Raw genomic sequence first — 230,686 nt, forward strand, 5'->3', positions numbered from 1 at the left:
GTTTTCACCCCACGCACACGACCCACCCCCCCAAATCCCCACCCCCACCCCCTCCTCAGAGCACCCCCTCTCCATAACAACAACCAACCAAAAATTTCACCGGTAAAAGAACGACACTTCCGCCCCCAACCCCACCTCGCCCACCCCCGCCCCCAAGAAACCCAACCAGGGCACTTAGGACCACCCCCCCCCCCCCCCCCCACCCAAAAAAAAACCGATGGCACATGGGTGAATGCTCTGATCGAAGCTTGCCACAACCCGCTAGCCACCGTTCCAACGATCGTTCAGGGGTCACGTCAAACACCGGAAAACCCGTTGGTCTGGCGAACTAGCTATGCTGCGGACTCCGGCACTCGATCACGCGTGGCGGCCACGCATCAACAGGACAAAAGCAAAGGCAACCGAGTCCAAGCCGTGCCTGACCAGCGACAGTCACCCAAGATCGGCGACGAATAGAACCGGGTGCTACACCGTCCTCACCCATGCAATGCCCCTTCACTCGCGCATATGACGACCAGACAATCTATTGGAATCGACGACAAAAGAACCAGGCACCAAAATACCCCTAGCTCGAACAGCAGAATCTACCCTCCCAGCCGGATCGAGGACCCGCGATCCATACTGTCGCCGCGGATGCATACAGGCACAATCGCACCGAACCGCAGAACACGCATGGACTACCTCACTTATAAGGCTGGCAGCTTAACCTATTCGAGTGGAAAATACACGCCCTCACGAACACTGCGAGAGTCACGGATTTGAGGCACAATTCAACAAATGGCCGACAGAGACAGATTCGATTCGCTGGACGGACTTCGCGGAGTAGCGGCGCTCACAGTTCTTATCCACCACGGACTTCTATCGTCGACTACATTTTCTGACTCATACCGATCCACGGACGACTTGAGCCTTTTAACCTACATTCTCACCTATTCGCCACTCCACCTCCTGTGGGCGGGCACCGAAGCAGTCATCATCTTCTTTATACTGTCGGGCTTCATTTTGATGCGCCAGCGGCTTCGAAGCAATCCTGAGCCGTGGGCTGCATACTATCCGAAGCGGCTGGTCCGACTGTACGTCCCAATTATTGCTGCTGTCGCATTTTCCGCTACTGTCGCGCTTGCCGTCAAACGCTCACACGACAGTGATAACTGGTGGCTGAACATTCACGAAAACCCATCCGCTGCAAACATACTTTGGGATTCGGTCATCTTGAGCGGAACGTCTAGTGTCAACACGGCATTATGGTCGCTAAGATGGGAAGTCTGGTTCTCTCTCCTGCTACCGGCATTTGTCTTAATTGCGTCAATTCGTAGGTTTCATTTTCTACTAACGCTTTTCTCGCTGTACGCATTCAGTGCCCTGGGATCGGTCACACAAACGGCACCCCTACAATTGCTACCCCTCTTTGGAATAGGGGTGGTTCTGGCCACCGCGTATGAGCAGATTGCAAACACGTACACAAAATACATTAAACAAAGTAAAATCCGGTCCATTGCACTGATCCTAATTGCCACAATGCTTGTGACAATGAATTGGACGATAGGGGGGATAACAAGCAGCAAGTATCTGTCGGCTATTGGAAGTGCCAGTTTACTTATTGGTGCCACACTGCTGGTCACCATCTCACTACTAGACCCGCTCGCTCATCGGTTTCTTACCCTCAGACCGATTTCCTGGCTAGGGTCACGCTCATTTTCTCTTTATCTAACCCATGAACCGGTAGTAGTATCGATTGCCTATATAGCCTCATCTCCCGTCACGCCTGCGCCCACTCTCATTGTAGGCATTCCCTTATCCCTCGCCATAGCAGAACTTTTCCACCGGGCGGTCGAACGACCATCACACCACCTCGCACGGCGGGTCGGGCAATCAGTCAAAACTAAATGCGACAATCCCAGGGATGCGTAGATTAGTAAGCCTAGAAGGTCGAGGCCCAGTCACCTAACCTAAATAAGGCCCCCAAAATGCACTCATCCCGGTGACGACGGAACAATACTAGATTGAAGTGCTTCACCAGTAAGAATTTGATTCTTTTGCAAACCTGCGGCGCTGAACTGGTTTCGTGCCCACACCGATCCGGACTCTGGACATACGATCGATGATCAAGGGGGTCTATTGGCCCAGATGCACGACCGGTCGGAACCCAGGACATCGCAATGTATGAGCTATTACCTACGTGTGGCCGTCATACTTCCAACCAGGGAAGCAAATCACTAGAACTCGAACAAAGAAGCTCAAAGTCAGTATCTTTAGCAGACGTTCTAGAAGTCTCAAACCCCTCAGGATTCCTCGACAGCGCCAACGCCATATCAACGAAGCTCGACCAGTGCGGACCGATAATGTAAGACGACAGACTCAATAGGTACAGGTCCACTACGGCATCCTTCACACCCCCCGACGAGTTATATCTGGATTCTTTGGGTTGCGCAATCACATTTGGCACTGCTTTACAGATTTCATGCTGCACAGCCGGGTCGTCACAGGATAGGAAGAACAAGACATCTGGATTAGATTGCCTCAACTCGTGCATACGTGCGACAAACCAGCTCGGCGGTGACGCTACCTTTGTGACCGAATGACTTTTCTTGTGCGCTCTTACCATCACACCGACGAACGGTGCACCCTGTAAATATTGGCGGCAGAACTTAGACACACGTTCGATTATCTCATCCGTAGGTCTCAAGTTCTGAAAAAGTTCGGGCCATGGTGTACCCTCGTCCGATAAATCCAGCGCGTGTTGGCCCTTGACTACAACCTTTTTGGATGACGCGACTTGACTGTAGCCTTCGACTGAGTCGAAGACCGGAAAGCGTCTACAAGCTAGCGCCTCGCCAAGGAAACCAACACGTTCGCGTTCATAAATCCAAAGATCTGCGATGTCCGCTGAGAAGTTGTGTTCCCTCTTCCAGTGAAACTCAAAAGAACGGCCCGTCACCGCAGCGAAAGATTCGGCGCTTAAGAGCACGCGCATACGATTTCCTAAGCCTGAATAGACCGACGCTAGGAGCACTTCCCTCATCTCGATCCCCGATCATCGAAGTAGCTAGTTTCCTTGATATTGGAGTAAACAGCTTGAAACCCCGGCAATTCACAAATAGCGCGTGCCAGGTACTTTCGCTTTACGGTCGCCTTCAAAGCATCAACCGTGTACCGGCGCCACAGACGTCGCGGCTCCTTCCATAAACGAACAAGCCAATTGAGCCGATACTTATATGCCCAGTCAGGATAATAAGTTCCAGATGCGTACTGATCTATGAATCCACCGCATGTTGCTATAATTCCGTCGTCGACGAGGCCTGCTAACTCAAGAGCAAACTCCTCTTGCAATCCGGGACCTAGACCGATCAACGCGAGATCAAACCGCCGATGAACGAGATATCGCCGCAGGCTGTCACCCCGCAAAAGCCCCTCATAGCCATCCATAACGTGAATAGTTAAGTCAGCAGAGAGCGACCCAAGCTTCCTAGCAGCTACATCAACCGTCCTCGCCTTGCCTCCAACCAGTAGAATTGTCCAACCTGGATTGCTCACTACCAATCGCGGTACCAGCAGATCCGCCGATGACCGCACATCGACGCCGGCAATTTTGCAAAGCAGCAAGCCATCGACGCCCACGAAGCTAAAGTCTTGGAGCCTCACGCCACGATTCTGTAGGCAAACCATGGCAGAAAAGTGATTCAACCATGTAATGGTTGTAGGACCATCGCCACCAGATGTCGAAAGACTATTCTGGAGATTGTCCATATGTCTGTTGTCTACTGATCTAATCATCAGTGTTCCCTTTGTCGACATTCTCACCATCGATCAGCGAGGTTGCTTTCGCTAGAATTAGCTCCAGCCTGTTTGTCCAACTATGGTGGTCTACAATTGCTCGTCGCATCCTGGACCGAATCTTGCTATCGCGACCAAAAGAGACACCCGCGAGCAACGCCTTATCCAGACTTTCGGGACTCGAACTGTCAAAGATCATTGAATCTAGTCCCAAAACCGATAGCGTCGATCGCGCATCGCGCGAGTCGCTAGCCACCGTTGGAATGCCCATTGACATGTACTCGAAGAGTTTTAGCGGCGAGTGGTACATTGGCGCATCAGTCAACGGCAAATGGCCTGCGTACGCGAAGTCGACGTTATCAAATAACGAGGGCACATTCTCTGTCGCAACCCGACCTACAAATTCGACTCGTCCGGGCAGCAGGCGCTCAGCAACTTCAACGCATCTGTCACGGTCCGGTCCATCACCGATGATCTTTATACAAATTCTCAAACCGCTGTCCCGAGATACTCTGGCAACGGATTCTATAAGCTCAAATACACCTTGCCACCTAAGGATTGTGCCTATCCACCCGATAACCCAGCTCTCCGAATCGGCGCGCACCAGCGATCGTGGCGAAAAGTGATCAGTATCCACCCCATTCGGTACGCAGATTGCTGTTCGTTCCAAGCGAGGGTGCAGGCTGATCAATTCACCGCGTAGCTGCTCGGAGACTGCAATTACAAGATCGCTCTTTACGTAAGACCGTATTTCCCAGTATCTAGCCAACCGCTTAAACGTTAGGTTGGACCGATCACCATCCGCCTCTTTGAAGAAGATTCCATTACACTCCACGATCACGCAAGTCGCTCGACGGCGTAGTAACATCGCCCCTGACTGCATGAGTCCATATCGCTCGTAAACAAAAAACGGAGTTGTGGGCACGCACCGGTATGCCCACAAAGCAAATCCCCACCTCCACACAACCCGGATGGAGTCTCGAACTACGCCGCGCCACCCGGAGCCGACCGAATCCGAGCCTTCACCCTGCAGGTGCTTCCGCGCGATCGCGGTATCGCCCGCTATACGCGAGCTGACCCCAATGCCCATTTTTGCTGCGGACCCTGTAATTCCCAGGATATGGCTACGCGGGCCGGGAGTTGTACTCAACTCGGCAGTGGACACCCTCGGTGCACCGGACAGATAATACATTTTCCCCAGTTTTGCTACAGGCATCTATCGACTCTCCGAACGCTCGTATATTTGGGCCACCGCGTCTGCGATACTTTCCCAAGTATCGACTTCAGGATCCTGACTAGGATTCTTTTCGGGTATTGCGGAGAGGGACTGTGCTAAGGACTCTGCTGAAAACGGGTAGTCGTATAGGATTATCCAGCCAGGGCCAACCCGCTGGGATAGTTCTAAATTGCTTGGGGTGTCGGGGGCAAGAACCCGTCGAGTTGCAGATAAAGCCAGATATATTGCGCCAGAGTTATGCCTAGGTGCCGATACCAATACGAGATCTGCGTCAGCGGCCAGATTCTCGACTTCAGAGTCGGTCAACCATCGATTTATAAGGGTGGCGGATCCGGACGCGGTCATCAGTGCTTGCAATTCGTTCACGTAATTGGCGTTCCCACCGCTACCCGCAATCACCAAATGCCACCCCTGCGGTTCCGTCTCAGACCAGATTTCGACCAACTCGGTGAGTCGTTTGTAAGGACGAATTTGTCCAAGAACCAGTAGCTTGCGCACAGATCTCACTGCCAACGGTCTCGGGGTCATTACATACGGCCCGTGCGGGGTGATGTGGTGCCGGACCTTTGTCAACCCTTCGAAGCGTTGGCACGCTAAAAAATCGTTGCGACCAGCCTTGGTCAAGTGTGCAACATCTGAGACTAGATTGAGATATACCTTCCGATATATCCAGTCAAGGTTGCGATGTAGCCCTTCGTGTGCCGAAATATTATGTGCGGTCCATACAATTTTTGTCCCCCGAATTTTACCAATCAGGCAAGCGGCGAGCAAAACTGTCAATGTTGCTGCAGAAGAAAGGAAAGACTTCTTATTCGCGTAGTCCTCTGGCCAATGGAGGTGCAGGACGTCCATTCTCTTCAATAGTGTGGAAAGCGTGAACTCCCTGACCAAGTAGCCCTTCTGTTCAAGGGTTCGGTAAAGTAACGAATTGTATGGATTCTTATCACGGTTTTTGAATGCTGGCCAGGCAACCACAATCTTCTTCTGGGCGGTCATAGGTTCGCGCCTTGCCTCTCTCTGTCAGAGATCACGAATACTAACGTCGTATCCACAGCTGCGCGACGATATAAGACCACAATCAACATCGAGTTTGCGATGCATGAAGCGATTACAGCTCCCGTAGCACCGGCCACGATGGTTAGGGGGATCGTGCCAGCGATATTGAACAGTCCAGCCGCAATGGCAGTCTTGGCGCGTACTCGGGCAGCTCTATGGTTGCTAAATGCGCACATCAGAGGGCAGCTTGAGATGGCCATGAACGAGAACACACTGAGCGCCACAAGCAAATCAGTAGGCGGTTCAATTTCGCCATGTGACAAGATTCTTGCGACCACCGGTGCTGCTACTAGACTCACGCCACACAGAAGTATGCCCATGAAGCTGAACGCCAATGTTGTTCGTATAAGCCACTGCCTTGTAAGAGTCAGGCTATTTTGCTGGCGTACTGCAGCGTACTTCGTGGTGAGCAGGCCTGTTAGTCCGATTGGGACAAACATGGCGATCATCATCACTTTTGATGCCAGTCCGTATTCACCGACCTGTAAGTCACCCGAAATCACGGAAATAATTATTGGATCAAAGCCATACGCAAGTAAGTTGGCCGCCGCATAGATGGTCATCGATCCGATTAGAGCCCTTGTCGTCTTGTCCAAAGGCGAGGGTCTACTAAAAGTCCACTCATGTTGGGAGTCCAATCGCTTGAAGTATAGCGACGTGATCAGGTAAGGCGCGGCGTTACCGAGTGCGCTCGCGGCTACTGCGGCAAAAATGCTGTCGGAGACGATGAATGCTACCGCTAGAATTGGTAGCCCGACAATCGTGTTGCTCGCCAAAGACAAATTTGAGAATGCTGTCTTGCTCAGAGCGTCAAGAGCCCCCTTCGACGGTGCAAGCGGGAGGCATATGGCCATTACTATTAGTATAATGAGCACGGCTAGCAAGATTTCGGTGCTGCTTGCATCCATCAGCGCCGCGGCTATAGCGACAGGCGTGATGAAGCATGCAAACATCAAAGTAGATTCAGCAAGTGCAAATTTTGAAAACAGCTTCACTAGGCTACCTGGGCGGGCTTCCGGCTTGTTGGCGATTGCAGACCTAGTTGCTTGCTGTAACCCGTCCAATAGTATTGCAATGATTGGCCACACGCTAAATACAGCGGTAAACCGCCCATAACCCTCAGCACCGAGGTTGTCAACTAGCAGAGGTATCCGCACCAGTGCACCTACCGCTACTATTCCTTGCGCTAAGACATACGATCCCATTGTCCAAAACCAGATCAGACGATTTGAACCCTCTAATTTGCTCACCATACTGGCCTCGCGGAATTTGCCGGCTTGTCGACGGATTGCACCTTAGCGCGTTGGCTGCTTAATCGGAGGATGACGAGCCAGAGCGCAAGTGTCCAGAAATAGGGAGTCGCTACGTTAATTTCCCACATGGGCTCAGTAACGAACCCGACGGCTACGGTCGAGAACAAAGCAATCGACAGAGGATGCAGAGACTTGCTAGAAATCCACGCCGCAAGTATAAGAAAGAAGAAGATGCACCCAACGATTCCCACATTTGTCATTAGGTATGGCAATTGGCCATGCTCGTGGACCAAGATGTACCGACCTGTAACCCGCTCTTCGTATGCTCGATAGAGAATTGAGCGACCAGGACCAAATACTGGCTCTTCGCGGAACCCTCGAAGGACGATCTGAGCAATATCACCTCTGTTTGTGAACAGATTGAGCTGCGACTCTAACATGATGATCACAGATGCAATTATCGATAACAAGGGTACAGATCGCAGGAAAGCCCGGAGGGTACTGCGAGGTGATTGCATGTAATTTTCGTTGTTTCTGATTAGCAGGTATCCAAGATAGGCCACGACTGCCATGAGTTGCGCTGTTCGGCTCCCTGATCCAACCAAGAGTGCGAGCGCTATCCCTAGCGCGAACCAACGGGTTTTTCGTCTGCCAAGAAATGCAAGAAGCGGTACCAGTGTGGCAACCAAGAGTCCCAGGTTATTCTCCTGCGGTAAATATGAATGCCAGAGGCCCCCAAACGGGGAACATTTATCGATGCGGCATTCTGCGACCGCATCTTGATAGAAGACGATCTGATATATCAGAACAGACATCAAGATAGCTACTGCAATGACCGCTAGTTGTCGGGGTCTTATTTCGGACGGTGCACCAAACGCAAGCGCGGCAATAACCAGTACCGCGACCGCAATCGACAAGAAGTTTCGGTTGTCATCCCGTATCAGTGTCGCGAAGGCTAGAGTGATTCCAAGCATGCCCATGAGCTGGGCCGCCGGCATAGTTGTCCTCTCTTGATGCAGAGAAGATCTTGAGAAGAGTATGTGCAAGGCAAGAACGGCGATCAGCAGAGAAAGAAGAACTCCCACTGCGCTGCCGACGTTTCCTGAGGAAACCCACACTGATCTCCCACTGCTATCTTCCACACGACGCGCGCCATCGAAGAAGACGTTGATAAATTGCACTACAGGTGTGCGGATCAAAACAAGACCAAGTAGAGCGCCCGTTGCAGAAAACGTGTTCCCTTTCACCGCGTAAGCTCCCTGCGGATCGGGCAACAAGGATGTGAGGTATTGAATCTAGATGTGCGCTCAATTGGCAGCAGCAGGCCGATGAATCTCGGTCTTACTCTCATTGGCGATCTCCCTGGGCATAGGCTTGCAAGACGTTCCTCATACTTGCCTCGAAACTGTGAGCCGACTAAGTTCCGCGCCGCTCGACGGGGTCAATACGCCCCGTCGCTTCCAGCAACCGCCTTCATGGTCTTGGCAATGATCAGCAGATCCCCCACCATCGACCAGTTCTCGACATACGAGAGATCTAATCGAACTGTCTCTTCCCACGACAGGTCGGATCTTCCGCTGACCTGCCACAGACCGGTGACTCCCGGCTTGACCAACAGCCGCCGACGAACCTCACCGTTGTAGGTCTCCACCTCACGGCGGAGCGGGGGCCGCGGTCCCACCACGCTCATCTCACGCTTGATAACGTTGATGAACTGCGGCAGCTCGTCGAGACTGAAGCGCCGCAAGAACTTGCCGACTGGCGTCACCCGTGGATCGTCACGCAACTTGAACAGAACCCCGCCGGCACCCTCGTTCTGGTCGAGAAGGTGCGCAACCTGCTTGTCGGCGTCGACGGCCATGCTGCGGAACTTGATCATCGAGAAGGGCTTTCCGTCGATGCCCATTCGCTCGGACTTGTAGAAGATCGGCCCACGACTCGTGGTCTTCACGGCAATGGCGACTGCCAGCAGGATCGGCGAGATCATCACCAGCACCAGAGCCGCGAACGTCAGGTCGAAGGCAGTTTTGCTGAATCGCGTCGCACCGTTGTACTGGGGCTTCTCGACGTGAATCAGGGGGAAGCCAGCCACGGGCCGCATCACCAGGCGCGGACCGGCTACATCGACCACACCTGGGGCGACCACCAAGTCGACATCTTTCTTCTCCAGGTCCCAGATCATCTTGCGAATGCCCTTGTTTCCGAGGTGCTCGGTTGCGGTGACGGCCACCGTGTCGGCACCGCACTCATTGATCGCGTCGAGAACGTCGTGCTCATCCCCGAGCACCGGGATGTCAGTGCCTTCCACATGAACCAGCCCGTCCCGCGGAGCCTCGTAACCGGGCATGCAGATTCCCACCACCGCGTAACCCGAGGCCGGCGATCTTTCGAACGACTGAGCCATCGACACCGCGGCCGCACGGCTGCCCACGATCAACACCGAGGTCTTGTATTCACCCTTGCTCCGCAGCCGAGTGACCACCTTGCGCCAGAGCCATCGGCTCACCAGGAGCGCAAGCAGTCCGGCAGGCAACGCGATGGCCAGATAGAGACGAGCGAAGTCGATGCGGAACAGCAGCGACACGATCGCAATGACACCGAACAGGCGGAAGGTCGCCGAGACGATACGCCGGTACTCCTCCGCACCGTTTCCGATGACGCGAGGTGATCGGGTTCGGAAGATGGCGAGGAAGGCGATCCAGAGCACGGCCAGGGCTATCGACACTCCGGTATATGTCACCGTCGGGAGCAGGCCCGCAGTCGCCATATCGCCGCCACCAAAGCGCACGACCTGCGCCAGTGCGACCGAAAGAACGATGACGACGACGTCGGTTGCCCGCAACCGCCTGATGTATTGCTCTTCCCACACGTGACGCGAAGTCAGGATGCGTGTTGCCACCGCGTCCTGCCGACGTGGATAACCCCACAGAGAGCGCTGTGCAGCCCCGACAGATGCCACGTGCTCCCCCTCCTCTGCAGTACTGCGCACACCGGAGGTGAGGCGCGATTTCGGATCGAACCAATCCGGATTGCAACTGGTATCGAATTGAAATAGTCCCATGCTGCTATCCGATGCACCACGCGAGCGGTGCAGATCACAAACGAATAACAGCAAGTATTCGGTTTACCACACCATCGCTGACTAGGCGATACGTGTGGCAGGAACCTACTGGGTTGTAACCGCGCCACGGCTGAAAAACGTTACATATGAACATAATCGACACGACAATGTGAGTATTCACAGGTTGCAGCGCCGTTTATCGTGAGATCGAAAGCCTCACCCCCGCCGATAGGACGCCGAACAAACTTCTGCACGGTCTGACCAGGGATGAAACAAGGGTTGTGACGACATCGGTGTCACAAGCAATCAAATAGCCGAGAAGCTGCTTCCAGAGAAATCAGCGTGATATTTCATTCCAACGAATGAATTTCGCGCTCGGATTGTCTGTCGAGATCATGGACGGCCGAGCCCTCGGTAGTTCCACCCCGCCGCCCGCCACTGCTCCGGGTCCAGGCAGTTGCGTCCGTCGATCAGGGTCTTGCTGCGCACTGCGCCCTCCAGGTCCTCAGGAGCGAGCGCCTTGAACTCTTTCCATTCCGTCAGCACCAGCACCACGTCAGCGCCCTCGCAGGCTTCCAACGCGGAGTTGCTGTACGTCAGAGTGGGGAACAGAGCCCGAGAGTTCTCCATGGCCTTGGGGTCGTACACGTTGACCGCGGCACCCTGCAGCTGAATCTGCCCAGCCACGTTCAGGGCCGGTGAATCACGCACGTCGTCGGAATCGGGCTTGAAGGCGGCACCGAGCACGGCGACCCGAGCACCGAGGAGAGACCCACATGCCTCGCGCGCCAGCTCGACCATGCGAGTACGGCGTCGCATGTTGATGTTGTCGACCTCGCGCAGGAACGTCAGAGCCTGGTCTGCACCCAGTTCACCGGCCCTGGCCATGAACGCCCGGATGTCCTTGGGCAGGCAGCCACCACCGAAGCCGATGCCGGCATTGAGGAACTTACGGCCGATGCGCTCGTCATGGCCGATGGCGTCGGCGAGCACGGTGACGTCGGCTCCCGCGGCCTCGCACACCTCCGCGATGGCGTTGATGAACGAGATCTTGGTGGCCAGGAACGCGTTGGCGGATGCCTTCACCAGCTCGGCGGTAGCCAGATCGGTGACCAGAAAGGGGATCTTCTCGTCGAGCAGCTGCGCGTAGACCTCGCGGGCAAGTTCCTCGGCGCGGCCCGGACGAGCACGGTCCACACCCAGCACCAGGCGATCGGGATGCAGAGTGTCTTTGACGGCGTAACCCTCCCGCAGGAACTCCGGGTTCCAGGCAACCTCTACGCCGTCACCGGCGGGTGCGAGCTCGCGAGCCATGCGGCCGAGCCGCTCAGCTGTGCCCACCGGCACTGTCGACTTGCCGAAGATGACCGCGGGCTTCGTCAGCAGCGGGGCCAGCGTCTCGATGACCGAGTCGACGAACTTCATGTCGGCCGCGAACTCCCCCTTCTTCTGAGGAGTACCGACGCCGAGGAAGTGCACCTCCGCGAAGTCTGCGGCTTCCTGGTACGACGCGGTGAAGCGGAGACGGCCGGCCGCGATGTTGCGCTGCAGCACCTCTTCGAGACCGGGCTCCCAGAAAGGGACTTCGCCGGCTTCCAGCTTGGCGAGCTTGGCCGGGTCCACGTCGACACCGAGCACCTCGTGGCCGAGTTCGGCCATGCACGCGGCATGAGTGGCACCGAGATAGCCGGTACCGAAGACTGTGATTCGCATACTGTTCGTTCCCCGTCGGTTGTGCTGTTGTGCCAAGTGTTCGGTCGAGACAACGCCCCGACTGATGCTGGGCTATCGCGTGGACTACACCCGCGTCTGCGAATAGTAAACGCAGTCCCGGCGTCTCCGATACTCCAGGGACGGGGTTCACAACACGATGGACGGCCGGTAACTCAGAGACCAATTTCTAGCGACGAACCGGAAACTGCGGGTTCTCGGGCTCCTCGACGGCCTCGGCGCAACGGTGGATGAAATCGCTCAACTCGGTCCGAACCTCAGGAGCAAGTAGGTCCAGCGGGGCCTCGGTACCGTGATATTCGGCGAATGCCGATGTGTACGCGTCCACACTGTCCGAGATCACCGCGTGCAGCGAGGTGGACCGGTTCAGATGCACCCGTGCGATCTGGTCCACTCGATCGGACAGAAAATCGTGAAAAGAATTATGGTCCATGGAGTTACCGGACCCGTTCTCCGAAATAGTGGTCATCACAGCATGATACGAAGAAAACCGACCGACCGCAGGGTGAGTGCACCGCCTTTCAGTACGCGCCTTCACTCTTGAACACGGCCACAGCAGTCTTGGCGATGATGAGCAGATCTCCTGTCATCGACCAGTTCTCGACGTACGAGAGATCGAGGCGAACGCTCTCCTCCCACGACAGATCGGATCGGCCACTCACCTGCCACAGCCCGGTGACACCCGGCTTGACGAGCAGCCGACGTCGCACCTCGCCGTCGTAGGTTTCCACTTCTCTGCGCAGTGGTGGCCGCGGACCGACCACGCTCATCTCGCGCTTGAGCACATTGACGAACTGCGGCAGCTCGTCGAGGCTGAACTTGCGCATCACCTTGCCCACGCGGGTGACCCGTGGGTCATCGCGCATCTTGAACAACACCCCGCCCGCGCCCTCGTTCAGACCGGCCAATTCCTGTACGCGCTTGTCTGCGTCCTGGACCATGCTGCGGAACTTGATCATCTGAAAAGGCTTGCCGTCGATGCCCATTCGCTCGGAGTTGTAGAAGACCGGCCCCTTGCTGGTGAGCTTGATGATCACGGCAAGGACGATGAGGATCGGTGAGATGAGCAGCAGAATCGACGCGGCGAACACGAAGTCGAAGGCCGTCTTGCTGAAGCGTTTCGCGCCGTTGTACTGCGGCTTCTCCACGTGGATCAAGGGGAAGTTCGCCACCGGTCGCATCACCAGCCGCGGGCCCGCCACGTCCACCACACCGGGCGAGACGACGAGGTCCACCTTCTTCTTCTCCAAGTCCCACACCATCTTTCGCAGACCATGATGGCCGATGTGCTCGGTGGCCGTCACCGCGACAGTGTCGGCTCCGGACGCTTCGATGGCCTCGACAACGCTGTGCTCGTCTCCCAACACGGGGATCTCGACGCCGTCGACGGTGAGCGAGGTGTCGTTGCCGGGCTCATAGTTGGGCAGGCAGATGCCGACCACGCTGTAGCCGGCTTCGGGAGAACGCTCGAAGGACGCGGCCATCGACAGCGCCGAACTACGGCTTCCGACAATGAGTACCGACGTCTGGTAGCCGCCGTGAGCGCGCTTGCGGGCCACCACCTTGCGCCACCCCCACCGACTCAGCAACAAGCCGATCATGCCGACGGGTAGCGCGATGGCCAGATACAGCCGAGCGATGTCGAACCGGAACAGCAGCGACAGAATGGCAATGGTGCCGAACAATCGGAACGTGGCCGAGACAATGCGTCGGTACTCCTCCGAGCCGTTGCCGATCACCCGTGGAGAACGAGTACGGAAGATGGCGAGGAACGCCAACCACAGGACGGCGAGGACACCCGAGACTCCGAAATAGCTCACGATGGCCCACGGCTCACGAAAGTCGATATCGCCGAAGCGGATGATCTGAGCCACCGTGACGGCACCGAGGACAACCACCGTGTCGGTTACACGGAGCCCCTCGGTGTAATGCGTCTCCCAATCACGACGCGACGTCGTCTTACGCAGCCGTCGTGCGTCACGCCGCGAGACAACCGAACTCTGTGTTTCCAGGTCTCTGACTGACACTTGTTTCCCCTCGGTACGTACGCGTTGCCGAACCCCTGCGTGATCGACACTGCTCCGTGCCACCCCGTCGTGCAGATTGTCTTGTTCTACTTATCGTGTCACTTGGTAACGGTATGTTGATCGACGCAAAACCGCAGGTCGTTACATGTTTCGAGTGCATTAACCACAAGCGTCCGCGGTGTTTCTGGCAGTGCCGAATTCCCCATTTCGCCCCATTCCCGGGGACTACTAAGCAACAGATCGTCACTCGATGTCAAGCAGTGTCGGTCGATTGCACGACGCGCGGCGACATTCCCGCGAAGGCCTCCCACATTCGGCGTCCCAGTTCCCGTTGGCCCTCGCCGTTGTAGTGAATCTTCTCGGTCTCGCTGTTGTAGAGCCCTCTCGGTCCCTGCACGTACGCAACGTTTGTTCGTCGACGCGGAGTATCGGCATGTACCGCGTCGATGACGGCGTAGTTCGGCTCCCCCGATTCGATTTCGTCCGGCACCATCTGGCCCAGAACAAAGGGCACATCACCGAACTCGGTGCGCAGAGCATCGATGAGACTGTCGAGCTTCTCTGCATACACCGGCCCGGTCAGCAGAGGCACATCACTCTCGCCCTGATGCCACAGCACCGCCGCCAACTCGTTGCCGGACTTCGTCGCCAGGCCGGTGCGGATGCGCTGCATGGCATTCCAGAACAGATTGACGCGCGCACCCGTATCGGCCGGATCCCACGAGATGCCGTGGATGCGCGCGAAGCCCGAGTCGCCGCGCGCATACGGAACGAGCAGCACCGGCCTGCCCGTCTTATCGGCGAGGTGCGCTGCGAACGTCGGGCCGAATCCGACTGCCTTGGAGGGCACCTCGTGAAACAAGGGATTACTGCCCGCCACGATGGTGTTCTTCGACCGACCCGACGCTGCCCACTGATGTACCCGAGGATGCGGAGCATCGAGACCGGCACGATCCAGGCCGCGGCCACCACCGTGCGCGTTGGACTGGCCCAGCACCGCAACCACCAGATACGGCTCGTCGATCGCCTCCACCGCAATGCCGCGTCCCAGACGCCTCTTGACGACGTCCTTGGCCCGGACTGTCAGATCCTGACGTAACCCCACGAAGATCCCCCTCGTCAACTGCAATCGTTCTGCGCAGGTACCCCGGCGAAACGATCCGCTATCCATTGATTGACGGCGTCGCCGTTCACGTCGCCATGCCCCCGCCCCGCCTGACGATCGATGGTGACGACATCTCCCAACGCACACGCCTGCGCGAGGGCCGCGTCGGTCCACGCCGCGTCGATGTACGTGTCGGCGTCGCCGTAGGCCACCAGCATCGGTGCCGAGGCCGGTCCCCGCGGCACGGCCATCCGAGCCAGAGCCTGTCGAAGGGCATCCGCAGCCGCATCGGAGTTCGGTGCAAAGTCTTTGTCGCCGAGCCTCTTCACCGCATCTTCACGGGCACCGGCCTTGTCCGCCGTGCACCCGGTCAGCGCCGCCCAATCCTGCGCGGCATCGCCTCGGCGATAGTCGTCGAGGTTCAGAGACGGATCGCGTCGCGCCAACGACTCCAGCACCCACTGCAGCAACGGGCCCTGGTCGTCGGTCAGTGTTCCCGCAATGGCCTTGTCCACCAGCCCGACCATGTTCGCTGCAGGTGCCAGAGCGACGGCACCGACCAGATCCAGCTCGGGCGCATAGGAATCGGCGAGTTCGTTCGCCGCCCACGCAGCACCACCGCCCTGCGAACCACCGAACGCCGCCCACTCGCTGCCGACATCGGGGAAGACGTTGCGCAGAGCGCGAACGGCATCGATGACGTCGTAGCCGGCGGTGATGTTGTCCAGGTACGCGTGGTTGCCGGGATGCCCCAGACCCTCGTAGTCGGTGATGGCGACCGCGAATCCCGCTGTGGTGTAACCCTGTACGAGCGCCGATGCGCCCAGCAGCGACGCGGACCTCGACGGCGCGCATGCCTGCTCGATTCCCGTGGTGCCATGGGCGTAGGAGATGACGGGCCACCCACCCTCGGGGGCATCGCCGGAGGGGGTGAACACCGTGCCCGATACCTCACGCTCGCCCACACCCGGTTGCATCGAGCGGTACACCACCCGTGCCGCTTGGACACCCGACATCCGCACCGGCAGTAGCAGATTCGGCATGGTCTCGGCACTGACGATGGAGCCGCTGCCGGTACCGGGGTTCGCGATGTCCATCGGCTCAGGATCGGCACCACGCACCACCGATGCGAGTACGCCCTGCGCCTGGCCTCCGAGCGGCACCACCACGGCGCATCCCGCGAGCAAAGGGAGCAGCAGCAGAGGCGCGGCGAGCCTACGGACGGAGTGCATGAATCTATTTGCTCGCCTTGAATCTACGCGCGTACGTCAACGACGGCTTCTCGATGAATCGGTACGTCACCGCTCCGAATGCGATGCTCACGGCGCTCACCAGCACGAAGTTCCGTAGTAGCCCCAACGGACTGTCTCCTGCCATCCAGCCGAAACGCCCCACCATGATCAGAATGGGGAAGTGCCACAGGTAGACGCTCAGCGAGATCATGCCCACGTAGCTCAGTGGTGCCCAATCGGCCCGTTCGGCCAACTTCGAGCGCTCACCGCGGGCCAGCGGCACGACGATGAACAGAATGAGCAGTGCCGATCCGAGGGACACGGTGGAGGTCTGCCAGCGCGAGTTGTTGTCGATCAGCATCAGCGAGATCACTGCGGTCGGAATCATCGCGATGCCCGTCCACCAACGCATTCTGTCGACGATCGCGCCTTTCAACATTCCGTTGTCGATCGCGACGAACACCACCGCCGCCAGCATGCCGTAGGTGAAATTGTCAGCCAGCGACCAGAAGCTACGGCTGAGCACCGCGATCTCGTTGGGTCCCCATTCCAGCAGTTTCGGATCGGTGATGCCCGACGGCCCGACGCGCGATGCGGTGTAGAGCTTTCCGGTGATTCCGATGACGAACATGATCACCACCGGGATCAACGCCAGCACCGGTGCCGAGAGGGACGTGCGCTTGCGCAGGAAGAACGCGATGCTCGTCAGCAACGGCAGTGCGATGTAGAACGCGAACTCCAGCGACAGCGACCACGACGGGTTGATACCGGTCTGGATCATGCTCGGAATGTAGGTGTGCACCAGCGTCAGATTGGCCAGCAGTGTCAACGGATCGGTGAGGATTCCAAGACCGTTGTCGGTGAAATGCTGCTCGGCCACAGCGGCGTTCTCCACGAACACCGCACGCATCACGTAGTTCGCGAACAGGAAGATGAACAGGTACGCCGGAAACACTCGCAGCAACCGATGCATCGCGTAGCTGACATTGTTCGGCATCGGTTTGCCTGCGAACAGCTTTCGGACCATCGGCAGGAAGATCAGGAAGCCCGACAGCGCGAAGAAGAAGATCAACCCCTGACCCAGCACCCCGAGCTTGTAGGTCAGGACCGTCTGCGGCGAATAGTGACCGCCGACGTGCACGGCGAGCACGCACAGGCAGGCGAATCCGCGGGGGCCGTCGAGCCCGACGAGGCGGGCAGGTCGTTTGATTTCGGTATCGGAGACCGCGGTGGCCGCGGTCGCGGTGCTGTCGGGTGTGGCGGTCATGGATACCCTCTGAAGGTCATGGCGCAGGAGGCGGGCAGAAGCTGATGGCGTCGATACCGGCGAACCGGTCGCCGAGCCATCCGAACGCAGCAGCACCGTCGATGTCTGCGTGACCGGAATTCGGTTGGAGCACAGATTGAATCGTGTCTCCGTTGGCGCAGCCGGCCGCGATGGCGGCCTCGGTCCACGGCTGCGAGATCAACGTGTCCTGGCCACCGTAGAGAACCAGCATCGGTGCGGCGGCCGGTGACGTCGGCAAGCTCATCTCACGCAGGTAGTCCGCGAGCTTCGCCGTCGCCTCGGGGGTTGCCGGACGCAGATCGTCGTCACTGATCTGCGCCGCCAGGGATGTGCGGTCGGCAGCGAGGACGCCGCCGCACGCCGAGAGCTCGTCCCACTTCTCCTCGACGATGCCTCGGCGGTAGTCGTCCAGGTCGATCTCGGGATAAGACTGGGCCAGGCCGACGAGCACCCACTGCAGCAGGGGCTTCTGATCGTCGGTGAGCGTGCCGTTCGCGGCCGCGGCCGCCAACCCGGTGATGTCCGCTGCCGGGACGAGGCTGACCGACCCGACCATGTCGAGACCCTCGCCGTAGGTGGTCCCCGCGAGTTCGTTTGCGGCCCAGGAGGCCTGACCACCCTGGGACCCGCCGAATGCAGCCCACTTCGTGGACGCATCGGGAATGAGCTTGCGGGCAGCGCGCACCGAGTCGATGAGGTTGTTCCCGACGGTGCGAGCGTCGAGATAGGGATGGTACGAACCCTCGAGGCCCAGTCCCTGATAGTCCGACACCGTGACGACGTTCCCGGACCGCACGAGCGCCGCGACGATCTGCGAGCTGCCGAGCAGTTCGGGATCGGTGGACGGTGCGCAGTCCTCGAGCACGCCGGTGGTGCCGTGGCCATAGGCGATGATGGGCCAACCGCCCTCGGGCGGTGTGCCGTCCGGTGCGAAGATCGTGCCCGAGACACGCTGCGGTGAACCGTCGACCCCGGAGGTGGACGAGTAGACCACCCGCGCGGCAACTGACGACACGGCGCTGACCCGTCGATCGATGGTCAGCAGTTGCTGCGCACTCTCGAGCGAGCCGGGGCCTGCTTCACCGTAATCGGCGTCGAGTGTGGCACCGAACGCCGCGGATTGCGACACCGAGTACGGATCGGCAGGCGGTTCGTCGGAGGAACACCCCGACGTCACCAGGATCAAGGCCAGTGCGCAGGCACCGCTCGATCGGTGTACTCGGCTCGTTCTCGACAGTGTCATCGGACCCCCTCTGCAGCTGGCGTCCGCTGGGCAGCGGTCGCCTGCTTCACGATGTTCTCCACTTGATCGCGATGGTCGATCGAGTCGCGTGCGATTCCGAATGCCAGCACCAGCACACTGCTCAGGATCGCGCCCATCACTCCCCCCAGAATCATGTTGCTCGTCGGCGTCGGTGTTGTGGCCGAATCAGGAGTGGTGGCCGCATCGACGAGCGTCACCTCCGACACCGCTCCGTCGGCCCCCAGGTCGATCTCCCCGACCAGCTTGATCAGTTGCACTGCAACGGCATTGGCAACGTCTCGCGCCTGCTCGGCGTCGGCGTTCACCACCGAGATGTCGATCAACGCCGAGCCCGGAGTGGGCACCACCGTGATGTCGTTCTTCAGCACGTCCGGCTCGATCGGCAACCCCTCCGACGCGATGACGCGTCGCAACACCTGCTCGCCGGTGGCCAGCTGAACGTAGGTCTCGACGCGAACCAACGACCCGCGATTGCCGTCGAGCGAGTTCTTGGGCGACGTGGGGCCAGGAGCTGTGACGAACACCCGAGACGATGCGGTGTACGTCGGCTCGACGAGATAGGTCGCCAACCACCCGGCACCCGCCGACAGTGTCGCGGCGGCGAGAATCAACGCCCAGCCGGACAACAGAATACGGCCGTAGTCCTTGAGGGTGGGCACACCCGTGGGTGCGATCATCGATTCAGCTCGCACGTATCGACGGGGCGTTGGCCGGCGAACATGCCTTTGACCCACGGCAGCGACCGGCTGCTGTCCAGATCACCGTGTCCCTCACCTTGATGCAGCTCGTACTCGACGAGGTCTCCGGAATCGCACGCCCGCTGCAACGCCTTCTCGGTCCACGGTTCGAGAATCAGATCGTCCTCGCTGCCGTACATGACCAACAGTGGGGTCGTCGAACGCTGCTGCGGCAGAGCCATATCCGACAGGTAACCACGCAGACGATCCGTTGCTTCGACGCTGACCGGTGTCAGGTCCGAGGCCTGCAGACGCGCCAGGAGCCCGGGCACGTCGTCCGACTTCGGCGGCACGCATTCCATGAAGTCGTCCCACCGCTCCCGCGCCAACCCCGACCGGTAGTCGTCGAGGTTCATCTCGGGATGACTGATCGCCAAGGTGTGCAGCGCGTACATCAACAGGGGGTACTGAGCCCGCGTCAGAGTCCCGTTCGCGGCAGCATCGGCCAAGCCGGACATGTCCGACACCGGCACCATCGCGGCGGTCCCCACCAGCTCGAGCCCGCCCCCGTACTCGGCATTACGGTCGCTTGCCGCCCACGCTGCCATGCCGCCGAGCGAGACTCCGTAGGCGGCCCACCGCGAGCTGAGGGTGGGCATGAAGTTCCTGGCCGCACGGACCGCATCGATCATGTTGTAGCCGAACGTCTTCGAATCGAGGTACGGGTGATACGACCCAGCGAGTCCGAGCCCCTGATAGTCGGTCATCGCCACCGCGAAGCCGTTGAGCACCAACGCTGCCACGATGGGGGCACTGCCGAGAAGGTTGGCGTACCGCGACGGACCGCACGCCTCCAGCACTCCCGTCGTGCCGTGCCCGTAGGACACCACCGGCCAACCCCCCTGGGGCGCAGTGCCACCCGGGATGACAACGGTGCCCGAGACATCCGTCGGCTCCCCCGTCACGCCCGACGTCGATCGATACACCACGCGAGTCGCAGTAGCCCCCAACTCGGTGATGTCTGCTGCGATGTCCTCAATCGGCTCGGCCGAGATCAACGAACCCGGTACGGCACCACCGAAAGTGGACGGTGGCGGCGGCTCCGACGCCGCCGGAGCGGCCGTGACAGGAGCCGTCTGCGCGCCCGGTGGCAGTGTGATCGGAGCTTGCTGCGAGCAAGAGATCGATATTACGGCGGCGGTCGCCAGGACGCCGACTCGGACCGCCCACCTACCGGACATCGAGGCTATCCTCTGCTCGCCGACGAGGTCGCAGTGTCGTTCTGCGCCGGCCTCGGCCGAACTGCGGCGGAGTAAGGTGCAGACCGAGCCGACGCAGGCGGAACGGTGGAAGTTTCTGCGTTCGAGGGTGATTCGCGGACGTTCGCGGATATTGCGGAGGTGCCGCCGAGGAGGCGTCGACCCGAGGGTTCGAAGGTGGTCACGACGCCCAGAACGGTTCCGCCGACACCGTCTAGCACCTTGATCGCACGTCGCAGTTTGTCGCGCGTGGTGCGGCCGGTGCGCGCGAGAACCACTGTGCCGTCGGCCAGTGCGGTGAGGATCGCGCCGTCGGTGACCTCGAGCAGAGGCGGGGTGTCGATGATGACGTAGCGGTATCGCTCGCGCAGCGATTCGAGCAGCTCCTGGGCGCGATCCGATCCGAGCAGTTCGCTCGGATTCGGCGGCACGGGCCCCGAGGGCAGTACCGAGACGCCGTCGACCGCATCGTTCTGGATCGCGTCCTCGATGCCGTGCTCGCCCGAGAGGACGGTCGACAGACCGCTGTGCTGGTCGATACCCAACCGGGTGCCCAATGTTGCGCTGTGCAGGTCGCCGCCGACGAGAAGCACTGTGTGTCCCGCCTCGGCGAGCACTGCCGCGAGATCGATGGCCGTGCTGGTGCGTCCCTCGCCGCCGGCCGGACCGGTGATGGTGATGACGCGCGGCGGAGAGCCGCCGCCGAGGAAGCGAATGTTGGTGCGCAGGGCGCGGAGCGGCTCGCCCATCGTCTTCATCGACGCCACCGCGACCGTGGGGCGCGTCCCGTCGGCAGGGAGACCGCCGAGCACGACGCGGCCCGAGACGTCCTCCGCGCGCGGCCTGTCCCGAATCGAGCGATCCAGCAGGCCGCGAAGCAGCGCGAGCGCGAGCCCGAGAACGAAGCCCATCGCACCGCCGAGACCGAGCGCCGTGGTCAGGCCCATGCCGATCGGTGCCGACGGGACGTCGCCCTGATCGACGATGGTGGCACCGGCCGCGGGATCGCCACCGCGCTGAGATGTTTCGAGTTCCTGCACCACCTGCGTCAGCTGCCCGGCTACCGCGTTGGTCAGTGCCTGCGCGACCTCGGGATCGGCATCGGTGGCGCACAGATCGAGCAGAACGGTCTTTTCGATCGGCGTCGCGGTGATCCGGGAACGCAGGTCCGCCGCCGACCCCTGCAGTTGCAACTGATCGACGGCTCGCTGGGCAACCTGGGTACTGGTGGCCAATCCGGCGTACGAAGACACGCGTTCCTGCGAGAACAGATTGTTCTGGTACGCCTCACCGACGGAACTGCCGCCCTCGGTGGTGACGAACAATCGCGCACACGCTTGGTACTGCGGCGTCGTGAAGAACGTGTAGGCATAGCCGCCGGCGATGCCGATAACCGTCGCGAGAGCGACGATCCACCAACCCGCGCGAAGGATCCGCCAATACTCTCGAATCTCCACGAGTGCTCCTATCGAATGACGTCGGTCAAGGGGAAACAATAAAGCGCAGCGAAGGATTCGGCACGGCGTACATGTTGCGAGTGGATGAAAGCGTGACAACATCAGAGCCTATGAGCATCGCGCAGCGGGTCGGATGGGTTGCCATCGTGGCAATCCCCGTTCTCGTTACATTCGCCGTGATCGTCGGCGGAACTCCAGCGAAACTGGCGGCATTCGCCCTCGTCGCGCTGACCGTGGGAGCGTACGTCGGCCTACGTCATCCGCTGTATTTGACTCGCGCTCTTGCATTTTCACTGGGCGCACTTCCGTTCGGCTACGCACCGGGCACACCGGCACCGCTGATCTTCACACTGACTGTCGCGACGATTCTGGCCACTGTGATTCACCGCACAGCGGTGAGCCGCATCACATGGCCGGAAACGACCGTCATCGCACTCATCGCCTTGTCTGCTCTGTCGGTCGTCGTCACCGCCACGGGGCCTAGCGATTTCTTCGAGTTCGGTAAATGGCTCATCTCGACACTCGTGGTGGTGTGCCTGTTGCGTATGCCCCGGGACGAAATGGCGATGTTCGGCAGGATCTACGTCTACGCCGCCTCCGGCGCAGCCGCATTCGCGTTGCTGATCTTCGTCGGCGATCCCGCGGGAAAGCTCATTCGCTACCTGTCGATCCTCGGGTACGGCTCCGAGGAGGAGAGCACTCGCTTCGTCTACAGCCCCACCGGAGCCACGTCGGTTCGCCTGGCCGGGACCTACATCGACCCCAACGCGGCCGGAATCGGCTTCGTCCTCGCACTCATGCTGTGCATCCTGTTGCTGCGTGGATACCTGCGTACCGCTCTCGCTACTCTGCTGTTCCTGTCGATCGTGCTCACCCTGTCGCGAGCGGCCCTGTTCTCGGTGGTGCTCGGGGTACTGCTGATGTTCGCCTTCCAACAACTGCGGGCCAGAGAACGTTTCGCCATCGTCGGCGCATTCCTGGCGGCCTTCGTCGGAGCCCTCGCAGTACCCAGCGTGCGCAGCCGAGTTTTCTCGTCCTTCGGCAACGAGGACGCAGGCTCGAGCGCACGCGGCGATGCGCTTGCCGAATTCCCCGGCCACATGCAAGGCCACTGGCTGTTCGGCCTCGGTTGGGGGCGGCCGGAATTCGTCGATCCCGCCACCGCATTCGAGGTCAATTTCGTCGCCAACTCGCCACTGTTGACCATCTACCGCGGCGGTATCTTCACCGGCCTGGCCTTCACGGCAATTCTCGTTGCCGGTGCCGTCGTGGGCTACCGGATGCTGCGCTCGGGACGCTGGGAGCTCGGCTTCTACGGCGGCACCTTCATCGGTTTCTCGGTGGTCGCGCTGCAACTCGACTTTCCCGTTGTCAGCACGCCGGCGACCACAACAGCGTTTTCCGTCATGCTCGCATTCGTCGTCTACGCGTGGGAAAAGACGACCCAAACCAATCAGAATGGCGACAACGTCGAGAATACGAAAACGAAAAGCTTGCTTTCACCCGAACGCACTCGACCAGCAGTTTCATAATTATCGGTCGGCTTCTTGGGATTTGTCCAAAAACGCGTCCGAAGTGCAATGATTCACCACACCGGCCCGTCGAATGTTGGTACGGACCCCCTGGTGGAAAGAATTGAAGATGGTTCCCTTTCGCGGTGGCTTTCGCGCAATAATGTCAGCGACAACCGTGTTGATCGTCGCGGCCGGGCTCACCTTCGGAGTCTCGTCCGTCCTCACTTCACCCGATCACCTCGTCGGCGCATCACGCGCCGAAGCAGCCCCCAACCCACCCGGCGTCGGCATTTCCGACGGCGGCGGACTGCTCTGGGCCTCGGACGCGGAGCTGGACACCACCGTGCAATTCCTGAACGCAATGGGCGTCACATCGATGCGCATCGCCATACCGTGGTCGACCGTCGAATACACCCAGAACCAGCTGGACTGGACGGCCGTCGATCGCGTCGTGAACAAGCTTCGAGCAGCGAACGTCTCGATGCTCGGCATCATCGCGTACACCCCGCCGTGGGCGACCTCTCCGGCCAATCAACCCATCAACACCCGCCCCGCGTCACCTGCGGCGTTCGGCGCCTTCGCCGGCAAGGTCGCCGCCCGCTACAAAGGGAAAGTTGCCGACTACGAGATCTGGAACGAGCCCAACGGATCGATGTTCTACGGGCCGCAACCCGACGCGGCCGGCTACACCGCCCTGCTGAAGGCCGCGTACCCCAAGATCAAGGCAGCCGACTCGGCCGCGACCGTCGTCGGCGGTGTCCTCGGTGCAGCAGAACAGGCTTGGGGCATCGTCAACCCCGTCGACTTCACCAATCAGATGTACGCGGCCGGTGCCGCCGGCTCTTTCGACGCCCTCTCCTACCATCCGTATCAATACTCACTGAAGTTCTCCGAAGGCCCCTACGTCGATCATTCACCGGCCCGTCAGGTCATGGACATGCGCGCGGCCATGGTCGCCAACGGTGATGGCAGCAAGAAGATCTGGGCCACCGAGTACGGCGTCCCCACCTCCGCAGTGTCGGGAGACCAGCAGAACGCGATGATCACCGACTTCATCCAGAAGTGGCGTGAGCTGCCGTACACCGGGCCGATCTTCCTGTACACGATGCGAGACAAGGCGACCGGCAGCAATGACCCGGAAGATACGTTCGGCCTGCTCGAGAGCAACTGGGGTGCCAAACCGGCTCTATGGGGCGTAATGGGCCTACTGCAGCAGGGCATCCCACGCACCGCCGAGTACAACCGATTCGCTGCTGCTCCGAACAACTCCGGGGCGGTACTGGGACCGGTGTTCCCCGTGCGCGATACGTGGGCGCAGTACCGCCAGGACGCGGTTCTCTACGAGATGCCGAACGGTTTCGTCGCCGTTCCTCGCGCTGTGGCCGAATCGATCCGGGCCACCGGCTTTCTCCCCACGACGCCCTTCAACGGCACCTACCAGGACTTCGACAGCCCCTTCGGCCTTCGTGTGTTCTCCACCGCCATCGGCGGTACCCGCAACATCGGTGGCGGCATCTACAGCGCCTGGGATCCCACCCTCGGGCCCGCAACGAGCGACGAGATGCCGCAGTACGGCGGCGGCGTACGGGTGACGTTCCAGTACGGCGCGATCACCTGGACACCGTATGTGGGAGCGACCGTCACCCGCTGAATTCATTCGATCAATTGATCGATAATTCACAAACCGCACGGCCCTTTTCATGGGGTCCGCCATGCCCATTTCTCGGCGCAATCATTGCGGCCGCGTTAACTCTGCGCAAAGGTGCGGTTTCAATTCAACGATCAAGTATTTTGCTTTGTGAACCACCTCACTTAGTGCTATCTATTTCTTCCCGAAGCGGATATTCATATAGCGCGAACGAATGACTCTTCGTGGCAGGATTACGTCCAGTGTTCGCACGTCTCGTCGGGGGACACCCTAATTTCGACGCTCTTGTTCTGCACCGTCGCAGAACCGGAGCGTCAACAGGCGTTTCGAGATTCCCCCTTGGCTCCACACGAGTACGGACCGACACGATGGGTAGCTCATGAAGACGGACAGCGTTGTGTCTCAATCGGGTTCACACACCTGCCTTCGGGCGGAGATATGATCGACGGCCTGCGCGTGGCCATCGCACACGACTACCTCACCCAGCGCGGTGGTGCCGAGAAGGTCGTGCTCGCCATGGCCCGCGCCTTCCCCGACGCACCCATCTACACGACGCTGTTCGAGCCGTCGGCGACGTTTCCCGAATTCGCTCGACTCGACGTGCGACCATCCTCGCTGAACCGCGTCGGATTCCTTCGCAAAAATCACCGAGCCGCACTTCCCCTGCTGCCGTTCGCATCCTCGTCCGTCAAGATCGACGCCGACGTGGTCCTGACGAGCACCAGTGGCTGGGCCCACGGCTTCCACACCACCGGTCGCAAGCTGGTCTACTGCTACTCGCCGGCGCGCTGGCTGTACGAATCGCAGATGTACCTGGGTGAATCTCGAAGCCCGGTCAAACGTGTTGCACTGAGGGCACTCTCGTCACCGCTACGCCGTTGGGACAAACGCGCTGCACTCTCGGCCGACCGCTACCTCGCCATCTCCACCGTGGTCCGCAAGCGCATCACCGACGCGTACGGCATTCCCTCGACGGTGGTGCCTGCACCGTTCACGGTCGAAGCCGACCCCGCTGAAGCCGTCCCCGAGGCCACCGCCTGGCTCGACGGCGGCGGCTACTACCTGTGCATCTCACGGCTGCTGCCGTACAAGAACGTCGACAAGGTGATGGCCGCGTTCGCCGACACCGACCGCAAACTGATCGTCGTCGGTCGAGGCCCCGAGGCCGAGCGACTACGAAAGCTCAAGTCCGACAACGTGCTCATGCTCAGCGATCTGACGTCGGGACAGATGACCTGGCTCTATCGGGGTTGTAACGGTTTGATTGCCGCAAGCTATGAAGATTACGGATTGACCCCCATCGAAGCGGGTTACCACGGCAAGCCCAGCGCAGTGCTCCGCTGGGGAGGCTTTCTCGATACCGTCGAGGAGGGCGTCTCCGGGGTGTACTTCGATCAGCCCCAACCGGATTCGATCCGGGACGCGGTCGCGCATCTCGAGAGAACAGCCTGGGAACCACTGAAGATCCAGGCACACATGGAGCAGTTCAGCGAAGAACGCTTCGCCGCCGAACTCGTCTCCGCAGTATCCGACATTCGTGCAGAACAATTCGAGAGGACGGCGTCGCGATGAGCAAGCGCGCGTTGATCACCGGCATCACCGGGCAGGACGGTCTCTATCTCGCAGAGCTGCTGCTGAGCAAGGGCTACAAAGTGTTCGGTCTGCTTCGCGGACAGAGCAACCCGAAGGCACCGATGCTGGAGCGAGTACTGCCCCAGGTCGAGATTCTTCACGGGGACCTCCTGGACCTGTCCGCGCTGATGCGCGCGTTCGCGGTGGCCGATCCCGACGAGGTCTACAACCTCGGAGCCGTCTCGTTCGTCGCGTACTCCTGGGAGAACGCCCGCCTCACCACCGACGTCACGGGTGGCGGCGTGCTGAACATGCTCGAGTCGACCCGGCTGTACGAGCAGGTCGCGGGCAAGCAAGTTCGCTTCTACCAGGCGTCCAGCTCGGAGATGTTCGGCAAGGTGCAGCAGGTGCCGCAGCGCGAGGAAACTCTGCTCTGGCCGCGATCGCCGTACGGCGTGGCCAAGGTCTACGGGCACTACATGACCATCAACTACCGCGAGTCCTACGGCATGCACGCCAGTTCCGGCATTCTCTTCAACCACGAGTCACCCCGTCGTGGGCCGGAATTCGTGACTCGAAAAGTGTCCCAGGCCGTCGCCCGCATCGCCCTCGGGTTGCAGAGCGAGATTTCGCTGGGCAATCTCGACGCCAAACGCGACTGGGGTTTCGCCGGCGATTACGTCGAAGCCATGTACCTGATGCTGCAGCAGGACGAGGCCGACGACTACGTGATCTCCACCGGCGAGACCCACTCGATTCGCGAACTCCTCGACCATGCGTTCGCCGCCGTCGACATCCACGACTGGGCGCCCTACGTGAAGATCGATCCGCGCTTCTTCCGGCCCGCCGAGGTCGATCTACTCGTCGGCGATTCATCGAAAGCGCATGCAGCTCTTGGCTGGAAGCCCAAGGTTGCCTTCCCCGAGCTGGTGGCCATGATGGTGCGCAACGACCTCGCCGAACAGGCCCCCGACACCGTCAAGATCGCGTGAACGCCAGGCTCCACCCGACCGCTCTGATCACCGGAGTGGCGGGTCAGGACGGCAGCTACCTCGCCGAACTTCTGCTCGGCCGGGGCTGGGCTGTGCACGGCGTCGCCAAGCCTGGCGGGACCAACCACTCGGTCAACCCACTCGTCGAACAGCACGATGTCGAGCTGAGCGACCACCGGGGCACCGCGGCACTGATCACCGAGACCGACCCCGACTACGTTTTCCACCTCGCCGGGATCTCCTCGGTATGGCGGTCGTGGAACGACCCGGTGCTCACCACCAGGGTCAACGGTGTCTCTGCAGCCGCATTGCTCGATGCCTGCTTCACCCACCAGGAAGCGTCGGGAAAGCGGATCGTGATGATCAACGCATCCAGTGCTGAGATCTTCGCCGGATCCGGTGTCTCGATGCAGAGCGAGGCGACCCGAATCGCACCCACATCGCCCTACGGTGCGTCGAAGGCGCTCAGTCATCACATGGTCGATGTCTATCGATCGCGGGGACTCGAAGCAACCAATGCCATTCTCTACAACCACGAGTCACCGCGTCGACCGGAATCGTTCGTCACCCGGAAGATCAGCAAGGCCGCAGTTGCCATCTCGCGAGGACAGCAGACCACCCTAGAACTCGGGAACCTCACTGCGGTGCGTGATTGGGGCTGGGCTCCGGACTACGTCGACGCGATGGCGGCAATGGCCGAATACGGCAAGGGTGACGACTTCGTGATCGCCACCGGGCAGGCCCACAGCGTTGCAGACTTCGTGTCCACCGCCTTCGAGGCCGTCGGCATAGACGACTGGCGCGCCTACGTGCGGAGCGATTCCGAGATGCTGCGACCGATCGATTCGGCAAGGATGGTGGGCGACGCCGCCAAAGCCCGTGACCTGTTGGGCTGGGCACCGACCAAGGACTTCGACGAGATCGTCAAGTCGATGGTCCAATTCGACATGACCGAGGAGATGGCAGCATGACAGCGGTTGAACGGCCTGTGAGCACCTCCGAGCCCGAGATCTACGACGTGTCGAACTACAAGATGCAGGACATCACGTTCAAGCGGAAGCTGCGCAATCGCATCGGCACGCTCGGCTTCAACATGATCGTCACCTACGTTCCGTCACACTGGATTCGGCAGAATTTCCTGCGTGCCTTCGGTGCGACGATCGGCAAGGACACCTCGATCTTCCGCGGCACCACCATCCTCGATCCCGAGGGCCTCACCATCGGTGATGCCTGCGCCATCGGGTTCCGGTGCATGCTCGACGCGCGCGGCGGCATCACCATCGGCAACAACGTCGTCATCGCCAGCGACACCCACATCATCGGTGGATACCACGATCACAACTCCCCGGAATTCACACCGATCCTCGAACCCTGCGTCATCGGCGACTACGTGTGGATCGCCAGTCGCAGCACCATTCTCAGCGGAGTTACCCTCGGACGCGGTGCCGTCGTCGGTGGTTGCTCGATGGTGCGCGCAGATGTCGGCGACCTCGAAGTGGTTGCCGGTGTGCCCGCGAAGGTGCGAGCGATGCGCGATCCCGAGGCACTCGCCTACCGCCCCAAGTATCGGCCGTTGTTCTACTGACCCCCATGTGCACGGAACTTCGTAGTCCACTACGAAGTTCCGTGCACGACGGAAGGGAGCCACCGGAAGGTGATCCTGCGTGACTGCCGACTCGTCTACGTCGCCCCTCGATCCGGGGTGGGCGGCGTGGGCGACTATGCCGACGACTTCGCCGAAGCCGTGCGGCCGCATTTCGGCGAGGTGATCGAGTATCGCCACGAGGGACCCGGATCGCATTCGGTGCACGATATTCTGCGCCACCGCAGGGCAATTCAGGAACTTGTCGACGCCGATCCCGGCCGCGTCATCGTGCACTGCGAACTCAGCGGCGGTTCGGTGATGCCGTTCTGGGCGACCGCCCGACTCACCGGCGACCCGGTGGTGACCGCTACGGTGCACGACCCGCCGGGCCTGGTCTGGTGGCCTGCGCGCACCAAGTTCCTCGCAGGCAAGAAGGTGCTCAATCACGGCCTGCACTACCCACTTCGGTCGGGATGGCGGGCACTCGAACGCCGGGTGGCCGGTAGCCGAACGTTCTTCGCACTGACCCGCTCCGGTGCCGATTCACTCGCGCGCGAATATCCCCGCGCCACCGCCAAGGCAAGTGCCCTCTTTGTTCCCGCACGCCCCGACATCGCGCCCGCCGAGGAGCGGCCGCTGGCGGTCGGGCTCTTCGGATTGGTCTATCGCGGCAAAGGTTTCGACCAGATTCAGCAGCTTCGAGACAGCCTCCCCCGCGAGATCGCGATCCGCATCGCCGGCCGAGGAACCGAACTGCTCGATCCCGTCGACGGCGTGGAGATCCTCGGTGAGGTGAACGGACCCGACGAGGATGCCTTCTTCGCCTCCATCCGCGCACTCGTCCTGCCCTACGGCAAACGCAGTGTGTACGGAGATGCGTTCCCCGCGTCCTCGGTCGTGACGCGAGCAATCGCCTATCAGACCCCGGTGGCCTGCCTGAAGGTCGGCGCTCTCGCCGAGTCCGACAGCGGTGCACTGGTGGTCGACGGCGGTGTCGAAAAACTCGCCGAGGCCACCGCAGACCTCATCACCGATCCGATTGCACTGAGCAAACTTCGGCGCGAGGTCGAAGCACTACGCATCTCCCACACCGCAGAGCTCGTCGTCGACGACTTCGTCTCCGTCTGGGCAGCGCGATGAACGGCAATCTGTTGAAAGCCGGGGTCGCTGCCCTGTGGACCTACGGCGGCCGCGGTATCGGCCTGTTGTGGACCATCGCGCTGATCGCCCAGCTGGGAATCTCCGACTACGGCCAGTACGCGATGGCCTTCGCCCTGGCCGCGATCGTGGCAGCGCCGCTGGATCATCCGTTCACCGTGCGCTCGATTCGCGTTGGCGAACGAGAATTTTTGGGTGAGCGCACTACTCGCGTGCTGACCGGCGTCGTTCTGATCGTCGGTGGCCTGTGCTTGGTGGAGGTGAACTACATCGCGTGGTTCGCCCTCGTGATCGGCGGCGGCGAGTTGGTCTTCAATGCCTACAAGAGCAGAGCGCTGCGCGACGGCCGTCCTGACCTGACCCAGCGCCTCGATACCACTCGGCAAGCTACCTCCATCGCGCTCGCGACGGCCTACCTGTTCGCAGTGCCCGATCCGTCACTGACGGTGGCCAGCCTGCTCTACGCCGCACCGTATTTCGTCATCGCGCTGCTCGCCGCACTGCAGATCCGAGTGGCCGCGCCCCGCCTGCCCGGATCGTGGCGCGAGATGTCGATGCTGTTCTCGGAGAACCTCGCCAACGCGGTCTACATTCAGGGAGACGTGCTGCTGCTCGGCTTCCTCACCGACTCCACCATCGCCGGCTACTACTCCGTCGCTGCCGTGACGGCCTGGGCGGTGGCCTTCATCGGTCAGGCGTTCGGCAACACTTTCCACGAAAAGCTCCGCGCAGCAGACGGACTCGTCAGCGCCGGACCGGCCCTGAAGCACACCGCGGTTCTCGGCTGCGCTGCCGGCTCACTGCTGCTGGTCGCCGGTCTCCTGCTCTTCGTCACCCCGGCCTCCCCGCAGATCGCGGGTGCACTCGTCGTGATGTCTCTGTTCGTGGTGATGCGAGTGATGAACCACGTGTTCACCACCGTGCTCTACCTCCAGCACCGCGACCGCACACGAGTGATGGCGGCAGCAACGCTGGCACCGCTGAAGATGGTTCTCGTCCTGTGCCTGTTCCCCTTCGGTGCCGTCGGCGCAGCGGTGGCGTCGGTGGTCACCGACGCCGTACTGCTCGTCTGGTTCATGCGCGCCCTGTACCGCGATCCGGTGAAAGAAGAAGTGACGCAATGAGACGAGCGACATTCCTGTTGTCGAAGGACCCCGTCACCGAGCACGGTGGCGACATCGCATTGTCTCGCTTGATGATGCAGCTGGCCCGCGAAGCGTTCGAGGTTCGCTCGATCTGCCTGTCGAAAGAACCAGGCGTGGCACCCGACGTGGTGCGCGTACCCAAGCCGAAGGTCGACCTGGGGTTGCTGATGAAGTCCGTACGGCCCACCCGCTCGGTGGTACACGGACGCTACGACGTCGACGCCTTCCGGGACGCGATCGATGCATCCACCTCCGATGTGTATGTGGCCGAACACAGTTACATGGCCGAGTCGTTCCTGCGCTCTACGAAGCTGGGGACTCCCTTCGCAATCAACACCGTCAACACCGAGTCGCAGGTGTGGAAGGTGACCCGCGGGTTGATCGGCCGCGTCGAGGCACCCCGCATCCTGCGTGACGAGATTCGCGTCGCCCGCGCGGCGGATGCCGTCGGGACCTACGATGCCGACGAGGCGCAGATGTACCGAGACAACGGTGTACGTGATGCCCGCTGGATCGACCTCACCCTCGAACCCGCGCCTCAGCTCGACCTGTCCGAAACCGTGAAGCGCCTGGTCTTCATGGGAACTCGCGATTGGCCGCCGAACCAGGAAGCCTTCAAGATCGCGCTGGAATACTGGCCGGCGATCTCCGCAGGTATCGACGGTGCCGAGCTGTGCATCATCGGTGCCAAGGCCCCCGGTGCCAAGGATCCCGCCTATCCTCCCGGAGTTCGCGATCTCGGCTTCGTCGACGACCTGCAGGAGTTCCTCGGCACCTGCCGAGCTCTGATCGCACCGGTCGCCACCGGCGGTGGTGTGCGCGTCAAGATCCTCGACGCCGCCAGCAAAGGACTACCCGTCGTCGGAACCTCCGCGGCCGTCGGATCACTCGATTCGATCTTCGAGCTACCCACGTTCGACGACACCGAGCAGTTCGTCGCCGAATGCCGTCGCTACCTGCTCGATCGCACCGCCGCCGTCAAAGCGGGTGAGCGCATCTACGAGCTGAACACTGCACGCTGGAACGATCGCGTGCCCCATTCCACTGTCGAAGCACTGATCAGCGCCCCGCTAACGAGCACCTTAGGATGATCGCCATGACCCTCCGCTCCCGTCTGCTCACCGTTGCCGCAGCTGCCGCGATCGCCGTCGGCCTGTCGACACCGGTCGCTCACGCGGCACCGGCCGACCTGGGCTTCACCGGTGGCGCACCGTTTCTGACGCTCGACGACGCCACGCTGAACAACGAACTCGGTGCCGGACGCGATATCGGTGCCTCGTGGGTACGGGTGGTGGTGAACTGGGCGGCCATCGAGACAGCGCCGGGAGTGTTCGACTGGGGTAACACCGATCGCGTGATCAATGCCGCTACGGCGCAGGGCTATTCGGTATTGGCCGTGCTGGGCGGAACGCCCGGATGGGCGCAGGGCGGCACGGCCTCGCCGCTGCCCGGCGCGGTTCCGTTGGATCCCAATGCCTTCGGTGCGTTCGCCGGCGCAGCCGCGGCACATCTGGGCGATCGCGTCGACCACTACGAGGTGTGGAACGAGCCCAACATCCCCACCTTCTTCGCACCCGTCGACGCCGCCCGCTACACGGGCATGCTGCGCGCCGCCTACCCCGCGATCCACAACGCCGACGCCGACGCCACCGTGCTGAGCGCCGGGTTGGCCACCACCGTGAATCTAGGAGCCTGGACCGTAGCGCCGGTGACCTTCCTGCAGCAGATGTACGCAGCAGGAGCTGGTGGATTCATGGATGCCGTTGCGCTGCACCCCTACACGTTCCCCTTCACCGTGGAGAACGACCCCAACGGCCAATGGGCACAAGTGGATCAGGCCTACGGAACGATGGCGGCCAACGGCGACGGTGGCAAGAAGATCTGGATCACCGAACTCGGCGCACCCACCGGAACCGGCCCGGGAGCTGTGCCCGAGGATCTGCAGGCTGCCATCATCGGCTCGAGCCTGGCGAAGGCGTCGTCGCTGCCGTACGTCGGGCCGGTGTTCGTGCACTCCCTACGTGACTCGGGAACCAACCTCGCCGACACCGAGCAAAACTACGGACTGCTGCGCTCGGACTTCAGCGCCAAGCCGGCATTCGATGTGGTGCGGGGTTCGTAGGCCCCGCAATTTTCGCTCCACTCGCGGGGAGGAGTCTCTGGATTGTGGCGTCGAGTGGACCGGCGCGCACCTCATTGTTCACGATCGCTCTGTGCACGCGGCATCCCGCGCTTTCTGGTCGATACTGGACACTCAGGTCCGGTAGCGGGGCCGAATCCTGAGTTCGCCAAGCGCGATCAACCGACATCTCGAATCCGTGCTCTTTTACGGAGTGAGCACAATTCGGCCCGAATAATTGCCCATCATCCATTCGCTGATGAGCCTCGGCTGCACGCTCGAGGTGCTGGGCCACCTCGCGAACCAGGTGTACCGACACCCTCTCCTGGGTCCTTCGACCTGTCAGAGGGAGCCGATCGGCCCTGCCGCGCCGTTTTGCCGCTTCCTAGCGTGGAGGGGAACCGAGGAGGTCCCATGAACTACGACGTCACCATCGACCACGAGAGCGGCCGGTTCCTGGCCGTGCACGCCTTCGAGGCCAAGCCTCAGGAGATGGCCGAGAAGCAGGGACAGGCGTTCGGGACAGTCGCCGCGCACCTCGCGGCCATCGGTGTCCCCATCGAGGGGTCGGCCGTGTCCTGCTACGAGATGCGCGACAACACCTTTCACGTGTCGTCGGGATTCGTCGTGGGCGGGCCGATCGCGCCCGGCGACGGGGTCGGGTCGCTCCAGCTGCCCGACATCGATGTCGCGAGCACCACGCACATCGGCCCCTACGAGCAGCTTGGCCTCGCCTACGCTGCCCTAAAGGAGGGCACCGAAGCGAAGGGCCGGCACGTCGACGAGTCCGCAATGATGTGGGAGGAGTACCTCACCGGTCCCGACTCCCCACCTGAGGAGATCACCACGGTAGTGCACTGGCCGCTGGAAACGGCCGCTGCCTGAAGGATCATTCGGACGGTGGCGGGTACTTCACCGTCCGGGTCCGGCTCGGCGAATACCGCCGGGCAGCGGCTTTTGGCTGTGCCGCAATCAAATCTATGAGCAGTCACGCCTGACGAAGGACGTCGCGTGTGAGCTCGAGCTGGCCGAGGTGCTGGGACAGCTCACGCACCAAGTGTGTCAACACCCATTCCGGGGTGGCGGTTGCCAGCTCTGGACGCGTGGAACCCATGACGGTCCGATCGCGAATGCCCTCGCGTAATGCCATATCCACCCACTCGGGCAGACGCGCACGAACGTCGTCGACCCGTGCGATCAGGTCATCGACCCGGCCGGTGGCAGTGAACTCCGTGGCGCGGTCCCGCGGGATTTTCAGGCCGGCGATCACCGAGCCTCCCCAGTGCTCGATCACGGCGACGCAATGGAACACGATGGCGTACGGACTGTTGGCGCCGGGCAGATCCGGTGTGGCGTTGGCCAGCTCGTCACCCAGGCCTTCGAGGATTTCCGTCATCGACGACAGACTTTCGCCGATGATCACGAGAGTGGCGTCGGCTACGCGTCTTTCGATGGCGTCCTGCATCACCGGACCGTACACCCGGCCTTCTCCTGTGCCCAGGGTCGATGGCGTCTCGATAGCTCGTTTGCCACCACCTCGCCTCGAATCGGAGAGAGGATGGGGCCATCGCCGGATTCCGAAACCAGTGGAGGTTGTCATGGCAAGACTTGTTCAGCGGTTGGCCGTGTGCGGTGCGGTGATGGTCGGCGCGGCGTTCGCATCGGCTGCGGTGGCCTCCGCGGAGGTGACGATTCCGTTTCAGTTCAACCCAGCGCCCTACGGAAACCCGAGAGGCAGTGTCGATTCACCCCCGAGCAATTGTGCTGTGGTGGTCGGCGAGCAACCCGGAATCGCCAAAGTCACCGACACCCCGAATGCGAACACCGGCTGCTACCTCATCTCCGAGGTGCGCTGGGTGAATCTCACTACCGGGGCCAGTGGTACCGCCCGATTGTCGGACGCCCTCTTCGGATCCCCGCACGAGGCAATTGTGTACAGCGGGCCAGGCCAAGTGGCACTCGTCGGACTACCGACTTCTGCGACCACGGTGCCGGGGTTCGCGACGTTCTACGTTCCGTAGATCTCTGTCGATCTCGTAGGCTCTGATGATGGAATCGCGCGTCGGCAGCTGGGACCATCGTGGCAGCGCAAATCCTCGGAGGGTCTGGATGTCCACTCCCGGCGAGCTGGTTTCGTGACGTACTCCGGGATTGTCGACACCGACCATCACCAGTTCGTCGTCGGGTCACAATCCGCAGAGACCTACGAACCTGCTGTGACCGGCAGCGTCATGGAAGTCGGACGGAATTTCGTCACTGTCATGACAGGTGCCGCATACGGCCCGGTCTCGGTAACAGTCGAACTACTCACCACCGCTCCCGGCGACCCTGGCGCTGAGGTCGAGTGGGAAGTCGTCGAAGAAGCCACGATCAAGGTGAGCAAACCGTTCCGGGTCATCACTCTCGATGGTGAGATTGCACAGGATTTTCCAGCGTTACCGATAACCAAGGGTCTCAACACATTTCGTGTCAGCGCGCGAGGACGCGATGCGAACCCGGACATGATCGTCACCGAGCCCACCGAGTTGTACCTCGTCCAGGTCTGGAAGGTCACCCAGCCTGCCGCTCTGCGACGACTCCACAAGACCGACTCGGTGTGGAACGACGACATCGTCGTCCACAAGGTCAGAAGCTGGTGGGACCCGGATCCTGTCGCAGACGCAACCCTGTACATCAAGTACGGCTACGAGCACATGGCCAACCAGGTGAAACAGGACGCGATCAATTGGGGTGGGCGACCTCCCACCGAGAAGCTGTACCGCGCCGCCACTTCCAAACAGTTCGCATTTCACGATCGAATGCTCGTCGACGCTCTGGCGCGCGCCCGCACACCGAAACTTCGCAAGATCGCGGCGTGGGCTGCGCGTCGGTCGTACACGTTGGCCGGTATCGCGGATATCGACTGGATTCGGGCCGGACTCGAGGCATTCGAGAACGAGACCCCGCTCCCGGCACCGTTCGACGACCGGCACACCACGAAAGTGTGGGACGCATTCAACGCCGACAAGCGAATTCAGCTGTGGGCCACATCGGACAGCGACGAACAGACCCCGACGCCGGCGTTGGTAGCGGTCAATTCTCTGACCGCCGCCAGCGGGGACGAGCCATTCGCCGACCCGTTTCACGCCCTGTACACCTTGCTCAAGGTGCAACACCAGGTCGACCACCCGGACCAGTTGCCGTTCTCAAGGCCGGACTACGACCACTTGGGGCTCATCTCCGATGTGCGTCGAGAGTTCTTTCCGAAATTGGCCCCGGCCGACCAGTACGAACGCTGGATCGGACACACGGTCGATGATGTGCTGCAAGCAGATACAGGGCGTTGATGGCGCTGTATCGACAACGAGGGCGACCAACGTCAGGAGCGACTCCTCGAGTGCGCTGTTGGTTTCGCCTCCATCCTCGTTGTGCACGCCTTCAGACCAGGACCTGACCGTCCGTAGTCGGTCATGATGTACCCGTGCCGACTACCGATCCGTTCCACGCACTCGTTCTGATGAACGCAGTGTTCGCCTCTGCAGCATGGTCTCTGGCCAAGCCGTCGTGGCCCGCAGCGATCTCGCTGGGTGTTACCTCGACTCTGTGGCTCTTCTTCAACGCCCCTATCGAGGGTGCGGTGCTGTATGTCGTCGATGCGGACAGAGGGTTGACCGAATCCGACTTCCTCACGGTTGCGGGGTTGATCCTGGCGGCAGTGACTATCGCTAGAGTCCGGCGATCGGAGTCTATTGCCGGCGGCGATCGCGGGCACGCGCGCGGAGTTGGCCGACTGCAAGGAGGATCAACGCGACCCCCAGAAGAGTGAGCGGAATTTGAGCAAGGGGGGCGTCGATATCGAGGACGAGAATTTGCCACACCACCCACCCGATGGTCACCAACCCGGCGCACGCGACATACACCGCAGCCTCGGAGGCGTCGACGAGTACAGCAGCCACGCAGATCAACGGTCCGAGGCCGAGAAAGAACAGCACGAACAACCCGGAAATTCGGTAGTCCCAGGTATGCCACGAGGGGAGCATAGCGACATCCAAGCCGAGTGACCGCCCGCTGGGGTCGGAGGTCAAGGACACCCCGTTGAACGTCCCGGCTGCACCCAACAGGATCAGCAGCGCCACCGTCGAGAACTTGTTCACGGTGGCGTCATGTTCGTCGTCCTTCGGTTGTGACGGTGGTTCATCGCTCACGATACTGCCAGAATCAGTCCGATTGGTCTTGTTCTAACGCCCCTCTTCGACGATCTACCCCACGCCGGGAGGGCCCTGTATATTTCCCGCGGGGCGGGCACGGGCGAAGCGGTCTACCTCTATGGTCGAACCCAGAGGAAGACATGAAGATTCGCTCCACACTGATTCTGTCGACAGCTGCGGCGCTGATCGGCGGCGCGACACTGTTCACCCCCATCGCCGACGCCGCGCCGGCAACGTCCGTCGATGTACTTCCGCGACTGATCGACGGTGCGGTGGCGGGTTATGCGCTGTCCTACGCGACCACCGACGAACACGGCCGTCCCGCCATCGCCCGCGGACAGGTCTATCTCCCGTCCGGCACTCCCCCATCGGGCGGGTGGACGGTCCTGTCGTGGGCCAAAGGCACCGTCGGCATCGGCGATTCATGTGCCATGAGCACAGTGCTGGACGACGGGGCAGCCGAAGACCCGTTGGCCGTCGAACTGTCCATACCCCTTCTCAGTCAACTTCTTCGGAGCGGTACGGCCGTTGTCTCCACGGACTACATCGGACTCGGAACCTCCGACGCTCACCACTATCTGAACAGTGTCTCGGAGGCGAATGCCGTCATCGATATCGTCGGTGCAGCAGCGGACGAACTGCCCGAATTGTCGCGCACCTGGGTCGCCGCCGGACACTCTCAGGGCGGCGCAGCCGCACTCACCACGGGAACTCGCGCGAACATCTACGGATCGGCGTCGGACTTCCGCGGCGTCATGTCGTTCGCACCCTCGTCGAACCTCGAATCAATCCTGCCGTTGCTCTCTCCCAATACTCCCCGGATCGCCCCACTCGACAACATCACCGCCACCCTGATCTACGTCCTGCACGGACTCAGGGACTCCCGGCCGGACATCGACGTGAACAGCTACCTCAGCGAGCTTGGCAACGACTATCTGGCACAGGCAGAGGACAATTGCATCAGCGAGCTCCGGCAGAAAGTCATCGGCGTTGCCCCGCAACAACTCCTGGCCCGATCACTGTCCGATCCCGAGATGGCCTCGGCTCTCCGTGACTACCTGGCGGTGCCGACCACCGGTTACACACGGCCGGTGGTCATCGAACAGGGACTGAACGACACCGTCGTTCCTTCGGCGCTGACGACCGCCCTCGTCGCCGAACTCGTGGGACGGGGCAACCGCGACGTGAGCTACCTGCCCGTGCCCGGTGCCACACACCATGACGTCATTGCCGCAACTGTCGACGACGCCCTGCCGCGAATACTCGGCATGCTGCGCTGATCGACCACCGACGTGGTCGACAGTGCGGTGGCCTGGCTCGGCAAGTTGGACGTCGACGTGACCGGAGTAGCGGACAGAACGGATCTGTGGGCTTTTCGACTACTGGAACCGTCCGAGCACAGAATCCGGTGCAGCTGACCGCGGTGAGCGCGGTCAGCTGCACCGGATTTTCTCCGTTGGCGGTCTCGAGCGACGACCTGCCGTCGGCGTCGCGCTGTCGGGCTAGACTTCCCGACGCCTCGACCACCACCTTTGGAGTCTCCACATGCCCCAGCTGAAGTCCGTCAGCGAATTCACCGGCAGATGGTTTGCCCTGATCGTCGTCGCGGCGGGAGCTCTGGCTCTGATCACCCCCGACACGTTCAGCGGTGGCACGCCTGCCGTTCCGTGGTTGTTGTCGATCATCATGCTCGGCATGGGAATGACGTTGCGGCTCTCCGACTTCGCCGTTGTGGCACGACGCCCGTGGGCACTGCTGCTCGGCGTCGCGGCTCAGTTTCTCGCGATGCCCTTACTCGGTCTGGGAATCGCCAACGTGCTCGGCCTCTCTGCCGCGCTCACTGCCGGAATGGTGTTGGTCGGCTCGGCCCCGGGCGGTACCGCATCCAACGTGATGGTCTACCTGGCCAAGGGCGACACCGCACTGTCGGTCGCGATGACGTCGGTGTCGACTTTGCTCGCTCCGATTCTCACGCCGCTGTTGGTGCTGTGGCTCGCCGGTGAGTACCTACCGGTCGATGCAGGCGGACTGTTCGTCTCGATCCTCCAGATCGTGCTGGTTCCCGTCGTGCTGGGAGTTGTTCTGCGCCTACTGTTTCCGAAAATCGTAAACCGCATGCTCGACGCCCTGCCGTTGATCTCGGTTGCCGGAATCACCACGGTCGTCGTCATCGTGGTGGCCGCCAGCGCGCCGACGCTGCTGTCCATCGGTGCCCTTATCGTCGTTGCTGTCGTGCTGCACAACTCGCTCGGACTCGCGGTGGGCTACGGCATCGGCAAGGCGTGCGGACTCGATGTCGCCAGCCGCCGCGCCGTCAGTATCGAAGTGGGAATGCAGAACTCCGGATTGGCTGCGGCACTGGCATCGGTGCATTTCAGCCCTGCCGCAGCTCTGCCCGCAGCCATCTTCTCGGTGTGGCACAACGTATCGGGATCACTCCTCGCCGGCTACTGGTCTCGGCGTTCGATCGAATCGCAGTCGGCCGAACGCGCGCAGGAGTCGACATCGACCGAATAGCTCGAAGCCAGCCACATTGCGATCAGAATCGGGTGCAGTTGACCGCGCTGAGCGCGGTCAACTGCACCCGATTTGAAGCACCCGACGCGCACCAGAGCGTCTTCACGGCCGCTTCGCGTGGGAGATGGAGCCTCGCCGCCCGAACGCTCGAGTTCGACCGCACCGCACCGCGTCGATCGAAACCCGCGCCGATTGCGCAGCCTCGGTGTCGATGCGCTGTTTCCAGCGAAAAGCCCCGGGTATGCGACCGCCATGGCCGATTCAGCAGCATCACCCGCACCCACCGAGGCAGATCCGGACGATCCGCGCAAAGCGGACTCTCCCGCCGATCTGACCAAACCGTCGTGGATCTACGTGCTGAAGAAGACCGCCCGTGAGTTCTCCCGGGATCAGTGCACCGACCTCGCAGCCGCGTTGACCTACTACGCCGTGCTCTCGCTATTCCCCGCGATCCTGGCCATCGTCTCGTTGCTGGGCGTGTTCGGCCAAGGACAGGCCACGGTCGACGGCGTACTGCAGGTCGTCGGCGATCTCGGCCCGCAGTCCGCTGTCGACACGTTGCGTCCAACCATCGAACAACTTGTTCAAGCCCCCACTGCCGGATTCGCGTTGATCATCGGTATCGCCGGTGCACTGTGGTCTGCGTCGGGCTATGTCGGCGCCTTCGGCCGGGCGATGAACCGCATGTACGAGGTGGACGAGGGTCGGCCCATCTGGAAACTGCGTCCGGTGATGCTCCTGGTCACGCTCATCGCCTTGACCCTGATCGCGCTCGCCGCCGTCATGCTGGCCATCAGCGGCCCCGTGGCCACAGCTGTGGGCGACGCCGTCGGGCTGGGCGACACCGCACTGACGATCTGGAACATCGCCCGCTGGCCGCTGGTGCTGATCGTCGTGGTGCTCGCCGTCGCGATTCTGTACTACGCAACACCGAATGTGCAGCAGCCCAAGTTCAAATGGATCAGCTCGGGCGCTGCCGTCGGCATCATCGTGTGGATTCTCGCCACCGTCGCATTCGGCTTCTACGTCGCAAACTTCTCCAGTTACAACAAGACCTACGGCTCCCTCGCCGGAGCCATCGTTTTTCTGCTCTGGCTGTGGATCACCAACTTGGCCTTGCTGTTCGGTGCCGAGCTGGACTCCGAACTCGAGCGTGGTCGCCAACTCCAGGCCGGAATCGTCGCCGAAGAACGCCTGCAACTACCGCCCCGAGACACCCGGGTATCGGACAAGAACGACGAAAAAGACGCACAGGCCGTCGAGCAGGGTCGACAATTGCGCGAGGAACACAACCCGGAGCAGTAACACGTATTGCAGGAGCTCGCTCCAGCCGCAACAGGCCGACGGGAACCGTTGTGCCCCTTGCAGCGTGAAGACCTATACCTTTCGACGAAACGGACCCGATGACCACCCTCCATCACGCACCGCTGTCGCGCATCGACCCGAGCACCCTGTACCGCATCATGGCCCTTCGGGTCGAGGTATTCGTACACGAACAGAAGATCGTCGACGAAGCCGAACTCGATGGTGCGGACCTACTTCCAACGACAGAACTGTTCTGGATCCAGGACGAGAACGGCGAGGTATTGGCCACTCTCCGAGTGCTCGTCGACGATTCGGTCCACATCGGCCGCGTCGCGACTGGGGCTGCGGGGCGTGGGCGCGGTTATGCCGGAGAGCTCGTCGAGGCCGCGCTGAAGGCGTACCCCGGGGTGGTCGAGATGTCCGCGCAAGCTCACCTCGAAAAATGGTACGAGCGCTTCGGATTCACTCGAGTGGGAGAGGAATACCTGGAAGCGGGAATCCCGCACATAAAGATGTCCACCCATCCCAGCTGAGTCTGGCCAGTGTCGGTGCGTGTGCAACTTGTGCTCCACTCTGGGCCCCGAATTGGAGAATTCCCGCAGCCGGAGCCCCAAATGGAGCAGATATCCCGCCAGCGAAGAATCAGCGCTTACTTCAAGCGCTTGGCCGTACTGTGCTGAGCATGGGCGACGTAATAGACGTGACAGTCGATTTGATGGCCGGCGCGTTGATCCTGGATTCTGTCAACAACAGGGAAGGTGTTCCTACCGAACGCTTTCCGACACCGCCCGATTTAGTGAAGGGCGGCCCGGGGCTGGTAGTGATCGATGCGGGCGGACGCGGAAAGGTTCACGCCAGAGTGAGGATCGAACCGTCCGCGCCCTCGATGTCCGATGCCGAGATGGCGACCTGGGAGGAAGCGCAGGAGGCCACCTTCTCCTGCGAAGACACCGAGATGTTCCTGGATGGATCGACCGGTGAGGTGGTCGCACCGTTCTCGCTGCCGATAGGCATGTACCGCATCCGAGTACCCGTCCGCGGGCGCGATCGATGGTTCGATAGCTATACGGCCCCGGACGAGGAACCCCGGATCGCTCTCGAGCTCCACATCTGGCCCGATCCCGAAATGTGAGCATGAGCCGTCGAACCGTGACAGCAGCGAATCCGTACGCTCGTTCGATGACGACAGGCAGACAGAAGGCGGCGCATACGCTCCTGGCAATCGGAATAGCTGCGACTGCTGGCTGTGGAACCCCAGAGGAGTTCGCGATCGCCCGTGAAGGCCCGTTGACCGCGGCTCCTACTCCACTCACGGTGACCGGAGACGGCGTTCACGTCGTGGGCCCCAGGCTGCCCGTGGGTAGGTATGAGGTCTCGTTCCCGATGGTCTGGGATTCCACAGGGTTGATATCCCGATGTGACTGGGCTCGTTTGTCGAGCACCGAGAATACGCCTGAAAACCTCATCGCCGACGGATCCTTCGAGACCACGTTCCAGTATCTGGAGGTCGAAGAAGGAGACGCTGCGCTGTACACGGCGGGATGCGGGACCCTGACTCTGGTGTCTGGGTAATCGGACTTTCACAGATCGATTGCTGCGCAAGTACCGACTGGAAAGCTGTGTGCTCCATTCCTGAGCCCCAGTGGCGGAATTCCCGCAGCCGAGGCCCCAAATGGAGCAGACCTCCCGCCAGCGAAGCGAGATCACTTCTTCTTCGGGTCGTGGCCCCAGTTCATCAGCGAGTAGCGCCATTTGGTGTCGGTGATGTCCCCGTCGGGCCGCTGCGCAAGGTGTCGTTTGCAGTAACCGACGACCTTTCGCATGTGCTCGTAATCGTCGTCGGACAGGTCCGCCTTCTTCGTATTCAGAATTTCGACGATGCGACGGCCGCTCTCGTGGCCCGTCGACTCGCCACCCTCCTTCTTTTGCCCGACGTCCTTCGAGTCGTCGGTGCCGAGAAACTCGTCGAGTTCCTTCGCCGTCATGTTGACGAGATCATCGAACTCCGTCTTCACGTCACTGTCGTCATCGGCCATCGATCCGTCTCCTTCGATTCACCCTCGGTGGTGGTGCCGTGTGTCTCCCGTTCGACCACATCGGCCTTTCTGAACTCATCTTGTTCCTGCCATACCCACAGTTGGGCGGTACTTAACTGCTGGTCAGATCTGATCACAGCGCAGCAGGGCGGCCCACTCGGAAGCCCTGCAACAGGTCGGCCCCGATCGACCTAGCTGCTTCGAGATCCTCGTCGGTCTCGATGCCCTCGAACACACACCTCGCGTCCGTCTTTCGCGCGAACTCCAGCACCAGTTCGGCCAAGGCCGACTTCACTCGATTGCCTTTCATGCCGTGGACGACGAAGGCGTCGAGCTTGATGACCTCCGGCTCGAGCACGACAAGCTGCCGCATCCCCGCGTAGCCCGAACCGACATCGTCGACCGCTACGGCTACCCCACCGTCTCGAAGTTCGGCCAAAACAGCCACCACCGCGTCCTCGTCGTCGAGGACGGCATGCTCGGTGAGCTCGACAATCAGTGGCCGTCGCCCGCCGCACTCGCGCAGCACGTCCACCAGCGCAGCATCGGCCAATAGTGTTGCTGCGCTGAGATTGACCGCAACGAAGGACCCGTCCGGCAGACGAGTCGATTCGTCCAAGGCCTTGACGGCCGCCGATCTGTCCAGAGCCGGACCGAGGCCGCACTGCGCTGCATCGGCGAACCACGCCTCGGTGTCACCGCCGCCCGCCGGAAAACGAGACAGGGCCTCGTATCCCTCGATCGCACCATCGCGAGCACGGACGATCGGCTGAAAGACGATGTCCGGGCCACCGCCTGCAATCACCGTCTCCACCCGCCGCCGCGACCGCAACAGGGTCGAGCGCAGCGGTGTCGACGCAGCCCTAGTCGAGGGCACGGATGGATACCCGAACCACCGGGCTCAGTCGACGGAGCATGATGCCATGGGGACGTCGGCGAACCGGTCCATCAGGAACGCTGCGGCGGCACCGCCGTACCCGTCGATCAGCTGCGGCCCGAGGTGGTTGGGCAACACCGCACCCTGCAGGATCGGCGGCAACGGATTGGTACGGAACTCGACAGTGGCACCTCGGCCACACCAATCCTGGGCCAACTGCCGGGCCTGACCGTACGGCACCGTGTCGTCGTTGAGTCCGCTGGTGATCATCACCGGCGCCTTCGGGGTACTACGACCGATCCGCTGAGCCTCGAGGATACGGCCCGCCTGTGGAATGGTGCCCAGATTCTCGAGCATCGACTTGCCGTCCGCGGTCAACGATTCGGTTCGCAGGAACGGGTACTTCAGGATGGTGTCGCCGATGCACTGCGTCGACAGATCACTCAACACTGCCTTGCCGTGATCGGTGAGTCTTTCTTCTACGAGGGGCAGCAAACTCGGATCGCGCTCGACGAAACCGTTGAGCGCATAACCGATCACGCCCCCGATCAGCGTGCCGTCGACGGTCTTCAGTACCTCGAGCAGATCCGCGGTGGGCGCTCCGGCCCACGTGCCCTTCAGATCGACCTCCGGCGCGTATTCCGCGGCGAGTTCGGCCGCCGCGGCCGCCGCTCCACCACCCTGGGAGTAGCCCCAGATACCAACAGGCGCATCGGCATCACCGAGCAGCTCGTTCGCCGCGCGGGCACCGTCGAGAACCGCATGAGCCTGCTCGACCCGGTTGACGTAGGTGTGCACGCCGGGCGTTCCCAACCCGATGTAGTCGGTGACGAAGACGTTCGCACCCATCGACCCCCACAGCGTGGAGGACAACAGTTCCTGATTGAACGAGATCGACAGTGGTTGCGTCACAGCATTGACCGTCGTCGGGAACGCACGGGACGGAGCGCACTGATCGGCCTGACCCACCGTGCCGGGCGCGACGACGATGGTCGGCCGAGGACCGGCCCCACGCCACGGCACCTCGGTCTCGATGAACGTCCCCGATACCGCCACCGGCGAATCGTCCTGCGTCCGTGACGTATAGAGCACCCGCTCGGCCTGAACGGGGTAGGCACCGTCCGCACCGGGCAGCGCAGCGAACAACGACATAGGCTGCGTCCGCAATACAGCACCGGGGTCGTCGACGACCTGTGCCGGTGGGACGTAGAAGTCGTCCACGGGATCCGCCTGCGCTGCAGCGGTTCCGAGCACGGTCAACGAGGACGCGAGCACGGCGGTGACAGCCACGCCGATCATGGTGCGGTACGGATGCATCGGTCTCTTTCTGAGGAGGGGGTCAAACAACGGTGCCGACATCGCCGGCGACGATGTTGTCCAACGCACGTTCGGCCAATGCTGCGATGGTCATGGACGGGTTGCACGCTGCGGTGGTGCCGGGCATGAGCGCCCCGTCGAGCACATACAGTCCCCGCTGGCCGTGTACGCGTCCGTCGAGATCGCACACCGGGCCCATGTTGGCTCCACCCAGTGGATGCCAGGTGGACGGGAACACCGCGTTGGTATCGGTGAGAATGCTGCCCGATCCGACGATGCGACGCACCGTCGGATCGATCGACCCGTTCTGAATGACGTTGTCGCCATTGGCGGGCCAGTGCAATCGCACCTGGTCTGCGCCGGAGTCGTAGCCGAAATGCCCACGGCCGCTGCTGACTCCGTAGCCGACGAGCATGGTGCTGTGGGCATCGAACGACAACGGCGGTATGGATGCCTGGATGACGGTGTGCGCAGTGTTCGGGTTGTCCCAGTTCAGGCTGCCGAACACCACCGGACCGCCCTGCGGGGTACCGAACTGCTGCTCGATGCTGGACCACACGTAAATACGATCGGCGTTGGTGCCCCAGCCCTGGCCGAGTTGGTCCGGCAGATCGGGAATGGCACCGGTGGCACCCGCGCGAACCAACAGCTTGGTGGTGTTGAGGCTACCGGCGGCCATGATCAGCGTGCCGGTGGTGAGGATCTTGTTTTCGAGAACCGTTCCGTCCGAATCGATTCGGCCCACATGGATCGTCCAGCGGCCGTCGGCGGCACGTTCTATCCGGGAGACATCGTGCTGGGTGGCCACGGTGGCCAGCCCCGTCGCCTCGGCGGCGGCGATGTAGGTGACATCCACGGAGTGCTTGCCGCCGTTGTTGACTCCGAATGCACCGGAGCCGTCGGTGTACGACGGCTTCATCACGCCACGCGTCTCGTCGAGCGCGAAGTTCCAATCGATCGGCATCGGGATCTTCGACACCGGCAGGCCCGCTCGACGAGCACTGGCCGCGAACACCCGCGCCGCTTGATAATTAGGCGTTTCGATCAACCCGTCCGGAGCCTGCTCGAGCTGCAACATCCGCGCCACGCGTGGGTAGTGCACCCGATTCAGAGTCGACCAATCCAGTCCGGCCGGAAAGTGTTCCTCGAACACCGACTGCGAGGGCTGCAGTGTCATTCCCTGGTAGATCAGGGATCCGCCTCCGACACCGGCCGCGCACAGCGCCGTCATGTTGTCTCCGGGTACCGCCTCCAGCAGGCCGACGTATGGATCGAACGGAACCGGCCTGCCGAACAGGTTGGGACTCGAACCGTGCCACAGCATGCGCTTGTCCGGTGCCGTCGCGTTGGGGAACGTGTCGCCGTTCGGTCCTGTGTTCCAACGCCTTCCGCGCTCGAGCACCAGAACCGGTACCCCGGCCTCGGCCAGGCGCAATGCGGCGACGCCACCGCCGAACCCCGATCCGATGATCACCACACGGTGGTCCTCGCGGGTCAGCGGGATCTGGACGCGTCGGCCGCCTGACGCTCGCGCGACCCCCGCGCCCGACACTGCGGCCAACCCTGCAACCGCAGTTGCGCCGAGAAACGACCGGCGGTTCACATTCGACACGTACCCCCCAATGGTGTGCAGCACCGCGCATCGAGACCTGTGTCACGTGCACGTGCGAAGCAAAACTAGACAGAAGTGGGTAATAGTGTCAAGTTCCAGACCGTCAGCCGAAGGGTAGAAGCGGCACCAACCAGCGTCGGAGATATGCCCGTAGACCGTCGTCGTCGTGAATTGTCTGGTCGTCGAACAGGATGACGGACAGTGCGTTGCGCGTGAACATGGCCTCGACCCCGTCGAACTGCGTCGGATCGAATTCGGGATGTCGCTCGATGTAGCCGTCGAGGAACTGCCGCACCACCGGCTCGGCTCGATCCATCACGTCCGGATCGAACAGCGGATTCGCAGTGCCCGAGCGGAGCAACGTATTCAGAACCGGTTGTCGGCGAAGGAGATCTCGCGCGGCCACAATGGTTTCGACGACGAAGTCCGATGCCGTTTCGGCCCGATCGGCCTTCTCCCCTATCTCGCCCATGAAGCCGACAACGAGGCCGACCATCGCCTCGGAGATCATGTCCTCGCGCGTGCTGAAGATCGAATACACCGTCTGCCTCGTCACGCCCGCAGCGCGCGCCGCCGCAGCAATGGTGACGTCCTCGAACCCACCCTCGGCAATCAGCCCGAGGGTGGCGTCGAGAATCTTCTGCTTCGACCGCATGGCTCCGAGTATGACTGCATCCCCCGCTCGGCGAGTCATCCGATGACGGGACGCCGGTCTTTCGTCAGTTCGTCGAGCTCGGCTTGCATCGCGGAATGCACCCGTCCCGCGAATTCCTCGGCCGTCTCGTCGGTGTCGGGTCGCATGGGTGCCAGCACCGACGTGTCGAGCTTGGTGGGCAGCGGCAGGTACGGAAGGAGGCCGACCACACCGAGATTGACGCCCCAGGGAATGGACACCGACAGTGGCAGCGTCTTGAGCCTCAGCGCCTTGTCCAACCGCAGGGCCTTCGCCACACGCTTGCCGCTCCCGAGTACGAGCAGCGACTCCCCGGCACCGGCCGTCACCACGGGGACAATCGGCACCCCCGCCTCCATCGCCAACCGGGCGTATCCGGTGCGCCCGTCGAACAGGATCTCGTTCCGGTGTTTCCAGGTCTTGAGCGCATCGACATCACCGCCCGGGAACACCAGGACGTTGTTGCCGTCCGCGAAAGCGTCCAGGGCCGTCTGCCGACCGGCGGGCCTGGCACCGAACGGCTCGATCAGCTTCTCCGCGTGCAGCGTCCAGGCGATCTGGTGCGTCAGCGTGATCAGTTCACGGTCGACACCGAGCTCGTCGTAGGCGGCCGCGAACGCGAACACGTTGAGATCGATGATTCCGCCGAACCCGTGATTGGCGACGAACAACACTGGAGTGTCCGGAACTGGCTGCGCCACTCTCACTTCGAGTCGGTTATAGAAGCGCACGGCTTCGATGCTCGCGGCTCGCAGAGTGCGCGCGATGTTGTCCACTACCGGTCCAGCTGCAGATCGGCGAGCGCGCCGGCGATCACGAAGCCCCCTGCGATGGCGCAGCCGGCTGTTCTCGTTCGTTGTGGCAGGTGCGCGGTGAGCGCGAACGCCGCGGTGTCCCAGACGTCGACGGCCACGCCTGCTCGCAGCAGTGTGCGCACCGCGCTCGGTGCGTACCGCGTTGCCGCGTACAGGCCGCCACCGATGTAGATCTCCCGAATACCGAAGGTGCGAGCGGCAGCTCGTGTGGTCGCTACCGCAGCGTCGGGGCCGGCGAGGAGTTCGTTGGCACGAGTGGGCGCAATCATGTGGGCGACACCGATCGCCGCACGGGCCAGCCCGACTGCCTCGGGAAGACGACGAACCAGACCGGACGCAGAGCCGAGAGCCATGAAATTCCTTACGTAGTGGGAACAGCGTTGTTGCGGGCGAGTTTTCGGAGCAGTCCGACGGCCTTCTTCATGCCGTAGGCAACGATGGTCGTACGACCGTCGTCGTGGTTCCATTGCAGGAGTGCGGATCCGTCGTCGACCGAACCTTCGAGGACGGTCGGTTCTCCCTGCAGTGGGAGTGGGCCGACGACTTTGATGGACAGCCCCAGAATCTCGGTCCAGAAGTAGTCGTCGGCAGGGGTGCACGTCGGTTCGAGACCGAGCGCAGACGCAGCGGCAACCTTGCCCTGTGCGACGGCATTGGACCAGAACGGCGCTCGACGGGACGCGGCACGCGCGTAGGCGACGTCCCCGGCAGCAAATACTCCGGGAACCGCTGTAGCGCAAAGATAGTCGATTCCGACCCCGATACGGTCCGCGATACCGGCACCGTCCAGCCAATCCGTCTGCGGCACATCACCGGCGCAGGTGACGACGATATCGGCAGTCAGCTGAGTGTCTGCGAACTCGATCCCCGTGACGGGCTCACCGACCAACGAGACGGGAGCATTCGTCCGAACGAACTGCACCGACGAGGCCTCGGCTCGCGCCACTATCGCGTCGGACAGGAAAGAACCCAGGAGCCGTTGCAGCGGAGGATCCACATCGACGACGGTGACTGCAATGCCGCGTGCGACGCAGGCACTGGCGACCTCCATGCCGAGGAATCCCGCACCGACCACGATGGCTGTGCTGGCAGCGTCCAGCTTCGGACGGAGAGCACAGACGTCGGCGAAGGTCCGCAGCACCGTCTCGCCCTCCTGCCCCGGACCGGCGATGCGGCGGGCCACCGCTCCCGTGGCCACGATGAGCGCGTCGTAGGGAACGTCGATTCCGGCTGTCGTAGTGACCATTCGACGTGCGGTGTTCAACGACGCCGCGGGATCTACGATCGCCGTGATGTCCAGATCCGACAGGTCCCAGGTTTCGGCCGCAGCGGCCTCACCTTTGAGCACGTGCTTCGACAACGGTGGTTTCGCATAGCAGCCGTCATCGTCCGCACCGATCATGACGATCGAACCTTCGTGTCCGCGGGCACGTAACTCACGAGCAGCAGTGCAGCCGGCGATCGAGTCTCCGACGATGACGATTCTGGGGCCCGAGGAGCTCACGCCTGTTCTCGCAGAGCCGCGACCGGGCACACGCCGATTGCCGATCGAGCCGAGGCCGCCAGGTCGTCGGGAATGTCGTTGTCGTCGAACGCATAATGCAATTCGCCCTCGTCATCGAGGCTGAACACCTTGGGTGCCTGTTCGGCGCAGATGCCGTGGCCCTCGCACCGATCCCAGTCGACGTCGATTCTCATTGCTGTGTCCCTTCTGCTGCCACCAATTCCAGTGGCAGCCGTTCGTATCGGTGAATGACGTTGTTGACGGCCCGTTTCGGCGCTCCGGTGGCCACGATTCGTTCGACTCGCCGCGCGAGTACTCGCAGCATGGTCTGGGCTTCCAGACGGGCAAGCCCCTGACCGGCGCACCCGTGCACGCCGGAACCGAAGCCGAGCTGACGCGAAGCGTCACGAGTGATGTCGAACTCGTCGGGACGGTCCCATTCGCGCTCATCGCGATTCGCCGACGCGTAGACCACCAACACGCGGGCACCCTTGGGCACTCTCGCTCCGTCGATGTCGACATCACGGACGGCTCGACGCGAGAACGCCCGGATCGGCGACTCGTAGCGAACGACCTCGTTGATCGCATTGGGGATGAGGTCAGGGTCCTGCCGAATCGCTTGCCACTGCTCTGGGTGCCGCGCGAACAGATCGAGGGCACCGGAAATAGCTCCGATGGTGGTGTCGAGCGAGGGACCGAGGTAGTCGATCATCAGGGCTGGACATGCCGACTTCTGAATCTTGTTGTCGTCGGCGGCCTTCAGAACGTCGTCGCCCATGCTCCCGGGCAGCACCGATCGTTCACGGACCACGCGCCGCGAGAACGCGAGCATTTCCGCGGCACCCTTCGCAGCTGTGATCGAGTGCCGATTGACGGGTCCGAGGGAGTCGAATGTTGCTCCTGCCCAACGAAGAAGATCCTCGCGGCCGTCCTCCGGCCACCCGACCAGATCAGGCACGATCGACATCGGGAGGGCTGTCGCAAGGTCATCGACGCCGTCGACCGACTTTTGGCGCAGGGCCGCGTCGACGATGCTTTCGGCCTTCTCCTCCACCGCCGCCCTCATCTTGCGCACGGCCTTCGGCGTGAGCCGATGAGCCAGCACCGAGCGCTTGGTTGCATGCTCGTCGCCGTCACTGTTGAGCGTCGTCCCACGGCCCAGCCGGTTCGCAATGGGATTGAGCGCGACACCGTCCCCGGAAACGAAGGTCTCGTCGTCGAGCAGCACTGCCTTGCACCCGGCATAGCGCGAGACGGCGAACACCTGCTGGCGTGGCAGCCACACCACCGGGCCGAGCTCACGCAACCTCGCGTAGTGCGGGTACGGATCGAGGATCGCCTCGGTGGAATAGATGTCGGTGCGGTACTGCGGGATCGTCGCGTTGGTCGTCATGAGGTCCTTCGGTGCCGCCGGAAGAGTCGATGCACCCCGCATTCACAGGGTATTGACGATATCGTCACCCATGGCACTGCCGTCCGTCAAGGCTTTTTGACGAATTCGTCATCATTGAGACGCGATAGGCTGCCCTCACTCACACCGCAGAGCAGGAGCAGACCGTGACCGAAGGCAACCGCGTCGAACGCCGCAAGGCGCGCACCAGAGCTGCCCTCGTCAAGGCCGCGCAGGGATTCCTGGCGAGCGGCAACACCAACGCACCCGTTCTCGAGATCACGCAGGCCGCCGACGTCAGCAACGGATCGTTCTACAACTACTTCGAGACCAAAGAAGAACTGTGGCAGGCAGCCATCGACTCGGCCCTCGAATCTGCCGGCGACTACCTCGACTCCCTCACCGTGGGCCTGGACGACCCGGTCGAGAAATTCACCCAGTCGTTTCGCCTGTCCGGACGCCTCTTCCGCCTCGAGCCGCAACTGAGCCGCGTCCTGCTCAACTCCGAGGCCTCGGCCTTCGCCGCAGCGGGGGGCCTGGCACCACGTTCACGCCGCGATATCGAATCGGCTGCCGCGCGAGGAAGATTCGATGTGGACGATCCGGATGTGGCCCTCGCCCTGGTGGCAGGCACCCTGCTGTCCATGGGTCGACTGCTGCTGGCGCAGCCCGATCGCGACGAGGCGGCGACGGTCGACGGCACCACCGAGCGGGTCCTGCGCGCCCTGGGCATCTCCCCGGACGAAGCCCGAACGCTGTGCCGCAGCGAACTACCGGCGTCCTACGGCGTCGACGTGCACGCCGTCGTCGACCCCACGGCAGGCCCCCGCCGCTGACGACCGTGACCGGGTACTGAGCCGAGTCTCAGTCGTCATCGGCGCGCAGCGCCGCACTGAGCGCCTCTTGCGCTGACACGTCGGCCTCGACTGCACCACGCAGTTCGGCGTCGTCGGAGGCAACGACCAGCGGAACATCGCCGTCCGTCTGACCACGCTCCCCGGCCAATCCCTGCTCGCGCTCCTTGGCCCGGCGGTAGTCGGCGAGAGCGACGTCTTGCTTCTCTCGTGCTGTGGCCACGCCGTCACGCCCTCTGGTGCCGGGCCGGCGCGTGCGTGGGCACCGGGGCCGGGGCCGGTCGGCCGACGGGCTCGTTCTTCCGATTCCCCCCACCGGTGTCGATATCGAGAAAATGCTGAAGTTCGTCGTGAATCGGAGTGTCCGTCATGGGCCTTGACCTTCTCGACCTTCGATAACGCAGATCGTTCGGCTTCGCTGAACCATTGTGGGACCGAGCTGTCGGCGTCAATGCGACCCTACGGCCTTCGAGACCGCCGAGTTCACCACCCGCGCTGCCAGTACAGCAACACGGACGTTCTCGCGCTGCGACTGCTCGGCCAGAACCGCGAATGCCACTTCGGGTGAGATGCCGCGCACGGCTATCAAAATTCCTTTGGCCTGCTCGATCGTTCCACGTGTCTTCATCGCCTCTCGAAGACCGTCCGCTTCCGTTCTTGCTTCTGCCGCATGTCGCGAATTCCACACCGCAGCTTCGACCGAGGTGACGAACATCTTGACGAGAACCTCGTCGACATCGCTGAATCCCTCGCAGTCGAATCCATAAAGATTCAGCGAACCGGCATGTCCCGAGTCGACAGCCAGCGGAGCAGACAGATAACTTGTCACTCCGATCGCGGCGGCTGCAGACGCGAAATTCGGCCAGCGAGTGGCGACCTCGTCGATCCGAACACTGACGATCTGGTTGGTTCTCGCAGCTTCGAGACACGGGCCCTCGTCTGCCGCGTACTGATCGGCGTCGATGTCGATCACACGCGCATTCGAACATGCCGCCGTCGCGGGATTGTCGGAATCATGACGGAGCAAAGTCACTCCCGCCATGTCAGCCCACGGGATGGCAGCGACCACCTGGTCACACAGGCCCTGCAAGAGAGTTTCGAAACGCTTGTGCTCGAGCAATATTCCGCGAAAAATGTCGAGAGCATCGAAGGTGTCCTCGGCAAAATAGTCTTCGCCTGCAAGCCGACGTCGCCGGGCAGGCAGAGCAGCCGAGATTTCTTCGTCGAATGCGGCTGCAGCCGTGGCTTTGGTAGCGGCATTTCGAATGCGGCCGTTGGATGTCGAATCGGTCAAGTAGATCGCGTCCCAGATGGTGCAGTCATTACACCTGTTGACGTGCACGAGGCCTGTCAGCGGTGATGACCTTCACCGAATGACCCAACCGTACGCTCGCTGTCAATGGGTGGACGACGAACACCCGCGGAGCTACTGGCCGGTGACGTCCAAAGCGGCACCGACGATCGAATCGGTATCGATGTGGTGGTGCTTGTACACCTCGTCCAGAGACCCGACCTGACCGAAGTTGCTGACACCCAACGACGTCGATGCCACGCGGTTCACGTTCGCGAGGAAGGCCAGGGTGTGCGGATGGCCGTCGAGCACGGTCACCATCGGTGTCGCTCGATCGGCCGGCAGCAGCTGATCGAGAATCCACGATTCGGCATCTCCGTGCCCCTGCCGCGCCTGCACGGCACGGTAGAGCTGGCCGGGGCTGGTGATGCACAGGACGTCCGCGAGAATACCGATCTGCTCCAAACGTGCTGCGGCATCGAGAGCTTCGGGCATGAGCGCACCCATCGCCGCGATCGTGACGGTGGCACCGTCACGTCGAACGAGGGGATAACCGCCGGCCACCACCTGCTTGCGCCTGCGTTCGCGGGCCGCCGGATCGCTCGGCACGTCGGCCAGCGTCTGATCGACCGGACGGGTCGACAGGCGCAGATACGCCGAGGTGCCGTCGGGACGACCCAACTTGGCGATACTGGCGAGCAACGTCCACTCCACGTCGATGGCGAACGCCGGCTCGTACGAGATGCAGCCGGGCTGTTCGAGACCGATCGACGGAGTCTTGATCGACTGGTGCGCACCACCTTCCGCAGCCAGAGTGACACCCGACGGAGTGCCGACCAGAATCGACTGGCCGCCCGCGTAGATGCCGTACGACCACGGCTCGAGGGCGCGCTCGACGAACGGGTCGTACATCACTCCGATGGGGAACAGGGGCTCTCCCCACCGGCTCCACGTTGCACCCAGCTCGCCCATCAATCCGACCAGATTGGTCTCTGCGATACCGAGTTCCATGTGTTGACCGGTGGGACCCTCACGCCAGTGCATGATGGTTTCGGCGTCGTCGCCGAACCAGTCGTGCCGCTCCGAGGACGACCAGACACCGACCTTGTTGACCCAACCGCCGAGATTGGTGGTGGAGCTGACATCGGGACTGACGGTGACGACGCGTCGAGCCGCATCGGGTGCCTCACGGGTGAGGTCGATCAGGGTGCGGCCGAGTGCGGCCTGTGTTGTGGCAGTGCCTTTCGGCGTACGTCCGATGTCGGTGGGCACGGCCGGTGGTTCCGCATACGAGAACTGTTCGCGCTGTAGACGTTCGGCGACGTCGGCGCACAAGCGGCCAGCCGCGCTGTCGGCGTCGAATCGGTCCCACGGCGAGCCGGCGTCCGTGCCGAGAGTCTCTGCGAGAGCTGCATACTCGTCGACCGTCAGCAGCGACGAGTGATTCTGCGGATGCCCCTGGGTGGGGAGCCCGAAGCCCTTGACGGTGTAGGCGATGATCACTGTGGGACGGGTGTCGTCGATCTGCGCGTACGCCTCACGGAGCGCGTCCAGATCGTGTCCGCCGAGGTTGCGAATCGACTCGGTGAGCATCAGGTCGTCGAGATCGGCGATCAGCTCGGCGATCGCGGCCGCGTCGGAACCCTTGCCGGGCAGCCGATCACGCAGATCCGACGCCGAGCAACGCAGCAGCCGCTGATACTCGGGATTGGGCATGTCGAGAATGCGTCGACGAAGAGCGTCACCGCCGACACGGGCGAACAGATTCTCGAGCAACCGCCCGAAGCGGACCGTGATGACCTGCCAGCCTGCGGCGTCGAACATCTTCTCGAGACGCCCGGCGGCGATGTTCGGCACCACCCGGTCGAGCGACTGACGGTTGAGGTCGACGATCCAGACGATCTCGCCCAACTCTCCGATGCCGGGGTCGATGACGGCCTCCCACACGGCACCTTCGTCCAGCTCGGCGTCTCCGACGAGCGAATACTGCCGACCCCGAAACGGGACCGCCGCATCTGCCGAGAATGCCGAGTCGACGAATCGGCGAGACATCGCGCCCCAGATAGGCGCTGTCGCACCGATACCGACAGAGCCGGTGGAGTAGTCGACGGTGTCGGGATCCTTCGCGCGTGACGGGTAGGACTGCAGGCCACCGTACGAGCGAAGGGTCGTCAGATACTTCTCGTCCAAGTCACCGAGAAGGTAGTTGATGGCGTGCAACACCGGCGAGGCATGTGGCTTGACCGACACCCGGTCTGCTGCGGTCAACTGCTCGAACCACAGTGACGTCATGATCGTGACCATCGACGCGCAGGATGCCTGGTGCCCGCCGACCTTGAGTCCCGTCGGATTGGGCCGGATTCGGTTGGCGTGGTGGATCATCGATGTCGAGAGCCACAGCACGCGTTCGGAGATGTCGTGCAGAGTTTCGCGCCCACCGGTGGCCGAATCGTCTGTGGTCGAGCTGAGGCTGGTCATGGCCGGAGACTCCTGAAGTTGGCGACGAAAGAGTGCATCGAGTGGAAGAGACGGGACCGGATGTGGCCCCGTCTTTCCCTGAGGCAAGCGTTCGGATTGCGAAGCGCCGAGTCAGTCGCGTCGGTGATGCAACCGGCGTCAGTCGACCAGAGGTTCACCGGCTGCGCAATAGCGGAGCGCTCGATTGTGCAATCTGCGCAATTTTACGGGTGGTTCGGTGTCCGATTCTTGTCGTACTGATCATTCGCTTCGACGCGTCGCGGATTCGACGACGGCCTCGAAGGCGTCGACGATCAACGCGACCAAGGCGTCCAGTTCGATGTCCGGGGTGTCGAAGAAGGCCTCCGCGGTCCGGTCGAGAAAACCCGTCCACCCGGAGATCGCGGCGCCGACGAGCGGCGGCAGCGGATCCGGAAGTTCGGCCAGGGCCGCAACCTGCCGCTCGCCCTCGGCGCGAGCCTGCCGAAGTGCGCTCTCGACCCCGGCCTCGCCGAATTCTTCCTCGCGGACGACGCGCAAGTACAAGGCGCGATGATCCCGCAAGAATTCGATGTGCCGTCGGACGAAGCCCTCCAACCGAGTCCGGACGGTGTGTTCCTCGGGCTGCGGCCCTTGCGCATCGGCCAATCTGCCGAGAACGTCGGCCAGCGCAGCCTCGACCAGGCCCTGCTTGTCGGTGAAGTAGTAGAAGAGCAACCCATGTGCCACACCGGCTCTGCGCGAGATCGCAGCGGCACTGATGTCTGCACTGGCACCTTCGGAGATGAGCTCGATCGCGGCGTCGATCAGCGCCTGGCGGCGATCGCGGCGTGGGCGAGCGCGCCGTGACTGCTCTGCATCGTCGACGTCGTTCGAGGGCACGGCCCGAGACTAATGCAGATCGCGCCACGCTCGCGTGTCACCCTCTTGCGTTATCTGCATGAGCTATGCAATATTCGCAAAAGGGCCGGAGTTCGCCGGGCCCACCCGTCAAGGAGGTCCGATGATCACGGTTACCAGCGCTGCAGGCGGAGTCGGACGACTACTCGTCCGACGACTGGCCACACGGAATGTGCCCATTCGCGCGGTCGTGAAGAACGAGAGTCAGGCTGCGACCACCCGCCGGGACGGAGCGACCGAGGTCGTCGTAGGCGATCTACGGTCAGCCGAGACGCTCGACAACGCACTGGCCGGGACCGACGTCATCTACCACGCGGCACCGACCCAGGTCATCGACGAAAGACCGATCATCGAGCACCTGATCGCCTCGGCACCGGCACAGGGATTGCAGCACATCGTTTTTCACTCCGTGATCCATCCGGACCTGCATCAGTTGACGCATCATCACCAGAAAGACATCGCCGAGGGACTGTTGCGTGAGAGCGGAATCCCCACCACTGTGCTCAGACCCTCGCACTACATGCAGAACTACCTGGAAGTGTGGGAGTTCCTGCAGGCCGGGGTCATGCCGTATCCGGTGTCACCGAACAGCGTCATGGGCGTCGTCGACCTCGCCGACGTTGCCGAGGCCGCGGCGAACATTCTGATCGAACCGTCGCCGCACACCGGTCACACGTACGACCTCTCCACCGTCGAACTCACCCGCCACGAAATGGCCGAGATCTGGTCTCGAGTACTGGGCCACCGGGTCACCGCCGTTCGGATCCCACCGTCGTCGCTGACGAACTCGCTGAACGTACTGCCGTCACTGGCCTCGGTCGTCGGACATGCACTGCAGTCGACGAAACTGAACTCCATCCCTCACCTCGTCCGCGGTGCGCAGGCCGCATCGAATCCTCGCGACATGAAGAACTGGCCGGCAGACGCACGTGAGGCGTACCGCACGATGATGGCCCACTACGACCAGCACGGCCTCGCGGCGGGAGACCTGACGGTTCTGCCGACACTGCTCGGACACGCACCCACGTCCTACGAAGAGTTCGCGCGGCGCTCCGTCATCGAGTTCGGACGCTCGGACCGATGAGCCGCAGAGCTTTTCGATACAGTCCGGGTCGCTCGCTGGTCACCGGCGCAAGTTCGGGAATCGGAGCCGAATTCGCGCGAGCTCTGGCCGCCCGCGGCTCCGACCTGGTACTCGTCGCGCGGCGAGAGGACCGACTGACAGCACTGGCGGAGGAGCTCGAATCGACCTACGACGTGCGCTGCCGAGCAGTGCCATGGGACTTGTCCGAGTCCGCCAGTGGCCGCCGACTACACGAGATCGTGCCGGAGCAAATCGATCTCGTCGTCAACAACGCGGGATTCGCCGTGCAGGGACCGTTCGCCGACGGCGACGCCGACGACTTCGAGCGCCTCGTCGCCGTCGACATCCGTGCTGTGGTGGACATCTGCTCGGTCTTCCTCCCCGACATGATCGCCCGAGGAGAGGGCACCATCGTCAATGTCGCCAGTACGACTGCGTTCCAACCCGTCCCGACTCTCGCGGTGTATGCGGCCGCAAAAGCGTTCGTGCTGAGCTTCAGCCAGTCCCTCTGGTTCGAGTCGGCACAGCACGGCGTCAGAGTGTTCGCACTCAACCCTGGCCCCACCCATACCGAGTTCTTCGACGTCATCGGCGACTCGGCCACCGCCACCGGCACCTACCAGACACCGGCCGACGTGGTCGCCACCGCCATGACGGCGCTCGACTCCAAACGATCTCGGCCGCATGTTGTTTCGGGACGTCGCAATTCACTACAAGCGGCGATGGTGGGTATCGTCCCCGCACGAGTTCTGCTACCCGCCCTCGCGCGCATGCTCCACTAGACTGTCACGATCATGGCCAGGGTCTCCAGATTCACACTCGACGATCGCAAAGAAGCGGTGGCGCGCGCATTCGGTGGCTCCGAGAGCCCAGCGGCCGTCGCGTCGTCCCTGGGCATTCACACCACCACGCTGTACCGCTGGGCCGGGTCGTCCGCCACGGAGGAACCCGGGCCCGCACCGGCACGACTGATCGAGGCCACCCAAGAACTACTGCGGCACGCCGACTACGCGGACATCACGATCGAAAGTGTCGCTGCCCGATGCGGTCTCGCGCCGAGAACGGCCTTCCACCACTTTCCCAGCAAACGCGACCTGTTCCAGGCCGCAGTCGACGACGCCGCCACCGTGCTGATCGAGCGCATCGGTGAACGGTCTGCGGATGCCGGCTGGCCGAACACCCCACTCGAGCAGTTGCAGACATTTCTGCGAATAGCTGCCGAAAGCATCTACGAGACGCCGCGCACGCACGTGCTGTTCCGCAATCTCGGAGTCCCGAAATCCGAGGGCACAGCGGAGCGTTGGCACGACAGCTTCGTCGATGCCATCACCGAGCTACTCCGCGCCGCAGCCGAGGCGGGGCAGATCGACCGCAACACCGACCTGCTCGCAGCAGCGCGCCTCCTCACCGGGGCCATGCGCGGCATACACACGGCAGTGTTCGACGGTGCCGATACCGGCACCGCCCTGACGCTCGTCGGGCGTGTTCACCTGCTGATCCCACCCGCCTGATCCCCACGCGCCGCACTGGAGCACCGGTCGACGGCCAAATTCGACTGACTGTCAGTCAAATTATTGACTGACAGTCAAAGTGGACATAACCTGGATCACACTTCGCGATCACGACGAAAGGTCGATTCATGAGCGCACAGCAGGATGCACCGGTAACCACGACGCACCGGGTCGCGCCCGACTACATCGCGCACTGGGTCGTCAAGTCGGCTCGCACCGAGGAGATGGTGCGCTGGTACGGCACGGTGTTCGGTGCCGAGATCGCGTACCAGGACGACGAGATCACGTTCTTGACCTGGGACGACGAGTCACACCGACTGGCGATCATCGCTGTACCGAAGCCCGTGAAGTTCCTGTTCCCCTTCGCCAAGCTGCGACGCAAGGCCTACGGCATCGACCACATCGCCCTGACGTTCGTCTCGCTCGAACGACTGCTGGAGAACTACGTGCGGCTCAAGCGCCTGGGCATTCTTCCGGTGTGGTCCATCAACCACGGACCCACGATCTCGCTGTACTACGAGGATCCCGACGGCGTTCGGCTCGAGTTCCAGGTGGAGAACTTCGACCCGGACAACACCGCGGCCTTCTTCTTCACCGAGGAATTCGCGCGCAATCCCATCGGCGTCAACATCGACCCCGACTACCTCCTGAGCAGGCTGCGTAACGGAGCCACTCACGAGGAGCTGCGGCAGCGTGAGGCGGGCACGAGGCCCGGCCGGCCGGTGGTCGCCAACAAAAAGACCATCACTCCGAAAACTTTGTGACCGAACTTCTGGGGGAGATCGAACATCATGCCTATCAACATCATTCGGACCGAGGACAGCTGGTGGCGTCTCGACGGCGATCAGGCCGTTCGGATCGACACCGATGCCCGGACCACCCGAGAACTTCTGGCCGACCGCGCGGCCATCGATGCCGCTTCGGGAGCCGGCACGAACATCGCCGAGCTCGAACTCGTCTCGCCCATCACCGCACCGTGCCGAGTGGTGGCGCAGTTGCTCAACTACCGTTCGCACGCGATCGACGCCGGATCGGACCCGAAGACGTTGCAGCCGACCTTCTTTCGCAAGTCGTCCGCGTCGATCAGTGGCCCGAACGATCCCATTCGACAGCCACCGGAGGTCGCGCTGCTCGACTACGAGATCGAGCTGGGCGTGGTGGTCGGTGCAGATATCCCCATCGGAACGACGGTCACCGACGACAACCTCGATTCCTATGTCGCCGGCTTCGTCGTCGCCAACGACGTCTCGGCTCGGGAGATACAGCTGACGAAAGTGCAGGTGTACGAAAGCAAGTCGTATCCCACCTTCACCCCACTCGGTCCCCGATTGGTTCTGCTCGACAACGACGAGTTGCGTCGACTGCCCGAGCTACGCATGACATTGGCCGTCAACGGCGAAACCCGACAGGACCAGACGATCGGCAACGATCTCATCACTCCTCCCGCCGACGCCTTCACCCGACTGGCCCGTTTTCAGAACATGACCGCAGGCGACGTTCTGCTGACCGGAACGCCGATCGGCACCGCGATCTCGGCCCCACCGAAAGCAATTCAGAAGATCGGCGAGCTCATCCCGCCGGCACTGAAGTGGAAGTTCTTCTTCGCGCGTCAGGCCAAGAACCCGAAGTATCTCTCGGTGGACGACGTCGTCACGGCCACCATCCGTACCCCGGACGGCTCGATCGATCTGGGCACCCAGGAAACCATCGTCCGATGAGCAGCCCTGTCGTCATCATCGGTGCGGGGCCTGCGGGTACCACCGCAGCGCTTCTGCTGGCACGCAGAGGTATTCGCACTGTACTGCTCGAGCGTCGAAGGAGTCCGCTGTTCCATCCAGCGGCCCACGTCATCAATGCTCGAACGCTGGAGATCTGGAACGAGTACAGCCCCGAACTGGCCAAGTCGATAGCGGCGATGTCGCCTCCACACGACCAGGTGAACTTGATCAGCTGGTACGGCGACCTGGCCGGTGACGCCATCGGGTCCATCGATCTGCTGTCCGATCCCGAACGCAAAGCCGTCGTGGAAAGCCAGAGCCCCTACATGGTTTCGCACATCGGCCAGCACATCCTGATGCCGGCGCTGTGGGACGCAGTCGACGCAGAACCGCTGATCGAATTTCGACGCGGAGTCACCGTGGACTCGGTCGAATCGACTCCCGGTGACGCCCGTGTCGCCCTCCGGACGGCTATGGGCGACAACACCGAGGTGCGTGCCCCGTACGTGCTGGCCTGCGACGGTGCCAACAGCGCCACCCGGGATGCCGCGAGGATCTCGCTGACCGGGCCCGTCCTGGCCAACATGGGCAGTGCCTTCTTCACCTCCACCACACTGTTTCCCGACGACGCGCGTCCGTTGTTGAGTTGGATCTACACCCCGGACCTGTGTGGGGTGCTCATCTCGCATGCGGATCATCGCTACATCCTGATGACGGCCTACCTCCATCCCGATCAGGAGATCGCGAGAGACGGCCGTCGATTCTGGGAGACGACACTTCCGAAGGTGTTGGGATCCAACGACTTCGAGCTGGAGTCGACCGGAACCTGGGTGATGACCTCGCAGACGGCGAACAGGTTTCGACGCGAACGTCTGCTGTTGCTCGGCGATGCTGCCCATCGCTTTCCGCACACCGGCGGCTTCGGTCTCAACTCGGGTGTGCAGGATGCACACAACCTCGCGTGGAAGCTCGACGCCGTGCTCTCGGGCACGGCCGCTCCGGAGCTGCTGGACACCTACGACACAGAGCGCCGCCCAGTGGTGGAGAAATTCGCCGAACAGAGCGTCGCCAACCACTTCCGGATGGACGACATCGGCAAGCGGGTGGGCATCACCAACGCCATGCTGGCCAAGGCAACTCAGGCCATGGGGCGGGCCCCTTTGAACAAGATCCCGGGCCGACTGATCGCGCCCATCGCGGCCGCGGCAACACGCAAGCAGATGAGCCGGTCACGGAACCTGCGCCCGGATACCCCCGGGTCCGCGAAACTCCGCGCCGAGATCGCGGCGGCAATTCCCCTGCAGGTGGAGCACTTCGTCTCCACCGGACTGCAATTCGGCTACCTCTACGACAGTCCGCTCTTCGCGCAGGACGCGTCGGCGAAACCCACCGAGGACGTGGTCGATTACGTGCCCACCACGTACCCGGGCGCACGGATGCCGCACGCCCTTGTGTCGGTCGACGGTCAGCTCGTGTCGCCGCACGACGTACTGGACCCGAACATGCTGACACTCTTCACCTTCGACGGTTCCGCGTGGGCACCAGCAGTGCAGGAACTCGGCGACATGCGACCCGGTATCGCGCTCGTCGTGATGAACGTACCCGTCGGCGTCGATCGAGACGAGCTGATATCGCTGTACGAGGTCGGTGAGACCGGAGCCGTCGTCGTCAGACCCGACGGTCACGTTGCCTGGCGTACCAACGATTCGGGGGGTTCGCTGTCCGAGTTCCTGAGCACGCGTTGGGGAAGCTACTACGCCGCGACGCTCTGACGGCCGGTAGCCCGCTGTGATCGAAGCCTGATCCCCACGGTCGCCAGCGCGACGACAGATGCGGCGAGCACCGCAGTCCATCCGACCGTCGTGTTCGTCACCTCTCCCGCCAGCCGACCCTGTGCCAGCCACGCCAGGCCCCACACGATGGCGAGCATCGGCGCGATCGCCCCGCCTGAATACCGGGCCAGCAGTACCCCGACGGCAGCTGCGACGATGAGCACGGCAATCGCCCAGATCGTGGCGGCACCGGTTACACCGAGACTCACCAGCCACGCCGAGATGTTGGCGATTGTCGCCACGCACACCCACCCGAGATAGAGGCCCATGGTGCCGTCCGTGATCACCGCGTCGGCGACTCCCTCCGGTCGTTGCTGCTGCATCAGCACGAACACGCGGACGAGCACCGCCAGCAACGCGACGATGATCACCACGCTCAGCCATACCTGGCCGAACTGAATCGCGAGAATCCACGCCGGATTGAGCAACATCGACGCGACGATCGGTGCCCGCAGGGCGTCGTGACGTGCAGTGCGCCCGGGAAGGAACTGCCAGACGGCGTACACGATCAGTCCGGTGTAGATCACCGACCAGATGGAGAACGCAGGCCCAGCGGGTGCCACCAGCGTCGACGTGGCACTGAGCGCTCCGCCGGCCGCCTCTGCGATGGGCGTACCGATCCATGCGCCGGAGCCGAGAAACGACACCACAACCGCTACGACCGCACTGACGACGACACCGATCTTCATGGCTGGGATAGTCCCCCGAAAGCGGAAGAGGCAAACACGGCTGCTGGGCGGGGCGGGGCTGCGCAACTCGAGCGGTCGGCCACCGGTGACCTCGTTCTGGTAGACACGCGTTGTGCTTTCCTACTCCCGATCGATGCCCGCCGCCGCCTGCTGCCTTGCAGTGGCCGTGACTGTGGGTTGCAGTTCGACGCCCTCACAACCCGTCGACGCGTCGACCACTGCCTCGACCACCGCACCGGCCCCCGAATACGACCTGACGGGTGTGCCGGGCACCGTTCTCGATTCCGAGGACTTCGGTGAGCGATCCGCCGAACTCTCCGACACGGGTGCCACCCTGTACCGGTTCGTCTACGAGTCCACGTCGGGCGTGGACAACTCCCCGACAGCGGTCTCCGGAGTTGCAGCCGTTCCGGCAGGAACCCCGCCCGAGGGCGGGTGGCCGATCGTCGTCTACGGACACGGCACCACCGGCGTGCAGGCCGATTGCGGACCCACCCTGTATCCGGATCTGCTCGGATATCAGTTCGTGGTGCAGGATTTCACCGCACTCGGGTACGTCACCGTGCTCCCCGACTACCAGGGCCTGGGCACCGGCGGCGGCACCCACCCGTACCTCGAACCTCGAACCGCCGGAAACAACATGATCGACGCGGCTCGCGCAGCGCACACCGCATTGCCCGACGTGTCCACTCGCTGGGCCGCGGTCGGTCTGTCGCAGGGTGGCCAAGCAGCCTGGGCAGCAAACGAACTCGCTGCTTCCTACGGCCAGGGCCTGGACCTGGTGGGGTCGGTGTCGCTGTCGCCGCCGACCGACCTGACGCCTCTGGTGCGGTCCGCTGAGGGCGGAACCTTGACCAGGCCGCAGAAGGAACTGATGCCGTACTTGCTCTACGGCGCGCAGCACGTGGACCCCGCGATCGATCCGAAGGACTACAGCGGCAGCGTCGCCGAGGCCAACAACGAGCTGCTTCTCACCTGCCAGGGCGGAGACACCGAAGGCAAGGAACGAGCAGTCCAGGCAATGGCGCCTGACGAGTTCGCAGCCGACACAACGGAATCGGAGCAACGGCTGTTCGACGTGGTGGGCCGTTACACACTCCCGCAAGTGCGGACCGAGGTGCCGATGTTCGTGGCGTACGGCGCGAAGGACGATGTCGTGCTGCCGCAGTGGACTGCCGACGGTGTCGAAAAGGCATGCGCCCTGGGTGATTCGGTCGTCGCGCAGGAACAGCCCGAACAAGGTCACGACGTCAGTGACGAAGCGGCCATGCAGTTCCTCGCCGCCGTGTTCGCGGGCCAGTCGGTGCCCAGCACATGCTGACGAGCGGCTCCGAAACGGAGCGAATCACCGAGTACACCCACGACGGCCTGGTGTTCGACGTCCTCGACCAGGGACCTCTCGAAGGCCCGGTCGTGTTGCTGCTGCACGGATTCCCCGAGCGGGCATCGTCGTGGTCCGCAGTGATGGCGATACTCAACGACGCAGGCATGCGGACGATTGCACCGGATCAGCGCGGATACTCGCCACGCGCCCGGCCGCGGCGGCGTCGGGACTATCGCGTCGGTGCACTGGTGGGCGATGCGATCGCTTTGATCGACCGCATCGGAAGGCCGGTTCACGTGGTCGGACACGACTGGGGCGCGAACATCGCGTGGGTCACCGCGGGCCGCCGACCCGACCTGGCGTTGTCGCTGACGGCATTCTCGGTTCCCCACCCCGGCGCGTTCATGACCGGCCTGCTCAGCTCGAAGCAAATACTGCACTCCTGGTACTTCGCGTTCTTCCAACTGCCGATACTGCCCGAGAAATGGATGGCGCGCCCAGGCCAGAGAGCCGAAAAGTGGTACGAGAGAAGCGGTATGACTGCGGACGACCTGGAGCGCACGCGCACGGAGATCGTCGAGTACGGCGCGCTTCCCTTTGCTGTCACCTGGTATCGCGGACTGCCGTTCTCGAACCCGGGCATCGGTCGACTGCGCATCACCGTCCCGACCTCGATGGTGTGGAGTGACGGCGACACCTTCATCACCCGTTCCGCCATCGAGGATGCGCAACGATACGTCGATGCGGCGTACACACTGACGGTCCTGCCCGGCATCTCGCACTGGATTCCGACGCAGGCATCCAGAGCGGCCGCCACCGCAATCCTGACCAACGCCGAACTCGCAGTTATGCAGGGATTCGACACCGATTCGTCTGCATAACTGCGAGTTCGATACGCGGTTGCCGCAGACTTTCGCGTCGACACTGTCGAACAACTCGACGAAGAGCACTCGCGCGCACTCGAATTGGGTGCGCGACTGTTGCGGGATCTGCGAGATGACCCAGAAGAGCCGATCCGAATCTATGCCGACCCGGCCGGGCACCCTTTCTGCATCTTCGTAGGGGGATGAACCCAGCGCACATCCACGCCCCTCGCATGAATTCACGCCCGCTACACGGGGCGTGGATTACCACGAAGGGCGTCAATGCCCGCTACACCCTGCCGATCAGCTCCCCACACTCGGAAACCCGACGCCACACATCTACGCCCCTTATCGGAATCCGCACCCCCTGCACGCGGTGCGGATTCCTGACCGGGGCGTAAATCCCCACACCACGGCCGCAGGCACTCAGCCCAGTTGCACTGTCGCGGTAGCGCGGTGACCGAAGATTCGCTTGCCCTCGAAGGTCGCACCCAGGGAGATGACCGCCGTACGCGTCGCCTCGTCCTTGGACTTGATCTTGCCGGTGAAGACGATCTCGGCGGCCTTGTGGGTGTCCACGGGAATGGGGGTGGTGAAGCGAACGGTGTAGTCCTTCACAGCACCCGGATCGCCGAGCCATTCGCTGATGTAACCGCCGCCGACGCCCATCGTGAGCATTCCGTGCGCCAGCACGTTCTCGAGATCGATCATCTTGGCGAACTTCTCGCTCCAGTGAATCGGGTTCGCGTCGCCGGCAACGCCCGCGTAGTTGACCAGGTCACCACGAGTGAGACTCACTGTGCGCGAAGGAATCTCGTCGCCGACGTTCACCTCGTCGAACTTCTGCTTCGGCTGTCCCCGGTACTCCTCGACGATCAGCGGCTCGTGCTCCTGCGGAGTGGACAGAGTGTCGTGCTCACTCGAATCGGCACCGCTGGTATCGGTCGTCGCACCGAACATCACGATATTGCGAGCTGCCTCGGCGATAGCCGGATCGATCTCACCGGACCGGCCGACGAGCAAGGTGGTGTACGTGGTCTGCACCAGTTCGTTCTTCTGGTTGGACACGACGTTCTTGGTGACCATCATGTCGCGACCCATGACCGTCTTGAACGAGTCGAGCGAAACATCGCACGTCAGTTGGTCGCCGGCGAGGATCGGCTTCTGGAACACCAGCACCTGATCGGTCTGCAGGATCTGGCTCAGGTCGTAACCCTCCGCGATGGACTGGAGAAGCTTCTTCTGCGCAAGAGTGCCGACGAGCGACATGAATGTCAGAGGTGCAACGAGAGCACTGTGCCCCAGCGCGGCCGCGGCGTCGCCGTCCCAGTGCGCGGGGTGGAAGTCCTGGACGGCGCGGGCGTATTCACGAACCTTCTCCCGACCCACCTCGTAGTAGTCCTCGGTGCGGTAGTGATAGCCGACCATGCTCCGAGCATGTTCCGCCGGATCGAATGCTTCCGCGTCGGTTGCTGCCGTACCGGACTCCGCTACCTGCTCTGCCACTGTTGTCCCACCGTCTCGTCCCCTGCTGTTCATCATTACCCGAGAAACCTACCCAACAACGGCGTTCGTTGGCCAGGCCGGAGGGGTCAAGCCGAACGGTGTCGCGGAGCGTCGTGGTATCCCACCATTCCCACCATCGGGGCCTGTCGGTACGGCACTGCGTCGGCGATCGTGGCTCCGCGCGGCCGGTGCCGACGCGAGGCGACGGCATCGACCGCCATCAAAGCGGCACCGTGCGCGGTGAGGGACTCGGGATTCGCGGGTGCAACGACCGGCAGCATGAGATCGCGGCGGAACAGGCGTCGAAGCGACGGGATGTTGGCGCAGCCGCCGACCATCACCAGAGCGTTCACGGCACAGGGCGCGTCGACGATGACGCTGGCGACCCAGTCCTCCAACGACCCGATGCTGCGCTCGAGCACATCGTCGAAAGTATTGCGCCACAACCTCACCGGACCACCGATGAACGGCCCGGCGACCTCCGCCACCCGCAGGCGGGAGAGCTGTTCGCGTGCCGTGCGGGTGGAGACCATCAACTCAGCTCGTGCCTGCTCGGACGCCAGCTCGTCCGCACCGTACGTCGAGAGCAAGTAGCGCGAGATCTGCTCGTCACAGCTGTTGCCACCGAACAGGGTGGTGCGCACCGAAGTGAAGACCGTTCCGGTTGCCGGGTCCGCGACGGACATCGTGGTACCGGATGCGCCGACGTCACAGATCGCCACGGTACGAGCGCCCTCGAGCTGGCCGGTGCCGCGCAGATACCGCAACTGAGCACCGAGTTCCGATGCGACCAGCAGGCGGTCGGCCTCGTACGTGGAGTAGGCGGACGTGCGCGCGCGAGCACCGGGATCGTCGGGCACAGCCAACACGATGTCGGTTCTCTCGACCATCTGATCGCGCGACATGGAGTCCAACAGATCGAGGGCGACCTGCAGGTGGTCGTCGGGATCGAAGGAGTGGACGATGTGGGCCGACCGTACCGACTCGTCGACCGCATCGACGGCGACCCCTCGGGCAGTGGCGGAACCCACCGAAACACCAAGGACTGTTCTCATGTTCCCTCGCCTCGACTGGCTACTCCGACCTGCCGATACTAACCGTCGAACCGTCTTCTGGACAGCATTTATGGCATCTTGGTGAACTTATGGTTTGTTTTGGGAGAGGTAACAAGAAAGAGCAGCGACTTCTGCGTCAGGCGACGTGATCGAAGGGGTCGCGACGGTCGGCAAGCAGCGAACCCCACTCCTCCTGCGCCGACGTCATCGCAGCACAGGCGACACCGTTGGCCGAGTCCATTCCACGCGCGGCCGCGACGATCGAACGAGCCGACTGCACCAGCGACACATCGAATCGAAAGCTGTGGGCCGCCAATTCGGCGAACGCTTCGTCCGGACTGCAGCCACGCAGCGCGATGAGAACACCCACCGCCCTGTCGATGGTCGTGCGGGTCACCGGTTCTGCTGCGGGATTGTCGGTCATCGGATACTCACCGTCTACTGGTCGATCACTCGATGGTAGCGACGCGTGAGCAGAAGTTCAGGTGTGCGAGTCGAATTCACATACCCGTCACGAGAAGGACTTGTCGAAGTATCAAAACCACTCGCTCACAATGGAATCAGCGAATCGATGTCACTCGACCGAATCCTCCGACGGGCCTGCGTCGGCGGTGGGGTCAGCGGTGGTGGGATCGGTGATGGTGGGCTCGGTGGTGGGGGGATCGGTGGTGGGGGGATCGGTGGTGACGGGATCGGTGGTCACCGGAACTTCGGTGGTCGGCTCGGACGGGTCCGTCGACGGAACCTCGGGGTCAGGGTCGGGCTTGACGGTCGGCGATTCTTCACCGCCCGAATCGCCACCATCGGTGTCACCGCCGGTGCCCCCGCCCGGTCCTCCGTCGGCCGGATCTCCCTTTCCCGAATTACCGCCGTTACCCGAATCACCGCCGCTCGACGACACCTCGCTGCCCGGAGTGACGACCTGACCCGTGGGCAATACCTCGCTCCAGGCACCGACCGGGAGCGGCCCGTACACGGGTGACTCGAAGAGCGCCGTCTCGGCCGGTGGACTCGACACTGCACCAACCGAATCGGCGACCACCACCAGCGGCGGAGATCCGGTGGCATTGCTTCTGCTCGACGGCCTCTCGGCGACATCGGTGACGTCAGCGGTGTCGACCACGCTGTTCTGCGTCTGATCGACAGCCGTCAAGGCCCAGACCGTGGCTCCGCTCAGCGCGGCGAGAACCGCAACGCCCAGAGCGATCATTGTCAGTCGCGCGCTGCGTGGGGTGTCGGACGCGTCTGCCTCGGCACGACTTCCGTCACCATCGCCCGGCGCGGAGCCGTCGGATACAGTGTCGCCCCTCCAGACGGCGGGGCCGGTCGCGATACCGATCAGCGCCGCTGCGATTCCCAACGGAACCTCGTCGTTCAACCGCGGATCTCCGGCGTCCAGCACCCCGACATCGCCGACCTGGTGGGCAGCCAAGGCGGCGCGAACTATCCCGCAGAGCGCGATGCTGTCGCAGACCACCGCAGATCCGGCGATGAGCAGGTCGTTCTGGGCCGCCTGCACCCTCATGATTCCGAGCATCGTGGTGACGGCGTCACCGACACCGCCGGGGGCCGCGGCGACGGACACAGTGCGAGCGGAGATGGGCCCGAGTTCGGGCAGGTCGGCCTCGACCAGAACAGCCGACACTTCTTCGACACCGACATGTACGCCGAGCGCTATGGACATGGTCGTCGACTCCCCCGAATCCTATTCGGTCTCAGAGTACACTTCGAGCCCCTAATCGGGGAAACATACTGTTTTCGTCGGTCAGAACTCCATCGCGCTCGCCTCGCTTCGGGCCGCCTCTGCAGCGCGACGCTCGCGCTCGAACAGCAGCCCGAACGTGAATCCGTTCTCTCCCGTGGTCGTCCCCGCCCTCGCACCGAGTGTTCGCAGAATGTCCGCAGCGATCACCGCGTCCTGATGCTCGCCGAGTACTTCCTGAATCGTTTTGAACCGCTTGATGTTCGTCTTCGAGGTTTTCTTGTCCATCACCGGCGCGACCAACTCGGCCGCATATCGAGCTCGCTTCGACGCCTTCCGTGCGCGATGCAACGCCTCGTCGTCGGTGCCGCGCACAGCGGTCCTGGTGCGATCGACGGCCTTCTTCCCGGCCTTGCGCGCGAGTTTGACCAGCAGGCGGTCGCTGACCTCGCCGTCTATCGGCAACCTCCGCGACCACGCCGACACCGTCGTGAGCAGTTCGCGGTAGCGTTCGCCGTCGAGTTCGGTCATCGCCGTCTCGCGATACCTGATCTGCTCGGCCAACAGGTCGTTCTCGATGCGCGACGCCACCGGGCCCAACACGAGTTCGGGCGGCAGTTCACGCAGCGCCGCCGCGAACCGAGCGCGCTGCACCTGCCGATCTCGCACCTCACCGAGAATGCTTGCATACCAAGCCAGTTCGGCATCCAGGTGCGCTGCGGGCTCGTCCTCGAACACGCTCCCGAACACCCGGAGGGTACTGCGGTACCGCCGAATCGCCACCCTCGTGGAGTGGATCGGATCCAACCCTCGGCGCAGGTACACATCTCCCGCGACGATTGCCTGTGCCTGATCGTCGAGGTAGTTCATCAACAGCTCTATCCCGGGTTCGGCCGGTGCCTGACGCACCACCGACAACGCCCGATCCAGCTTCGACGGATGTGCCGACGGCCGCGCCCCCGCAGCGCGGAGCGCCTTGCCTGCCTTCTTCAGGAAGGACTCCGAGCCGGCGGGCCCGAGCTCCACCTCGACCTCCCGCCAGCGCGGACCGGTCGCGCCGCCGATGAGTACCACGGACACCTCGTCGTCGGCGATCTCCGCGACCACGGACCCTTCGGCGTCGGACACCGTGTGGATGGTGCGGTGAGTGGTCAGTGTCGCGACCGCGGACAACTCCCCACCCATCACCGCGCCCCGAAGCACGTCGCTCAGCTCGTCCGGGATTGCATCGTGCCTGCCGCTGCCGAGCGGGAGCCGAATCTCCGTCCGGGCCTTATCCGCCGGGACCTTCGCATGCCAGCCGTTGTCGGAATCCCCGGTGCGACGCCGCACGGTGATTCCGCGGCGCAACAGATCGTGTCCGACGGTATCGAAGTACTCGCTGCTCAGATCGGTCTCGCTCGGAATCAGTGCGCCTCCGTCCGGCACCAGTGAAGCGAGAGTGGGCAACTGGAAATCTGCGTCGACGTCGAACTTGTCTTCGCGCTCGGTCTGAATCGACTCCATGTCGCCCATCCTGCCTCGAGTGTCGGGGCCGGTGTCGTCGGAAACCGCAGACCGGTCAGCGCCGCGGTAAGCCGAGGTCCGGGAACGGAAGATCGAACGGCCGAGTCGATCGCGTCGTGGTCGTCGCACGCGTGGTCGTTGTACGCGTGGTCGTCGTCGCACGCGTCGTGGTCGGCTGCGCGGTGGTGGGACGAGTGGTCGTTGCGGGAGGCACCGCCGTCGTCGGTGCCACGGTCGCCTGGTCGCGGGTGGGCCGCTCGGAGGCCGTCGACTCCTGGGGAGCGGACGGGGCACCGGTCGTGGCCACCGCTCGCCGGGCCGTGGTGCTGCTCGCCGGATCCGTCGTGGTCGGCGTCTCGGACGAGGACGACGTTGCCGACGCACCGACGGGCGCGGAGGGCGTCGCCGTCGTGCTCGCAAGCGGCAGCGAGGATGCGGCGGGCGAACCGTCGGCCGCCGGCACCACCGACTGCGAACGAGCGATCTGCGAGGAGTCCCGCGAGGAATCGACGGACGGCACCGGATCGTCACCACTGCTTCGCGCTGCCGCAGCGACCATGGTTCCGGCCACACACACCGCGACCAGTGCCGCGAGCGCTCCACCGAGATGCCGTGACTTGTTGGCCCTGGTCGTTCGCCTGGACGAGGTGTCGCTGTGTCTCGGGCGTTTCGAGACCACCGCGACGGGGGCGACAGCAGCGACTTCGAACTCGTCGGAGCCACGCTCGACGGCGGGGAACCGATCGGTGAGTGCGTCGCGCGGCGTCGGCGCAGGCCGCAATCCCGCGGTTCGGGCGATTCCAGCGGCACCGCGCGCCGCCAACAGTTCCGGCTGCTCGGGGACGTAGACCGGCATCGACACCGCGTCGAACAGGACCTGCTGGACGATCTGCATGTTGGCGCCGCCACCGACCGCGACAACCGCGTCGATGTGAATGCCCTGCGCGCCGACGGCGTCGAGCACGTCGACGGCCATCGAGACGGCTCGGTGTACGGAATCTCGGACGAGCTCGTCGAGATCGCCACGCCACAGCGATACACGTTCGCCGACGAACGGTCCCAGGATCGACACGCTGCGAAGAAGGGAGAGTTCGTGTTTTCCGTTGCGGACATCGTGAACGAGTTGCCTGCGAGCTTCGACCGTCAACGCCTCCGCTGCCCCGAAAGTCGAGATGAGATGCTCGCACAGCACTCGGTCGCAGTCGTCGCCGCTCAACTCGTCCGTTCGACGCGCCGCGAGAACCCGCCCGCTGTCGATATCCACCACGGACACCGAGGTACCGGACGCGCCGACGTCGAACAGAGCCACACAACGCTCACCTGCCAATACACCCGTCTCGCGCAGCGCGCCCAGCTGGGCACCGAGTTCGGATACGAGCATGACGCCGTCGGACAGATCCTGGTCGTACGCCGTTCTGGGGTCGCTCTCGCGCAACGCGAGCACCGGAAAGTAGCGACCGGACGCGTACTCGGTCGCCAGATCGTGCACCGAGGTGATGACGGTGTCCCAGGGATCGGGGGCGAGGCCGTTGGGTGCGGGTTCCGACACGATCGGCTCGTGCACTTCCAGCACGACACCGGGGTGGCCGTTGTCAGTGATCACACCGCGGAGACCACTCGACCCCAACGAAGCACCGGTAACCGCGGACACTCGAAACCTCGCTCTGGTAGGCCCCAACCCACGTGAGGTCTCCAGAGTAGCGTCACAACCGCACGTTCACCACGTTTCGGTGCGGCGAAACAAACTACACGATCGTCTAGTCGACGCTCGACCGAACGAAATTCAGGTACGCCTTCGATGGCGTCGGCCCGCGCTGACCCTGATACTTCGACCCCACGGCGGCACTGCCGTACGGATTCTCGGACGGCGACGACAGCCGGAACAGACACAGCTGCCCGATCTTCATGCCCGGCCACAGCGTGATCGGCAGATTGGCGACGTTGGACAATTCCAACGTGATGTGGCCGCTGAAGCCCGGATCGATGAAGCCTGCGGTCGAATGCGTCAGTAGACCCAGCCGCCCGAGCGAGCTCTTTCCTTCGAGCCGGCCGGCCAGGTAGTCCGGCAGCGTCGTCAGTTCCAGCGTCGACCCGAGTACGAACTCACCCGGGTGGAGAACGAACGGCTCGCCGGCCGCGGGCTCGACCAACGTCGTCAGCTCGTCCTGCTGCAGCGACGGATCGATGTGGGTGTAGCGAGTGTTGTTGAACACCCGAAAGAGCTTGTCCAGCCGCACATCGACACTCGACGGCTGAACCATCGACGGGTCGAAGGGTTCGATCGCCAAGTTGCCCAGGGTCACTTCGGCACGGATGTCACGGTCGGAGAGCAGCACCTCTGCAGGCTACTGGTCCCCGACCGTCTCCCGCGACACACCCGAGCCCCGATCTCGACGTGTAGCTCGGCAAAAGAAAAGCCGGACAATCTAAAGGCGCAACCTTTCGCATTCGGGCAACTCCTATCAGGAAGACTGACATGACAATTCCATTCGATGTCCCCTCGTACTGGGATCACCGATCCCAATGCCTCGTTCTGGCCACCACTCCTGCTGAGAATCCAGCTTTGTGGGCACAATTCCTGGAAGGCGCAGAAGAAAGCTACATGCGACACGGTGTTACCGCCGCACTCGAAATGTCGACCATTCGTGACGGCGGCACCACTGCACTGTTCTTCGCCGCACTCGACCGAACCGGACACATAGTCGGCGGGGTACGGGTGCAAGGGCCGTATTCCTCGGTCGACCAATCGCACGCACTGATCGAATTCGCCGAATACCCGGAAGGCCGTCGCCACGTGCACACCATGCTCGACGAACGCATCGGCTACGGAGTCGTCGAACTCAAGTCTGCGTGGGTCGCTCAGGACGCACCCCGTGGCCGTGCCGTCACGGCAATGATCGCGGAGTCCCCCGCCTACAGCGCGGCGCTGCTCGGCGCGCGCTACGCCCTGGCCACCGCGGCCTCCCACGTCCGAACTGCATGGCTCGGCACCGGAGCCGTCATCGCCACCCAGATCGCGCCGATCCCCTACCCGGACGATCGCTACCGAACCGAGGTGTTCTGGTGGGACAGAACAACACTCGCCTTCAACGCCGACCTGGCCACCTGGCGCCGGATGCGGCGCAACACGGTCACCCTGCTCGCACACCGCCGCGCAGCCGTCGCACTCCCGGAAGCAGTCGCATGATGAACGATCGAACTACACCCGACCACAGCTGGAAGCCTGTGATATTCGACGAGACGGACGCCACACAGCGCGCCGCCCTCGACGAACTCAGACGCGACCCGACCCTCACATTCCTCGATGAGCGACCGACGCAGAGAATGGGGCTGCAGTCACTTCTGCCCAGCCCTGAGCAGAGTCTCCTCACCGAAAGTGACAGGTGGGTTTTCTTTCCGTGGCGCAAAACGGTGGTTGCGGTTCTCGGACCGAACTCGTTTCGACACCTCAGACTCGACAGAAACAGGAACAAGATAACCCTTGCCGAACAGAATTCCTTGGGAGATCTCACGATAGGAATCATCGGTCTCAGCGTCGGACACTCCATTGCCCACACCCTCGCACTCGAAGGGATATGCGGGACGCTTCGCCTCGCCGATTTCGACGAGATCGAACTGTCCAACCTCAACAGAATTCCGGCCTCCATCCTCGATCTCGGTATCAACAAAGCAGTCGTCGCTGCCCGACGCATTGCCGAAATCGACCCGTATCTACGCGTCGACATCGCCCAGGACGGAATCACCGACGACACCATCGACGAGTTCTTCGACGGACTGGACGTGCTCGTCGAAGAATGCGACTCCCTCGACGTCAAGGTCCGCGCCCGCGAAGCAGCCAGGTCACGGGGCATCCCGGTGCTGATGGAGACCTCCGACCGCGGACTGCTCGACGTCGAACGGTTCGACCTCGAACCCGACCGCCCGGTGTTCCACGGCGTCCTCGGCGAGATCGACTCGACGAGCCTGCAGGGGCTGAGCACCCGCGACAAGATCCCGATCGTGCTCGATCAGCTCGACGCCTCCCTGCTCTCCGCCCGGATGGCCGCCTCGATGGTGGAAGTGGGTGAAACGATCGAGACCTGGCCACAATTGGGCGGCGACGTTCAACTCGGCGGAGCGACCATCGCCGCCGCTGTTCGACGCCTCGGCACCGGAGCGCCACTGCCGTCCGGGCGCATCCGGATCGATCTGGACACCCATCTCGACGCCCTCGCGCCACCGACACCGACGCGTGCAGCGCGGTCGACGATCGACACTCACCACACCTCCGTCGATGCCGACGCGCTGATACTCGACGCGGCCGGCCGGGCACCGTCCGGTGGGAACAGTCAGCCGTGGACGTTCACGCACGACGGACACACCGTGCGGATCGGCGTGGACAGAACGCGAACCTCGACCCTCGACATCGACTTCCGCGGCAGCTGCGTGGCAGTGGGTGCCGCGGCCTTCAATGCGCGGGTGGTGGCCACCGCACAGGGCAGGCTCGCCGGTACGAACATCACCGAGTACGGAGTCGCGATCGCGCTGCGCGAGGGCGGCCCGCACCCCGTCACAGATCGACGCCTGCTCGACGGGGTTCTGACGCGGTGCACCAATCGGAACATGGGCACCGGCGCACCCCTGGACGCGGATATCGCCGACGACATCGCCGCTGCGGCGGAGGCAGAAGGTGGACGGGCCGTACTGCTGACGGCACCCGAATCCATCGCCGAGGCAGCAAATATCCTTGCCGCTGCCGACCGAATCCGGTATCTCACACCGCACCTGCACCGAGACATGTTCTCCGAGTTGCGCTGGCCCGGAGATCTCGATCCCGATCGGGGAATCGAGGTCTCGACGTTGGGAATCGACGACGCGGACCTGTCCAAGCTCGAGATCGTCAAGCGACCGGACGTGATGGAACTCGTGCATGCCTGGGACGCAGGCGCGGCACTGGAGAGCGACGTACGCGATCGAGTGCTGTCGAGTTCGGCACTGGCAGTCGTCGTCGTGCCCGGATCGACGGCCGAGCATTACATCAGAGGAGGATGTGCAATGGAGAACGTATGGGTAACTGCACATTTGCGCGGAATTGCGGTGCAACCCGTTTCCCCCGCGTTCCTCTACGCGCATACCGCGGACGAGCATCGGCAACTGTCGCCGCATCACGCAGAAGTGTTGCGGCAGTTGAATTCCAAGTTCCGGACGCTCTTCGACCTCGCCAGCGCCGACTCCATGGCACTGGTGTTGCGGCTGAGTTGCGCCCCGAAAACCACGATTCACAGCCGCAGACTTCCTGTTTCGGCGTCCGTATCGGGGTAGAGTCCGCCCGAAGACCAGGGGGAACAGTCCTGCACTGCGTCTACTCAGAGGCGGGAGTGGAGTCCTGGAGAGCACACAGACGCTCGAGGTCCTCGTCACCGGCGTCGCAACCCAACTCATGGGAGTCGATGCGGCGACGGTGCGCGAGGCCTACGACTCCGTTCTGCGGCAACTCGTGGACTACCTCGGTATCGACTTCAGCTTCCTTCGGCACAACGATTTCGAGGCCAGAGCCACCAGGCTCACTTCGGAGTGGCCACCACGATTGAGCGTGCCCGATCCCGATCCGTTGGCAGTGGTCTACTTCGACGACGCCGACTCGGTGTTCCGACTGGCCGAAACACTGACCGAACCAGCAGTGTTTCGGCCGGATCCGAAGCAGGAGGACTACCGCCGACGCGTCGAGCAAGGGTCAGGATTCTCCGCGACGTCGATGGCCGTGGTCCCGCTGCTGCACTCCGGCCGCACCACCGGCATCCTCGGCTTCATCAAGATCGGCGATCGAAGTTGGTCCGAGGCGGAACTCAACGCGCTCAAAGCAATTGCTGCACTGCTCTCCCAACTGCAGGCGCGAGTGAGCGCCGAGGAACAACTTCGATTCTCGGCGTTGCACGACGACCTGACGAAACTACCGAACCGCACGGCCTTCGCACAGCATCTCCGAGAGCGACTCGACCCGTCCATGCCGGGCCCCGTCGCAGTGATGCACATCGATCTCGATCGGCTGAAGGCATTGAACGACTTTCTCGGGCACCTTGCCGGAGACCACTACCTCGTGACCATCGCCCAGCGACTACAGAGTTTCGTCGGTGGAACGGCAGGCCTCGCCGCGCGGCTGGGCGGAGACGAATTCGTCGTCGCACTCGCCGGGCCGTGCTCGGCGCGCGTCGCGACACACCACGCCGAGGTGATCGCCGATGCCATGAACGCACCCGTCACCCTCGGAGTCGAACGGATCAGCAGAAGCGCGAGCATCGGAATCGCCTTCGGGATCCCGGGCAAGCACACCGCGGAGTCACTTCTGCGGCAAGCAGATCAGGCCGCCCTGGTGGCCAAACGCGCAGGCGGCCACGACATCGCCCTGTTCACCGAGGAAATGCGCGCCGAGTCCGAGCTTCGCAACGACGTCGAGATTCACCTGCGCGACGCCATCGCGGGCGACTCGTTGACCCTGCACTTCCAGCCCGAGGTGGACCTCGTCACCGGACGCATCACCGCTTTCGAGGCATTGGTTCGATGGCAGCATCCCACCCGCGGGCTGCTCCCTCCGTCCGCCTTCATCCCGGTCGCAGAGGAGACCAACCTCGCCGGTGAACTCGGTCGCTGGGTCCTCGACCGCGCCTGCCGCACGCTCGCCGACTGGCGCCGCGAGATCCCTGACCTCGATATCGCGATGCGCGTGAACATATCCCCCGTCCAACTGGTCACCAACGGCTTCGTCGGTGCCGTCGCACGAGCCCTCACCGAGTTCTCCATAGCCGGGCCCGATCTCTGCCTCGAGATCACCGAAGTGGCAGTGGTGCAGGACCTTTCCCGCACCCGCGTGACACTGCGCGAACTCCGCGAACTCGGCGTGCAAGTGGCCATCGACGACTTCGGCACCGGCTACAGTTCGCTGTCTCACCTCAAGGAACTGCCCGTCGATGCACTCAAGATCGACCGCGCCTTCGTCACCGACCTCGGCGACGAGGACACCGGCGACCTCGCGATCGTGCGGTCCATCCTCGGGCTCGCCCGGGCGTTCGGACTGAACATCATCGCCGAGGGCGTCGAAACGGAGACCGCCAGGAAGACCTTGGTCGAACTGGGCTGCACCCGCGCGCAGGGCTACCTGTTCTCCGAGCCGGTCGCAGCCGACCACGCCCTCGCCCTGCTGCACTGCGTGCGCATCGACATCTGAGCGCCCTGCTAACCTGGACACCCGCACCACACGCCGGTGTAGTTCATTGGTAGAACGCGACCTTCCCAAGGTTGAGAGGCGGGTTCGATTCCCGTCACCGGCTCCACCGAGCGCCCCGCCCGGGGCTGTCTCCGTAGACTCCGCTCCTGTCTGCTCACCCTGCTCGACTCACCGACTGCATCGAGTCACTGCCGCCACTGCTGAAACAAACCGACCACCGCTGAATATCGGTCACTACCTCGTTTTCGACCGTTAGCGCGGCGAATTCAATCATTGTATTCGCAAGAATTCCTGCATTTCAGAAGAGACTTCTGCCGCCCGCTTTGTCGTGCTAGAAATCGAATGTCGACATTTGTTCACCGACATATGACCTGACAGGAATCCCCCCTCATGAAATCACTATCGACAATTGTTGCGGTCGCGCTGACCACGATGGCCGTGGTCGTCTCGTCGGCGACCGCCGCCCCCGCCCTCGCCGCACCTGCGAGAACCCAAGGCGGAGCAGGAACCCTGCTGTGGGAAGATCAGTTCAACGGATACGGCGGACCCGACCCCGCCAAGTGGGGCTTTCAGACCGGCCGCTGGGGCGCGAGTTCCGGTGAGCAACAGTACTATACGGATTCCTGGAACAACGCCAACCAGTTCAACGGTTCACTGAACATCACCGCACGGCGGGAGAATCCGCCGGACCGCAAGCGAGCACCGTACAACTTCACCAGCGCCCGCGTGGTCAGCATGTACAAGCAATCGGTGACGCCGCCGGTGCGCATCGAAGCATCGATCAAGATGCCGAGCGCCCAAGGTTTGCTGCCCGCATTCTGGACCCTCGGCCTACAACCCGGTGGCGAATATTCTTGGCCCAGCCAAGGGGAAGTGGATATCGTCGAAATTCCCGGACTGAACGGGCCGTCATTCAATTTGCACGGCCCCTCGAAGTGGAACCCCAATCAAGATGTGAAAGCCGGCGGTGGCATGAATCCCGTCAACAACGGATTTCACACGTACCGAATCGACTGGCTACCCAATAGCATCACCTGGTTTGTCGACGGAATAGCTCGATACTCCTTGACCCAGGCTCAGTACGAGGCAAAAGGCGGGAACTGGAGGGCATTCTCGGGTGCTTGGCCGCATTACATCCTGTTCAACGTCGCCGTGGGCAACAACTGGACCGGCAAGACACTGAACAGCACGCCCTATCCGCAGACCATGAGTGTCGACTGGCTACGCGTGAGTCGGCTCTGACCTGCACAGCAGCCTGTTCATCCGCGCGGGGCTCAGCCACCACGGCTGAGCTCCGTTCGGTGTGCGCATTCGACTCGGTTTCGGCGGTAGAACAATTCTTGTGACTTTTATCAGCAATGACGTTTACTCGTAGGGACATTCCACAGTTCGAGGAATATCGTCATGCCATGCGTGGACCGCGACGAAGTCTGATAGCCCTCGTCATCGTCGCTGCCGCGACTGTGCTCCCGCCGGCCGCACAGGCATCGCCCCTGATGCCCATCGCCGCTGCCCCCGAGCAACCCGATCACGCCGATGCCATCCGCTATGCAGGAGCCAATCGCGACGCAGCACCTCCCGGAGCCAACGACATGGACTGCAAGCCCACGGCAGCCCATCCGAATCCCGTTGTCCTCGTGCACGGAACCGACTCCACCGCGTACTCCGACTGGGCCGGTTTCGCGCCGATCCTGAAGGCAGCCGGCTTCTGCGTCTTCGCCATCAACTACGGCACGTCGCCGGACGGAGAGTCCAACGGCTACGGTGTCATCGAAGACAGTGCAGCACAGCTGAAGTCGATGACGGTCTCGATTCTCCGAGCGACCGGTGCCGCCGCGGTGGACCTGGTCGGCTACTCGCAGGGTGCCGCAGTTGCCCGGTACTTCGTCAACAGGCTCGGCGGTGCCTACGCCGTCGACCGCTGGGTGGGAATAGCGAGCCCGACGTACGGCGGCACCATGTACGGAGTCGCGCCCGTCGTGCAGGCGGTGCCCGGTGCAACCACGGTGGTGGCCGGCGAATTCGGGCCGGGCCTGGCGCAGTTGATGGCCGGATCCGACTTCCTCGACCGCCTCAATGCGGGCGGCGACACCGTCCCGGGAGTGGAATACACGTCCATCGCCACCCGAGTCGACGAAGTGATTCAGCCGTACACCAATGCGCTGCTTCGTGATCCGGGGGCACACAACATCGTGGTGCAGGACGTGTGCCCCGACACCGAGGTCGCGCACTTCACGTTCACCTATGACCCCACCGCACTGCGCTTGGCGCTCAACGCCCTCGATCCGGTGAACGCCAGCCCTCCGAACTGCGTTCCCGTTCCACTCGGGGCGGGGATCCTCGACGTCGTCCTCGCCAGCCATTGATCCTGTCAGGACAGCAGCTGATGGGCTCTGAGTCCGACGTACAGTTCTGCAGCCTGCGCGGGGTCACGAAAGTCGCGGCCAGTGAGTTCGGCGATTCGACGCAGCCGATACAACACCGTGTTGCGGTGATAGTGCAGCGATTCGGCGGCAGCGCGCGTGGAACCGCCGCACGAGAACCAGGCGTCCAGTGTCGCCAGCAAACTCTGCCGTTCCGCACGCGGCAACCCCAGCAGATCACCGAGTATCTGACGCGAGGCGATGCGGCCCGAATTCGGATCACGCACCAGCAGTAGCGGCACCGGCACGGAGTCGTAGCGCACCGGAGCCGACGGCGCGATCTCGGCCGAGGTACACGACCTTGCCAACCGCGCCTGTCCCACGGCGTCACCGATGCCCGACGGTGACCGAAAGACCGAGCTCACCCCCACCCGTCCGGGACACAGCTCGCTCAGCGCAACCAGCGCGGCATCGATCGCTGATTCCGTTGCGGCACAGATCAGTCCGACGCTGCCGTCCACCTCCGCATCCCACACCGATTCGGCTCCCGCGGTGCGCAGGCGGGCGATCAGCCCGTCGACCCCCACCGCCGCGGTCAACGGCTCCTGGGAGATCACCGCGAAGTAGCCGTGGTCGGGAATTCGGAACGTCCGCAAGGCATCCGCCGCCGCGGTGGGATTGGCCGAGTGATCAGCGAACAGTACGCGGATGAGACGTCCACGCGCTTCGGCACTTTCGCGCGCACGCATGTCGGCACTCTCCCGATAGGCCTCCGCAGCCTCGTCGGAATACACGTCGACCAGCGCCCAGACCTCAGCGGCCATGTCGAGCAGCGCGTGACTTGCCCGGCCGTCCGAACGCTCCATCAACTCGTCCCAGACCAACCTGCCGCCGAGCCGAAACGCGTGCAGCAGAGCTGCCAACGGCACCCCCTGCTCGGCCTTGAGTCGGCCCGCGTCCCGCGCCGCCTCGAGCCGCATGGGTGCCCGACCGGACAGCTTGCCCAACATCGACGCCAGATTGTTCCGCGACGCGTCGTGGAGCTGCTCGGTGGTGAGCAGAGTCGACTCGAGGTAAGCGTGCTCGGCCCCCAGGATCCGTCGTACCAATTCGGTCGCGAGATCGTCGACGCCGTCGAGCATCGTCGCGGCCAGATCTGTCGGTGACGGATGCAGGTCGAACTCGGTCGCGGACATGACCGAACTCTAGACCCACCCGTGTAAGCCACGCCACAACAAAACTGTGCGACGGCACAAACCGTCGTGCCCGATTGAGGCCCGTGGCCCATAGCGCGCCGAGTCGAGGTGAGACCACAATCACAGTGGAACCCGTGTATCCGAACGACGAGTGGAGCCGAGAAGTTGACCAGCGACGTGACCCCACACCTGCAGCCCGTACCGACGAGCGGACCGAGCCCACTCGAGGCAGTCGACGCCGCACTCGCCGATCTCTCTCGCGGCGAGGAGACCTGGGGAGGCCTCACGCTGGCCGAACGGCGGGCGCTCCTCGAACGCGTGCACGCGCTGACCTCGACTCACGCGCAGGAGTGGGTCACGGCGGCAACGTCGATCAAGAAGCTCGACGCCTCCTCCAGCCTCGTCGGAGAGGAATGGCTGTCCGGTCCCTACTCGTTCCTGAACGGGCTCGGCACCGTCGCGCACACGCTCGCAGCGCTGGAGGCAGGCAAGAGTCCACTGGCGGACGCGAAGTTCGGGACCGCACCCGGCGGGCGCACGACGGTATCGGTGCTCCCGCTCAACATCTTCGAGCGACTGCTGCTCAACGGATTCACCGCCGAGGTGTGGATGAAGCCCGGAATCGACCGTGCGACCGCACAGCGCTCCGCAGGCCTCGGTCAACTCGACCCCACCCGCACCGCAGGCGTCGGAGTGGTGCTCGGCGCAGGCAACATCACCTCGATCGCACCGCTGGACGCGCTGTACGAGCTGATGGCGTTCAACCGGGTGGTCGCACTCAAGCTCAACCCCATCATGGATCCGCTGCTACCGGTGTTCGAGAAGGTGCTCGCACCGCTCGTCGAGATCGGCGCACTGCGCCTGCTGACCGGCGGAGCCGACGTCGGCACGTACTTGGTACAGCACGATCGAGTCGACCACGTCCACATGACCGGCAGTTCCATCACGCACGACGCCATCGTCTTCGGACCCGGCCCGGACGGCGCAGCCCGCAAGGCAGCCAACGAACCGATCCTCACCAAGGACATCTCCAGTGAACTCGGCGGTGTCTCGCCCACCATCGTGCTACCCGGTGAGTGGAGCCGTGCCGACATCGAATTCCAGGCCGAGCACATCGCCACCCAGCGCCTGCACAACAGTGGATACAACTGTGTCGCTTCGCAGGTCGTCGTGCTGTCCTCGGAATGGAAGCAGCGCGACGAGTTCGTCGCCGCCCTGCGCGCCGCCCTCGACCGTGCCCCGGCACGACCGCCCTACTACCCGGGCAGCGACAAGCGGGTGTCCGACGCCACCGCCACCTACCCGTCGGCCGAACGCCTGGGCGACCATGGTGGCCGCGTTCTCATCACCGATCTGAACCCCGGTGAGTACGCACCGCTGCTCCAGACCGAGTACTTCGCACCGGTCATGGGTGTGATCGAATTGCCCTACAGCGGAGCAGCATTCGCAGCAAAGGCGGCACAGGCGGCGAACGAGGAGTTCACCGGCACGCTCGGCATCAACATCATCGGAACCCCCAGCACCATCAAGGAACTCGGCGTGAAGTTCGACGCCATGCTCGCCGACCTGCACTACGGCACCATCGCCGTCAACGCCTGGACGGCCATCGGATTCCTCACCGCAGCCGCCACCTGGGGCGCATTCCCCGGCCACACCATCGACGACGTGCAGAGCGGAATCGGCATCGTGCACAACGCCCTCCTGATAGACGGGGCGGAGCGAACCGTGGTGCGCGGGCCCTTCCGGCCACTGCCGCGATCGCTGGTCAACGGTGAACTGTCCATCTCGCCGAAGCCGCCGTGGTTCGTCACCAACAAGACCGCAGCATCGACCGGCAAGCTGCTCACCGCATTTGCCGGCGCACCGTCCTGGTCCAAGCTGCCGGCGATCTTCGCCTCCGCCCTGCGCGGCTGACCCTCTGCGACCACACCGACCGAAGGACAACGATGAGCTCTCAGCGCAAGACGGCCGACTACATAGTGGTGGGCGCAGGTTCGGCAGGTGCCGTGGTGGCCAACCGCCTCAGTGCAGACCCCCGCAACGAAGTGATCCTCCTCGAGGCCGGCCCCGAGGACAAGAACAAGTTCGCTCATATCCCCGCTGCTTTCTCGAAACTCTTTCGCAGCGAAGTCGATTGGGACTACCTCACCGAACCGCAGCCGGAACTGCGTGATCGCAGCATCTACTGGCCACGCGGCAAGATGCTCGGTGGTTCGTCGTCGATGAACGCCATGATGTGGGTACGCGGCTTCGCCGCCGATTACGACGATTGGGCGGCTAAGTCCGACGACTCGTGGGCGTTCCGCAACCTCGTCGGATACTTCCGCAAGATCGAGAACATCGAGGGCACAACAGCACTCGACGCGGGAACCGACGGACCACTCATCGTCTCTCACCAGCGCAGCCCCCGCGACCTGACGTCCTCGTTCCTCGACGGCGTCGAAGAAGCTGGCTACCCGCTGGAGACCGCCAACCTGCCCGAGCCCAAGGGCTTCACCCGCACGATGGTCAACCAGAAGCGCGGAGCACGGTGGAGCACGGCCGATGCGTACCTGCGACCGGCGAAGAAGCGCAAGAACCTCACCGTCCTCACCGAGGCGCAGGCCACTCGCGTTCTCTTCGAGGGCACTGCCGCAGTCGGCGTCGAATACACGTCCGGTGGCGAGGTACTCACCGTGCGCGCGCACAAGGAAGTGATCCTCTCCGGCGGAGCCATCAACACCCCGCAGCTGCTCATGCTCTCGGGCATCGGCGACCAGGAACAGCTGAAGTCGCACGGCATCTCCGTGCAGCACCACTCACCGGGTGTCGGGCAGAACCTGCTCGACCACCTGGCCGCCCTCATCGGCTGGAAAACCGAGAGGGACTCCCTCTTCCACGCCGAGAAGATCCCCGAGCTGGTCAACTACCTCACGCGCCGTCGCGGCATGCTCACCTCGAACGTCGCCGAGGCGTACGGATTCATCAAGAGCCGAGAAGACCTCGCCCTGCCCGACGTGGAACTCATCTTCGGACCGGCACCGTTCTTCGACGAGGGACTCGTCGGCCAGGATTCGCACGCCGCCGTCATCGGCGCGGTACTCGTCAAACCCGAGAGCCGAGGCGAGATCACCCTCCGCTCGGCCGACCCCCTGGCCAAGCCCATCGTCGAACCCCGCTACCTCAGCGACCCCGGCGGACTCGATCGCCGCGCCATGATCGAAGGGCTACGGGCCTGCGTTGCAATCTCCGAAACCCCATCGATGAAGGGCGAGCTGGGCGACATCGTCCGCCCCAGGGTGGCGTCGAACATCTCCCCGGCGGACCTGCTCACCGAGGCCCTGGAGCAGAACGCCCACACTCTGTATCACCCCGTGGGCACTGCCCGGATGGGCAACGACGCCGACAGTGTGGTCGACTCCGAACTACGCGTGCGGGGCGTCGACCGCCTTCGCGTCGCCGACGCATCGATCATGCCGAGCATCATCCGCGGGCACACTCACGCACCGTCGGTGGTGATCGGCGAACGGGCGGCGGACCTGATCCTTCGTTGACCTCGAGTGAACCTTCGGAAAATTTCCGGTTTGGTAGTCCGGTTTGTCGGGTAACAGGTGGGCACGCTCCCTTGCAGGGGATCGAGATGAAACCCATCCGCTCGGCAAGCAGCGCCGAATGACCCACAACGCTCGAGAGACGAGCACGGAAGGTTGACCGACATGTTCACAGTTCGTAAAGCTTTGGCCGCCACCGCAATCGGTGCACTCACCATCGTCCCGCTTGCCGCATGCTCCAGCGACGAAGCGTCCGACACCACCGACGCAGCCACCTCCTCGGCGTCGTCGGCCATGGAGACCACCGAGAGCATGCCCGAGCCCGCAGCCGAGGTCGACGACCTCAGCAACGGTGTCGACACCGCAGTTGCTCTCGATCCCGGCTTCACCGGCGCACTGACCACCCTCGGCCTCACGCCGGGTGTCGTCGGAACCGCGACCCTTGCAGACGGATCCATCCGCTTCCCGATCACCGGCGGAGACGTCAAGTACTGGGAGCCCGGCACCGTCGACCCCTACGTCCAGGGCGAGATCATGCACGAAGGCAGCGGCTTGTCGCTGACCGCAGGCGAGACCGTCGTCGAGCTCATCAACTTCGACATCGATCCCGGCACTTCGCTTCTCACCGGCGACGTCATGGTCAACGGTGAAGAAGCAGCTGCCGACGCAGTCCTGTTCGATCTCGACGGCCGCACCCTGCAGCCGCTCGCTACCGGACCCGACAACACCGCAATTCTGCAGGGCACCGAGGTGAAGATCTCGGAGACCGCCGCAGAACTGCTCAACAGCACCTTCAACACCGATGCTGTGACCCCGGGACTGCTCGTGGGCGTTGCTACCATCACGGTCAGCACTGCCTAATCATCTCCTGAACGCCCGTGCGCGAGACGCCGCCGTGAAAGACGGTGGCCCTCGCGCACGGGTGTTTGCGTCGGCACGGTCAGGAGCCTCGAATGAGAGCGTTCACGAAGATCTACGGCGGGCACCCGCTGCACGCGGTCGGTCTGCTGCTGTCGTTCGCGCTGGTGGGCTACGTCGTCACTCTCGCGGGGCCGCAGAGTCTGTGGAACAGCGACATCTGGTGGAAGTCCATACTCGTGTGGTTCTTCGGATCGGTACTGCTGCACGACGCCGTACTCTTCCCGCTCTACTCGCTGGCCGATCGCGTGATCACCGGTATCCCACGCCGAACCCTGGCCGTGTCACCGGTGAATTTCGTTCGGGTCCCCGCCCTCGGAACCGCACTGACGTTTCTGATGTTCTTCCCCGGGATACTCTCGCAGGGTGCGGAGTCCTACCGCGCCGCAACCGGTTCGACGCAGGAGCCATTCCTCGGACGTTGGCTCGCGTTGACCGCTGCGTTGTTCATCGTGAGCGCAATCGCTTACTTCATTCGATTGATCCTCGTACGGAGCCGAGCATGAGCGTCACCGCAGACACACTCTTTCACCGCGCAGCAGCCGGACTACCCTGCTGGATAGGCGATTCCGACGGCAGCAGGCAGAAGCTCCCCACCGCCCGCTGGATGGGTGGCAGCGCCTCGTCCGCGGAGGATCGCCGCGCCGATCACGCCATGCTCAGCCGATGCACCGGCTCCACCATCGATCTCGGCTGCGGGCCCGGGCGCCTCACCGAAGCGCTTGCCCGACGCGGTGTTTCGGCACTCGGCGTCGACACCTCCAAAGCCGCTGTCGACCTGACCATCGGCCGCGGCGGCAATGCCGTGCTCCGCGACCTCTTCGAGCCGCTGCCCGACACCGGCAACTGGTCATGTGTCCTGCTTGCGGACGGCAACATCGGCATCGGCGGCGACCCGGTGCGACTGCTCCGCCGCGCGGCGGACCTGCTGGCACCGCACGGAGCGGTCATCGCCGAGGTGGATGCGCCGAGCGACACCGGAATCCGTCATCGCACCGTTCGCTGGGAAACCGACACCATGGTCGGCGACTGGTTCGCCTGGTCGAGCGTCAGCGCCGACGCCACCGCGGATCTCGCCAATGCCGCAGGCCTTCGCGTGGTGGACGTGGCACCGATCGACGGGCGCTGGTTCGCTCAGATGACGCTGGCTCCGCTCACCAGTTCGTGAACAGCAGATGATTGATCGCCAATGCGCCGATCACCTGCAGTGCCAACCAGAACCGATGCGTCCGGATCGGCAACACAGCAGGCGCGATCAGCATCCACATGGCGAAGGGCAACCAGATTCGTTCGGTCTCCGCTTTGCTCAGCTGGCTCAGGTCCGCCATCACCACCGCCGCGATAGCGCCGATCACCAGCAGGTTGATCGGCTCCACCCTGGTGAGGATCCGCGGAAACGCAGCGGGCACAGCAACACCCAACGCACAGAACAGAGCTGCGAAGTTCGCCCAACCCCAGTACTCGAAGGGGCGATCGGTTGCGATGCCCTGGTAGTAGCGCTCCTGCACCAGCAAGTAGCCGTCGTACCACCAGAATCCGTACGCGGTGAAGATGGCGGCGACGATCAGGGCTCCGATCAGCGCACCGACGAACGGCAGAATCTTCCGCCCGGCGATCAGCACTGCGACGGCAGGCAGGCCCATCAACACCAGCCCGTAGTTGAGATAGACGCCGAACCCGAGCAGCACTCCCGCGCCGATCGAGGCGGGCCACTGGTACCGCTTCGTGGAGATCGCCAACAACGCGATACCCCACGCGGCGACGCCGGCATAGAACGCATCGGCCGAGACGGCGATCCAAATCGCCGCGGGAGCGATCGCCACGAACGGCGCTGCCCGCCGGGCCATGGTCTCGTCGCCGAGCACGCGGAGCGTGAGGACCACCGCCACTGCGGCACTCGTACCGACCAGCACGCACAGCGTCGCCGCCCAAGCTCCGCCACCGAGCCCCAGACGGTCGAGCCAGACGAACGTCAGCAACGCGCCGGGCGGATGTCCCGACACGTGTGTGGTCCACGAATCCGCCTGGTAGTCCAGGATTCGCTCGGAGAACCCGCGCAGTGTTGCCGGAATGTCGGTGATGCCGGGCACTTCGTGCAAGTACTCGTCCGTCGACGCCAGCCGGTCCACGAAGCCGCGCTTCCAGCCGTCCACCATCGCCAGCGCCATCGTCCAGGCCGCCGACGCAGCCCACACGACGACGAGCAACCGTGTCCACGACAGGCGTCGTGCCAGCGTCGGCCCCCACAGCACTGTGGCCACCGCGATGAGGACGGCGAACGGCGTTCCCCATCCCACATGAATCTCGCGGAAGCCGAACAGCGGTGCCGCATCGGCGAAGTCGCGCACCTGCTGCGGGGTTCGGTTGATGATGGGGGTGACGAGTTCGTTCCCCAGATACGGAACGATGAACGCGACCACGACCAGCGCGACGGCCAACGTGCCTGCGACGGCTTCTCTCCAGTAGCGGATAGTCTTTTCTCCCTGCGGACTTGAACGAAAACACGATCTCGGACCAGCATATCGACCGACGGTGATGGAGGATGAGCAGATGAACAACGACGCGACGGGGCGGGCCGAGATAGCCGTCATCGGCGGCAGCGGCTTCTATTCGTTCTTTGCCGACGACGCCGAGGAGATAGTGCTCGAGACCCCCTACGGTGCGCCGAGCGCTCCGATCACGTTGGGCGAGGTCGAAGGTCGCCGCGTGGCGTTTCTGCCCAGACACGGCCGACAGCACGAGTACTCCCCACACACGTTGCCCTATCGCGCCAACATGTGGGCGCTGCGGATGCTCGGAGTCGGCCGGGTGTTCGCACCGTGCGCGGTCGGATCTTTGGTACCGGAGTACGGCCCGGGCACCGTCGTGATTCCCGATCAACTCGTCGACCGAACCTCCGGGCGCGCACAGACCTACTTCGACCAGGGCGGCGTTCACGTCGAATTCGCCGACCCGTACTGCCCGACGCTCCGGAAGTCCGCGGTCCAGGACACCGCTGTCGACGGCGGCGTCATGGTCGTCGTCGAAGGCCCCCGGTTCTCCACCCGCGCCGAAAGCCAGTGGTTCGCCCGCCAGGGTTGGACACTGGTGAACATGACCGGCCATCCCGAAGCCGTCCTGGCTCGCGAACTCGAACTCTGCTACGCACCGATCGCGTTGGTGACCGACCTCGACGCCGGCATCGAATCCGGCCAGGGCGTCAAGGCGGTGGACGTGTTCGCCGAATTCCAGAAGAACATCGAGCCGCTCAAGGCGTTGGTGCGCGCGGCCATCTCCGACGCTCCCACCGACGACTGTCCCACGTGCCGCGTGCACACCGGGATCGACCTACCGATCGAACTGCCATGACGCGGGTACTGCTCACCGGCGCAGCCGGATTCATCGGCGGCCACATTCTCGACGCGGCAGCCGGCTCCGGACACGAGTTGGTCGCCGTCGACGCCATGCTGGAATCTGCGCACGGTCCGGGAGCGCGAGCCGACGGGATCACCGATCTCGATGTGCGCGACAAGGATGCACTGGTCGAGATACTGCGCGGGATCGACGTCGTGTGCCATCAGGCAGCCGTCGTCGGAGCAGGCGTCGACGCCGCAGATGCTCCGGCCTACGCCAGCCACAACGACTACGGGACGGCAGTGCTGCTCGCGGCGATGTACGAGGCAGGCTGTTCCCGACTGGTTCTCGCGTCCTCAATGGTGGTCTACGGCGAGGGGCGGTACCTCAATTCCTCGGGCGAGACCGTGGTTCCGCCGCCCCGCACCCGCGCCGATCTCGACGCCGGCCTGTTCGACAATCGCGATCCGAAATCCGGTGAGCCCCTCGATTGGCTTCTGGTGGAGGAAGATTCGCTACTCGAACCCAGGAGCATCTACGCGGCGAGCAAACTGGCACAGGAGAACTACGCCTCCGCGTGGGCGATCGCCACGGGTGGATCGGTGGTCGCACTGCGCTACCACAATGTGTACGGGCCACACATGCCGCGCAATACTCCGTATTCCGGTGTGGCGGCAATGTTTCGCTCGTCATTGGAACGCGGCCAGGCACCGACGGTGTACGAGGACGGCAAGCAGGCCCGCGATTTCGTCCACGTGCACGACGTGGCAGCCGCCAACATCGCGTCGATCGAGGCCGAGCTCGACGGCTTCACCGCCCTCAATGTCTGCTCGGGACAACCGATCACCATCGGCGAGGTGGCGACCGTCCTCGCCGACGCGCGCGGCGGGCCGACGCCCGAGATCACCGGGCAGTACCGAGCGGGCGACGTTCGGCACATCGTCGCCAGTTCCCGCCGGGCCGAAGAGACCCTGGGATTCCGCGCGAAGATCATGCCGATCGACGGACTCACCGCATTCGCCGACGCACCTCTGCGCGACGCCGAGGGAACCGGGCCGCCCCGTGTCTGACTCACCATCGGTCACCGTGATCGTGCCGTGCATGAACGAGGCCGAATCACTTCCGGCAGTACTCGATTCGGTGCCGCCGGGCTATTCGATCATCGTGGTGGACAACAACTCCACCGACGCCACCGCCGCCGTGGCCGCTGCTCACGGGGCCACCGTGGTCTCCGAATCCGTGCCCGGATACGGGGCAGCCGTACACGCAGGCGTCCTCGCAGCCCGTACCGACATCGTCTGTGTCCTCGACGGTGACGGCTCGATGGATCCGCGTGATCTGCCGACGCTCGTGGCGGCCCTGGAGCATGCGGACCTCGCGGTCGGCCGTCGCCGACCCGTGAAGGGAAGCTCGCCGCTGCACGCCAAGATCGGCAATGCCGTTCTGTCACTGCGACTTCGGACCAAATACAAGTTGCCCGTACACGACCTCGGAGCCATCCGGGCAGTCCGACGTCAAGCACTGCTCGACCTGGATGTGACCGATCGACGCTCGGGCTATCCGCTGCAGCTACTGGTCCTGGCAGCCGGTGCTGGATGGACGGTCGTCGAACACGACGTGGTCTACCGTCCACGGACCGCCGGCACATCGAAGGTCTCGGGCTCGATCAAGGGGACGATCGTCGCCGTTCGCGATTTCTGGAAGGTGCTCTCGTGATCGTCACTGCGCTCGTCGTGGCCAAAGCGCCCGTTCCCGGGCTCGCCAAGACGCGCCTCGCCGCCACGATCGGTGACGCCGCCGCGGCCGAACTGGCCGCGGCCTCGCTGCTGGACACCCTCGATGCCGTCCGGGCCGCCGAGGTCGATCACCGCGTCGTGGCCCTCACCGGAAATCTCGCCGACGCGGCCCGTGCCGACGAACTGACCCGCGCTCTGGCGTCGTTCACGGTGATCGCGCAGCGCGGCGACGGTTTGGGAGAACGGCTGGCCAACGCACACGCCGACGCGGCGACCACCGGAGCCGTACTTCAGATCGGCATGGACACCCCACAGGTCACGGCGCAACTGCTGACCGATGCGGCCGCGCAACTCGAGAGCACCGACGTGCTGGGTTCGGCCGAGGACGGCGGCTGGTGGGCGCTGGGTCTACGCGACCCTGCCCTGGCGCGGGCCCTGATCGACGTACCCATGTCCGCTCCGTCCACGGGTACCGCCACACTCGACGCCTTGTCCACCGCCGGTGCGTCGATCACGATGCTCCGCGAATTGCGTGACGTCGATTTCGAGGCCGATCTCGACCCCGTGTGCCGCGTATGCCCACCCGCCGGTCGATTTCGCATTGCTGTGGAAAGAATGCGATCGAAACGGGATTCCGAGTCCGTTCTTTGAGGTCTGTTTCCGGAGAAATCGGCTCAGCGACCGAACCTCCACAACCGTTGTGGAACAGCACCTTCGACCCGCCTGAATTGTCGGACCGAAAACGACCATTATCGAATCGCAACAAAGCCGAATTACCGTTTCACGGCTATTTCACAGACACAGGTGCTAGAAAGTGTGACATGACCGGGTTGCTGATAGGCGTAGCCGTGTGGATGGTTTGCGCGGCAGTCGTCGCCACAACCCTCGGCCGCGTCGCGCGCCGAGGCGATTCCGAGGAGCTGGGATCGACCCTCGACTGGGATGTCGACGCCCTCGATCAGGCAGTCCACCACGAGAACTGACGGTGTTCAGTCGACCTTTTCGACGATCTCGGTCAGGATCCGTGCCGCCGCGGCCAGTGTTTCCCGCTGCTGCGGACTCAAGTCGTCCAGCTGCGCCGCGAGCGCGATCTCGCGGGCGGCAACCTCTTCCTTGGCGGCCGCCGCCCCCGCATCGGTCAGTTGCAGGACCACCTGCCTGCCGTCCGTCGGATGTGCGAGCCTGTCCAGCAGACCCGACTCGACCAGAGCGTGCGTGGACCTCGAGACCGACGGCGGCTTGATTCGCTCCCGGGCGGCCAACTCGCCCGTCGTCATCGGTCCCTCGCGCAGCAGTGTCGTCAGAATCGACAGGTGAGCGACGGGCAGCCTGTCGCTGGAATGTCGCAGACGAAGCCTCCGATTCAGCCGCATCGCACTGACGGACAGATCCCTCGCCAGCCGGGAATCGGGTAGATCACTCACGCTGTCCAGATTACGACACCGAGGTGCATTTGCCCGATTCCGCAAAACAGCCGATGCGCCGATTCAAGCCCGCTCGAACAAACCGCTGGTATGGTTCCATCGGTTACCGGGGAGTGGAATCGAAATCGGGGAGAACGTCGTGAGTCGCGTGGGTTCCAGAGTATTGACCGTTGCCACCGTGGCCGTTGCAGCATCCTTGCTGGTCACAGCGCCCAACGCGCTCGCCAATCCCAATGCGGTCAATCCCATCGCCGGGCTGAACGGCACGTTCGGGCTGCCGCAGCTGCACGGTCGAGCCCAGGCCGTCGCGCAGGTAACCGGGATGTCGAGTCCCAACAACACGCAGAACGTCAACATGATCGGCACCGATCTCGGCATCATGTGGGACAACGGCCGCGGCGAAGTGTTGACGGCATTCGGCGACACCGCCGGACTCGGCGTACCCAACCTGCTGCAGGGCAGCCTCTGGTCGTGGCGAAGCAACGCCATCGTGCGCAGCAACGACCGCAACCTCGCCGACGGCATGAACTTCGACAGCGTCGTCCTCGACCCTCTCGGCCAGACCAAAGAGGTCGTCCCCAGCCCCAAGATCCCGTTCGTGGAGATCAGCAGGATTCCGACGGCCGGGGTGGCCGTCGGCGACAGTCAGTACCTGAACCTGATGTCGGTGAAGAACTGGGGCCCCGCCGGAACCTGGGAAACCAATTTCTCCGGCTTGGCGGTCTCCAACGACAACGGGGAGAACTGGGCAGCACTGCCCGACACTCAGCGCCCCAGCGTCGGCGGCGACCGCAACTTTCAGCAGAGCGCCTATCTGAAGGACGGCGGATACGTCTACCAGTACGGCACTCCGCCCGGCCGCTTCAACCTCGGCCACATCGCTCGCGTCAAGGAACAGGACATCGCGAAGCTCGGAGAATACGAGTACTGGACCGGCCAGGACTGGAAGAAGGGCGACCCGGCAGCGGCAGCGCCCATCGTCGACGGCGTCGGCGAGCTCTCCGTCGCGTACAACGCCACTCTCGGGCAGTACCTGATGGTGACCACCGACAACGCCAACTCGATCGTGCTGCGGCGCTCGCCCTCGCCGGTCGGGCCGTGGAGCCCGCCGGAGGTTCTGGTCGATACTCGCGAGGTCAGCTCGATCTACGCGCCGTACATCCACCCGTACTCGACCGGACGCGATCTGTACTTCCTGGCGACGGTGTATCAGAACTACAACGTGTTGCTGCTGCGCGCGACGCTGTAACAGCTCCCACTAGGCTTCCCGAGGTGGACGCCGCAGACTGGGATCGCAAGTACGAAGGCCGACGACTCGTCTACGGCGAGGCACCGAACGCGACGTTGGTCGAGGTCGCGACAACGCTGAAACGCGGTCGCGCACTGGATCTCGCGTCGGGCCAGGGTCGAAACGCCATCTGGTTGGCAACCCGTGGCTGGACCGTCGACGCGGTCGATTTCTCCTCGGTGGCCTCGACGAGGGCGAATGACGTGGCGGCTTCGGCACCGCGGTCGGTGCGCGATCGCTTGACCTGGGTCCACGCCGATGTGACGCAGTTGTCACCATCGCCGAACTATGACCTGGTTCTCATGTTCTACCTCCATCTGCCGCCGGACGCGCGTCGCGCGGCGGTCACGACGGCGGTGTCAGCGTTGAAACCTGATGGAATCCTCATGATTCTCGGACACCACTCCGCAAACATCGAGTCCGGCACCGGGGGCCCACAGGAACCCGAAATCCTCTACACGCCAGAGGATTTGGCGTCGGACATCGGTTCTCGGCTGACCATCCTCACCGCCGAGAACCGCTACCGCGACGTGACCGGCGGCACAGCCGTCGACGCTCTATTACTCGCGAGTAGGTCCGCCCTTGGCAGCGGAACCGATCGGGGGTAATATCCGTTAAGTTACCGACGAGTAGCTAACTTGGGCGGTACTCACGAGACCGCACCACCGACTGGAGAGCGAACGAGCAATGGGCCATTACAAGAGCAACCTCCGGGACCTCGAATTCAACCTCTTCGAGATGTTCGGACTCGACGAGACACTCGAGGGCGACAACTTCGGCGACATGGACGGTGAAGTAGCCCGTGACATGCTGCGCGAGGTAGTGCGCCTGGCCGAGGGCCCGCTGGCCGAGTCCTTCGCGGACGCCGACCGCAACCCCCCGGTCTTCGATCCCGAGACCCACAGCCTGAAGCTTCCCGAATCCTTCAAGAAGTCCTACAAGGCCCTTGCCGACGGTGAGTGGTGGCGCGTCGGCCTCGACGAGGAAATCGGCGGCATGCCTGCCCCGCGCAACCTCCTGTGGGGCATCAACGAGATGCTCCTCGGCTCGCAGCCCGCAGCGTTCATGTACTCCGCCGGCCCCGGCTTCGCGAACATCCTGTTCCACAACGGAACCGACGAGCAGAAGGAATGGGCCAAGGTCGCCGTCGAACGCAGCTGGGGTGCCACGATGGTCCTCACCGAGCCCGACGCCGGATCCGACGTCGGCGCAGGTCGCACCAAGGCGATCAAGCAGGACGACGGCTCCTGGCACATCGAGGGCGTCAAGCGCTTCATCACCTCGGCCGTCTCCGACGACCTGTTCGAGAACATCTTCCACCTCGTACTCGCCCGCCCCGAAGGTGCCGGACCGGGCACCAAGGGTCTGAGCCTGTTCTTCGTACCGTCCGTCCTCTTCGACTTCGAGAAGGGCGAATTGGGCGAGCGCAACGGCGCATTCGTCACCGGCGTCGAGCACAAGATGGGCCTCAAGGCCTCCGCCACCTGTGAACTCACCTTCGGTGGCCACGGCGTTCCCGCCAAGGGCTGGCTCGTCGGCGAGGTCCACAAGGGCATCGCGCAGATGTTCGACGTCATCGAGCACGCACGAATGATGGTCGGCACCAAGGCAATCGGCACACTCTCCACCGGCTACCTCAACGCACTCGAGTACGCCAAGGAGCGCGTCCAGGGCGCAGACCTGACGCAGATGACCGACAAGACTGCACCGCGTGTCACCATCACGCACCACCCCGACGTGCGTCGCAGCCTGATGATGCAGAAGGCGTACTCCGAGGGCCTGCGCGCGGTGTACCTCTACACCGCCGCACACCAGGACCCGATCACCGCCAAGCAGGTCTCGGACGCCGACGAAGACATCGCCTACCGCGTCAACGATCTGCTGCTGCCCATCGTCAAGGGCGTCGGATCGGAGATCGCCTACCAGGTGCTGGCCGAATCGCTGCAGACCTTCGGCGGCTCCGGCTTCCTGCAGGACTACCCCGTCGAGCAGTACATCCGCGACGCCAAGATCGACTCGCTGTACGAAGGCACCACCGCCATCCAGGCGCAGGACTTCTTCTTCCGCAAGATCGCCCGCGACCGCGGCGTAGCGCTGGCTCACGTTGCCGGACAGATCAAGTCGTTCATCGACAGCGAAGCAGGAAACGGACGCCTCAAGGCCGAGCGTGCACTGCTCGCCACCGCACTCGAAGACGTGCAGGCCATCGTCACCTCGATGACCCAGCACCTCATGGGCGCACAGGACCAGCCCACCGAGCTGTACAAGGTCGGCCTGGCATCGGTGCGCTTCCTCATGGGCTTCGGCGACCTGCTCATTGGCTGGTTGCTGCTGCGTCAGTCCGAAATCGCCATCACTGCACTCGACAACGGCGCAGAGGGCAAGGAGAAGGCGTTCTACGAGGGCAAGATCGCCGTCGCATCGTTCTTCGCCAAGAACATCCTCCCGCAGCTCACCGCGACGCGAGCAATCCTCACCAACATCGACAACGACATCATGGAACTGGACGAAGCAGCATTCTGATTCCCTGACATCTCAACGGCCGCACTCGTTTTCGAGTGCGGCCGTTGTTCATTGCATGCCGGGTGTGGGTTGCCGGCCCCGGGTTGCCGCAAACGCGCGCGCATTTGTTGGGGGTGCGGCGTTGCTGGCCCCCGGGTCGCCGCAAACGCGCGCGCATTTGTTGGGGGTGCGGCGTTGCGAGCCCCGGCCGTCGCAAACGCGCGCGCATTTGTCAGAATTGCGCGGATTCTCAGGCAATTTCGCTCGCGTTCGGCAAATGCGCGCGCGTTTGCGGCCTGCAGGACGTACTCAGCACACTCCCTCGCGGCATCGGGAGGCCGCAGCCCGCTTCAACGCGCGGGATATCCTCGCCGACAACTCCTCCGGACGGGCCAGATCCGCCCACGTCCAGCGCACCACTGGATAGCCGAGTTCGCGTATCTCGTCCTCCCGCAGCTTTTCCTTGAACACCACGTCGCCGGGACTCTCGTTTGGCTGCAGATAACCGGTGTACTTGAGCTTGCCATCGAATTCGGCGACGACGATGCCGTTGATCAGCCAGTCGATGCGTGCCACGAAGTTCCCGTCGTCGTCGTAGATCTCCACTTGTGGTTCTGGGTAGAAACCTGCCTCGCACAGTATGATTCGGCTTTGGGACTCGCCCGGACTGTCGCTACGGCCGTCCATCAGTCGGACAGCCCGTCGCGCTCGAGCCACCCCCTTCCATCCTCGAGCGCCGCGCAGCTCGGCGTCGATCTCGTCTGGGTCACAACTTTTCAGGGCTGCATCACCGGCGATCACCGCCGACAACGTCGTCTCGGTACGGCCGAGATCGACCACCGTCCGAGCCAACGATGTCACCGCGATACCGTCGAGCATCACCCTCAGTCCTGATGGCGCACAGTGGACGATTATTGCCGAGTTCTTCCGACCTCCGCCATGGCGATTGCGAGTGACGTGAACTTTGTCGAATCCTCCTGTCGGCAAAGGTAACCCGTGCAGCAGGGCGGCCGAACGATGACTGACGACGTGGTCCCCCGAGATTGTCGGCAGGATCGCATCGATGAGAAGCCGGTGCCGCTCGTGCTCCGACAACTCGGCCAACCTCGACGACGGAACATAGACGCCGTTGACCAGCCGCACCCATCCCCCTCGCTCGTACAGGGCACGCAACTCGTGATCCGCGAACCCATTTGCCAAGGCCTCCGTGCGTCGCACCATTCGGTCGTCTTTCATTCTTCGAGTCTCGGCCATACGCCGGCCGGTTCGACCCCAGAAGCGGCCGTCTGTGCACTACTCGGGGCCTGTGGATGAATACAGGTACGGACGTACCAGTTGTCCGGCCTGGTTCTGGTCTCGATCTCGCAAACGCGCGCGCATTTGTCAGAATTGCGCGGATTCGCCACCTATTTCGCGCGCGTTCAGCAAGTGCGCGCGCGTTTGCGAAGACGGGGAGCCGCACGGGCAGAGCCGAGCAGGGGCCGAACTGAAGCCGAGCAGGGAGCCGAACTGGAGCCAAGCAGGGAGCCGCACGGGCGGGAGCCGAGCAGGGCAGGGCAGGACGGGGCCGAGCAGGAGCCAAAAGGGGCCGAACCGGCGAAGCGTAGTCGAGCAGCCGCTATTGCTGAAGTTTGCGGAACTTGCTGCCGTGGAACACGATTGGATTCACTTCACTCTGCACGTCCAGGGAATGTATGCGCAGCAGCACTATTGCGTGGTCACCCGCCGGGATTTGCTGCTCGATGGTGGTGTCCAACCATGCAGTGGCCCCGACGATGAAGGCTGCTCCCCCATCGGTGATGGTGAGATCGAGACCGGCGAATCGGTCGCCAGTTTTGGCCGCCAGCGTGCGGACGGCGTCGTTGTGCGCCTCGCCGAGAACGCTGACTCCGATGCTGGGTGCCAATTCGAGTTTCGGCCAGGTCGTCGACGTATTCTGGATGCACACCGCGACGAGTGGCGGATCGATGGACACCGATACGAAGCTGCTGGCGGCCAGGCCGACCAGAACGCCGTCCATCTTCGCGGCGATCGCGACGACGCCGCTCGGGAACTGCGCGTACGCCTCACGAAGCGTCTGCTGATCGAGGACGGTACGTGTGAGCGTCATGGACGAAGCTCCCTTTCGATCTCGTGGTGCACCCCGCGTGGGCACAGTTCTGCCGAGCGGACACTTACTGCAAGCAAACACCCGATCGGGCGGCGACGCCACAGTCCGAATCGACGTGATCGGAACGCCACCATCGCGCGTGCGGCGTCACTCGTCGTCGCCCGGCTCCGGATCCGGGTCCGGATCTGCCGCGCGGTCCGGAGCGGGATCCGGGCGATCGGGCTCGACGCACCTCACGATAGGAATCGGGTCGTACTTCACCGTCCTGGTGTTCCGCGAAATTTCCCGGCCCGACGCCGCGTCGCTGATCACCCTGGTATCGCTGGCGGTGAATCCTTGGCCTCCACCGGACGCGACGCAGCCGTCACCGGCGGGCAGTGTCACGGTGTTCGGTGACGTGAAATTGGTGCGCGAACCGGTGATCGATTCGACGTCGACCGTCTTCGTTCCCCACAGCCGAACGGTGACGCTGGAGGAATCGGCGAACGACTGGATCACCACGCCGGTGTCGTTCGGGTTGGTGAACTTCAGGTCGATGGCACCTTCGAAGACCGTCGCTTCACGCGCCTCGGGGTACCGGCTGATGTAGTAACTGTGCTCGGTGTGGTCGGTGTCTTCCATGCCTGCGAAGTACGACGCGTTGTACAGCGTGGTCGCGAACTGGCTGATGCCACCGCCGACGGCACGATCGGGTCGGCCGTTGTCGATGATCCCGGACTCCACGAAGCCCTGCGCAGTACCTCGCGGGCCGGTGTATCCGTTGAGCGAGAACGTTTCCTTCGGCTTCACGAGCGCACCGTTGACGATGTCCGCCGTGAGCCCGATATTGACGCCCGACGCGTACTCGAACCCACCGGTCGTGTATTCGGCAATCACTTCTCGCACACCGAGATTCTGCGCGTCCTCGGTGGTGAGAGCGGGCGGAGCCGGTTCGTAGATCGCCTCGGTGGTGCGGGGCCCGTCCGCAGACAGCAGCGCGGGTAGTTGCTCAAGGGTCTTGCGCCACTCCACCAACTCCCCCATTTCACCGGGGACGACGGTCGGCGCACCCCCGGAGAAGGTGAACGACGCGTCCTTCGGCGGCACTTCGGTGCGCACCAGTTGCGGCGCGAGAAGGCCGGTGGCCACGTCGGTGTCGTAGATCGGCGTCAACCCGCCCTGGCCGTCCGGGTCGAAACGCAGAACCTCGCCCACCCGATCCGTCGGCAGAGTCGCATCGACGTCCTGCCGACCGGACACGATCACCGGTGCCTCGACCGCGGGAACGGCGATGTCGGCGAAGGCGCGATCCACCGCGTCCTGCGTGACCGTGACGGGTGTGGATTCGTATACCACTTCCGTTGCGCCCGAGGCCCATTCGGTCTGCAAGTTTCGACGTGTCCCGTCGGCGTCCAGGTCGCGGCCGGACAGTGGTGCGACGGCGATCGGGGTGCCGCCGTCGAACACGACGTCGCCTTCGACGGGCGCGCGATCGGTCTCGGCGCGCAGTCCGTCCACGGCAGCGGTGAGTGCCTGCTCGTCCGTAGTAGAGACGACACCGATCTCGCGGCTGCCGAACAGCGACGTCAGACGAGTGATCGGGTTGATCGGCTGCGACCCCGCACGGTCGAGCGTCGCATTCCAATCCACACCGAGGCCGGCAGCGGCGGGGAGTACCTCGACCTGCCGGTCGCCGACGTCGACCAGTACGGGCTGCTCGGCACGCGCACCCAACTCGGAGCGCAGAAGCGCTTCGGCGTCGGAGTGGCTCTTACCGCCCACCTCGATTCCGGCGACGGTCACGCCGCGGGGCACGCGGTCGCTCGAGGTGATCCAGTCCGCCGCGTACAACAGGGCCAGAACGGCAACCACCGCGCCGGTCCCGATGGCGATCTTCCGCCACGGCGGCACGAATTTGGACCCATCGCTGGGCTGCGAGTCGTCCTCCGGCGGAACCACGGGGGGCTGGACCGGCGACTCGGGTCGGGGAGAAACATCTGTCTCAGTAGGAGCATCCGTGTCAGCAGGAATTACAGGCTGCGCGACGGTAGGCGATTCGTCGGCTGCGGGCGGCGGCTGCTGGTCCGTGATCGGATCGGTCTCGGCGTCCCCCGAGTCGACTGCAGCTGCGTGGGCTTCGGTGGCCTCGGCATCGTCGACGACCGGATTTGCCGCGACCGAATCTCCACCGACCGACCCAGCCTCGACCGACCCGGGCTCGTCGACATCGGTTTCGGCGCCGGAAGGCTGCTCGGCCTCGGTTTCCACCTCGGACTCGGCCCCCACCTCGGACTCGGCCTGCACCTCGGACGATTGCTCCGCCTCGGGTGCCTGCTTCGAGCCGTCGGCCCCGTCGCGGAGTGCCCCGAAGACCTCGGTGGGAGCGTCGTACGGCGGTACGTCGGGTTTCGGTTCGGCACCCTCGGGCGCGTCACCCGACCTACTCTTGCCCTCGCTCACGTTCGACCCTTCCAGGACCACCGTTGGTTGTCGATCCGCCCTTCTGCGTGGCGTACCCCGCGCACGAGCTTACGCAAACCGAACGGTGGCGCTCATTCGGAGACCGTCGTCACCGGTAACGAGAAAGGCTCCGCGCTGCTGCCGGGTCGGGGGTCAGGCAGCAGTGCGGAGCCACTGGGAATATAAGCGGACCCCGGTCCTTCGTTACACCGACTCGAAAATTGTCTCGTCAATTCATTCGGTTGAATGACGCCCGAGGCGTCGAACTGTCCCCTTGCCCGACGGCCCGAGCCCAATGACCCGTCCTGACCAGCGCGAGAGTGAGCAGCAGCCGATCTCGTGGATCGGTCAGATCGTGACCGGTCAACTCCTCGATTCGATGGACCCGGTAGATCACGGTGTTTCGGTGGCAGTACAACGCCTTGGCGGCATTGGTGGGCGAACCGTCGGACGCGAGCATGTGGGCCAGAGTGTCGAGCAGCGTTTCTCGATGCGGTTCGGGGTGCGTCCACAAATTGCCCAGCGCGTGGCGCACCAACAATTCCGAGGACTGATCGTCGGCCGCCATGATCACGCGCGGCAGTCGATCCGTGGCCAATGCCACGCCGCTGTCCTCGGTGATGGTCTCGGCCGTCAACGCTGCCAGGCGATACGCCGCCGCGAACGACGACACGCCCTCCGGCGAATGCGCGACCCCGACAGGCCCGACGGCCCGAGCAGCGAGGGCGTCGACGACGGAGTTCCACGATCCCGTTCCGAGTGCGACGAGCGCGAACTGGTGGCCGTCCCTGGTGTTCCAATGCGAGACCGCGCCGATCTGGTCCAACGCGTCCTCGGGTGCCGGGAGCGGAGGTGACCCCTGATCGTCGAGCGGACCGACCACGCACGCGATCTGCTGCGATGCCGAAAGGCCAAGGGTGGCACGTGCTTCGATGACGAACGCCGGATCACCGCCACGCCCCGATCGAAGGCCGTCGAGAATCACCAGAACGTTGGCGAGGTCGCGCTGCTGCATTCGGGCGCTTTCCTGCCGGTACGCCTCGACCAGAGTCTCGTATTGACTGTCGAGCGCGCGCCACAACTGCCGACCCGCAGCCAGCAACAGATGTTCGTCGATGCTGGTGCGACGCTGCTCGCGCTCGAGCATCAGCTCCTCCCACAGCGTCCGGCTACCGAGGGTGTACGCCTTGAGTACCAGCTCCATCGGAATCCCTTGGCGTGCGCGCTCCCGGCCGGTGCGACGCCACACCTCGCGCGCGTTGTCGCCTGCGGTGGACAACCCCGACAGCGTGCGCAGACCTTGATTGATGTGCTCGCGGGTGCTGCGACGAATCTCGCCTGCGATGTCCGGAGTGGAACTGGCCAGGTACGCCGGCTCCTGCTCGATCAACGCCAGCGTGATCGAGTCGGCGATCGAATCCGCACGCGGCGTCAGAGCCGCCCATGCGTTTCGAATCTTCTCCTGATCGGAGTCCGTCACTGCTCCGCGGGCAGCCGACCGCGTCGATACACGTCGACCGTCGGGAGCACCCACCCGCACAGTTTTGCGCATTGAGCCCACATCCCAGGGTGATTTGACCGGTACTGGTGCCCTGGGACCCAAACATTCTGTGCGCAGCGCCCATATCGCCCGTTGTGCGGGACGCACCATAGTGAACGCAACAGATTGTGAGGTGCATCACTTGAACTCTCTCGACACGATGGATCCGGTTCTCAGCATGACGGACGTCGAGGTGGCGTTCGGCGGTATCGTCGCGCTCTCAGGAGTCAGCATCGACGTGCGACCCGGCGAAGTCCTCGGCGTCATCGGACCCAATGGGGCAGGCAAAACGACGTTGTTCAACGTTGCCTGCGGGCTCGTCCGTCCCCGCTCGGGAACGCTCGGCCGACACGGCGAAACGTTGACCCGCCTACGTCCGCACGACCTGCCCCGCCTCGGTATGAGCCGGACGCTGCAGGGACTCGGACTGTTCGACCGGATGACCGTTCTGGACAACGTCATGGTCGGAGCCGACCGCACGGCTCGTACCGGCATCCTCGCCGGTCTCCTCGGCCTACCGTCGAGTGCCACCGACGATGCGGCGGTACGCGCCACCGCGATGGCCACTCTGCAGCGACTGCGAATCGACGACTACGCCCACCGCTTGCCGCCGAGCCTGCCGTATGCGGTGCGCAAACGCGTCGCGCTGGCACGCGCTCTGGTCAGCGAACCGACACTGCTCCTGCTCGACGAACCCGCATCGGGACTGTCCAGTGACGAGATGAGCGAACTCGGCGACGAGATTCGCTCTCTCGCAGCACATTCCACCGATTCTCACCCAGAGAGACCGGCAACGTCGGTCATGCTCGTCGAGCACCACATGGACCTCGTCATGAGCGTGTGCGATCGGATCTACGTACTGGACTTCGGCAAGGTCATCGCCCAGGGAACGCCCGATCAGATTCGCGAGGATCCCGCCGTGCTCGCGGCGTATCTCGGAAACGACGTGGCTCATGAAGACTGACGCTGCGCACCTGACCGTCACCGACCTGACCGTTCGATACGGACCCGTCACCGCCCTCGATTCGGTGTCGATGACCGTCACGGCCGGGGCGATCACTGCCGTTCTCGGCGCGAACGGAGCAGGAAAGACGACCTTGCTTCGCACGATCTCGGGACTGCTGAAACCGGTGTCGGGACGGATCGAACTCGCTGGAGCCGACATCGTCGGTGTTGCACCGGATCGCCTGTCTCGCAAAGGGCTCGCGCACGTTCCGGAAGGCCGAGGGGTGATAGCCGAACTGACCGTCGACGAGAATCTTCGGCTCGGCGCTCTGGGCCGCAACCGAAGTCACGACGCTGTCAGCCTCGACCGGATCTACGACATGTTTCCGCCCCTGACCGGTCGTCGGGCGTCCTCCGCACACACCCTGTCCGGCGGCGAGCGGCAGATGCTCGTGATCGGTCGAGCACTGATGGCGACCCCGTCGGTTCTTCTGCTCGACGAGCCGTCCCTCGGGCTCGCACCGAAAGTCGCAGCGCAGATATTCGAGACGCTGCGTGCGCTCGTCGACTCCGAATCGATGACCGTCGTGCTTGTCGAACAGAACGCCCGCAGCGCGCTGTCGATCGCCGAACACGCCGTCGTCCTGGATCTGGGCAAGGTCGCGGTCGAAGGTCCCGCCGACTCGTTGGCCGGCGACGACGCCCTCCGACACGCCTATCTCGGGTTCTAGAGCAAGCCGAAAGGACGCCTGCCACAGTGCAACAACTGCTCACCATCCTCATCAACGGCGTGACGACAGGCATGATCTATGCCGCCTTCGCGCTGGCCCTCGTACTCATCTGGCGATCGACACGCATCGTCAACTTCGCCCAGGCCCCGATGGCCATGATCACCACGTACGTGGCACTGGTCGTCATCGACGCCGGCTATTCGTACTGGATCGGATTCGGAGTCGCGCTCCTGTGCGGCCTGCTGCTGGGAGCCTTGACGGAGCGACTCGTCATCAGATTCGTCGACAGCTCGTCGCACATCAACCCGGTCATTCTCACGCTCGGGCTGTTCATCATCATCCATGCTGTGGCCGCCATCGTCTTCGGCAACCAATTCCGTTCCTTCCCAGCACCGTTCGGACTCACAGGGCAGCGGATCGGCGACGTGAACGTGGCGTTGACCGGGTACGACATCTTCAAGATCGTCGCCGTCCTGGTGGTCCTGGGCTTGCTGATTCTGCTCTTCCGATTCACCGACCTGGGATTGAAGATGCGGGCGAGCGCATTCGAGCAGGAAGTCGCCAAACTGCTCGGCGTACGGGTGAGCCGAATGCTCACGCTCGGTTGGGCTCTGGCCGCAGTGGTCGGATCGCTGGCCGGTCTGCTCATTGCGGGCGGCTCACTGGTGCATCCGGGCTACATGGACTCGATCGTCGTATTCGGTTTCGTCGCAGCGGTTCTCGGTGGCCTGGACAGTCCGGCGGGTGCAGTGGTCGGCGGCCTGCTGATGGGCATCGGGCTCAGTTTCGTCAGTGGTTACCTCGGCCAGGATCTGGTGTCCAGCGCGGCCTTGGTGATCCTGATCGTCGTCCTGCTGGTGCGACCGAGCGGGTTGTTCGCCAGCGCAGCGGCCAGGAGGGTGTGACATGAACGCAACTCTCACTCGCCTCGCCGCCACCCCGGTACGACGCCATTTCCTCTGCGCTGTCATCGGTCTCGTTGTCATCGTGCTGGCGCTCGAGTCGCTGAGCACCTTTCGTCAGAGCCAACTCACCTCGGTCGCCTACCTGGCCATCGCGGCCGGCGGACTGACGGTGCTGACCGGGCTGAGCGGCCAACTCTCGCTCGGGCACGGTGCGTTCATGGCGGTCGGTGCGTACACCGCGGCGCTGATGTTGCGGGCCAATGATTCTGGGTGGTCGGTACCCCTCGTGCTGCTCGCCGCCACCGTGATCTCGGCCGTGGTGGGCGTCGTGGTGGGCGTTGCCGCCGCCCGACTGCACGGGCCGTACCTGGCCGGTGCGACGCTCGCGCTCGCGGTCGCCGTTCCTGGCCTGGCCCTGTACTTCTCGGACTACCTCGGCGGCGAACAGGGACTGGTCGTCCCGGCACCGGAAGTGCCGAAGCTGATCGACGACATGATGTTCTTCGTCACCGGAAACGAGCTCAGTGGCACCAAGTTCGTCGCCTACGTCAGCTGGATACTGCTCGTCCTCGTGTTCTTCCTGCTGGCGAACGTCTCGTCGAGTCGAATAGGACGTCGCTGGCGGGCCGTTCGAGACGACGAAGTTGCCGCCGAGTTGTCCGGTATCGACCTCGGGCGTGCACGCATCCTCGCGTTCGTCGTCAGCGCGGCCTGCGCGGGCGCGGGCGGCGCGGTTCTCGCGATGTCGGCACGAATCGCGGCACCGAGCGGATTCACGCTGACCCTGTCACTGACGCTGCTCTCCGCCGTCGTCATCGGTGGGCTCGGCACCCTGTCCGGAGCACTGATCGGAGCACTGCTGCTGACGTACATCCCACCGGTCGTCACCAACCTCGGGCTCGATCTCGGGCTGAGCAGTCTGCAATCCGCCGAACTCGCACCACTGGTGACCGGAATCTTCACCGTCCTCGTCATCCTGTTCGCCCCACTGGGTTTGGTGGGCACGTATCGCAAGTTACGGACAACCAGAAAAGGAATGAAATGAAAAAGTTCGGATCGGTGGCGTTCAGAACGACCGCGCTCGTCGCCGTCGTCTCGTTGGCCGCAGCGTGCGGTGCAGGTGGCCGAGACGAGGCGACGGAATCATCGGAAGGGTCGACGGTCGGCATCACCGACACCTCGGTGAAGATCGGTGCCCACTTCCCGTTGACCGGGGTAGCAGCGCCCGGATACAGCGAAATCCCCACGGGCGCACAGGCTTACTTCGACTACGTCAATGCCGCAGGCGGCATCAACGGCAGGCAGATCGAGTACGTGGTTCGCGACGACTCCTACGATCCGACGACCACCACCCAGGTCGTCAACGAACTCGTCCTGCAGGACGAGGTGTTCGCCGTCGTCGGCGGACTCGGCACGGCGACCCACAGCGCGGTCATCGACTTCCTCAACGAGGAGGGCGTACCCGATCTCTTCGTCTCCTCCGGCGCGATCATGTGGGGCAACGATCCCGAGAAGTACCCCAACACCTTCGGCTGGCAGCCCGACTACCAGGTCGAGGGCAAGATCATCGGTGACTGGGTGACGAAGAACCGGCCCGACGCCAAGGTCGGACTGTTCCTCCAGGACGACGACCTCGGCCGCGACAGCGAAGAGGCGGTGCGCCAGTATCTCGACGATCAGATCGTCGAGGTCGTGCGATACACCTCGGGCAACACCGACGTCGCACCTCAGATCGCGGCCCTGCAAGGTGCCGGAGCAGATCTGATCCTCGGCTTCAACGTTCCCTCGTACACCGCCCTGAGCCAGCTGACAGCCATGCGGCTCAACTACGACCCCGAGTGGTTCTACAGCTCGATCGGTTCCGACGTCGACCTCGTCGGCTCCCTGCTCGGACGATTCTCCCAGGGTGCGGTCACCGACGGCGCGCAGTCGCTCGAAGGCATGATCTCACTGGAGTACATCCCCGGCGTCGACTCGCCGGAGAATCCGTGGACCCAACTGTGGCAGAAGGTCTGGGCCGAGAACGGAACCGGTGACCCACTGACCAACTACCGCATCTACGGTCTGAGCCAGGCGTACGCATTCGTGCAAGCACTCGAAGCCGCGGGCGAGAACCCCACCCGTGAAGGCATCGTCGCAGCCATTCAGGACGGCGGAATGGACTTCGAGGGACCGCAGTTGGCCCCGTTCCGATACTCGGAAGAAAGCCACCTCGGAATCTCCGGAGCCAGTGTCTTCCAGATCCGCGAAGGCGTACCCGAGTACCTGACTCCGGTGCTGCAGACCGACATCGGTGATTCGGCCGTCGAGGAGTACACCGGCGAGGAATCGACGCCACCGGAAAGCGGCATACCGGGCTGATCGCACACAAAAAAGGGGCACGCATAGGTATGCGTGCCCCTTTTCCACGTGGTGGTCGACAGATCCGGAAACCCCTCGATTACCGGATCCGCCGACCCCTCTGTCCCCCGGATCGTGAGCAGCCGAAGCTGCAAGTGGTCAGCGCTCGATGATGGCGGTGACACCCTGGCCACCGGCCGCGCAGATCGAGATCAGGCCACGGCCCGAGCCCTTCTCGGCCAGCATCTTCGCCAGCGACGCCACGATGCGTCCGCCGGTGGCGGCGAACGGGTGACCGGCGGCGAGCGAGGAGCCGTTGACGTTGAGCTTGCTGCGGTCGATGGAACCGAGCGCCGCGTCGAGTCCCAGACGCTCCTTGCAGTACTCGTCACTCTCGAAGGCCTGCAGAGTTGCGAGCACCACCGAAGCGAACGCCTCGTGGATCTCGTAGTAGTCGAAGTCCTGCAACGTCAGGCCGTTGCGCGCGAGCAGACGCGGAATCGCGTAGGTCGGAGCCATCAGCAGTCCGTCCTTGAACGAGCCGTTGCCGTGCACGTAATCGACTGCCGCGGTCTCGGAATCGACCAGATGTGCCAGTACCGGCAGGTTGCGCTCGGCAGCCCACTCGTCGCTCGACAACAGAGCGGCCGACGCGCCGTCGGTGAGCGGCGTCGAGTTACCGGCCGTCATGGTGGCGTCGCCCAGCTTGGTTCCGAAGACCGGCTTGAGCGTCGCGAGCTTCTCGACGGTCGATCCCGGACGCAGGTTGTCATCGCGAGTCAGGCCGAGGAACGGCGTCACCAGGTCGTCGAAGAAGCCGCGGTCGTATGCCGCCGCCATGTTCTTGTGGCTCGCTGCGGCCAGCTCGTCCTGGTCCTCGCGGCGGACGCCGAATTCCTTGGCGGTGATGGCGGCGTGGTCACCCATCGACAGGCCGGTGCGCGGCTCGCCGTTGCGCGGGATCTCGATGCCGAGCATGCCGGGACGGACGTTTCCGAGGAGCTTGATGCGGTCGGTTGTGCTCTTGGCCCGGTTCAGCGACAGCAGGAACTCGCGCAGTTCGTCATTGACACCGATTGGGGCGTCGGACGTGGTGTCGACACCGCCACCGATGCCTGCGTCGATACGGCCCGAGGCGATCGCGTCGCCGACGGCGATGATCGACTGAAGACCGGTGCCGCAGGCCTGCTGGATGTCGAAGGCCGGGGTGTACGGGCTCAACGCGCTACCGAGTACGACCTCGCGGGTGAGGTTGAAATCGCGTGAATGCTTGAGCACGGCACCGGCGGCGACGAGGCCCAGGCGCTCGCCCTGCAGACCGAATCGCGAGACCAGCCCGTCGATGGTCGCGGTGAGCATGTCCTGGTTGGACGCCAGCGCGTACTTCTTGTCGGAGCGCGCGAAAGGAATGCGGTTGCCACCGACGATTGCGACCGGTCGTAGCTGCTTGCTTGTCACTGACGTCTCCAAACATCGTCGAAAAAGGCCCTGGTGGAGTTTCATCTTACTGGCGAGTAAGTTGGTTGTCGACACCCGGTCGTGCGCCTCGCTCCTCGAGCGAGCAGCGCTGAATGAAAGGTACGACAGTGGCAGCCTCCAAGGGAGCCCCAGATCTCTACTCAACGTTCCTCGCGTCCGCGCCGGGAGCCTTCATCGCCAAGCAGGCCGGCCTGCCGCAGCCCGAGAAGCTGCGCCGCTACAAGGCAGGCGAGCCGCCGCTGGCCGGACCGGTTCTGATCGGCGGCAACGGCCGCCTCATCGAGCCGCTGCGTGAGCTGCTCTCGGACTACCCGCAGTCGCAGCCGCACGACGACAAGCACGGCGGACTGGTGTTCGACGCCACCGGCATCGGCAACGTCGCCGAGCTCGAGCAGCTGTTCAAGTTCTTCCAGCCGGTCATCCGCAACCTGGCACCGTCCGCTCGCGTCGTCGTCATCGGCACCACTCCCGAAGAGACCTCGAGCGTCGACGAGCACATTGCCCAGCGCGCCCTCGAAGGCTTCACCCGCAGCGTCGGCAAAGAGGTCAAGCGCGGTGCCACGGCGCAGCTCGTCTACATCTCCCCCAACGCCTCGACCGGCCTCTCCGGTCTCGAGTCCACCCTCCGCTTCCTGCTCTCGGCCAAGTCCGCATTCGTCGACGGCCAGGTCATCGCCGTCGGTGACGCCGATTCGCAGGCACCCGCATCCTGGGACAAGCCGCTCGCAGGCAAGGTCGCCGTCGTCACCGGAGCCGCCCGCGGTATCGGTGCCACCATCGCCGAGGTCCTCGCCCGCGACGGAGCCACCGTCATCGCAGCCGACATTCCCGCTGCCGGAGAAGCACTCTCGCAGACGGCCAACAAGGTCGGCGGCACCTCGCTGGCCCTCGACGTCACCTCGCCCGACGCCGGAGAGGTACTGAGCAAGCACCTGCTGGAGCGTCACGGCGGCGCCGACATCATCGTGCACAACGCAGGCATCACCCGCGACAAGACCCTCGCCAACATGGACGACGCCCGCTGGAACTCGGTCATCGGCGTCAACCTTGCTGCCCCGCAGCGCATCACCGACGAGCTCGTCGCATCCGGCGCACTCAAGGAGGGTGGCCGCGTCGTCGACGTCTCGTCCATCGCCGGTATCGCAGGCAACCGCGGCCAGACCAACTACGGCACGTCCAAGGCCGGCGTCATCGGCTTGGTCCACGCGTCCGCACCGGTGCTGGCGAAGAAGAACATCACCATCAACGCCGTCGCTCCCGGCTTCATCGAGACCGCGATGACCGCTGCGATCCCGTTCGCCACCCGCGAGGCCGGACGACGCATGAGCTCGCTGCTGCAGGGCGGCGAGACCGTCGACGTCGCGGAGTTGGTCTCCTACTTCGCTTCTCCCGCATCCAACGCCGTTACCGGCCAGGTCGTACGCGTGTGCGGCCAGAGCCTGCTCGGCGCATGAGCGTCGTCCAGCTCCGGGAGCAGCCCAAGACCTCCGAGATATACAGGTCGGCTGCGCTCGGCGCGTTGCCCTTCTTCGGATCCACGTCGTCCACGGTGCCCAACACCGTGTACGAGCTCGAGGGTCTGCGAGTGGACCCCGACAACCTGGCCGGGTACTGCCGCGCGACGGGGTTGCGATTCGGCGATCAGCTCCCGGTGACCTACCCCTTCACCCTCGTCTTCCCGACGGTGATGAAACTGATGGTGTCCAAGGGCTTTCCGTTCGCGGCCATCGGCTCGGTGCACGCCGAGAACGTCATCGAGCAGTTCCGTGGCATCTCGGCCTCCGAGCCGCTGGACATACGAGTGCATGCGGAGAACCTGCGCGAGCACCGCAAGGGCTTGTTGGTCGACCTGATCAGTGAGGTCAAGGTGGGACGCGAACTGGTCTGGAAGCAGACCTCCAGCTTCCTGAGCCTGCAGAAGACCTCACTGTCCGGTGGACCCCGAGAGGCACCGCCCGCCGACGAGGTGCCACCGCCCCCGACCCGCACCCTGCGCGTGGACCAGCGGATCATCAGTCGGTACGCGGCCATCTCCGGAGACCGCAACCCGATCCACGTATCCTCGCTCGGCGCAAAGGCATTCGGATTCCCGAAGACCATCGCGCACGGCATGTGGAGCGCAGCAGCCGTCCTGCAGACCGTCGAGGGCCGAATCCCGGAGGCCGTGAAGTACAGCATCCGCTTCGGCAAGCCGATCATTCTGCCCGCGACGGTGAACGCCTACGCCGATGCCGTCGGTACCGGGTGGGACCTGTCGCTGAAGAACCCGAAGAAGGGCTACCCGCATCTGACGGGAACCCTGCGCTGATTGGCTCGAACTCGAAGTTATGGACGGATTTCCTCGGATTTTCGTCCATAACTTCGAGTTCGGCAGCTCAGGTGGCGGCGGTTTTCTTGCCGGCCAGGCCGCGCCATGCCAGGTTCTCCAGCAGGTCCGCTGCCGCGTCGACCTCTATTTCGCCGCCTGCCACTCGGTCGGCCACGGCCTCGCCGGCCCCGACCAACGCGACGGCCATCAGCCCGAAATTCTGCGACTGCTCCGGATCCCTCGTACTCATCGCGAGCAACCCGGCCGTCAGCTCGATCAGCCGATCACGACTGCTCTGCACCTGTGAGGCGAACGCCTGCTGACCGATCGCCTGACGGTAGAGCACCATCCACGACTTCCGGTTCTCGCCGACGAAGCCGAGGAAGCCGATCAGCGCCTTGCGCAATTGCTCGCGTGGCGTCAGGGTCGGATCTGCAGCGGGTGTCAGAGCTTCGACGAACTTGACGCCCTCGCGGTGGATGCACGCGGCGAACAACTCGTCCTTCGACCCGTAGTACAGGTAGAGCATCGGTTTGGAGATGGCCGCCTTCTTGGCGATCGAATCCATCGACGTCTCATGAAACCCGTTGTCGGAGAACACATCCACCGCCGCGTCGAGCATCTGCTGCTCGCGGACGGCGCGGGGCAGTCTCTTGGTGCCGCCAGCCATGGACCCTCCAATACGTACGAAGTACTAGACGTTACTCCACAGTAAGGTCCAGTACCGCGCAATCAGGCCCCGCACGCCCCCTTGAACCGGGCAACCGTCGCTGCGGCCTCGTCCACCTGACCCGCCGGGAGGCGTCCCGTCGCCACCGCATCCTCGAGGTTGTCCAACACGGCGGGCACCTGATCGGTGGTGAGCCACAGCGCCACGTCGGCTCCCGCGACCAGGGCCGCCTCGACCGCGTCGACGATCCCGAGTCGAGCCGTGATCGCCGCCATGCCGCTGAGGTCGTCGGTGAAGATCGGGCCGTCGAACGGCGCGGCACCGTATCCGACGCCGTCGCGCAGCAACGCCATCGCTGCCGGGCTGATACTCGCAGGCACTCCTGGCTCGGTCAGCCCCGGCACGTCGAGGTGCCCCACCATGACGCCGACTCCGGGGCTGTTCAGCGCTGCGAACGGCAGGAGATCCTTGGCCTTCAACTCGTCGAGCGAAGGAGTCGTCACCGCGCCGGTGTGCGAATCGCCCGAACCCGAACCGTGTCCGGGGAAGTGCTTGATGACAGGCTTGACGCCCGCGTCTTCCAGACCCCGCGCGTAGGCCCCCGCATAATCGATGACGACCTGCGGATCGTCGGAGAACGACCGATCGCCGATGACGGAATCAGCAGGCTGAGCGCTCACGTCGACCACCGGGGCGTAGTCGACGGTGACCCCGAGGTCCTTCAGACCCCGACCGCGCGTCAACGCCTGCTGATACGCCTCGTCCACCGACACCGTCTGCGCCAGCACGCGCGCCGAGGGTGCCTCTCCCAGCAGATCCGCGACCCGCGAGACCCGCCCGCCCTCCTCGTCGATCGTGACCATCGGTGCCACCACGGAGGCGTCGAGCACCTGCGGTACCTCCCGATTGCCGAGCATCGACTCATCGGTCCAACTGCCGACGAAGATGCCGCCGACCTGTTCGGTGGACATGATCTGCACCGCGTCCGCAGTGCCGGTGACTCCCACGGTGAGGAGCTGAGCCAATCGCTGGCGCTCCGACAATCCATCGACGAACGCAACGCAGTCGTCTACGGGCGGCAGTGGTTGCGTGACAGTCGTGTCGATCGGGGTGGTCGTCGACGCAGAGGCCGCAGCCTGCGTCGACGCGACCTGCGTGGACTCACTCGAGCACGAGACCAACAGGCCGACCCCGACCGTCATCACCGCAGCGGACCGAACAGAAAACCGAAGTCGCATGATTCGACGGTAGCCGAGATGGGGAGTGTTGCTGCCACCCCTCCGGTTGGGATCGATGTGGCTTTCTTGCACTCCGAGCGACTGGAAGCCACATTGATCCAGACCGGGGGCGCTAATCTGGACGAAAGCGACATGAGGAGGAGTTCGAACCATGACCGCAGACCTCATCCTGATTGCCTACGACGGCTCCGACAACGCCAAACGCGCCATCGACTATGCCGGACGGTTTCTCACCACCTCACGAGCGATCGTCGTCACCGCGTGGGAGCCGATGGTCCGTCAGGCCGCTCGAATGTCCGGGCTCTCCGGGGTCATGCAGCCCGAGTGGGTGCCCGACGACGAGGCCGAGGATGTCGCGCTCACCGATGCGAAAGTGACCAACAGTGAGGGCGTCGCCCTGGCCGAGGCCGCAGGCCTGAAGGTGGAAGGACAGTGCACCGAATGCACCACCGCCATCTGGAGCGCGATAGTGGAGAAGGCCGACGAGATGGACGTCGACATCATCGTCACCGGTACCCGAGGTGCCACCGGACTACGTGCGTTGCTGCAGAGCTCGGTGGCCGAGCACGTTCTACGACACAGTCATCGACCCGTCCTGATCGTTCCCCCCGGCAAGTAACGCGTCCAGCGGCCTGATGGGCGGATGCGAGTGATACCGTGATGCCCGCGTGGGGGTCCACCTCACCCGCTTCTTTCCTGAGCCGACTGACTGGAGAACCGAGATGAAGTTCGCTGTCCCGGGTGTCATTGCCGCCGTCGTCGGAGCCGTGTTGGGTGCGGGCGTCGTGTTCGGAGTCACCGCAGCCGCAGCCGACAACTCTCGTCCGGATATCGATCGCTCCGGAAACGCCGACTCGTCCTTGCTGAACCAGGTTGAGTACGGCAGCCGCTGACGCTGGTCGCTTTCGTGAATCGATGATCTCGGCCGAGTCGCTCGGCCGTAAGTGGCTTCTCGGCGTCTCGATTCTGGCGTTCCTCCTCACCTTCCTGCAGGTCCCCGGCTTCACCGTCGCCGACACCAAGTACGACCTGGCTCAGAATCCCCTCGGATTTCTCGAGCGCGCCTCCCATCAGTGGAACAGTGCAGCGCCGCTCGGCCAGGTACAGAACCAGGCCTACGGCTACTTCTTCCCGCACGGTGCGTTCTTCGCCGGCGGGGATCTACTGTCGATCCCGCCGTGGATCACGCAACGAATCTGGTGGGCGCTGCTGCTCATCGCCGGTTTCTGGGGAATCGTCCGGCTCGCCGAAGCCCTCGGTATCGGCAGCCGCAGCTCCCGGCTGATCGCAGCGACGGCCTTCGTTCTCTCGCCCCGAGTCATCACCACGCTCGCGTCGATCTCCTCGGAGACGATGCCGATGATGCTGGCACCGTGGGTGCTGATCCCGATAGTGCGGTGTCTGAACACCGAGTCCGTGAAACAGGCGCTCTGGCGACCGGCTGCACAGTCTGCGCTGGCAGTGGCGTTGATGGGCGCGGTCAATGCCGTCGCCACCGCCGCCGCCGTTCTGGTGGCCGTGATCTGGATGCTGACACATCGGCCGAACAGGCGTTGGTTCGTCTTCGCTGGTTGGTGGACGGGCTTCCTGGTACTCGCGACGCTGTGGTGGATCGTCCCACTGCTGTTGCTGGGGAAGGTATCGCCACCGTTTCTCGACTACATCGAATCGTCCGGCACCACCACGCAGTGGACGTCGCTGACCGAGGTGCTGCGCGGCACCGGCAGTTGGACGCCGTTCGTCTCTCCCGAGCGAGTGGCCGGAGCCGTTCTGGTGACTCAGCCCGCCGCAGTCATCGCGACGGGCTTGATCGCGGCGGCTGGAATCGCGGGCCTGGCCATGCGCTCGATGCCCGCCCGCGGCCGGTTGACGATCATGCTGTTCGTCGGACTCGTCGGTCTCGGTGCCGGGTTCGTCGGCGATCTGGACGGTCCGTTCGCGGCCACTGTCCGACTGTTCCTCGATTCCGCAGGCGCACCGCTGCGCAACATCCACAAGCTCGAACCGGTCATTCGAATCCCGTTGGTGCTGGGCCTGGCTCACCTGTTGGCGCGAGTTCCGCTCCCGGGCTCCGCTCCACGGACCCAGTGGCGCGAGGCCGTCGCGCATCCCGAGAAACACCCGATGGTGGCCGTGACCGCGTTGGTCCTCGTGGCCTTGACGCTGTCCACCTCGTTGGCGTGGACGGGCAAGCTCGCGCCGCGCGGCGCATACGAGGCCGTTCCGCAGTACTGGCACGACGCCGCCGACTGGCTCACCGACAATGCCTCGGGGTCGAGCCCCGACGGGTCCGACGCCCAGCGAGCACTGATCGTGCCCGGCGCGCCGTTCGCCCTGCAGACCTGGGGCCTGACCCGCGACGAACCACTGCAGGCTCTGGCCACCACGCCCTGGGCCGTGCGCGACGCCGTGCCGCTCACCCCGCCGGGTGCCATCCGCGCACTGGACTCCGTGCAACGACTCTTCGCCGACGGACGGCCGTCGGCCGGATTGGCCGATACCCTTCTGGGCCAGGGCATCAGCTACGTCGTGGTGCGCAACGACCTCGATCCCGAGGACTCCCGATCCACCCGTCCGGCATCGGTGCACCAGGTGCTCGACGGTTCGCCGGGACTCGAGAAGGTGGCCGAATTCGGTGAGGACGTGTCTCCCGGTGAGGTCGACGGCGTCGTTCTCGACGGTGATCTGCGGCCTCCCTATCCAGCTGTGGAGATCTATTCGGTGGGCGATACGGCAGACATTCCCGCGTCCGGTCCCTACACCGTCGACCTCGACCGCGTCCCCGTGATCCAGGGTGGCCCGGAGTCGATTCTGCGCTCGAACGAACTGCGGAACAGCGGGATTCGCACTCCCGTGCCGGCCGGGCCGACACTGCTGGCGTCGGACGCGGCTGCCGCCGGCATACCCGTCGACTCGGTGACGGTGACCGACACCCCGATGAATCGCGAGACCGACTTCGGCCAGGTCGACAATCACAACTCTGCACTGCGAGCCGCCGACGAGCCGCGACGTTCGCTCAACGAGGTGTCCGACTACCCGGTGTACGGGGCGAAGACGGTGAACGCCGAGTGGGAGGGCGCAACTCTGACGGCGTCGAGCTCGGCGTCGGACGCCACGCAGATCGGCGGCAGCGCCCCCGGCAGCGGTGTCGCCGCCGCGGTGGACGGCGATCTGGCCACCGGCTGGATCAGCAACGGCATCGAACGTGCTGTGGGGCAATGGCTTCAACTGGACTTCGATACCCCGGTACGCGGCGGGTTGCTGCACATGCGCACCAGCCCGGGGACGATCGGCGACCCGGTGAAGTGGGTGGAGATCACCACCCCGAACGGGTCGACGGCGGCGCGCGTCGACGAGCCGGGTGAGCCGATGACGGTGTCGCTGCCGGGCGGCGAGACTCCGTGGCTGCGCATCACCGCGAAGTCGACGGTCGACGGAACCCGGGGCAGCCAGTTCGGCATCAGCGAGGTCTCGGTGGACGACTACTCCGACCGGGACAACCCGTTGCCGGTACCGATCGTGCACCGCGCGGTGCTGCCCGAGACTCCGGCCGGAGCGGCCGTCGACGCCTGGGAACTGGGCCAGGAATTCCCGGGCCGCTCGGGGTGCCTCGACACCGAGGATCGAATCCGGTGCAGCAGTGGACTGTCCAAGTCGCCCGAGGAACTGGGGCGCTTCTCCCGCACGATCGGCGTGCCGATGGGCACCGCGGTCATTCCCGACCTGACGGTGCGGACCCGTCAGTCTCCCGAGCTCGAAGCGCTTCTGGCACAACCGGGTCGACCGTTGGCCCGCGGGGCGTCGGACGTCGCCGACCTGCACGGCTCGGCGTTCGCCGCCACCGACGGTGATCTGCGTACATCGTGGACCGCGCCGGAGAAGTCGATCACCGATCGAGCCGGCACCAACCCCACCCTGACCATCGAATTACCGGCTCCCACACTGGTGGACGGGCTCGAACTCACCCCCAGCCTCGGTGAACTTCCGGCACACCCGACCCGAGTCGCCGTCAACCTCGGCAACGGCCCGATGGTGCGCGACGTCGACACCGACGGCTCGACGACCCTCGAGCTGGCACCGTACGTGACCGACAGGATCGTGTTGTCGATCGTCGACTGGGACGGCGTCCTGGACCGAAACTCGTTGGGCTTCATCCAGTCTCAACCACCGGGTTTTGCCGAAGTGACGCCGCTGTCTGCTGGCGAACCGATCGGCGCACCGTACGACGGCGATCGCGTGATCACCGTGGACTGCTTCAACGGTCCCATCGTCTCCATTGCCGGGCAGACGGTGCGCACGTCGGTGACCGCTACCGCCGACCGATTTCGTTCCGGCGAGCCCATGAAGGCCTCGGTGTGCGACGCCGATATCCCGGTCGACGAGAACTTCGTCAACCCGGTCTCGTTGCCCGAAGGACGCCAGGACATCGTGGTGCAGCCGGGAGCGTCGTTCTTCGTCGACGGTATTCGATTGCGCACCATGCCCATTCCGGCGCAGTGGCCGACGAGCTCGGCGCCGCAGGCCGCGAGAACCACGGCCTGGAGCCCCGATCACCGCGAGGTGACGCTCACCTCCACGACGGAGGATCGCTTGCTCGTGATCCCGGAAAGCAACAACAGTGGTTGGCGCGCAACCACTCCCGGTGGCGTCGAACTGTCCCCGGTAGTGGTCGACGGGTGGCAGCAGGCCTGGATCGTTCCGGCCGGGGCGTCGGGCACGATCTCGTTGGATTTCGCCACCGATCGTTGGTACCGACTCGGCATCTTCGGTGGGCTGCTACTTCTGATCCCGCTGTTCTTCGCGGCGCTGCGTCGGCCGCGTTCTGCGCCGGATGTCGGTCCGCCGCCGCAGCCCTGGCAGAGCGTTCCGGCCGCAGTGGCGGCGCTGCTCGCAGCCGCGATCGTGCTGGCCGGGATCACCGGTGCTGCCGCGGTGGCCGTGATCGGTGCCGGCGCGATGCTTCTGGACCGCCGCTACGGTCCCGCGCTCTCGTCGCGCGTGTTGGTTTCCACGGCAGGTGGATTCACGCTGCTGGCTCCAGCGCTGCTCTCGCTGGGTCCGTGGCGATCTCCCGACGGGTACGTCGGCGGGTCCTACTGGGTGCAGCTGGCCGCGCTGATCGGAATCGTCGCGTTGGCGATCAGTGCGATACGGAAGCCGTGACCGCTTTCTTGCGGGATGCGAGGCGTCGTCGAGCAGGGTCTTCCACCAGGGCGTAGCTCGCCGCTGCCACCGGAATCGACAGTGCGAGAGTCACCGGCAACACGAACCACATCCCGCCCGAGAAGGGGACGATGCCGAACACCGGGAACACGACGGCAAGCACAGCCAGATGCCAGATGAACAATCCGTACGACCAGCGGCCCAGCGTCAGCATCACCGGATGCTCGAGGAAGCGATGCCGACGACCGTCCTCGGCGAGGATCAGTGGGGCGAGCATCGCGAAGGCCAGTATCGCGCCGAGCACGATCTTGATCTCGAACTGCCAGGCCGCCGGACGCACCAAGCCCTGCGGACCCGCCAGAGGAGTCGCCGACAGGGCGAACGCGGCAACCGCGATGGACGACATGACGAATCGGCGACGAGCCAGCCGATGCACCCAGGTCGGTGGCCCCACCGAGATCTCGGCGAGCAGCATTCCAGCCGCGAACCACGGGAAGTAGCCGGGGAGCCAGTTGTCGTGGTGAATGCCGTCGGGAGTCGACACCGGAACGAAGGCCCACGACAGCGTCAGCACCGCAGCACCCAGAATGACCGGGATACGGCGGGCGGCGGCCGCACCGCGCAGGCGCACCATCAGCCACGCGAACACCGGCAGCAGAAGATAGAAGGCGAGCTCGACCGACAGCGACCACATCTGCGTCAAGCCCTGGGTCAGGGTCAACGGCACGAACACCTGAGTGAACGACAGGTTCGCCAGCCACACGCGGTAGTCACCGCCGGCATCGGGAAGAAACATCAGGATCAGTGTCACGCCGACCAAGTAACCGGGCAGAATCCTCGCGAACCGCGATCGGAAATAGCGGCCGAGCGGCTGGGCACTCCCATGACCGCGGGCTGCCGCCGCGTGCGGACGCCACAGCAGGAATCCCGACAGCGAAAAGAAGATCGCCACAGTCAGGTCGAACCTTCCCCAGATATGACCCAGGATCGGCGACGTCGCGCCACCGGTCTGAAAGGCCACGTGGGTGACGACGATTCCGATGCACGCGACGGCACGCATCCCCTCGAGTGACGGGACGAACCCACGAAGCGGGACAACGCTTGCCGAACGGGTCTGGGTGCTCATGGTGGTCTCAAGTGTGCCGTGTCGAACCGGCGCAGACGAGACCGGTGCCACTGTCGACTGTTACTGTCACCTGCGACGTGTCGTACTAAATCGGGCATCGGGTCGGGGCGAACGTGTTTTCCGCCCACGGTGTCTTCCATGAAGCGGTCAACTAAGGAGATTCAGCATGGCGGAGCGCTCAGGGCCGAGCCGGATACTTGCCCTCGTACTCATCGGCTTGGGCGCGTTCCTGGTGGTCGCCGCCATCCTCATTCCCACGTACACGGTGTCGGCGCTGGAGAAGACGCCGTTGGACCTCGAGGTCACCACCGTCTCCACGGGTGAGGGCAGCGTGCTGAATGCGAGTTCCCTCGCAGCCGGTCGCGCCGTCGTGGACCAAAACGTTCCGCTCGTCTCCCAGCGATTCGTCACCGTCGAGGAGCCCTCCGACGCCGACATCATGACCCTGCAGGCCGGCCAGACTCTGCGTCGCAGCGACAAGCAGGCCGATACCGGACTGCTGACCGCAAGCGTCGACCGCGTCACCATCGACCGCAAGACCTCGATGCCCGTCGAGAACCCGATCGGCACCATTCAGGTGGCAGGCGACAAGCCCGCCGAGGAAGTTGCCCACACCGGACTGCAGTACAAGTTCCCGTTCAACGCGGAGCAGAAGAGCTACCCGTACTTCGACGTCAATGCGCGCGCGACCAAGGACATCGATTTCGTCGAGGCAACCGAGCTCAACGGAACGCCGGTCTACCAGTACCAGCAGACCGTCGGCCCGGTCGACCTGTCGACCGTGGTCAACCTGCCCACCAACAAGGTGACTCTGCCCGCCGACACCTGGGGTGTCGAGGGTGGAGCCGAACCGGTGACGATGACTCGCTGGTACGAGAACTCCCGCACCCTGTGGGTCGAGCCCGAGACCGGCGTCGTCGTCAAGGGTGAAGAGCAGATCCACCAGTACTACGCACGTGAAGCAGACCAGCCCGAGGTCGACGTCCTCAATGCTCCGATCACGTTCGACGAGAACACGGTCGAGTACCAGATCCAGCAGGCCAAGGACGGCCAGGATCAGCTCTCGCTCTTCGGCCGCACCGTCCCGATCGTCGCCGGCATCCTCGGCGTCATCTCGCTGATCGCCGGAGTGTTCCTGCTCCTGCGCGGCGGAAACGGTGGACACCGTCAGCCGGCACGGGCCGACAACGCGCCGCGACCGAACCCCGCAGGCGGAGCAGCACCCGCACCGTCCAGCAACCGCGACTGGACGACGGATCGCACGGAAGAGATTCCGAGGACGAACCTCAACAAGGAGTAGGTGCGCTACGCGCAGTGGCGTGGTTGAGTGCCCGTGAGGGCACACAACCACGCCACTCGTCTATGTGGAGACGGGACCCAACTCAGCAATGCTCCCCGAATCGGTGCGGTCACGGTGGCCGGGTCTCGTAGTCGACGGGCTTACCCGAAACCGATTACGCCAGATCGATGGTGCAGAGGTTCACCGCCGCCGCCGCGGCCGAAGGTATTTCGAGCCGACAAGAGGAAGTGTGAACAGGTTCGTCAGACCCCCTGGCGATCCACGCGGTTTCCCCACAACACCAGGCCGCACACCACCACCATCGTCACCGCGGCGGTAACTGCGGCGACGACGACGAACTGCGCGAGTGTCGACGCCACGAACAGCAAAAGCAACACCTCCGCGGCGAGGGCGAACCAGGCGACGAAGGCAAGATGGGTGCGCTCACCCGCGATGGCCCACAGCAGCGCGCTCTGCAGCACGGCCAGGCACGCGCCCTGCAGCACGAACAGCCAGACATAGTTCTGCACACCGGAATACGTATCGCCCACCACCAACGGCAACAGCGGAGACGCCACTGCACCGCCGATCACCAGGACCGTGCCCAACCCCGCGACGACAGCCAGCGCCGATCGCACCGCCGAGGCAGAATGCAGCGGGTTCGCCATCCGCGGATACAGCACAACGCCGACGGCCTGCGGCAACCAGAACGCTGCCTTGGACGCAACGGCCCCGACGGCGTACAGCCCGGCCTCGTTGGAGCTGAGCAGCGTGCGCGCCAGCACCAGATCCAGCGCGGACATTGCGATCAACACCAACTGCACCTGCGACGCCTGCAGCACGGCCAGAACGGTCACCTTGGTTTCCGACACCGAGTCCACCGGCACCCCGGCCGTCCACCGCGCGCCGAGCGCCACCACGCCAATACCCGCCGCCGTGGCCAACAGAACCGAACCGGGGCCACCGCCGAGCAGCAACACCAACACGGCCGGGGCCACCTTGCCGACACCGGCGGCGGCCAGCACGACGCTCAGAGCTCCGAAGCGCCCACGTCCCTGCAGCAAGCCCTGTTCGGCGGCGAGCAGAACCAGCACCGGCGCAGCGACGACCGCCGATACGGTCGCCGCCATCGAGATGTCCATGGCCGCTGACAGTGCGGGGGCCAGCGCCAGAGCGAGTACCCCCACCACCGCCGCACACCGATACCCCACGGTTCGCAGTTCACGAGAACTGCGACCGCGCACCACTTCACGCGCAACAACGGACTGCAACGCCAGGGCCGGAACCGCGAGAACCAGTTGCGCAGCAAGCAAACTCGCGAATTCGCCGTAGCCCTCGACCCCGAGCATCCGGCTCGCCAGAACCTGCAGCAGGTACGCCGCCACATTCGCGAACATCGAACCGGCCGTCACCATCCCCATGCCGGCGACCGACGCACCCGCCGTGGGGTCTGCCTCGGGCGAGGCGCGGAAAGACATGAGCCCACGGTATAGGGTGCCGAACATGGCGCGGTCGAGGTCGAGGTGGACGCCCCCGCTCTACAGCCTGCTCCTCTCGGTGGTGATTCTCGGACCGCTGCTCGGCCCCGGCTATCTCCTGCTGCGCGACGCCGTCAGCACACCCCGTTCCTACTTCACCGACTCCGCCTGGGGAATCGCCGACGCCGCCGCACGCGCAGTGCCACAGGACGCCGCGATCGCAGCACTGTCGACGGTGTTCGACGGTGGCCTGGTGGTCAAGGCCATTCTGCTGCTGGCCCTGTGGCTGACCGGATGGGGCGCAGCGGTGATGGCAAGAACGATGCTGCCGACAGCCCCACTGCCCGCGCTGCTCGTGGCATCGACGGTGGCCGTGTGGAACCCGTACGTCGCCGAGCGACTGCTGCAGGGACACTGGAGCCTGCTCGTCGGATACGCCGCCCTGCCGTGGACCGTGGTCGCTGCACTCGCGGTCAGGCAGGGCCGTTCCTGGTGCGCGCTCGCCGTCTGCCTCGCTGCCGCCGGACTCACCCCCACCGGCGCGCTGCTCGCCGCAACCATCGCCCTGGTCGTCCTCGCCCTCCCCGGGGGTGCCCGACGCGGCCTGCGCGTGGTCGGAGCCCTCGGGCTGGCGGCGGTGGCGTCGGCACCGTGGCTGGCAGCGACGGCGGTGTCCGGCAATGGCGTCGAGCAGGCAGATCCGGCGGGATGGGCGGCGTTCGCGGCGCGGGCAGAGCCGGGCCTCGGCACCCTCGGCAGCCTCGCCGGTCTCGGTGGAATCTGGAATTCCGATGCTGTACCCGGTTCTCGGACAGGCATTTTCGCGCTCATGGGCACGGTGCTGCTGCTGACCGTCGTCGCGTTCGGTGTGCGGCCGCTGATCAGGCGTCGAGGAAATCCGGTGATCGTGGGACTCGGTGTCGTCGCCCTGCTTGCCATCGCCGTCCCTGCGCTGGCAGCGACGGGACCTGGGTTGGCGATGGCCCGCGCACTGGGTGAGACCGTTCCCGGTGCCGGCCTGCTCCGCGACTCCCAGAAGTGGGTCGCGCTGGCGATGCCGATCTATGCGTTGGCCGCCGCCGCTGCATTTTCTCCCCGACGTCGACCGAATCCGGTGCAACCAACCGCGCTGAGCGCGGTCCAGCGCACCCGATTCGGCAGCGCCGTTGCCATAGTGGCCCTGCTGATCGCGCTACCCGACCTGGCCTGGGGCGTCGGGAACTCGCTCAGGCCCGTGACGTACCCGGCATCCTGGCAGGCGGTCGCAACCGAATTGGACGGCGCAGCAGGCGATGTCGCGGTCCTACCGGCCGGGATGTTCCGCCGTTTCCCCTACAGCGGCACTGCCCCCGTCCTCGATCCCGCACCGCGCATGCTGCCGCTGGACGTACTGCAGACCGGCGAGCTGATCGTCGCAGGCGGCACGGTGCGGGGTGAGGGAAGACGCGCGACCGACGTCCAAAACTCCGTGCTCGCAGGTGAATCCGCAGACACGGTTGCCCGTATGGGCGTCGGCTGGGTGCTGGTGGAGAACACCACCCCCGGCGAGCTCGGCGAATCCGAGCGAACACTGAATTTCCTCGACATCGTGTACTCGGACGAGCAGCTCACGCTCTACCGCGTGCCGAATCCGATGATCGTCGAGAGCCGTCCTGCAACAGTGGTCGTCGCGGCCCACCTTGCGTGGGCGCTTCTGCTTCTCGGGGGCCTAGCGGTAGGACTGCTGGGCCGAATCCGAATGCGGCGCACCCACCAGCCCTGACGACCAGGTTCCACGCGTCGTCGCGTCGAGCACCGAGTAGACGCCTTCTGCGCACTGCTCCCAGGAGAATTCCCCCGCGCGCACACGAGCTTTCTCGCCCAGGCGAGTGCGGGCTTCGGCGTCCTGCAGCAGCTCCGAAACGGCCTGGGTGAGGCCGGAGACGTCCCGGTCGTCGACCGAAAGTCCGCCCACCAGAATGCCGGTGACGCCGTCGATGATGGAATCGGTGAGCCCCTTGGAGCTTCGATAGCCGACCGTGGGAACGCCGTGCTGAGCCGCCTCGACCACGGCAAGACCCCAACCCTCCTTGCGCGAGGGCATCACGTGCACCCAGGAGCGGCCGAGCAGCTCGTGCTTACGCTCCTCGTCGACGTGACCGTGGAAGGTGACGTATTGCTCGATGCCCAGTTCGCTCACGTAGTCGCGGAGGTTCTGCTCCCACCAGCCGCCACCGATGACGTCGAGGTGGATGTCGGGGATTCGGCCGCGCAACGCCGCGACGACGTCGAGGGCGTCCTCGATCTGCTTGTGCGGAACCAATCTTGACAGCACGGTGAGCGACGGGTGCGCGGTGCGGGTGCTGCCGTCCCCCTCCGGCACCGACTGCGGGATCTCGTCGGCTCCGTTACGGACCACGGCGATCCGCTCGCGATCGACGCCGAGAGCGATCAGCTCGTCCGCGGACGGCAGCGACACCGTCAAGTACTGATTGCGACGGTGCACCCGGGGAGACACCGTCGATTCGAGCCACCAGCCGAGCTTGGCCATCATCGGACCGGCGACCGGCCACTGCTCGCGATGGCAGTGGTGCACCAGCAGGGTCACCGGAACGCCGAGTGCTGCGCGCGAGAAGAAAGGAATGCCGTTCTGGGTGTCGATCACGGCATCCGGTGCAATGCCCTTGAGCGGACCGAATCCGAGCCGCCCGGCCGCGATGGCGGCCAGTGCGCGTGGATAGACCGACAGGCGGCCACCACCGCGACTGATACGGATGCCGTCGACGATCTCCTCGGCGGGAGCTCCGGGGTACGACGCCGTCCTCAACGTGACGCGTACGCCGCGTCGAGCCAGACCTGCGCCCACCTGCTCGAGGTAACGCTCGCTGCCGCCGCCCTGCGGGTGCCCGGTATCGCGCCAGCACAGCAACAGAACCTCACGCACAGCCCGCTTCACCCAATTTCCGCATGCTCGTCTCGACCGCCGTCGATTACCGCTGCCACAGTAACCGCTAGGGTTCGTTTTCGTGACTTCCGCCGTGACACGACTGTTCGCCTCTCGCGCGACACTGCGCCGCTCGGTGAAGCTGCTGCAGGACTTCGGCCACGAACAGAGCGCTCCCGACATCTTCTACGGGGCCCTCGCCCGCGACTCCGTGGAGCTGATCGGCGACCTGTATCGGGGCCTGACCGGCACCGATATGTCCGAGGCGACCGTGTTGGACGTGGGCGGTGGCCCCGGCTACTTCGCCGAGGTGTTCGGCGCGAGCTGCGCGCGCTACCTGCCCGTCGAGCCCGACGCCTCCGAGATGCACGCGGCCGGCCTCCGAATCGCCGGTTCGGTGCGCGGTTCGGGCATGGCACTGCCCTTTCGCGACGAGAGCGTCGACATCTGTTTCTCGTCCAACGTCGCCGAACACGTACGCGAGCCGTGGACCATGGCCGAGGAGATGCTCCGGGTCACCAAGCCCGGCGGCCTTACGGTGCTCTCGTACACCATCTGGTTCGGTCCGTTCGGCGGCCACGAGACCCGCCCGTGGCACTACCTCGGGGGCGAGTACGCAGCCCGCCGCTACGCCCGCACCACCGGCCACGAACCGAAGAATCGCTTCGGCGAATCACTGTTCGACATCAGCGCCGCAGACGGATTACGTTGGGCGCGAAGCACTCCCAACGCAACACTGCTGGCGGCATTTCCGCGGTATCACCCTCGGTGGGCCTGGTGGATGATGCGCGTGCCGATCCTGCGCGAATTCCTGGGCAGCAACCTCGTCCTCGTCCTGAAGCCCAGCGCATAACCTGGATCGATGACGGCACTCGCACTCGACATCGGCGGCACCAAGATGACAGCGGCACTCGTCGGCGACGACGGACGGCCGCAGAACCCCGTGACAGCACCGACGCCCGAGTCCGAAGTGTGGGTGACCTGCGCGAGGCTGCTTCGAGAAACCGCCGACGGAAAGGTCATCGACCGCATCGGCGTCGCCTGCTCCGGACCGGTGGATCTGACGGCCGGATCGGTCGCGCCGATCAACATCGACGAGTGGAAGAACGGCTTCGCCCTCCGCGATCAGATCGCCGAGATCTTCCCCGACGCCGACATCCGCCTCGCCATGGACGGCAGCGCAGCCGCTCTGGGTGAACATCGCTTCGGTGCCGCTGTGGGGGTACCGGACGTGCTGAGTCTGGTGGTGTCCACCGGAATCGGCGGCGGGCTGGTGCTGGGCGGGCAGATCGTCGCCGGTGCCAGCGGCAATGCCGGGCACATCGGACACATCGTCGTCCCCGGCTCCACGACACCCTGCGCCTGCGGAGGCATCGGCTGCGTCGAAACCGTCTCGAGCGGGCCATCAGCCGTGCGATGGGCACGTGAGCAGGGCTGGACCGGCAGCACCGGAACCGAACTTGCAGCCGACGCCACCGCCGGAGAGCCGGTTGCGATCACCTCGTTGCAGCGAGCCGGAGTTGCATTGGGACAAGCCATCGCATCGGCCGTCGCGCTGGTCGATGTGCGCATGGTGGTGATCGGCGGCGGGTTCGCTCAGGCCGGCCCGCCACTGTGGAATCCGATCCAGGAGTCGATCGCATTGCATGCCCGACTGGCATTTCTCGACGGCCTACAGGTGGTGCCCGCGGCACTGGGTGGCCTCGGAACTCTGGCCGGCGCGGCTGCACTCACTGCCTAGACCGGCCTGCCTCGAAAGCCAGAACGGGGCCCACCCCTCGGTGAGCCCCGTTCCGTGTCGTGAATACTACGCGCCCAAACGCTGCTTGAGGGCGTCGAATTCGTCCTGAATTCCGGTGGGCAGCTTCTCGCCGACGAAGTCGAACCACTCCTGGATCAGCGGAATCTCGGCCTTCCACTCGTCGGTGTTCACCGCGAGTGCCTCGGCTACGTCGTCGACGGTGGTGTCGAGTCCGTCGATGTCGAGTGCCTCGGCGGTGGGGACGACACCGATCGGGGTCTCGATGCCCGCGGCCTTGTGCTCGATGCGCTCGACGATCCACTTGAGCACGCGCGAGTTCTCACCGAATCCGGGCCACAGGAAGCGCTTGTCGTCGCCGCGGCGGAACCAGTTGACGTAGAACACCTTCGGCAGCTTCGACTCGTCGGCGTTCTTGCCGAGGTCGATCCAGTGCTGGAAGTAGTCACCCACGTTGTAGCCGAGGAACGGCAGCATGGCCATCGGATCGCGTCGCACGGTGCCGACGGTGCCCTCAGCGGCTGCGGTCTGCTCGGAGCCGACGGTGGCTCCCATGAACACGCCGTGCTGCCAGTCGCGGGCCTCGGTCACCAGCGGAACGGTGGTCTTACGACGTCCGCCGAACAGAATCGCCGAGATCGGCACGCCCTTCGGGTCGTCCCACTCGGGAGCCATCGACGGGCACTGGGCCATCGGCACGCAGTAGCGCGAGTTCGGATGTGCGGCATCGGTTCCGGACTCGGGCGTCCAGTCGTTGCCCTTCCAGTCGATGAGGTGCTCGGGCTTGCCTTCGAGGCCTTCCCACCACACGTCGCCGTCGTCGGTCATGCCGACGTTGGTGAACACGGAGTTGCCCTGATCGATGGTCTTCATCGCATTCGGGTTCGAGTCCCAGTTGGTGCCGGGCGCGACACCGAAGAAGCCGAACTCCGGGTTGACGGCGTAGAGCCGGCCGTCCTCACCGAAGCGCATCCACGCGATGTCGTCGCCGATGGTCTCGGCTCGCCAGCCCGGAATGGTCGGCTGAATCATCGCGAGGTTGGTCTTGCCACATGCGGACGGGAACGCCGCGGCGATGTAGTAGGCCTTGTCCTCGGGCGAGATCAGCTTGAGGATCAGCATGTGCTCGGCGAGCCAGCCCTCGTCGTGGGCCATCGCCGATGCGATACGCAGCGAGTAGCACTTCTTGCCCAGCAGAGCGTTGCCGCCGTAACCGGATCCGTAGCTCCAGATCTCGCGGTCCTCGGGGAAGTGCGTGATGTATTTGGTTTCGTTGCACGGCCACGGCACGTCGGCCTGGCCCTCGGCGAGAGGAGCTCCGAGCGAGTGCAGCGCCTTGACGTAGAACCCGTCGTCGCCGATCTTGTCCAGTGCAGCCTGGCCCATGCGGGTCATCACGCGCATCGAGACGACGACGTACTCGGAGTCGGTGAGCTCGACGCCCAACTTGGGGTCGGCCGCATCGAGCGGGCCCATGCAGAACGGGACGACGTACATGGTGCGACCACGCATGCAGCCGCGGTAGAGATCGGACATCAGCGTCCGCATCTCGGCGGGGTCCATCCAGTTGTTGGTCGGACCGGCGTCGATCTCTTCCTTGGAACAGATGTAGGTGCGCGATTCGACACGGGCGACGTCCGACGGATCGGAGTTGCCGAGGAACGAGTTGGGCTTCTTCTCGTCGTTGAGACGCGTGAAGGTGCCTGCGTCGACGAGCTTGCCCGTCAGACGCTCCCATTCGGCGTCGGATCCGTCAGCGAACACCACTGAGTCCGGTTCGGTCAGTTCGGCTACCTGAGCAACCCAGGCAAGCAGTTCTTTGTGTCGAGTCGGCACGCTGTCGGTGCTGCTCAAACCGGGAATGGTGGCTGAGGTCATCTAACTCTCCTGGGGTGAGCCGGAACCGGGAAGTACTCGCACGATCACTGTGGGCAAGCATGCGCGAGCAGCTCTCGGTTTTCCCCTCTCGGCGGGGCGCTGCTCGACCGTTCGAGCTGCAGTACACCATCGTAACGGGTACAGCAAGCCGAGGGTCGAGCGCCGGGTGTCCTGCTGTTCAGGTTAACGCCGAGCGACGTGAATCCGGAAACAGGGTGTTGTCCGATTGGTCACAGGACCGATTCAGATAGGGAAAGATCGGCGCAAGAAGCCTTTCACCAGCGGTAACGCAGTGGCCGGACCGAGGCGCTACAGCTCGCCTGATTCGGTCAATTCGCCCCGCCCGATACCGTTCGCTTCTCGAAAAATCTCCCACGATCGGTACCGCCCGTCACGTCCGAAGGCGGTGAACTTGTCCGTCACACCGTCCCCGTCGACGTCGGTCGCCACCGTCATACCGACATCGGTACGCCGTACGGTGGTCTCGTAGTGACCGTCGCCGTCGAGGTCGAAGAGGCCCGACGATTCCATGGGCACATCCGCGTCGTCGAGATCGTCAGGTTCCACTGCTTCCGTGAGGAAACCCCCTGCTGCGAAGCCATCCACGTCGATCATCGACGCTCCTCATCTCGAGACGAACCCGACACTGCACCTACTGACTCCGACGCACCGGCAGCGCCGACGGTTCCCCACGAGCGGGAGAAAATTGGACCGGATCCCGGAGGTCGAACGCACTGCGGTCGGGTCCGCGGAATCGCTCGAGCCCCCGATCGAGTGCAGTGAGATCGCGATCGCATGCAGACAGCAGCGCCGATCGGTGGTCGGCGAGCCGACGCAACTCGGCGTCCACCTCGGCGAGAGCGACGTCGATGCGGACCACCGCGTCCCGGTCCGCCATCGCAACGGCGGACGCGAGTGCCGACTCCGCATCGAGAATCCGCGAGAGCAGCCGTTGTTCCACCGCGGACTTCACCCGGGCCAGGCTTTCCTGCGTCCAGCCGCGAAGATGGGCGCGATCGGCCACCAGCGCCCGCGAGCGGGTGATCCACCAGGCGAGCACACCACCGAGAACGAGGGTGACCACAGTGTTGGCAACGGCCCAGGCAGGCACCAGAGCCATCGGAGACACGACCAGCCGCCCGAGACCTACCCCCGCCGATGCGCCGACCACGACCATGACGGCGTCCTCGATCCCCCGACGCCGGGACGGCTCGCCGATCTCGATCGGGGCGTCCGTGGCACCAGAGTCCACCTGCATCGGTGGGAGCCCGAGATCGGTTTCCACGGCCCGCAATCCGGCGGTCAGAGCCGACTCGGCTCGACGCTGTGCACCGCGCGCGGACTCGGCGACATGCGCGGGGAGGTGCTTCAGTTCTGCGCGCCTGGCTCCGTCGACAGTCTTTCTGACCTCGACGCCCAGCGCGCGAAGGTCCTCGGCGGCAGCGTGCAGGGATTCCACTCGAACCCGTTGAATTCGATTGTGCAGCAGCGCCCGTCGGTCACCCCCTGAATTGTCCCGTTCGCCGACGAGTTCGGCTCGCCGCGCACGGAGCGGAGCCGCGTCGACACCACCGGTCACGTCGCGGGCCCTCGCCACGATCGACGCTCGTGCTGCCGACACGCAGCCCTGCACTGCCGCCGCATATTTGCGCCGCGATCCGAGAGCCGTGGCCTGCAGCAGAAGCGCGCCGAGCCGGTCCTCGACGGCACCGAGACCCGATTCGGCGTACATCCCGGCGTCACCGCTCTCGCGACCCGTCCGCGCCAACCGAACCGAGATCGGGTGGACCGTGCACTCCACCGACCGTGGGACACACTCGGCAACGACGTCGCTGTCGGCGGAGACGACCTCACGCCACTGTCGATGCACGTCGATCTTGTTCACCACGAACACAACCGGCGTGGATTCGAGGGCGGCGCGCCATTGCTCGATCTCCACGCGACCGACCGGAGCCGACGCGTCGACCAGGATCATTACGACAGCGGCATCGGCCATCGAGTCCGTGAATTCGACGGCGGCACCGCCGGGTAAGGACAGCTCACGGCGCAGTGCGGACTTGCCCGATCCTGCAGTGCCGGTGAGGTGAACCCCTGCAGGTCGACTGACCCTCGCTCGTTCGATCTCGTCGAGCGCAGTCGAATTCCAGCGCCGTAGAACGCTGGTCATGTCTTCCGGCAGTGGCGTCATCGATGCAGAATCCGCACGTAGCCGCGACACAGCGCAAGCGCCGAACGACGTTCGTCGGAGCTGCCGGATGCGGCCGCACGCTGCTGCCACAGCGCCACCTGCTCCACCACGTCCCGCTCCGAACCGGTCTCGATCGACACCCCCAGACGCACTGCTGCGCACCGCATCTCGGCAGCGACGGCCTCATCCGAGGCAAGATACGACTCGACAGCGCTTCGTACCTGCCGATGCCCGGCGGAGATCTGCTGCAACGCGGTGTGCAGCTCGCCGTCACGGGAGGCCGCCGCCGAGGACACGGCGGTCGCCACTGCCGTGATCATGGCATCGACACCGGTGGCATCGGCCAGAACTCGCATCGCGTCGCTGTCGGAAATCGCGGTGTGCCCGCGCACCACGTCGACGAGTAGCGCAAGACCGCGCAGCTCGACACACTCGATCAGCGCTTCTCGCCGACGCGGCGACACGGCGATGTCGGCAGCGCGAAACCTGTCGACCGTCATCATGTCGGCCGGGCGCAGATCGGCTGCCGCGACGGCCCGCACGTCGGCCATGTCCACAGTCGCACCGGTGCCGCCAACACCCCGCAGTCCCGCCGCGGTGGATCCCATCACCGGCAGAACTGTCCGCCCCAGCTGCTCCGAGGCCGTCGCGGCTGCTGCCGAGGGATCGTCGAATGTTTCCGCCTTCGTCAGCACGACGACCGTTCCGTCCAGGGCACCCCTCGGTCGAGAGCTCAGGAATGCAGTGTCGACCGGCGACACCGCGCCCGCTACGACGTGGACGAGCACCTCGCCCGCACTGCTGTCCGTTCTGCCCTCGTGTATTCGCACGTCGAGGCCGTCCGCGTCGAGTTGCACCGAATCGAGAACAGAGACGATCGGGGATTTCCCGACGCCGGCTCGGCCGGTCACTCGCACGATCATCGACTGCAGGCGAGCGTGCAGGGCGGTCTCGACGGCCTCACGTGCATCGCTCGTCGCAGCACGATCACGCAATCGGTTCACACAGGCTTCGGCGGCATCCGTCATCGATTCCCCCAAGAACGATCCGCCGCCCACTTCGGATCGCGGCGCACAGCCCCCTGCTGCGGCACCAATTCTGGCACACGAGATCGGTTTCGGGCCGTCCGGCGAGAGTTGCACCGTTGTAATTCGTCCAGCCCGCACTGCCGCTGATCAGGGACAGGACGGCAAGTCTCAACTTCAACTCGAGACCCACCTGTCACACCCCCCGTCGATGCGCGACAATGGTCCGGTGAACGAGCCTCAGGACACCTCTGTCGACACCGAGGAGAACGCCGCGCAGACCCACCAACGGGGCTCACGGCTGTACCCGCGCGTGACGAGTTTCCGCTCCAGGCGTGGGGCTCTGACCGAAGCTCAACAGACCACGTGGGACAACCTGTGGCCGCGCATCGGTCGCGACGTCGCCGACGAGCAGATCGACGTCGACGCCTGGTTCGGGCGCAGCGGTCCGGCAATTCTCGAGATCGGCTCGGGTACGGGCACTGCCACCACGGCAATGGCGTCGGCCGAGCCGCACGTCAACCTCATGGCCGTCGAGGTCTATCGGCCCGGTCTTGCGCAGACGCTGCAGCAGATCGAAAGAGAAGGCATCGAGAACGTTCGGTTGCTGCGCGGTGACGCGATGGACGTGCTGGAGAACATGCTGTCCTCGGAATCGTTGACCGGCGTGCGCGTCTTCTTTCCGGACCCGTGGCCCAAGGTTCGCCACCACAAGCGTCGGCTGCTGCAGGGACCGACGTTCGCGATGATCGCGGATCGACTGAAGCCCGGCGGCGTTCTGCACGTGGCCACCGATCATGCCGAATACGCTGAGTGGATTGCCGAGGCCGGGAACGCCGAGCCCGGTTTGACCGTTCTCGATTGGGAATCGCCCATGACACACGAGCGGCCGGTGACCAAGTTCGAGGGCAAGGCACAGCAGGTCGGCAGCTCGGTGACGGAATTGATCTGGGGAAAGAAGACAGCATGAGCGTCAGTACGGACATGCCCGACACCGTGGTCGACCCCTCCGAACTCGGCGCGATCGGTGAATCGCGCCACAGCAAACGCGTCCTGCTGGTCTGGGACGCACCCAACCTGGACATGGGTCTCGGTGCAATTCTGGGTGGCCGCCCCACCGCCGCGTACCGCCCACGCTTCGATGCACTGGGCCGATGGCTGCTCAGCCGCACCGCCGAACTCTCCACCTCCGGCACCGCGACACTCGAGCCCGAGGCGACGGTGTTCACCAACATCGCCCCCGGCAGCGCCGATGTCGTCCGACCCTGGGTCGAAGCATTGCGTAACGTGGGCTTTGCGGTGTTCGCCAAGCCCAAGGTCGACGAGGACAGTGACGTCGACGCGGACATGCTCGACCACATCGACTTCCGCAACCGTGACGGCGGTCTTGCCGGTGTCATGGTTGCGTCCGCCGACGGTCAGGCGTTCAAAGGGCCGTTGGAGGCCATCGCAGCGACCGGAGTGCCCGTACAGGTACTGGGATTCCGGGAGCACGCAAGCTGGGCTGTCACGTCCGACATCCTGGAGTTCCTCGACCTGGAGGACATCCCGGGCGTCTTCCGTGAGCCACTGCCTCGGGTGAGTCTGGATTCGCTTCCCGACGAAGGTGCGTGGCTGCAGCCCTTCCGACCGCTGTCCGCCCTGCTCGTCGGGCGCCAAGGAGTTTCTTAAGTGTTCGCCAGATGGGGAGACATCGTCTACCGCCTGCGGTACACCGTTATCGGTGTCATGGTGGCCGGACTGCTGGGCTTCGCTGCCTACGGTCTCGATCTCAACAGCCATCTCAGTCAGAGTGGTTGGGACGATCCGACCTCGGAGTCGGCTCAGGCTGCCCGTCTGGCGGACACCACGTTCGGTCGTGACAAGCAGGGTGACGTCATCCTGCTCTACACCGCACCCGAGGGATCGACGATCGACGACCCCGAGTTCCAGTCCGAGATCGTCGCCAATCTCGACTCGCTCGCCGCCGACCACCCCGACCAGATCGAGAAGGTCAACGGCAGCTACTTCCGCACGGCCACTGCTCCGAACCTCGCCGCACTCGGCACCGCGGACAAGCAACACGCCATTGCCAGCGTCGCCATCGCCGGTGCCAACGACACCGAGCTGACCAACAACTTCCAAGCCGTCAAGGACGTCTTCTACATCGACGGCGTCGACGTGCAGGTGACCGGACTGCAAGCCGTGGCTGGCGCTCTGCAATCGACGATGGCCGGAGACATCCAGCGGATGGAGCTACTCGCCATCCCCGCCGTCGCGGTGCTGCTGTTCTTCATCTTCGGTGGTGTCGTCGCAGCCGCCCTCCCCCTGATCATCGGCGGTCTGACAGTCGTCGGTGCCAACGGCATCGTGAAGGTGTTCACCAACTTCACCGAGGTCAACTCGTTCGTCGCGCCCGTGGTCTCGCTCGTCGGCCTGGGCCTGGCGATCGACTACGGGTTGTTCATCGTCTCGAGATTCCGAGAAGAACTGGGTGACGGCTATTCGACGCCACAGGCCGTGCGCCGCACGGTCATGACGGCCGGTCGCACCGTGGTGTTCTCCGCGACGATGATCGTCGCGTCCCTCGGCGGCCTGCTGCTGTTCCCGCAGGGCTTCCTGAAGTCGGTGGCCTACGGCTCCATTGCTACCGTCGCACTGGCCGCTCTGACGGCCATCACGATTCTGCCCGCGATGCTCGCCATCCTGGGACCCCGCGTCGACGCGCTCGGTCTGAAGTTCATGCGCAAGACCAAATCGAGCGAAGAGATCGAGAACGGCATGTGGGGCCGCCTGACCCGCTGGGTGATGCGCAACCCCGTCAAGGTCACCGTCCCGATTGTGCTCGGCCTGGTGCTCCTGACGCTTCCCGTCGGCAACATCAAGTTCGGCGGCATCAACGAGACCTATCTCCCTCCCGACAACGTCACCCGAGAAGCGCAGGGCGAGTTCGATTCGCTCTTCCCCGGCCAGCGGACCGAACCCATCAAGTTGGTCATCGAGAACGCGCAGGGCCCCACGCTCGCGGCGATCACCACTCAGGCGAACAATGCTCCCGGCCTGGTCGAGCCGTTCTCTCCGGTCGGTGCCAGCAAGGACGGCATCATCGTCTTCAAGGCCGGACTGGTCGATCGCAACGACTCCAAGCCCGCCATCGACTTCCTCCGCAGCATCGACGTGCCCGAGGGAGCGACAATGCTCGTCGGCGGTACACCTGCCATCGAGCAGGACTCGATCAGCGCGCTCATCGACAAGCTCCCGTTGATGGCCGTTCTGGTGGTCTTCATCGTGACACTGCTGATGTTCCTGACGTTCGGATCGTTGGTGTTGCCGATCAAGGCGGTGCTCATGACCGTCCTCGGTCTCGGTGCCACCATGGGCATCCTGACGTGGATATTCATCGACGGCAACGGTGCGGGGCTGATGAACTTCACCCCTGGGCCGATCATGGCCCCGGTGTTGGTGCTGATCATCTCGATTGTGTTCGGGTTGTCCACCGACTACGAGGTCTTCCTGCTCTCTCGCATGGTCGAGGCTCGCGAAAAGGGTGCCAGCACAAGCGAAGCCATCCGCATCGGAACCTCGCATACCGGACGCATCATCACCGCCGCCGCCCTGATCCTCATCGTCGTCACCGGGGCGTTCGCGTTCTCCGATCTGGTGATGATGAAGTACATCGCCTACGGCATGATCGCGGCCCTGATCATCGACGCCACCCTCATCCGTATGTTCCTCGTGCCCGCCACGATGAAGCTGCTCGGCGACGACTGCTGGTGGGCCCCGCAGTGGATGAAGCGAATCCAGCAGAAGCTCGGACTGGGCGAGACCATCCTCGAGGACGAGCTGCTCCCCATCGAAAACGTGCCCGAGCTCGCCCTCGCGGGGGGTGCACCGTCGAGTACCGTCGCGCCGCCGATGCGTCCGGCACCGCGTCGTAGCGAGCCGCTCACCGAGCCCATTCCAGTGGTCGCACCGCACGGTGCCGGTCCGATCAGGGCGACCCACGCCGCGAAAGAGGAATCGCGACGGAGTGTGACGGGACGCCCCGCAACACCACCGGAGCCGACGCATGGCCCCGCTACACCTCCGGCCTCGACTCCCGACCAGGTTCAGGAAGCTCCGCAGCAACGATCGGCTCCTCGACCTGCCCCGAGCCAGCCGGTCCGGCCGCGACCGATCGCCGAACCGGAACCCACCCAGGCCGCCGAGGTCGTTCGGCCCGCTCCCCCGGTCAACCCGGTGGCGGCTCCCCCGACAGCTCAGCCGCCCCGCGCGCCGAGCACACCGCCGAGCCGCACCCGTCCCGCTCGCACACCTCACGCCGAGGAACCGGATTCGCGCTCCATCGAAAGCTGGCTCGCCGACCTGCGAGCACCGAGCGCGTCACCGCCGTCGAGCGCACCACGCAACGGTTCCAAGGGCACTGGTTCGACCGCCAACGGTTCGAGTCACAACGGTCACGGCGAGAACGGCTCGGCCGCGAACGGCACTGCATCCAGCGGCACTGCGCCCCACGGCTCTGCACGAAACGACCACGGCAGCAACGGTTCCGAGCACAACCGTGCCGACAGCAACGGCAATGCCGGATCCGCGCGGAACGGCACGGAGCACACGGATACCGACCGCAATGGCACCGACCGCGACAGCACCAGCGAAACCGCGTCGGGCGAGTCGAACACGCGGTCGGGACGTCGAGCCGCACCGTCCACCGAGGGCGGTGACAGCGGTCGCCATCGCGGCGGCGAGAACGGGCACGTACTGAGCGTCAGCGAATTGCTTGCGCGCGAACGCAACCGCTGAAAGCACTGACGCGCAAGCTGCACTCCTGCCTCGATAGTCGTTACGCAAGCTACACTCCTGCCTGACAGTGGGGGTCGACGTTTCATTCGCGTGGCGGCGGTAGTCGCGCGCTTTCGGGGGGAGTTACACACACGTGTTCGTGCGATGGGGAACCTTGGTCCACCGCCTTCGATACAGCGTTCTCGGGGTGATGGTGGCCGGGCTGGCAATCTTGGCGGCGTACGGCTGGGATCTACCGGACCATTTGAGCCAGAGCGGATTCGACGATCCGACGTCGCAGTCGGCCGCGGCCGGCAATCTTGCGAACGAGACGTTCGGACGTGACACCGAGGGCGATGTCATCGTTCTCTACACCGCCCCCGAGGGCTCGAACATCGATGATCCGTCGTTCGGTGCGGCGATCACCCAGAACCTCGATTCGCTGGTCGCCGACCACCCGGACCGCATCGCGAAGATCAACGGCAGCTACTTCAGAACCGCGGAAGCACCCGTGCTCGCGGCGCTCGGCACCACCGACAAGCAGCACGCCATCGCCAGCATCGCGATCGTCGGCGACAACGACACCGAACTGACCGAGAACTTCCAGGCCGTCCAGAACGACTTCTACATCGACGGCGTCGATGTGCAGGTCGCCGGACAACAGGCGGTGGCTGCCTCCTTGCAGTCGACGATGACCGACGACATCCATCGCATGGAGGTCCTCGCCATCCCCGCCGTCGCGGTGCTGCTGTTCTTCGTTTTCGGCGGCGTCGTCGCTGCTGCGCTTCCCCTCATCGTCGGTGCGTTGACGGTCATCGGAGCCAACGGCATCGTGAAGCTGTTCACCCACGTCACCGACGTCAACACCTTCGTCGCACCGGTGGTGTCGCTGGTGGGGCTGGGCTTGGCGATCGACTACGGCTTGTTCATCGTCTCCCGTTTCCGAGAGGAGCTGGGCGACGGCAGATCGACGCCCGATGCGGTCCGTCGAACAGTCATGACGGCCGGTCGCACAGTGGCGTTCTCGGCGACGATCATCGTCGCGTGCCTCGGTGGCCTGTTGCTGTTTCCGCACGGGTTCCTGCGGTCGGTCGCCCTTGGTTCGATTGCGACGGTCGCTCTCGCGGCGTTGACCGCGATCACCATCCTGCCGGCCATTCTGTCGATCCTCGGCCCACGCGTCGATGCCCTCGGCCTCGCGTTCATGCGTAAGACGAAGTCCTCGGAAGAGATCGAGAACGGCAGATGGGGCAGGCTCACCACCTGGGTGATGCGCAATCCCATCAAGGTGGTCGTCACCATCGTTCTCGGACTGCTGGCCCTGACGTTGCCCATCGGCAATCTCGCGTTCGGCGGAATCAACGAAACGTATCTGCCACCGGACAATCCGACACGAGTGGCGCAGGAACAGTTCGACGAGTTGTTCCCCGGCCAGCGCACCGAGCCCATCAAGCTGGTCATCCAGAACGCGCAGGGCCCCAACCTCGCGGCGATCACCACCCAGGCGAACAACGCACCCGGCCTGATCGAGCAGTTCACCCCGGTCGGTGCCAGCAAGGACGGCATCATCGTCTTCAAGGCCGGGTTGATCGATCGGAACGACAGCGCGCCCGCCATCGAATTCCTCCGCAGCATCGACACTCCCGACGGCACGACGATGCAGGTGACGGGAACGCCTGCGATCGAACGAGATTCGATCGACGCGATGGTCGACCGTCTACCACTGATGGCGGTACTGGTCGTCCTGGTCGTGACCGTACTGATGTTCCTCACATTCGGATCTCTGGTGCTGCCGATCAAGGCGGTACTGATGACGACGCTCGGCCTCGGGTCCACCATGGGCATCCTGACCTGGATCTTCATCGACGGTCACGGGGCCGCGTGGATGAACTTCACGCCGGGTCCGATCATGGCGATGATTCTGCTGTTGATCGCTGCGATCGTCTTCGGACTCTCCACCGACTACGAGGTCTTCCTCCTGTCCAGGATGGTGGAGGCTCGTGAAAATGGCTCCAGCACAAGCGAAGCCATCCACATCGGCAGTTCTCACACCGGACGCATCATCACCGCTGCGGCCTTGATACTCATCGTCGTCACGGGAGCATTCGCATTCTCCGATCTGGTGATGATGAAATACATCGCCTACGGCATGATCGCCGCCCTCATCATCGACGCAACGGTCATTCGCATGTTCCTGGTGCCTGCGACGATGAAACTGCTCGGCGACGCGAGCTGGTGGGCACCGGCCGGCATGAAACGAATGCAACGCAAGCTCGGTCTCGGCGAAACGGCTCCCGAGGACTCCTGACCCACCCTGCCGTCGCCCCCTCGCAACGCGTGAATGGACCACTGCACCGTCGAGACGTATGCAATGGTCCATTCACGCGGAGTGGCCGGGCCGGGGTCTGTCATGTCAATGGACCACTGCACCGTCGAGACGTATGCAGTGGTCCATTGACGCAGCAGGGGGTCAGGAAGAAACTGCCGCACTTTCTCGATCCGCGAACACCTTGGCGTATCGGGTACCTGCGATCAGCAGCAGCAGTCCCTCTGCGATGAAGGCGATGACTCGGAACAGGCCGTCCAGGGCGACGAGGTCGAACAGGAACAGTTTTGCGATGGCCGCGGCGGTCAAGGACAGTCCGGCCAGCAGAGCCAGATGGGCGTGCGTGGCGCTGCGCAAACCGAACGCCAGGAGTGCGAAGGCTGCGATCATCCACTCGATGGTCGCCGCGGTGTGCCCTGCCGTGAAACCTGTTGTTTCGCCGCCGATTCCGATGCCGAGGGTCACGGTGGCCGCCGTCAGGCCGTACAGCGCGAGTACGCCGGAGACGATAGCGAGGGTCTGCAATCCGTCGTCGACCAGTTTCAGTTCGGCGAGCACGTAGCAGAAGGCGAAGGCCGTTGCAGCGAGCAGGATTCCACCGAGGGCGATGCCGACACTGCCCACTGCGTGATCGGAGTCCAGCAGCGCCTGTGGCGGACTGACCGAGACGAACATCAAGGTGCCGATCACGCCGAATCCACTGCCGATCGAGTATGCGAGCGTCGAACGGGTGCTGTGCGCCACCGCGATGAGAGCCAGGGCGAGGGCGAACAACACGACCGGGCGGATCTCGAGGGTCGTCGACTCGACTGCGGCCTGCAGCGTCGCCAGGGCACCGATCACCGCGACGGTGATGCGGGCATGTGCCGGCAACCAGCTCACCACAGCCACGATCGCCACGGCCGCAGCCGCGAGAACCAGTTGAAGGGCGACGGTGGCAGCGCGATCGAAGATATCGACCGAGAGCAGGACGGGCAGCGACGGCAGGGCGATCATCACGGTCGCGACCACATCGGAGACGTTGCGGCGCAACAACTCCAGCGACATCCCGATTCCGAGCACTGCCGTGAGCACGATGGCCAGGAGCAGCCAATAGTTGTCGGTCGAGCCGTTCATGTCGGCAGCGGCGACCGCAGCCAACACCGCGCCGACGAGGGGAACGGTCCGAACGACCTGCAGCAGCTGCCAATTCCGACCGATCTGAGCCGGGAAGCTCGCGACATAGGTGGCGATGAAGAAGGCGATCAAGGCCAGCGTGAGGCCGTCGGTCAGTACCGGACCACACACTGCGACGCCGGCGAGGATCAGCACAGCCATCGGCTGCGACTTCCACTGCACTGCGAGTGCCGTTCCGGCTGCGCCAATTCCGAATGCGGTGATCAGCCCGAGCACGGGATCGAGCCAGCCGTACAGGACGGAAGTCGCTATTACATCGAGGTACAGGCCCGCGATACCGGTGGCAGCGAGGGCAATTCCGCCGACGCGTCCGCCGGAGCGGCCGAACACTCGAACGCCTGCACCGATCAGCGCGAGCGAGAACACTGCGCCCGCAGCGACCCGCAGCGGCGGGCCGAACCACCCGGCCTGTGCAGCGAGAACGAGCAGCATCACCACGCCGACGAGGGTGACGCCCGCACCGGCGACGGCCAGCAGACGGCTGATCACTCCGTCCCGCTGCCACCACGGCTCACGAGGCGGAGCCGGCGGACGAGGCGCGACGACCGGCCCCCGTGGTGGCGTGGGGTAGGTCGCGGCTGGCTGCGGCCGAACCATCTGCTGCACCTGCGGCCGACCGACAGTGTGGCCGAACGGCTGACCGTACGGCTGCGGGGGTACCGGTGGTGCGGCGGCAGGATGTACCGGGGCCGATGCCTGCCGCGTCGGAGCGGGAGCCGTTGCGGCCCCGAGTTGCGACTGCAAGGTCTGCAGATCGACGGCCACCTGACGCATGTGGTCGCCCAGGGAATCGAAGCGGCTGGACAGGCGCGCGACGAGTTGCGGATCCAGCCCGGAGTTCTGGGAAGAAGTCATGGGTTAGATCCTGCGACCGTCGTGGCCGAAAAGCGTGAGTAGTGCTACTCGGATTGCTCGAGTAGAACCGCCTCGCTAGCCGAACATCCGGCGGATCGAGCTACCGAAGGGGTGCTTGGCGGTCACCGAACCCAAGCGGACCTTGCCCGAGACCACAAGATGGAGCGGTCCGTACGGGGGCCCGGTGCGAACCTTGTTGGTGGCGCTGCCCGCCACCGTCTCGACGCGGTTGAGATCGACGGTCGCTTCGGTCGGCACGATCAGTGTCACGGTGCTGCAGTAATCGTCGACGTGTATCTCGACCACCTGCGTCGACATGATCGCCTGGGTGAAGTCGAGTGTCACCGTGGACATACGGGTGGAGACGCGCAGGCTCGGCGGCACGTTCCAGGGTCCCTTGCGGGTGACGGTGGACATGGTGCCGCGCAATGTGTCCGACGCGCCGCTGCCGTGCCCCCAATGCTCCTGCACGACGCGACGCGGGGTCGGTTGCGGGGTGGGCGCGGCGAAGGGTTTCGGTGCCGGGCGATGTTCCTCGGCGATCTGCATCCCGGGTAGGTCGGCGAGAACCGAGTTCAGCTCACCGCGGGTCTTCGACGCCAATGCGGTGTCCATTCGCTCGGTGAACTCGCCGAGCGACAACATGCCCTGCCCCACGGCGCGCTGCAGCAGCTCTCCGACGTGTTCGCGTTCGGCATCGGACACTCGCAGATCCCTTGCCTCCATGGACTCAGGGTAGCGAAGATCTCAGGCTGCGCGACCGCCCAGTACCGAGAGCATTCCGGAGATCGACGCGGGCCATCCGAACTGTTCTGCACGCGACCTCGCGGCGACGCGGCGGCCGTCGACCGGTAGTTCGAGCACTCGTTCGATCTCGGCGGCGAATCCGGCTGCGGTGTTCTTCGAGGAGCCGCCGCAGTGCGGAGTGACGATCTGCGCCAGAGCCGAGGTCTCGGAGACGACGACGGGGGTGCCTGCGGCGAGCGATTCCAGAGCCGCGAGGCCGAACGTCTCGTGCGGCCCAGGCGCGAGGGCGATGTCCGCCGAGGCCAGCAGGGCCGCGACAGCCGACCTGCCGTCGACGAAACCGAGGAAGTCGACGGGAAGACCGCGGGCGCGTCGTTCCAGGCTCGCTCGGCGGGGACCGTCGCCTGCGATGATCAGCCGCGCCTGCATACCCGAGTCGCACAGCGCGGCAAGCGAGTCGATACTTCTCTCGACGTGCTTCTCGACCGAGAGCCGGCCGCAGTGCACGAGCAGCCGATCGGCGGTGCCCAACCACGCGGTGCGCTCGCCTACCTGCCGACGACGCGGATGGAACAGGTCGAGATCGACACCGAGCGGCACTCGGTGCACGTTGCGAACACCGATGCGCTCGAACTCCTGTTGCGCGAACTCCGTGGTGCACACCACGGCGTCGTACGACGCGGCGGTGCGACGGTTGGCCACGTCCGCGATGGGGCGGGCGCAGCGCATCGGCATGGTCTGCGCGAGCAGACGGTCGAGGCGTTCGTGCGAGATCATCACGCTGCGTACGTCTCGGCGCGCCGCCCAGGCACCCATTCCGCGCAGCGTGAGGCGGTCCGATACTTCGATCACATCGGGTCTCAGTCCGGCCGCGACCGAGGACACCCGCCGCGGATCGGCCACCCGATAGCCGCCGGTGAACGGGATCTGCGGTGCCGGTACCTCGATGCGCACCACTCCCGACGGCAGCAGTGTCTCGCTCCATCGATCTCCCGGCACGATCAGACTCACGTCGTGGCCCCTGGTGACGTACCCCGACCCGAGCTGGTCGACGGCCGTCCGCAAACCGCCGGACCGCGGTCCGTAGAAGTTCGCGAGCTGGACGATGCGCACTCGATCAGTCTGCTCGGCGACAAGTCCTCCCGACGGCGCGGCGATGGATGCCGGCCGAACCTTCGCGGAATTCTGTGTGGGGATCGCTACCAGCGGGTAGAGGACACAGATGCGAGTGACACTGCAATCGACCGGAAACGCCGCGGCTCCCGAGGTCTGGGAGCGCTACATGGAACCGACGGCCTGGAAGACCTGGGCGCCGCAGATCATGGGCGTCGAGTATCGCGGTGAGCGACTCAACGCGGACACCACCGGCCGAGTGCTGGGGCCGCTGGGTGTGCCGATCGACTTCCGGGTGCATTCGGTCGACGAGCATTCGTGGACGTGGGCATGGTCGGCGTGGTTCCAGAATCAGGCCATCGGGGTCGATCTGACGCACGGTGTCGTCGCACGACCCAACGGCACGAGGGCATGGCTGACGATCGACGGACCCCTGCCGCTGGTGCTGCCGTACGTGCCGGTCGCCAAGTTCGCGCTCGGCAGGCTGTGCGCCCAGTAGCGCTACTCGGACCGCGTGACGGTCTTCTCGTCGGACTGATCGGCGACGTCGGTCGGCTCGGGCGTCGGCAACGAGGACTCCTCGCCCGACCCGTCCAGATGGCCGTCGAACTCGTCGATCGCCTCGGCGCGTTCGTCGCCGGTCTGATCGAGATCGGCGTCGACACCTTTCGAGTGCTTCGCCGGGTCGACGGTGGTGTCCACTGCATTGTCGTTGTCGGTCATGGGATGCAGAGTGCCCCTCGGCTGCAGACGCAAACCCTCACAGCCCCTTCTCGATGACGTAGCGGGTCAGTTCGACGCGGTTGGCCAGTTGCAGTTTTCGCAGGGTCGCCTGCACGTGATTCTCGACGGTGCGGTGACTGAGCGTCAGCCGGGTGGCAATCTGCTTGGCGCTCAGACCCTTTGCCACCAGGCGTAACACCTCGGTTTCGCGGTCGGTCAGCGTCGGGCGCGTATCGGACGCCGGTTCCGGTGACGAGGACATACGGCGGAACTCTCCGAGTACGAGGCCCGCGAGGCCCGGAGTGAACACCGCCTGTCCGGCCGAGGTGGCGCGAACGGCGTCGAACAACTCCTCGGCCGATGCACTCTTGACCAGATAACCCGTCGCGCCCGCCTTGATGGCGTCGAGCACGTCGTTGCGTTCTGCGGACGCCGAGAGCACCAGGATCTTGGTCTGCGGCGACGCGTCGAGGACGGCGACGGTGGCGTCGGCTCCGTTGCCGTCGGGCAGGTGCATGTCCATCAGCACGACGTCGGGGGTGGTCGCTCGGGCGCGGCGGCCGGCAGCGGCGACGCCGTCCGCCGTGGCGACGACGCTGAAACCGGCGGCGGCGAGATCTCGGGCGACGCCGTCCCGCCACATCGGATGATCGTCGACGACCATCACCGCGATATCGGCATTCGTTTCCTCGGTCACTTCGGTTCCCTCGTTCGTGGAATACGGATCTCCCATTCGGTGCCCGCCCCGTCCTCTGTATCGAGTATCGCAGTGCCACCGAGAGATTCGACGCGGCCGAGTATCGATTTCGAGACGCCCATCCGCCCCTCGGCTTCGGCGGCTGCGAGCCGTCCGGCAGGGATTCCGCGGCCGTCGTCGCGGATACTGACGATCAACTCCCCGTCGACATCCTCGAGCAGTACGTACGCCTTGGCTTCCGCGCCCGCATGGAGTTCGACGTTGGACAGCGCGGTCGCGACGACTGCAGCGAGTTCCTCGGCCACCTCGGATTCGACGAGCACCGGGTCGGCAGGCGTCGAGACGGCGACGGCGGTACCTGCCTGCCTGCGCAGCAGTGCCCTGACGTCGACGATCGAGTCGGTGTGATCGCCGCGCGGTACTGCCTGTTCCGAGATCAGCACGCGCAGGGCGACTTCCTGTTCACCGGCCAGCTCGGCGAGTTCGGCTGCCGGACCGCCTATTTCGAGACCTCTGCGTCGGACGAGGGCCAATACCTGAAGCACCCCGTCGTGCACCTGTCGGGCGAGCCGCTCACGTTCCTCGGTGATCGCGGCCGATCGTGCTGCCCGACGCAACTCTCGGTGGGCGCGCCGGGCGGTGTTCGACGCCAATCCCAGCGCCAGTCCGGCCGAGAGCAGCACCGGGGCGGTGGCGTCGGACCAGAGGTCGGAGTCGAAGCGGTCGCGGACGAGCGCGCTGACCACCGACATCGCCACCCCGGACGCGATTCCGCCCTTGGGGCCCCACAGGATCGCGGCGGAGATGACGGCGTTGGTGGCCCACAGTGTGGTCGGCAGAGTCTGGCGAGTGCTGTACCAGTCGTAATCGGCCACCAGTCGCGTCGATGCCATCAATGCGAGGACGATGACCTGGTCTGCGAGCACCACCTGCCAGCGCGGAAGCGAGGCACGTGCGAGCAGCAACGCCGACGCCCCGGACCACACGGCCATCAGGGCCACGAGGAACCAACTCAGTCGTGGGTTGGTGTAGTTGTCGACGGTCGCGGCCTGGTAGCTGATGGCGTAGACGAGTGTGACCAGACGAAAGGCCTGCGAGGCCCGCCAGAGCGGGGTGTCCGGATCGGACGAGGACAGCGTGGCCCTCACCCGGTCAGCCGTCCGCATCGGTCTTCGGACCTGCGCTCGTGGAATCCGGGATCGTCAGCTCTCCCTTGGCAAGCCGATCCGGCTCGTCGCTACCCGGTGGGGTGTGTGGGTCGCTCGGGTCCGCGGAGTACAGCGGGTCGGTCACCTCGAGTTCCTCGTAGACCTCGTCCGGATCGTCGGCGAGCAACGACCGCACGGCAGTGTTGAGGACGGCGACGATCGGCACGGCCAGCAGGCCGCCGACGATGCCGGCGAGCAGAATGCCGACGGTGATGGACAGCACCACCGCCAACGGATGCAGACGCACGGCACGACCCAACAGAAGTGGTTGCAGCACATGGCCTTCGAGTTGCATGACGGCCACCACGATGCCGAGAGTGATCACCGCGGTGATCAGGCCCTTGGTGACGAGAGCGATGAAGACCGCGACGAATCCGGTCAGCACTGCACCGATGATCGGGATGAAGGCTCCGATGAACACCAGCGAGGCCAACGGGAGTGCAAGCGGCACACCGAGGATGGCGAGGCCGGCACCGATACCGATGGCATCTGCGGCCGCGACGGCCACCGTCGCCCTGACGTAGCCCACCAGCGACCCGAAGCCCTGGATGCCCGCGGTGCGGATCCTTCTGCGGGCCGCGGTCGGTGCCAACCGGGTGACGAACTGCCAGATCTGATCGCCGCCGTACAGGAAGAAGATGAGGACGAACAGCGTGAGCAATGCGCCGGTGAGGATCTCACCGATCACCGCCGCAGTGGTCAGCGCACCGCTGGTGACAGCTTCCTGGTTGTCCTGAATGACCTTGACGACACTGTCCGTCGCCTGCCGAATCTGGTCCTCGCTGATGTGCAGCGGTCCGTTGCTGAGCCATTCTTCGATGCCGTTGATGGACTGAGTGAACTGATCACCCACCTGCGGGAGACCCTCGATGAACTGCTCGACGATGAAGGTCATGATGCCTGCGACGATGCCGATGCTGGCCACGATGACGACGATCACCGCGACGGCCCGTGGGACTCCGCGCCGATGCATCCAGTCGACGACCGGCACGAGCATGGCCGCCGCCAGCAGCGCGAGACCCAGTGGAATGACGACAGTGCTCAACTTCGCCACCACGTACGCAAAAGTGATGAATCCGGCAAAAAGGACAAGCAGTCGCCACGTCCATTCGGCACCGATCCGCACCAGCGGATGCACCGAATCCGCGGCCGAAGTGAGGCCCGGAGACGCCCCCGTACCTTGCGCCCGCAACTCGTCGGTGCTCACCCGCTAAATTTAACCCGTGCTGGCATCTTTCCGAGCGGTCTCGCTCACCCTGAAGAGTCGCTGGCCGCTCTATATGTTCTCGATGCTCATCGCCAATGTCTTCGGTGCGGTGCTCGTCTTCGCCTTCGTCCGCTACGGGCTGCCCATCCCCGAATCGGATTCGATCGTCGCCGACCGCGTGCGCAACGTGTACATCTTCGGGGCGTACCTCCTGGTGGCCCTCGTCGTCAGCCTGATCTACGCGTATTACCTCCTGCGCTCGGTGATCCGGTGGCAGCTCCGCGGGGGACCGCCCACCCGCAAGGAACAGATGACGACCCTGCATGCACCGTTGCGTCAGGCGATCGTGCACCTGATCCTCTGGATCATCGGCGGCGTCATCTTCGTACTGTTGACCATTGCGGAGATGCCGTCGCTGTCCATCGCCGTCATCGTCACCGTCGGCATGGCGGCCACCGTCACGTTCGGGTTCACGTACATGCTCGGCGAACGAATCCTGCGACCGGTTGCGGCACTGGCGTTGAGCGAGGGCCGATTCGACCGGACCATGACGCCCGGCGTCGGTACCCGCATGGCCATGACGTGGGGCCTGGGCACGTTGATGCCCGTCATCGGCATCATCCTGCTGTGCGCCACACAGATCACCACCGATCTGGTGTTCTCCCCCAACTCGCTCGCCGTGGCCATCATCCTGCTCAGCGTGCTGGCCATCGTGCAGGCGTTCGTGCTCTCGATGCTCACCGCGAGCCAGATCTCGGATCCGATCAGCCAGCTGCACAGCGCCATCGAGCGCGTCCAGCGCGGCGAGACGGACGTCGAGGTGGATGTGTTCGACGGCTCCGAGATCGGCCGCCTCCAGGTGGGCTTCAACCGAATGATGGAGGAATCGGCCGAACGACGCGTCCTGCGAGAGTTGTTCGGCCAGCACGTCGGTGAGGACGTGGCGCGTCGAGCACTGCAGTTCGGAACCGAGCTGGGCGGCGAGACACGATTCGTGGCAGTGCTGTTCGTCGACATGGTCGGCTCCACCGCCACCGCCTCCGAGCGACCACCGAGCGAAGTGGTGGTGTTGCTCAACGAGTTCTTCCGAGTGGTCGTCGACGTCGTCGGACGCCATCACGGGTTCGTCAACAAGTTCATGGGCGACGCGGCCCTGGCGATCTTCGGTGCCCCACTGGACCGTCCCGATGCGCCGACCGCTGCTCTCGCTGCCGCGCGTGAACTGCGATTCGCGCTGAACGAGATCACCGGCCTCGACATCGGCATCGGCGTATCGGCAGGCCTGGCCGTCGCCGGCAACATCGGTGCATCCGAACGCTTCGAGTACACCGTCATCGGTGACCCGGTCAACGAGGCGTCACGACTGACCGAGCTGGCGAAACTGCGTCCCGGACGCGTCCTGGCGTCGACCTCGGCCCTGTACTTCGCCGACGACGAGGAACAGGAACAGTGGGAGCTGGGAGACCAGGTGCAACTGCGTGGTCGACGACGCGCCACCCATCTGGCCTGGCCTGTGGAGTTTCCCGACTCCCCGCCCCACGACGGTTAGTCTGACACGGTGCCCGACCCCAGCTCCACCCGCGGACCCGCAGTGCGGCGTCCGCGAAACCGACTTCGGTGGGTCATGTGGATCGCCGGAATCGCCCTGGTCGCGCTGCTGGTGGGCGAGGCGATATATCTGTGGCCGCGGCTGCACGAATCCTGGACCGCCGTCCGCGAGATCCACTGGGGTTGGCTTGCGGCCTGCGTCTTCGCACAGGCGGTGTCGTTGAGCGCGTTCGGCAGAGTGCAGAAGCAATTGCTCGACGCAGGCGGCGTCAAGGTGCGCCAGCACAAGTCCGTGGCCGTCATCTACGGCAGCACCGCCATGGCGCTCACCCTCCCCGCAGGCCAGGTGTTCTCCACGGCGTTCACCTATCGCGAGACACGCCGCTGGGGAGCGAGCCCGGTCGTCGCGTCCTGGCAGCTGGCCATTTCGGGCGTCATCGCCGCAGCCGGACTGGCCGTCCTCGGCGTTGCGGGCGGGCTCGTGGTCGGTAGCTCGTTCAACACGTTCACCCTCGTGCTTCCGATCGCCGGAGTCATCGCCATCGTTGCCGCGGTTCGATACATCTCGAACCACCCGCAGTCGATCAAACAGATCGCTCGCTGGGGTCTGCGCAAGTACAACGCGTTTCGTAACCACGAGCTCGACGCCGGGGCCGAGGCCATCGACAAGATCATCGGCCAGATCCAATCCGTTCAACTCGGCAAGCGCGACGGCGCGCTCACCCTCTCGTGGTCTGCCGTGCATCGACTCGCAGATGTCGCCTGCCTGGCGTTCGCATGCTTCGCCGTCGGCGCGGATCCACGGTTGTCGGGATTGCTGATCGCGTTCGCAGCCGGCAAGGCCGTCGGATCCGTCCCTCTCGCGCCCGGCGGCCTGGTCGTCGTCGACGCGACCCTCATTGCGTTTCTCACCAGCGCTGCCTCGATCACCGCCTCGCAGGCCGTCGCATCGGCGCTGGTCTATCGCGGGGTCAGCTTCATCCTCGTGGCCATCGTCGGATGGATCGTGTTCCTCGTACTCTTCCGCAAGCACCAGCACGCCGATATCGATTTCGACATCGCACTGCAACAGCAGGAGACCGCGGAGCTGCGCCGCACCGAGGATGTTCGCGACGCGAAGGGCGATCCGGACACCGCATAGGCACTCGCCGCGATATGGCGTCCGTCACCTTCTGTTCACCCGGAATATATACGGACCCCGGTCCGCTTGTGTACTATGAGCATTGAACCTTCAACCAACGAGGAGACTCCATGACCACCGCCATCGCACTTCCCGAGCTCACCGCAGGCACCTGGGCCATCGACGCAACCCACTCCACCATCGGATTCACCGTCCGCCACCTGATGGTCAGCAAGGTCCGCGGCCGCTTCCAGACCTTCACCGGCACCGTCACCGTCGACGCCGACGGCACCCCGTCGGTCGACGCCGAGATCGACGTCGCGTCCATCACCACCGACAACGCGCAGCGCGACGGCCACCTCAAGACCGCCGACTTCTTCGAGGTCGAGAAGTTCCCCACCGCGACGTTCAAGTCCACCTCGGTCAAGGCCGACGGCGGAGACTTCATCGTCACCGGAGACTTCACCCTCCACGGCGTCACCAACTCCATCGATCTGAAGCTCGAGTTCAACGGCGTCAACCCCGGCATGGGCAACGGACCGGTCGCAGGCTTCGAGGCCAGCACCGTGATCAACCGCAAGGACTTCGGCATCAGCATCGACATGCCCCTCGAGGGCGGCGGCGCAGTTGTCGGCGACAAGATCACCCTGAACCTCGACATCGAAGCCGGCCTGCAGGCGTAATTCGTCGGCACCCGCACCACCGAACGGCCCGCACTGCATTCGCCGGTGCGGGCCGTTCGCTGTCGGTGTCTACAGTGGTGCGCGTGAAGTTTCGCTCCCCTGCCGTAGCTGCCGTCATCGATCTCGCCATGATCGTGCTGTTCGCCGCCATCGGTCGCCGCAGCCATGACGAGGCCACCGCGCTGTCCGGCCTGTTCCACACCGCGTGGCCGTTCGTCGTCGGTGCCGCCGTCGGCTGGGTCGTCACGTTCGCTCTGTACCGCAACAAGTTCGACGCGTTCCTCGTCGTTCCGACGGGCATCGTCGTGTGGGTGACGACAGTTGTCGTGGGCATGGTGTTGCGGGCACTGACCGGGCAGGGAACAGCCGGTGCGTTCATCGTCGTCGCGACGGTGTCCACTGCAGTTCTACTGCTGGGCTGGCGCGCGCTGACACGATTCGTGCCCAGCGTTCGTTGACTTCGAGTTCGTCGCGAACGCCTCGGCGCGATAGGATCGACCACGGTGCGCCGGGAAGTCTGGTCGGCAACAACTCTGTGCTGCGCGTCTACCGTCCTACCCGAGGTTGGCCCGCAGCTCGACCAAGCTACCGAAAGGCGCTGTCACCGTGACAGATTCATCATCTCCCAAAACGCGATTGCCGCTGTTCTCACGCGGTTCCTGGTCCGAGGCAGACCGCGTCGCGCAGATCCTGCGTAAAGAGACAGTCGGTGGCGCACTACTGCTCGTCGCAACCCTGGTCGCATTGGTCTGGGCCAACTCACCCTGGTCCGCTGCCTACGACTCGCTGATGGATACCCGCGTCGGGCCCTCGGCGTTGCACCTCGACCTGACTCTGTCGACATGGGCGGCCGACGGGCTGTTGGCCATCTTCTTCTTCGTGGTCGGCCTCGAACTCAAGCGAGAATTCGTCGCCGGAGATCTTCGCGATCCCGCACGCGCGGCGCTACCGGTGGCGGCCGCCATCGGCGGAATGGCAGTTCCAGCAATCATTTTCGTGCTGATCAACCTCGGCACCGGGGACGGTGCACTACTCGGTTGGGCCATCCCGACGGCAACCGATATCGCGTTCGCCGTCGCCGTCCTGGCCGTCATCAGCACTCATCTGCCGACTGCGCTGCGGACCTTCCTGCTGACCTTGGCCGTCGTCGACGACCTCCTGGCCGTCAGCGTCATCGCGATCTTCTATACCGACGACATCAACTTCGTCGCCCTCGGTCTGACGCTGATTCCGCTCGCACTGTTCGCCGTCGCCGTGCAGATGCGCGTCCGGTCGTGGTGGATCCTCATCCCGCTGGCGGTGGTGACGTGGGTTCTGATGCACGAGTCCGGCGTTCACGCCACGGTCGCAGGCGTTCTGCTCGGCTTCGCCGTCCCGGTGATGCGCAGCAAGGCCAACGGCGGCCCGGAGGCCGGCCCCGGCCTCGCCGAACACTTCGAGCACAAGGTTCGGCCCATTTCCGCAGGTATTGCTGTGCCGATCTTCGCATTCTGTGCAGCCGGCGTGACCGTCGGTGGATTCTCGGGTCTGGCCAGCGCACTGACCGACCCCATCGCCATCGGCATCATCGCCGGCCTCGTGATCGGTAAGGCCGTCGGCATCTTCGGCACCACCTACCTCGTCTCCCGCTTCACGCGGGCCACCCTCGACGCCGGACTGAAGTGGCTCGACGTCCTGGGCGTTGCGATGCTCGCGGGTATCGGATTCACGGTGTCGCTGCTGATCGGAGACCTGGCCTTCGGTGAAGGAACCGAGCGCGACGACCACGTCAAGGTGGGCGTGCTCACCGGTTCGATCATCGCCGCCTCGCTGGCCGCCGTCATCCTGCGCAGCCGTAACAAGGCCTACCGCGACATTCACATCGAAGAAACCCGCGACGACGATCACGACGGCATCCCGGACGTGTACCAGAACAAGAAGTAGGCACACACCTCGATCGTGTGATCGACGTGTGTCTACAGTTGTCGCCGTGAACGGGAACCGGCTTCGGCCGTGACACAGCCGCTGGCTCGTCGCCTCGGACTGTTCGACGCCGTCGTCATCGGGGTCGGCTCGATGGTCGGGGCAGGGGTGTTCGCGTCGTTCGCCCCAGCCTCGGCCGTCGCGGGCGCGGGCCTGCTCATCGGGCTTGCCGTCGCCGCGGTCGTGGCGTTCTGCAACGCGACCTCGTCGGCTCAGCTGGCCGCCCAGTATCCGACGTCGGGCGGCACGTACGTCTACGGCCGTGAGCGACTCGGCGAGTGGCCGGGATTTCTGGCCGGGTGGACGTTCGTCATCGGCAAGACTGCAAGCTCGGCGGCCATGGCGTTGGTGTTCGCGGCCTACGTCGCCCCGGCCGGATACACCGAACTCGTTGCAGTACTTGCTATCACAGCGCTGACCACGGTGAACTACTTCGGCATCACCCGCACTGCGACGCTGACGAAGATCTTGGTCGCCGCTGTGCTGACCGTGCTCGTCGTCGGGGTGGTGCTCGGCGTCACCGGCTCGTCGGGGCCGGTCGATTCCGAGCTCGACTCGTTCATCGAGAACGGGTGGTACGGCATTCTGCAGTCGGCGGGGTTGCTGTTCTTCGCCTTCGCGGGCTACGCCCGCATTGCCACGCTCGGCGAGGAGGTGACACGGCCGGAGCGGACCATCCCACGCGCCATCGTCTCCGCTCTCGGTATCGCGCTCGTGGTCTACGCGGTGGTTGCGTTGACACTGCTGTCGGTTCTCGGCCCCGAACTCCTGGCCTCGTCGTCTGCTCCTCTGGTCGATCTCGTCGTCACATCGGGGAATTCGTGGGCGTCGCCGGTGATGCGCGTCGGCGCCGGCCTGGCTGCGCTGGGAGCGCTGCTCGCGCTGATCGCGGGCATCGGCCGCACCTCACTGGCGATGGCTCGCCACCACGACCTGCCGTCGTACCTGGCGGCGGTCCACCCCCGCTACTCGGTTCCGCATCGCGCCGAGATCACCCTGGCCGTGATCGTCTGTGTGCTGGTCCTGGTGGTCGATCTACGTGACGCCATCGGCTTCTCGTCGTTCGGGGTGCTGCTCTACTACCTGGTGGCCAATCTCAGCGCGTTCACCCAGGATGCCGAGCACCGCCGCTACCCACGGGCGCTTCAGGTCCTCGGCAGCATCGGGTGCGTGGTGCTGATCGCCACGTTGCCGGTGTCGTCCATCGTCGTCGGAACAGTCGTGGTCGCGCTCGGAGTCGCGTACCGCGTTCTTCGGGTTCGGCAACTGTTCACTTGACGCCTGATTCGATGAGCGTCAATATAGACGAATGTCGAATCAAGACCGGTCATCCGTCGATGGTGACTGCTGCTCGCCGCTGATCCGCGAACCCCTGAACGCGGATTGGGCCGGAGATCTAGCCCGCATGTTCAAAGCTCTGGGAGATCCCGTCCGGCTGCGTCTGCTCAGCCTCGTCGCCAGCCATGCAGGCGGCGAAGCGTGTGTCTGCGACATCTCCCCTGCATTCGATCTGTCGCAGCCGACGATCTCCCACCACCTCAAGGTGCTCCGCGAGGCGGGGTTGCTCGACTGTGAACGGCGCGGAACCTGGGTCTACTACTCGGTGATTCCCGCTGCCCTGCAGCAGCTTTCCGCAGTGCTGAACGCTGCAGAGTCCACGGAGGTCATGGCATGAGTACGACGACCGATACTGCCGTAGTCGGCAAGCTCTCCACTCTCGACCGGTTCCTGCCCGTGTGGATCGGCGTGGCCATGGTCGTGGGTCTGCTCCTGGGACGCATGATTCCCGGAATGGACGAGGCGCTGTCCACCATCTCCATCGACGGCGTCTCGCTCCCCATCGCCATCGGACTGCTCGTCATGATGTATCCGGTGCTGGCAAAGGTTCGCTACGACCGCCTCGACACCGTCACCGGAGACAAGCGCCTGCTGATCGGCTCGCTGGTGCTCAACTGGGTCCTCGGTCCGGCCCTGATGTTCGCTCTCGCATGGCTTTTCCTGCCCGACCTCCCCGAATACCGAACCGGCCTGATCATCGTCGGTCTGGCTCGATGCATCGCGATGGTCATCATCTGGAACGACCTAGCCTGCGGCGACCGGGAAGCCGCCGCGGTTCTGGTCGCGATCAACTCGGTGTTCCAGGTGTTCATGTTCGCCATCCTCGGGTGGTTCTACCTCTCGGTTCTGCCCGGATGGCTCGGACTCGACCAGACCACCATCGAGGCGTCGCCGTGGCAGATCGCCAAGTCGGTGCTGATCTTCCTCGGCATTCCACTGATAGCGGGATTCGCGTCTCGCTTCTTCGGCGAACGCGCCAAGGGCCGCGAGTGGTACGAGGAGAAGTTCATCCCCAGGATCGCCCCGTGGGCCCTCTACGGCCTGCTGTTCACGATCGTCATTCTCTTTGCGCTGCAGGGTGATCAGATCACGTCACAGCCGTTCGACGTCGTTCGGATCGCACTGCCACTACTGGTGTACTTCGCGGTCATGTGGGGCGGCGGTTACGCTCTGGGTGCCGCGATGGGTCTGGGCTACGAACGCACCACCACCCTCGCGTTCACGGCCGCAGGCAACAACTTCGAGTTGGCGATCGCCGTCGCCATCGCGACGTACGGCGCGACATCCGGGCAAGCACTCGCCGGAGTCGTCGGACCACTCATCGAGGTGCCGGTACTGGTCGGCCTCGTCTATGTCTCCCTCGCACTGCGTAAGCGCTTCTCCCCCGCACCGTCCGTGACCACAGCGACAAAGGAGTCCTGATGTCCGACAACACTTCTCCCTCCAGCCACCGTGCTCAGCCCGAACTACTGATGCCCCAGGCGATTCTCTCGCGCACCGCCGAGAGACTGGCAGCGGAATACGAGGGCATCTTCTCCACCCAAACAGTCGAACGCTACGTCTTCGAGTCCTACACCGCACTGCGTCGAACCTCGAAGATTCACACCCACCTGACCACCCTGGCCGGCAAGTTCGCCGCGGACCGCCTCACCGCACTCGCCCAATCACAGGGTGACGCACCGAAACTCGTGCCCGAGGTGCTGTTCATCTGCGTCCACAACGCCGGACGCTCACAGATGGCCGCAGCCCTGCTCGAGCACCACGCACGGGGACTGGTCCACGTCCGCTCCGCAGGCTCGGCCCCCACCTACGAAATCAACCCGATCGTCGTGCAGGCGATGGAGGAACAGGGGATCGACCTGGGCAGCGAATTCCCCAAGCCACTGACCGACGACGTCGTTGCCGCGGCAGATGTCGTGGTATCCATGGGATGTGGCGACGCGTGCGCGGTCTATCCGGGCAAGCGCTACCTGGACTGGCAACTGACCGACCCCGACGGCAAGTCCCTCGACGAAGTGCGTCTCATCCGCGACGATCTCGACACACGTGTCCGCGAACTGCTCACCGAGCTGACCACCACAACCGTACCGGCCTGAGGTATCCGCCTCGCGCTCGAAAGGCAAACGACTCCATGTCCGACACACCCAGTGTTCTGTTCGTCTGTGTCCACAACGCCGGCCGATCTCAGATGGCCGCCGGATTTCTGACTCATCTCGCCGGCGACACCGTCGAGGTGCGTTCTGCCGGTAGCGCGCCCGCGGACACCATCAATTCCGCAGCAGTCGAGGCCATGGCCGAACTCGGTATCGACATCTCGTCGCAATCCCCGAAGATTCTGACCCCGGAGGCCGTCGAGACGTCCGATGTCGTGATCACCATGGGCTGCGGGGACGCGTGCCCGGTGTTCCCCGGAGTGAGCTACCGCGATTGGGCACTGGCCGACCCGGCAGGCAAAGGCGTCGAGGCGGTTCGTCCGATCCGAGACGAGATCAAGAGTCGAATCGAAGAATTGATCGCCGAACTGGTTCCGGCGAAGCAGAGTTCGGCGTCATGACGACACCCAGCGTGCTGTTCGTCTGCGTCAAGAACGGCGGAAAGTCTCAGATGGCGGCCGGTCTGATGCGCAAGACCGTCGGCGATTCGGTGGAGGTGCACTCGGCGGGAACGAAGCCGAGCGGAACGGTCAACGCACTATCGGCCGAGGCCCTCCTCGAAGTCGGCGTCGACCTCTCCGGTGAACAGCCGAAGCCGATCGACCCGGAGTTGTTGTCTCGCATCGACTACGTGATCACCCTTGGGAGCGAGGCGACGGTCGATCCCATCGACGGTCCGACGTTCGAGAACTGGAACACCGACGAGCCGTCCGAACGTGGTATCGACGGAATCGAACGGATGCGTCTGGTGCGCGACGACATCGCCGCTCGTGTCCAGGAACTCGCATCCCGACTGCGCGGCACCGACGGTTGACTCGAATGACTTCGGAGGTGGTGGTGATCGGCGGCGGTCAGGCAGGACTTGCCGCCGGCTACTACCTGCGACGAGCCGGTGTGGACTTCGTCATCCTCGATGATCAGACGCATGCCGGTGGCTCCTGGCAGGAGTACTGGCCGTCGCTGCACCTGTTCTCGCCTGCCGAGTACTCGCGATTACCCGGTTGGCCGATGCCGCCGTGGCACAGCGGTTTTCCGCCGGCGTCGCACGTCGTGGACTACCTGCGGGCATACGAGAAGAAGTACGAGTTGCCGGTGCGCAGGCCCGTCGACGTGAAGTCGGTGCATCGTACGACCGAAGGCTATCGAGTCGATACGGACGGTGACTCGTATTGCGCCACAACGGTCATCAATGCCACCGGGACGTGGTCGAGACCGTTCTGGCCCAGCTACCCCGGGATGCGGCAGTTCGCGGGATCGCAACTGCATGCTGCCGACTACCGAACACCGGATAGTTTCGTAGGCAAGCGAGTAGGGATTGTGGGCGGCGGGAACTCGGCCGCGCAGATCCTGGCCGAGATCTCCACCGTCGCCGACACCGCGTGGTTCACCAACCGCGAGCCCAGGTTTCTACCCGACGAGGTCGACGGCCGAGTGCTGTTCGATGTCGCCAGCGATCGGGCCCGCGCTCTTGCCGAGGGCGAAGCGGACTCCGGCGGGGTCGCCGGCCTGGGAGACATCGTGATGGTCCCGCCGGTGCGAGACGCGCGCGATCGTGGAGTTCTGCATGCTCGGCCGATGTTCACCGCGCTCACCTCCGACGGCGTCACCGACGGGCACACGACAGAGACGCTGGATGCGATCGTGTGGTGCACGGGTTTCCGCCCTGCTCTGCACCACCTGCGGCCGCTGCATCTGCACGCCGACGGGTCGGGAATCGTGCTGAACGGCAACCATGTTCGAGACGAGCCGAACCTGCTGTTTCTCGGCTACGGCGACTGGACCGGCCCGGCGTCGGCAACGCTCATCGGTGTCGGCCGCACAGCGCGTGCAGCCGTGGACACTGTCATTCGAAGAAGAAAGGTAGATCAGCCATGAAGACATACCCCGTAGTGGTGGTCGGCGCAGGGCCCATCGGCCTGGCCGCCGCGGCGCATCTGACCGAAACCGGTTCCGACGTAGTCGTTCTCGAACGCGGACCGTCGGCCGGCTCGGCAGTGTCCGAGTGGAATCACGTTCGGCTGTTCTCCCCGTGGTCCGAGGTCGTCGACCCCGCTGCTGCCCGACTGCTCGAACCCACCGGTTGGACCGCGCCGGACGGCGACACCTACGCCACCGGACGCGAATGGGTGGAGCAGTACCTCGCGCCCCTCGCCGCCGTTCTCGGCAATGCCGTCCGAACCGACTCCGAGGTGGTCGGCGTCGCTCGCCGCGGACGCGACCGCGTGGTCGACGCCGGCCGCGCCACCGAACCGCTGTCGGTGCACATCCGCCACTCCGACGGCAGCGAGGAACGCATCCTCGCCCGCGCCGTCGTCGACGCATCCGGCACCTGGGGATCACCGAATCCACTGGGCAGCGAGGGACTTCCGGCCATCGGCGAGAAGGCCGCCGCAGACCGGATCGACTACCGGGTGCCCGACCTGACCGCCCCGGCCACTCGATCCGCATTCGCAGGCAAGCACATCGTCATCGCCGGCAGCGGGCACTCGGCTCTGACCGCGATCATCACCTTCGCCGAACTCGCCGCGGACGAGCCCGGTACGACGCTCACCTGGGCCGTGCGTCGAGGCGTCACCGCAGAGGTTTTCGGCGGCGGAGAAGCGGACGAACTCGCCGCTCGCGGCGCTCTGGGCCAACGCGCCAAGAAGGCGGTCGACGACGGCTTCCTCACCGTCGTCTCGGGCTTCCGCACCGAAACCGTTGCGGTGGAGGGAGATCGGCTCACTCTGATCGGTGACACCGGATCGCGCATCGAAAACGTCGACCGCGTCGTCGCGCTCACCGGGTTCCGCCCGGATCTGTCCTGGCTGTCCGAGGTTCGCCTCGACCTCGACCCCACCCTGCAGGCACCGAGATTCGTCGCCGACTTGGTGGACCCCAACATGCACTCGTGCGGATCGGTGTCCCCGCACGGCGTCGAGGAACTCACCCAGCCCGAACCGGGCCTGTACCTGGTGGGCATGAAGAGTTACGGCCGTGCACCGACATTCCTGGCGATGACCGGATACGAGCAGGTTCGCAGCATCGCCGCCGAACTCGCAGGCGACCACGAGGGCGCGCGAAAGGTGGAGCTGACGCTTCCCGACACCGGCGTCTGCGGTGGCGCAGGCCTGTTCGACGAGCCCGACGCCCCGTCGACCGGCGGTTGCTGCGGAGCCCCTGCGGCACCCGAGCTGATCACCATCGGCGCACCGCTTCGTGACTGATTCCGAGACAGTCGATTCGGCGTCGCCCTCGGACGCGTCACACCCGGGGCGACGCCGGATTCTCTCGATTCTGTGCCTCACCGAAATCACCAGCTGGGGAATTCTCTACTACGCCTTCCCCGTTCTGTCCCCCGCCATCACTGCCGACACCGGTTGGTCGACGACGTCGATCGTGGCCGCGTTCTCCCTGAGCCAGTTCGTCGCAGCGATCATCGGCATTCCCGCCGGGCGCATCCTGGACCGGCACGGCCCACGGTGGGTGATGACCGCCGGGTCGATGCTGGCAATACCGGCATTGATTCTCGTCGCGACATCCCGCACTCTGCCGGTGTTCTTTCTCGGTTGGTTCGTTGCCGGTATCGCCATGGGCGCGGTGCTCTACCCACCTGCGTTCGCCGCACTGACCCGGTGGTGGGGCACCGACCGCGTTCGGGCCCTGATGATTCTCACGCTCGCGGCGGGTCTGGCCAGTACGGTGTTCGCTCCGCTGACGGCCGTCCTTTCGATCCATACCGATTGGCGTCGGACATATCTGGTGCTCGCAGCGGTTCTGCTGCTGATCACTGTTCCCGGACACCTGATCGGGTTGCGCGGACAATGGCCGTCGACGAGTGAGCCCGCGCACGCGCGAGCAGTACCTTCTGCTGAAAAGACTGTTCGTAGCCGTCCGTTCGTCATGCTCACCGCAGCAATGAGCGTCACCGGTCTCGTCGCGTTCGCTGGAATTTTCAATGTGGTTCCGCTGCTGATCGAACACGGTGCCGATACCGCCGCCGCCGCAACGGCTCTCGGATTGGGCGGAGCCGGGCAAGTCCTCGGCCGCATCGGTTACCTTCCGTTGCAACGCTTCGCAGGCACCCGAACCAGGACCGTGGGGATCATCGCAGCAACTGCCCTGTCGACCATCCTGCTCGGCGTCGCCACCTCGGTCGTGGCGCTGACCGCCGTCGCGATCGGTGCCGGACTCGCGCGCGGACTGTTCACACTCGTCCAGGCCACCGCCATAACCGATCGCTGGGGCCCTGGTCAGTACGGGCATCTCAGCGGCATCATGTCTGCTCCGATCGTGATTGCGATGGCATCGGCACCCTGGGCCGGCACCGTGCTTGCCGAATGGACCGGAAGCTACTCGGGTGCTTACGTCGTGCTCGGCCTACTGGCGCTGACCGCCGTCGGAATGGCGACGCTGAGCATGCCGAACACCGTCCGTCAGCCGAACGCCTGGTAGCCCAGCCACCCGGCGAGACCGAGACCCAGAATCCCGACGCCGATGCGCAACACGATCGGTGAGATGACCTTCACCGTCGGCGGCCCGCACGCGCCGCCGACAAAACACCCGATCGCCAGTGCAAGCGCAGCCCACCAGTTCACCTGGCCGGAGAACGAGAAGATGATGGCAGCAATGAGATTGGCGATACCGAGGAAGAAGCTCTTCAGAACGCTTGCGCGCCAAAAGGTATCCGCGGTGCAGATCAACGCCAGCGCTAGAAATATGACGCCTGCTCCGGCACCGAAATAGCCGCCGTAGATCGCGACGGCGAACAATGCCAGCGGATAGAGCGTCGGAAACTGCTTGTCTCCGGACAGCTTTCGAATGCTCGGCTGCAGCAAGAGCGCAATGGCTGCCATCGCCACCAGGAACGGGACAACCGCCTCGAACGAACCGTCCGGGGTGACGAGCAACAGAACGGCGCCGGTGCTACCGCCCAGCGCGGAATAGATCGCGTACCGAACCAACTGCTTGCCGTCCTTGGCCAGCTCGGCCGAGGAACTCGCCGTCGCGCCTACACCGGCGGCGACCAACGCGACCGTGTTCGTCACGTTCGCGGACACCGCAGGTAGACCCACCGCCAGCAGAGCCGGATAGGACACCAGCGATGCGAGCCCGGTGACGAACCCGATGAGTCCGGCGAAGAACCCGGCCACCACCAGAAGTCCGAAATCGAGCACAGTCACCGAATAAAACTACCGTGCCTAACGATCTGGCAGGCACCGCAGGGTTCACTCCACCGGGTTCGCCATCTCCTGCAGCAACCGGCTGGTCATGCGCACTGCCTGATCTCCACCGTCCGCGTCCTCGATGTAGACCGCGAACGCGACGTCACCGCTGGTGGCGAGCACGAATCGATCGTCGGCACTTTCCCCGGCGAATCCCTGCACCCCGTCGAAGGTATCGAGGCCGCTGCTCCTCGACGAGTCGGCGATTATGCCGCGCAATCGATTTGCCGCATCCGAGCCGATGGTCACGGACTCCCGATTCGCGACGGCGGTCTGACCGGCGACGATAGCGGGAACCGGAGCGCTGCCTCGCGAGATCGCGGCTGCCATCTGCGCGAGCCCGAACGGCGTCACCGTCGCCTCGTTTCCGGAGGCCGTGGACACGGTCCTGATGCCGTCGATCGCACTGCGGCTGTCGGCGGGAGTACCGGTGTAGGCATCGAGTCCTGGCATCGAGTAGCTGATGCCGAGACCGAGCCCGGCAGCGGCATCCTCGGCGCTGTCGTCACCGCGATCGGACTGCACTGCCTTCACCAACTCCGATGCGGTGCCGGCCGGGTAGGACCCTCCGAACACGACGTCACCCTGCTCGTTGGCGTAACTGTTCTGTGCTGCAGCGAGAATCGCGCCGGTCGAGGTGGACAGTGCGACGATCGATGCCGAAGACCCCGCCATGACGACCGCGTTCTCGGCTGCCAACTGGACGCGCGGGTCGAGTGTCGCGTGCAGATCCGGCCCACCCGGTCCCTGGAATCCGACGCGGCGCTCGCCAGTTCCGTCGACGGTGTACGTGTCGACGGCCCATCCCGCGGTGGCGTCGCGACCGGCTTGCCATGCGGCACGCAGAGAATCGAGCACCGGTGACGTGATACGCCGGTCGTCGACGATGAGCTTCGGCTGCGGGGCAACCACCACACCCGGCACGGCCCGCAGATCGTCCTCGAGAACGGCGAAGTCGTCGTCGCGCAGGGTCACTGCGGTGATCGGTGCACCGCCGGCCGAATTCAGCTCTGCTATCATCGATTCGGAGGTGATGAGCGGAGCGACGACATCGATGATGTCGGCGAGTTGCTGCGTGGACGCAACCGGATCACTGGTCTGCGCCGGGTCGAGAGAGATGGCGTTGATGGTCCGCTCACTCATCAGCACGTTGTTCGCGGCGTCGAAGATCAACGGGGGCGCAGCGTCGGTGCGGGTGTAGCGGACCGAGCCACCGGAGGTGAGGTCGGGTACGAGCGTGGCCGGATCCCACGCGATGCGCCAACCCACGCTGAGTTTCTTGGTCGAGCCCTGTGCGCTGTACTTCCAATCCTTGCCCTCGCCGAAGTTCCACGCAGACGCAAGAGTGAAGAAGCCGCTCTCGTCGGAGAGGTCCATGTACTGGGTCAGGTCGAAATCGCCAGTGGACGTGCCGCCGGCCGACAAGCCGTCGAACATTTGGTTCAGAGCCGCTGCCGCGGCGTTCGGGTAGGTCGTCAGCGCGGCGGCGGCTGCAACATCGCGGTTGTCCAGCGCATCGACGAAGTTCGAGACCAACACCTCGGCCTCGCTTGGCGGCCGATCGACCATCCAGAACACGGCCGAGACCGTCAATGTCGCCGAAGCTGCCACGGCGACGAGGTAGCGACCGCGAACCTTGCGCGGGCCACGACGGAGACGACTCATAGAACTCATGAGTCACAATATTCACTGTAGTCACACGAGTAACAAGCACGGTATTCATACGAGCCGGTCACGATTGAGATACATCGCGGTCGGCCTACCTCAAGCTGTTCACCTCAGGAAGCGACCCGCAGCTTCGATGGCCGGCGTCGAGCTGCCCGCGTTGTTCACGAATACCGCGAACGCGAGATCGCCGGAAATCCCGACGAACCAACCGTGAGCGCCTTCGTTGTTGGCACCGAATTCAGCGGTGCCGGTCTTGCCGAGCAACCCGGGGATGTCGTTCAGCGCCGTGGCCGTGCCGCCGGTGATGGTCTCGCGCATCATCGTCTTGAGCTGTTCGGTCACCTGCGGGTTCACCGCTGTCGGCTGCATGTTGCCCACGCCGGGCTCACCTGCGACGACCGTGGGCGCACGCAATCCGTTGTTGGCAATGGACGACGCCACCAGCGCCATACCGAACGGCGACGCGGTCACCTGGCCCTGGCCGATGGCGGATTCGACGCGCTGCGCCGGGGTATCGGCCGACGGCACCGAGCCGGTGACGGTGGTCAGGCCCGGGGTCACGTAGTCGACGCCGAGTCCGAACTGAGCAGCCGCGTCGGTCAGACCGTTCGGCGGGAGAGCGACACCGAGCCGGCCCATCGTCGTGTTGCAGGACTTGGCGAAGGCGGTGTGGAGCGGCACGTCGCCGAGAGCGAAGTTGTCGTCGTTCGGGATCTGCCTGCCTTCGATGTTCTCGGTCGCCGGGCAAGGCAACACCGTGTCGGGGGTGACGGCTCCGGACTGCAGAGCAGCCGAGGTGGTGACCGTCTTGAAGGTCGATCCCGGCGGGTACAGGCCGGTCAAGGCAATCGGACCCTCGGCATCCGCGGCGGCGTTCTGCGCTACGGCCAGAACATCTCCCGTCGACGGCCGAAGCGCAACGATCGCCGCCTGCTGCGGCAACGACGCCAGAGCGTTCTCGGCTTTGAGTTGCAGCGCCGAGTCGACGGTGGTCGCGATGTCCTCACCGGTGCTCGCATCGCGTCCGGCGAGCTGGGTGACGGTGCCATCGGCCGCGACCGCTTGGATCGCCCAGCCACGATTGGCGGCTTGCTCCTGCTCCCACAGCGTCGTCAGGTCACTGAGTACCGGCGAGACGAGGTTGCGATCGGTGGCCAACAGTCGCGTCTGCGGGGCGAGCGTGACTCCGGGGATCGTCGCGAGCTGCGCGCCGATGGGGTCGATGTCGGCCTGGCGGAGCGAGACTATGGTTGCTGAATTACCCTGCGCGGCAGCAACAGTCGACGCGATGGATTCCGCGGTGATCCCCGGAACGACGGGTCCGACGAGATTCGCGACCGCTACCGGATCGGCCGTCGCATCGACGTTGACGAGGGTGACGACCTGCTGCGACATGAGCTCGTTGCCGTTGGCATCGAAGATTCGAGGCGCGACGAGCGCGTCGGTCGGGGTGAACCGCACGGATGAATCGGCCGTCAGCCCGGGCACCAACATTGCCGGGTCCCAGGTGATCTTCCAACCCTGCTCGGTCTCCGCCGCGGTCGCCGAGGTGGTGTAGCTCCACTCCTTCGGCTCACCGTCGGGTTCGGCGGTGCCGTCGGTGGTCGTCGAGAAGCGCCAGTCGGCATTCAACGTGAACGAACCGGCGTCCTCGTTGGGGTCGACGGCCTCGAAATCGGGAGTTGCCGTGACCGTTCCGCCACCGGACAAACCGTCGTACAACGCGGTGAGCGCTGCCGTCGCACCCGCCGGATCGGTGGTCAACGCAGCCGCCTGATCGATGTTCGAGCTGTTCACCGCGGCCGCGAACTGCTCGGCGACCGTCTGCGGCTGATCCGGACCACTCTGACCGCAGGCGGCAAGCACCAACGCCGATACGGACACGATCACGGCCAGAGTCGTCGGTCTTCTCGAAGTGCGCACGGAGTCGATCATGCCCCAGCGCCTCCGCGAAACACTGGTGGCACGATCCTGAAATTGGGTGTAATTATGTAATCAGTCTTACAACCACAATCTCGGGAGCCCACATGAAACCCAACGGACGCTCGTTCGGTCGCCCCGGCGGCTGGCAGCACGCAGACATTCCGGACGCCACCGACGCAGCCGACTGGTTCGGTGGCCGACTCCCGGACACCTGGTTCGACGGTGCCGCCTCCGTCGAGGTCGATCGAGAGGAGATAGTCGTCGTCGGGACACTGCCCGTGGAGCAGGACAGTTCACCCGCAGCCACCGAGGGCCGTATCGCGCGGTTCCGGGAAACGACCCGCGGCGACCGCATGCAGATCGCCGACGAGGCCGAGAAGCGGTACGGACGCAAGGTCGCCTGGGGAGTGAAAACCGGATCCGAGACGGTCCTGTTCACCCACCTCGCGGTACCGGTCATGACGCGCCTACGTCAGCCCGAGCGTCGCGTCCTGGACACCCTCGTCGACGCCGGTGTCGCCCGGTCTCGCGCCGACGCCCTCGCCTGGGCCGTCAAGCTGGTCGGCGAACACACGCAGGAGTGGCTCGACGAACTGCGCGGAGCCATGGAGACGGTCGACGAACTGCGCAAGAAGGGCCCCACGGTGTAATTCGCTTGCATGCTCGTCGGGTTCGGGGCTAGCGTGGTTCTCGCCTTGTTGCCCACAGATTCGGAGAGGCCATTGCTCTTCCAGAGGTTCTAGACGCCTGCAGATCGTCCGCATGCACACCTTTGGAGCGCCCATGCCTCATTCATCCTCCCTTTCTGTCTCGAACCTGACGTTCTCCTGGCCCGACGGCGACCCCGTGTTCGACGCCTTGTCGGCCATCTTCCCCAGCGGCACAACAGGTCTCATCGGATCCAACGGCGCTGGGAAGTCGACGCTCTTGAGATTGCTCGCCGGGGAACTGACTCCGCAGCGAGGATCCATCTCGATGCCGGGCGTCTTGGGGTACCTGCGTCAGGACGTCGCCCTGGACCCCGACCTACCCGTGGATCGGGTCCTGGCGATCGATTCCGTGCGAAAAGCACTGCACCGCATCGAATCCGGGGAGTCCACCGAGGACGACTTCGCGATCGTCGGGTCCGCCTGGGATGTCGAGGAACGCGCTCTGGCACTGCTGAGCAAGCTCGGACTCGGCGGCATCGTCGGCTCTCTCGATGACCTCGATCGACGGGTCGGCACCCTGTCGGGCGGCGAGACCATGCTGCTCGCTCTCACGGCAGAGTTACTGGCCGAGCCCGACGTACTGCTGTTGGACGAGCCCACCAACAACCTCGATCAGGTTGCGCGAGAACGCTTGTACACGGTGGTCGACGGCTACACGGGTGTGCTGATCGTGTGTACTCACGATCTCGAGTTGCTCGAACGCGTCGACACCATCGCCGAGGTCCGGGCCGAGCGCAGCGGAGTCTCGCGGCTGCGCATGTTCGGCGGCAACTATCAGCACTATCGCTCGGTGGTCGACGCAGAACAGGAGGCGGCACGGGCAACTATCCGCGACGCCAAGAACGACGTCCGCAAGCAGGAACGCGAATTGATCGACACACACATCAAACTCGACAGACGCCTGCGCTTCGGCAAGAAGATGGAAGAGCAGAAGCGCGTGCCTCCGATCCTTGCAGGCCGACGCAAGCGAGCCGCACAGGAATCAGCCGGCAAACTTCGCGGAACCCACAGCGACCGCGTCGACGACGCCCGATCATCACTGTCGGCCGCCGAGGATCTCCTGCGCGACGACCGCGAGATTCGCGTCGAGCTCCCGGCAACGAAAGTTCATCCCGGCCAAGTGGTTCTGACTCACGAGGATGTCACTGTCGTGGGTCCGGAACGCATAGCCCTGATCGGACCGAACGGTAGCGGCAAGACCACCCTGTTGCGGGTCTTGGACGCCAGCGGGGCAGAGGTGCCATGGAAGTATCTGCCCCAACGACTCGACGTCTTCGACGAAGCTCGCACCGTCGCCGAGAACGTATCCGACGTTGCACCACACGCCACCGCCGAACAGATCCGGGGACAACTCGCGCGCTTCCTGTTCCGCGGATCCGACGCCGACGCCGTGGTCGCCACCCTCTCCGGTGGCGAACGCCTGCGGGCGGCACTGGCACGAATTCTTCTCGCAGAGCCTGCTCCGAAACTGCTGATGCTCGACGAACCCACCAACAACCTCGACATCACCAGCCGACAACACCTCATCGACGCGCTCGGGACATTCGAGGGTGCGCTGATCATCGCGAGCCACGATCGACCGTTCCTGGATGCCATCGCTCCCACCCGCACTCTTGACCTCACCCCGACCCCCGAGTCCGCCGAATCCGCCGAAGAAGCGCCCACCCGTAGGGACTCAATGTGACATTTGGTGGCCTTTGTGGGGGTCAATGTCACGTTGAGTGGACTTGAAGGAAGACAATCGCGAGGTGGAGTACGCCTCGAATGCAGATGATGGAACACGGATCGCGTACACGGTGGTGGGGTCCGGCCCACCGTTGTTGATGGTGCACGGCAGTTTTCTGACGCACACGATTTGGCGGACGTTCGGCTATGTGAAGGCGCTACGTGGCAGTCGGCAGTTGATTCTGATCGACAGTCGTGGGCACGGCCGCAGCGATAAGCCGCATTCTCCCGACGCCTATGCGATGAGCACTATCGTCGGCGATCTGACGGCGGTGCTCGATGCGGTGGGTGTCGACACCGTCGACTATCTGGGGTATTCGTTCGGGGCCCGGGCGGGCTTGGCGTTGACCGCGGCGAGGCCCGAGCGAGTGCGATCACTGGCCGTCGGCGGCGGTAGTCACGGCGCTCAGGCCGGCGCGTTCGATCGCCTGTTCTTCCCCGGGTGCGCAGATGTGTTGGAGCAGCGCGGCATGGACGGCTTTCTCGAGGTGTGGAGCAGCCACCGCATGTTCCCCATCGACGCCGGAACGCGAGCGGTGTTCTCCGCCAACGACGCTCGAGCCATGGCCGCGTACATCCGAGCGTCCGACGCCGACCCCGGCCTACCCGACGAGGCGTTGCAGCGGTTCACCCAGCCGTCGCTGTTCTACGTCGGCAGCCAGGACGGCACCAGGCTCGACGACACACGCGCTGCCGCCGCGCTGGTTCCGAACTCCGAATTGCACGTCATTCGCGGCTTCGACCACGCGACAACGATGGCCGCTTCCGAGGAGGTACTCGGCGTCCTCGAACGGTTCTGGGGCAGGTGACCTGAGTGTCCACAATTCGCCTCGAGAATCGGGATCCCGCCTCCCCAGGCAAATAGTGGACAGCCACATCACCTCTTCAGCGCAGGGAACTGATCGTCACGCCACTCGGTGTCCAGTGGACCCACGGCTGCGTCCTCGCGAGCGCGCAGCTCCACTCGGCGGATCTTGCCCGAGATGGTTTTCGGTAGCTCGAAGAACTCGATACGTCGAACGCGCAGGAACGGGGCCAGGTGCTCGCGGGCGTACTTGAGGATCTCGAACGCCGTGGCTTCGTTGGGTTCCCAGCCCGACGCCAATGCCACGTACGCCTTGGGGACGGCAAGTCGCGTCTCGTCCGGGGCCGGAACCACCGCGGCCTCGGCCACGGCGGGGTGTTCGATGAGTACGCTTTCGAGCTCGAACGGGGAGATCTTGTAGTCCGAGGCCTTGAACACGTCGTCGGTGCGGCCGACGTAGGTGATGTAGCCCTCGGAGTCCCGAGATGCGACGTCGCCGGTGTGGTAGTAGCCGTCGGCCATGACAGCAGCATTGCGTTCGGGGTCTCCGAGGTAGCCGGTCATCAGGTTGAACGGATTCTGGGCCAGGTCGAGGCAGATCTCGCCCTCGTCGGCGAGTTCGCCGGTGGTGGGGTCGACGATCACCACCGGTACACCCGGCAGCGGCCTCCCCATCGAACCGGACTTGAGCACTGCGCCCGGTGTATTGGCAACCAGCGCAGTGGTTTCCGTCTGCCCGAATCCGTCGCGAATGTTCAGACCCCACTCCCGCTGCACCGTGGCGATCACCTCGGGGTTGAGCGGCTCACCGGCACCGATGGCCTCGCGTAGGGAACCACCGCCACCGGCGAGATCGGCCTGAATCAGCATGCGCCACACCGTCGGTGGTGCACAGAACGTGGTCACCTCGGCCCGCCGGATCTGCTCGAGCAATGCCTTCGCGTCGAATTTGCCGTAGTTGTAGATGAAGATGGTTGCCTCGGCGATCCACGGCGCAAAGAAGCAACTCCACGCGTGCTTGGCCCACCCGGGCGAGCTGATGTTCAGGTGCACGTCACCAGGCCGCAGCCCCAGGAAGTACATCGTGCTCAGATGCCCCACGGGATAGGAGATCTGAGTGTGCTCGACAAGCTTGGGCTTGCTCGTAGTACCAGAGGTGAAGTACATCAGCAGGCGGTCGTCGGGCGCAGTGACGGACTCGAACGGCCGGGCCTCCACGGATCGAGCATCGGAGTAATCGAGCCAGCTGTCGTGTGCGGAGGTCGCGATACGCAGGTAGTCACCGGGGACGTCGTCGAATTTGCCGGTGTCCGAGGGGTTCACGATCACTGCGCGGGCATTGCCGCGTACCACGCGATCGGTCAGGTCTGCGGATCCGATGGCCGTGGTGGTCGGCATCAGGACCGCGCCCAGCTTCATCACCGCGAGCATCGCTTCCCACAGTTCCACCTGATTGCCGAGCATGAGAATGACCGAGTCGCCGCGGCCGATGCCCTGTTGCTCGAGCCACCTGGCGACCTGATCGGAGCGACGCGCGATGTCGTCGAAGCTGTACTTGGCCTCGCTACCGTCCTCCTCGACGATCCACAGCGCAGTGCCGTCGTTGTCTCGTGCGATCGCATCGAACCAATCGATCGCCCAGTTGAACGTCTCACCGAACGACGGCCACTCGAAAGTCGATACAGCTCGGTCGTACTCGCCGTACGTGTCGAGCAGTAGATCGCGTGCGTCCCTGAATGCCGTGTACGCCGATTCGGCCATGTTTCCTCCGTAGCCTGTGATGCCCATCACCGCCACGGTAGGGGAGATGAACAATCCCTCGCTACCCCTGAACGGGGGTGCCGACTCGGCTAGCCTCCATCACCGTGACCATCGGATTCTTTGCGATCGCATGTGCACTGGGAATAGTTCACGCCGCGTTCTCCGGCTATTGGGCCGCGGGTGGGCGGTGGATGCTCGATACCGTCGGCTCCTTCGCCACAGAGTGGGTGGACACCGAACCGCAGACAGCGCGAACGGCGCTGCTGGTGCTCACACTGGTCAAACTCGCAGCGGCAATTCTCCCTGCCCTCGCCTACCTGAACCGGCCACGCCTGGCAGCACGGAACCGGACCCGGCTGCCGTCGTTGATTCTCGGCATATCCTGGCCCGGCTCTGTGCTGCTGATCCTGTGGGGCGGAGCGTCGTTCGTCGGCGCGGTGATCGGCCTGATCGCCTCGGACGAGAACCGAAGCGTCAAGTACGGACACCTGTTCTTCGACGGCACCTTCCTGCTCTGGGGTGCCGCCCTCGTGACGGCACTGATCCTGGCACGAAAAGCCGCGTAACGACAGCGTTAGATGCGCTCCCCCGACTCGGGGTGGAAGAGGTGGATTGCACCGTCGAGGCGCGTCAGGCCGATGCTCTCGCCGATCTTTGCCGGAGCGCGCACTGCCGAACGCGCAACCAACGACACGGGTCCGCCGTCGAGTCCCTTGACCTTCGGGTCGTCGAGGTGCGCGTAGACGTAGGACTCGCTGCCCAGCTCCTCGATGAGATCGACCTTGCCCTCGAAGCCCTCGCCGCCGCCGTGGACGATGCCGAGGTTCTCGGGCCGCATTCCGATGGTGACCTCGTCGATACCCAGGCTCGCGAGCTTGGTCAGCTCGTCGCGCTCGAGCGGGAGCAGGAACTTGCCGATCTGGACGCCGCCCGAGCCGATGGGCACCGTCATCAGGTTCATCGCCGGCGAGCCGATGAATCCTGCGACGAACGCGTTGACCGGGTTGTCGTACAGGTCTGTGGGAGAGGCGAACTGCTGCAGCTTGCCACCACGAAGGACGGCGACACGATCGCCCATCGTCATGGCCTCGACCTGATCGTGGGTGACGTAGACGGTCGTGGTGCCGAGCCTGCGCTGCAACGCCGCGATCTGCGTACGCGTTTGCACCCGTAGCTTGGCGTCGAGGTTGGACAACGGCTCGTCCATGCAGAACACCTGCGGCTCACGAACGATGGCGCGGCCCATGGCAACTCGCTGACGCTGGCCGCCCGAGAGCTTGCCGGGCTTGCGGTCCAGGTACTCGGTGAGGTCGAGAACCTTCGCCGCCTCGGCCACCTTCTTCGTCCGCTCTTCGAGCGAGACTCCGCGCATCTTGAGCGCGAAGCCCATGTTCTCCCCGACGGTCTTGTTGGGGTAGAGCGCGTAGTTCTGGAAGACCATGGCGATGTCGCGGTCCTTGGACGGAACGCCCACCATGTTCTTGCCGCCGATTTCGATTGCGCCACCGTCGATCTCCTCGAGACCGGCGAGCATACGAAGGGCCGTGGACTTGCCGGAGCCGGACGGTCCGACCAGGACGACGAACTCGCCGTCCTCGATCTCGAGGTCGAGGGAATCGACGGCGAGCGAATCGGCACCTTCGTAGACGCAGGATGCCTTCTTGTACGTGATTGCAGCCATGAGACTTTCTCCTATTTGATGGCGCCGAAGGACAGGCCGCGCACGAGCTTGTTCTGCGCGAACCATCCGGCAAGGACGACGGGGAGTGCTGCGAACGTCGCAGCGGCGGACAGCTGAGCCCAGTACAGGCCCTGGCCGGTGATGAATCCGACGAGGTACACCGGAATCGTCTGGGCCTGAACAGCAGTGAGGTTGACGGCGAAGAAGAACTCGTTCCACGAGAAGATCACGCAGATCAACGACGTCGCCGCGATGCCCGGAGAGACGAGCGGCAGAATCACCTCACGCACCGAGGTCCACAGCGATGCACCGTCCATGCTGGCGGCCTCGAGCAGTTCCGACGGTACTTCCATGAAGAACGAACGCATCATCCACACGGCGATAGGAAGGTTCATCGCGGTGTAGAGGACCACCAGCGCCCAGATGTTGTCCAGCATGCCGATGTCACCGACGATGACGTACAGCGGCACGATGACAGCGACGACGGGCAGCATCTTGGTCGAGATGAAGAAGAACAGCACGTCCTGGGTCTTCTTGACCGGTCGCAGCGACAGCGCGAACGCCGCCGGAACACCCAGTAGCAGAACGAGAATCGTCGAGACGATCGTCGCGAACGCCGAGTTCAGCAGGGTGGTGCCGATCCCGCTCTCGAGGACGCCTCGATACTGATCGAGGGTGGGGGTGAAGAGCAGCTTCGGCGGGTTGGAGTAGGCGTCGGCCTCCTGCTTGAAGCCGGTGATCACCATCCAGAGCACGGGGAAGAAGAAGGCGATACCGGCCACCCAGGCAACGAAGGACCAGATCGTGCCCGGTCCCCACTTGCTCTTCTTACGAATCTCCTGCCCGTCCGAGGTCTGCGCGACGGCCTTCTTCTTGCTCGTGGTTGCCGTGCTCATCACGCCGCCTCCTCGTTTGCGCTGAAGCTCTTGAAGATCAGTCTCAGCGCCAGAGTGCTGAGGATGATGGTTGCCACCACGGTGACGACGCCCATGGCCGCGGCCTGACCGATGTCGAAGCCGAGGAAGGCACGTTGGTAGATGTAGAACGGCAGGTTGGCCGACGCGACTCCCGGTCCACCGGAGGTCATCATGTACACGGCGTCGAAGGTGTTGACGAGGTAGATCGCACCGAGAACCGTGCCCAGTTCGATGAACCGGCGCAGGTGCGGCAACGTCAGCTCACGGAAGAGCTTGAACGGGCCTGCCCCATCCACGCGTGCGGCCTCGGCGATGTCCTTGGGCATGGACTGCAGCCCCGCCAGAATCAGCAGCATCATGAACGGCGTCCACTGCCACACCAGGTTCGTCATGACCGCAGCCAGGGGGAACCGCGAGACCCAGTCGATCTCACCGACACCGAACGGGCTCAGGGCGAAGTTGATCAGACCGAAGACGGGATCGAACATCGTCGTCTTCCAGATCAGCGCACCGGCCACCGGGGTGACGAGGAACGGGGTGATCAACAACGTACGGATCAGACTGCGTCCGATGAACTTTCGATCGAGCAGCAACGCGAGGGCCAGACCGAGGATCACCGAGATGATCACCGTTCCCACGATCATGATCACGGTGTTCATCGCGACCTCGCGGAACTGACTGTCGCGGAACACGTCGATGTAGTTGTTCAGACCGTTGAACTCACGCGAACCCGGACGAACGAGGTTCCAGGACTGCGTCGAGTAGTACAGCGTGAACAGGAACGGGATCTGCGTGACGATGATGGCGAACACCAACGCCGGCAACAGCGGGCCGCGTCGACGCCAGCCCTCGGCCTTGGAGATCGTTCTCGGTCGCGGTACGAACTTCTCCGGTTCGGTCGGAGCCGTCCGTTCTTCGGTGGTGGTCATCCCTGGTCCTCCTGATACGTCCTGCCGACCACTTCGGCGTATTGCTGCGATTGGTCGAGCGCCTCCTGGACGCTGATCTGTCCTGCGATCGCGGCGCTGATCTGTTGGCTGACCCGGGTACCGAGATCCTGGAACTCGGGAATGGTCAGAAATTGGACACCGGTGTACGGAACCGGATCCACGGTGGGGTTGTTCGGGTCGGCACTGTCGATGGAGTCGAGAGTCAGCTGACCGTAGGCGGCCGACGCCTCCGCATACTCGGGAATCTCGTAGGTCGACAGACGGCTTCCGGGAGGCACACGCTCCCAACCGAGTTCGTTACCGACCTTGTTCAGGTACTCCTTGCTGGTCATCCACGAGACGAACTTCCACGCCTCGTCGGGGGCCTCGCTGGTCTTGGGGATTCCCAGGGCCCAGGAGTACAGCCAGCCGTTGTCGCCCTTGACCGCCGACGGGGCCTTGGCGTAACCGATCTGCCCGACGACGTTGCTCGACGACGGGTCCTCGAGGACCGAGACGGCCGAGGTGGCGTCGTACCACATCGCTGTATTTCCCTGTGAGAGTTGCGTTCCGCACTCACTGAAGCCACTGGTGGCCGCGCCGGCCTGACCATGCTCGCGCACGGTGTCGACGTAGAACTCCACGGCGTCGACGACCTCGGGACTGTTCAACTGAGCGTTCCAGTTCTCGTCGTACCAGCGGCCACCGAACGCGTTGATGACCGTGTTCAGCGGAGCGAGCACCTCACCCCAGCCGGGCTTGCCGCGCAGGCAGATTCCGGACAGTCCGGGGCTGTCGAGTGCAGCAGCGGCATCGGCCACCTGCTGCCAGGTGGGCTCGGCCGGCATGTCGATACCGGCCTGCTCCATCAGGTCCTTGCGGTACATCAGGAACGACGACTCACCGTAGAACGGCACGGAGTACATGCTGCCCTCGTACGACAGCGATTCCTTCAACGTCGGAATGAAGTCGTCCTCGTCGTACCCCGGCGTGGCGTCGGCGTACTCGGAAAGATTGGTGAGCCAACCGTTCTCGGCCCACTGCGGGGTCTCGAAGTTGCTGATCATCACCACGTCGAACTCACCGCCGCCGGTTGCCACCGAGGCCGTGATCTTGGCACGGGCCTCGTTCTCCGACAACGACACGAACTTGAGATTGATGCCCGGGTTCTCCGCCTCGAACTCGGGCGCAAGCGAGATGGCATCGGACATCTGTGAATTCGAGACGATCGCGACGGTGATCGTCGTACCGTCACCGTCACCGCCGAACGAGCCGGCACCGGCACATCCGGACAGCACCAAGGTCGTCGCGAGCGAGGTCGCGACAACCACTTTCGGTAGAGCTTTCACTGAGATACCTTTCCATTCGACGCTGATGTGGATCTATCGACGAGCCAACGCGCGCTGTCGATGTCGGTGACCAGGATCGATGCCAGTCCACCGCGAAGCGCACCGAGCAGCGCTTCGTGTTTTCGTTTTCCGCCGGTGACCAGCACGGCCCGGTCGCACGCCCTGATGGCGTCGAGTCCCACCGACACGGTGCGGCCGGGGAGCGACCCTCCGGTGTCGTTGCCGTCCGCGTCGTAGAACCGGCCACCGATCTCACCGACCGCGCCGAGTCTGCGCAGTTCGTCGAGCACATCGAGGTCGATGAAGCTGCCCTCGAACAACGTGGTGGACGTGGAAACGGGACCGATGCCGTACATCATCACATCGGCATCGGTCCCGGCTTTGAGGGCGCGAGAGATCACGGAATCCTGCTCCAACGCAACGACAGTCGCCTGATCAGCGTACAGCGGCGCGTTGAGCCTGATGGGTGTCGCCTGCAGATACGCAGCGCACCGTCCGAGTGTGTACTCGACACCGGTCTGATAGTCGGCCGAGGTGATGGAACCGTCGAGTTGCACCACCGCAGCACATTTGGTGGCTCGAGTCTTCAGCGAGCTCGCCACCGCCACCGTCTCGGGTCCCCATGTGAAGCCGAGGACATCACGATCCTTGAGTCGACGGGAAAGCAACGTCGCTGCCGCACGACCCAGGGACCCGTAGCCGGTGTCCGTGCCGTCGATGACGTCCGACACGACCAGCACCTCGGTGAGTCCGAACTTCGCTTCGAGCTCGCGCTCGACGTCCGCATGCACGGTGCCCTGCAGATCGTCGGGGACGTTGATCTCGATCGTCACGAGCCCCTGGGTGCGAGCGCGAGCCACCAACCGTCCTGCTGTCGGCCGCGAGACGCCGAGCTTCACGGCGATCTCGGCCTGAGTCGCGCCTTCGAGGTGGTACATGGTCGCGGCGCGCAGAGCCAGGCGGAGGTCCTCTCCGGACCGCGGAGCCTGTGTCCCCGCTGGATCGGATCTCGATCCATCCATGTCGCCTCCCAAGCTGTGAGCAGATGCTCAACTCGTGTTCATCTGCTCACTAAGCTAACATTAAGGTGTGATCTACACAACACCCCCTCGCACGCAGCGACCCGTGCCACAGTCCATGCAGGTCAGCGTCCTGACCGGAGTGCAGCACATACGACTCGCCGAACGGCCCGTCCCCACGCCCGCGCACGACGAGGTCCTCGTGCAGGTCACGGCAGTCGGGGTGTGCGGTTCCGACGCGCATTACTACCGCGAGGGACGCATCGGCGACTACGTGGTCGACGGCCCCCTCGTACTCGGACACGAGGCGGCGGGCGTCATCGTGGCCGTGGGCACCGAAGTCTCCGACACCCGCATCGGACAGCGAGTGTCCATCGAGCCGCAGCGCCCCGATCCCACCAGCGCACAATCCCGTGCAGGTCGCTACAACCTGTGCCCGGCCATGGAATTCTTCGCGACGCCGCCCATCGACGGAGCGCTCGCGGAGTACGTGCTGATCCAATCGACCTTCGCGCACGACGTCCCCGACGACATCTCCGACGAGGCAGCCGCCCTCTTCGAACCACTGTCGGTCGGCATCGCGTCGGCCCAGAAGGCACGCATCTCCGCCGGTTCGAGCGTGCTCATCGCAGGAGCGGGTCCCGTCGGTCTCGTCACGGCGCAGGTCGCGCGCGCATTCGGCGCCACCGAGGTGATCGTCACCGATATCGACGCTTCCCGCCGCGCCAACGCAGAGAGATTCGGTGCGACGCGGGTGATCGACCCCGCCGCCGAGGACGTGCGTGCCGTGACGGTCGACGCCTTCATCGACGCCTCCGGTGCGGCCCGAGCCGTGATCGACGGCATTCACGCGGTCCGACCCGCCGGCACTGTCGTCCTCGTCGGCATGGGCGGGTCGGACTACCCACTGCCGATCTCGGTGATCCAGAACCGAGAGTTGCTGCTCACCGGCGTCTTTCGCTATGCCAACACATGGCCGATCGCACGCGCGCTGGTGGCGTCGGGCATGGTGGATCTCGACGCTATGGTGACGGCGAGGTTCGGACTCGACGGCGTGGAGGATGCATTGAACGCCGACAGGCAACCCGGAAGCATCAAAGCCGTAGTCATTCCAGGACTTTCGAAGGAGACGAACGCATGAAGCTGAACTCGCAGAACCTCGCCGACTTCATCGAGGACGTCGCAGTTCCGACGTACGACCGATCCGAAGTGACGGTGGGCATCGTGCATTTCGGTGTCGGCGGCTTCCATCGCGCCCACCAGGCAATGTATGTCGACCGCCTGTTGCAGCAGGGGCAGGCACTGGACTGGGGAATCTGCGGAGTCGGGGTGATGCCAGGAGACCGGCGAATGCACGACGTCATGCAGGCACAGGACTGCCTGTACACGTTGGCGCTCAAGCATTCCGACGGCACGTGGGACACCCGCGTCATCGGATCCATCGTCGAGTACCTGTTCGCACCGGACGACGCCGAGGCCGTGATCGAGAAGATGGCCGCCGACACGACCAAGATCGTCTCGCTCACCATCACCGAGGGCGGCTACAACTTCTCGGCGACCACCGGCGAGTTCGACGCGGAGAACCCGGCCATCGTCGCCGACCTCGTCGACGGCGCAGTACCCGCAACGACATTCGGGCTCGTCATCGAGGCGCTGGCCCGACGCAAGGAACGTGGCATGACGCCGTTCACTGTCATGTCCTGTGACAACATCGAGGGCAACGGCCACATGGCACAGTCGACGTTCACGACGTTCGCACGCCTGAAGGACCCGGCATTGGCCGACTGGATCGACGCCGAAGGGGCGTTCCCCAACTCGATGGTCGATCGCATCACACCGGTCACGACGCCGGAAGTGACCGAACAGCTTTCGGTGCGATATGCGATCGACGACCAGTGGCCCGTCGCGGGCGAACCGTTCACGCAGTGGGTGCTGGAGGACAAGTTCACCCTCGGCCGTCCGCCGCTGGAGGATGTGGGCGTTCAGGTGGTCGAGGATGTCACCCCGTACGAACTGATGAAGCTGCGGTTGCTCAATGCCAGCCATCAGGCGCTGGCGTACTTCGGTTACCTCAGTGGCTATCGCCTCGTCCACGAGGTCTGCCAGGATTCGCTGTTCGCGGACTTCCTGCTCGCCTACATGGACGAGGAGGCAACCCCGACGCTGCAGCCGGTCCCCGGCATCGATCTGACCGACTACAAGAAGACGTTGATCGAGCGGTTCTCCAACCCGGAGATTCGCGATACCGTCGCCCGTCTGTGCGCCGAGTCCTCGGATCGAATTCCCAAGTGGCTCTTACCCGTCATCCGCAAGAACCTCGAGACCGGTGGGGAGATCGCCCGCTCCACCGCAGTGGTGGCCAGTTGGGCTCGCTACGCCGAGGCCGTCGACGAAGCCGGCGAGCCCATCGAGATCGTCGATCAGTTGAAGGACTCGCTGGTGCCGATCGCGCAGAGCCAGCGCGAGAACCCCACAGCGTTCATCGCGAACCGCTCAGTGTTCGGCGATCTGATCGACAACGAGCGCTTCGTCGCCGAGTACACGAAACAGCTGTCGTCTCTGCAGGAGCGAGGAGCACGCGCGACGCTGGAATCACTCAGGTCGACTCACTGAAACGTTCGGCGTCTCGAACCTGACCGGAGACGATGACGGTATCGCCTGCGCCGATCACCGTGTCGGCCGTGGCGTAGGTGAATCCCTCACCCTGACGCTTGACCGCGACGACGGTGACACGATGCTTGGTACGTATTCCGCTCTCGCCCAACTTCTTTCCGATGATGGAGGTGGGTGGAGAGGTCTTGATCATGGCGAAACCGTCGTCGAATTCGATGTAGTCCATCATCCGGCCGCGGACCAGGTGGGCGACGCGCTTGCCCATGTCGTGCTCGGGCCTGACCACATGGTGCACGCCGATCTGGGTGAGGATCTTGGCGTGTGCGTTGCTGATCGCCTTGGCCCAGATGTGGGACACCGACAGGTTTATCAGCGCGGATGCGGTCAACAGACTCGCCTCGAGATCGGATCCGATGCCCACGACTGCGCGGTCGTACTCGTGCACCGACAGTTGTCGCAACGACTCCTCGTCTGTGGTGTCGGCCACTGCGGCGTGCGTGAGCCGGTCCGAGACACGTTGCACCACAGCCTCGTCGGTGTCGATGCCGAGGACTTCGACACCCTGGCCCATCAGTTCCAGTGCCAGCGATTTGCCGAATCGGCCGAGGCCGAGGACGACGACGACTTCGGAGGACGGTTTCCTAGCCAATGAACGGCCTTTCGGTGGGGAGCGTGTAACGCCGACCGCGGTCGCGGGCAGCAAGGGCACTGACCAGGGTGATGGAACCGATGCGGCCCAGATACATCAGAACGATCAGAATCACCTGACCCCACCCGGGCAACTGCGCGGTGATGCCGGTGGACAGACCGACGGTGGCGAAGGCCGAGACGACCTCGAACAGCAGGACGTCGAGGTCGAAGTCCGTGCCCGCCAGCAACGCGACGACCGGGAGCATGACCAACGCGACGCCGATCAGTGCCACGGTCAACGCCTGGCGCTGTACGCGCGGATCGATTCTGCGATCGAAGATACTCACATCGCGATCGCCACGAATTTCGGCGAGGATGACGAACAGCAACAGGGCGAACGTGGTGACCTTGATGCCGCCTGCGGTGCCGCCACTGCCGCCACCGATGAACATGAGAACGTCGGTGACCAGCAGAGTCGCGTTGTCGGCATCGGCGTAGTCGATGCTGTTGAACCCGGCGGTGCGCGGCATGACGCCCGCGAAAGTGGCGACGAGCATTTTGTCCCAGATCCCGTAGCCGCCCAGAGTCCTGGCCCATTCGAGCAACAGAATCAGCGCCGGTCCCGCCACGAGTAGAACGCCGGTGACCGAGAGCGTCAGGCGGGTGTGCAGCGACCATCTCTGTCGACCTCGACGCCGCCGAACGTGCCGGAACAGCTCGAACAGAACCGGAAAGCCGATGCCTCCCAGCACGACGGCGACCATCACTGGAACACAGATCCACGGGTCGGTGGCGAATCCGATCAGGCTGTCACTGAAGAGAGCGAATCCGGCATTGTTGAACGCCGACACGGAATGGAAGACACCGAGCCAGATCGCCCGACCGGGACTTTCGCCGTATCCGATCGCGAACCTGAGCGCGAGAGCGATCGCGACGACGGTCTCGATCAGCAGGCTGGTTCGGAACACTCCGATGACAACGCTGCGAACGTCGCCGAGCCCGGAGGTACGCACCTCTGCAGCGGCATTGAGTCTGCCACGCAGTCCAATTCGGTCGGCGAGCACCAAACCGACCAACGACGCGATCGTCATGATGCCGAATCCACCGATCTGGATCAGACCGAGTATCACTCCTTGCCCGAAGCCCGACCAGTACACCGGGGTGTCCACCACGATCAGGCCCGTCAGACTGACCGCCGAGGTGGACGTGAACAACGCCTGCAGTACTCCGGCCTCACTCCCGGACTGGGTGGAGCCCGGAATCAGCAGCACGCCTGCCCCGAAGACAATGGCGAGCGCAAAGCCGGACGCCATGACCCGAACCGGCGTGGGTCGAAAGATCGCGGACCATCGCGATGCCTGGTGAGCGTCTGTCACTCGAGAAACAGTACTGTGCGCTCCGCGCAGTGGTGGGATTCGTCCGTCGGCGCGGACGACGATGGGCTGAACGGTGCTCTCGATATCGGCTTGCCATGACGTACGCATCGGCTCCGGGCTCTTCGTCTACCCAGCCGGCCGCGGTTCCGCGCTGAGCTCGCTCCGGGCGGGTAACGTCGGAATTGAGCTGAAGCTCAATGTTCGATCGCGAAAAAGGACACCTTCATGCCGGACGACGTTGTGCGCGAGCGTTCCTCGCACGAGGCGATCGCCTCTGCCCTCGCCGATGTGAACGCTGTCCGCCCGGTGTTCCAACCCGTGATCGAACTCGGCACCGGAACCGTCCTCGGGTACGAGGCTCTGGCGCGGTGGCCCGAGTGGCCCCTACTGGACCTGGATTCCGTGTTTGCGACGGCGGCAGATCTGGGTGTGGTGGACGATCTCGATTGGGCGTGTCGCACAAGCGCGGTCGACGCGGCACTCGCTGCAGGGATGGCACAGGAACTGTGCTTGTTCGTCAACGTGGAACCCCACACCGCGACCGGACCGACCGACGGTGCCAAGCGCGCGTTCGCAGCGGCCGAGGGCCGATTTTCCGTGGTGCTCGAGTTGACCGAGAGGTCACTGCTGGCCGATCCCGCAGTGTTGTTGTCCGTGGTTGCCGACGGTCGGCGGGCAGGATGCCGCATCGCTCTCGACGACATCAGCGTGCATCCGGACACGATGACCATGCTCGAGTTCGTCGCACCGGACATCATCAAACTCGACCGTTCGTTGGTCCAGCGAGATCCGAGTCGAGAGCAGGCGCGCGTGATCGCCGCGGTACGAGCGCATTCCGAGGCGACCGGGGCGACTGTTCTGGCAGAGGGCATCGAAAACGACGAACACCTCGCCCGCGCTCACTCGCTCGGCGCGGTACTGGGACAGGGATGGCTGTTAGGAAGGCCTGGCCCCCTGCCCGAGTCCGTTCGGACCGCACCGGGTGCGCAGTCGATCCTGAGCGAGCCCGTTGCGAACTCCGGTCTGGTGCCGAACCTGCCATCGGATCTGTTCGAGCTCGTGGCCCCGTCCATCGGAACCAAAGCCTTCATTCGTGCCATCTCCCGCCAGATCGAGGACCACGCCCGCGATACCAACGATTCGCTGGCCCTCATGTCCACCTTCCAGCATTCCCGCTGGTTCAGCCCGCCCGTCGCCGACCAGTACGCCCGGCTGGCCACCAAGCATGCATTTGTCGCGGCCGTGGGCGTCGGCCTGGGAGGGGAGCCTGCTCCGGGTGTCCGCGGAGCAGATCTCGACCCCAACGAAGAGTTCACCAGAGAGTGGACGATCACCGCGGTCGGTCAGCACTATTTCTCGGCGCTCATCGCCCGCGATCTGGGCGATACGGACTGCGCCGACGCGGACCGTCGATTCGAGTTCGTGCACACGCACAATCGGCAGCTCGTCGTCGCCGCAGCCAGATCGCTCATGCGCCGCATCCTTCCCATGTGACCGGGGCTGCTACCAGCTAGCGCACCACCACGTTCGCCACGGTCCAGGCCCGACCCTGCTCGCTCAACGTGAAGCCCAGTCCCGGGCGCGCAGACAGATGCATCCGTCCGTCCCGTGTTTCGAGGTGTTCGTCGAACAGCGGGTTCAGCCAGTCGAAGTGCTCCACCCACGTCTGCAGTGGATACACCGCCGCGAGGTGCAGGTGGATCTCCATGGCGAAATGCGGGGCGAGCTGCAGATTGTGATGCTCGGCCAGTGTGGCCAACTTCAGGAACTGCGTGATGCCGCCGATGCGGGGAGCGTCGGGTTGCAGGATGTCGACCGAGCCGGCCTCGATGAGGCGCACGTGCTCGCCGACGCTGGCCAGCATCTCACCCGTCGCGATCGAGGTGTCGAGACTACGAGCGAGTTGGGCGTGTCCCTCTGCGTCGTAGGCGTCGAGCGGCTCTTCGATCCACACGAGGTCGAACTGCTCGAGGATTCGGCCCATGCGCTGCGCCGTCGGGCGGTCCCACTGCTGGTTGGCGTCGACCATCAGGGGGACGTCGTCGCCGAGGAACTCGCGCACCGCGGTGACCCGGGCGATGTCGGTGCGCCAATCCGGCTGTCCCACCTTCAGTTTGATGCCACCGATACCGTTCGAGAGTGAGATCGCGGCGTTCTCCATGACCTCCTCGATCGGAGTGTGCAGAAATCCACCCGAGGTGTTGTACGTCTGCACCGAATCGCGTGAGGAGCCGATCAGTTTTGCCAGCGGCAACCCGGCACGCTTGGCTTTGAGATCCCACAGCGCGATGTCGATCGCCGCGATCGCCTGCGTGGCAACACCACTGCGGCCCACCGAAGCTCCGGCCCACACCAGCTTCGTCCAGATCTTGCCGATGTCGTTCGGGTCCTCACCGATGAGCACCGGGGCGATCTCCTGGGCATGTGTAAATTGGGCGGGCCCGCCCGCCCTCTTGGAATAGCTGAACCCTATTCCGTCATGGCCTTGTTCGGTACGGATCTCAACGAACAAGAACACCACTTCGGTCATCGCCTTCTGCCTGCCGGTGAGCACCTTGGCGTCGCTGATCGGATTCTTCAGCGGTAGCACGATCGAGGACAGCGTGACCTCGGCGATGCGATCGATGCTGGCGGCACCGGCGGCCAGTGCGGTGATCGCAGCATCCGGGGCGGTGAGGCCGCTGGTCGGCTTGTCTGTGGCGATGGTCATCTCGGGCTCCTGGTGTCGTCGATTCGCGTTGTCTCACAGACTATTTGACGCAACCGATGTGGGTCCAACACCGATTATCGGTTTATCGATGCCGCCAGCGCATCGATGTTCGACGCGATATCCGCGACTCGGCCCACGAACGTATGGTGCGTGACGCCCGACGAGTGTGGCGTCATCAGCACGTTGTCGAGATCGCGAAACGGCAACACACTCGGTTCTCCCACACCGTCCGGCCCGGGGTAGCGATACCACACGTCGATCGCAGCGGCGGCAATCTCGTTGCGCGACAATGCGTCGAACAGCGGTTGCTCCTGCACCAACGGACCACGACCGACATTGACGAGAACTCCGCCCTTGCCGAGCCTGCGGAGTTCCTCGACTCCGATCATGCCGCGGGTGCGCTCGTTCAACGGCGCAGAGACCACAAGAACATCGGCGAAGTCCGCTAGTTCTCCCAGATCCTCTGTACCCGAAACCCATTGGAGACCCTCGTCCGGAGCCCGACCACTCCCGGTGACCGCTGCACCCACTGCGCCGTACGCCTGAAACAGCTGCCACGTTCGCTTGCCGATGTGCCCGAAGCCGACGAATCCGATGCGGGCACCGCTCAGCGACAACGGTTGCGCGATGCTCGGGTCGTAGACGGCAGTAGCGAACACACCGGAGCGGAGTGCGCGATCCTGCTGCAGAAACTGTCGGCGCAGCATCACAGTCGCCGCCACGACGTACTCGGCGATCGATTGCTCGTGATGAAAGGTGTTGCACACCTGCACATCAGGACCTAGCCCGGAGCGATCGACGTTGTCCGTTCCGGCACCCGCGACGTGCACCATACGCAACTTCGGCGCTGCGGCACCCATGGCCGCGCTGAACTTGCCGCCGACGTACACGTCCGCGTCGGCAAGTTCGTCGATGACCCGACCCTCGTCGAACGGCACGCACCAGATCACCTCTGCGCCAATAGGCAATCCCGCCTCGAACTGCTCGCGGTGCGGCAGGATGTTGCGATCCCCGACGACGATCTTCATCAGCGCACCGGAACTCATCGGACCAGAGCCGGCCGCTTGCTGTCGAATGTCCATCCCTCGATCAGATACTGCATCCCGATGGCGTCGTCGCGGGCGCCGAGACCTTCCTTCAGGTACAGCTCGTGTGCCGCGTCGACCTGCTCGAAGTCGAGCTCGACGCCGAGACCGGGCTTGTCGGGCACGGTGAGGTAGCCCTCCTCGATCGTGAACGGCTCCTTGGTGACTCGTTGCCCGTCCTGCCAGATCCAGTGGGTGTCGATGGCGGTGATCGTGCCCGGGGCCGCCGCCGCGACATGGGTGAACATGGCGAGAGAGACGTCGAAGTGATTGTTGGAGTGCGAACCCCACGTCAGGCCCCACGCGTCACAGAGCTGAGCGACGCGTACCGAGCCGGCCATCGTCCAGAAGTGCGGGTCGGCCAAGGGGATGTCCACGGCACCGGACCTGATGGTGTGTCCCATTTCCCGCCAATCGGTGGCGATCATGTTGGTCGCCGTCTGCAATCCCGTGGCCCGCTTGAACTCCGTCATCACCTCGCGGCCGGAGAAACCGCCCTCCGGGCCGACTGGATCCTCGGCGTACGCCAGCACATCACGCAGCACGCGGCAGGTGTCGATCGCGTCCTTCAGCAACCAACCACCGTTCGGATCCAACGTGATTCGGGCCTCCGGGAATCGCTCGGCCAGTGCGCGCACCGCGGCAGCCTCCTCGGCAGCGGGCAGCGCACCACCCTTGAGTTTGAAGTCCTGAAATCCGTAGCGCGCCTGCGCCGCCTCGGCGAGGCGCACGATCGCTGCGGGGTCCATCGCCTCCTCGTGCCTGATGCGCATCCAGTCGTCGGCCCCGGCGGCCTCGTCGGCGGCACTGCGGTAGGCGAGGTCGGTCTTGGTCCGATCGGCGACGAAGAACAGGTAGCCCAGAGCCTGGACCTTCTCGCGCTGCTGTCCGTCTCCCAACAGCGCGGCAACACTGACGCCGAGATGCTGGCCGAGCAGATCCAACAGTGCCGATTCCACTGCGGTCACAGCGTGGATCGCGATCCGCAGATCGAAGGTCTGCGCTCCGCGGCCCCCGGCATCACGATCCGCGAACGCGCGGCGCATCTCGGCCAGCACCGCGTTGTGCCGACCGATACCCTGGCCCTCGACGAGCCCCCGCGCGTCCTCGAGAGTCTGCCGAATCGCCTCACCGCCCGGCACTTCGCCGACGCCGGTTCGTCCGTCCGAGTCCGTGAGTACCACCAGATTGCGGGTGAAATACGGAGCATGTGCACCGCTGAGGTTCAACAACATGTCGTCGTGGCCGGCAATCGGAATGACACGCATATCGGTGACGACGGGCGTGCTGGTGTGGACGTTCATGTCCGACCTTTCTCACATACTTCCGGTGACTCGGCTCACAGACGACAGTAGGACCCCCGATCGATGCCTGTCCAAGACGATCTGCGCATCGAACGATGCAGTAGTGGTATCAGAGCGGATGCCGCGACCACATCGCGCCAGGCAGTGCGATCGATACCGACACTGAATCGAAGACGACATTTTTAGACTTGGACATGTATCGATCCGGCTTCTACCGTGGTGAGCTATGAGCCAGGTCACGCCTCGGCGTCAGCGCATGTACCGCACCACAGCCTTAGGAGTCACCCCATGACAGCGTCGACGACACAGTCCACCCACCTCACCGGCCGGATGATCATCGCCGGCACCCCGGTCTTCGGTGGCGGCACGCAGATTCACGGAATCGACCCCAGCACCGGCGAGAATCTCGAACCTGCCTACGGACACGGAGACAATGCCGACGTCGAGAAGGCCGGTGCCGCAGCAGCCGAAGCATTCGCCGACTATCGGGCCACCTCCTCGGAGACCCGCGCACAGTTCCTCGAGACCATCGCAGACAACATCGCCGCTCTCGGTGACACCCTGATCGAGCGGACGGTAGCCGAGTCAGGACTTCCGCTGGCCCGCATCACCGGCGAAGTCGGTCGCACTACCGGTCAGCTGCACCTGTTCGCTTCTGTTCTGCGCGAGGGCAGCTGGAACGGTGCCCGCATCGATCCGGCCCAGCCCGAGCGCACGCCGCTCCCCCGCGCCGACATCCGCCAACGGCAGATTCCGCTGGGACCGGTTGCGGTGTTCGGAGCCAGCAACTTTCCACTCGCCTTCTCCGTCGCAGGCGGCGACACCGCCTCCGCTCTCGCGGCCGGATGCCCCGTGATCGTCAAGGCGCACGACGCGCATCCGGGGACGTCCGAACTGGTCGGCCGTGCGATCGCCGACGCAGTGTCCTCCACCGGAATGCCCTCGGGCACCTTCTCTCTGCTGTTCGGCTCCGGTCGCGGACTCGGCACCGCGCTGGTGACCGACCCCCGCATCAAGGCCGTCGGATTCACCGGATCACGCTCGGGTGGAACAGCTCTCGTCGCCGCTGCAGCGGGTCGCCGGGAGCCCATCCCGGTGTACGCCGAGATGAGTTCCATCAATCCGGTGTTCGTCATGGACGGTGCACTCGCCACCCGCGGAGCCGAACTGGGCCGCGCTTTCGTCGCATCGCTGACAATGGGATCGGGCCAGTTCTGCACCAACCCGGGCCTCGTCATCGCCGTGGACGGCGCAGGACTGCAGTCCTTCACGGAGGCAGCATCCACCGCGGTGCAGGAGTCCACCCCCACCACGATGCTGACCCCGCACATCGCCTCCAGCTATGCCGACGGCGTCGCCGGCCTGTCCGACGCGGTGACCGTGGTAGCGCGTGGATCGGACACCGACGCCCCGAATGCCTGCCGCGCAGCACTGTTCGCCACCGACGCCGATACGTTCCTCACCTCCGAGGCCGCGCAGGCCGAGGTCTTCGGAGCGTCGAGCCTCATCGTTCGCTGCACCGATGCACAGCAGGTCCGTGACGTCGCCGCACTGTTGGAGGGACAGCTCACCGCCACCGTCCACGCCGACGAGTCCGATCATGCCGAGGCAGGCAAGCTCCTGTCGGTCCTCGAACTCAAGGCCGGCCGCATCCTGTTCGACGGATGGCCGACCGGCGTCGAGGTCGGCCACGCGATGGTCCACGGCGGCCCCTTCCCCGCCACCTCCAACTCCCGCACCACCTCGGTCGGATCGCTCGCGATCGAGCGTTTCCTACGCCCTGTTTCCTACCAGGATGTACCGAAGTCGTTGCTGCCCAGCGCTGTCGCCGACGGAAATCCCGAGGGCATCTTCCGCCGCATCGACGGCCAGCTCACCCAAGACTGACTCACCCCACCTAATTTTCGAGGAGATCCCCATGCTCGACGGCGTCCTGTTCTTCCCCGTCACCCCGTTCACCGCTTCCGGTGAGGTCGATTACGACCTGCTGGCCGCTCACATCGCGAAGGGTGTCGACGCCGGACCCGGTGGAGTGTTCATCGCCTGCGGCACCGGCGAATTCCATGCCCTCGAGACCGAGGAATTCGGCAGGATCGTGCGCACCGCAGTCGATGTCGTCGCGGGCCGGGTTCCGGTCTACGCCGGTGCAGGTGGGTCCGTTGCGCAGGCAAAGGCATTCGCGTCGAGCGCGAAGACCAACGGAGCCGACGGCATCCTGCTGCTGCCTCCCTACCTGGTGACGATGCCGCAAGCCGGTCTGGTCAACTACACCAAGGCCGTTGCCGGTGCATCCGATCTGCCGCTGATCGTCTACAACCGTGGCAACGCCCGCTTCACCGAGGACTCGGCCGTCGAGGTAGCGCAGCTGCCCACCGTCGTCGGGTTCAAGGACGGCACAGGCGATCTCGATCAGGTCGGCCGCATCGTCCGTGCGGTACTGGACGCCCTGGAACCGTCGGGCAAGCCCTTCCAGTTCTTCAACGGCCTGCCCACCGCCGAGGTCTCCCAGCAGGCGTACCGAGCGATCGGTGTCACGCTGTACTCCTCTGCGACGTTCGCGTTCGCACCCGAGCTGGCCCTGGCGTTCTACCGGTCACTCGACAGCGGCAACGACAAGCTCACTGCCGCACTGCTTCGCGAGTTCTTCCACCCGCTGGTGCGCCTGCGCGACAAGGTTCCCGGCTACGCCGTCGCTCTCATCAAGGCGGGCGTGACGATGGAGGGTATCGAGGCCGGACCGGTTCGCCCACCGCTGGTGGACATCAGCGCGCCGCACCTCGAGGAGCTCACCGCAATCGTCGCCGCCGGCCGGGCCGTGCTGGCCGACGAGCTCGCGGTGCACTGATGCGAGAACCGGTCCTGATCACCGGCGCTCGGATCACTCCCATCGCTTTCGTCGATCCTCCGTTGCTCAACACCGTCGGCGTGCATCAGCCGTACGCGCTGCGCGCGATCATTCAGTTGGACACCGATGCCGGCGTCGTCGGACTCGGTGAAACGTACGCCGACACGGCGCATCTGGATCGTCTCGACGCGGCCGCCACGGCCATCACCGGCCTGGACGTGTTCGCGCTCAACGACATTCGAGAGGCCGTCGCTACCGTGCTGGGGACGCTGTCGATCACCGGCGGAGACGGCGTCGCCGGCATGATCACCACGGCCAGTACGACGGACCGCGTGTTCTCCCCGTTCGAGATCGCGTGCCTGGACGTGCAGGGCAAAGTGCTGGGGCGACCGGTGTCCGATCTGCTCGGCGGCAAGGTTCGGGACTCGGTTCCGTTCAGCGCGTATCTGTTCTACAAGTGGGCAGCGCATCCCGGCCGAGAGCCCGACGAATGGGGCGAGGCAATCGATCCGGAAGGCCTGGTGCGCCAGGCTCGAAAGATGGTCGACGAGTACGGATTCCAGGCCATCAAGGTCAAGGGCGGCGTCTTTCCACCCGACGAGGAGATTGCCGGAATCAAGGCGCTACGCGAAGCGTTTCCCGAGCTACCGCTTCGGCTCGACCCCAACGCTGCCTGGACCGTCGATACGTCCATCCGCGTCGCCGCCGAACTCGACGGCATCGTGGAGTACCTCGAGGACCCGACACCGGGGCTCGACGGCATGGCCGAGGTTGCGCGCGAAGCGAAGATGCCTCTCGCGACCAACATGTGCGTCGTCGCTTTCGATCACCTGAAGCCCGCTGTGCTGAAGGACTCGGTGCAGGTGGTGCTGTCCGACCACCACTACTGGGGAGGTCTGCAGCGGTCGAGGCTGCTCGCCGAAATCTGCGAGACCTTCGAGATGGGTCTGTCGATGCACTCGAACAGCCATCTCGGAATCAGCCTCGCGGCCATGGTTCACCTTGCCGCGGCCACGCCGAACCTCACCTACGCCTGCGATACGCACTGGCCGTGGAAACACGAGGACGTCGTGGTCCCGGGCGTACTGAACTTCGTCGACGGGGCGGTGGCCGTACCCACCGGGCCCGGTCTCGGCGTCGAGATCGACGAGGACGCGCTCGCGGCGCTGCATCAGCAGTACCTCGACTGCGGGATCCGAGACCGTGACGACACCGGATACATGCAGAGTATCGATCCGAGCTTCGAGAACACCTGCCCGCGCTGGTAGGGCTAAGCTCGCTCCGGGTCGAGGGGATCCGTGCGAGAGGTTTGTCGTGTGAACACCGGTTGGCAGTATTCCCCCACGCCAGTCGCGCGAACGTCTGGGGTCAACTGTCTCGTCAGTGGGCTGGTGGGTGTCGTGACCGTCGTCGGGGCTTCGCCTCGGGCGGCGACTGTGCTGCTCGTCCTGGCGGTGGCCTGGTGCGCGCTGGGCATCTACATGGTCGCGGCGGCACCGGTGCTGTCTCGTCGCCTCTACCTGGCGATGCACCTGTCCGGTCTGACGAGCATCGCCCTGTTCTGCACCGCGGCGGGCGGGGCGATCCCGGCCATGTCCGGTATCTTCCTCCAGCTACTTCTGGTGACGCCGGCTTTCATCGTGCTGCCCAACCGCATCGCCTGGCGGACGACGGTTCTCAATGCCGTGTACGTTGCCTACTTGGGCACCGTCGTCGGTGATATCCATCCCGTCCTGGTGATCAACGCCCAACTCGTGCTCGTCGCCATCGCGATCTCCGCAGCCTGGGTCCAGAGCGTGGCGTCGACGTCCGAGATCGACCATCTCACCCAGCTCGCGAATCGACGGCGCCTCACCCGTGAGTTGGACGCTCGGCCGGGAACGGTGGCGAGCGGAAAGATCGACGCCATCGCGGTGGTGGACATCGATCGCTTCAAAGCGATCAACGACGACCACGGTCATGCAGCCGGTGATCGCACACTCGAGATCGTGTCGTCCGCACTACGCAACTGCCTGCCCCCGCAGTACCTGCTGAGCCGTTCGGGCGGCGACGAATTCACGGTGTTGTGCGCGACGGGCACATCCATGGAACTGAGTGACGCCGTCGACCGCGTCCGGCGGGAGCTGCCGTCGGACCTGACGATCTCGGTGGGCGTAGCGGGTCGGCAGGGCAGCGAATCGGCGCGCACCACCCTCGAGCGCGCCGACCGCGCACTGTACGAGTCGAAGAATCAGGGCCGAAACCGCACCACCATCCACGAGTAGGTCAGCGCGAGACGCCGACCTCGCGGAACGGCAGATCGACGATGGCCCGTGTCGACCGGACGGTGTTCCCGGAGCCTGGTCTAGCCGCGCGCCGATTCCACTGTCAGCGGCGCAACGATGTGGGCAAGCATGGTCGCAATGGTGGCGACGACGATGCGGCGCTCTGCGACGTAACCGCTCTGGTACCACGTCATCGCGGTGTGGCTGATGCCGCCGATGGCGGCGGTCGCGAGCAGGTCGACATCCATATCGGGGCCCGACGGCACCTCGCCCGCGAACGTGCGGAGGTAGCCGAGCAGCAGAACACCGAACTCGTGCATCACCGTCAGATAGGTCTGCTCGACGCGAGGACTGACCCCCAGCACCTCCATCCACACCACGCGGGCAAGGTGCGGGTCCTCGACAACCTGAAAGAACGGTTCGAGCAGCTGCCTCGCAACGGCCCCGAGACCACCGTCAGGATCTACCTCTGCCATGGCTTCGGACACCGAGTCCGTCAGGTGTGCAATGCATTCTGCGTAGACCGCGAGCAGGAGGTCTTCGGTCTTGTCGAAATACTGATAGAAGTGCCGGTCGGCGATCTTGGCCTCGCGGCACAGTCCGCGGACGGTCGCGGCGCGGTACCCGACGCTGCCGAACACCCGCAGGCCCGCGTCCAGCAGCTGCCGTCGCCTACGGTCGTCGCGGTCGGCGGCACTCTCACCGCCGTAGGCCCGGCCGGGCACGTCGACTGTTGCGCTCATGACCGTCGGGCATCCAGTTCGGCAGTCAGACGGATCAATTCGTCGTCTCGCTCCATCGTGGCATCCATGATCGGGTTGACGATGCCGCGCAATACCGAGATCGGAATCCAGCGACCGGGCACGGCGATGCGCGCGGCTCGGCGTCCGATGCCTCGTACGGCCACGCGGGCAAGCTTGTCCGGTGTGATCGGGCGGAGCAGTGGCGCGGGAAAGGCGCGGGCAGTCATCGCCGTCGCGACGGTGTCGCCGCCGAACGCCACGTCGGCAATGGGAGTGGCCACCCAGCCCGGGTACAGCACTCCGGCCGTCGCTTTCGTCCCCGCGAGTTCCGCCCGCAACGCGCGACCGAGTTGTTCGACGGCCGCCTTCGACGCCGCGTACGGCGCGTTCGCCAGCCCGTTGAGATAGGCGTACGTCGAGGAGGTGAGCAGCACGTAACCCCCGGACTCGACGATGTGCGGCAGCGCTGCCCGCACCGTGTTCCACACCCCGACGAGATTGACCCCGATGACTCTCTCGAACACACCGTCGTCGACGGAACGGATCGTCGATGCCTGTGCACCGCTGGAGATTCCCGCATTCGCCATCACGATGTCGAGCGTGCCGAACGTCTCGATTGCGGTCGCAACCGCCGCGTCGAGTTGCTCTCTGACGGTGACATCGGCATACGCGATCGCCACGCGCCGATTGCCCAGTGTCGCCGCCACCGATTCGAGATCGGTCGACGCCATGTCGACCAGAACGACCGAGGCACCGCGTCGATGCAGTGCGGTGGCCACGGCGGAACCGATGCCGCCCGCCGCTCCGGTGATCAGCGCTACCCGGCCCGAGAAATCCTTCATGCCGACACCTCGTCCTTCGTCGTCACGTCGGTGGATGACCGGTGGATGTGATGGGCTTCCGGCCGAAAACGCTTGGCCCACCGCCGGAAAGTGAAACTGAAGCCGGGGAACATGGCCACGACATGCCCGGACTTCGACTGGTACCAGCTGTGGCAGCCGCCGTCCTTCCAGACGGTGCCCTCCATCTCGCGATGAATCGTGTCGGTGTACTCCCGCTCTGCGGCGGCAGTGACCTCGATGGCCGTCGCTCCGGCCTGTCGGACGGCATCGACGGCCCGCACGATGTACTCCATCTGTGCCTCGATGAGGAAGATCGCCGAGGTGTGGCCGATGCCGGTGTTCGGACCGGTGACGACGAAGAGGTTGGGGAAACCGGGAATCGTGGTGCCGAGGTAGGCGCGGGGATAGGGATCCCAGACGTCGGACAGGGCGCGGCCGTCCCGGCCGATCACCGGATACGAGATGACGCCGTCGGTGGCGTCGTATCCGGTGGACCACACCAGAAGATCGATATCGACGTGTTCGCCTGTGGTGGTGACGATCCCGGTCTCGGTGATCTCGGCGATGCCATCGTTCTTGTCGTGCAGGGTCACGTTCGGCTGCCCAAGCGCGGGATACAACGTGTTGGACAGCAGTACCCGCTTGCATCCGATGGTGTAGTCGGGGGTGACCTTCGCTCGAAGCTCGGGATCCGGAACCTGAGACTCGATGTGCTTCAGCGCAGTTCGCTGCGCCACGGCCTTCAGCATCGTCCGTGAGTACTTGAAGCCCAGAATGCGCGTCTCGAGGGTCCAGTAGATCCCGGCGCGAACCGTCCTTCGAATCGGTTCCCTACGCAACAGCTTTCGCTGAAGCGCTGTGAATTCACGATCGTGGCGCGGCATCACCCAGTGCGGGGTGCGCTGAAAGACGTGCAGTTGCTCCACGTCGGGTTGGATCGCGGGAATCACCTGTGCCGCGCTGGCCCCGCTGCCGACGATCGCCACCCGTTTCCCGGCGTGATCATAGGAGGTGTCCCAGTCGTTGGTGTGGAACTGGGTGCCCTGGAACTTCTCCCGGCCGGGGAACGGCGGGACGACGGGTGTACTGAGCGGTCCCGACGCGTTGACGACGAACGTCGCCGCGTAGTCGCCCCGCGAGGTGGTGATCAGCCAGTGGTCTCCGGCCCATTCGATTCTCCGGACGTCGGTGTCGACGTGCGTTCGAGCCGGCAGACCGTTCGATTCGAGCACGTGGTCGGTGTACCGCTCCAGCTCCTCGCGTTCGGCGAACATACGCGACCACTCGAAGGGCTCCGACGCGATGGAATAGAGCGGACTCTGCACGTCGACGGCTGCGCCGGGGTATCGATTCTGCTTCCACGTGCCGCCCAGGAACGGACGCCTCTCGAGGATCACGAAGTCGTCGATCCCTCGATCGAGCAGCGCTTTGGCGGCGCACTGGCCACCGAACCCACTGCCGATGATCACCACGGTGTGAATGTGCATGCCGACGAACCTTCCCGCACGAGGCGCAATCCGATGATGCGCGTCATCACTTTAAAGTGATGACGCGTGATTCCGCAATGGAATCGGTCGATCGGCGAACGGTCGTCAATGGCCGCCCGACAGCTGCCCGGTCAGCCGGACATGCCGCTGCGCAGACACCGCGTCGAGGCCGACGATCTCCGCTCGCTTGCCCTTTGCCTCGTATTTCGTGGTGATGGCATCGAGCGTGGCGACCGTGGATGCATCCCAGACATGGGCACCGCTGAGGTCGATGACGACATGTCGAGGATCACCCGCGTAGTCGAACTGATAGACGAGGTCGTTGCTGGACGCGAAGAACAACTCCCCCTTCACCGCGTAGACGCGGGTGTCCTCGTCGGGATGCGCCACGTCGACGACCTCGGTGAGGTGCGCGACCCTGCGAGCGAACAGCACCATCGCGGTGACGACGCCGACGACGACGCCGTAGGCGAGATTGTGGGTGGCGACGGTGACGACCACGGTTGCCACCATGACTGCCGTTTCGCTCTTGGGCATGCGCCGCAACGTCTTCGGGCTGATGCTGTGCCAATCCATCGTGCCGATCGCAACCATGATCATGACGGCGGCGAGTGCGGCCATCGGGATCAGCGCAACGATGTCACCCAGTCCGACCACCAGGATCAGCAGGAACACCCCGGCAAGGAACGTGGAGATGCGCGTCCGGGCACCCGAGGCTTTGACGTTGATCATCGTCTGGCCGACCATCGCGCACCCACCCATGCCGCCGAAGAATCCGGTGATGACGTTCGCTGCGCCCTGACCCCAACTCTCCCGGGTCTTGTTCGAGTGCGTGTCGGTGACGTCGTCCACCAGTTTGGCCGTGAGCAGCGATTCGAGCAGTCCGACGACGGCCATGGCAAGGGCGTACGGCGCAATGATGCTCAACGTTTCGAGGTTGAACGGGACGTCGGGGATCAGCAGTGCGGGCAGGCTCGACGGCAGTTCGCCCTCGCCACCGACGTTGGGAACGTTCAGCGCGAACACCACCGTGGCAACGGTCAGCAGCACGATGGCCACGAGCGGCGCGGGCACGACGGACGTGATCCTGGGGAGCAGGACCATGATCAGCAGACCGACGGCCACCAGCGGGTAGACCAGCCACGGCACGCCGATCAACGCAGGAAACTGCGAGGTGAAGATCAGAATGGCCAGTGCATTGACGAAGCCGACCATGACGCTACGTGGGATGAAGCGCATCAACTTGGCGACGCCGAGGACCCCGAAGATCACTTGGAGGACGCCGGCGAGGATGACCGTGGCGATGAAGTAGTCGAGGCCGTACTGCTTGGCGACGGGAGCGATGACCAGGGCAATTGCCCCGGTGGCCGCAGAGATCATCGCGGGGCGGCCGCCCAGGAACGCGATGGACACGGCCATCGTGAAGGACGCGAACAGGCCCACTCGCGGATCGACACCCGCAATGATCGAGAAGGCTATTGCCTCGGGAATCAGCGCCAACGCGACAACCAGGCCGGCCAGCACCTCGGTCTTCAGCATTCGCGGGGACCGCAGGGCACTCATGACGGTCGGAATCCGCTCGGCGGAGTCGCTCATATCTCTCCATTCGTGATCGATGGATGCGGACGTGCCGACGAACGGCCGGTCTCATCCAGGGGGTGGGCGCATCGCTGCGCCCGAAGGCTTTGTTCGTGGAGCCCGATGGGCATCTCACGCATCCCGCACACATCGGGCGGGAAGGAACAGTCAGGAAACTGATCCCTACGCTTACGCAATAGTAGAGTTGACGCAAATCGACACTGTTCGGACCGGGGTCGACACCAGGTCGGAGGCCCCCCGTAGCGTAAGAGGCATGTCGAGATCACCACGGAACCGCAGATCCCCCGCCGCACCGAGAAAGCGATCCTCCTCCGCGCTTTCGGCAGGGCACCTTCGCGTGATCGCGACCGGCGGTCTCGGCGAGATCGGCCGGAACATGACCGTCTTCGAATTCGACGGAAAACTGCTCATCGTCGACTGCGGCGTGCTGTTCCCCGAGGAGCATCAGCCGGGCGTCGACGTCATCCTGCCGGACTGGAGCTGCATCCGGGACCGTCTCGACGACGTCGTCGCCATCGTTCTCACCCACGGGCACGAGGACCACATCGGCGGTGTCCCCTACCTGCTCCGCGAACGGGGCGACATTCCCGTCATCTCGTCGCGGCTGACGCTGCATTTCCTCGCCGCCAAATTCGAGGAGTTCAAGGTCTCGACGAAGCTGATCGAAGTCGAGGCGGGGCAGACGCGTCAGGAAGGCCCGTTCGAGCTCGAATTCATCGCCGTCAACCACTCGATCCCCGACGGTCTGGCCATCGCCATTCGTACCGACGCCGGGCTGGTGCTGCACACCGGCGACTTCAAGATGGACCAGTTTCCGCTCGATGGTCGGATCACCGACCTCCGTAGCTTCGCGCGCCTCGGCGAGGAGGGTCTCGACCTACTCCTCGTGGACTCCACCAACGCCGAGGTTCCCGGCTTCATGGTCTCCGAACGTGACCTGGTCCCGGCCATCGAGAAGGTGTTCCGCGAAACCACGGGACGCGTGATCGTGTCGAGCTTCGCCAGTCACGTCCACCGCATTCAGCAGGTACTCGACGCCGCGCATGCCCAGGGCCGCAAAGTGGCGTTCGTGGGCCGATCGATGGTGCGCAACATGAAGATTGCCACCGATCTGAACTACCTCGATGTGCCCGACGGGCTCGTCGTGGACCTGCCGAAGCTCAATCGTCTTCCGGCGAACAAGATCACGCTGATCTGCACCGGATCCCAGGGCGAGCCGCTGGCCGCACTGTCACGGATGGCCTCGGGCGAACACCAGATCAAGGTCGGCGACGGCGACACCGTACTGATGGCGAGCAGCCTCATCCCGGGAAACGAGAACGCGATCTACCGCGTCATCAACGGTCTCGTGGACAAGGGTGCGCGCGTGGTGCACAAGGGAAATGCCAAGGTGCACGTCTCCGGTCACGCCAGCGCAGGCGAGCTCGTCTACTGCTACAACATCCTCGAACCCGCCAATGTGCTTCCCGTACACGGTGAATCGCGGCACCTGCGCGCCAACGCCGATCTCGCAATCAGGACCGGTGTTCCTCGCGATCGCGTCCTGATCGCCGAGAACGGAAGCGTCATCGACCTGTTCGACGGCGTCGCGCAGATCACCGGCTCCGTCCCCATCGAGCTGATCTACGTCGACGGCAGTTCCGTCGGTGGTGTGACGGAGGATTCGCTGGCCGACCGACGCCTGCTCGCCAACGAGGGCGTCCTGACCGTCATCGCCATCGTGGACCCCGATACCGGCCTGCTGGTCGACGACGTCGATTTCATCGGACGCGGATTCGCGCACGAGGCCAACGCTTTCGACTCGTTGGCCAAGGCGATCGGCAAGACCCTCACGCGCGAGAGCGACGTCAAGGTTGCTTCTCGCGAGAACATCGAGAAGCGCATCGTGCAGGAGTCGGCCCGCTGGGCCAAGCAGACCCTGGGCCGTCAGCCCCTCATCGTCCCGGTGGTCGTCGACGGCTAGAGCTGGGCAGCTGCCCCGCGAGTCGACAGCACCTCGGTCAGCTCCTCGGCGTAGGCGAGCTGCCGCCGCAACGTGCGGCAGCTGTCCTCGGCCTTGGTGTGGCACTCGCGAACGAACGCTGCGGCCGACGATCGAGCATCGTCGGTCGCGTTCTCGTCGCCCAGAATGTCGAGAGATTCCAGTAGCTGTTTCATCTCGGCCAGGGTGAAGTCGAGGGGCTTCATTCGGCGAATGACGAGCAGGCGTTCGACGTCGGCCTCGGTGTACAACCGAAATCCGCCTGCGGACCGGGCAGAAGGCGCTACCAGGCCCACGTCGTCGTAGTGACGGACGGTGCGGATGGACAGCTCGGTTCGCTGAGCTACCTGCCCGATCTGCATGTGCATGTCGTCGTCCGTCATGTGCCGCCTCTCTTCGCCCGAGCGTCCACCCTAGTCAGTGCTCGGCACCGAGGTTTCCACTGAGACGATCGTGCCGTTCGATCGAGGGCGCGTTCAGGCCGATGATCTGCACCGTCTTGCCCTTCGCGGCGTACTTGGTGGTGATGGCGTCGAGGGTCGCGACAGTCGAGGCGTCCCAGATGTGCGACTCCGACATGTCGATGACCACGTTCTTCGGATCCCCCACGTAGTCGAACTGATAGATCAAATCGTTGCTCGACGCGAAGAACAACTCGCCCTTCACCGCGTAGACGCGAGTGTCCTCGTCGGGATGAGCCACATCGACGACCTCGGTGAGGTGCGCGACCCGGCGAGCGAACAGCACCATCGCGGTGACCACACCGACGACGACGCCGTACGCGAGGTTGTGGGTGATCACGGTGACTGCCACGGTCGCGACCATGACGAGGGTTTCGCTCTTGGGCATGCGCCGCAACGTCTTCGGGTTGATGCTGTGCCAGTCGAAGGTTCCGACGGAGACCATGATCATGACGGCGACGAGCGCGGCCATCGGGATCAGCGCAACGATGTCGCCGAGACCGACCACCAGGATCAGCAGAAAGACGCCGGCGAGGAACGTCGAGATACGGGTGCGGGCACCAGAAACCTTGACGTTGATCATGGTCTGACCGATCATCGCGCAACCGCCCATGCCGCCGGTGAATCCGGTGACCAGATTGGCCACGCCCTGGCCCCAACCCTCGCGGGTCTTGTCGGAATGCGAGTCGGTGATGTCGTCGACGAGCTTGGCCGTCATCAGCGATTCGAGCAGACCCACCAATGCGATCGCCAGAGCGAACGGCGCGATGATGCTCAGTGTGTCGAACGTGAACGGTACGTCCGGGATCAAGAACGACGGCAGCGAGGACGGCAGCTCGCCCTCGTCGCCCACATCCGGGACCGCGAGCGCGAACACGAGCGTGACCCCGGTGAGTATCACAATGGCGATCAACGGTGCCGGGACGATCGTGGTGAGCTTGGGCAGAAAGAACATGATGAGCAGGCCAACGGCGACCATCGGGTACACCAACCACGGCACCCCGATCAGGTACGGCACCTGGGAGCTGAAGATCAGGATCGCCAACGCGTTGACGAAGCCGATCATCACGCTGCGCGGGATGAAGCGCATCAGCTTGGCGACGCCGAGAACGCTGAGCACGACCTGCAGGACTCCTCCGAGGATCACCGCTGCAATGAGGTAGTCGAGGCCGTAGTCCCGAGCCAGCGGGGCGACGACCAGCGCAATTGCCCCGGTAGCAGCGGAGATCATCGCCGGGCGGCCACCGACGATGGAGATGGTGACGGCCATGGTGAACGACGCGAACAGCCCGACGCGTGGATCGACACCGGCAATGATCGAGAACGAGATGGCTTCCGGAATCAGCGCCAGTGCCACCACCAGGCCTGCGAGCACTTCGGTCTTGAGTCGCTTCGGCGAGCGCAACGCACCCAGCACCGAGACGTCTTCGACGGCGGTGACTGGCACCTGGGCAGCTCGAGACACGACGACTCCATTCGATGGGTGCGGAGGGATGCTGCGCGCGAACTCTACTCTTACTGGAGAGAAGGTTGCTAATCGTCGTGACCGTCGGCCTACGCTAGATTGATACGTAAAGGTTCCGCGAAACTGCCAGCGCGATGCAAGGAGTGAATCGATGTTCTCGCTCAACAGGCTGTCCTGCTTCATCGCCGTCGCCGAGGAGTTGCACTTCGGCCGCGCCGCCGAACGACTGCACATGACGCAGCCTCCGCTGAGCAGGCAGATTCAACAGCTCGAAAGCGAGGTCGGCGTGCAGCTGATCGATCGCACCAGTCGGTCGGTGACGCTGACCGCGGCGGGCCTGGCCTTCCTACCCGAGGCCCGACGCATCCTCGACCTCGCCGAGGGCGCACTGCTCACCGTCCGACGCGTTCCCACCGGCGATCTCGGAACGGTGGTCGTCGGATTCACCGGCGCCTCGGCGCACGCGGTGCTCCCGCAGTTGCTCGACGCCGCCCGCGAGAAGCTACCGGACGTCAAACTCGTTCTACGCGAAATGGTCTCGGCAGTGCAGATGGAATCGTTGGCCATCGGCGATATCGATCTCGGGTTGGCCAGACCACCACTCAAGCGACCGGGCATCTCATCCCGACCGGTGCTGCACGAATCGTTGATCGCAGCGATGCCCGAGGCGCACCCGCTGGCCGCGAAAGACGAGCTGTCGGTGGAGGACTTCGACGAGCAGCCGATCATCATGTACTCGCCCGTCGACGCGCGGTACTTTCACGAGCTGCTGATCAGCACCTTCACCATCGTCGGGGTGTCCCCGCGCTACGTGCAGTACGTGACCCAGGTGCACACGATGCTGGTGCTCGTTCGTTCCGGCATCGGATTGGCATTGGTACCGGAGTCGGCGTCGACCATGCGGCCGGAAGGTGTTGTGTTCCGGCCGGTTCGGACCGTGAAGGAACGCCCCGTCGAACTCGACGCGGCATGGCGCGTGGACAACGACAACCCGGCACTGCACCGCTTCATGACCGATGTGCTGCCGACGCGGGAGTGGTCGTGATGCGCCGCTGATCGAGTTGCGTGCAGGACCGTGACGGCGCGAGTGCGGTCCGATGGGAGACGCCGAAGGCCTGCGCGCGTTTGCCCACTTATTGTCCAGATGCCTACCTGCGACTGTGAGCAGATCAATGATTACCCGGCATGGAGCTCGATCGAGGTCCGGCAGCTGCCGCGCGAACCTTCCGGCGTTGCCTGGGGGGTCACTCTTTCGGTATGGACACGTCCTTGCCTGCTGCGATGTCGCGCAGCCACTGCGGGACAGGGTCTTTGTCGTACTCGCGGAGCGCGATCGAGGCTTGCGCGGCGGCAGAGCGGACCTTCATCGACCGGCCGCGGCGTGCCGGGCGGTTCTCCGTGGTGGTCATCGCGGGTCCTCCGTGTCTGTGTCGGTTCCATTGTCGCTGCTGCCGCCGCTTTCTGCCAGGACGTCGTCAGATTCGGTCACGATGTGATCGGCGATGACCCGTAGTGTGCGGCGGTCGGTCTTGGCGATGAACGGTGTTGTGGCGACGGTGCCAAATACTCTCCAACCGAGTGCGGCTTCGTCGTCATTTTCGCTGACGGTCCGCCCGAGACACCAAGTGATGCGTTGCCAGGATTGGGAACGGTTGTCCGCCCGAGTGCGCTGGCTGACAGTTCCCACTACGCCGACGACGGCAAGCAGACCGACGATGAGGGTGATCCAGGCTTGCGCTGGCACTGACCGGGTTCCTTTCCTGCGGCAGGGTCAAACGCGTGGCGGGTGACCCACCACGCTCTCCCGTGAACAAGAAGGACCGTAGCCCGACCCACCGACACGAAATCGACATGCCAGTTCGAGCACCACTGAATTCCAGAAACCGCTACGCCACATTCTTGGAGAGATGGATCAGCGCGTAACCGCCCGAAGTTTCGTGCCTACGAGTTTCTGGGCGGCGTGCTGCAACGTCCTCAACGACATCCTTCGCCGCACACGCCACCGAACTACCGCGGCGTCCCGACCGGCGGCTTGACGGCCGTCACCGGGCAGTGTGCCTCGAGCAGTACGCGCTGAGAGATGCTGCCCATGAACAACTTTCCGACGGGCGATCGACGTCGGATCCCGATCACGACCAGCTGAGCCTGCTCGTCGAACGACAGGTCGATCAGATTGTCGGCGTGTGAGCGGCCCGCTTCGTTGTCGTGGATCTTCGTCGTGACACCGACGGCCGAAGTCTCCTCGCGAGCCGACTCGACGGTGGCAGCGAAGTCGGCGTCGGCTGCGCTGTTGTCCTCGGCCACGATGAGCAGGTCCGTTCCACGCATGTGCGCCTCGCGAAAAGCGAAGGGCAGCGCGCCTTTTCCTTCGATGGTCGGCGAGTAGCCGACGACGACGGTCACTGCGTCACCGGCGTGACGAGGGTGCCGTCGGCCAGGAAGCGATCGAGGTTCTCGAGCGTGAGTGCTTCCATCGCGGCCCGCGTCTCCACCGTACCGCTGCCCACGTGCGGCAGCAGCACCACGTTGTCCATCCCCAGCAGGGCGTCGGGCACGTTCGGTTCGTGGGCGAACACGTCGAGACCGGCTCCGGCCAGCTGCCCCGCGGCGAGCAACTCGATCAGCGCTTCCTCGTCGACGACGCTTCCGCGTGCGACGTTGATCAGATATCCCTGCGGCCCCAGCGCTTCGAGCACTGCACGATCGACCAGATGGGCAGTTCCCGAGCCTCCCGACGCCGCGATGATCAAGACGTCGACACCGTCGGCCAGCGCTTGTGGACTGGCTGCATACGTGTACGGCGAACCGTCGATTTCGTTGCGATTGTGGTACGAGATCTCGCAGCGAAACCCTGTGAGCCGATCGGCAATTGCCGAGCCGATGCGCCCGAGGCCGATGATCCCCACACGCTTGCCGGTGACCTGACGCGTCAGTGGCGTGTTGCCCTCGGCCGGCCACCGACCGGCACGCACGAACCTCTCGGCGGAGGACAGCCCACGCATGGTGTCGATCACCAGACCGACCGCGAGGTCCGCCACACAGTCGGTCAACACGTCGGGAGTGTTGCTGACGGCGATACCGCGGTCTGCCGCCGCGTCGACGTCGGTGGTGTCGTAGCCGACGCCGAAGTTCACCACGGCTCCGAGCTGCGGCAACCGCTCCATCAGCGCGGCATCGACGCCGGTCCGGCCGGAGGTGACCACTGCAGTGATCGATTCGCCGTGCATATCGAGAAACTCGTCGCGACCATCCCCCTCGGGCAGTTCCAGCGCGTCGTACTCGGCAACCAACGTGTCCATCAGCGACGGCTTGAGCGGTCCGACTCGGAGCACCCGGCCGCCTTGTTGCGAATCCGGTTGAGACACAGAGTAACTCTGCGAGCTGACGGTGACCATTGTTCTCCTCGCGAGATGGTGGAACGTGCGCGTTTCCTGTACGGTATGCCGCTTCTCGAATACCTGTCCAACACGGAAATAACATGGACCGATACCCAAACGGCATGAACGACGCATTGCCGATGCAGGCTTGACCAGCCTTCCCCCCATCCGGCCTGGTCAGCCCACTTCTCATGTGACTCGAGCCTCATCAAGACTTGGTTTGTGACCCACAAAACTGGCCGGAAAGGGCATTTCGTCCGGTTGACGGTGAAGACAGCCCGCTCCTACCGTGTGTCTACCGTCACAGATTCGGCTGCAACTCGCAGACGCGGATCCTTTTCCCACTGGAGGCCACCATGAGCCCTGCACTCTTCGTGCAGCAGGGACGGAACCATCGCGTCGCCGCAATTGCCGTTGGCGCACTGTCACTTTCACTTGCCGCAAGCGGCTGCACCGTCGCCAACTCCAACAACGGCGGAGCCGCTCGCGCAGATACTCTTCGCATCGTCCTACCTCAGGAACCGCCGACCCTCGAAGCCTGCGACGTCTCGCTCACGTCGGTCGGGGTCGTCACCCGCTCGAACATCACCGAACCTCTCATGGAACGCAACCCCAGCACCGGAGATCTCGAACCCAAGCTCGCCGACTCCTGGGAGCAGACCTCCGACACCGAATGGACGTTCGCGATCCATCCCGGAGTGACGTTCAGCGACGGCAGCCCCTTCGAGGCCGAGGACGCCGCCTTTTCGATCGACCGCACGGTCAACTCCGAACTGGGATGCAACGTCGAAGGGTACGTATTCGGCGACGCGAACCTGGTGGTGAAAGCAGTCGACCCCATGACGCTGACCGTCCGGTCGCCCGAACCCGACCCCATTCTGCCGCTGCGCCTCTCGTTCGTGGAGATGGTTCCGCGCACGGCCAGCTACACCGAGCGGGTGCGCGAGCCGATCGGCACGGGACCGTTCGCGATCGAGCGTTGGGACTACGGCCAGAAGCTCTCGCTCGTACGCAACGAGACCTACTGGGGCCCGAAGCCCGAATACGCCAGGGCCGAATACCAGTGGCGCAGCGAAGGCAGCGTCCGCGCATCGATGGTCACCAACGGTGAGGCCGAGATCGCCACGTCCGTCGGACCCGAGGACGGAGCGGGCGACCTCGGAGTCGCGTACCCCAACAACGAAACAACGGCGCTGCGCATCCAGGCGGCTCAACCGCCACTGGACGACATGCGGGTTCGGCAGGCGATCAATTACGCCATCAATCGCGAGGGCATCGTCAAGGCACTGTTTCGTGGACTCGGTTCACCTGCAGAGCAATTGATTTCCGAGGGCGTGGTGGGCTTCAACGAGGACCTGACACCGTGGCCATACGACATGGACGAGGCCCGCGCGTTGATCGAGCAAGCCCGCGCCGACGGCGTACCCGTGGACACCGAGATCCGCTTGATCGGACGCACCGGGCAGTTCCCGAAGATCAACGAGACGGTGGAGGTCATCCAGAACTCGCTGTCCAAGATCGGTATGAACGTGAAGATCGAAATGATGGACGCCGCGGGCACCGCCGAGTATCAGGAGCGTCCGTTCCCCGACGTCGGGCCGTATCTGCTGGTGATTCAGCACGGCAACCAGGCCGGCGACTCCGCGTTCACCGTCGATCAGTACTTCACCAGCGACGGCTTCCAGAGCGCATACGGCACTGCGGAATTCGACAGAAAGATCGCCGCCGCCGGTGCGCTGACCGGCGAGGACCGCCAGGACGCGTACGCGCAGGTGTTCGCCGACGAACCGAAGGACATCATGCAGATGGCCTACATCGCACACATGAACGGGGTACTCGCCAAGGCGTCCTCGGTCGACTACACCCCGAACTCGGCCACGGTCGACGAAATGCATCTCGCCGCGATGACCCGCGCCGATACCGAGAGGCCCTGACATGTTCGGATTTCTCCGCAGACGGATCTACACCAGCCTCATCCCGCTGTTCGTCGTCCTGCTCGGCGTGTTCTTCCTCGCTCGGCTCACCGGCGACCCCACCAGCCTGTACCTGCCCGAATCGGCCACCCAGGCCCAACGCGAGGCCTTCCGTGCCACCAACGGCTTCGACCAACCGGTGCTGACACAGCTGTTGGACTACTTCAAGGGTGTCGTTCAACTCGACTTCGGGCAGTCGCTCCGCACCGGTGAGGACGCGTCGGCGATGGCATTGCGTGCCTTCCCCGCAACGTTGCAGCTCGCGTTCGCGACGATGTTTCTCGCGATCCTCGGTGCCGTGATCATCGGGTGCTGGGCTGCGTACCGGCCCAACTCACTGGCCGACCGTATCTCGAGCCTGCTGTCGATGACCGCAGCCAGCATTCCCGATTTCTGGTTCGCCATCATGGGCGTCTACGTCTTCGCCATCCTGTTCGGTTGGCTGCCCACCTCCGGTGTCGACAACGGAATGCTCTCCTGGGTACTGCCCATCGCGACACTGCTCATTCGACCCCTCGGCGTGCTGACTCAGGTGGTCCGAGGCGCAATGGTCTCGGCCCTGTCGGCCCCGTACGTTCGGTTGGCGAGAAGTAAAGGGGCAGGCGATCTTCGGGTCGTCACCCACCACGCTCTGCGCAATGCCGCCGCACCGGCGCTGACCGTTGCCGGCGACCTGATGGTCGGACTCGTCAACGGGGCGGTGGTCGTCGAAGCCATCTTCGGCTGGCCCGGCATCGGAAAGCTGATGATCGACGCCATCCTGCAGCGCGACTTCGCCGTCCTCCAGGCGGCCGTTCTGTTGACGGCAGTGTCGATCTTCGTGCTCAACATCGTCATCGATGCCTGCTATGCACTGCTCGACGCCCGGGTTCGCGACAAGGTGAAGGTCTAGGTAAGAACATGTCACTCGACTTCGAAGCACCGAAAACGTCCGAGCCCGAGGATGTTCCGTCCTCGGTTCCGGTGGAAGCCCGCAAAGCATCGGCCCCGCTGTGGAAGCTGCTGTTGCGAGACAGGGTTGCCACCGTCGCCGCTGCGATCCTGGTGCTGGTCCTGCTCACGGCGATCTTCGGGCCGATGCTGGTCGGCGACTCGGCGACCGATCAGGATCTCGACCGCTCGAACCTGCCACCGTTCACCCTCGACACCGGGTGGATGAACATTCTCGGTACCGATCCACTGGGCCGCAGCATGCTCGCCCGGTTGATCGTGGCCAGCAGAACCACACTCTCGGTTGCCGTTCCGGCCGTGATCCTTTCCGCGATCATCGGCTCGTTCATCGGTATGTGGGCCGGCTTCCATCGGGGCTGGCGCGAGACCGCGGCGATGCGCGTCGCCGACGTCATCCTCAGTTTCCCATCCCTGCTGATGGCCGTCGTGGTGCTCTACGTCTTCTCGCCCAGCGCTGCGAACATCGTGCTGGTGCTGACGGTCACGCGTATCCCGATCTACCTGCGTACCGCTCGCGCCGAGTCCGCAGAACTGCAGAGTCGGTTGTTCGTGGACGCCGCCCGTACCTTCGGTGCCAAGAGCGGATCGGTGATCCGACGCCATGTGGCCCCGATTCTGCTGCCTACCCTGCTCACCGTCGCAACCCTGGACTTCTGCTTCGTCATCCTCGCCGAATCGTCACTGAGCTTCCTGGGCATCGGTATTCAGCCACCGGACGTCTCCTGGGGCCTGATGGTCTCGCAGGGCCGGACCTACCTGCAGACCGCCTGGTGGCTCTCGTTCTTCCCCGGCCTGGCCATCGTGTTGACGACCGTCTCGGCCACCGTGCTCGCCGCCTGGGCCCGCATCGCCACCGACCCCGCGCAGCGCTGGCGACTCAACGTGCCCCGCTCCAAGCGCTCTCGCCTGCTCCCCGCACGAAAGGTCGTCTCATGAGCGCACCGGCAACAACACCGCACCGAACCGACACCGGCAGCGTCGCCCTCGACGTTCGCGGGCTGACCGTCGATCTGCGGACGCCGTCGGGCGTCATCCGCGCCGTCGACAACGTCACCTTCACCGCCCGTCGCGGTGAAACCCTGGCTCTGCTGGGCGAATCCGGTTGCGGTAAATCGATGACGGCACAGGCCATCGTCGGGTTGCTCGAGCCGATCGCGGACATCACCGGTGGCTCGGTCGAATTGGGCGAGATCGACCTGGTGACGGCCAAGACCAAGGTACGACGCACGGTCGCGGCCACCGAATTGGCCATCGTCTTCCAGGACGCACTGACCGCCCTCAATCCCGTCTACACCGTGGGAACTCAACTGGCCGAACCGTTTCGGATCCATCGAGGTATGTCCGGCAAGCAAGCACGGGCGGAGGCCATCGCGCTGATGGCCCGCGTGGGCATCCCCGAGCCCGAATCACGCGCCGACTCCTACCCGCACCAATTCTCCGGTGGTATGCGTCAGCGCCTGCTGATCGCGATGGCCGTAGCGCTGAGCCCGTCGGTACTGCTGGCCGACGAACCGACCACCGCCCTCGACGTGACCGTGCAGGCGCAGATCATGGCGCTGCTCAAGGAATTGCGCACCGAGCACGACATGGCCGTCGTACTCATCACCCACGACCTCGCTCTGGTGGCCGAAGAGGCCGATCGAGTGGCAATCATGTACGCGGGCAACGTCGTCGAGACCGGACCGGTGTCCGAGGTGTTCGGCGAACCGCGCCACCCGTACACCAAGGGTTTGCTGGACTCGGTACCCGTTCACGCCGTCCGCGGTGAGGATCTGAAGTCGATCGGCGGCACCCCACCGGATCTGCATTCCATTCCCGACGGGTGCGTCTATCAGGCCCGCTGCCCCCTCGCCCGCGAGATCTGCATCAGCACTCGACCGCCGCTCGAATCCGTCGGCACCGGCCGGATGTCGGCCTGCCACTTCCCGAACGAGGTACCCAGCCATGTCTGAGCAACTGCTGACCGTGCGCGGCCTGAACAAGACCTTCGACGTGGGCCGCGGCAAACTCCGGGCCCTCGACGCCATCGACCTCGATCTACGACGTGGCGAGACCCTCGGCCTCGTGGGCGAATCCGGCTGCGGCAAGTCCACTCTCGCACGCACCCTGATGATGCTCGAACGACCCGACTCGGGCACCGTCGCCTTCGACGGCATCGATCCGTTCGCGCTGCGCGGCAAGGACCTCCTCGCGTGGCGTCGACGAGTACAGATGGTGTTCCAGGACCCGTACGGCTCACTGAACTCGCGAATGACGGCAGGTGACATCATCGGCGAACCGTGGCGAACCCACAAGGGCCTGTACAAGACTCGCCGCGATCGTTCCGCACGAGTTCGCGAACTGCTGCATCTGGTGGGCCTACGCCCGAGCGACGAGAATCGATTCCCGCAGGAATTCTCCGGCGGTCAACGCCAACGCCTCGGCATCGCGCGAGCTCTTGCCCTGAACCCCGACGTGATCATCTGCGACGAGCCCGTCTCGGCCCTCGATCTCTCGGTGCAGGCGCAGGTACTCAACCTGCTCAACGACCTGCAGAAGCAACTCGGCATCTCGTACGTGTTCATCTCGCACGATCTGTCGGTGGTCCGACACGTCGCCGACCGCGTCGCGGTGATGTACCTGGGCCGCATCGTCGAATCCGGGGCCACCGAAGCAGTATTCGAGCGACCGTCCCATCCGTACACCGCGGCGTTGATGTCGGCCGCACCCACACTCGACGCGTCGAACCGCGGGACGAAGATCCTGCTGAAGGGCGAGGTACCGTCGCCGCTGAATCCGCCGTCGGGATGCCGATTCCGCACCCGTTGCTGGAAGGCGACCGAACTGTGCGCCAGTGAGGCGCCACCGGTGGCGCTCGACGCCGACGAGGCCGATCACATCGCCGAATGCCACTATCCCCTCGCCGCAGGCAATCTCGGCCTCGTTGCTGCCGGGACGTGATGGCGACACACCTGAGCGTCACCGGCTTCGTCGTCGTCGCCCTGGCCATCTTCTTCGCGTCGGCGATGCAGGCGTCGATCGGATTCGGCATGGGCATGCTCGCAGCGCCGATCGTGGCCATCGTCGACCCCGGTCTCATCCCGGCGACGCTGATCATGCTCGCCGTTGTCGTCAGCGTGCTCGTTCTGGTTCGTGATCGCACCGCCCTCGATCTCTCGGGAGCGGGGTGGGCACTCGCCGGTCGCCTGCCCGGTTCGGCGGTGGGTGCACTTCTGCTCGTCCTACTGCCCGAGCGAGGACTGGCCATACTGCTCGCGCTTGTGGTGTTGGGCGGCGTCGCACTGACATCCTTCGGCTGGGTCCCGTTCCCGCACCGACGAAATCTGGTGGTGGCCGGGGCCGCGTCGGGAATTCTGGGAACGGCCACCTCCATCGGCGGACCACCGATGGCCCTGGTGTGGCAACGCAACACCGGGGCCGAACTACGCAGCACCATGAGCTGCTTCTTCCTCGTCGGCTCGCTGATCTCGCTGGCGGTACTGGCGGTGGCCGGCGCTGTAAATGCCCATACGGCCACGCTGTTCGTGTTCCTGGCCCCGGCGACGATTCTCGGTTTCCTGCTTTCGCGGGTGGTCAATCGTGTTCTCGACCGTCGACGCCTGCGCATCGTCGCGATCACCGTCTCCGCCGTCGGCGCGCTCGTGCTCGTCGGCCAACAGGTACTCGCCCTGTTGTGAGACGCGACGCGTCACGTGTCGAGTCGGCCCCAGTGGGTAGTCCGCACGAATGACTACGAACACCACACGCGCGCTGATCGTCGGTGCCACCGGTATTTCCGGGCAGGCCCTGTGCCGCGCCGCACTCGATGCCGGCTGGACCACCTACGGACTGAGCCGCAGCGGAAGTACCCCCGTCGACGGCGTCGTGCCGGTGGCTGCGGATCTGCTCGACCCGGAGTCCTTGCGGGACGCCCTGGCCGACGTCCGTCCCGAGGTCGTGTTCTTCACCGCCTGGATGAAGAAGGACTCCGAGAAGGAGAACATCGAGGTCAACTCGGCGACCCTACGCAATGTTCTCGACGTTCTCGGACCCCTCGATTCGGTGAAGCACGTCGCGCTGATGACCGGCCTGAAGCACTACCTGGGACCGTTCGATGCCTACGGTGAGGCCGTGATGGCCGAGACGCCGTTCCACGAGACCGAACCGCGGCTCGACGCACCGAACTTCTACTACGCGCAGGAAGACGAACTGTTCGCCGGTGCCGAGAAGTTCGGATTCGGCTGGAGCGTGCACCGCGCCCACACCGTCTCGGGATTCGCCGTCGGCAACGCGATGAACATGATGCTGACGCTGTCCGTCTACGCATCGATCTGCAAGGAACTCGGCGAGAAGTTCGTCTTCCCCGGCTCCGAAACACAGTGGAACGGGCTCACCGACCTCACCGACGCCGACCTGCTCGCCGAGCAGATGGTCTGGGCCGCAACCGACGACAACGCGCACAACGAGGCCTTCAACATCGCCAACGGTGACGTCTTCCGCTGGCGCTGGCTGTGGCCACAGTTCGCCGCGCACTTCGGCGTCGAGCCCGAGGGTTTCGACACCGAACCGCGTCCACTCGAACCGCGCATGTCCGACGCGGCCGCCGCGTGGAAGCGCATCGCCGAGAAGCACGATCTGGTGGAGAGCGACGTCTCCCGGCTGGCGTCGTGGTGGCACACCGACGGCGACCTCGGCCGCGACATGGAATGCCTGACCGACATGAACAAGTCGAAGAAAGCCGGGTTCCTGGGCTTCCGATCCACCCCGGATGCCATCGCCTCGGTGATCCAGCGTTACCAAGAAGCGCGCCTGATTCCCTAGTGCGTGAGAGCGGCTGCGCCGCATGTGCACGAAACTTCGTAGCCCACTACGAACTTCCGCTCACATGCGCGTAGCGCTCTCGCACCGCCGGGGTGGGGTCGGCCTCGTATATCCGCGACGGTGCCTGCGCCCAGGTCGGCGGCTCGCTGGTCCCGGCCAGTGTCCACGCCGCCTGGCGCGCTGCGCCGTCGGCCACGTACTCACCGGGCTCCGGCACGATCACCGGCGCACCCAGGATCGCCGGTGCCAGCTCACGCAGAGCTGCCGATTTCGCGCCACCGCCGATCAGCAGCACCCGCTTCGTCTCCACACCCTGCGCGCGCAGGTGGTCGATACCGTCGGCCAAGCCGCACAGCAACCCCTCGATTGCCGCGCGTGCCAGGTGGCCGGGCGTCGAATTGTTCAGTCGCAGGCCGTGAACGGACGCGGAGGCGTCCGGCAGATTGGGCGTGCGCTCGCCTTCGAAGTACGGCACCAACACCAGGCCCTCGCTTGCCGTCGACAGCGCCAACCGGGACAGTTCGTCATGGTCGACGCCCAGCAGACGCGCCGTGGCATCGAGCACGCGAGCAGCGTTGAGCGTGCACACCAGCGGCAGTTGACGGCCGGTGGCGTCGGCGAATCCGGCGACCAGGCCCGAACCGTCCGCTGCGGCAACCGAGGTCACGGCCGAGACGACACCGGATGTACCGATCGAGACGACCACATCACCGGGCTGAGCATCGAGGGCGAGCGCCGCCGCGGCATTGTCTCCGGTTCCCGGCCCGATCAGCGCACCGCCCGATGTGCGGCCGATCGCCTCGCTCGGCGCAGCAACTCGGGGCAGCTGCGGGTTGCGCCCCCGAAAGCCCAACTGCAACAAGTCGGTTCGGTACTCGTTCGAGGCGGCGGAGAAGTACCCGGTGCCGCTGGCGTCCCCTCGATCGGTGGCCAGGGCGTCCAGTCCGGCTGCGCCGCCGAGCTGCCAGCTCAGCCAATCATGCGGAAGACACACGGCCGCAGTGCGATCGGCGTTGTCGGGCTCGTGGTCGGCAAGCCACCGCAATTTGGCGACGGTGATCGACGCCAACGGAACCACACCGACGGCGTCGGCCCAGGCCTGTCCGCCGTCGACGCCGGTCTGCTCACCCAACTCGGCAACCAGATCCGTTGCGGCCTGCGCCGATCGAGTGTCGTTCCACAGCAACGCCTTGCGCACCACAGCACCGGCGTCGTCGAGGCAGACCATGCCGTGCTGCTGCGCACCGACCGACACCGCGTCCACGTCGTCGAGTCCGCCTGCTGCCGACACCGCCTCGTCGAGCGCATCCTTCCAGCGCTGCGGATCGATCTCGGTGCCGTCGGGATGAGCAGCTCGCCCCTGGCGCACCAGCTCTCCCGATTCGGCGTCACGAACGAAGACTTTGCACGATTGAGTGGAAGAGTCGATTCCGGCAACGAGAGCCACGATGAGCTGGTCCTTTCCTACGCAAGTGTGACCTACGACCCTACCCGCGGTGTGTGGTCGCCTCGGTCACCAGCGTGCGCGCGTATGCGATGGCCTGCGGCGTGGTGTCGAAGACGCGTCGCGCATCGTCGTCCTTGGTGGTGAACACGCCCAGAGCCTCGAGCGGACGCAGGTGTTCAGGTTTCGCTGCGGAGATGAGGACGGTGATGCGGCGGTGTTCGAGTTCGGTGATCGTGTCCTTGAGCACGCTCGCCCCGGTCGCATCGATCGTGGTGACTCGGGACATGCGCAGAATGACCACTTTCACGTCCGAGACGTCGGCGAGTTCGAGGAGAAAGCTGTGCGCGGCTCCGAAGAACAACGCTCCGTCGATTCGGTAGGCGACGATGTGTTCGCGCAGCAAGCTTTCTTCTTCCGTCGACACCGCGTCGAGTGCGTCCAGAGGAACCTGCTCGACCCTGGCCGATCGCGCAACAGCCCGCAGTGCCAGCACCGCAGCGAACCCGACGCCGACTGCCACCGCCGTCACCAGATCGAAGACGACCGTGACGAGGAAGGTCGCCACCATCACCACGGCGTCGCCGCGGCCTGCACGAGTGATCGCTCGAATCGACGCGGTTTCGACCATGCGCACCGTGGTCGCCAATAGGACTCCGGCGAGGGCGGCGAGTGGGATATCGGCCACCAGCCCGGCGGCCGAGTACATGATCGCCGCGAGGATCACGGCATGGGTGAGCGCCGCGAGCCTGGTCCGCGCCCCTGATCGAACGTTGACGGCAGTGCGGGCGATGGCACCGGTGGCGGGGATCCCGCCGAACAAGGGAGCTGCGATGTTCGCCAGTCCCTGCCCGAACAACTCCCGGTCGGGGTTGTGCCGCGCGCCGACGCCCATCGAGTCCGCCGCGGTCGCGGACAGCAACGATTCCAGGGCGGCCAGCGCAGCGACGGCGAACGCCGGTGCCACCAGCGCGGTCACGTCGCCGAGGTGGAAGAAGCTCAGGCTCGGGGCGGACAGCGACGACGGAATCGTGCCGATGCGGGCGATGTCGAAATCGAACAGTTGGGCAGCCACCGTCGCTGCAACAACAGCGACCAGGGAGAACGGAACCTTCGGTGCCAGGCGGCCGCCGACGAGCATGAGAACCGCGACTGCGACTGCGACAGCGGGAGTCAGGACACTGGCGTGCGAGACGAACGAGCGCACCGCGTCGAACGCGGATTGCCACACCTTCTCCCCCTCGGCGTCGGTGATGCCCAAAGCTGCCGGAAACTGTTGCAGCGCAATGACGACGGCGATACCTGCCGTGAATCCTTCGATGACGGGTGCCGGCATGTATCGCACGGCCCTACCGATGCCTGCTACCGCGAGCGCCAGCAGGATGACCCCGGCCATCAACCCGACCGCGAGCACTCCCGTCGGCCCGTATTCGGCAACGATCGGGACCAGCACCACCGTCATGGCACCGGTGGGACCCGACACCTGGAACCGTGATCCACCGAATATCGCGGCGACGACTCCCGCGATGATCGCGGTGGTCAGTCCCGCCGCCGCACCCAGCCCGGTGCTGACGCCGAAGCCGAGCGCCAGAGGCAACGCGACCAGGGCCACGATCAGGCCGGACAACAGATCTGCACCGGGCGCGCGGAAGGCGGGCTTCCACTCGCTCCACCTGGGCAGGAGTGCGGACAGTGCCGTGAGTGTCTCGCTGGTACGTGTCGGGTTCGCAGGTTCGGCCATGCGCTGCTCTTTCGGACTGCTCGATCGCTGATTCAACTGATTGCTAAGTTTAGCAATCAGTGAATCAGTGGAGCAATGGACCAAAGTCCTCTGTATCGGAGGATCAGCTGCGCGCTCCGGATTCGCCTTCCAACAGCTCGGCCTGGTTGGCCACCACTCCCGTGAGAATTTCCCGCGCGACGAGCAACAGGTCGGCCACCTTCGGCGACGTCAATGTGTAAGAGACCGACAAACCGTCGCGAGTTCCCTCGATGAGGCCCGCGCGTCGCAGGATGGACAACTGCTGCGACAGATTCGCCGGCTCGATACCGATCTCGGGGAGCATCTCGGACACGGCATGCTCGCGCTCGCTCAACAACTCCAGCACGCGAATACGAGCGGGGTGAGCCAATGTCTTGAAGAAGTCGGCCTTCATTCTGTAGAGCGGCCGACTCGAATCCGTGGCCATGACGTCCTTCCGTGGCACCCACCACCGCTCAGCAGGCTACTTGCGAACACTAGCAATCAATCGCCGGAAGGGACGACCTCCCTGTCCTTCCCGAAACTCGGCTACCTTCACTCTCATGCGCGGAGACCCCGAAGAATCCACCGACTTCAGGCTCACCGTGGCCACGGCCGCACTCGACCTGTTCTCCGTCAAGGGCTACGAGGCGACGACGGTGGACGACATCGCAGTCGCCGCCGGAATCTCGCGTCGGACATTCTTTCGGCAGTTCCGCGCCAAGGAAGACGTCATCTTCGCCGATCACGAAATACTGCTCGAGCAAGCCGGCGCGTTCCTCGATTCCAACGAGGGCGACCCGTGGCAGGCAGTGTGCGACGCTGCGCAGTTGGTCTACGAGCGCTTCTCGGACTGGATGGAGATGTCACGCTTGCGCTACCAGGTGGTGCACCGAATCCCGGCCTTGCGCGACCGAGAAATCGTCACCGTCTTCCGGTACGACCGACTGTTCGTCGAGTACTTGCAAAACGCACTGCCCGACCATTCGCACCTGGAAATACTGCAGTTCTCCGCATCGGTGACCGCGACGCACAACTACATCCTGCGACGCATGATTCGCGACGGCATGCCGACGTCCGTCGCCGATCTGCGATCGGCCCTCTCCCAGGTCCGAGCCCAGTTCCTCGGTGAGATCGTCGTTGCGTCGTTCCCGCGCGGCACGTCCGTCAGCAAGGTCGTCGACGCATTGGCCGACCACACACACGACTGAGAGCTTGGCACTGAGTGCCGCCTGCACGAGACCCGGTCTTGAATCGGTCCGAATACGGACGTACACTGGGGCAATCCTTGGCACTGAGTGCCCTACGTGGGCAGTGCTACCCCGACATACCGAGGAGCGTGGCCGACATGGCCGGAAATCCCGACTTCGATCTGTATCAATCACCCGAAGAGCACGACGAACTGCGCGCGGCCATTCGGGCGCTCTCGGAGAAGGAGATCGCTCCGTACGCCAAAGAGGTGGACGAGGACTCCCGCTTCCCGGAAGAGGCATTGAAGGCACTCAACGCCTCCGGCTTCAACGCCATCCACGTTCCCGAGGAATACGACGGACAGGGTGCCGATTCGGTTGCAGCCTGCATCGTCATCGAAGAGGTCGCCCGGGTGTGCGGCTCGTCCTCGCTGATCCCCGCCGTCAACAAGCTCGGCACGATGGGCCTGATCCTCAAGGGCTCCGAGGAGCTCAAGAAGCAGGTTCTGCCCTCCCTCGCCGGCGGTGCAATGGCCTCGTACGCCCTGTCCGAGCGCGAAGCAGGGTCCGACGCCGCCGCCATGCGAACCCGCGCCAAGGCGGACGGTGACGACTGGATCCTCAACGGTGCCAAGTGTTGGATCACCAACGGCGGCAAGTCCGAGTGGTACACCGTCATGGCCGTGACCGATCCCGACAAGGGCGCCAACGGCATCAGCTCGTTCATCGTGCACATCGACGACGAGGGCTTCAGCATCGGCCCGAAGGAGAAGAAGCTCGGCATCAAGGGCTCGCCCACCACCGAGCTGTACTTCGAGAACTGCAAGATCCCCGGCGATCGCATCATCGGCGATCCCGGCACCGGCTTCAAGACTGCGCTGGAAACGCTCGACCACACCCGCCCCACCATCGGCGCACAGGCCGTCGGTCTGGCACAGGGTGCCCTCGACGCGGCCATCGCATACACCAAGGACCGCAAGCAGTTCGGCAACGCGATCTCGAGCTTCCAGGCAGTGCAGTTCATGCTCGCCGACATGGCGATGAAGGTCGAAGCCGCACGTCTGATGGTCTACAGCTCCGCAGCCCGCGCCGAGCGCGGCGAGAAGAACCTCGGGTTCATCTCCGCGGCAGCGAAGTGCTTCGCCTCCGACGTGGCCATGGAGGTCACCACCGACGCCGTGCAGCTCTTCGGCGGTGCCGGCTACACCACCGACTTCCCGGTCGAGCGCATGATGCGCGACGCCAAGATCACCCAGATCTATGAAGGCACCAACCAGATTCAGCGTGTTGTCATGTCGCGGGCGTTGCTCAAATGAGCACGATCGAACTCGTAGGCGTCATCGGCGGTGGCACCATGGGCGCAGGCATCGCCGAGATGTGTGCTCGCTCCGGTAGTTCGGTGCTGATCCTCGAGACGAGCCAGGCGACAGCCGATGCTGCAGAGGCACGCCTCGACAAGTCGTTCGCCCGCGCCGTCAAGTCCGGCCGCATCGAAGCCGACGCGGCCGAGAAGTCCAGGGCGGCAATCACGTTGACGCTCGACATCAACGACTTCGCAGACCGCGACCTGGTTGTGGAGGCGGCGCCGGAGATCGAATCACTGAAGCTGGATCTGTTCGCCAAGCTCGATTCCATCGTCAAGCCCGAGGGAATTTTGGCGACCAACACCTCGTCGATTCCCGTCATCAAAATGGCCAACGCGACGAAGCGTCCCGACAAGGTCGTCGGAGTGCACTTCTTCAACCCGGTGCCGGTGCTGCCGTTGGTGGAGATCGTCGTCAGCCTGCTCACCAGCGAAGAAACCGTTGCAGCGGTGACGGACTACGCCGGAAACACGCTGGGCAAGAAGACGATCCGCGCCGGCGATCGCGCCGGATTCATCGTCAATGCCTTGCTCATCCCGTACATGGTCTCGGCCATCCGCATGCTCGAGTCCGGCTTCGCCAGCGCGGAGGACATCGACGAGGGCATGGTCAACGGCTGCGCGCATCCCATGGGTCCGTTGCGTCTGACCGACACCGTCGGCCTCGACGTCACCCTCGCGGTGGCGGAGTCCCTCTACGCAGAGTTCCGCGAACCGCACTACGCCCCGCCGCCGCTGCTGCAACGCATGGTGGACGCGGGAATGCTGGGTCGCAAAACTGGTAAGGGTTTCTACTCGTATTCGTAGTAGTCCCCCCGGAGTCCGCGTGAATGGTCCATTCACCCCCGTCAGGGCCGGTGAATGGACCATTCACGTCTTCGAAAGGCGCACACTGGAGTCGTTCCACAACACTGGGAGGCTTCATGAACATCGATCTCGACGGCCGGACGGCATTGATCTCCGGCTCCAGTCAGGGCATCGGATTGGCCATCGCCACAGAATTGGCCCGTGCCGGTGCGCGCGTCGTACTCAACGGTCGGAGCGCATCCGCGCTGGATTCGGCCGAGGAACAACTGCTCACCGAAGTACCCGGCGCACGAGTGATCGTCGTGGCGGCGGATCTCGCGACGGCCGAAGGGGTCGAGACGCTGCTCGCCACGGTCCCGGTGGTCGACATTCTGGTCAACAATCTCGGCATCTTCGGAGCCAAAGCCGCCCTCGACATCGACGACGACGAATGGCGACGCTATTTCGAGGTGAACGTCCTGTCCGCGATCCGGCTGATCCGGACGTATCTGCCGGCGATGACCGAAGCGGGCTGGGGCCGAATCCAGAATATCTGCAGCGATTCCGCTGTCGTGATTCCCGAAGAGATGATCCACTACGGAATGACGAAGACCGCGCTGCTCGCGGTGACCCGCGGATTCGCGAAAGCTGCTGCAGGCACTGGTGTTACGGTCAATTCTGTGATCGTCGGCCCCACCCACACCGAGGGGGTGGAGAAGTTCGTCGCCGAGCTGGTCGGTGACGAACTGCCCTGGGACGAGGCTCAGGCGAAGTTCATGAAGGAACACCGGCCACAATCGCTCATCGGGCGCCTGATCGAGCCGAAGGAAATCGGCAACATGATCGTGTACCTGAGCTCGGAGCAGGCCTCGGCGACCACCGGCGGCGCACTGCGCGTCGACGGCGGTTACGTCGACGCGATTCTGCCCTGACTATGCACTTCTCTGCGGTGGCAGTAGCCCGTCCGGTCGGTCACAGTTTGTGGCCGGCCGGATCGGGGCATGCGCTGAATACACGGAATCAAGCAGAGGTTCTTCACGCATTTCACCGCATTCGGAGACGATTCGACAGTGAGCGATCAGTACACCTTCACCAACCCCGTCACGCAGTACCGCCAGGACGGCTTCCCGGAGCAGCACCAGGATCCGCCCGGCCTGGCAGCAGACCTGCAGCCGCTCGCCGATCACGGTGAGAACACCTATCGCGGATCCGGTCGCCTGACCGGCCGCAAGGCGCTCGTCACCGGAGCGGACTCCGGAATCGGTCGCGCAGCAGCGATTGCCATCGCCCGCGAGGGTGCCGACGTAGTACTCAACTACCTTCCGTCGGAGGAAAAAGACGCTCAGGAAGTTGCTCAGCTGGTACGCGACGCCGGACGCACCGCAGTCCTGGCACCGGCAGATCTCACCGACGAGCAGGCCGCGCGCGGCATCGTGCGCACCGCCGTCGACGAACTCGGTGGCTTGGACCTGCTGATCAACGTGGCCGGTAAACAGCAATTCGTCGAAGACCTGGCCGATCTGACGTCCGAGCAATTCGATCAGACGTTCAAAACCAACGTCTACGCACTGTTCTGGATCATTCAGGAAGCGGTGCCGCACATGCCCGCCGGTTCGACGATCGTGAACACCAGCTCCATCCAGGCATACACACCCTCGCCCGGTCTGGTGGACTACGCGACGACGAAGATGGCGATCAACACCATCAGCAAGGCCCTCGCGCAGCAGCTGGCACCCAAGGGTATTCGCGTCAATGTCGTTGCACCGGGACCGTTCTGGACGCCACTGCAGGCAGCAGGCGGACAGCCGACATCGGCACTGCCGGAATTCGGCAAGGAAACACCGCTCGGACGCGCCGGGCAGCCCGCCGAAATCGCCGGCGCTTACGTCTACCTGTCGTCGGCCGAATCGGGTTACGTCACCGGCGACACATTGAACGTCAACGGCGGCATGCCGACGCCGTAGGCGTCACCCGTGTTGGGTGAATGGACCATTCACCCCCGTCTGGGCCGGTGAATGGTCCATTCACGCATTCGCGAGAGGTCAGTCCTTCGGCCCACCAGCGGCGTAGACGACCTGACCCGAGATGAAGCCGGCACCCTCGCTGACGAAGAACGACGCCAGGTGCGCGATGTCATCCGGGTGTCCGACGCGATTGACCGGAATCTGCGACGCCGCAGCAGCTTTGAAGTCCTCGAACGGCATCCCGACACGTTCGGCGGTGGCCGCCGTCATCTCCGTCTCGATGAACCCGGGGGCAATGGCGTTCGCGGTGACGCCGAACTTGCCGAGCTCGATGGCGAGGGTCTTGGTGAATCCCTGCATACCGGCCTTGGCGGCGGAGTAGTTGGCCTGGCCGCGGTTGCCGAGGGCCGAGGTGCTCGACAGGTTGACGATGCGACCCCACTTGGCGTCGATCATGTGCTTCTGGACCGCGCGGGTCATCAGGAACGATCCGCGCAGGTGGACGCCGAGAACGGAATCCCAGTCCTGCACCGTCATCTTGAACAGCAGGTTGTCGCGAGTGATGCCGGCGTTGTTGATCAGTACGGTGGGCGCACCGAACTCGCTCGCGATGCGATCGACTGCAGTCTGGACCGATTCTTCATCGGCGACATTGGCACCGATGGCCACTGCCTGCCCACCTGCGGCCTGAATTGCGCCGACGGTATCGCTGCATGCGGCCTCGTCGAGGTCCACGACAGCAACGCCGAAACCGTCCTTGGCCAGGCGTTTCGCCACAGCAGCACCGATACCGCGGGCACTACCGGTCACTACGGCGGTCTTGATCTGATCACTCACGAATTTCTCCTACGAAATCGGCCTTTACGAACGGTCACCTGTTTCTACCAGGCCGCTCCATCTACACGTCGACGCTACCTAGTCGCTCCACGCAAGTGTGGTTCGCTGAAGACAGCGCCGTACCGCCTGGCACGTATGAGATGGTGTACGGGCCGCTACCCGTCAGGAGCACTATTCTCCGAGGAGGTTGGACGTTTGCTCGACGCACTGTGCGCGTGTACGCCGCATCGCCCACGAATCTGTTCCCGCAGCTGGTAAGCGCACCACCGGTCGCAGGGTGTGCAACCGCCACTCGAATACGCATCGGACGAATGTCCAGCATTCGTGTTACCAGCGACAAGATACGAGGACCCAGCCAATGTTCCGCTCTACCCGTCCGCACGCGCAATACGTCGCACCGCACGATCTCATCTCACCCGGCTCGGCGCGAGACTTGAGAGGGCGAGGTGCTTGATCGACTCAGGGAGCGCACGAACGTCCAGTTGATCAGTAGGTTGTACGCGTTCCAACGGTCCGCGATGGGTATCTCCCTCATCTCGGCTGTCGACTCGGCAGCCGCGTTTGTCACCAGGTTCACGAAGCAACACCGCGACGACGCACAATGCCATTTGGTACTCGCGTCGTCCGGAAAAGGAAACATCGGCGACCGGGCCATGCTGGAGGCAGTCCTGGCCCGAACGATCGGACCGACGAAAGTAATCGTCGAACAGTCGAACGATTACGAGAGAACGGGCCAATTTTCCGAGACAGAATTTGTGCCACTACCCATATTGGCAAATGGGTACGCACTTTACAGGTTCCGTGACTCACTACGTTTCGCTGCACTCCTGAAGAATGCGACCAGCTATTCCGTGATCGGTGCCGATGTCATGGACGGGCTGTACGATGTCGCGCTATCCGTGGCCCGCTCGAGCACCATGGTCATGGCGGCGAATGCCGGCGTGCCAACCACTTTGTACGGCTTCAGCTGGTCCGAGATTGCGAATCCGACAGCACTCAACTCCCTCATGAGGGCGGCTCGAGCGGGAGCGTCGCTGTACCCCCGCGACCCTGCCTCGCTCCGTCGGCTGACCGCAGACGGCATCGACTCCGTAGTACAGGCCGCAGACGTCGTGTTCACGGATCGAACGGTGACCACGGCCGGCGAGCAGCACAGCTGGATAGTTGCACAGCGGCAACGCGGACATCGAATAGCGATCGTGAACGTCAGCGGGCTATTGGCGAGGAGAATGAACCAGATTCCCGAGTATCTCGAGATACTGACGCATCTACTCCAGAAGGACTTCTCCATCGTGCTGCTGCCCCACGTACTCAGACGCGGGGACGACGATCTCGCGGCCCTCGAGCTGCTCGAGCAAGAAGTTCTACGGGCCCGGATGCCGTCGACTGGTATGCGAATCACACTCGTTTCCCACGGATCTCGTCCATCCGACATTCGCGGACTGACGATGGAGGCCGACATCGTGATCACCGGCAGGATGCATCTGGCCATACTGGCGATGTCGCAAGGTACACCCGCAATCACCCTAGGAACGCAGGGGAAGGTAGAGGGTCTGTACGAAATGTTCGAACTACCGGCCCTGTGCGTCGAGCCGAATCCCGGTTTCGGCAGCCGAGTGGTAAGTCTGTTGTCCGAGCTCGACCTCGCCGAAACGCGATCCGTACTGGGCGACAAGCTTCCTTCCGTACTTGCGCTGGCCGAGAGGAACTTCGACGGGCTCGCGGAAGTGTCGTAGGTGCAGTGAGTGTCGAACGTCCAGTTGATCCGCGTACTGCCGGCTCCGAGTCGAAGGAATAGGAATGCTCCCTGACAATGATGGGCAGGCGGGCGACCTCGCTGCGCCGACACCTCGTGCCACTGTCGCCCTGGGCTTGCCATCGATCAGAATGGTCGTCGAAAACGACGTCTGCGTCGGGTGCGGTGTGTGTAGCGTCGCGACCGGAGGAGACATCGACGTCGCGTTGAACGAAAACGGTTACTACAGCGCGCAATTGGACAATCTCCCCGAATCGACGGTGGCGATGGGCTCGAGCGTGTGCCCCTTTGCAGACGAGACGCCGGATGAAACTGCGGTAGCGGACCGATTGTTCACATCCACTCCATCCGAAGACCCGGTTGTGGGCAGGTACATATCGATTCAGGTCGGCAGGGTCACGTCCGACCAAAGAATCCTGGGGAGCAGTTCCGGAGGGATGACCAGCTGGTTGGCGGGCGAGTTGCTGGACAAGGGCCTGGTAGATGGTGTAATTCACGTCGGGTCGGCTACAGAACCCCTGTTCGAGTACATGGCATCCTGGGACATGGAGGGACTCGAGACCAACCGGAAATCGATGTATTACTCGACCACGGTCACCGAAGTTGTGAACCGGATACGTGGCGATGGATTGCGATACGCATTTGTCGGTGTTCCTTGCTTCGTGACTGCGATGCGTCACCTGTGTGCCTCCGACAAGGTTCTGGCAAGCCAGGTCAAGTATTTCATCGGCTTGGTTTGCGGTCATTTGAAGTCGTCCTTCTTCGCACAGTCTCTTGCCTGGCAGACCGGCGTCGCGCCGGACCGCATCGACAGTGTCGACTTCCGAGTCAAACGCGAAGGGCGCCAGTCCAGCGACTACGACTTCAGTGCCATCGATTCCTCGACAGGCACAGAGCTCAGCCGCCCCACTAATTCACTGGTCGGCGGCAACTGGGGTCACGGATTGTTTCAGCTGAATGCCTGCAATTTCTGTGACGATATCTTCGCCGAGACGGCTGACATCACATTCGGTGATGCGTGGTTGCCCCGCTTCAAAGATGACTGGCGTGGAACCAACGTAGTCGTTTGCCGGGATCCGCAGCTTGCCGAACTGCTACAGGACGGTGTCAGCGACGGCCGCTTGTTGCTGGAACCGCTCGGGGCGGAAGAAGCCGCCGTAACACAGGAGGGCAACGTCAGACATCGACGAGTGGGGCTTTCGGTGCGTCTGGCCGACGATGCAGCCGACGGATCGTGGACTCCACACAAACGGGTCGTTACTTCCTACGAGGGCGTGGACGATGACCGACTGGCGATCATTCGATCTCGACGAAAACTGACCGAGCGAAGTTTCGAGGTATTTCCCCGAGCGCTTGCTGCAGGAAATCTGGGAAAATACATATTGGGGATGTCGATTCATATAGCCCGACATGATGTTCTGTACTTTCGGCGGTCGCTCGGCAAGATCAAGCGCGGCTACGTCGTGTTCGTGCGCGGCGTCTGGGTTCCCTCGATATCCGAGCTGCGCCGACGTTCGCGAGCATGTACTTCCACCGTTCATGAGGACTGACTCTTGGGTCATCACTTGCGCTGGGCACCGTTGTCGTCCGTCGCAGCCGGTCGAATCCGTGTCGACAGGTCCCGCCCGTAAATCTCTCGTAGTCGCTCCTCGAATGGCTCGGAGGTGTAACGCGCCCTTGCCCAGGTGCGTGTTCGGTCGGCCGCCACCATTGCCTGGTCGTCGTTCAGGCAATGCACCAAGCCATCGGTCAATCCGGCGTCGGTGTCGGAGACGGCGTAAAACAGGCTGTCTTCGCCGATGCCTTCGGTGCCGACGGGTGTCGCCACGACCGGTACGCCCCACAGCATCGCCGACAGGGTCTTGAACTTGACTCCGGCGCCGGTGCGCAGCGGGACGACAGCACACCGCGCACCGCGGTAGAAGAGCTCGATGGAGTCGACGAATCCGGTGACATGCACGCTCGCTTCGTTCTCGGCGGCGGCGAGCATGCGTGTCGAAGGGTTGCTCCCGACGAGGTGCAGGGTCGCGTCCGGATGTGCAGCAACGACTGCGGGCCAAATTTCTTCGATGAGATGCACTGCCGCGGTTTCGTTCTCCGGGCGGCGAAACGCCCCGACGAAGATGACGGATTTGCCGTCGACGCTGTTGGGGCCGACTGCGTCGGACATCCCCGGCTCCTCGAGATCCGGCAGCACCACCTCGACGTGGCAGGTGACCCCCAGGTCCGCCAACAGCCCGGAATCCTTGTCGCTCAACACTATTGCCGTATCCAGCGCAGAAATCAGCCGACGTTCTCGGAATCTGTTGACCGCACGCCCCACCCCCGCGGTCCAACGGACTAATCGGCTCGGGGAGTTGATCGCGTGCCGATGGATACGTTCGCACACCACGTCGTGTACGACGCCGATGACGCGCACGTTCGGTGCAACCCGGCGAACGAACCCGACGAGCCGAAAATACTCCACCCACTGCACTTCCACGATGTCCGATCGACGTATGGAAGCCACCAGATCCGGATTTCGCACAGCGGCTCGGGTGTAGCCGGCATTCCAGCGATACGGGTCGAGGAGGAACAGTGCCCGCTGCACGAGTCCCTCGATGCGTCCGAGTCGCGTCGACACCAATTCGACGGAGACACTGTCGGACCATGTATCGGCTTGTGCCGCTGCGTTGTCGGCACTCTCGGGTACGAAGTAGACGGTGTCGACGGCCGAGGCGAGGGCACGGGCGTGGGCGAGTACGTACTGACCGCCCGCATGCGCCACGTGCCGAAACGGTGCCGCATGAGACAGCGACGTCACTGCGATTCTTCCTGACACAGTCGGGCACTCTACCGCCGGACCCGCGCCGGCGTGCGAGTACGGAACTCAGGCTAGTACGCCGCCACCGCTCCGTCGAGTGCCTTCTGCATTCCCTCTGCCACCACTCGGGTGATATCGATCGGCTTCTCGGGCAGTTCGGTGATGGGAGTGTCGATGTAGACGCTCGCCTGCTTCACGCTCGGCACACCGGGGCCGTAGCTCATACCGATGCAGATGAGCACCGGTTCCACGCCCAGCTTGCGCGCCCGCATCGCGATGTGGCCGATACCGCTGCCGACGTGCTGCACCGTCGTCGGATCTTCGAGGTTGCAGGTGCCCTCGGGAAACACCGCGAGGTCGTCGCCCCGCTTCATGCGCTCGGCGCTGACATCCATCATGCGGTTGCCCGCAGCGCTGACCGCACGCATTCCATGATTCTTGCCGCGGAAGACAGGAATGCCACCCATCATGTCGATTCGCCTGCGCTGCTTGGGTTCCTGGAACAGCTCGTCCTTGGCCAAGACCCGGGTGCGGCCGATGACCGGACGCAGCGGCGACGACCACGCCGCCGCTGCGAGCGTGTACGGATCGCTCTCGGTCAGATGATTGACCGCGATGAGCAGACGCGTGTCGTCGTACACGAGACGACGCAGCTCCTCACGGGCACCGTCGGGATACGACACCCGCGGACGGAAGCGTCGGGCAAGGGCGGCATACGCCAACCTCGCGACCTGACGATTCTGCCGGTGACGCAGGTAGAAGTCGTACACGGTCACATCGTTCTCGAGAATTACCGCAGGACGATCCATGACGCGAGCTTAGCGTCACACCCGCGAGGAACCCATAGCCCGGATCCCGACGGCAAGTCCGACCGCTGCGGTCGCGACCGCTGCAACGACACCTGCCGTCACCGTCGAACTCGCGAAGTCACCGGCGAACAGTGCACGTTCGGCGTCGACGAGATATCCGAGAGGGTTGATGTTCACCAGGAACTGCATCCACCCCGGGGCGGTGGTCAGCGGCAGCATCGTGCCCGAGAGAATCAGCAACGGGAACATCAGCGTCTGCTGGATGGACCAGAACACCCAATCCTGGCCGCGCACAGACAAAGCCAATGCATAGGACAAGGCACCGAGCCCGACTCCGAACACCCCGAGCAGCACGATTCCCACGGCTGCACCGATCGGATTCACGGACAGGCCGAGCGGCAATGCCACCAGGATGATCAGCACGGCCTGAGCTGCCAGCGGCACCATTTCCTTGAACGCGCGCCCGACGAGCAGCGCCGCTCGCGGCAACGGTGTCACCGACATTCGTTCGTGCGAACCCTGTTGCAACTCGGCCAACAGATTCGAGCCCGTCATCGACGTTCCGAAGATGGTGATCATCGCGAGTACCCCGGGAACGAACCAGTCCCAGACACTTCCGTTGCCCAGACCGGGGACCTCGGTGAGCAGGGGGCCGAACAGCGCCAGGAGAATCAACGGTTGGATGAGACTGAAGGTGACGGTGAACGGATCGCGGAGCATCGGCCGCAGCTCCCGACCCATCACCAATGTGCTGCCCGAGAGAACGTTCATCGGAGTTCTCCTGCCGTGCCCGCGGTTTCGAGGGACACGTTGGCGCTCTCACGAAGACTTCGCCCGGTGAGGCCGAGGAACACATCGTCGAGGGTCGGTCGCGTCATATCGGCAGTCAGTACGTCGATTCCGTGGGATTGACTGCGGCGCAGCAATTCCGGAAGGACCACCTCGGCTCGCTCGACCCGAATGTTCAGCCGCGAACCCGCGACCGTCACGTCTCTGATCCCAGCAACACCGTCGAGCAACGGCAGGAGCGCCGACGCGTCGGAGACGGCGAGGACCACGAGATCACCTGCCAGTTCCGACTTGAGCGCCGCGGCGGTGTCATCGGCGATGACGGTGCCGCGATCGACGACGATCACTCGCTCGGCCATCGAATCGGCCTCGTCGAGATAGTGCGTGGTGAGCACGATGGTGGTGCCCATTTCGCGCCTGAGCCGCAGAATGTGGTCCCACAGGTTCGCTCGGCTCTGCGGATCCATTCCGGTGGTCGGCTCGTCGAGAAACAACAGGGGCGGACGGTGCACCAGCCCCAGCGCGATGTCGAGTCGTCGCCGCTGCCCACCGGAGAGAGTCGAGACGGTGCGCTCGGCAAGCTCGCCGAGTTCGAGAGCGGCGATCAATTCGTCTGCGCGACTGCGTGATCGCCGACGCGTCATGCCGTAGCACTGGCCCTGCACAACAAGCTCGTCACGGACGCGTTGATTGTGGCCCGCGCCGTTGCCCTGCCCCACGTAGCCGAGGCTCCGACGAACCCCGTCCCGATCTTTCGCTACGTCGAATCCGGCGATCCGAGCCGAGCCGGACGTCGGTGCCAGCAGGGTGGTCAGCATCCGCAAGGTGGTCGACTTGCCCGCCCCGTTGGGGCCGAGCAGAGCCACGAGCTCGCCCTCACCGATCGTCAGATCGATGCCCCGCACCGCCTCCACGGTCTTCTTGCCCTGCCGGAAAGTCTTGGTCAATCCGAATGTTTCGATCATCTGTTGACGCCCCTTGTCGCACTGAGTGAATCCGTACGACGAGGACGCTAGAAACGATCGCGGTCAGCTTCGGTCCGCGTTGCCAGGACAGCCGCGAATCAGCCGAAGACGGGGAACTTTCGCTTACTGGCGAGAGCGTCCATTCCGGATTGGATGCTCGCACGCACCTCGTCGTACTTGGCGTCGACGTACGCCTCGTCCTCGCACCGAGCCGGATCGTGGTCCAGTTCGACCGGCGGCATGAAACGGGTACGGATCTTGGCAGGCAACGGAATCTGAGGCAGCGCGGCGGGCGCGATTATCCAGGGAAGCGAGATCGCGATCGGAAACACCTTCAACCGTGCAATCTTGTCCAGCTTCAGCGCTTTCGACAGCTTGTCACCGCGAATGAGCACCGGCATCGCGTCGGCCCCACCCACTGTCGCCACCGGCACGATGGGGACACCCATGCGGATGGCGAGCTTGACGAAGCCGGTCCGACCACCGAGGGTGGCCTCGTCTCGCTTGCTCCAGGGCCGCAACGAATCGACCTCACCGCCCGGCCACACGATCACGTCGCGCCCCTCGGCCAGCGCCGTCGACATCGAGTCCGGTGCCGCGGGAAGTACACCCATGGATCGAAAGACTTTGCCGATCAACGGGAACGCCATCAATGCGTCGTGTGCTGTTCCGTGCAGAATTCGCTTCTCGCCGAAGTGTCGCCACCATTGCGCACCGACGGTCCACGCGTCCCACACGAACGGCGCACCCGAGTGCACCCCCACGACCAGCACCGGCGACTCGGGGATGGTCTCCCAACCGTCGATCTCCATCCGGAAGTACCGGTCCATCACCCCGTTCCACAGCCGCTGCTGACGATCCATCGCCACGGTGTCCTGGTCGTCGAGGTCCCAACTGCCCGCGCGTTCGGCGACAACAGCTCCGAGACCACCGGACGCGTTTGCGCGGCGCTCCTTCATCTTCAGGCGCGCAGCCGCAGCGTAGCGCTGAGCCTGCTCGCGCAATTGCTCCTTCGCCTGAACTTTGGAGCCGTCCCCACCCATTACGTGATCCCCATCACTCATACCCGCACCGTACTCCACCCGACCGAAGTCGACCGACAACCGGCGCTCGTTACCCCGCGCGACGTCCGGCCTGTCCGTTATGGTCAAAATTCGAGCCGAGCGAACGAGGTACACCGATGGATCCGATCGAACCGGCATACGGAACGACAGCACTGCTGCTGATCGCCGCCGCAGCCGTCGCAATTCTGCTGTTCCTCATCATGAAGGTGAAACTGCACGCCTTCGTCTCACTGGTCCTGGTCAGCGCGGTTACCGCCGTCGCGGCCGGAATCCCCCTGGCAGACGTGCCGTCGGCCCTGCTCTCGGGCTTCAGTTCCACACTCGGATCTGTCGCCCTACTCGTCGCCCTGGGCGTGATGGTGGGCAGACTGCTCGAGATCACCGGCGGGGCACAAGTGTTGGCCGACACCCTGATCAACCGATTCGGTGCCAAACGCGCACCGCTCGCCCTGGGTGTCGCCGCACTCATCTTCGGCTTCCCCATCTTCTTCGACGCCGGACTCGTCGTGTTCCTGCCGATCATCTTCACCGTCGCCAAGCGCTTCGGTGGTTCGGTGCTGCTGTACGCACTCCCCACTGCGGGCGCGTTCGCAGCGATGCACGCGATCGTTCCCCCGCACCCCGGCCCGGTTGCCGCCACCGACCTCCTCGGCGGAGACATCGGATCGGTACTGCTGGTCGGAGTTCCCGTCGCAGTCGTCTCCTGGTTCGTCGGCTCGTATCTCGTTGGTACGCAGCTCGGCAAGCGGTTCCACACACTGCCCGCCGACCTCTTCTCCGACGGCGCAGCCAACTCCGAAGCACACGACAAGGAGATGGCCGGCCTCCGCGACCCTGCGCCGAAGTTCGGTGCGGTGCTGTTCATCCTGCTGACGCCGCTCGTACTGATCTCCCTCAACACCGTCGTCAACACTCTGACCACGTCGGGTGTGCTGACCGGAGACGAGACCTGGGCAGCAGCGCTGACACTCATCGGTCAAACTCCCATTGCACTGCTCATCACCCTGCTCCTGGCTCTGTTCATCCTCGCGCCGGGGCGCTTCCCTGTGGCCGACGGTGCCAAGTACATGGATCAGGCGCTCGGGCCCATCTGCTCGATCATCCTGATCACCGGTGCAGGCGGCATGTTCGGTGGAGTGCTGCGGGCCAGCGGCATCGGGCAGTCGCTCACCTCCTCGTTGTCCGATATCGGGCTGCCGATTCTGCTGCAGGCCTTCCTGATCGCCACCGCGCTACGCGTCGCGCAGGGTTCGGCCACCGTCGCTCTCACCACCACCGCCGGGCTGATCTCGGTGCAGGTGGCGGAGCTGGATCTGAGCAACTTCAAGATCGCGCTGCTGGTGTTCGCACTGGCTGCCGGAGCCACCGTGCTGTCGCACGTCAACGATTCCGGCTTCTGGCTCGTCAGCCGCTTCTTCGGCATGGACGAGAAGACCACCCTCAAGACATGGACCGTCATGGAAACCACACTGGGACTGGCGATCTTCGCCGTCGCATCACTGCTGTGGGTGGTGTTCTAGCGCAGTTCTCACTGGTCGACCTCGAAGACGCGTGAGTCTGGATCGGCAAGGGGTTCGACGCGAGTCTTCGTTCCGCAGTCAATCGCTCAATTATGCTGCGATTATGGGCGAAATTCCCTTCTCTCGTATCGATTATGCGAGGCACTCGTG

Annotated in this window: 209 protein-coding genes and 1 tRNA gene (1 of these 210 cut by a window edge); 112 read left to right on the forward strand and 98 right to left on the reverse strand. The window is 64.2% G+C overall.

All coding sequences use genetic code 11. The features are described 5' to 3' along the window. The first annotated feature begins 777 nt into the window (after positions 1 to 777). Positions 778 to 1,911 (forward strand): acyltransferase, encoded by a 1,134-nt coding sequence (locus tag MTX35_RS11625; protein WP_243595113.1) that lies wholly within the window; start codon positions 778 to 780, stop codon positions 1,909 to 1,911. Positions 1,912 to 2,188: 277 nt separating this feature from the next. Here MTX35_RS11625 and MTX35_RS11630 read toward each other — a convergent pair whose 3' ends face one another. The 17 genes from MTX35_RS11630 to MTX35_RS11705 form a co-directional block, all read right to left on the reverse strand. Next, the gene (locus tag MTX35_RS11630) at positions 2,189 to 2,974 is read right to left on the reverse strand and encodes a hypothetical protein (protein WP_243595114.1); all 786 of its coding nucleotides are present in this window, start codon (positions 2,972 to 2,974) and stop codon (positions 2,189 to 2,191) included. Positions 2,975 to 3,018: 44 nt separating this feature from the next. Then, on the reverse strand, positions 3,019 to 3,642 hold the full coding sequence (locus tag MTX35_RS11635) for a WecB/TagA/CpsF family glycosyltransferase (protein ID WP_243595115.1): 624 nt from the start codon (positions 3,640 to 3,642) through the stop codon (positions 3,019 to 3,021). A gap of 124 nt (positions 3,643 to 3,766) precedes the next feature. Next, positions 3,767 to 4,990, reverse strand: a complete 1,224-nt coding sequence (locus MTX35_RS26265) for a glycosyltransferase (protein ID WP_374230280.1) — start codon at positions 4,988 to 4,990, stop codon at positions 3,767 to 3,769. Beyond that, complete coding sequence (locus tag MTX35_RS11640; RefSeq protein WP_243595116.1) at positions 4,991 to 6,007, reverse strand: hypothetical protein; 1,017 nt, start codon at positions 6,005 to 6,007, stop codon at positions 4,991 to 4,993. After that, positions 6,004 to 7,320: a lipopolysaccharide biosynthesis protein gene (locus MTX35_RS11645; protein WP_243595117.1), complete on the reverse strand. Its 1,317-nt coding sequence runs from the start codon at positions 7,318 to 7,320 to the stop codon at positions 6,004 to 6,006. The genes MTX35_RS11640 and MTX35_RS11645 overlap by 4 nt, the downstream gene beginning before the upstream one ends. Further along, positions 7,314 to 8,567, reverse strand: coding sequence for an O-antigen ligase (locus MTX35_RS11650; protein WP_243595118.1), 1,254 nt, complete (start codon positions 8,565 to 8,567; stop codon positions 7,314 to 7,316). The genes MTX35_RS11645 and MTX35_RS11650 overlap by 7 nt, the downstream gene beginning before the upstream one ends. Positions 8,568 to 8,761: 194 nt before the next feature. Further along, entirely contained in the window at positions 8,762 to 10,249 is a 1,488-nt protein-coding gene (locus tag MTX35_RS11655) for a sugar transferase (protein ID WP_374230287.1), read from the reverse strand. 525 nt (positions 10,250 to 10,774) lie between these two features. Then, positions 10,775 to 12,094 (reverse strand): UDP-glucose/GDP-mannose dehydrogenase family protein, encoded by a 1,320-nt coding sequence (locus MTX35_RS11660; RefSeq protein WP_243595119.1) that lies wholly within the window; start codon positions 12,092 to 12,094, stop codon positions 10,775 to 10,777. Between the two features lie 187 nt (positions 12,095 to 12,281). Beyond that, entirely contained in the window at positions 12,282 to 12,581 is a 300-nt protein-coding gene (locus MTX35_RS11665; RefSeq protein ID WP_243595120.1) for a hypothetical protein, read from the reverse strand. A 52-nt stretch (positions 12,582 to 12,633) separates the two neighbouring features. Then, positions 12,634 to 14,079 carry a sugar transferase gene (locus MTX35_RS11670; protein WP_243595319.1) on the reverse strand — a complete coding sequence of 482 codons (1,446 nt, stop codon included), beginning with the start codon at positions 14,077 to 14,079 and terminating at the stop codon, positions 12,634 to 12,636. Positions 14,080 to 14,392: 313 nt separating this feature from the next. Then, positions 14,393 to 15,244 carry a sialate O-acetylesterase gene (locus tag MTX35_RS11675; RefSeq protein ID WP_243595121.1) on the reverse strand — a complete coding sequence of 284 codons (852 nt, stop codon included), beginning with the start codon at positions 15,242 to 15,244 and terminating at the stop codon, positions 14,393 to 14,395. 14 nt (positions 15,245 to 15,258) lie between these two features. Next, positions 15,259 to 16,476, reverse strand: coding sequence for a lipase family protein (locus tag MTX35_RS11680; protein WP_243595122.1), 1,218 nt, complete (start codon positions 16,474 to 16,476; stop codon positions 15,259 to 15,261). Positions 16,477 to 16,480: 4 nt separating this feature from the next. After that, on the reverse strand, positions 16,481 to 17,743 hold the full coding sequence (locus MTX35_RS11685; protein ID WP_243595123.1) for an acyltransferase: 1,263 nt from the start codon (positions 17,741 to 17,743) through the stop codon (positions 16,481 to 16,483). 16 nt (positions 17,744 to 17,759) lie between these two features. Beyond that, the gene (locus tag MTX35_RS11690; RefSeq protein WP_243595124.1) at positions 17,760 to 19,007 is read right to left on the reverse strand and encodes a lipase family protein; all 1,248 of its coding nucleotides are present in this window, start codon (positions 19,005 to 19,007) and stop codon (positions 17,760 to 17,762) included. After that, positions 19,004 to 19,705: a YveK family protein gene (locus MTX35_RS11695; protein ID WP_243595125.1), complete on the reverse strand. Its 702-nt coding sequence runs from the start codon at positions 19,703 to 19,705 to the stop codon at positions 19,004 to 19,006. The genes MTX35_RS11690 and MTX35_RS11695 overlap by 4 nt, the downstream gene beginning before the upstream one ends. Beyond that, positions 19,702 to 20,946: a S9 family peptidase gene (locus MTX35_RS11700; RefSeq protein ID WP_243595126.1), complete on the reverse strand. Its 1,245-nt coding sequence runs from the start codon at positions 20,944 to 20,946 to the stop codon at positions 19,702 to 19,704. The genes MTX35_RS11695 and MTX35_RS11700 overlap by 4 nt, the downstream gene beginning before the upstream one ends. 5 nt (positions 20,947 to 20,951) lie before the next feature. Next, positions 20,952 to 22,421 carry a polysaccharide biosynthesis tyrosine autokinase gene (locus tag MTX35_RS11705; protein ID WP_243595127.1) on the reverse strand — a complete coding sequence of 490 codons (1,470 nt, stop codon included), beginning with the start codon at positions 22,419 to 22,421 and terminating at the stop codon, positions 20,952 to 20,954. Between the two features lie 110 nt (positions 22,422 to 22,531). Between MTX35_RS11705 and MTX35_RS11710 the strand changes: the two genes are divergently transcribed. From MTX35_RS11710 to MTX35_RS11760, 11 genes are all read left to right on the forward strand, one after another. Beyond that, positions 22,532 to 23,953, forward strand: coding sequence for an O-antigen ligase (locus tag MTX35_RS11710; protein ID WP_243595128.1), 1,422 nt, complete (start codon positions 22,532 to 22,534; stop codon positions 23,951 to 23,953). Positions 23,954 to 24,095: 142 nt separating this feature from the next. Further along, on the forward strand, positions 24,096 to 25,586 hold the full coding sequence (locus tag MTX35_RS11715; protein ID WP_243595129.1) for a cellulase family glycosylhydrolase: 1,491 nt from the start codon (positions 24,096 to 24,098) through the stop codon (positions 25,584 to 25,586). 435 nt (positions 25,587 to 26,021) lie between these two features. Beyond that, entirely contained in the window at positions 26,022 to 27,155 is a 1,134-nt protein-coding gene (locus tag MTX35_RS11720) for a glycosyltransferase (RefSeq protein ID WP_243595130.1), read from the forward strand. Next, on the forward strand, positions 27,152 to 28,147 hold the full coding sequence (locus MTX35_RS11725) for a GDP-mannose 4,6-dehydratase (RefSeq protein WP_243595131.1): 996 nt from the start codon (positions 27,152 to 27,154) through the stop codon (positions 28,145 to 28,147). Before MTX35_RS11720 ends, MTX35_RS11725 begins: the two co-directional genes overlap by 4 nt. Beyond that, positions 28,144 to 29,118: a GDP-mannose 4,6-dehydratase gene (locus MTX35_RS11730; RefSeq protein WP_243595132.1), complete on the forward strand. Its 975-nt coding sequence runs from the start codon at positions 28,144 to 28,146 to the stop codon at positions 29,116 to 29,118. Before MTX35_RS11725 ends, MTX35_RS11730 begins: the two co-directional genes overlap by 4 nt. Beyond that, the gene (locus MTX35_RS11735) at positions 29,115 to 29,732 is read left to right on the forward strand and encodes a DapH/DapD/GlmU-related protein (RefSeq protein ID WP_243595133.1); all 618 of its coding nucleotides are present in this window, start codon (positions 29,115 to 29,117) and stop codon (positions 29,730 to 29,732) included. The genes MTX35_RS11730 and MTX35_RS11735 overlap by 4 nt, the downstream gene beginning before the upstream one ends. Before the next feature lie 69 nt (positions 29,733 to 29,801). Continuing rightward, the gene (locus MTX35_RS11740; RefSeq protein WP_243595134.1) at positions 29,802 to 30,872 is read left to right on the forward strand and encodes a glycosyltransferase; all 1,071 of its coding nucleotides are present in this window, start codon (positions 29,802 to 29,804) and stop codon (positions 30,870 to 30,872) included. Next, positions 30,869 to 32,014, forward strand: a complete 1,146-nt coding sequence (locus MTX35_RS11745; protein ID WP_243595135.1) for a polysaccharide biosynthesis C-terminal domain-containing protein — start codon at positions 30,869 to 30,871, stop codon at positions 32,012 to 32,014. The genes MTX35_RS11740 and MTX35_RS11745 overlap by 4 nt, the downstream gene beginning before the upstream one ends. Next, the gene (locus MTX35_RS11750) at positions 32,011 to 33,126 is read left to right on the forward strand and encodes a glycosyltransferase (protein WP_243595136.1); all 1,116 of its coding nucleotides are present in this window, start codon (positions 32,011 to 32,013) and stop codon (positions 33,124 to 33,126) included. The genes MTX35_RS11745 and MTX35_RS11750 overlap by 4 nt, the downstream gene beginning before the upstream one ends. 5 nt (positions 33,127 to 33,131) lie before the next feature. Then, on the forward strand, positions 33,132 to 34,157 hold the full coding sequence (locus MTX35_RS11755) for a hypothetical protein (RefSeq protein ID WP_243595137.1): 1,026 nt from the start codon (positions 33,132 to 33,134) through the stop codon (positions 34,155 to 34,157). 411 nt (positions 34,158 to 34,568) lie between these two features. Next, the gene (locus MTX35_RS11760) at positions 34,569 to 35,039 is read left to right on the forward strand and encodes a GyrI-like domain-containing protein (RefSeq protein WP_243595138.1); all 471 of its coding nucleotides are present in this window, start codon (positions 34,569 to 34,571) and stop codon (positions 35,037 to 35,039) included. Positions 35,040 to 35,142: 103 nt separating this feature from the next. Here MTX35_RS11760 and MTX35_RS11765 read toward each other — a convergent pair whose 3' ends face one another. Further along, entirely contained in the window at positions 35,143 to 35,619 is a 477-nt protein-coding gene (locus MTX35_RS11765; protein WP_243595139.1) for a DinB family protein, read from the reverse strand. Positions 35,620 to 35,752: 133 nt separating this feature from the next. Between MTX35_RS11765 and MTX35_RS11770 the strand changes: the two genes are divergently transcribed. Both MTX35_RS11770 and MTX35_RS11775 read left to right on the forward strand, forming a co-directional pair. Further along, the gene (locus MTX35_RS11770) at positions 35,753 to 36,175 is read left to right on the forward strand and encodes a hypothetical protein (protein ID WP_243595140.1); all 423 of its coding nucleotides are present in this window, start codon (positions 35,753 to 35,755) and stop codon (positions 36,173 to 36,175) included. 114 nt (positions 36,176 to 36,289) lie between these two features. Continuing rightward, positions 36,290 to 37,480, forward strand: coding sequence for a transposase (locus tag MTX35_RS11775; RefSeq protein ID WP_243595141.1), 1,191 nt, complete (start codon positions 36,290 to 36,292; stop codon positions 37,478 to 37,480). A gap of 399 nt (positions 37,481 to 37,879) precedes the next feature. Here MTX35_RS11775 and MTX35_RS11785 read toward each other — a convergent pair whose 3' ends face one another. Continuing rightward, the gene (locus tag MTX35_RS11785; RefSeq protein WP_243595143.1) at positions 37,880 to 38,338 is read right to left on the reverse strand and encodes a hypothetical protein; all 459 of its coding nucleotides are present in this window, start codon (positions 38,336 to 38,338) and stop codon (positions 37,880 to 37,882) included. A gap of 143 nt (positions 38,339 to 38,481) precedes the next feature. On the opposite strand from MTX35_RS11785, the gene MTX35_RS11790 reads away from it, so the two are divergent. From MTX35_RS11790 to MTX35_RS11815, 6 genes are all read left to right on the forward strand, one after another. Next, a complete protein-coding gene (locus MTX35_RS11790) occupies positions 38,482 to 39,621 on the forward strand; it encodes a S9 family peptidase (RefSeq protein WP_243595144.1) in 1,140 nt (379 codons plus the stop codon). Between the two features lie 265 nt (positions 39,622 to 39,886). Continuing rightward, positions 39,887 to 40,858 (forward strand): bile acid:sodium symporter family protein, encoded by a 972-nt coding sequence (locus MTX35_RS11795; protein ID WP_243595145.1) that lies wholly within the window; start codon positions 39,887 to 39,889, stop codon positions 40,856 to 40,858. 252 nt (positions 40,859 to 41,110) lie between these two features. Next, positions 41,111 to 42,163, forward strand: a complete 1,053-nt coding sequence (locus MTX35_RS11800) for a YihY/virulence factor BrkB family protein (RefSeq protein ID WP_243595146.1) — start codon at positions 41,111 to 41,113, stop codon at positions 42,161 to 42,163. Positions 42,164 to 42,261: 98 nt separating this feature from the next. Then, positions 42,262 to 42,696 (forward strand): GNAT family N-acetyltransferase, encoded by a 435-nt coding sequence (locus MTX35_RS11805; protein ID WP_243595147.1) that lies wholly within the window; start codon positions 42,262 to 42,264, stop codon positions 42,694 to 42,696. A 149-nt stretch (positions 42,697 to 42,845) separates the two neighbouring features. Continuing rightward, positions 42,846 to 43,295 (forward strand): hypothetical protein, encoded by a 450-nt coding sequence (locus tag MTX35_RS11810; protein ID WP_243595148.1) that lies wholly within the window; start codon positions 42,846 to 42,848, stop codon positions 43,293 to 43,295. Between the two features lie 47 nt (positions 43,296 to 43,342). Then, on the forward strand, positions 43,343 to 43,735 hold the full coding sequence (locus MTX35_RS11815; protein ID WP_243595149.1) for a hypothetical protein: 393 nt from the start codon (positions 43,343 to 43,345) through the stop codon (positions 43,733 to 43,735). 131 nt (positions 43,736 to 43,866) lie between these two features. Here MTX35_RS11815 and MTX35_RS11820 read toward each other — a convergent pair whose 3' ends face one another. The 10 genes from MTX35_RS11820 to MTX35_RS11865 form a co-directional block, all read right to left on the reverse strand. Beyond that, the gene (locus MTX35_RS11820) at positions 43,867 to 44,199 is read right to left on the reverse strand and encodes a DUF3140 domain-containing protein (protein ID WP_243595150.1); all 333 of its coding nucleotides are present in this window, start codon (positions 44,197 to 44,199) and stop codon (positions 43,867 to 43,869) included. A 133-nt stretch (positions 44,200 to 44,332) separates the two neighbouring features. Continuing rightward, positions 44,333 to 45,076 carry an EAL domain-containing protein gene (locus MTX35_RS11825; protein ID WP_243595151.1) on the reverse strand — a complete coding sequence of 248 codons (744 nt, stop codon included), beginning with the start codon at positions 45,074 to 45,076 and terminating at the stop codon, positions 44,333 to 44,335. A gap of 24 nt (positions 45,077 to 45,100) precedes the next feature. Then, on the reverse strand, positions 45,101 to 46,375 hold the full coding sequence (locus MTX35_RS11830; protein ID WP_374230288.1) for a lipase family protein: 1,275 nt from the start codon (positions 46,373 to 46,375) through the stop codon (positions 45,101 to 45,103). 40 nt (positions 46,376 to 46,415) lie between these two features. Then, positions 46,416 to 48,005, reverse strand: a complete 1,590-nt coding sequence (locus MTX35_RS11835; RefSeq protein ID WP_243595153.1) for a GMC oxidoreductase — start codon at positions 48,003 to 48,005, stop codon at positions 46,416 to 46,418. Positions 48,006 to 48,108: 103 nt separating this feature from the next. Continuing rightward, entirely contained in the window at positions 48,109 to 48,660 is a 552-nt protein-coding gene (locus MTX35_RS11840; protein WP_243595154.1) for a TetR/AcrR family transcriptional regulator, read from the reverse strand. Between the two features lie 35 nt (positions 48,661 to 48,695). Continuing rightward, positions 48,696 to 49,454 (reverse strand): lysophospholipid acyltransferase family protein, encoded by a 759-nt coding sequence (locus MTX35_RS11845; RefSeq protein WP_243595155.1) that lies wholly within the window; start codon positions 49,452 to 49,454, stop codon positions 48,696 to 48,698. After that, the gene (locus tag MTX35_RS11850) at positions 49,454 to 49,846 is read right to left on the reverse strand and encodes a hypothetical protein (RefSeq protein ID WP_243595156.1); all 393 of its coding nucleotides are present in this window, start codon (positions 49,844 to 49,846) and stop codon (positions 49,454 to 49,456) included. The genes MTX35_RS11845 and MTX35_RS11850 overlap by 1 nt, the downstream gene beginning before the upstream one ends. Before the next feature lie 8 nt (positions 49,847 to 49,854). Further along, positions 49,855 to 50,997, reverse strand: a complete 1,143-nt coding sequence (locus MTX35_RS11855) for an FAD-dependent oxidoreductase (RefSeq protein ID WP_243595157.1) — start codon at positions 50,995 to 50,997, stop codon at positions 49,855 to 49,857. After that, positions 50,994 to 51,191 carry a ferredoxin gene (locus MTX35_RS11860; RefSeq protein ID WP_057479686.1) on the reverse strand — a complete coding sequence of 66 codons (198 nt, stop codon included), beginning with the start codon at positions 51,189 to 51,191 and terminating at the stop codon, positions 50,994 to 50,996. The genes MTX35_RS11855 and MTX35_RS11860 overlap by 4 nt, the downstream gene beginning before the upstream one ends. Then, a complete protein-coding gene (locus MTX35_RS11865) occupies positions 51,188 to 52,390 on the reverse strand; it encodes a cytochrome P450 (protein ID WP_243595158.1) in 1,203 nt (400 codons plus the stop codon). The genes MTX35_RS11860 and MTX35_RS11865 overlap by 4 nt, the downstream gene beginning before the upstream one ends. Before the next feature lie 164 nt (positions 52,391 to 52,554). On the opposite strand from MTX35_RS11865, the gene MTX35_RS11870 reads away from it, so the two are divergent. Next, positions 52,555 to 53,223, forward strand: a complete 669-nt coding sequence (locus MTX35_RS11870) for a TetR/AcrR family transcriptional regulator (protein WP_243595159.1) — start codon at positions 52,555 to 52,557, stop codon at positions 53,221 to 53,223. A 28-nt stretch (positions 53,224 to 53,251) separates the two neighbouring features. Here MTX35_RS11870 and MTX35_RS11875 read toward each other — a convergent pair whose 3' ends face one another. Both MTX35_RS11875 and MTX35_RS11880 read right to left on the reverse strand, forming a co-directional pair. Next, positions 53,252 to 53,464, reverse strand: a complete 213-nt coding sequence (locus tag MTX35_RS11875; RefSeq protein WP_243595160.1) for a hypothetical protein — start codon at positions 53,462 to 53,464, stop codon at positions 53,252 to 53,254. A 225-nt stretch (positions 53,465 to 53,689) separates the two neighbouring features. Continuing rightward, positions 53,690 to 54,283 carry an ANTAR domain-containing response regulator gene (locus MTX35_RS11880; RefSeq protein WP_374230289.1) on the reverse strand — a complete coding sequence of 198 codons (594 nt, stop codon included), beginning with the start codon at positions 54,281 to 54,283 and terminating at the stop codon, positions 53,690 to 53,692. On the opposite strand from MTX35_RS11880, the gene MTX35_RS11885 reads away from it, so the two are divergent. Further along, positions 54,257 to 54,601 carry a hypothetical protein gene (locus tag MTX35_RS11885; protein WP_243595339.1) on the forward strand — a complete coding sequence of 115 codons (345 nt, stop codon included), beginning with the start codon at positions 54,257 to 54,259 and terminating at the stop codon, positions 54,599 to 54,601. The two genes, MTX35_RS11880 and MTX35_RS11885, sit on opposite strands and share 27 nt — an antisense overlap. 66 nt (positions 54,602 to 54,667) lie before the next feature. Here MTX35_RS11885 and MTX35_RS11890 read toward each other — a convergent pair whose 3' ends face one another. Both MTX35_RS11890 and MTX35_RS11895 read right to left on the reverse strand, forming a co-directional pair. Then, positions 54,668 to 57,010 (reverse strand): pyruvate dehydrogenase, encoded by a 2,343-nt coding sequence (locus MTX35_RS11890; RefSeq protein ID WP_243595161.1) that lies wholly within the window; start codon positions 57,008 to 57,010, stop codon positions 54,668 to 54,670. Positions 57,011 to 57,250: 240 nt separating this feature from the next. Further along, on the reverse strand, positions 57,251 to 57,871 hold the full coding sequence (locus tag MTX35_RS11895; protein ID WP_243595162.1) for a TetR/AcrR family transcriptional regulator: 621 nt from the start codon (positions 57,869 to 57,871) through the stop codon (positions 57,251 to 57,253). Positions 57,872 to 57,992: 121 nt separating this feature from the next. Between MTX35_RS11895 and MTX35_RS11900 the strand changes: the two genes are divergently transcribed. The 6 genes from MTX35_RS11900 to MTX35_RS11925 all read left to right on the forward strand — a co-directional run bounded on the left by MTX35_RS11900 (position 57,993) and on the right by MTX35_RS11925 (position 63,974). Beyond that, complete coding sequence (locus MTX35_RS11900; RefSeq protein WP_243595163.1) at positions 57,993 to 58,973, forward strand: SDR family oxidoreductase; 981 nt, start codon at positions 57,993 to 57,995, stop codon at positions 58,971 to 58,973. Continuing rightward, entirely contained in the window at positions 58,970 to 59,755 is a 786-nt protein-coding gene (locus MTX35_RS11905; RefSeq protein ID WP_243595164.1) for an SDR family oxidoreductase, read from the forward strand. The genes MTX35_RS11900 and MTX35_RS11905 overlap by 4 nt, the downstream gene beginning before the upstream one ends. Positions 59,756 to 59,767: 12 nt before the next feature. Then, entirely contained in the window at positions 59,768 to 60,484 is a 717-nt protein-coding gene (locus MTX35_RS11910) for a TetR family transcriptional regulator (protein ID WP_243595165.1), read from the forward strand. 128 nt (positions 60,485 to 60,612) lie between these two features. Beyond that, entirely contained in the window at positions 60,613 to 61,248 is a 636-nt protein-coding gene (locus MTX35_RS11915; protein WP_243595166.1) for a VOC family protein, read from the forward strand. Between the two features lie 27 nt (positions 61,249 to 61,275). Next, positions 61,276 to 62,202 carry a fumarylacetoacetate hydrolase family protein gene (locus MTX35_RS11920; protein ID WP_243595167.1) on the forward strand — a complete coding sequence of 309 codons (927 nt, stop codon included), beginning with the start codon at positions 61,276 to 61,278 and terminating at the stop codon, positions 62,200 to 62,202. After that, complete coding sequence (locus MTX35_RS11925; protein WP_243595168.1) at positions 62,199 to 63,974, forward strand: FAD-dependent monooxygenase; 1,776 nt, start codon at positions 62,199 to 62,201, stop codon at positions 63,972 to 63,974. The genes MTX35_RS11920 and MTX35_RS11925 overlap by 4 nt, the downstream gene beginning before the upstream one ends. On the opposite strand, the gene MTX35_RS11930 is transcribed toward MTX35_RS11925, so the two are convergent. Beyond that, the gene (locus MTX35_RS11930; RefSeq protein ID WP_243595169.1) at positions 63,956 to 64,723 is read right to left on the reverse strand and encodes a tryptophan-rich sensory protein; all 768 of its coding nucleotides are present in this window, start codon (positions 64,721 to 64,723) and stop codon (positions 63,956 to 63,958) included. The genes MTX35_RS11925 and MTX35_RS11930 overlap by 19 nt on opposite strands. A 112-nt stretch (positions 64,724 to 64,835) precedes the next feature. Here MTX35_RS11930 and MTX35_RS11935 point away from each other — a divergent pair, with 112 nt between their 5' ends. From MTX35_RS11935 to MTX35_RS26270, 3 genes are read left to right on the forward strand one after another with little or no spacing between them, the layout of a single operon-like run. Beyond that, positions 64,836 to 66,044: a S9 family peptidase gene (locus MTX35_RS11935; RefSeq protein ID WP_243595170.1), complete on the forward strand. Its 1,209-nt coding sequence runs from the start codon at positions 64,836 to 64,838 to the stop codon at positions 66,042 to 66,044. Then, positions 66,038 to 66,928, forward strand: coding sequence for an alpha/beta fold hydrolase (locus MTX35_RS11940; protein ID WP_243595171.1), 891 nt, complete (start codon positions 66,038 to 66,040; stop codon positions 66,926 to 66,928). Before MTX35_RS11935 ends, MTX35_RS11940 begins: the two co-directional genes overlap by 7 nt. Beyond that, a complete protein-coding gene (locus tag MTX35_RS26270) occupies positions 66,929 to 67,117 on the forward strand; it encodes a VOC family protein (protein WP_374230290.1) in 189 nt (62 codons plus the stop codon). It begins immediately after the preceding gene. 219 nt (positions 67,118 to 67,336) lie between these two features. Here MTX35_RS26270 and MTX35_RS11945 read toward each other — a convergent pair whose 3' ends face one another. The 7 genes from MTX35_RS11945 to dcd all read right to left on the reverse strand — a co-directional run bounded on the left by MTX35_RS11945 (position 67,337) and on the right by dcd (position 75,015). After that, positions 67,337 to 68,452 (reverse strand): fused (3R)-hydroxyacyl-ACP dehydratase subunits HadA/HadB, encoded by a 1,116-nt coding sequence (locus MTX35_RS11945; RefSeq protein WP_243595172.1) that lies wholly within the window; start codon positions 68,450 to 68,452, stop codon positions 67,337 to 67,339. A 50-nt stretch (positions 68,453 to 68,502) separates the two neighbouring features. Beyond that, complete coding sequence (locus MTX35_RS11950) at positions 68,503 to 69,471, reverse strand: Hsp70 family protein (protein ID WP_243595173.1); 969 nt, start codon at positions 69,469 to 69,471, stop codon at positions 68,503 to 68,505. 136 nt (positions 69,472 to 69,607) lie between these two features. Further along, positions 69,608 to 69,895, reverse strand: coding sequence for an ANTAR domain-containing protein (locus tag MTX35_RS11955; RefSeq protein WP_243595174.1), 288 nt, complete (start codon positions 69,893 to 69,895; stop codon positions 69,608 to 69,610). Positions 69,896 to 70,045: 150 nt separating this feature from the next. Continuing rightward, the gene (locus MTX35_RS11960) at positions 70,046 to 71,155 is read right to left on the reverse strand and encodes a hypothetical protein (protein ID WP_243595175.1); all 1,110 of its coding nucleotides are present in this window, start codon (positions 71,153 to 71,155) and stop codon (positions 70,046 to 70,048) included. Between the two features lie 81 nt (positions 71,156 to 71,236). After that, entirely contained in the window at positions 71,237 to 72,679 is a 1,443-nt protein-coding gene (locus tag MTX35_RS11965) for a CYTH and CHAD domain-containing protein (RefSeq protein ID WP_243595176.1), read from the reverse strand. Between the two features lie 55 nt (positions 72,680 to 72,734). Beyond that, a complete protein-coding gene (locus MTX35_RS11970) occupies positions 72,735 to 74,282 on the reverse strand; it encodes an Hsp70 family protein (RefSeq protein ID WP_243595177.1) in 1,548 nt (515 codons plus the stop codon). Positions 74,283 to 74,436: 154 nt separating this feature from the next. Beyond that, the gene (gene dcd / locus MTX35_RS11975; RefSeq protein WP_243595178.1) at positions 74,437 to 75,015 is read right to left on the reverse strand and encodes a dCTP deaminase; all 579 of its coding nucleotides are present in this window, start codon (positions 75,013 to 75,015) and stop codon (positions 74,437 to 74,439) included. Positions 75,016 to 75,155: 140 nt separating this feature from the next. Between dcd and MTX35_RS11980 the strand changes: the two genes are divergently transcribed. The 6 genes from MTX35_RS11980 to MTX35_RS12005 all read left to right on the forward strand — a co-directional run bounded on the left by MTX35_RS11980 (position 75,156) and on the right by MTX35_RS12005 (position 82,246). Beyond that, entirely contained in the window at positions 75,156 to 75,866 is a 711-nt protein-coding gene (locus MTX35_RS11980) for a hypothetical protein (RefSeq protein ID WP_243595179.1), read from the forward strand. Next, positions 75,866 to 77,980: an Rv1355c family protein gene (locus MTX35_RS11985; protein ID WP_243595180.1), complete on the forward strand. Its 2,115-nt coding sequence runs from the start codon at positions 75,866 to 75,868 to the stop codon at positions 77,978 to 77,980. Before MTX35_RS11980 ends, MTX35_RS11985 begins: the two co-directional genes overlap by 1 nt. Positions 77,981 to 78,098: 118 nt before the next feature. Continuing rightward, positions 78,099 to 79,880, forward strand: coding sequence for a bifunctional diguanylate cyclase/phosphodiesterase (locus MTX35_RS11990; RefSeq protein ID WP_243595181.1), 1,782 nt, complete (start codon positions 78,099 to 78,101; stop codon positions 79,878 to 79,880). A 32-nt stretch (positions 79,881 to 79,912) separates the two neighbouring features. Continuing rightward, positions 79,913 to 79,986 (forward strand) — tRNA-Gly (locus MTX35_RS11995). A gap of 284 nt (positions 79,987 to 80,270) precedes the next feature. After that, entirely contained in the window at positions 80,271 to 81,122 is an 852-nt protein-coding gene (locus tag MTX35_RS12000) for a glycoside hydrolase family 16 protein (RefSeq protein ID WP_243595182.1), read from the forward strand. 167 nt (positions 81,123 to 81,289) lie between these two features. Then, a complete protein-coding gene (locus MTX35_RS12005) occupies positions 81,290 to 82,246 on the forward strand; it encodes a triacylglycerol lipase (RefSeq protein ID WP_243595183.1) in 957 nt (318 codons plus the stop codon). A gap of 5 nt (positions 82,247 to 82,251) precedes the next feature. Here MTX35_RS12005 and MTX35_RS12010 read toward each other — a convergent pair whose 3' ends face one another. Beyond that, complete coding sequence (locus tag MTX35_RS12010; protein WP_243595184.1) at positions 82,252 to 83,439, reverse strand: CdaR family transcriptional regulator; 1,188 nt, start codon at positions 83,437 to 83,439, stop codon at positions 82,252 to 82,254. 189 nt (positions 83,440 to 83,628) lie between these two features. On the opposite strand from MTX35_RS12010, the gene MTX35_RS12015 reads away from it, so the two are divergent. The 5 genes from MTX35_RS12015 (at position 83,629) to MTX35_RS12035 (ending at position 89,055) form a co-directional block, all read left to right on the forward strand. After that, positions 83,629 to 85,353: an aldehyde dehydrogenase family protein gene (locus MTX35_RS12015; RefSeq protein ID WP_243595321.1), complete on the forward strand. Its 1,725-nt coding sequence runs from the start codon at positions 83,629 to 83,631 to the stop codon at positions 85,351 to 85,353. A 32-nt stretch (positions 85,354 to 85,385) separates the two neighbouring features. Continuing rightward, complete coding sequence (locus MTX35_RS12020) at positions 85,386 to 86,972, forward strand: GMC family oxidoreductase (protein WP_243595185.1); 1,587 nt, start codon at positions 85,386 to 85,388, stop codon at positions 86,970 to 86,972. 162 nt (positions 86,973 to 87,134) lie between these two features. Then, the gene (locus MTX35_RS12025; RefSeq protein WP_243595186.1) at positions 87,135 to 87,830 is read left to right on the forward strand and encodes a hypothetical protein; all 696 of its coding nucleotides are present in this window, start codon (positions 87,135 to 87,137) and stop codon (positions 87,828 to 87,830) included. A 92-nt stretch (positions 87,831 to 87,922) separates the two neighbouring features. Continuing rightward, positions 87,923 to 88,393, forward strand: a complete 471-nt coding sequence (locus MTX35_RS12030; RefSeq protein ID WP_243595187.1) for a hypothetical protein — start codon at positions 87,923 to 87,925, stop codon at positions 88,391 to 88,393. Further along, on the forward strand, positions 88,390 to 89,055 hold the full coding sequence (locus tag MTX35_RS12035; protein ID WP_243595188.1) for a methyltransferase domain-containing protein: 666 nt from the start codon (positions 88,390 to 88,392) through the stop codon (positions 89,053 to 89,055). Before MTX35_RS12030 ends, MTX35_RS12035 begins: the two co-directional genes overlap by 4 nt. Here the strand turns inward: MTX35_RS12035 and MTX35_RS12040 are convergent. Then, entirely contained in the window at positions 89,042 to 90,325 is a 1,284-nt protein-coding gene (locus tag MTX35_RS12040) for a hypothetical protein (protein WP_243595189.1), read from the reverse strand. The genes MTX35_RS12035 and MTX35_RS12040 overlap by 14 nt on opposite strands. Before the next feature lie 112 nt (positions 90,326 to 90,437). On the opposite strand from MTX35_RS12040, the gene MTX35_RS12045 reads away from it, so the two are divergent. From MTX35_RS12045 to MTX35_RS12065, 5 genes are all read left to right on the forward strand, one after another. Continuing rightward, positions 90,438 to 91,235, forward strand: coding sequence for an S-methyl-5'-thioadenosine phosphorylase (locus MTX35_RS12045; RefSeq protein ID WP_243595190.1), 798 nt, complete (start codon positions 90,438 to 90,440; stop codon positions 91,233 to 91,235). Then, positions 91,232 to 92,290, forward strand: coding sequence for an NAD(P)-dependent oxidoreductase (locus tag MTX35_RS12050; protein WP_243595191.1), 1,059 nt, complete (start codon positions 91,232 to 91,234; stop codon positions 92,288 to 92,290). The genes MTX35_RS12045 and MTX35_RS12050 overlap by 4 nt, the downstream gene beginning before the upstream one ends. Next, positions 92,283 to 92,936: a glycosyltransferase family 2 protein gene (locus MTX35_RS12055; RefSeq protein WP_308198122.1), complete on the forward strand. Its 654-nt coding sequence runs from the start codon at positions 92,283 to 92,285 to the stop codon at positions 92,934 to 92,936. Before MTX35_RS12050 ends, MTX35_RS12055 begins: the two co-directional genes overlap by 8 nt. Continuing rightward, positions 92,933 to 93,607 carry a DUF2064 domain-containing protein gene (locus tag MTX35_RS12060; protein ID WP_243595192.1) on the forward strand — a complete coding sequence of 225 codons (675 nt, stop codon included), beginning with the start codon at positions 92,933 to 92,935 and terminating at the stop codon, positions 93,605 to 93,607. Before MTX35_RS12055 ends, MTX35_RS12060 begins: the two co-directional genes overlap by 4 nt. 170 nt (positions 93,608 to 93,777) lie before the next feature. Then, positions 93,778 to 93,939, forward strand: coding sequence for a hypothetical protein (locus tag MTX35_RS12065; RefSeq protein WP_243595193.1), 162 nt, complete (start codon positions 93,778 to 93,780; stop codon positions 93,937 to 93,939). A gap of 6 nt (positions 93,940 to 93,945) precedes the next feature. Here the strand turns inward: MTX35_RS12065 and MTX35_RS12070 are convergent, their stop codons facing one another. After that, complete coding sequence (locus MTX35_RS12070) at positions 93,946 to 94,380, reverse strand: MarR family transcriptional regulator (RefSeq protein ID WP_243595194.1); 435 nt, start codon at positions 94,378 to 94,380, stop codon at positions 93,946 to 93,948. A gap of 163 nt (positions 94,381 to 94,543) precedes the next feature. Between MTX35_RS12070 and MTX35_RS12075 the strand changes: the two genes are divergently transcribed. The 3 genes from MTX35_RS12075 (at position 94,544) to MTX35_RS12085 (ending at position 98,191) form a co-directional block, all read left to right on the forward strand. Continuing rightward, positions 94,544 to 95,629 (forward strand): DUF4185 domain-containing protein, encoded by a 1,086-nt coding sequence (locus tag MTX35_RS12075; protein ID WP_279393072.1) that lies wholly within the window; start codon positions 94,544 to 94,546, stop codon positions 95,627 to 95,629. Positions 95,630 to 95,652: 23 nt separating this feature from the next. Next, the gene (locus MTX35_RS12080) at positions 95,653 to 96,276 is read left to right on the forward strand and encodes a class I SAM-dependent methyltransferase (protein ID WP_243595196.1); all 624 of its coding nucleotides are present in this window, start codon (positions 95,653 to 95,655) and stop codon (positions 96,274 to 96,276) included. Between the two features lie 79 nt (positions 96,277 to 96,355). Then, positions 96,356 to 98,191 carry an acyl-CoA dehydrogenase gene (locus MTX35_RS12085; protein WP_243595197.1) on the forward strand — a complete coding sequence of 612 codons (1,836 nt, stop codon included), beginning with the start codon at positions 96,356 to 96,358 and terminating at the stop codon, positions 98,189 to 98,191. A gap of 288 nt (positions 98,192 to 98,479) precedes the next feature. On the opposite strand, the gene MTX35_RS12090 is transcribed toward MTX35_RS12085, so the two are convergent. From MTX35_RS12090 to MTX35_RS12105, 4 genes are all read right to left on the reverse strand, one after another. Then, on the reverse strand, positions 98,480 to 99,406 hold the full coding sequence (locus MTX35_RS12090) for a hypothetical protein (RefSeq protein ID WP_243595198.1): 927 nt from the start codon (positions 99,404 to 99,406) through the stop codon (positions 98,480 to 98,482). 382 nt (positions 99,407 to 99,788) lie between these two features. Next, positions 99,789 to 100,280 (reverse strand): flavin reductase family protein, encoded by a 492-nt coding sequence (locus tag MTX35_RS12095; protein WP_243595199.1) that lies wholly within the window; start codon positions 100,278 to 100,280, stop codon positions 99,789 to 99,791. Between the two features lie 147 nt (positions 100,281 to 100,427). Beyond that, positions 100,428 to 102,719, reverse strand: a complete 2,292-nt coding sequence (locus tag MTX35_RS12100) for a VanW family protein (protein ID WP_243595200.1) — start codon at positions 102,717 to 102,719, stop codon at positions 100,428 to 100,430. Between the two features lie 229 nt (positions 102,720 to 102,948). Continuing rightward, positions 102,949 to 104,253 (reverse strand): helix-turn-helix domain-containing protein, encoded by a 1,305-nt coding sequence (locus MTX35_RS12105; RefSeq protein ID WP_308198123.1) that lies wholly within the window; start codon positions 104,251 to 104,253, stop codon positions 102,949 to 102,951. Positions 104,254 to 104,401: 148 nt separating this feature from the next. Between MTX35_RS12105 and MTX35_RS12110 the strand changes: the two genes are divergently transcribed. Genes MTX35_RS12110 through MTX35_RS12130 form a run of 5 tightly spaced genes read left to right on the forward strand, consistent with a single transcriptional unit; the run spans position 104,402 to position 109,201 of the window. Next, on the forward strand, positions 104,402 to 105,223 hold the full coding sequence (locus tag MTX35_RS12110) for an ABC transporter ATP-binding protein (protein WP_243595202.1): 822 nt from the start codon (positions 104,402 to 104,404) through the stop codon (positions 105,221 to 105,223). After that, positions 105,213 to 105,935 carry an ABC transporter ATP-binding protein gene (locus tag MTX35_RS12115; protein ID WP_243595203.1) on the forward strand — a complete coding sequence of 241 codons (723 nt, stop codon included), beginning with the start codon at positions 105,213 to 105,215 and terminating at the stop codon, positions 105,933 to 105,935. Before MTX35_RS12110 ends, MTX35_RS12115 begins: the two co-directional genes overlap by 11 nt. A 26-nt stretch (positions 105,936 to 105,961) precedes the next feature. Beyond that, positions 105,962 to 106,840, forward strand: coding sequence for a branched-chain amino acid ABC transporter permease (locus MTX35_RS12120; RefSeq protein WP_243595204.1), 879 nt, complete (start codon positions 105,962 to 105,964; stop codon positions 106,838 to 106,840). Between the two features lies 1 nt (position 106,841). Beyond that, positions 106,842 to 107,885, forward strand: a complete 1,044-nt coding sequence (locus MTX35_RS12125) for a branched-chain amino acid ABC transporter permease (RefSeq protein ID WP_243595205.1) — start codon at positions 106,842 to 106,844, stop codon at positions 107,883 to 107,885. After that, entirely contained in the window at positions 107,882 to 109,201 is a 1,320-nt protein-coding gene (locus MTX35_RS12130; protein WP_243595206.1) for an ABC transporter substrate-binding protein, read from the forward strand. Before MTX35_RS12125 ends, MTX35_RS12130 begins: the two co-directional genes overlap by 4 nt. 138 nt (positions 109,202 to 109,339) lie before the next feature. Here MTX35_RS12130 and MTX35_RS12135 read toward each other — a convergent pair whose 3' ends face one another. Continuing rightward, the gene (locus tag MTX35_RS12135) at positions 109,340 to 110,683 is read right to left on the reverse strand and encodes an acetyl-CoA C-acetyltransferase (RefSeq protein WP_121871259.1); all 1,344 of its coding nucleotides are present in this window, start codon (positions 110,681 to 110,683) and stop codon (positions 109,340 to 109,342) included. Positions 110,684 to 110,766: 83 nt separating this feature from the next. Between MTX35_RS12135 and MTX35_RS12140 the strand changes: the two genes are divergently transcribed. After that, positions 110,767 to 112,113, forward strand: coding sequence for a 3-oxoacyl-ACP reductase (locus tag MTX35_RS12140; RefSeq protein WP_243595207.1), 1,347 nt, complete (start codon positions 110,767 to 110,769; stop codon positions 112,111 to 112,113). Next, positions 112,110 to 112,967: a MaoC/PaaZ C-terminal domain-containing protein gene (locus MTX35_RS12145; protein WP_243595208.1), complete on the forward strand. Its 858-nt coding sequence runs from the start codon at positions 112,110 to 112,112 to the stop codon at positions 112,965 to 112,967. The genes MTX35_RS12140 and MTX35_RS12145 overlap by 4 nt, the downstream gene beginning before the upstream one ends. 67 nt (positions 112,968 to 113,034) lie before the next feature. Here the strand turns inward: MTX35_RS12145 and MTX35_RS12150 are convergent, their stop codons facing one another. Continuing rightward, positions 113,035 to 113,637: a TetR/AcrR family transcriptional regulator gene (locus MTX35_RS12150; protein WP_032377568.1), complete on the reverse strand. Its 603-nt coding sequence runs from the start codon at positions 113,635 to 113,637 to the stop codon at positions 113,035 to 113,037. A gap of 62 nt (positions 113,638 to 113,699) precedes the next feature. Beyond that, a complete protein-coding gene (locus MTX35_RS12155) occupies positions 113,700 to 114,875 on the reverse strand; it encodes a glycoside hydrolase family 3 N-terminal domain-containing protein (RefSeq protein ID WP_243595209.1) in 1,176 nt (391 codons plus the stop codon). A 151-nt stretch (positions 114,876 to 115,026) separates the two neighbouring features. Here MTX35_RS12155 and MTX35_RS12160 point away from each other — a divergent pair, with 151 nt between their 5' ends. From MTX35_RS12160 to MTX35_RS12170, 3 genes are all read left to right on the forward strand, one after another. Then, complete coding sequence (locus tag MTX35_RS12160) at positions 115,027 to 115,494, forward strand: universal stress protein (protein WP_243595210.1); 468 nt, start codon at positions 115,027 to 115,029, stop codon at positions 115,492 to 115,494. A gap of 103 nt (positions 115,495 to 115,597) precedes the next feature. Beyond that, positions 115,598 to 115,768, forward strand: a complete 171-nt coding sequence (locus MTX35_RS12165; RefSeq protein WP_082073827.1) for a DUF2613 domain-containing protein — start codon at positions 115,598 to 115,600, stop codon at positions 115,766 to 115,768. A 22-nt stretch (positions 115,769 to 115,790) separates the two neighbouring features. Beyond that, positions 115,791 to 120,038, forward strand: coding sequence for an alpha-(1->3)-arabinofuranosyltransferase (locus MTX35_RS12170; RefSeq protein WP_243595211.1), 4,248 nt, complete (start codon positions 115,791 to 115,793; stop codon positions 120,036 to 120,038). Here MTX35_RS12170 and MTX35_RS12175 read toward each other — a convergent pair. Continuing rightward, positions 120,016 to 121,164 (reverse strand): acyltransferase, encoded by a 1,149-nt coding sequence (locus MTX35_RS12175; protein WP_243595212.1) that lies wholly within the window; start codon positions 121,162 to 121,164, stop codon positions 120,016 to 120,018. The genes MTX35_RS12170 and MTX35_RS12175 overlap by 23 nt on opposite strands. A 166-nt stretch (positions 121,165 to 121,330) precedes the next feature. Between MTX35_RS12175 and MTX35_RS12180 the strand changes: the two genes are divergently transcribed. Further along, positions 121,331 to 122,464, forward strand: coding sequence for a DUF3068 domain-containing protein (locus MTX35_RS12180; protein WP_243595213.1), 1,134 nt, complete (start codon positions 121,331 to 121,333; stop codon positions 122,462 to 122,464). A gap of 242 nt (positions 122,465 to 122,706) precedes the next feature. Here the strand turns inward: MTX35_RS12180 and MTX35_RS12185 are convergent, their stop codons facing one another. Next, positions 122,707 to 123,921: a polysaccharide biosynthesis protein gene (locus MTX35_RS12185; RefSeq protein ID WP_243595214.1), complete on the reverse strand. Its 1,215-nt coding sequence runs from the start codon at positions 123,919 to 123,921 to the stop codon at positions 122,707 to 122,709. Positions 123,922 to 123,946: 25 nt separating this feature from the next. On the opposite strand from MTX35_RS12185, the gene MTX35_RS12190 reads away from it, so the two are divergent. Next, complete coding sequence (locus MTX35_RS12190; RefSeq protein ID WP_243595215.1) at positions 123,947 to 125,683, forward strand: hypothetical protein; 1,737 nt, start codon at positions 123,947 to 123,949, stop codon at positions 125,681 to 125,683. Here the strand turns inward: MTX35_RS12190 and MTX35_RS12195 are convergent. Further along, on the reverse strand, positions 125,630 to 126,844 hold the full coding sequence (locus MTX35_RS12195) for a glycosyltransferase family 4 protein (protein ID WP_243595323.1): 1,215 nt from the start codon (positions 126,842 to 126,844) through the stop codon (positions 125,630 to 125,632). The two genes, MTX35_RS12190 and MTX35_RS12195, sit on opposite strands and share 54 nt — an antisense overlap. 82 nt (positions 126,845 to 126,926) lie before the next feature. Here MTX35_RS12195 and MTX35_RS12200 point away from each other — a divergent pair, with 82 nt between their 5' ends. Beyond that, positions 126,927 to 127,697, forward strand: coding sequence for a class I SAM-dependent methyltransferase (locus MTX35_RS12200; protein WP_243595216.1), 771 nt, complete (start codon positions 126,927 to 126,929; stop codon positions 127,695 to 127,697). Positions 127,698 to 127,706: 9 nt separating this feature from the next. Next, positions 127,707 to 128,585 carry an ROK family protein gene (locus tag MTX35_RS12205; RefSeq protein WP_243595217.1) on the forward strand — a complete coding sequence of 293 codons (879 nt, stop codon included), beginning with the start codon at positions 127,707 to 127,709 and terminating at the stop codon, positions 128,583 to 128,585. A 66-nt stretch (positions 128,586 to 128,651) separates the two neighbouring features. Here MTX35_RS12205 and MTX35_RS12210 read toward each other — a convergent pair whose 3' ends face one another. The 4 genes from MTX35_RS12210 to MTX35_RS12225 form a co-directional block, all read right to left on the reverse strand. Next, positions 128,652 to 130,481, reverse strand: coding sequence for a phosphoenolpyruvate carboxykinase (GTP) (locus tag MTX35_RS12210; protein WP_243595218.1), 1,830 nt, complete (start codon positions 130,479 to 130,481; stop codon positions 128,652 to 128,654). Positions 130,482 to 130,790: 309 nt separating this feature from the next. Next, positions 130,791 to 131,096, reverse strand: a complete 306-nt coding sequence (locus tag MTX35_RS12215) for a DUF6802 family protein (protein ID WP_243595219.1) — start codon at positions 131,094 to 131,096, stop codon at positions 130,791 to 130,793. Positions 131,097 to 131,133: 37 nt separating this feature from the next. Next, a complete protein-coding gene (locus MTX35_RS12220) occupies positions 131,134 to 132,669 on the reverse strand; it encodes a hypothetical protein (RefSeq protein WP_243595220.1) in 1,536 nt (511 codons plus the stop codon). Beyond that, positions 132,666 to 133,697, reverse strand: coding sequence for a hypothetical protein (locus MTX35_RS12225; protein ID WP_243595221.1), 1,032 nt, complete (start codon positions 133,695 to 133,697; stop codon positions 132,666 to 132,668). The genes MTX35_RS12220 and MTX35_RS12225 overlap by 4 nt, the downstream gene beginning before the upstream one ends. A 208-nt stretch (positions 133,698 to 133,905) precedes the next feature. Here MTX35_RS12225 and trmB point away from each other — a divergent pair, with 208 nt between their 5' ends. The 4 genes from trmB to MTX35_RS12245 all read left to right on the forward strand — a co-directional run bounded on the left by trmB (position 133,906) and on the right by MTX35_RS12245 (position 140,760). Further along, entirely contained in the window at positions 133,906 to 134,664 is a 759-nt protein-coding gene (gene trmB, locus MTX35_RS12230) for a tRNA (guanosine(46)-N7)-methyltransferase TrmB (RefSeq protein WP_243595222.1), read from the forward strand. Positions 134,665 to 134,678: 14 nt separating this feature from the next. Next, on the forward strand, positions 134,679 to 135,365 hold the full coding sequence (locus MTX35_RS12235; protein WP_230596533.1) for an NYN domain-containing protein: 687 nt from the start codon (positions 134,679 to 134,681) through the stop codon (positions 135,363 to 135,365). Continuing rightward, positions 135,366 to 138,473 (forward strand): MMPL family transporter, encoded by a 3,108-nt coding sequence (locus tag MTX35_RS12240; protein ID WP_243595223.1) that lies wholly within the window; start codon positions 135,366 to 135,368, stop codon positions 138,471 to 138,473. Between the two features lie 133 nt (positions 138,474 to 138,606). Continuing rightward, positions 138,607 to 140,760: an MMPL family transporter gene (locus MTX35_RS12245; protein WP_308198124.1), complete on the forward strand. Its 2,154-nt coding sequence runs from the start codon at positions 138,607 to 138,609 to the stop codon at positions 140,758 to 140,760. Positions 140,761 to 140,922: 162 nt separating this feature from the next. On the opposite strand, the gene MTX35_RS12250 is transcribed toward MTX35_RS12245, so the two are convergent. The 3 genes from MTX35_RS12250 to MTX35_RS12260 form a co-directional block, all read right to left on the reverse strand. Next, complete coding sequence (locus MTX35_RS12250) at positions 140,923 to 142,809, reverse strand: DUF2339 domain-containing protein (protein ID WP_243595225.1); 1,887 nt, start codon at positions 142,807 to 142,809, stop codon at positions 140,923 to 140,925. A 75-nt stretch (positions 142,810 to 142,884) separates the two neighbouring features. After that, complete coding sequence (locus tag MTX35_RS12255; protein WP_243595226.1) at positions 142,885 to 143,535, reverse strand: DUF1707 domain-containing protein; 651 nt, start codon at positions 143,533 to 143,535, stop codon at positions 142,885 to 142,887. A gap of 21 nt (positions 143,536 to 143,556) precedes the next feature. After that, the gene (locus MTX35_RS12260; protein WP_243595227.1) at positions 143,557 to 144,669 is read right to left on the reverse strand and encodes a glycosyltransferase; all 1,113 of its coding nucleotides are present in this window, start codon (positions 144,667 to 144,669) and stop codon (positions 143,557 to 143,559) included. A 109-nt stretch (positions 144,670 to 144,778) separates the two neighbouring features. Between MTX35_RS12260 and MTX35_RS12265 the strand changes: the two genes are divergently transcribed. After that, entirely contained in the window at positions 144,779 to 145,168 is a 390-nt protein-coding gene (locus MTX35_RS12265) for a MarR family transcriptional regulator (RefSeq protein ID WP_243595228.1), read from the forward strand. 2 nt (positions 145,169 to 145,170) lie between these two features. Here MTX35_RS12265 and MTX35_RS12270 read toward each other — a convergent pair whose 3' ends face one another. The 4 genes from MTX35_RS12270 to MTX35_RS12285 are packed head-to-tail and all read right to left on the reverse strand — an operon-like array spanning position 145,171 to position 148,435. After that, positions 145,171 to 145,392 (reverse strand): autophagy-related protein 2, encoded by a 222-nt coding sequence (locus MTX35_RS12270; protein WP_243595229.1) that lies wholly within the window; start codon positions 145,390 to 145,392, stop codon positions 145,171 to 145,173. A gap of 37 nt (positions 145,393 to 145,429) precedes the next feature. Beyond that, positions 145,430 to 146,056 carry a response regulator gene (locus tag MTX35_RS12275; protein ID WP_374230291.1) on the reverse strand — a complete coding sequence of 209 codons (627 nt, stop codon included), beginning with the start codon at positions 146,054 to 146,056 and terminating at the stop codon, positions 145,430 to 145,432. 29 nt (positions 146,057 to 146,085) lie between these two features. Beyond that, positions 146,086 to 147,255: a MacS family sensor histidine kinase gene (gene macS / locus MTX35_RS12280; RefSeq protein ID WP_243595231.1), complete on the reverse strand. Its 1,170-nt coding sequence runs from the start codon at positions 147,253 to 147,255 to the stop codon at positions 146,086 to 146,088. Beyond that, positions 147,242 to 148,435 (reverse strand): AI-2E family transporter, encoded by a 1,194-nt coding sequence (locus MTX35_RS12285; RefSeq protein ID WP_243595324.1) that lies wholly within the window; start codon positions 148,433 to 148,435, stop codon positions 147,242 to 147,244. The genes macS and MTX35_RS12285 overlap by 14 nt, the downstream gene beginning before the upstream one ends. 142 nt (positions 148,436 to 148,577) lie before the next feature. Between MTX35_RS12285 and MTX35_RS12290 the strand changes: the two genes are divergently transcribed. The 14 genes from MTX35_RS12290 (at position 148,578) to MTX35_RS12355 (ending at position 161,742) form a co-directional block, all read left to right on the forward strand. Next, a complete protein-coding gene (locus MTX35_RS12290; RefSeq protein WP_243595325.1) occupies positions 148,578 to 150,053 on the forward strand; it encodes an adenylate/guanylate cyclase domain-containing protein in 1,476 nt (491 codons plus the stop codon). 75 nt (positions 150,054 to 150,128) lie between these two features. Beyond that, complete coding sequence (locus MTX35_RS12295; protein ID WP_243595326.1) at positions 150,129 to 151,193, forward strand: YbhN family protein; 1,065 nt, start codon at positions 150,129 to 150,131, stop codon at positions 151,191 to 151,193. A gap of 110 nt (positions 151,194 to 151,303) precedes the next feature. Further along, the gene (locus tag MTX35_RS12300) at positions 151,304 to 151,855 is read left to right on the forward strand and encodes a YceI family protein (protein WP_243595232.1); all 552 of its coding nucleotides are present in this window, start codon (positions 151,304 to 151,306) and stop codon (positions 151,853 to 151,855) included. Between the two features lie 83 nt (positions 151,856 to 151,938). Then, on the forward strand, positions 151,939 to 152,313 hold the full coding sequence (locus MTX35_RS12305) for a DUF3054 domain-containing protein (protein ID WP_374230281.1): 375 nt from the start codon (positions 151,939 to 151,941) through the stop codon (positions 152,311 to 152,313). 148 nt (positions 152,314 to 152,461) lie between these two features. Then, entirely contained in the window at positions 152,462 to 153,778 is a 1,317-nt protein-coding gene (nhaA, locus tag MTX35_RS12310; RefSeq protein WP_243595233.1) for a Na+/H+ antiporter NhaA, read from the forward strand. Positions 153,779 to 153,847: 69 nt separating this feature from the next. Continuing rightward, positions 153,848 to 155,095: an APC family permease gene (locus MTX35_RS12315; protein WP_243595234.1), complete on the forward strand. Its 1,248-nt coding sequence runs from the start codon at positions 153,848 to 153,850 to the stop codon at positions 155,093 to 155,095. 31 nt (positions 155,096 to 155,126) lie between these two features. Continuing rightward, positions 155,127 to 155,492 (forward strand): helix-turn-helix transcriptional regulator, encoded by a 366-nt coding sequence (locus MTX35_RS12320; protein ID WP_243595235.1) that lies wholly within the window; start codon positions 155,127 to 155,129, stop codon positions 155,490 to 155,492. Beyond that, on the forward strand, positions 155,489 to 156,577 hold the full coding sequence (arsB, locus tag MTX35_RS12325) for an ACR3 family arsenite efflux transporter (protein ID WP_243595236.1): 1,089 nt from the start codon (positions 155,489 to 155,491) through the stop codon (positions 156,575 to 156,577). Before MTX35_RS12320 ends, arsB begins: the two co-directional genes overlap by 4 nt. Next, a complete protein-coding gene (locus MTX35_RS12330; RefSeq protein WP_243595237.1) occupies positions 156,577 to 157,251 on the forward strand; it encodes an arsenate reductase ArsC in 675 nt (224 codons plus the stop codon). The genes arsB and MTX35_RS12330 overlap by 1 nt, the downstream gene beginning before the upstream one ends. A 35-nt stretch (positions 157,252 to 157,286) precedes the next feature. Further along, positions 157,287 to 157,709, forward strand: a complete 423-nt coding sequence (locus MTX35_RS12335; protein WP_243595238.1) for an arsenate reductase ArsC — start codon at positions 157,287 to 157,289, stop codon at positions 157,707 to 157,709. Then, positions 157,706 to 158,122 (forward strand): low molecular weight phosphatase family protein, encoded by a 417-nt coding sequence (locus tag MTX35_RS12340; RefSeq protein WP_243595239.1) that lies wholly within the window; start codon positions 157,706 to 157,708, stop codon positions 158,120 to 158,122. Before MTX35_RS12335 ends, MTX35_RS12340 begins: the two co-directional genes overlap by 4 nt. Positions 158,123 to 158,127: 5 nt before the next feature. Next, positions 158,128 to 159,183 (forward strand): ArsO family NAD(P)H-dependent flavin-containing monooxygenase, encoded by a 1,056-nt coding sequence (locus tag MTX35_RS12345; protein WP_243595240.1) that lies wholly within the window; start codon positions 158,128 to 158,130, stop codon positions 159,181 to 159,183. Beyond that, positions 159,084 to 160,514, forward strand: coding sequence for an FAD-dependent oxidoreductase (locus MTX35_RS12350; RefSeq protein ID WP_374230292.1), 1,431 nt, complete (start codon positions 159,084 to 159,086; stop codon positions 160,512 to 160,514). The genes MTX35_RS12345 and MTX35_RS12350 overlap by 100 nt, the downstream gene beginning before the upstream one ends. Continuing rightward, positions 160,507 to 161,742 (forward strand): MFS transporter, encoded by a 1,236-nt coding sequence (locus MTX35_RS12355; RefSeq protein WP_243595242.1) that lies wholly within the window; start codon positions 160,507 to 160,509, stop codon positions 161,740 to 161,742. Before MTX35_RS12350 ends, MTX35_RS12355 begins: the two co-directional genes overlap by 8 nt. Here the strand turns inward: MTX35_RS12355 and MTX35_RS12360 are convergent. The 3 genes from MTX35_RS12360 to MTX35_RS12370 form a co-directional block, all read right to left on the reverse strand. Continuing rightward, entirely contained in the window at positions 161,724 to 162,470 is a 747-nt protein-coding gene (locus tag MTX35_RS12360; protein WP_243595243.1) for a sulfite exporter TauE/SafE family protein, read from the reverse strand. The genes MTX35_RS12355 and MTX35_RS12360 overlap by 19 nt on opposite strands. A 45-nt stretch (positions 162,471 to 162,515) precedes the next feature. Then, positions 162,516 to 164,177, reverse strand: a complete 1,662-nt coding sequence (locus tag MTX35_RS12365; protein ID WP_243595328.1) for an NTF2-like N-terminal transpeptidase domain-containing protein — start codon at positions 164,175 to 164,177, stop codon at positions 162,516 to 162,518. 108 nt (positions 164,178 to 164,285) lie between these two features. Further along, complete coding sequence (locus tag MTX35_RS12370; RefSeq protein ID WP_243595244.1) at positions 164,286 to 166,115, reverse strand: penicillin-binding transpeptidase domain-containing protein; 1,830 nt, start codon at positions 166,113 to 166,115, stop codon at positions 164,286 to 164,288. 92 nt (positions 166,116 to 166,207) lie between these two features. Between MTX35_RS12370 and MTX35_RS12375 the strand changes: the two genes are divergently transcribed. The 3 genes from MTX35_RS12375 (at position 166,208) to MTX35_RS12385 (ending at position 169,347) form a co-directional block, all read left to right on the forward strand. Next, positions 166,208 to 166,753, forward strand: coding sequence for a hypothetical protein (locus MTX35_RS12375; RefSeq protein ID WP_243595245.1), 546 nt, complete (start codon positions 166,208 to 166,210; stop codon positions 166,751 to 166,753). A gap of 133 nt (positions 166,754 to 166,886) precedes the next feature. Further along, positions 166,887 to 168,497 carry an ABC-F family ATP-binding cassette domain-containing protein gene (locus MTX35_RS12380; RefSeq protein ID WP_243595246.1) on the forward strand — a complete coding sequence of 537 codons (1,611 nt, stop codon included), beginning with the start codon at positions 166,887 to 166,889 and terminating at the stop codon, positions 168,495 to 168,497. A gap of 37 nt (positions 168,498 to 168,534) precedes the next feature. Further along, positions 168,535 to 169,347: an alpha/beta fold hydrolase gene (locus tag MTX35_RS12385; protein ID WP_374230282.1), complete on the forward strand. Its 813-nt coding sequence runs from the start codon at positions 168,535 to 168,537 to the stop codon at positions 169,345 to 169,347. A 68-nt stretch (positions 169,348 to 169,415) separates the two neighbouring features. Here the strand turns inward: MTX35_RS12385 and MTX35_RS12390 are convergent, their stop codons facing one another. Further along, positions 169,416 to 171,104, reverse strand: a complete 1,689-nt coding sequence (locus MTX35_RS12390; RefSeq protein WP_243595330.1) for an AMP-binding protein — start codon at positions 171,102 to 171,104, stop codon at positions 169,416 to 169,418. 104 nt (positions 171,105 to 171,208) lie between these two features. Between MTX35_RS12390 and MTX35_RS12395 the strand changes: the two genes are divergently transcribed. Next, positions 171,209 to 171,670: a DUF3995 domain-containing protein gene (locus MTX35_RS12395; RefSeq protein WP_243595247.1), complete on the forward strand. Its 462-nt coding sequence runs from the start codon at positions 171,209 to 171,211 to the stop codon at positions 171,668 to 171,670. An 8-nt stretch (positions 171,671 to 171,678) separates the two neighbouring features. On the opposite strand, the gene MTX35_RS12400 is transcribed toward MTX35_RS12395, so the two are convergent. Genes MTX35_RS12400 through MTX35_RS12420 form a run of 5 tightly spaced genes read right to left on the reverse strand, consistent with a single transcriptional unit; the run spans position 171,679 to position 177,002 of the window. Beyond that, on the reverse strand, positions 171,679 to 172,785 hold the full coding sequence (locus tag MTX35_RS12400) for an ABC transporter ATP-binding protein (RefSeq protein ID WP_243595248.1): 1,107 nt from the start codon (positions 172,783 to 172,785) through the stop codon (positions 171,679 to 171,681). Positions 172,786 to 172,796: 11 nt separating this feature from the next. Further along, positions 172,797 to 173,681, reverse strand: coding sequence for a carbohydrate ABC transporter permease (locus MTX35_RS12405; RefSeq protein ID WP_243595249.1), 885 nt, complete (start codon positions 173,679 to 173,681; stop codon positions 172,797 to 172,799). Next, entirely contained in the window at positions 173,681 to 174,631 is a 951-nt protein-coding gene (locus MTX35_RS12410; protein ID WP_243595250.1) for a carbohydrate ABC transporter permease, read from the reverse strand. Before MTX35_RS12410 ends, MTX35_RS12405 begins: the two co-directional genes overlap by 1 nt. Continuing rightward, complete coding sequence (locus tag MTX35_RS12415) at positions 174,628 to 175,962, reverse strand: sugar ABC transporter substrate-binding protein (RefSeq protein WP_243595331.1); 1,335 nt, start codon at positions 175,960 to 175,962, stop codon at positions 174,628 to 174,630. Before MTX35_RS12415 ends, MTX35_RS12410 begins: the two co-directional genes overlap by 4 nt. A 14-nt stretch (positions 175,963 to 175,976) precedes the next feature. After that, positions 175,977 to 177,002: a sugar-binding transcriptional regulator gene (locus MTX35_RS12420; protein WP_243595251.1), complete on the reverse strand. Its 1,026-nt coding sequence runs from the start codon at positions 177,000 to 177,002 to the stop codon at positions 175,977 to 175,979. 115 nt (positions 177,003 to 177,117) lie between these two features. Between MTX35_RS12420 and MTX35_RS12425 the strand changes: the two genes are divergently transcribed. Beyond that, positions 177,118 to 178,140, forward strand: a complete 1,023-nt coding sequence (locus MTX35_RS12425; RefSeq protein ID WP_243595332.1) for an NAD(P)-dependent alcohol dehydrogenase — start codon at positions 177,118 to 177,120, stop codon at positions 178,138 to 178,140. Continuing rightward, on the forward strand, positions 178,137 to 179,612 hold the full coding sequence (locus tag MTX35_RS12430) for a mannitol dehydrogenase family protein (protein WP_243595252.1): 1,476 nt from the start codon (positions 178,137 to 178,139) through the stop codon (positions 179,610 to 179,612). Before MTX35_RS12425 ends, MTX35_RS12430 begins: the two co-directional genes overlap by 4 nt. Here MTX35_RS12430 and MTX35_RS12435 read toward each other — a convergent pair. Both MTX35_RS12435 and MTX35_RS12440 read right to left on the reverse strand, forming a co-directional pair. Next, a complete protein-coding gene (locus tag MTX35_RS12435; protein ID WP_243595253.1) occupies positions 179,596 to 180,261 on the reverse strand; it encodes a TrkA family potassium uptake protein in 666 nt (221 codons plus the stop codon). The two genes, MTX35_RS12430 and MTX35_RS12435, sit on opposite strands and share 17 nt — an antisense overlap. After that, complete coding sequence (locus tag MTX35_RS12440) at positions 180,254 to 181,555, reverse strand: TrkH family potassium uptake protein (protein WP_243595333.1); 1,302 nt, start codon at positions 181,553 to 181,555, stop codon at positions 180,254 to 180,256. The genes MTX35_RS12435 and MTX35_RS12440 overlap by 8 nt, the downstream gene beginning before the upstream one ends. A 288-nt stretch (positions 181,556 to 181,843) precedes the next feature. Between MTX35_RS12440 and MTX35_RS12445 the strand changes: the two genes are divergently transcribed. Further along, positions 181,844 to 183,112: an EAL domain-containing protein gene (locus MTX35_RS12445; RefSeq protein ID WP_243595254.1), complete on the forward strand. Its 1,269-nt coding sequence runs from the start codon at positions 181,844 to 181,846 to the stop codon at positions 183,110 to 183,112. Positions 183,113 to 183,128: 16 nt separating this feature from the next. Here MTX35_RS12445 and MTX35_RS12450 read toward each other — a convergent pair whose 3' ends face one another. The 3 genes from MTX35_RS12450 to MTX35_RS12460 all read right to left on the reverse strand — a co-directional run bounded on the left by MTX35_RS12450 (position 183,129) and on the right by MTX35_RS12460 (position 186,717). Next, complete coding sequence (locus MTX35_RS12450) at positions 183,129 to 184,328, reverse strand: mandelate racemase/muconate lactonizing enzyme family protein (RefSeq protein WP_243595255.1); 1,200 nt, start codon at positions 184,326 to 184,328, stop codon at positions 183,129 to 183,131. 74 nt (positions 184,329 to 184,402) lie between these two features. Beyond that, entirely contained in the window at positions 184,403 to 185,356 is a 954-nt protein-coding gene (locus tag MTX35_RS12455) for a 2-hydroxyacid dehydrogenase (RefSeq protein WP_243595334.1), read from the reverse strand. A gap of 14 nt (positions 185,357 to 185,370) precedes the next feature. Continuing rightward, positions 185,371 to 186,717, reverse strand: coding sequence for an enolase C-terminal domain-like protein (locus tag MTX35_RS12460; RefSeq protein ID WP_243595256.1), 1,347 nt, complete (start codon positions 186,715 to 186,717; stop codon positions 185,371 to 185,373). Between the two features lie 288 nt (positions 186,718 to 187,005). Between MTX35_RS12460 and MTX35_RS12465 the strand changes: the two genes are divergently transcribed. From MTX35_RS12465 to MTX35_RS12480, 4 genes are all read left to right on the forward strand, one after another. Then, entirely contained in the window at positions 187,006 to 188,604 is a 1,599-nt protein-coding gene (locus tag MTX35_RS12465; RefSeq protein WP_243595257.1) for an aldehyde dehydrogenase (NADP(+)), read from the forward strand. Between the two features lie 31 nt (positions 188,605 to 188,635). After that, positions 188,636 to 189,562 carry a 5-dehydro-4-deoxyglucarate dehydratase gene (locus MTX35_RS12470; protein WP_243595258.1) on the forward strand — a complete coding sequence of 309 codons (927 nt, stop codon included), beginning with the start codon at positions 188,636 to 188,638 and terminating at the stop codon, positions 189,560 to 189,562. Further along, on the forward strand, positions 189,562 to 190,830 hold the full coding sequence (locus MTX35_RS12475) for a glucarate dehydratase family protein (RefSeq protein ID WP_374230283.1): 1,269 nt from the start codon (positions 189,562 to 189,564) through the stop codon (positions 190,828 to 190,830). The genes MTX35_RS12470 and MTX35_RS12475 overlap by 1 nt, the downstream gene beginning before the upstream one ends. A gap of 132 nt (positions 190,831 to 190,962) precedes the next feature. Next, complete coding sequence (locus MTX35_RS12480) at positions 190,963 to 191,826, forward strand: GGDEF domain-containing protein (RefSeq protein ID WP_243595259.1); 864 nt, start codon at positions 190,963 to 190,965, stop codon at positions 191,824 to 191,826. An 80-nt stretch (positions 191,827 to 191,906) separates the two neighbouring features. Here the strand turns inward: MTX35_RS12480 and MTX35_RS12485 are convergent, their stop codons facing one another. The 4 genes from MTX35_RS12485 to MTX35_RS12500 form a co-directional block, all read right to left on the reverse strand. Further along, complete coding sequence (locus MTX35_RS12485) at positions 191,907 to 192,569, reverse strand: TetR/AcrR family transcriptional regulator (RefSeq protein WP_243595260.1); 663 nt, start codon at positions 192,567 to 192,569, stop codon at positions 191,907 to 191,909. Then, positions 192,566 to 193,411, reverse strand: coding sequence for an SDR family NAD(P)-dependent oxidoreductase (locus tag MTX35_RS12490; protein ID WP_243595261.1), 846 nt, complete (start codon positions 193,409 to 193,411; stop codon positions 192,566 to 192,568). The genes MTX35_RS12485 and MTX35_RS12490 overlap by 4 nt, the downstream gene beginning before the upstream one ends. Further along, a complete protein-coding gene (locus MTX35_RS12495; RefSeq protein WP_243595262.1) occupies positions 193,408 to 194,898 on the reverse strand; it encodes an NAD(P)/FAD-dependent oxidoreductase in 1,491 nt (496 codons plus the stop codon). The genes MTX35_RS12490 and MTX35_RS12495 overlap by 4 nt, the downstream gene beginning before the upstream one ends. A 105-nt stretch (positions 194,899 to 195,003) precedes the next feature. After that, positions 195,004 to 196,494, reverse strand: a complete 1,491-nt coding sequence (locus MTX35_RS12500; RefSeq protein WP_243595263.1) for a SulP family inorganic anion transporter — start codon at positions 196,492 to 196,494, stop codon at positions 195,004 to 195,006. A 340-nt stretch (positions 196,495 to 196,834) separates the two neighbouring features. Between MTX35_RS12500 and MTX35_RS12505 the strand changes: the two genes are divergently transcribed. After that, positions 196,835 to 198,460, forward strand: coding sequence for a ribonuclease J (locus tag MTX35_RS12505; RefSeq protein WP_374230284.1), 1,626 nt, complete (start codon positions 196,835 to 196,837; stop codon positions 198,458 to 198,460). Here MTX35_RS12505 and MTX35_RS12510 read toward each other — a convergent pair. Together MTX35_RS12510 and MTX35_RS12515 are read right to left on the reverse strand one after the other, a co-directional pair. Then, the gene (locus MTX35_RS12510; RefSeq protein WP_243595265.1) at positions 198,457 to 198,861 is read right to left on the reverse strand and encodes a MerR family transcriptional regulator; all 405 of its coding nucleotides are present in this window, start codon (positions 198,859 to 198,861) and stop codon (positions 198,457 to 198,459) included. The genes MTX35_RS12505 and MTX35_RS12510 overlap by 4 nt on opposite strands. 34 nt (positions 198,862 to 198,895) lie before the next feature. Further along, positions 198,896 to 200,404, reverse strand: coding sequence for a SulP family inorganic anion transporter (locus MTX35_RS12515; RefSeq protein ID WP_243595266.1), 1,509 nt, complete (start codon positions 200,402 to 200,404; stop codon positions 198,896 to 198,898). Positions 200,405 to 200,555: 151 nt separating this feature from the next. Here MTX35_RS12515 and MTX35_RS12520 point away from each other — a divergent pair, with 151 nt between their 5' ends. Then, positions 200,556 to 201,449: a LysR substrate-binding domain-containing protein gene (locus tag MTX35_RS12520; RefSeq protein WP_243595267.1), complete on the forward strand. Its 894-nt coding sequence runs from the start codon at positions 200,556 to 200,558 to the stop codon at positions 201,447 to 201,449. Between the two features lie 199 nt (positions 201,450 to 201,648). Here the strand turns inward: MTX35_RS12520 and MTX35_RS12525 are convergent, their stop codons facing one another. From MTX35_RS12525 to MTX35_RS12540, 4 genes are all read right to left on the reverse strand, one after another. Beyond that, on the reverse strand, positions 201,649 to 201,813 hold the full coding sequence (locus tag MTX35_RS12525) for a hypothetical protein (protein ID WP_243595268.1): 165 nt from the start codon (positions 201,811 to 201,813) through the stop codon (positions 201,649 to 201,651). Further along, entirely contained in the window at positions 201,810 to 202,148 is a 339-nt protein-coding gene (locus MTX35_RS12530) for a hypothetical protein (RefSeq protein WP_243595269.1), read from the reverse strand. Before MTX35_RS12530 ends, MTX35_RS12525 begins: the two co-directional genes overlap by 4 nt. Positions 202,149 to 202,411: 263 nt before the next feature. Next, the gene (locus MTX35_RS12535; protein ID WP_243595270.1) at positions 202,412 to 202,807 is read right to left on the reverse strand and encodes a universal stress protein; all 396 of its coding nucleotides are present in this window, start codon (positions 202,805 to 202,807) and stop codon (positions 202,412 to 202,414) included. Continuing rightward, on the reverse strand, positions 202,804 to 203,799 hold the full coding sequence (locus tag MTX35_RS12540; protein WP_243595271.1) for a 2-hydroxyacid dehydrogenase: 996 nt from the start codon (positions 203,797 to 203,799) through the stop codon (positions 202,804 to 202,806). Before MTX35_RS12540 ends, MTX35_RS12535 begins: the two co-directional genes overlap by 4 nt. A gap of 338 nt (positions 203,800 to 204,137) precedes the next feature. On the opposite strand from MTX35_RS12540, the gene MTX35_RS12545 reads away from it, so the two are divergent. Genes MTX35_RS12545 through MTX35_RS12575 form a run of 7 tightly spaced genes read left to right on the forward strand, consistent with a single transcriptional unit; the run spans position 204,138 to position 211,505 of the window. Further along, positions 204,138 to 205,715, forward strand: coding sequence for an ABC transporter substrate-binding protein (locus MTX35_RS12545; RefSeq protein WP_243595272.1), 1,578 nt, complete (start codon positions 204,138 to 204,140; stop codon positions 205,713 to 205,715). Between the two features lies 1 nt (position 205,716). Beyond that, entirely contained in the window at positions 205,717 to 206,646 is a 930-nt protein-coding gene (locus MTX35_RS12550; protein WP_243595273.1) for an ABC transporter permease, read from the forward strand. An 8-nt stretch (positions 206,647 to 206,654) separates the two neighbouring features. Further along, positions 206,655 to 207,641 carry an ABC transporter permease gene (locus MTX35_RS12555; RefSeq protein ID WP_243595274.1) on the forward strand — a complete coding sequence of 329 codons (987 nt, stop codon included), beginning with the start codon at positions 206,655 to 206,657 and terminating at the stop codon, positions 207,639 to 207,641. Next, complete coding sequence (locus MTX35_RS12560; RefSeq protein ID WP_243595275.1) at positions 207,638 to 208,657, forward strand: ABC transporter ATP-binding protein; 1,020 nt, start codon at positions 207,638 to 207,640, stop codon at positions 208,655 to 208,657. Before MTX35_RS12555 ends, MTX35_RS12560 begins: the two co-directional genes overlap by 4 nt. Further along, positions 208,650 to 209,645, forward strand: coding sequence for an ABC transporter ATP-binding protein (locus MTX35_RS12565; RefSeq protein ID WP_243595276.1), 996 nt, complete (start codon positions 208,650 to 208,652; stop codon positions 209,643 to 209,645). The genes MTX35_RS12560 and MTX35_RS12565 overlap by 8 nt, the downstream gene beginning before the upstream one ends. After that, the gene (locus MTX35_RS12570; protein ID WP_374230285.1) at positions 209,645 to 210,382 is read left to right on the forward strand and encodes a sulfite exporter TauE/SafE family protein; all 738 of its coding nucleotides are present in this window, start codon (positions 209,645 to 209,647) and stop codon (positions 210,380 to 210,382) included. The genes MTX35_RS12565 and MTX35_RS12570 overlap by 1 nt, the downstream gene beginning before the upstream one ends. Before the next feature lie 49 nt (positions 210,383 to 210,431). Beyond that, entirely contained in the window at positions 210,432 to 211,505 is a 1,074-nt protein-coding gene (locus tag MTX35_RS12575; RefSeq protein ID WP_243595277.1) for an SDR family oxidoreductase, read from the forward strand. Positions 211,506 to 211,551: 46 nt separating this feature from the next. Here the strand turns inward: MTX35_RS12575 and MTX35_RS12580 are convergent, their stop codons facing one another. From MTX35_RS12580 to MTX35_RS12590, 3 genes are all read right to left on the reverse strand, one after another. Then, a complete protein-coding gene (locus MTX35_RS12580) occupies positions 211,552 to 212,952 on the reverse strand; it encodes a xylulokinase (RefSeq protein WP_243595278.1) in 1,401 nt (466 codons plus the stop codon). A 40-nt stretch (positions 212,953 to 212,992) separates the two neighbouring features. Further along, on the reverse strand, positions 212,993 to 214,690 hold the full coding sequence (locus tag MTX35_RS12585) for a SulP family inorganic anion transporter (RefSeq protein WP_243595279.1): 1,698 nt from the start codon (positions 214,688 to 214,690) through the stop codon (positions 212,993 to 212,995). 103 nt (positions 214,691 to 214,793) lie between these two features. Then, entirely contained in the window at positions 214,794 to 215,138 is a 345-nt protein-coding gene (locus MTX35_RS12590) for a helix-turn-helix transcriptional regulator (protein ID WP_243595280.1), read from the reverse strand. A 115-nt stretch (positions 215,139 to 215,253) separates the two neighbouring features. On the opposite strand from MTX35_RS12590, the gene MTX35_RS12595 reads away from it, so the two are divergent. From MTX35_RS12595 to MTX35_RS12615, 5 genes are all read left to right on the forward strand, one after another. Then, positions 215,254 to 215,901, forward strand: a complete 648-nt coding sequence (locus tag MTX35_RS12595) for a TetR family transcriptional regulator (RefSeq protein ID WP_243595281.1) — start codon at positions 215,254 to 215,256, stop codon at positions 215,899 to 215,901. Positions 215,902 to 216,029: 128 nt separating this feature from the next. Further along, complete coding sequence (locus MTX35_RS12600) at positions 216,030 to 217,196, forward strand: acyl-CoA dehydrogenase (RefSeq protein ID WP_121871344.1); 1,167 nt, start codon at positions 216,030 to 216,032, stop codon at positions 217,194 to 217,196. 5 nt (positions 217,197 to 217,201) lie between these two features. Continuing rightward, positions 217,202 to 218,050 (forward strand): 3-hydroxybutyryl-CoA dehydrogenase, encoded by an 849-nt coding sequence (locus tag MTX35_RS12605; RefSeq protein ID WP_308198126.1) that lies wholly within the window; start codon positions 217,202 to 217,204, stop codon positions 218,048 to 218,050. Between the two features lie 116 nt (positions 218,051 to 218,166). Further along, positions 218,167 to 218,961, forward strand: coding sequence for an SDR family NAD(P)-dependent oxidoreductase (locus tag MTX35_RS12610; RefSeq protein WP_243595283.1), 795 nt, complete (start codon positions 218,167 to 218,169; stop codon positions 218,959 to 218,961). Positions 218,962 to 219,099: 138 nt separating this feature from the next. Beyond that, positions 219,100 to 219,993 carry an SDR family oxidoreductase gene (locus MTX35_RS12615; protein ID WP_243595284.1) on the forward strand — a complete coding sequence of 298 codons (894 nt, stop codon included), beginning with the start codon at positions 219,100 to 219,102 and terminating at the stop codon, positions 219,991 to 219,993. Between the two features lie 78 nt (positions 219,994 to 220,071). Here MTX35_RS12615 and fabG read toward each other — a convergent pair whose 3' ends face one another. After that, positions 220,072 to 220,830 carry a 3-oxoacyl-ACP reductase FabG gene (gene fabG, locus MTX35_RS12620; protein WP_045197391.1) on the reverse strand — a complete coding sequence of 253 codons (759 nt, stop codon included), beginning with the start codon at positions 220,828 to 220,830 and terminating at the stop codon, positions 220,072 to 220,074. Positions 220,831 to 221,348: 518 nt separating this feature from the next. On the opposite strand from fabG, the gene MTX35_RS12625 reads away from it, so the two are divergent. Further along, positions 221,349 to 222,566, forward strand: a complete 1,218-nt coding sequence (locus MTX35_RS12625; RefSeq protein WP_279395882.1) for a polysaccharide pyruvyl transferase family protein — start codon at positions 221,349 to 221,351, stop codon at positions 222,564 to 222,566. A 64-nt stretch (positions 222,567 to 222,630) separates the two neighbouring features. Beyond that, positions 222,631 to 224,136 (forward strand): Coenzyme F420 hydrogenase/dehydrogenase, beta subunit C-terminal domain, encoded by a 1,506-nt coding sequence (locus MTX35_RS12630; protein ID WP_243595285.1) that lies wholly within the window; start codon positions 222,631 to 222,633, stop codon positions 224,134 to 224,136. 11 nt (positions 224,137 to 224,147) lie between these two features. Here MTX35_RS12630 and MTX35_RS26005 read toward each other — a convergent pair whose 3' ends face one another. From MTX35_RS26005 to MTX35_RS12655, 5 genes are all read right to left on the reverse strand, one after another. Beyond that, entirely contained in the window at positions 224,148 to 225,407 is a 1,260-nt protein-coding gene (locus MTX35_RS26005; RefSeq protein ID WP_243595286.1) for a glycosyltransferase, read from the reverse strand. A gap of 53 nt (positions 225,408 to 225,460) precedes the next feature. After that, the gene (locus MTX35_RS12640; RefSeq protein WP_243595287.1) at positions 225,461 to 226,198 is read right to left on the reverse strand and encodes a 1-acyl-sn-glycerol-3-phosphate acyltransferase; all 738 of its coding nucleotides are present in this window, start codon (positions 226,196 to 226,198) and stop codon (positions 225,461 to 225,463) included. A 15-nt stretch (positions 226,199 to 226,213) separates the two neighbouring features. Continuing rightward, positions 226,214 to 226,969 (reverse strand): ABC transporter permease, encoded by a 756-nt coding sequence (locus tag MTX35_RS12645; protein WP_243595288.1) that lies wholly within the window; start codon positions 226,967 to 226,969, stop codon positions 226,214 to 226,216. Continuing rightward, entirely contained in the window at positions 226,966 to 227,952 is a 987-nt protein-coding gene (locus MTX35_RS12650; RefSeq protein ID WP_243595289.1) for an ATP-binding cassette domain-containing protein, read from the reverse strand. Before MTX35_RS12650 ends, MTX35_RS12645 begins: the two co-directional genes overlap by 4 nt. 98 nt (positions 227,953 to 228,050) lie before the next feature. Beyond that, complete coding sequence (locus MTX35_RS12655; RefSeq protein WP_243595290.1) at positions 228,051 to 229,016, reverse strand: lysophospholipid acyltransferase family protein; 966 nt, start codon at positions 229,014 to 229,016, stop codon at positions 228,051 to 228,053. A 116-nt stretch (positions 229,017 to 229,132) separates the two neighbouring features. Here MTX35_RS12655 and MTX35_RS12660 point away from each other — a divergent pair, with 116 nt between their 5' ends. Further along, complete coding sequence (locus MTX35_RS12660) at positions 229,133 to 230,536, forward strand: GntP family permease (RefSeq protein ID WP_243595291.1); 1,404 nt, start codon at positions 229,133 to 229,135, stop codon at positions 230,534 to 230,536. A 147-nt stretch (positions 230,537 to 230,683) separates the two neighbouring features. Continuing rightward, positions 230,684 to 230,686: the 5' end (the start) of a YdeI/OmpD-associated family protein gene (locus MTX35_RS26010; RefSeq protein WP_243595292.1), read on the forward strand. Its footprint extends 480 nt past the window's final position; the window shows 3 of its 483 coding nt (coding positions 1-3); the start codon lies at positions 230,684 to 230,686; its stop codon lies off the right edge, out of view.

The sequence above is a fragment of the Rhodococcus sp. ARC_M12 genome (genome assembly GCF_022810385.1).
GTDB classification, from domain to species: domain Bacteria; phylum Actinomycetota; class Actinomycetes; order Mycobacteriales; family Mycobacteriaceae; genus Rhodococcoides; species Rhodococcoides navarretei.

What these genes read in the sequence shown, in the direction of transcription:
- MTX35_RS12645 (WP_243595288.1), bottom strand. Translation starts at nt 226,969, where the DNA reads ATGAACGTTCTCTCGGGCAGCACATTGGTGATGGGTCGGGAGCTGCGG.
- MTX35_RS12345 (WP_243595240.1), top strand. Translation starts at nt 158,128, where the DNA reads ATGACTTCGGAGGTGGTGGTGATCGGCGGCGGTCAGGCAGGACTTGCC.
- MTX35_RS12405 (WP_243595249.1), bottom strand. Translation starts at nt 173,681, where the DNA reads ATGAGCACGGCAACCACGAGCAAGAAGAAGGCCGTCGCGCAGACCTCG.
- MTX35_RS12450 (WP_243595255.1), bottom strand. Translation starts at nt 184,328, where the DNA reads ATGACCATCGCCACAGACAAGCCGACCAGCGGCCTCACCGCCCCGGAT.
- MTX35_RS11950 (WP_243595173.1), bottom strand. Translation starts at nt 69,471, where the DNA reads ATGAGAACAGTCCTTGGTGTTTCGGTGGGTTCCGCCACTGCCCGAGGG.
- macS (WP_243595231.1), bottom strand. Translation starts at nt 147,255, where the DNA reads ATGCGGACGGCTGACCGGGTGAGGGCCACGCTGTCCTCGTCCGATCCG.
- MTX35_RS12660 (WP_243595291.1), top strand. Translation starts at nt 229,133, where the DNA reads ATGGATCCGATCGAACCGGCATACGGAACGACAGCACTGCTGCTGATC.
- MTX35_RS12540 (WP_243595271.1), bottom strand. Translation starts at nt 203,799, where the DNA reads ATGGTCACCGTCAGCTCGCAGAGTTACTCTGTGTCTCAACCGGATTCG.
- MTX35_RS12135 (WP_121871259.1), bottom strand. Translation starts at nt 110,683, where the DNA reads ATGAAACTCCACCAGGGCCTTTTTCGACGATGTTTGGAGACGTCAGTG.
- MTX35_RS11695 (WP_243595125.1), bottom strand. Translation starts at nt 19,705, where the DNA reads ATGATCGCACCCACGGGTGTGCCCACCCTCAAGGACTACGGCCGTATT.
- MTX35_RS12095 (WP_243595199.1), bottom strand. Translation starts at nt 100,280, where the DNA reads ATGACGCTCACACGTACCGTCCTCGATCAGCAGACGCTTCGTGAGGCG.
- trmB (WP_243595222.1), top strand. Translation starts at nt 133,906, where the DNA reads ATGCGCGACAATGGTCCGGTGAACGAGCCTCAGGACACCTCTGTCGAC.
- MTX35_RS12420 (WP_243595251.1), bottom strand. Translation starts at nt 177,002, where the DNA reads ATGGATGGATCGAGATCCGATCCAGCGGGGACACAGGCTCCGCGGTCC.
- MTX35_RS11850 (WP_243595156.1), bottom strand. Translation starts at nt 49,846, where the DNA reads ATGGCTCTCGGCTCTGCGTCCGGTCTGGTTCGTCGTCTTCCCGAGGCA.
- MTX35_RS12295 (WP_243595326.1), top strand. Translation starts at nt 150,129, where the DNA reads ATGTGGATCGCCGGAATCGCCCTGGTCGCGCTGCTGGTGGGCGAGGCG.
- MTX35_RS11965 (WP_243595176.1), bottom strand. Translation starts at nt 72,679, where the DNA reads ATGGAGTCGATTCAGACCGAGCGCGAAGACAAGTTCGACGTCGACGCA.
- MTX35_RS11630 (WP_243595114.1), bottom strand. Translation starts at nt 2,974, where the DNA reads ATGCGCGTGCTCTTAAGCGCCGAATCTTTCGCTGCGGTGACGGGCCGT.
- MTX35_RS12265 (WP_243595228.1), top strand. Translation starts at nt 144,779, where the DNA reads ATGCGAGTGACACTGCAATCGACCGGAAACGCCGCGGCTCCCGAGGTC.
- MTX35_RS12065 (WP_243595193.1), top strand. Translation starts at nt 93,778, where the DNA reads ATGACCGGGTTGCTGATAGGCGTAGCCGTGTGGATGGTTTGCGCGGCA.
- MTX35_RS11755 (WP_243595137.1), top strand. Translation starts at nt 33,132, where the DNA reads ATGACCCTCCGCTCCCGTCTGCTCACCGTTGCCGCAGCTGCCGCGATC.
- MTX35_RS12520 (WP_243595267.1), top strand. Translation starts at nt 200,556, where the DNA reads ATGTTCTCGCTCAACAGGCTGTCCTGCTTCATCGCCGTCGCCGAGGAG.
- MTX35_RS12270 (WP_243595229.1), bottom strand. Translation starts at nt 145,392, where the DNA reads ATGACCGACAACGACAATGCAGTGGACACCACCGTCGACCCGGCGAAG.
- MTX35_RS11930 (WP_243595169.1), bottom strand. Translation starts at nt 64,723, where the DNA reads ATGAAGATCGGTGTCGTCGTCAGTGCGGTCGTAGCGGTTGTGGTGTCG.
- MTX35_RS12090 (WP_243595198.1), bottom strand. Translation starts at nt 99,406, where the DNA reads ATGAAAGACGACCGAATGGTGCGACGCACGGAGGCCTTGGCAAATGGG.
- MTX35_RS11900 (WP_243595163.1), top strand. Translation starts at nt 57,993, where the DNA reads ATGATCACGGTTACCAGCGCTGCAGGCGGAGTCGGACGACTACTCGTC.
- MTX35_RS12175 (WP_243595212.1), bottom strand. Translation starts at nt 121,164, where the DNA reads ATGAGCACCCAGACCCGTTCGGCAAGCGTTGTCCCGCTTCGTGGGTTC.
- MTX35_RS11645 (WP_243595117.1), bottom strand. Translation starts at nt 7,320, where the DNA reads ATGGTGAGCAAATTAGAGGGTTCAAATCGTCTGATCTGGTTTTGGACA.
- MTX35_RS12275 (WP_374230291.1), bottom strand. Translation starts at nt 146,056, where the DNA reads ATGGTCGTCGACGATCATCCGATGTGGCGGGACGGCGTCGCCCGAGAT.
- MTX35_RS12185 (WP_243595214.1), bottom strand. Translation starts at nt 123,921, where the DNA reads ATGTCTTTCCGCGCCTCGCCCGAGGCAGACCCCACGGCGGGTGCGTCG.
- MTX35_RS12485 (WP_243595260.1), bottom strand. Translation starts at nt 192,569, where the DNA reads ATGAGCGCAACAGTCGACGTGCCCGGCCGGGCCTACGGCGGTGAGAGT.
- MTX35_RS12330 (WP_243595237.1), top strand. Translation starts at nt 156,577, where the DNA reads ATGTCCGACAACACTTCTCCCTCCAGCCACCGTGCTCAGCCCGAACTA.
- MTX35_RS12215 (WP_243595219.1), bottom strand. Translation starts at nt 131,096, where the DNA reads ATGATCGACGTGGATGGCTTCGCAGCAGGGGGTTTCCTCACGGAAGCA.
- MTX35_RS12550 (WP_243595273.1), top strand. Translation starts at nt 205,717, where the DNA reads ATGTTCGGATTTCTCCGCAGACGGATCTACACCAGCCTCATCCCGCTG.
- MTX35_RS12035 (WP_243595188.1), top strand. Translation starts at nt 88,390, where the DNA reads ATGAGCGTCACCGCAGACACACTCTTTCACCGCGCAGCAGCCGGACTA.
- arsB (WP_243595236.1), top strand. Translation starts at nt 155,489, where the DNA reads ATGAGTACGACGACCGATACTGCCGTAGTCGGCAAGCTCTCCACTCTC.
- MTX35_RS12440 (WP_243595333.1), bottom strand. Translation starts at nt 181,555, where the DNA reads ATGGCGTCCGGCTTTGCGCTCGCCATTGTCTTCGGGGCAGGCGTGCTG.
- MTX35_RS12235 (WP_230596533.1), top strand. Translation starts at nt 134,679, where the DNA reads ATGCCCGACACCGTGGTCGACCCCTCCGAACTCGGCGCGATCGGTGAA.
- MTX35_RS12555 (WP_243595274.1), top strand. Translation starts at nt 206,655, where the DNA reads ATGTCACTCGACTTCGAAGCACCGAAAACGTCCGAGCCCGAGGATGTT.
- MTX35_RS12165 (WP_082073827.1), top strand. Translation starts at nt 115,598, where the DNA reads ATGAAGTTCGCTGTCCCGGGTGTCATTGCCGCCGTCGTCGGAGCCGTG.
- MTX35_RS12220 (WP_243595220.1), bottom strand. Translation starts at nt 132,669, where the DNA reads ATGACGCCACTGCCGGAAGACATGACCAGCGTTCTACGGCGCTGGAAT.
- MTX35_RS11790 (WP_243595144.1), top strand. Translation starts at nt 38,482, where the DNA reads ATGAAGATTCGCTCCACACTGATTCTGTCGACAGCTGCGGCGCTGATC.
- MTX35_RS11640 (WP_243595116.1), bottom strand. Translation starts at nt 6,007, where the DNA reads ATGACCGCCCAGAAGAAGATTGTGGTTGCCTGGCCAGCATTCAAAAAC.
- MTX35_RS12365 (WP_243595328.1), bottom strand. Translation starts at nt 164,177, where the DNA reads ATGAGTCGTCTCCGTCGTGGCCCGCGCAAGGTTCGCGGTCGCTACCTC.
- MTX35_RS11665 (WP_243595120.1), bottom strand. Translation starts at nt 12,581, where the DNA reads ATGACCACTATTTCGGAGAACGGGTCCGGTAACTCCATGGACCATAAT.
- MTX35_RS12425 (WP_243595332.1), top strand. Translation starts at nt 177,118, where the DNA reads ATGCAGGTCAGCGTCCTGACCGGAGTGCAGCACATACGACTCGCCGAA.
- MTX35_RS12585 (WP_243595279.1), bottom strand. Translation starts at nt 214,690, where the DNA reads ATGGCCGAACCTGCGAACCCGACACGTACCAGCGAGACACTCACGGCA.
- MTX35_RS12170 (WP_243595211.1), top strand. Translation starts at nt 115,791, where the DNA reads ATGATCTCGGCCGAGTCGCTCGGCCGTAAGTGGCTTCTCGGCGTCTCG.
- MTX35_RS12545 (WP_243595272.1), top strand. Translation starts at nt 204,138, where the DNA reads ATGAGCCCTGCACTCTTCGTGCAGCAGGGACGGAACCATCGCGTCGCC.
- MTX35_RS12050 (WP_243595191.1), top strand. Translation starts at nt 91,232, where the DNA reads ATGACGCGGGTACTGCTCACCGGCGCAGCCGGATTCATCGGCGGCCAC.
- MTX35_RS12650 (WP_243595289.1), bottom strand. Translation starts at nt 227,952, where the DNA reads ATGATCGAAACATTCGGATTGACCAAGACTTTCCGGCAGGGCAAGAAG.
- MTX35_RS12575 (WP_243595277.1), top strand. Translation starts at nt 210,432, where the DNA reads ATGACTACGAACACCACACGCGCGCTGATCGTCGGTGCCACCGGTATT.
- MTX35_RS11925 (WP_243595168.1), top strand. Translation starts at nt 62,199, where the DNA reads ATGAGCAGCCCTGTCGTCATCATCGGTGCGGGGCCTGCGGGTACCACC.
- MTX35_RS12655 (WP_243595290.1), bottom strand. Translation starts at nt 229,016, where the DNA reads ATGAGTGATGGGGATCACGTAATGGGTGGGGACGGCTCCAAAGTTCAG.
- MTX35_RS11820 (WP_243595150.1), bottom strand. Translation starts at nt 44,199, where the DNA reads ATGGCCGATGACGACAGTGACGTGAAGACGGAGTTCGATGATCTCGTC.
- MTX35_RS11990 (WP_243595181.1), top strand. Translation starts at nt 78,099, where the DNA reads ATGGGAGTCGATGCGGCGACGGTGCGCGAGGCCTACGACTCCGTTCTG.
- MTX35_RS12375 (WP_243595245.1), top strand. Translation starts at nt 166,208, where the DNA reads ATGAAACCCAACGGACGCTCGTTCGGTCGCCCCGGCGGCTGGCAGCAC.
- MTX35_RS12030 (WP_243595187.1), top strand. Translation starts at nt 87,923, where the DNA reads ATGAGAGCGTTCACGAAGATCTACGGCGGGCACCCGCTGCACGCGGTC.
- MTX35_RS12180 (WP_243595213.1), top strand. Translation starts at nt 121,331, where the DNA reads ATGGCGGAGCGCTCAGGGCCGAGCCGGATACTTGCCCTCGTACTCATC.
- MTX35_RS11770 (WP_243595140.1), top strand. Translation starts at nt 35,753, where the DNA reads ATGGCAAGACTTGTTCAGCGGTTGGCCGTGTGCGGTGCGGTGATGGTC.
- MTX35_RS12145 (WP_243595208.1), top strand. Translation starts at nt 112,110, where the DNA reads ATGAGCGTCGTCCAGCTCCGGGAGCAGCCCAAGACCTCCGAGATATAC.
- MTX35_RS11985 (WP_243595180.1), top strand. Translation starts at nt 75,866, where the DNA reads ATGAACGATCGAACTACACCCGACCACAGCTGGAAGCCTGTGATATTC.
- MTX35_RS12510 (WP_243595265.1), bottom strand. Translation starts at nt 198,861, where the DNA reads ATGACGGACGACGACATGCACATGCAGATCGGGCAGGTAGCTCAGCGA.
- MTX35_RS11725 (WP_243595131.1), top strand. Translation starts at nt 27,152, where the DNA reads ATGAGCAAGCGCGCGTTGATCACCGGCATCACCGGGCAGGACGGTCTC.
- MTX35_RS11690 (WP_243595124.1), bottom strand. Translation starts at nt 19,007, where the DNA reads ATGACACTGTCGAGAACGAGCCGAGTACACCGATCGAGCGGTGCCTGC.
- MTX35_RS12255 (WP_243595226.1), bottom strand. Translation starts at nt 143,535, where the DNA reads ATGGAGGCAAGGGATCTGCGAGTGTCCGATGCCGAACGCGAACACGTC.
- MTX35_RS11660 (WP_243595119.1), bottom strand. Translation starts at nt 12,094, where the DNA reads ATGCGAATCACAGTCTTCGGTACCGGCTATCTCGGTGCCACTCATGCC.
- MTX35_RS11830 (WP_374230288.1), bottom strand. Translation starts at nt 46,375, where the DNA reads ATGATCGGCGTGGCTGTCACCGCCGTGCTCGCGTCCTCGTTGACCGTG.
- MTX35_RS12250 (WP_243595225.1), bottom strand. Translation starts at nt 142,809, where the DNA reads ATGACTTCTTCCCAGAACTCCGGGCTGGATCCGCAACTCGTCGCGCGC.
- MTX35_RS11880 (WP_374230289.1), bottom strand. Translation starts at nt 54,283, where the DNA reads ATGGCGGGAGTGACTTTGCTCCGTCATGATTCCGACAATCCCGCGACG.
- MTX35_RS12370 (WP_243595244.1), bottom strand. Translation starts at nt 166,115, where the DNA reads ATGATCGACTCCGTGCGCACTTCGAGAAGACCGACGACTCTGGCCGTG.
- MTX35_RS12010 (WP_243595184.1), bottom strand. Translation starts at nt 83,439, where the DNA reads ATGTCCGCGACCGAGTTCGACCTGCATCCGTCACCGACAGATCTGGCC.
- MTX35_RS12625 (WP_279395882.1), top strand. Translation starts at nt 221,349, where the DNA reads ATGGGTATCTCCCTCATCTCGGCTGTCGACTCGGCAGCCGCGTTTGTC.
- MTX35_RS11715 (WP_243595129.1), top strand. Translation starts at nt 24,096, where the DNA reads ATGTCAGCGACAACCGTGTTGATCGTCGCGGCCGGGCTCACCTTCGGA.
- MTX35_RS12205 (WP_243595217.1), top strand. Translation starts at nt 127,707, where the DNA reads ATGACGGCACTCGCACTCGACATCGGCGGCACCAAGATGACAGCGGCA.
- MTX35_RS11945 (WP_243595172.1), bottom strand. Translation starts at nt 68,452, where the DNA reads ATGATGAACAGCAGGGGACGAGACGGTGGGACAACAGTGGCAGAGCAG.
- MTX35_RS12500 (WP_243595263.1), bottom strand. Translation starts at nt 196,494, where the DNA reads ATGAGCGACTCCGCCGAGCGGATTCCGACCGTCATGAGTGCCCTGCGG.
- MTX35_RS11710 (WP_243595128.1), top strand. Translation starts at nt 22,532, where the DNA reads ATGAGCATCGCGCAGCGGGTCGGATGGGTTGCCATCGTGGCAATCCCC.
- MTX35_RS11700 (WP_243595126.1), bottom strand. Translation starts at nt 20,946, where the DNA reads ATGTCCGGTAGGTGGGCGGTCCGAGTCGGCGTCCTGGCGACCGCCGCC.
- MTX35_RS12320 (WP_243595235.1), top strand. Translation starts at nt 155,127, where the DNA reads ATGTCGAATCAAGACCGGTCATCCGTCGATGGTGACTGCTGCTCGCCG.
- MTX35_RS12590 (WP_243595280.1), bottom strand. Translation starts at nt 215,138, where the DNA reads ATGGCCACGGATTCGAGTCGGCCGCTCTACAGAATGAAGGCCGACTTC.
- MTX35_RS11685 (WP_243595123.1), bottom strand. Translation starts at nt 17,743, where the DNA reads ATGACCGCCACACCCGACAGCACCGCGACCGCGGCCACCGCGGTCTCC.
- MTX35_RS12525 (WP_243595268.1), bottom strand. Translation starts at nt 201,813, where the DNA reads ATGACCACCACGGAGAACCGCCCGGCACGCCGCGGCCGGTCGATGAAG.
- MTX35_RS12005 (WP_243595183.1), top strand. Translation starts at nt 81,290, where the DNA reads ATGCGTGGACCGCGACGAAGTCTGATAGCCCTCGTCATCGTCGCTGCC.
- MTX35_RS12410 (WP_243595250.1), bottom strand. Translation starts at nt 174,631, where the DNA reads ATGACCACCACCGAAGAACGGACGGCTCCGACCGAACCGGAGAAGTTC.
- MTX35_RS12290 (WP_243595325.1), top strand. Translation starts at nt 148,578, where the DNA reads ATGTTCTCGATGCTCATCGCCAATGTCTTCGGTGCGGTGCTCGTCTTC.
- MTX35_RS11890 (WP_243595161.1), bottom strand. Translation starts at nt 57,010, where the DNA reads ATGACCAGCCTCAGCTCGACCACAGACGATTCGGCCACCGGTGGGCGC.
- MTX35_RS11840 (WP_243595154.1), bottom strand. Translation starts at nt 48,660, where the DNA reads ATGCGGTCGAAGCAGAAGATTCTCGACGCCACCCTCGGGCTGATTGCC.
- MTX35_RS12460 (WP_243595256.1), bottom strand. Translation starts at nt 186,717, where the DNA reads ATGAACGTCCACACCAGCACGCCCGTCGTCACCGATATGCGTGTCATT.
- MTX35_RS11735 (WP_243595133.1), top strand. Translation starts at nt 29,115, where the DNA reads ATGACAGCGGTTGAACGGCCTGTGAGCACCTCCGAGCCCGAGATCTAC.
- MTX35_RS12045 (WP_243595190.1), top strand. Translation starts at nt 90,438, where the DNA reads ATGAACAACGACGCGACGGGGCGGGCCGAGATAGCCGTCATCGGCGGC.
- MTX35_RS11860 (WP_057479686.1), bottom strand. Translation starts at nt 51,191, where the DNA reads ATGAGAATCGACGTCGACTGGGATCGGTGCGAGGGCCACGGCATCTGC.
- MTX35_RS12150 (WP_032377568.1), bottom strand. Translation starts at nt 113,637, where the DNA reads ATGGCTGGCGGCACCAAGAGACTGCCCCGCGCCGTCCGCGAGCAGCAG.
- MTX35_RS12160 (WP_243595210.1), top strand. Translation starts at nt 115,027, where the DNA reads ATGACCGCAGACCTCATCCTGATTGCCTACGACGGCTCCGACAACGCC.
- MTX35_RS12560 (WP_243595275.1), top strand. Translation starts at nt 207,638, where the DNA reads ATGAGCGCACCGGCAACAACACCGCACCGAACCGACACCGGCAGCGTC.
- MTX35_RS12495 (WP_243595262.1), bottom strand. Translation starts at nt 194,898, where the DNA reads ATGCACATTCACACCGTGGTGATCATCGGCAGTGGGTTCGGTGGCCAG.
- MTX35_RS12430 (WP_243595252.1), top strand. Translation starts at nt 178,137, where the DNA reads ATGAAGCTGAACTCGCAGAACCTCGCCGACTTCATCGAGGACGTCGCA.
- MTX35_RS12475 (WP_374230283.1), top strand. Translation starts at nt 189,562, where the DNA reads ATGCGAGAACCGGTCCTGATCACCGGCGCTCGGATCACTCCCATCGCT.
- MTX35_RS12130 (WP_243595206.1), top strand. Translation starts at nt 107,882, where the DNA reads ATGAAAAAGTTCGGATCGGTGGCGTTCAGAACGACCGCGCTCGTCGCC.
- MTX35_RS11745 (WP_243595135.1), top strand. Translation starts at nt 30,869, where the DNA reads ATGAACGGCAATCTGTTGAAAGCCGGGGTCGCTGCCCTGTGGACCTAC.
- MTX35_RS12470 (WP_243595258.1), top strand. Translation starts at nt 188,636, where the DNA reads ATGCTCGACGGCGTCCTGTTCTTCCCCGTCACCCCGTTCACCGCTTCC.
- MTX35_RS12630 (WP_243595285.1), top strand. Translation starts at nt 222,631, where the DNA reads ATGCTCCCTGACAATGATGGGCAGGCGGGCGACCTCGCTGCGCCGACA.
- MTX35_RS12465 (WP_243595257.1), top strand. Translation starts at nt 187,006, where the DNA reads ATGACAGCGTCGACGACACAGTCCACCCACCTCACCGGCCGGATGATC.
- MTX35_RS12595 (WP_243595281.1), top strand. Translation starts at nt 215,254, where the DNA reads ATGCGCGGAGACCCCGAAGAATCCACCGACTTCAGGCTCACCGTGGCC.
- MTX35_RS11915 (WP_243595166.1), top strand. Translation starts at nt 60,613, where the DNA reads ATGAGCGCACAGCAGGATGCACCGGTAACCACGACGCACCGGGTCGCG.
- MTX35_RS11980 (WP_243595179.1), top strand. Translation starts at nt 75,156, where the DNA reads ATGACAATTCCATTCGATGTCCCCTCGTACTGGGATCACCGATCCCAA.
- MTX35_RS12565 (WP_243595276.1), top strand. Translation starts at nt 208,650, where the DNA reads ATGTCTGAGCAACTGCTGACCGTGCGCGGCCTGAACAAGACCTTCGAC.
- MTX35_RS12340 (WP_243595239.1), top strand. Translation starts at nt 157,706, where the DNA reads ATGACGACACCCAGCGTGCTGTTCGTCTGCGTCAAGAACGGCGGAAAG.
- MTX35_RS11680 (WP_243595122.1), bottom strand. Translation starts at nt 16,476, where the DNA reads ATGCACTCCGTCCGTAGGCTCGCCGCGCCTCTGCTGCTGCTCCCTTTG.
- MTX35_RS12115 (WP_243595203.1), top strand. Translation starts at nt 105,213, where the DNA reads ATGAAGACTGACGCTGCGCACCTGACCGTCACCGACCTGACCGTTCGA.
- MTX35_RS11815 (WP_243595149.1), top strand. Translation starts at nt 43,343, where the DNA reads ATGACGACAGGCAGACAGAAGGCGGCGCATACGCTCCTGGCAATCGGA.
- MTX35_RS11960 (WP_243595175.1), bottom strand. Translation starts at nt 71,155, where the DNA reads ATGTCCATAGCGCTCGGCGTACATGTCGGTGTCGAAGAAGTGTCGGCT.
- MTX35_RS11765 (WP_243595139.1), bottom strand. Translation starts at nt 35,619, where the DNA reads ATGCAGGACGCCATCGAAAGACGCGTAGCCGACGCCACTCTCGTGATC.
- MTX35_RS12125 (WP_243595205.1), top strand. Translation starts at nt 106,842, where the DNA reads ATGAACGCAACTCTCACTCGCCTCGCCGCCACCCCGGTACGACGCCAT.
- MTX35_RS11910 (WP_243595165.1), top strand. Translation starts at nt 59,768, where the DNA reads ATGGCCAGGGTCTCCAGATTCACACTCGACGATCGCAAAGAAGCGGTG.
- MTX35_RS11625 (WP_243595113.1), top strand. Translation starts at nt 778, where the DNA reads ATGGCCGACAGAGACAGATTCGATTCGCTGGACGGACTTCGCGGAGTA.
- MTX35_RS26265 (WP_374230280.1), bottom strand. Translation starts at nt 4,990, where the DNA reads ATGCCTGTAGCAAAACTGGGGAAAATGTATTATCTGTCCGGTGCACCG.
- MTX35_RS12300 (WP_243595232.1), top strand. Translation starts at nt 151,304, where the DNA reads ATGACCACCGCCATCGCACTTCCCGAGCTCACCGCAGGCACCTGGGCC.
- MTX35_RS12400 (WP_243595248.1), bottom strand. Translation starts at nt 172,785, where the DNA reads ATGGCTGCAATCACGTACAAGAAGGCATCCTGCGTCTACGAAGGTGCC.
- MTX35_RS12390 (WP_243595330.1), bottom strand. Translation starts at nt 171,104, where the DNA reads ATGGCCGAATCGGCGTACACGGCATTCAGGGACGCACGCGATCTACTG.
- MTX35_RS11905 (WP_243595164.1), top strand. Translation starts at nt 58,970, where the DNA reads ATGAGCCGCAGAGCTTTTCGATACAGTCCGGGTCGCTCGCTGGTCACC.
- MTX35_RS12210 (WP_243595218.1), bottom strand. Translation starts at nt 130,481, where the DNA reads ATGACCTCAGCCACCATTCCCGGTTTGAGCAGCACCGACAGCGTGCCG.
- MTX35_RS11720 (WP_243595130.1), top strand. Translation starts at nt 26,022, where the DNA reads ATGATCGACGGCCTGCGCGTGGCCATCGCACACGACTACCTCACCCAG.
- MTX35_RS11800 (WP_243595146.1), top strand. Translation starts at nt 41,111, where the DNA reads ATGGCCGATTCAGCAGCATCACCCGCACCCACCGAGGCAGATCCGGAC.
- MTX35_RS12155 (WP_243595209.1), bottom strand. Translation starts at nt 114,875, where the DNA reads ATGCGACTTCGGTTTTCTGTTCGGTCCGCTGCGGTGATGACGGTCGGG.
- MTX35_RS11810 (WP_243595148.1), top strand. Translation starts at nt 42,846, where the DNA reads ATGGGCGACGTAATAGACGTGACAGTCGATTTGATGGCCGGCGCGTTG.
- MTX35_RS12335 (WP_243595238.1), top strand. Translation starts at nt 157,287, where the DNA reads ATGTCCGACACACCCAGTGTTCTGTTCGTCTGTGTCCACAACGCCGGC.
- MTX35_RS12445 (WP_243595254.1), top strand. Translation starts at nt 181,844, where the DNA reads ATGCCGGACGACGTTGTGCGCGAGCGTTCCTCGCACGAGGCGATCGCC.
- MTX35_RS12190 (WP_243595215.1), top strand. Translation starts at nt 123,947, where the DNA reads ATGGCGCGGTCGAGGTCGAGGTGGACGCCCCCGCTCTACAGCCTGCTC.
- MTX35_RS12225 (WP_243595221.1), bottom strand. Translation starts at nt 133,697, where the DNA reads ATGACGGATGCCGCCGAAGCCTGTGTGAACCGATTGCGTGATCGTGCT.
- MTX35_RS12570 (WP_374230285.1), top strand. Translation starts at nt 209,645, where the DNA reads ATGGCGACACACCTGAGCGTCACCGGCTTCGTCGTCGTCGCCCTGGCC.
- MTX35_RS12025 (WP_243595186.1), top strand. Translation starts at nt 87,135, where the DNA reads ATGTTCACAGTTCGTAAAGCTTTGGCCGCCACCGCAATCGGTGCACTC.
- MTX35_RS12640 (WP_243595287.1), bottom strand. Translation starts at nt 226,198, where the DNA reads ATGGATCGTCCTGCGGTAATTCTCGAGAACGATGTGACCGTGTACGAC.
- MTX35_RS12000 (WP_243595182.1), top strand. Translation starts at nt 80,271, where the DNA reads ATGAAATCACTATCGACAATTGTTGCGGTCGCGCTGACCACGATGGCC.
- MTX35_RS11750 (WP_243595136.1), top strand. Translation starts at nt 32,011, where the DNA reads ATGAGACGAGCGACATTCCTGTTGTCGAAGGACCCCGTCACCGAGCAC.
- MTX35_RS12610 (WP_243595283.1), top strand. Translation starts at nt 218,167, where the DNA reads ATGAACATCGATCTCGACGGCCGGACGGCATTGATCTCCGGCTCCAGT.
- MTX35_RS12380 (WP_243595246.1), top strand. Translation starts at nt 166,887, where the DNA reads ATGCCTCATTCATCCTCCCTTTCTGTCTCGAACCTGACGTTCTCCTGG.
- MTX35_RS11955 (WP_243595174.1), bottom strand. Translation starts at nt 69,895, where the DNA reads ATGACCGACAATCCCGCAGCAGAACCGGTGACCCGCACGACCATCGAC.
- MTX35_RS11885 (WP_243595339.1), top strand. Translation starts at nt 54,257, where the DNA reads ATGACGGAGCAAAGTCACTCCCGCCATGTCAGCCCACGGGATGGCAGC.
- MTX35_RS12085 (WP_243595197.1), top strand. Translation starts at nt 96,356, where the DNA reads ATGGGCCATTACAAGAGCAACCTCCGGGACCTCGAATTCAACCTCTTC.
- MTX35_RS11940 (WP_243595171.1), top strand. Translation starts at nt 66,038, where the DNA reads ATGCTGACGAGCGGCTCCGAAACGGAGCGAATCACCGAGTACACCCAC.
- MTX35_RS11805 (WP_243595147.1), top strand. Translation starts at nt 42,262, where the DNA reads ATGACCACCCTCCATCACGCACCGCTGTCGCGCATCGACCCGAGCACC.
- MTX35_RS12455 (WP_243595334.1), bottom strand. Translation starts at nt 185,356, where the DNA reads ATGAAGATCGTCGTCGGGGATCGCAACATCCTGCCGCACCGCGAGCAG.
- MTX35_RS11760 (WP_243595138.1), top strand. Translation starts at nt 34,569, where the DNA reads ATGAACTACGACGTCACCATCGACCACGAGAGCGGCCGGTTCCTGGCC.
- MTX35_RS11920 (WP_243595167.1), top strand. Translation starts at nt 61,276, where the DNA reads ATGCCTATCAACATCATTCGGACCGAGGACAGCTGGTGGCGTCTCGAC.
- MTX35_RS12490 (WP_243595261.1), bottom strand. Translation starts at nt 193,411, where the DNA reads ATGAAGGATTTCTCGGGCCGGGTAGCGCTGATCACCGGAGCGGCGGGC.
- MTX35_RS12020 (WP_243595185.1), top strand. Translation starts at nt 85,386, where the DNA reads ATGAGCTCTCAGCGCAAGACGGCCGACTACATAGTGGTGGGCGCAGGT.
- MTX35_RS11795 (WP_243595145.1), top strand. Translation starts at nt 39,887, where the DNA reads ATGCCCCAGCTGAAGTCCGTCAGCGAATTCACCGGCAGATGGTTTGCC.
- MTX35_RS11865 (WP_243595158.1), bottom strand. Translation starts at nt 52,390, where the DNA reads ATGACGACCAACGCGACGATCCCGCAGTACCGCACCGACATCTATTCC.